This is a genomic window from Natrinema salinisoli, from assembly GCF_020405205.1.
GTDB lineage: Archaea > Halobacteriota > Halobacteria > Halobacteriales > Natrialbaceae > Natrinema > Natrinema salinisoli.
This window is the reverse complement of sequence record NZ_CP084469.1, coordinates 2,425,937-2,649,523: the sequence shown is the minus strand read 5'-3', so window position 1 is coordinate 2,649,523 and position 223,587 is coordinate 2,425,937. Positions and strand designations below refer to the sequence as shown.

At 65.4% G+C, this 223,587-nt stretch carries 222 protein-coding genes (2 of these 222 only partly in view); 116 read left to right on the top strand and 106 right to left on the bottom strand.

The window, feature by feature from the left end; genetic code table 11:
• On the bottom strand, positions 1-619 hold the 5' portion of the coding sequence (locus tag LDB05_RS13145) for a radical SAM protein (protein WP_226004447.1). The gene continues 377 nt to the left of window position 1, outside the view; the window shows 619 of its 996 coding nt (coding positions 1-619); its start codon is at positions 617-619; the stop codon falls past the left edge of the window.
• Between the two features lie 128 nt (positions 620-747).
• Between LDB05_RS13145 and LDB05_RS13140 the strand changes: the two genes are divergently transcribed.
• Both LDB05_RS13140 and LDB05_RS13135 read left to right on the top strand, forming a co-directional pair.
• Positions 748-2,685 carry a PAS domain S-box protein gene (locus LDB05_RS13140; protein ID WP_226004446.1) on the top strand — a complete coding sequence of 646 codons (1,938 nt, stop codon included), beginning with the start codon at positions 748-750 and terminating at the stop codon, positions 2,683-2,685.
• Positions 2,686-2,812: 127 nt separating this feature from the next.
• Entirely contained in the window at positions 2,813-3,928 is a 1,116-nt protein-coding gene (locus LDB05_RS13135; protein ID WP_226004445.1) for a DUF373 family protein, read from the top strand.
• Positions 3,929-3,937: 9 nt separating this feature from the next.
• Here the strand turns inward: LDB05_RS13135 and LDB05_RS13130 are convergent, their stop codons facing one another.
• The 4 genes from LDB05_RS13130 to LDB05_RS13115 form a co-directional block, all read right to left on the bottom strand.
• The gene (locus LDB05_RS13130; RefSeq protein WP_226004444.1) at positions 3,938-4,780 is read right to left on the bottom strand and encodes a polyprenyl synthetase family protein; all 843 of its coding nucleotides are present in this window, start codon (positions 4,778-4,780) and stop codon (positions 3,938-3,940) included.
• Between the two features lie 64 nt (positions 4,781-4,844).
• Positions 4,845-6,533 (bottom strand): hypothetical protein, encoded by a 1,689-nt coding sequence (locus LDB05_RS13125; protein ID WP_226004443.1) that lies wholly within the window; start codon positions 6,531-6,533, stop codon positions 4,845-4,847.
• 448 nt (positions 6,534-6,981) lie between these two features.
• A complete protein-coding gene (locus LDB05_RS13120) occupies positions 6,982-7,938 on the bottom strand; it encodes an electron transfer flavoprotein subunit alpha/FixB family protein (protein ID WP_226004442.1) in 957 nt (318 codons plus the stop codon).
• The gene (locus LDB05_RS13115; RefSeq protein ID WP_226004441.1) at positions 7,935-8,726 is read right to left on the bottom strand and encodes an electron transfer flavoprotein subunit beta/FixA family protein; all 792 of its coding nucleotides are present in this window, start codon (positions 8,724-8,726) and stop codon (positions 7,935-7,937) included. The genes LDB05_RS13120 and LDB05_RS13115 overlap by 4 nt, the downstream gene beginning before the upstream one ends.
• A 206-nt stretch (positions 8,727-8,932) precedes the next feature.
• Between LDB05_RS13115 and LDB05_RS13110 the strand changes: the two genes are divergently transcribed.
• The 7 genes from LDB05_RS13110 (at position 8,933) to LDB05_RS13080 (ending at position 16,441) form a co-directional block, all read left to right on the top strand.
• Positions 8,933-9,403, top strand: a complete 471-nt coding sequence (locus LDB05_RS13110) for a TRAM domain-containing protein (RefSeq protein ID WP_226004440.1) — start codon at positions 8,933-8,935, stop codon at positions 9,401-9,403.
• A gap of 143 nt (positions 9,404-9,546) precedes the next feature.
• Positions 9,547-10,815, top strand: coding sequence for a hypothetical protein (locus LDB05_RS13105; protein WP_226004439.1), 1,269 nt, complete (start codon positions 9,547-9,549; stop codon positions 10,813-10,815).
• Positions 10,808-11,542: a DUF7269 family protein gene (locus LDB05_RS13100; protein WP_226004438.1), complete on the top strand. Its 735-nt coding sequence runs from the start codon at positions 10,808-10,810 to the stop codon at positions 11,540-11,542. Before LDB05_RS13105 ends, LDB05_RS13100 begins: the two co-directional genes overlap by 8 nt.
• Positions 11,539-12,963 (top strand): DUF58 domain-containing protein, encoded by a 1,425-nt coding sequence (locus LDB05_RS13095; RefSeq protein WP_226004437.1) that lies wholly within the window; start codon positions 11,539-11,541, stop codon positions 12,961-12,963. The genes LDB05_RS13100 and LDB05_RS13095 overlap by 4 nt, the downstream gene beginning before the upstream one ends.
• Positions 12,960-14,651: a DUF7519 family protein gene (locus LDB05_RS13090; protein ID WP_226004436.1), complete on the top strand. Its 1,692-nt coding sequence runs from the start codon at positions 12,960-12,962 to the stop codon at positions 14,649-14,651. The genes LDB05_RS13095 and LDB05_RS13090 overlap by 4 nt, the downstream gene beginning before the upstream one ends.
• 89 nt (positions 14,652-14,740) lie before the next feature.
• Positions 14,741-15,733 carry an MBL fold metallo-hydrolase gene (locus tag LDB05_RS13085; protein ID WP_226004435.1) on the top strand — a complete coding sequence of 331 codons (993 nt, stop codon included), beginning with the start codon at positions 14,741-14,743 and terminating at the stop codon, positions 15,731-15,733.
• Positions 15,734-15,847: 114 nt separating this feature from the next.
• Positions 15,848-16,441 carry a class I SAM-dependent methyltransferase gene (locus LDB05_RS13080; RefSeq protein ID WP_226004434.1) on the top strand — a complete coding sequence of 198 codons (594 nt, stop codon included), beginning with the start codon at positions 15,848-15,850 and terminating at the stop codon, positions 16,439-16,441.
• A gap of 74 nt (positions 16,442-16,515) precedes the next feature.
• On the opposite strand, the gene LDB05_RS13075 is transcribed toward LDB05_RS13080, so the two are convergent.
• Positions 16,516-17,469: an AAA family ATPase gene (locus tag LDB05_RS13075; RefSeq protein ID WP_226004433.1), complete on the bottom strand. Its 954-nt coding sequence runs from the start codon at positions 17,467-17,469 to the stop codon at positions 16,516-16,518.
• A gap of 172 nt (positions 17,470-17,641) precedes the next feature.
• Here LDB05_RS13075 and LDB05_RS13070 point away from each other — a divergent pair, with 172 nt between their 5' ends.
• On the top strand, positions 17,642-18,100 hold the full coding sequence (locus LDB05_RS13070) for a Tfx family DNA-binding protein (protein WP_226004432.1): 459 nt from the start codon (positions 17,642-17,644) through the stop codon (positions 18,098-18,100).
• Between the two features lie 60 nt (positions 18,101-18,160).
• On the opposite strand, the gene LDB05_RS13065 is transcribed toward LDB05_RS13070, so the two are convergent.
• Positions 18,161-18,484 (bottom strand): DMT family transporter, encoded by a 324-nt coding sequence (locus LDB05_RS13065; protein ID WP_226004431.1) that lies wholly within the window; start codon positions 18,482-18,484, stop codon positions 18,161-18,163.
• Positions 18,485-18,600: 116 nt separating this feature from the next.
• On the opposite strand from LDB05_RS13065, the gene LDB05_RS13060 reads away from it, so the two are divergent.
• Both LDB05_RS13060 and LDB05_RS13055 read left to right on the top strand, forming a co-directional pair.
• The gene (locus LDB05_RS13060) at positions 18,601-19,386 is read left to right on the top strand and encodes an SDR family oxidoreductase (protein WP_226004430.1); all 786 of its coding nucleotides are present in this window, start codon (positions 18,601-18,603) and stop codon (positions 19,384-19,386) included.
• 85 nt (positions 19,387-19,471) lie between these two features.
• Complete coding sequence (locus LDB05_RS13055; protein WP_226004429.1) at positions 19,472-20,368, top strand: DUF5518 domain-containing protein; 897 nt, start codon at positions 19,472-19,474, stop codon at positions 20,366-20,368.
• A gap of 36 nt (positions 20,369-20,404) precedes the next feature.
• Here LDB05_RS13055 and ubaA read toward each other — a convergent pair whose 3' ends face one another.
• Positions 20,405-21,241: an SAMP-activating enzyme E1 gene (ubaA, locus tag LDB05_RS13050; protein ID WP_226004428.1), complete on the bottom strand. Its 837-nt coding sequence runs from the start codon at positions 21,239-21,241 to the stop codon at positions 20,405-20,407.
• A gap of 169 nt (positions 21,242-21,410) precedes the next feature.
• On the opposite strand from ubaA, the gene LDB05_RS13045 reads away from it, so the two are divergent.
• The 4 genes from LDB05_RS13045 to LDB05_RS13035 all read left to right on the top strand — a co-directional run bounded on the left by LDB05_RS13045 (position 21,411) and on the right by LDB05_RS13035 (position 25,018).
• Positions 21,411-21,596, top strand: a complete 186-nt coding sequence (locus LDB05_RS13045) for an HVO_0416 family zinc finger protein (RefSeq protein ID WP_226004427.1) — start codon at positions 21,411-21,413, stop codon at positions 21,594-21,596.
• Positions 21,597-21,755: 159 nt separating this feature from the next.
• A complete protein-coding gene (locus LDB05_RS23600) occupies positions 21,756-21,914 on the top strand; it encodes a DUF7563 family protein (protein ID WP_425498567.1) in 159 nt (52 codons plus the stop codon).
• 63 nt (positions 21,915-21,977) lie between these two features.
• The gene (locus LDB05_RS13040) at positions 21,978-23,861 is read left to right on the top strand and encodes a UvrD-helicase domain-containing protein (RefSeq protein ID WP_226004426.1); all 1,884 of its coding nucleotides are present in this window, start codon (positions 21,978-21,980) and stop codon (positions 23,859-23,861) included.
• A complete protein-coding gene (locus LDB05_RS13035; protein WP_226004425.1) occupies positions 23,858-25,018 on the top strand; it encodes a M24 family metallopeptidase in 1,161 nt (386 codons plus the stop codon). Before LDB05_RS13040 ends, LDB05_RS13035 begins: the two co-directional genes overlap by 4 nt.
• Positions 25,019-25,073: 55 nt before the next feature.
• Here the strand turns inward: LDB05_RS13035 and LDB05_RS13030 are convergent, their stop codons facing one another.
• Entirely contained in the window at positions 25,074-26,552 is a 1,479-nt protein-coding gene (locus LDB05_RS13030) for a sulfatase family protein (RefSeq protein ID WP_226004424.1), read from the bottom strand.
• 128 nt (positions 26,553-26,680) lie between these two features.
• Between LDB05_RS13030 and LDB05_RS13025 the strand changes: the two genes are divergently transcribed.
• Complete coding sequence (locus tag LDB05_RS13025; protein ID WP_226004423.1) at positions 26,681-26,896, top strand: hypothetical protein; 216 nt, start codon at positions 26,681-26,683, stop codon at positions 26,894-26,896.
• Between the two features lie 21 nt (positions 26,897-26,917).
• Here LDB05_RS13025 and LDB05_RS13020 read toward each other — a convergent pair whose 3' ends face one another.
• Both LDB05_RS13020 and hisS read right to left on the bottom strand, forming a co-directional pair.
• The gene (locus LDB05_RS13020) at positions 26,918-27,451 is read right to left on the bottom strand and encodes a DoxX family protein (protein WP_226004422.1); all 534 of its coding nucleotides are present in this window, start codon (positions 27,449-27,451) and stop codon (positions 26,918-26,920) included.
• 133 nt (positions 27,452-27,584) lie between these two features.
• A complete protein-coding gene (hisS, locus tag LDB05_RS13015; RefSeq protein ID WP_226004421.1) occupies positions 27,585-28,883 on the bottom strand; it encodes a histidine--tRNA ligase in 1,299 nt (432 codons plus the stop codon).
• 166 nt (positions 28,884-29,049) lie between these two features.
• Between hisS and LDB05_RS13010 the strand changes: the two genes are divergently transcribed.
• Positions 29,050-30,099, top strand: coding sequence for a sensor histidine kinase (locus tag LDB05_RS13010; protein ID WP_226004420.1), 1,050 nt, complete (start codon positions 29,050-29,052; stop codon positions 30,097-30,099).
• Positions 30,100-30,138: 39 nt separating this feature from the next.
• Here the strand turns inward: LDB05_RS13010 and LDB05_RS13005 are convergent, their stop codons facing one another.
• The 3 genes from LDB05_RS13005 to LDB05_RS12995 form a co-directional block, all read right to left on the bottom strand.
• Positions 30,139-30,729, bottom strand: coding sequence for a DUF7411 family protein (locus LDB05_RS13005; RefSeq protein ID WP_226004419.1), 591 nt, complete (start codon positions 30,727-30,729; stop codon positions 30,139-30,141).
• Positions 30,729-31,076, bottom strand: a complete 348-nt coding sequence (locus LDB05_RS13000) for a DNA-binding protein (protein ID WP_226004418.1) — start codon at positions 31,074-31,076, stop codon at positions 30,729-30,731. Before LDB05_RS13000 ends, LDB05_RS13005 begins: the two co-directional genes overlap by 1 nt.
• A gap of 97 nt (positions 31,077-31,173) precedes the next feature.
• The gene (locus LDB05_RS12995) at positions 31,174-31,629 is read right to left on the bottom strand and encodes a 30S ribosomal protein S19e (RefSeq protein WP_226004417.1); all 456 of its coding nucleotides are present in this window, start codon (positions 31,627-31,629) and stop codon (positions 31,174-31,176) included.
• A 98-nt stretch (positions 31,630-31,727) separates the two neighbouring features.
• On the opposite strand from LDB05_RS12995, the gene thiL reads away from it, so the two are divergent.
• Complete coding sequence (gene thiL, locus LDB05_RS12990) at positions 31,728-32,609, top strand: thiamine-phosphate kinase (RefSeq protein WP_226004416.1); 882 nt, start codon at positions 31,728-31,730, stop codon at positions 32,607-32,609.
• A gap of 29 nt (positions 32,610-32,638) precedes the next feature.
• Here thiL and LDB05_RS12985 read toward each other — a convergent pair whose 3' ends face one another.
• The 3 genes from LDB05_RS12985 to LDB05_RS12975 form a co-directional block, all read right to left on the bottom strand.
• The gene (locus LDB05_RS12985; protein ID WP_226004415.1) at positions 32,639-33,799 is read right to left on the bottom strand and encodes a site-2 protease family protein; all 1,161 of its coding nucleotides are present in this window, start codon (positions 33,797-33,799) and stop codon (positions 32,639-32,641) included.
• 188 nt (positions 33,800-33,987) lie between these two features.
• Positions 33,988-34,233: a DUF7123 family protein gene (locus LDB05_RS12980; RefSeq protein ID WP_226004414.1), complete on the bottom strand. Its 246-nt coding sequence runs from the start codon at positions 34,231-34,233 to the stop codon at positions 33,988-33,990.
• 250 nt (positions 34,234-34,483) lie between these two features.
• Positions 34,484-35,323 carry a molybdopterin synthase gene (locus LDB05_RS12975; protein ID WP_226004413.1) on the bottom strand — a complete coding sequence of 280 codons (840 nt, stop codon included), beginning with the start codon at positions 35,321-35,323 and terminating at the stop codon, positions 34,484-34,486.
• Positions 35,324-35,490: 167 nt separating this feature from the next.
• Between LDB05_RS12975 and LDB05_RS12970 the strand changes: the two genes are divergently transcribed.
• The 4 genes from LDB05_RS12970 to LDB05_RS12955 all read left to right on the top strand — a co-directional run bounded on the left by LDB05_RS12970 (position 35,491) and on the right by LDB05_RS12955 (position 40,986).
• A complete protein-coding gene (locus LDB05_RS12970; protein WP_226004412.1) occupies positions 35,491-36,555 on the top strand; it encodes a CapA family protein in 1,065 nt (354 codons plus the stop codon).
• Between the two features lie 96 nt (positions 36,556-36,651).
• Positions 36,652-37,377, top strand: a complete 726-nt coding sequence (gene pyrH / locus LDB05_RS12965; RefSeq protein ID WP_226004411.1) for a UMP kinase — start codon at positions 36,652-36,654, stop codon at positions 37,375-37,377.
• On the top strand, positions 37,374-39,080 hold the full coding sequence (gene lysS, locus LDB05_RS12960; RefSeq protein ID WP_226004410.1) for a lysine--tRNA ligase: 1,707 nt from the start codon (positions 37,374-37,376) through the stop codon (positions 39,078-39,080). Before pyrH ends, lysS begins: the two co-directional genes overlap by 4 nt.
• A gap of 64 nt (positions 39,081-39,144) precedes the next feature.
• Positions 39,145-40,986 carry a site-2 protease family protein gene (locus LDB05_RS12955; RefSeq protein WP_226004409.1) on the top strand — a complete coding sequence of 614 codons (1,842 nt, stop codon included), beginning with the start codon at positions 39,145-39,147 and terminating at the stop codon, positions 40,984-40,986.
• Between the two features lie 72 nt (positions 40,987-41,058).
• On the opposite strand, the gene LDB05_RS12950 is transcribed toward LDB05_RS12955, so the two are convergent.
• The gene (locus LDB05_RS12950; RefSeq protein WP_226004408.1) at positions 41,059-41,583 is read right to left on the bottom strand and encodes a PadR family transcriptional regulator; all 525 of its coding nucleotides are present in this window, start codon (positions 41,581-41,583) and stop codon (positions 41,059-41,061) included.
• A gap of 177 nt (positions 41,584-41,760) precedes the next feature.
• Between LDB05_RS12950 and LDB05_RS12945 the strand changes: the two genes are divergently transcribed.
• Entirely contained in the window at positions 41,761-43,299 is a 1,539-nt protein-coding gene (locus LDB05_RS12945) for a heme-binding protein (RefSeq protein WP_226007911.1), read from the top strand.
• A 44-nt stretch (positions 43,300-43,343) separates the two neighbouring features.
• Here LDB05_RS12945 and LDB05_RS12940 read toward each other — a convergent pair whose 3' ends face one another.
• The 3 genes from LDB05_RS12940 to LDB05_RS12930 all read right to left on the bottom strand — a co-directional run bounded on the left by LDB05_RS12940 (position 43,344) and on the right by LDB05_RS12930 (position 45,474).
• Positions 43,344-43,532 (bottom strand): hypothetical protein, encoded by a 189-nt coding sequence (locus LDB05_RS12940; RefSeq protein WP_226004407.1) that lies wholly within the window; start codon positions 43,530-43,532, stop codon positions 43,344-43,346.
• Between the two features lie 312 nt (positions 43,533-43,844).
• Positions 43,845-44,228: a DUF5611 family protein gene (locus LDB05_RS12935; protein ID WP_226004406.1), complete on the bottom strand. Its 384-nt coding sequence runs from the start codon at positions 44,226-44,228 to the stop codon at positions 43,845-43,847.
• A gap of 199 nt (positions 44,229-44,427) precedes the next feature.
• Positions 44,428-45,474 carry a DUF7093 family protein gene (locus LDB05_RS12930; RefSeq protein ID WP_226004405.1) on the bottom strand — a complete coding sequence of 349 codons (1,047 nt, stop codon included), beginning with the start codon at positions 45,472-45,474 and terminating at the stop codon, positions 44,428-44,430.
• Between the two features lie 212 nt (positions 45,475-45,686).
• On the opposite strand from LDB05_RS12930, the gene LDB05_RS12925 reads away from it, so the two are divergent.
• Positions 45,687-45,983, top strand: coding sequence for a DUF6432 family protein (locus LDB05_RS12925; protein ID WP_226004404.1), 297 nt, complete (start codon positions 45,687-45,689; stop codon positions 45,981-45,983).
• A 39-nt stretch (positions 45,984-46,022) separates the two neighbouring features.
• On the top strand, positions 46,023-47,114 hold the full coding sequence (gene ygfZ, locus LDB05_RS12920; RefSeq protein ID WP_226004403.1) for a CAF17-like 4Fe-4S cluster assembly/insertion protein YgfZ: 1,092 nt from the start codon (positions 46,023-46,025) through the stop codon (positions 47,112-47,114).
• Between the two features lie 65 nt (positions 47,115-47,179).
• On the opposite strand, the gene LDB05_RS12915 is transcribed toward ygfZ, so the two are convergent.
• Together LDB05_RS12915 and LDB05_RS12910 are read right to left on the bottom strand one after the other, a co-directional pair.
• Positions 47,180-47,995 carry a TrmB family transcriptional regulator gene (locus LDB05_RS12915; protein WP_226004402.1) on the bottom strand — a complete coding sequence of 272 codons (816 nt, stop codon included), beginning with the start codon at positions 47,993-47,995 and terminating at the stop codon, positions 47,180-47,182.
• Between the two features lie 394 nt (positions 47,996-48,389).
• Complete coding sequence (locus LDB05_RS12910) at positions 48,390-48,707, bottom strand: DUF7344 domain-containing protein (protein WP_226004401.1); 318 nt, start codon at positions 48,705-48,707, stop codon at positions 48,390-48,392.
• 179 nt (positions 48,708-48,886) lie between these two features.
• On the opposite strand from LDB05_RS12910, the gene pdhA reads away from it, so the two are divergent.
• Positions 48,887-50,014: a pyruvate dehydrogenase (acetyl-transferring) E1 component subunit alpha gene (gene pdhA, locus LDB05_RS12905; protein WP_226004400.1), complete on the top strand. Its 1,128-nt coding sequence runs from the start codon at positions 48,887-48,889 to the stop codon at positions 50,012-50,014.
• Positions 50,015-50,090: 76 nt separating this feature from the next.
• A complete protein-coding gene (locus tag LDB05_RS12900; protein WP_226004399.1) occupies positions 50,091-50,594 on the top strand; it encodes a hypothetical protein in 504 nt (167 codons plus the stop codon).
• An 11-nt stretch (positions 50,595-50,605) separates the two neighbouring features.
• Here the strand turns inward: LDB05_RS12900 and LDB05_RS12895 are convergent, their stop codons facing one another.
• Positions 50,606-51,124 (bottom strand): gamma carbonic anhydrase family protein, encoded by a 519-nt coding sequence (locus tag LDB05_RS12895; RefSeq protein ID WP_226004398.1) that lies wholly within the window; start codon positions 51,122-51,124, stop codon positions 50,606-50,608.
• Positions 51,125-51,314: 190 nt separating this feature from the next.
• On the opposite strand from LDB05_RS12895, the gene LDB05_RS12890 reads away from it, so the two are divergent.
• Positions 51,315-52,160, top strand: coding sequence for a helix-hairpin-helix domain-containing protein (locus tag LDB05_RS12890; RefSeq protein WP_226004397.1), 846 nt, complete (start codon positions 51,315-51,317; stop codon positions 52,158-52,160).
• A gap of 41 nt (positions 52,161-52,201) precedes the next feature.
• On the opposite strand, the gene LDB05_RS12885 is transcribed toward LDB05_RS12890, so the two are convergent.
• Complete coding sequence (locus LDB05_RS12885) at positions 52,202-52,471, bottom strand: hypothetical protein (protein WP_226004396.1); 270 nt, start codon at positions 52,469-52,471, stop codon at positions 52,202-52,204.
• A gap of 151 nt (positions 52,472-52,622) precedes the next feature.
• On the opposite strand from LDB05_RS12885, the gene LDB05_RS12880 reads away from it, so the two are divergent.
• Positions 52,623-53,267 carry a metallophosphoesterase family protein gene (locus LDB05_RS12880; protein ID WP_226007910.1) on the top strand — a complete coding sequence of 215 codons (645 nt, stop codon included), beginning with the start codon at positions 52,623-52,625 and terminating at the stop codon, positions 53,265-53,267.
• Positions 53,268-53,312: 45 nt separating this feature from the next.
• Here LDB05_RS12880 and glnA read toward each other — a convergent pair whose 3' ends face one another.
• Positions 53,313-54,668, bottom strand: a complete 1,356-nt coding sequence (glnA, locus tag LDB05_RS12875; protein WP_226004395.1) for a type I glutamate--ammonia ligase — start codon at positions 54,666-54,668, stop codon at positions 53,313-53,315.
• 126 nt (positions 54,669-54,794) lie between these two features.
• Here glnA and lrp point away from each other — a divergent pair, with 126 nt between their 5' ends.
• Entirely contained in the window at positions 54,795-55,259 is a 465-nt protein-coding gene (gene lrp / locus LDB05_RS12870) for an HTH-type transcriptional regulator Lrp (protein WP_226004394.1), read from the top strand.
• Positions 55,260-55,578: 319 nt separating this feature from the next.
• On the opposite strand, the gene thsB is transcribed toward lrp, so the two are convergent.
• Positions 55,579-57,249, bottom strand: a complete 1,671-nt coding sequence (gene thsB / locus LDB05_RS12865; RefSeq protein WP_226004393.1) for a thermosome subunit beta — start codon at positions 57,247-57,249, stop codon at positions 55,579-55,581.
• A 451-nt stretch (positions 57,250-57,700) separates the two neighbouring features.
• Here thsB and LDB05_RS12860 point away from each other — a divergent pair, with 451 nt between their 5' ends.
• Positions 57,701-58,453, top strand: coding sequence for a hypothetical protein (locus LDB05_RS12860; protein WP_226004392.1), 753 nt, complete (start codon positions 57,701-57,703; stop codon positions 58,451-58,453).
• Between the two features lie 115 nt (positions 58,454-58,568).
• Here the strand turns inward: LDB05_RS12860 and LDB05_RS12855 are convergent, their stop codons facing one another.
• The 3 genes from LDB05_RS12855 to cysK all read right to left on the bottom strand — a co-directional run bounded on the left by LDB05_RS12855 (position 58,569) and on the right by cysK (position 60,500).
• Positions 58,569-58,883, bottom strand: coding sequence for a HalOD1 output domain-containing protein (locus LDB05_RS12855; RefSeq protein WP_226004391.1), 315 nt, complete (start codon positions 58,881-58,883; stop codon positions 58,569-58,571).
• Positions 58,884-59,094: 211 nt separating this feature from the next.
• On the bottom strand, positions 59,095-59,424 hold the full coding sequence (locus tag LDB05_RS12850; RefSeq protein WP_226004390.1) for a DUF7577 domain-containing protein: 330 nt from the start codon (positions 59,422-59,424) through the stop codon (positions 59,095-59,097).
• Between the two features lie 134 nt (positions 59,425-59,558).
• Complete coding sequence (gene cysK, locus LDB05_RS12845; RefSeq protein WP_284145776.1) at positions 59,559-60,500, bottom strand: cysteine synthase A; 942 nt, start codon at positions 60,498-60,500, stop codon at positions 59,559-59,561.
• Positions 60,501-60,630: 130 nt separating this feature from the next.
• Here cysK and LDB05_RS12840 point away from each other — a divergent pair, with 130 nt between their 5' ends.
• From LDB05_RS12840 to LDB05_RS12830, 3 genes are all read left to right on the top strand, one after another.
• A complete protein-coding gene (locus LDB05_RS12840) occupies positions 60,631-61,371 on the top strand; it encodes an SIMPL domain-containing protein (protein ID WP_226004389.1) in 741 nt (246 codons plus the stop codon).
• Positions 61,372-61,475: 104 nt separating this feature from the next.
• The gene (locus LDB05_RS12835) at positions 61,476-62,651 is read left to right on the top strand and encodes an ABC transporter substrate-binding protein (RefSeq protein ID WP_226004388.1); all 1,176 of its coding nucleotides are present in this window, start codon (positions 61,476-61,478) and stop codon (positions 62,649-62,651) included.
• Between the two features lies 1 nt (position 62,652).
• Positions 62,653-63,597, top strand: coding sequence for an NAD(P)/FAD-dependent oxidoreductase (locus tag LDB05_RS12830; protein ID WP_226004387.1), 945 nt, complete (start codon positions 62,653-62,655; stop codon positions 63,595-63,597).
• 131 nt (positions 63,598-63,728) lie between these two features.
• On the opposite strand, the gene carA is transcribed toward LDB05_RS12830, so the two are convergent.
• On the bottom strand, positions 63,729-64,808 hold the full coding sequence (gene carA, locus LDB05_RS12825) for a glutamine-hydrolyzing carbamoyl-phosphate synthase small subunit (protein WP_226004386.1): 1,080 nt from the start codon (positions 64,806-64,808) through the stop codon (positions 63,729-63,731).
• A 102-nt stretch (positions 64,809-64,910) separates the two neighbouring features.
• Here carA and LDB05_RS12820 point away from each other — a divergent pair, with 102 nt between their 5' ends.
• Positions 64,911-65,324: an Lrp/AsnC family transcriptional regulator gene (locus tag LDB05_RS12820; protein ID WP_226004385.1), complete on the top strand. Its 414-nt coding sequence runs from the start codon at positions 64,911-64,913 to the stop codon at positions 65,322-65,324.
• A 17-nt stretch (positions 65,325-65,341) separates the two neighbouring features.
• On the opposite strand, the gene LDB05_RS12815 is transcribed toward LDB05_RS12820, so the two are convergent.
• Positions 65,342-66,853 carry an amidase gene (locus tag LDB05_RS12815; protein ID WP_226004384.1) on the bottom strand — a complete coding sequence of 504 codons (1,512 nt, stop codon included), beginning with the start codon at positions 66,851-66,853 and terminating at the stop codon, positions 65,342-65,344.
• 165 nt (positions 66,854-67,018) lie between these two features.
• On the opposite strand from LDB05_RS12815, the gene LDB05_RS12810 reads away from it, so the two are divergent.
• Positions 67,019-67,297, top strand: a complete 279-nt coding sequence (locus LDB05_RS12810; RefSeq protein WP_226004383.1) for a hypothetical protein — start codon at positions 67,019-67,021, stop codon at positions 67,295-67,297.
• A gap of 145 nt (positions 67,298-67,442) precedes the next feature.
• On the opposite strand, the gene LDB05_RS12805 is transcribed toward LDB05_RS12810, so the two are convergent.
• Both LDB05_RS12805 and LDB05_RS12800 read right to left on the bottom strand, forming a co-directional pair.
• Positions 67,443-67,613, bottom strand: coding sequence for a hypothetical protein (locus tag LDB05_RS12805; protein WP_226004382.1), 171 nt, complete (start codon positions 67,611-67,613; stop codon positions 67,443-67,445).
• A gap of 513 nt (positions 67,614-68,126) precedes the next feature.
• Positions 68,127-68,846, bottom strand: a complete 720-nt coding sequence (locus LDB05_RS12800) for a PHP domain-containing protein (protein WP_226004381.1) — start codon at positions 68,844-68,846, stop codon at positions 68,127-68,129.
• Positions 68,847-68,900: 54 nt separating this feature from the next.
• On the opposite strand from LDB05_RS12800, the gene LDB05_RS12795 reads away from it, so the two are divergent.
• The 5 genes from LDB05_RS12795 to LDB05_RS12775 all read left to right on the top strand — a co-directional run bounded on the left by LDB05_RS12795 (position 68,901) and on the right by LDB05_RS12775 (position 73,910).
• Complete coding sequence (locus LDB05_RS12795; protein WP_425498566.1) at positions 68,901-69,860, top strand: diacylglycerol/lipid kinase family protein; 960 nt, start codon at positions 68,901-68,903, stop codon at positions 69,858-69,860.
• 87 nt (positions 69,861-69,947) lie between these two features.
• Positions 69,948-70,508 carry an NUDIX hydrolase gene (locus LDB05_RS12790; RefSeq protein WP_226004380.1) on the top strand — a complete coding sequence of 187 codons (561 nt, stop codon included), beginning with the start codon at positions 69,948-69,950 and terminating at the stop codon, positions 70,506-70,508.
• Positions 70,509-70,763: 255 nt separating this feature from the next.
• Positions 70,764-72,134 (top strand): glycosyltransferase family 4 protein, encoded by a 1,371-nt coding sequence (locus LDB05_RS12785; protein ID WP_226004379.1) that lies wholly within the window; start codon positions 70,764-70,766, stop codon positions 72,132-72,134.
• A gap of 1 nt (position 72,135) precedes the next feature.
• Positions 72,136-72,858 carry a class I SAM-dependent methyltransferase gene (locus tag LDB05_RS12780; protein ID WP_226004378.1) on the top strand — a complete coding sequence of 241 codons (723 nt, stop codon included), beginning with the start codon at positions 72,136-72,138 and terminating at the stop codon, positions 72,856-72,858.
• Positions 72,855-73,910: a prenyltransferase gene (locus LDB05_RS12775; protein WP_226004377.1), complete on the top strand. Its 1,056-nt coding sequence runs from the start codon at positions 72,855-72,857 to the stop codon at positions 73,908-73,910. Before LDB05_RS12780 ends, LDB05_RS12775 begins: the two co-directional genes overlap by 4 nt.
• Before the next feature lie 775 nt (positions 73,911-74,685).
• Here the strand turns inward: LDB05_RS12775 and LDB05_RS12770 are convergent.
• A complete protein-coding gene (locus LDB05_RS12770) occupies positions 74,686-74,946 on the bottom strand; it encodes a HalOD1 output domain-containing protein (RefSeq protein ID WP_226004376.1) in 261 nt (86 codons plus the stop codon).
• Positions 74,947-75,764: 818 nt separating this feature from the next.
• On the opposite strand from LDB05_RS12770, the gene LDB05_RS12760 reads away from it, so the two are divergent.
• Positions 75,765-76,226, top strand: a complete 462-nt coding sequence (locus tag LDB05_RS12760; RefSeq protein WP_226004374.1) for a PadR family transcriptional regulator — start codon at positions 75,765-75,767, stop codon at positions 76,224-76,226.
• Here the strand turns inward: LDB05_RS12760 and LDB05_RS12755 are convergent.
• Together LDB05_RS12755 and LDB05_RS12750 are read right to left on the bottom strand one after the other, a co-directional pair.
• Positions 76,223-76,951: a class I SAM-dependent methyltransferase gene (locus LDB05_RS12755; protein WP_226004373.1), complete on the bottom strand. Its 729-nt coding sequence runs from the start codon at positions 76,949-76,951 to the stop codon at positions 76,223-76,225. The two genes, LDB05_RS12760 and LDB05_RS12755, sit on opposite strands and share 4 nt — an antisense overlap.
• Positions 76,948-78,018, bottom strand: coding sequence for an alkaline phosphatase family protein (locus tag LDB05_RS12750; protein ID WP_226004372.1), 1,071 nt, complete (start codon positions 78,016-78,018; stop codon positions 76,948-76,950). Before LDB05_RS12750 ends, LDB05_RS12755 begins: the two co-directional genes overlap by 4 nt.
• 229 nt (positions 78,019-78,247) lie before the next feature.
• Between LDB05_RS12750 and LDB05_RS12745 the strand changes: the two genes are divergently transcribed.
• The gene (locus LDB05_RS12745) at positions 78,248-78,565 is read left to right on the top strand and encodes a DUF7853 family protein (protein WP_226004371.1); all 318 of its coding nucleotides are present in this window, start codon (positions 78,248-78,250) and stop codon (positions 78,563-78,565) included.
• 74 nt (positions 78,566-78,639) lie between these two features.
• Here LDB05_RS12745 and LDB05_RS12740 read toward each other — a convergent pair whose 3' ends face one another.
• A complete protein-coding gene (locus LDB05_RS12740) occupies positions 78,640-78,960 on the bottom strand; it encodes a DUF7977 family protein (RefSeq protein WP_226004370.1) in 321 nt (106 codons plus the stop codon).
• A 93-nt stretch (positions 78,961-79,053) separates the two neighbouring features.
• The gene (locus LDB05_RS12735; RefSeq protein ID WP_226004369.1) at positions 79,054-80,079 is read right to left on the bottom strand and encodes a zinc-binding dehydrogenase; all 1,026 of its coding nucleotides are present in this window, start codon (positions 80,077-80,079) and stop codon (positions 79,054-79,056) included.
• A 102-nt stretch (positions 80,080-80,181) separates the two neighbouring features.
• Between LDB05_RS12735 and LDB05_RS12730 the strand changes: the two genes are divergently transcribed.
• Both LDB05_RS12730 and LDB05_RS12725 read left to right on the top strand, forming a co-directional pair.
• Positions 80,182-80,778, top strand: coding sequence for a MogA/MoaB family molybdenum cofactor biosynthesis protein (locus LDB05_RS12730; RefSeq protein WP_226004368.1), 597 nt, complete (start codon positions 80,182-80,184; stop codon positions 80,776-80,778).
• Positions 80,756-81,517, top strand: coding sequence for a 5-formyltetrahydrofolate cyclo-ligase (locus tag LDB05_RS12725; RefSeq protein ID WP_226004367.1), 762 nt, complete (start codon positions 80,756-80,758; stop codon positions 81,515-81,517). The genes LDB05_RS12730 and LDB05_RS12725 overlap by 23 nt, the downstream gene beginning before the upstream one ends.
• Before the next feature lie 470 nt (positions 81,518-81,987).
• Here the strand turns inward: LDB05_RS12725 and LDB05_RS12720 are convergent, their stop codons facing one another.
• The 4 genes from LDB05_RS12720 to LDB05_RS12705 form a co-directional block, all read right to left on the bottom strand.
• Complete coding sequence (locus LDB05_RS12720; protein WP_226004366.1) at positions 81,988-82,320, bottom strand: DUF7126 family protein; 333 nt, start codon at positions 82,318-82,320, stop codon at positions 81,988-81,990.
• Entirely contained in the window at positions 82,317-83,234 is a 918-nt protein-coding gene (guaA, locus tag LDB05_RS12715) for a glutamine-hydrolyzing GMP synthase (RefSeq protein ID WP_226004365.1), read from the bottom strand. The genes LDB05_RS12720 and guaA overlap by 4 nt, the downstream gene beginning before the upstream one ends.
• Positions 83,234-84,913, bottom strand: a complete 1,680-nt coding sequence (pyrG, locus tag LDB05_RS12710; protein WP_226004364.1) for a glutamine hydrolyzing CTP synthase — start codon at positions 84,911-84,913, stop codon at positions 83,234-83,236. The genes guaA and pyrG overlap by 1 nt, the downstream gene beginning before the upstream one ends.
• 140 nt (positions 84,914-85,053) lie before the next feature.
• Positions 85,054-85,404, bottom strand: coding sequence for a hypothetical protein (locus tag LDB05_RS12705; protein WP_226004363.1), 351 nt, complete (start codon positions 85,402-85,404; stop codon positions 85,054-85,056).
• Positions 85,405-85,539: 135 nt separating this feature from the next.
• Here LDB05_RS12705 and LDB05_RS12700 point away from each other — a divergent pair, with 135 nt between their 5' ends.
• Together LDB05_RS12700 and LDB05_RS12695 are read left to right on the top strand one after the other, a co-directional pair.
• A complete protein-coding gene (locus tag LDB05_RS12700) occupies positions 85,540-86,460 on the top strand; it encodes a PH domain-containing protein (RefSeq protein WP_226004362.1) in 921 nt (306 codons plus the stop codon).
• Between the two features lie 55 nt (positions 86,461-86,515).
• Positions 86,516-86,893: a cyclophilin-like family protein gene (locus LDB05_RS12695; RefSeq protein ID WP_226004361.1), complete on the top strand. Its 378-nt coding sequence runs from the start codon at positions 86,516-86,518 to the stop codon at positions 86,891-86,893.
• Between the two features lie 39 nt (positions 86,894-86,932).
• On the opposite strand, the gene infB is transcribed toward LDB05_RS12695, so the two are convergent.
• Positions 86,933-88,732 (bottom strand): translation initiation factor IF-2, encoded by a 1,800-nt coding sequence (infB, locus tag LDB05_RS12690; RefSeq protein ID WP_226004360.1) that lies wholly within the window; start codon positions 88,730-88,732, stop codon positions 86,933-86,935.
• A gap of 280 nt (positions 88,733-89,012) precedes the next feature.
• On the opposite strand from infB, the gene LDB05_RS12685 reads away from it, so the two are divergent.
• Together LDB05_RS12685 and LDB05_RS12680 are read left to right on the top strand one after the other, a co-directional pair.
• Positions 89,013-89,258 carry a PRC-barrel domain-containing protein gene (locus tag LDB05_RS12685; RefSeq protein ID WP_226004359.1) on the top strand — a complete coding sequence of 82 codons (246 nt, stop codon included), beginning with the start codon at positions 89,013-89,015 and terminating at the stop codon, positions 89,256-89,258.
• A gap of 4 nt (positions 89,259-89,262) precedes the next feature.
• The gene (locus tag LDB05_RS12680) at positions 89,263-89,721 is read left to right on the top strand and encodes an NOB1 family endonuclease (RefSeq protein ID WP_226004358.1); all 459 of its coding nucleotides are present in this window, start codon (positions 89,263-89,265) and stop codon (positions 89,719-89,721) included.
• 63 nt (positions 89,722-89,784) lie between these two features.
• On the opposite strand, the gene LDB05_RS12675 is transcribed toward LDB05_RS12680, so the two are convergent.
• Entirely contained in the window at positions 89,785-90,906 is a 1,122-nt protein-coding gene (locus tag LDB05_RS12675; protein WP_226004357.1) for a CPBP family intramembrane glutamic endopeptidase, read from the bottom strand.
• Between the two features lie 65 nt (positions 90,907-90,971).
• A complete protein-coding gene (locus tag LDB05_RS12670; protein ID WP_226004356.1) occupies positions 90,972-92,267 on the bottom strand; it encodes a glucose-6-phosphate isomerase in 1,296 nt (431 codons plus the stop codon).
• Between the two features lie 159 nt (positions 92,268-92,426).
• Here LDB05_RS12670 and LDB05_RS12665 point away from each other — a divergent pair, with 159 nt between their 5' ends.
• The 4 genes from LDB05_RS12665 to LDB05_RS12650 all read left to right on the top strand — a co-directional run bounded on the left by LDB05_RS12665 (position 92,427) and on the right by LDB05_RS12650 (position 96,043).
• Entirely contained in the window at positions 92,427-92,879 is a 453-nt protein-coding gene (locus tag LDB05_RS12665; protein ID WP_226004355.1) for a response regulator, read from the top strand.
• A gap of 67 nt (positions 92,880-92,946) precedes the next feature.
• The gene (locus tag LDB05_RS12660; protein ID WP_226004354.1) at positions 92,947-93,420 is read left to right on the top strand and encodes a DUF5812 family protein; all 474 of its coding nucleotides are present in this window, start codon (positions 92,947-92,949) and stop codon (positions 93,418-93,420) included.
• Between the two features lie 110 nt (positions 93,421-93,530).
• Positions 93,531-94,415, top strand: a complete 885-nt coding sequence (gene secF / locus LDB05_RS12655) for a protein translocase subunit SecF (protein ID WP_226004353.1) — start codon at positions 93,531-93,533, stop codon at positions 94,413-94,415.
• On the top strand, positions 94,412-96,043 hold the full coding sequence (locus tag LDB05_RS12650; protein ID WP_226004352.1) for a preprotein translocase subunit SecD: 1,632 nt from the start codon (positions 94,412-94,414) through the stop codon (positions 96,041-96,043). Before secF ends, LDB05_RS12650 begins: the two co-directional genes overlap by 4 nt.
• A gap of 270 nt (positions 96,044-96,313) precedes the next feature.
• Here the strand turns inward: LDB05_RS12650 and LDB05_RS12645 are convergent, their stop codons facing one another.
• Together LDB05_RS12645 and LDB05_RS12640 are read right to left on the bottom strand one after the other, a co-directional pair.
• Positions 96,314-97,210, bottom strand: coding sequence for an acyltransferase (locus tag LDB05_RS12645; protein ID WP_226004351.1), 897 nt, complete (start codon positions 97,208-97,210; stop codon positions 96,314-96,316).
• Between the two features lie 114 nt (positions 97,211-97,324).
• Complete coding sequence (locus tag LDB05_RS12640) at positions 97,325-97,534, bottom strand: hypothetical protein (protein WP_226004350.1); 210 nt, start codon at positions 97,532-97,534, stop codon at positions 97,325-97,327.
• Between the two features lie 128 nt (positions 97,535-97,662).
• Between LDB05_RS12640 and LDB05_RS12635 the strand changes: the two genes are divergently transcribed.
• Entirely contained in the window at positions 97,663-98,718 is a 1,056-nt protein-coding gene (locus LDB05_RS12635) for an aldo/keto reductase (RefSeq protein ID WP_226004349.1), read from the top strand.
• A 34-nt stretch (positions 98,719-98,752) separates the two neighbouring features.
• Here the strand turns inward: LDB05_RS12635 and LDB05_RS12630 are convergent, their stop codons facing one another.
• Positions 98,753-99,022 (bottom strand): hypothetical protein, encoded by a 270-nt coding sequence (locus tag LDB05_RS12630; protein WP_226004348.1) that lies wholly within the window; start codon positions 99,020-99,022, stop codon positions 98,753-98,755.
• 263 nt (positions 99,023-99,285) lie between these two features.
• On the opposite strand from LDB05_RS12630, the gene LDB05_RS12625 reads away from it, so the two are divergent.
• Together LDB05_RS12625 and LDB05_RS12620 are read left to right on the top strand one after the other, a co-directional pair.
• Positions 99,286-99,453: a DUF7560 family zinc ribbon protein gene (locus LDB05_RS12625; RefSeq protein WP_226004347.1), complete on the top strand. Its 168-nt coding sequence runs from the start codon at positions 99,286-99,288 to the stop codon at positions 99,451-99,453.
• 285 nt (positions 99,454-99,738) lie between these two features.
• The gene (locus tag LDB05_RS12620; protein ID WP_226004346.1) at positions 99,739-99,936 is read left to right on the top strand and encodes a hypothetical protein; all 198 of its coding nucleotides are present in this window, start codon (positions 99,739-99,741) and stop codon (positions 99,934-99,936) included.
• 12 nt (positions 99,937-99,948) lie between these two features.
• Here the strand turns inward: LDB05_RS12620 and LDB05_RS12615 are convergent, their stop codons facing one another.
• The 3 genes from LDB05_RS12615 to LDB05_RS12605 all read right to left on the bottom strand — a co-directional run bounded on the left by LDB05_RS12615 (position 99,949) and on the right by LDB05_RS12605 (position 102,635).
• Positions 99,949-101,382, bottom strand: coding sequence for a ribonuclease FAU-1 family protein (locus LDB05_RS12615; protein ID WP_226004345.1), 1,434 nt, complete (start codon positions 101,380-101,382; stop codon positions 99,949-99,951).
• Positions 101,379-101,756, bottom strand: a complete 378-nt coding sequence (locus LDB05_RS12610; RefSeq protein WP_226004344.1) for a DUF7532 family protein — start codon at positions 101,754-101,756, stop codon at positions 101,379-101,381. The genes LDB05_RS12615 and LDB05_RS12610 overlap by 4 nt, the downstream gene beginning before the upstream one ends.
• Before the next feature lie 72 nt (positions 101,757-101,828).
• Entirely contained in the window at positions 101,829-102,635 is an 807-nt protein-coding gene (locus LDB05_RS12605; RefSeq protein ID WP_226004343.1) for a formate/nitrite transporter family protein, read from the bottom strand.
• Between the two features lie 169 nt (positions 102,636-102,804).
• Here LDB05_RS12605 and LDB05_RS12600 point away from each other — a divergent pair, with 169 nt between their 5' ends.
• On the top strand, positions 102,805-103,827 hold the full coding sequence (locus LDB05_RS12600) for a PrsW family intramembrane metalloprotease (protein WP_226004342.1): 1,023 nt from the start codon (positions 102,805-102,807) through the stop codon (positions 103,825-103,827).
• A gap of 46 nt (positions 103,828-103,873) precedes the next feature.
• Here LDB05_RS12600 and LDB05_RS12595 read toward each other — a convergent pair whose 3' ends face one another.
• Positions 103,874-104,797, bottom strand: coding sequence for an NAD-dependent epimerase/dehydratase family protein (locus LDB05_RS12595; protein WP_226004341.1), 924 nt, complete (start codon positions 104,795-104,797; stop codon positions 103,874-103,876).
• A 75-nt stretch (positions 104,798-104,872) separates the two neighbouring features.
• Positions 104,873-105,478 (bottom strand): riboflavin synthase, encoded by a 606-nt coding sequence (locus tag LDB05_RS12590; protein WP_226004340.1) that lies wholly within the window; start codon positions 105,476-105,478, stop codon positions 104,873-104,875.
• A 166-nt stretch (positions 105,479-105,644) separates the two neighbouring features.
• Here LDB05_RS12590 and LDB05_RS12585 point away from each other — a divergent pair, with 166 nt between their 5' ends.
• The 3 genes from LDB05_RS12585 to LDB05_RS12575 all read left to right on the top strand — a co-directional run bounded on the left by LDB05_RS12585 (position 105,645) and on the right by LDB05_RS12575 (position 107,808).
• Complete coding sequence (locus tag LDB05_RS12585; RefSeq protein WP_226004339.1) at positions 105,645-105,896, top strand: DUF7533 family protein; 252 nt, start codon at positions 105,645-105,647, stop codon at positions 105,894-105,896.
• A 242-nt stretch (positions 105,897-106,138) separates the two neighbouring features.
• Complete coding sequence (locus LDB05_RS12580) at positions 106,139-107,215, top strand: DUF7972 family membrane protein (RefSeq protein ID WP_226004338.1); 1,077 nt, start codon at positions 106,139-106,141, stop codon at positions 107,213-107,215.
• Positions 107,216-107,367: 152 nt separating this feature from the next.
• Entirely contained in the window at positions 107,368-107,808 is a 441-nt protein-coding gene (locus LDB05_RS12575; protein WP_226004337.1) for a hypothetical protein, read from the top strand.
• A 232-nt stretch (positions 107,809-108,040) separates the two neighbouring features.
• Here the strand turns inward: LDB05_RS12575 and LDB05_RS12570 are convergent, their stop codons facing one another.
• The 3 genes from LDB05_RS12570 to LDB05_RS12560 form a co-directional block, all read right to left on the bottom strand.
• Positions 108,041-108,460 carry a desampylase gene (locus LDB05_RS12570; protein ID WP_226004336.1) on the bottom strand — a complete coding sequence of 140 codons (420 nt, stop codon included), beginning with the start codon at positions 108,458-108,460 and terminating at the stop codon, positions 108,041-108,043.
• Complete coding sequence (locus LDB05_RS12565) at positions 108,457-109,425, bottom strand: ABC transporter substrate-binding protein (protein WP_226004335.1); 969 nt, start codon at positions 109,423-109,425, stop codon at positions 108,457-108,459. The genes LDB05_RS12570 and LDB05_RS12565 overlap by 4 nt, the downstream gene beginning before the upstream one ends.
• A 144-nt stretch (positions 109,426-109,569) precedes the next feature.
• A complete protein-coding gene (locus tag LDB05_RS12560) occupies positions 109,570-111,486 on the bottom strand; it encodes a molybdopterin biosynthesis protein (protein WP_226004334.1) in 1,917 nt (638 codons plus the stop codon).
• Between the two features lie 211 nt (positions 111,487-111,697).
• Here LDB05_RS12560 and LDB05_RS12555 point away from each other — a divergent pair, with 211 nt between their 5' ends.
• Positions 111,698-112,825 (top strand): serine hydrolase domain-containing protein, encoded by a 1,128-nt coding sequence (locus LDB05_RS12555; RefSeq protein ID WP_226004333.1) that lies wholly within the window; start codon positions 111,698-111,700, stop codon positions 112,823-112,825.
• A gap of 87 nt (positions 112,826-112,912) precedes the next feature.
• On the opposite strand, the gene LDB05_RS12550 is transcribed toward LDB05_RS12555, so the two are convergent.
• Positions 112,913-114,235: a molybdopterin molybdotransferase MoeA gene (locus LDB05_RS12550; RefSeq protein WP_226004332.1), complete on the bottom strand. Its 1,323-nt coding sequence runs from the start codon at positions 114,233-114,235 to the stop codon at positions 112,913-112,915.
• Positions 114,236-114,911: 676 nt separating this feature from the next.
• Between LDB05_RS12550 and LDB05_RS12545 the strand changes: the two genes are divergently transcribed.
• From LDB05_RS12545 to LDB05_RS12515, 7 genes are all read left to right on the top strand, one after another.
• Positions 114,912-115,274 carry an Hsp20/alpha crystallin family protein gene (locus LDB05_RS12545; protein WP_226007907.1) on the top strand — a complete coding sequence of 121 codons (363 nt, stop codon included), beginning with the start codon at positions 114,912-114,914 and terminating at the stop codon, positions 115,272-115,274.
• Between the two features lie 76 nt (positions 115,275-115,350).
• Complete coding sequence (locus LDB05_RS12540) at positions 115,351-116,997, top strand: ABC1 kinase family protein (protein WP_226004331.1); 1,647 nt, start codon at positions 115,351-115,353, stop codon at positions 116,995-116,997.
• 121 nt (positions 116,998-117,118) lie between these two features.
• Complete coding sequence (locus LDB05_RS12535; protein ID WP_226004330.1) at positions 117,119-118,195, top strand: hypothetical protein; 1,077 nt, start codon at positions 117,119-117,121, stop codon at positions 118,193-118,195.
• A 57-nt stretch (positions 118,196-118,252) separates the two neighbouring features.
• Entirely contained in the window at positions 118,253-120,244 is a 1,992-nt protein-coding gene (locus LDB05_RS12530; protein WP_226004329.1) for an AAA family ATPase, read from the top strand.
• Between the two features lie 194 nt (positions 120,245-120,438).
• The gene (locus LDB05_RS12525) at positions 120,439-120,813 is read left to right on the top strand and encodes a translation initiation factor IF-5A (RefSeq protein WP_226004328.1); all 375 of its coding nucleotides are present in this window, start codon (positions 120,439-120,441) and stop codon (positions 120,811-120,813) included.
• Positions 120,813-121,703, top strand: a complete 891-nt coding sequence (speB, locus tag LDB05_RS12520; RefSeq protein ID WP_226004327.1) for an agmatinase — start codon at positions 120,813-120,815, stop codon at positions 121,701-121,703. Before LDB05_RS12525 ends, speB begins: the two co-directional genes overlap by 1 nt.
• A gap of 313 nt (positions 121,704-122,016) precedes the next feature.
• Positions 122,017-122,541: an 8-oxo-dGTP diphosphatase gene (locus tag LDB05_RS12515; protein WP_226004326.1), complete on the top strand. Its 525-nt coding sequence runs from the start codon at positions 122,017-122,019 to the stop codon at positions 122,539-122,541.
• Between the two features lie 133 nt (positions 122,542-122,674).
• Here the strand turns inward: LDB05_RS12515 and LDB05_RS12510 are convergent, their stop codons facing one another.
• Entirely contained in the window at positions 122,675-123,649 is a 975-nt protein-coding gene (locus tag LDB05_RS12510; RefSeq protein WP_226004325.1) for a quinone oxidoreductase family protein, read from the bottom strand.
• Positions 123,650-123,895: 246 nt separating this feature from the next.
• Here LDB05_RS12510 and proS point away from each other — a divergent pair, with 246 nt between their 5' ends.
• The 4 genes from proS to gltB all read left to right on the top strand — a co-directional run bounded on the left by proS (position 123,896) and on the right by gltB (position 132,738).
• Positions 123,896-125,377, top strand: coding sequence for a proline--tRNA ligase (gene proS, locus LDB05_RS12505; protein ID WP_226004324.1), 1,482 nt, complete (start codon positions 123,896-123,898; stop codon positions 125,375-125,377).
• Positions 125,378-125,741: 364 nt separating this feature from the next.
• Positions 125,742-126,995 carry a hypothetical protein gene (locus LDB05_RS12500; RefSeq protein ID WP_226004323.1) on the top strand — a complete coding sequence of 418 codons (1,254 nt, stop codon included), beginning with the start codon at positions 125,742-125,744 and terminating at the stop codon, positions 126,993-126,995.
• A gap of 125 nt (positions 126,996-127,120) precedes the next feature.
• Complete coding sequence (locus LDB05_RS12495) at positions 127,121-127,639, top strand: hypothetical protein (RefSeq protein WP_226004322.1); 519 nt, start codon at positions 127,121-127,123, stop codon at positions 127,637-127,639.
• A gap of 539 nt (positions 127,640-128,178) precedes the next feature.
• Positions 128,179-132,738: a glutamate synthase large subunit gene (gene gltB / locus LDB05_RS12490; RefSeq protein ID WP_226004321.1), complete on the top strand. Its 4,560-nt coding sequence runs from the start codon at positions 128,179-128,181 to the stop codon at positions 132,736-132,738.
• Positions 132,739-132,869: 131 nt separating this feature from the next.
• Here the strand turns inward: gltB and LDB05_RS12485 are convergent, their stop codons facing one another.
• Together LDB05_RS12485 and LDB05_RS12480 are read right to left on the bottom strand one after the other, a co-directional pair.
• Positions 132,870-133,490: a peroxidase-related enzyme gene (locus tag LDB05_RS12485; protein ID WP_226004320.1), complete on the bottom strand. Its 621-nt coding sequence runs from the start codon at positions 133,488-133,490 to the stop codon at positions 132,870-132,872.
• Positions 133,491-133,540: 50 nt separating this feature from the next.
• Complete coding sequence (locus LDB05_RS12480) at positions 133,541-133,951, bottom strand: GIY-YIG nuclease family protein (RefSeq protein WP_226004319.1); 411 nt, start codon at positions 133,949-133,951, stop codon at positions 133,541-133,543.
• 297 nt (positions 133,952-134,248) lie between these two features.
• Between LDB05_RS12480 and LDB05_RS12475 the strand changes: the two genes are divergently transcribed.
• Both LDB05_RS12475 and LDB05_RS12470 read left to right on the top strand, forming a co-directional pair.
• The gene (locus tag LDB05_RS12475; protein ID WP_226004318.1) at positions 134,249-135,238 is read left to right on the top strand and encodes an NAD-dependent epimerase/dehydratase family protein; all 990 of its coding nucleotides are present in this window, start codon (positions 134,249-134,251) and stop codon (positions 135,236-135,238) included.
• A 131-nt stretch (positions 135,239-135,369) separates the two neighbouring features.
• Positions 135,370-136,431 carry an NAD(P)-dependent glycerol-1-phosphate dehydrogenase gene (locus tag LDB05_RS12470; protein ID WP_226004317.1) on the top strand — a complete coding sequence of 354 codons (1,062 nt, stop codon included), beginning with the start codon at positions 135,370-135,372 and terminating at the stop codon, positions 136,429-136,431.
• A 27-nt stretch (positions 136,432-136,458) separates the two neighbouring features.
• On the opposite strand, the gene LDB05_RS12465 is transcribed toward LDB05_RS12470, so the two are convergent.
• The gene (locus tag LDB05_RS12465; RefSeq protein WP_226004316.1) at positions 136,459-138,279 is read right to left on the bottom strand and encodes a S9 family peptidase; all 1,821 of its coding nucleotides are present in this window, start codon (positions 138,277-138,279) and stop codon (positions 136,459-136,461) included.
• Positions 138,280-138,479: 200 nt separating this feature from the next.
• On the opposite strand from LDB05_RS12465, the gene LDB05_RS12460 reads away from it, so the two are divergent.
• The 3 genes from LDB05_RS12460 to LDB05_RS12450 all read left to right on the top strand — a co-directional run bounded on the left by LDB05_RS12460 (position 138,480) and on the right by LDB05_RS12450 (position 140,751).
• Complete coding sequence (locus tag LDB05_RS12460; RefSeq protein WP_226004315.1) at positions 138,480-139,127, top strand: hypothetical protein; 648 nt, start codon at positions 138,480-138,482, stop codon at positions 139,125-139,127.
• 86 nt (positions 139,128-139,213) lie between these two features.
• Entirely contained in the window at positions 139,214-140,275 is a 1,062-nt protein-coding gene (locus tag LDB05_RS12455) for a glycosyltransferase family 4 protein (protein ID WP_226004314.1), read from the top strand.
• A 65-nt stretch (positions 140,276-140,340) separates the two neighbouring features.
• Positions 140,341-140,751 (top strand): HIT family protein, encoded by a 411-nt coding sequence (locus LDB05_RS12450; protein WP_226004313.1) that lies wholly within the window; start codon positions 140,341-140,343, stop codon positions 140,749-140,751.
• 51 nt (positions 140,752-140,802) lie between these two features.
• Here LDB05_RS12450 and trpB read toward each other — a convergent pair whose 3' ends face one another.
• Together trpB and LDB05_RS12440 are read right to left on the bottom strand one after the other, a co-directional pair.
• A complete protein-coding gene (gene trpB / locus LDB05_RS12445; RefSeq protein ID WP_226004312.1) occupies positions 140,803-141,954 on the bottom strand; it encodes a tryptophan synthase subunit beta in 1,152 nt (383 codons plus the stop codon).
• A 134-nt stretch (positions 141,955-142,088) separates the two neighbouring features.
• The gene (locus LDB05_RS12440; protein ID WP_226004311.1) at positions 142,089-143,780 is read right to left on the bottom strand and encodes an NADH-quinone oxidoreductase subunit D; all 1,692 of its coding nucleotides are present in this window, start codon (positions 143,778-143,780) and stop codon (positions 142,089-142,091) included.
• A 206-nt stretch (positions 143,781-143,986) separates the two neighbouring features.
• Here LDB05_RS12440 and LDB05_RS12435 point away from each other — a divergent pair, with 206 nt between their 5' ends.
• Positions 143,987-144,895 (top strand): phosphatase PAP2 family protein, encoded by a 909-nt coding sequence (locus LDB05_RS12435; RefSeq protein ID WP_226004310.1) that lies wholly within the window; start codon positions 143,987-143,989, stop codon positions 144,893-144,895.
• A gap of 274 nt (positions 144,896-145,169) precedes the next feature.
• On the opposite strand, the gene LDB05_RS12430 is transcribed toward LDB05_RS12435, so the two are convergent.
• The gene (locus tag LDB05_RS12430) at positions 145,170-146,501 is read right to left on the bottom strand and encodes a cation:proton antiporter (RefSeq protein ID WP_226004309.1); all 1,332 of its coding nucleotides are present in this window, start codon (positions 146,499-146,501) and stop codon (positions 145,170-145,172) included.
• 34 nt (positions 146,502-146,535) lie between these two features.
• The gene (locus LDB05_RS12425) at positions 146,536-147,030 is read right to left on the bottom strand and encodes a cation:proton antiporter regulatory subunit (protein ID WP_226004308.1); all 495 of its coding nucleotides are present in this window, start codon (positions 147,028-147,030) and stop codon (positions 146,536-146,538) included.
• A 213-nt stretch (positions 147,031-147,243) separates the two neighbouring features.
• Between LDB05_RS12425 and LDB05_RS12420 the strand changes: the two genes are divergently transcribed.
• Positions 147,244-148,902, top strand: a complete 1,659-nt coding sequence (locus tag LDB05_RS12420) for a potassium channel family protein (RefSeq protein ID WP_226004307.1) — start codon at positions 147,244-147,246, stop codon at positions 148,900-148,902.
• Positions 148,903-149,157: 255 nt separating this feature from the next.
• Here LDB05_RS12420 and LDB05_RS12415 read toward each other — a convergent pair whose 3' ends face one another.
• Positions 149,158-149,973, bottom strand: coding sequence for a prolipoprotein diacylglyceryl transferase (locus LDB05_RS12415; RefSeq protein WP_226004306.1), 816 nt, complete (start codon positions 149,971-149,973; stop codon positions 149,158-149,160).
• Between the two features lie 295 nt (positions 149,974-150,268).
• Between LDB05_RS12415 and LDB05_RS12410 the strand changes: the two genes are divergently transcribed.
• A complete protein-coding gene (locus LDB05_RS12410; protein ID WP_226004305.1) occupies positions 150,269-151,858 on the top strand; it encodes a sulfatase in 1,590 nt (529 codons plus the stop codon).
• A gap of 75 nt (positions 151,859-151,933) precedes the next feature.
• Here the strand turns inward: LDB05_RS12410 and LDB05_RS12405 are convergent, their stop codons facing one another.
• Positions 151,934-152,674 (bottom strand): DUF7847 domain-containing protein, encoded by a 741-nt coding sequence (locus LDB05_RS12405; RefSeq protein WP_226004304.1) that lies wholly within the window; start codon positions 152,672-152,674, stop codon positions 151,934-151,936.
• Positions 152,675-152,843: 169 nt separating this feature from the next.
• Here LDB05_RS12405 and LDB05_RS12400 point away from each other — a divergent pair, with 169 nt between their 5' ends.
• The 4 genes from LDB05_RS12400 (at position 152,844) to LDB05_RS12385 (ending at position 158,578) form a co-directional block, all read left to right on the top strand.
• The gene (locus tag LDB05_RS12400) at positions 152,844-153,140 is read left to right on the top strand and encodes an Hsp20/alpha crystallin family protein (RefSeq protein WP_226004303.1); all 297 of its coding nucleotides are present in this window, start codon (positions 152,844-152,846) and stop codon (positions 153,138-153,140) included.
• Positions 153,141-153,228: 88 nt separating this feature from the next.
• Complete coding sequence (locus LDB05_RS12395) at positions 153,229-154,551, top strand: WD40/YVTN/BNR-like repeat-containing protein (RefSeq protein ID WP_226004302.1); 1,323 nt, start codon at positions 153,229-153,231, stop codon at positions 154,549-154,551.
• Between the two features lie 313 nt (positions 154,552-154,864).
• Positions 154,865-155,998, top strand: coding sequence for a GNAT family N-acetyltransferase (locus tag LDB05_RS12390; protein ID WP_226004301.1), 1,134 nt, complete (start codon positions 154,865-154,867; stop codon positions 155,996-155,998).
• A gap of 57 nt (positions 155,999-156,055) precedes the next feature.
• A complete protein-coding gene (locus tag LDB05_RS12385) occupies positions 156,056-158,578 on the top strand; it encodes a heavy metal translocating P-type ATPase (protein ID WP_226004300.1) in 2,523 nt (840 codons plus the stop codon).
• Between the two features lie 10 nt (positions 158,579-158,588).
• Here LDB05_RS12385 and LDB05_RS12380 read toward each other — a convergent pair whose 3' ends face one another.
• Positions 158,589-159,122, bottom strand: coding sequence for a TIGR03668 family PPOX class F420-dependent oxidoreductase (locus LDB05_RS12380; protein ID WP_226004299.1), 534 nt, complete (start codon positions 159,120-159,122; stop codon positions 158,589-158,591).
• Positions 159,123-159,229: 107 nt separating this feature from the next.
• Here LDB05_RS12380 and LDB05_RS12375 point away from each other — a divergent pair, with 107 nt between their 5' ends.
• Positions 159,230-160,462, top strand: coding sequence for an MFS transporter (locus LDB05_RS12375; RefSeq protein ID WP_226004298.1), 1,233 nt, complete (start codon positions 159,230-159,232; stop codon positions 160,460-160,462).
• Between the two features lie 192 nt (positions 160,463-160,654).
• A complete protein-coding gene (locus tag LDB05_RS12370; RefSeq protein ID WP_226004297.1) occupies positions 160,655-162,115 on the top strand; it encodes a lipase maturation factor family protein in 1,461 nt (486 codons plus the stop codon).
• Between the two features lie 16 nt (positions 162,116-162,131).
• Here LDB05_RS12370 and LDB05_RS12365 read toward each other — a convergent pair whose 3' ends face one another.
• A complete protein-coding gene (locus LDB05_RS12365) occupies positions 162,132-162,518 on the bottom strand; it encodes a DCC1-like thiol-disulfide oxidoreductase family protein (RefSeq protein WP_226004296.1) in 387 nt (128 codons plus the stop codon).
• A gap of 108 nt (positions 162,519-162,626) precedes the next feature.
• On the opposite strand from LDB05_RS12365, the gene LDB05_RS12360 reads away from it, so the two are divergent.
• Positions 162,627-162,797, top strand: coding sequence for a hypothetical protein (locus LDB05_RS12360; RefSeq protein WP_226004295.1), 171 nt, complete (start codon positions 162,627-162,629; stop codon positions 162,795-162,797).
• Positions 162,798-162,831: 34 nt separating this feature from the next.
• Here LDB05_RS12360 and LDB05_RS12355 read toward each other — a convergent pair whose 3' ends face one another.
• Entirely contained in the window at positions 162,832-164,469 is a 1,638-nt protein-coding gene (locus LDB05_RS12355) for an FAD-binding oxidoreductase (RefSeq protein WP_226004294.1), read from the bottom strand.
• A gap of 221 nt (positions 164,470-164,690) precedes the next feature.
• Between LDB05_RS12355 and LDB05_RS12350 the strand changes: the two genes are divergently transcribed.
• Both LDB05_RS12350 and LDB05_RS12345 read left to right on the top strand, forming a co-directional pair.
• A complete protein-coding gene (locus tag LDB05_RS12350) occupies positions 164,691-165,941 on the top strand; it encodes a hypothetical protein (protein ID WP_226004293.1) in 1,251 nt (416 codons plus the stop codon).
• A 372-nt stretch (positions 165,942-166,313) separates the two neighbouring features.
• On the top strand, positions 166,314-166,679 hold the full coding sequence (locus LDB05_RS12345; protein ID WP_226004292.1) for a 4a-hydroxytetrahydrobiopterin dehydratase: 366 nt from the start codon (positions 166,314-166,316) through the stop codon (positions 166,677-166,679).
• Between the two features lie 483 nt (positions 166,680-167,162).
• Here LDB05_RS12345 and LDB05_RS12340 read toward each other — a convergent pair whose 3' ends face one another.
• The 8 genes from LDB05_RS12340 to LDB05_RS12305 form a co-directional block, all read right to left on the bottom strand.
• Complete coding sequence (locus LDB05_RS12340; RefSeq protein WP_226004291.1) at positions 167,163-168,389, bottom strand: orc1/cdc6 family replication initiation protein; 1,227 nt, start codon at positions 168,387-168,389, stop codon at positions 167,163-167,165.
• Positions 168,390-168,740: 351 nt separating this feature from the next.
• Positions 168,741-169,052, bottom strand: a complete 312-nt coding sequence (locus LDB05_RS12335; RefSeq protein WP_226004290.1) for a HalOD1 output domain-containing protein — start codon at positions 169,050-169,052, stop codon at positions 168,741-168,743.
• A gap of 167 nt (positions 169,053-169,219) precedes the next feature.
• Entirely contained in the window at positions 169,220-170,119 is a 900-nt protein-coding gene (gnd, locus tag LDB05_RS12330) for a phosphogluconate dehydrogenase (NAD(+)-dependent, decarboxylating) (protein ID WP_226004289.1), read from the bottom strand.
• A 112-nt stretch (positions 170,120-170,231) separates the two neighbouring features.
• Entirely contained in the window at positions 170,232-172,922 is a 2,691-nt protein-coding gene (locus LDB05_RS12325; RefSeq protein WP_226004288.1) for a PAS domain-containing sensor histidine kinase, read from the bottom strand.
• Between the two features lie 80 nt (positions 172,923-173,002).
• Positions 173,003-173,437: a hypothetical protein gene (locus tag LDB05_RS12320; RefSeq protein ID WP_226004287.1), complete on the bottom strand. Its 435-nt coding sequence runs from the start codon at positions 173,435-173,437 to the stop codon at positions 173,003-173,005.
• Positions 173,438-173,545: 108 nt separating this feature from the next.
• Positions 173,546-174,010 (bottom strand): copper resistance protein CopD, encoded by a 465-nt coding sequence (locus LDB05_RS12315; RefSeq protein ID WP_226004286.1) that lies wholly within the window; start codon positions 174,008-174,010, stop codon positions 173,546-173,548.
• A gap of 100 nt (positions 174,011-174,110) precedes the next feature.
• Positions 174,111-174,665, bottom strand: a complete 555-nt coding sequence (locus LDB05_RS12310) for a metal-dependent hydrolase (protein WP_226004285.1) — start codon at positions 174,663-174,665, stop codon at positions 174,111-174,113.
• Between the two features lie 83 nt (positions 174,666-174,748).
• Positions 174,749-175,231, bottom strand: coding sequence for a deoxyuridine 5'-triphosphate nucleotidohydrolase (locus LDB05_RS12305; protein WP_226004284.1), 483 nt, complete (start codon positions 175,229-175,231; stop codon positions 174,749-174,751).
• Between the two features lie 271 nt (positions 175,232-175,502).
• Here LDB05_RS12305 and LDB05_RS12300 point away from each other — a divergent pair, with 271 nt between their 5' ends.
• Both LDB05_RS12300 and LDB05_RS12295 read left to right on the top strand, forming a co-directional pair.
• Positions 175,503-177,476: an aconitate hydratase gene (locus LDB05_RS12300; RefSeq protein WP_226004283.1), complete on the top strand. Its 1,974-nt coding sequence runs from the start codon at positions 175,503-175,505 to the stop codon at positions 177,474-177,476.
• Between the two features lie 179 nt (positions 177,477-177,655).
• On the top strand, positions 177,656-178,579 hold the full coding sequence (locus LDB05_RS12295; RefSeq protein WP_226004282.1) for an LLM class oxidoreductase: 924 nt from the start codon (positions 177,656-177,658) through the stop codon (positions 178,577-178,579).
• 9 nt (positions 178,580-178,588) lie between these two features.
• Here the strand turns inward: LDB05_RS12295 and LDB05_RS12290 are convergent, their stop codons facing one another.
• Together LDB05_RS12290 and LDB05_RS12285 are read right to left on the bottom strand one after the other, a co-directional pair.
• Complete coding sequence (locus LDB05_RS12290; protein ID WP_226004281.1) at positions 178,589-179,512, bottom strand: hypothetical protein; 924 nt, start codon at positions 179,510-179,512, stop codon at positions 178,589-178,591.
• Positions 179,513-179,580: 68 nt separating this feature from the next.
• On the bottom strand, positions 179,581-180,201 hold the full coding sequence (locus tag LDB05_RS12285; RefSeq protein ID WP_226004280.1) for a DUF7344 domain-containing protein: 621 nt from the start codon (positions 180,199-180,201) through the stop codon (positions 179,581-179,583).
• 499 nt (positions 180,202-180,700) lie between these two features.
• On the opposite strand from LDB05_RS12285, the gene LDB05_RS12280 reads away from it, so the two are divergent.
• From LDB05_RS12280 to LDB05_RS12265, 5 genes are all read left to right on the top strand, one after another.
• Complete coding sequence (locus LDB05_RS12280) at positions 180,701-181,240, top strand: DUF1102 domain-containing protein (RefSeq protein WP_226004279.1); 540 nt, start codon at positions 180,701-180,703, stop codon at positions 181,238-181,240.
• A gap of 15 nt (positions 181,241-181,255) precedes the next feature.
• Positions 181,256-181,855 carry a hypothetical protein gene (locus LDB05_RS12275; RefSeq protein WP_226004278.1) on the top strand — a complete coding sequence of 200 codons (600 nt, stop codon included), beginning with the start codon at positions 181,256-181,258 and terminating at the stop codon, positions 181,853-181,855.
• Positions 181,856-181,857: 2 nt separating this feature from the next.
• The gene (locus tag LDB05_RS23420; protein WP_284145775.1) at positions 181,858-181,983 is read left to right on the top strand and encodes a hypothetical protein; all 126 of its coding nucleotides are present in this window, start codon (positions 181,858-181,860) and stop codon (positions 181,981-181,983) included.
• 250 nt (positions 181,984-182,233) lie between these two features.
• Positions 182,234-183,397, top strand: a complete 1,164-nt coding sequence (locus LDB05_RS12270; RefSeq protein ID WP_226004277.1) for a signal peptidase I — start codon at positions 182,234-182,236, stop codon at positions 183,395-183,397.
• A 2-nt stretch (positions 183,398-183,399) separates the two neighbouring features.
• Positions 183,400-184,953 carry a DUF5305 domain-containing protein gene (locus tag LDB05_RS12265; RefSeq protein WP_226004276.1) on the top strand — a complete coding sequence of 518 codons (1,554 nt, stop codon included), beginning with the start codon at positions 183,400-183,402 and terminating at the stop codon, positions 184,951-184,953.
• A gap of 44 nt (positions 184,954-184,997) precedes the next feature.
• On the opposite strand, the gene LDB05_RS12260 is transcribed toward LDB05_RS12265, so the two are convergent.
• The 5 genes from LDB05_RS12260 to LDB05_RS12240 all read right to left on the bottom strand — a co-directional run bounded on the left by LDB05_RS12260 (position 184,998) and on the right by LDB05_RS12240 (position 191,701).
• A complete protein-coding gene (locus LDB05_RS12260; protein WP_226004275.1) occupies positions 184,998-186,212 on the bottom strand; it encodes a serine/threonine protein kinase in 1,215 nt (404 codons plus the stop codon).
• Between the two features lie 94 nt (positions 186,213-186,306).
• The gene (locus LDB05_RS12255) at positions 186,307-187,983 is read right to left on the bottom strand and encodes a protein phosphatase 2C domain-containing protein (protein ID WP_226004274.1); all 1,677 of its coding nucleotides are present in this window, start codon (positions 187,981-187,983) and stop codon (positions 186,307-186,309) included.
• A 2-nt stretch (positions 187,984-187,985) separates the two neighbouring features.
• A complete protein-coding gene (locus tag LDB05_RS12250) occupies positions 187,986-189,254 on the bottom strand; it encodes a serine/threonine protein kinase (RefSeq protein ID WP_226004273.1) in 1,269 nt (422 codons plus the stop codon).
• 82 nt (positions 189,255-189,336) lie between these two features.
• Positions 189,337-190,545: a vWA domain-containing protein gene (locus LDB05_RS12245; protein WP_226004272.1), complete on the bottom strand. Its 1,209-nt coding sequence runs from the start codon at positions 190,543-190,545 to the stop codon at positions 189,337-189,339.
• 187 nt (positions 190,546-190,732) lie between these two features.
• Entirely contained in the window at positions 190,733-191,701 is a 969-nt protein-coding gene (locus tag LDB05_RS12240; protein ID WP_226004271.1) for a double zinc ribbon and FHA domain-containing protein, read from the bottom strand.
• Between the two features lie 376 nt (positions 191,702-192,077).
• On the opposite strand from LDB05_RS12240, the gene LDB05_RS12235 reads away from it, so the two are divergent.
• A complete protein-coding gene (locus LDB05_RS12235) occupies positions 192,078-193,352 on the top strand; it encodes a zinc ribbon domain-containing protein (RefSeq protein WP_226004270.1) in 1,275 nt (424 codons plus the stop codon).
• A 145-nt stretch (positions 193,353-193,497) separates the two neighbouring features.
• On the opposite strand, the gene LDB05_RS12230 is transcribed toward LDB05_RS12235, so the two are convergent.
• From LDB05_RS12230 to LDB05_RS12210, 5 genes are all read right to left on the bottom strand, one after another.
• On the bottom strand, positions 193,498-194,040 hold the full coding sequence (locus tag LDB05_RS12230; protein ID WP_425498565.1) for a hypothetical protein: 543 nt from the start codon (positions 194,038-194,040) through the stop codon (positions 193,498-193,500).
• 7 nt (positions 194,041-194,047) lie between these two features.
• The gene (locus tag LDB05_RS12225; protein ID WP_226004268.1) at positions 194,048-195,286 is read right to left on the bottom strand and encodes an MBL fold metallo-hydrolase; all 1,239 of its coding nucleotides are present in this window, start codon (positions 195,284-195,286) and stop codon (positions 194,048-194,050) included.
• Between the two features lie 91 nt (positions 195,287-195,377).
• Positions 195,378-195,800 carry an SHOCT domain-containing protein gene (locus LDB05_RS12220; RefSeq protein ID WP_226004267.1) on the bottom strand — a complete coding sequence of 141 codons (423 nt, stop codon included), beginning with the start codon at positions 195,798-195,800 and terminating at the stop codon, positions 195,378-195,380.
• A gap of 102 nt (positions 195,801-195,902) precedes the next feature.
• Positions 195,903-196,244, bottom strand: a complete 342-nt coding sequence (locus tag LDB05_RS12215) for a hypothetical protein (protein WP_226004266.1) — start codon at positions 196,242-196,244, stop codon at positions 195,903-195,905.
• 53 nt (positions 196,245-196,297) lie between these two features.
• Positions 196,298-196,576 carry a WNWW family protein gene (locus LDB05_RS12210; protein ID WP_226004265.1) on the bottom strand — a complete coding sequence of 93 codons (279 nt, stop codon included), beginning with the start codon at positions 196,574-196,576 and terminating at the stop codon, positions 196,298-196,300.
• Between the two features lie 406 nt (positions 196,577-196,982).
• Between LDB05_RS12210 and LDB05_RS12205 the strand changes: the two genes are divergently transcribed.
• Together LDB05_RS12205 and LDB05_RS12200 are read left to right on the top strand one after the other, a co-directional pair.
• Positions 196,983-197,390, top strand: coding sequence for a 30S ribosomal protein S6e (locus LDB05_RS12205; RefSeq protein ID WP_226004264.1), 408 nt, complete (start codon positions 196,983-196,985; stop codon positions 197,388-197,390).
• Positions 197,391-197,420: 30 nt separating this feature from the next.
• Entirely contained in the window at positions 197,421-197,858 is a 438-nt protein-coding gene (locus LDB05_RS12200; protein WP_226004263.1) for a DUF7112 family protein, read from the top strand.
• Between the two features lie 166 nt (positions 197,859-198,024).
• Here the strand turns inward: LDB05_RS12200 and LDB05_RS12195 are convergent, their stop codons facing one another.
• The 8 genes from LDB05_RS12195 to LDB05_RS12160 all read right to left on the bottom strand — a co-directional run bounded on the left by LDB05_RS12195 (position 198,025) and on the right by LDB05_RS12160 (position 205,670).
• Entirely contained in the window at positions 198,025-198,525 is a 501-nt protein-coding gene (locus LDB05_RS12195) for a helix-turn-helix transcriptional regulator (protein ID WP_226004262.1), read from the bottom strand.
• A gap of 341 nt (positions 198,526-198,866) precedes the next feature.
• Positions 198,867-199,328 carry a FlaD/FlaE family flagellar protein gene (locus tag LDB05_RS12190; protein WP_226004261.1) on the bottom strand — a complete coding sequence of 154 codons (462 nt, stop codon included), beginning with the start codon at positions 199,326-199,328 and terminating at the stop codon, positions 198,867-198,869.
• Between the two features lie 165 nt (positions 199,329-199,493).
• Positions 199,494-201,221 carry an archaellar assembly protein FlaJ gene (gene flaJ, locus LDB05_RS12185; protein ID WP_226004260.1) on the bottom strand — a complete coding sequence of 576 codons (1,728 nt, stop codon included), beginning with the start codon at positions 201,219-201,221 and terminating at the stop codon, positions 199,494-199,496.
• A gap of 4 nt (positions 201,222-201,225) precedes the next feature.
• Positions 201,226-202,905 carry a type II/IV secretion system ATPase subunit gene (locus LDB05_RS12180; RefSeq protein ID WP_226004259.1) on the bottom strand — a complete coding sequence of 560 codons (1,680 nt, stop codon included), beginning with the start codon at positions 202,903-202,905 and terminating at the stop codon, positions 201,226-201,228.
• Between the two features lie 2 nt (positions 202,906-202,907).
• Positions 202,908-203,636, bottom strand: a complete 729-nt coding sequence (arlH, locus tag LDB05_RS12175; RefSeq protein ID WP_226004258.1) for an archaellum protein ArlH — start codon at positions 203,634-203,636, stop codon at positions 202,908-202,910.
• On the bottom strand, positions 203,633-204,097 hold the full coding sequence (gene arlG / locus LDB05_RS12170; protein ID WP_226004257.1) for an archaellum stator protein ArlG: 465 nt from the start codon (positions 204,095-204,097) through the stop codon (positions 203,633-203,635). The genes arlH and arlG overlap by 4 nt, the downstream gene beginning before the upstream one ends.
• A 3-nt stretch (positions 204,098-204,100) precedes the next feature.
• A complete protein-coding gene (arlF, locus tag LDB05_RS12165) occupies positions 204,101-204,529 on the bottom strand; it encodes an archaellum stator protein ArlF (RefSeq protein ID WP_226004256.1) in 429 nt (142 codons plus the stop codon).
• A gap of 37 nt (positions 204,530-204,566) precedes the next feature.
• Entirely contained in the window at positions 204,567-205,670 is a 1,104-nt protein-coding gene (locus LDB05_RS12160) for a FlaD/FlaE family flagellar protein (protein WP_226004255.1), read from the bottom strand.
• A 452-nt stretch (positions 205,671-206,122) separates the two neighbouring features.
• Here LDB05_RS12160 and LDB05_RS12155 point away from each other — a divergent pair, with 452 nt between their 5' ends.
• From LDB05_RS12155 to LDB05_RS12130, 6 genes are all read left to right on the top strand, one after another.
• Positions 206,123-206,743 (top strand): archaellin/type IV pilin N-terminal domain-containing protein, encoded by a 621-nt coding sequence (locus LDB05_RS12155; RefSeq protein WP_226004254.1) that lies wholly within the window; start codon positions 206,123-206,125, stop codon positions 206,741-206,743.
• A 101-nt stretch (positions 206,744-206,844) separates the two neighbouring features.
• Complete coding sequence (locus LDB05_RS12150) at positions 206,845-207,288, top strand: hypothetical protein (RefSeq protein ID WP_226004253.1); 444 nt, start codon at positions 206,845-206,847, stop codon at positions 207,286-207,288.
• Complete coding sequence (locus LDB05_RS12145; protein ID WP_226004252.1) at positions 207,285-209,309, top strand: hypothetical protein; 2,025 nt, start codon at positions 207,285-207,287, stop codon at positions 209,307-209,309. Before LDB05_RS12150 ends, LDB05_RS12145 begins: the two co-directional genes overlap by 4 nt.
• Positions 209,306-209,710 (top strand): DUF7500 family protein, encoded by a 405-nt coding sequence (locus LDB05_RS12140; RefSeq protein ID WP_226004251.1) that lies wholly within the window; start codon positions 209,306-209,308, stop codon positions 209,708-209,710. The genes LDB05_RS12145 and LDB05_RS12140 overlap by 4 nt, the downstream gene beginning before the upstream one ends.
• Positions 209,711-209,835: 125 nt before the next feature.
• A complete protein-coding gene (locus LDB05_RS12135) occupies positions 209,836-210,261 on the top strand; it encodes a DUF5807 family protein (RefSeq protein ID WP_226004250.1) in 426 nt (141 codons plus the stop codon).
• Positions 210,262-210,363: 102 nt separating this feature from the next.
• Positions 210,364-211,059: a hypothetical protein gene (locus tag LDB05_RS12130; RefSeq protein WP_226004249.1), complete on the top strand. Its 696-nt coding sequence runs from the start codon at positions 210,364-210,366 to the stop codon at positions 211,057-211,059.
• Between the two features lie 36 nt (positions 211,060-211,095).
• Here the strand turns inward: LDB05_RS12130 and LDB05_RS12125 are convergent, their stop codons facing one another.
• The 3 genes from LDB05_RS12125 to LDB05_RS12115 form a co-directional block, all read right to left on the bottom strand.
• Complete coding sequence (locus LDB05_RS12125; RefSeq protein ID WP_226004248.1) at positions 211,096-211,566, bottom strand: carotenoid biosynthesis protein; 471 nt, start codon at positions 211,564-211,566, stop codon at positions 211,096-211,098.
• Between the two features lie 105 nt (positions 211,567-211,671).
• Positions 211,672-212,946 (bottom strand): DHH family phosphoesterase, encoded by a 1,275-nt coding sequence (locus LDB05_RS12120; RefSeq protein ID WP_226007906.1) that lies wholly within the window; start codon positions 212,944-212,946, stop codon positions 211,672-211,674.
• A gap of 108 nt (positions 212,947-213,054) precedes the next feature.
• Entirely contained in the window at positions 213,055-213,528 is a 474-nt protein-coding gene (locus LDB05_RS12115; protein WP_226004247.1) for a universal stress protein, read from the bottom strand.
• A gap of 208 nt (positions 213,529-213,736) precedes the next feature.
• On the opposite strand from LDB05_RS12115, the gene LDB05_RS12110 reads away from it, so the two are divergent.
• A complete protein-coding gene (locus LDB05_RS12110) occupies positions 213,737-214,195 on the top strand; it encodes a universal stress protein (RefSeq protein ID WP_226004246.1) in 459 nt (152 codons plus the stop codon).
• Positions 214,196-214,299: 104 nt separating this feature from the next.
• On the opposite strand, the gene LDB05_RS12105 is transcribed toward LDB05_RS12110, so the two are convergent.
• The 3 genes from LDB05_RS12105 to LDB05_RS12095 form a co-directional block, all read right to left on the bottom strand.
• Complete coding sequence (locus tag LDB05_RS12105; protein WP_226004245.1) at positions 214,300-215,319, bottom strand: DHH family phosphoesterase; 1,020 nt, start codon at positions 215,317-215,319, stop codon at positions 214,300-214,302.
• A 144-nt stretch (positions 215,320-215,463) separates the two neighbouring features.
• Positions 215,464-216,063, bottom strand: coding sequence for a GNAT family N-acetyltransferase (locus LDB05_RS12100; protein ID WP_226004244.1), 600 nt, complete (start codon positions 216,061-216,063; stop codon positions 215,464-215,466).
• Positions 216,064-216,065: 2 nt separating this feature from the next.
• Complete coding sequence (locus tag LDB05_RS12095; RefSeq protein ID WP_226004243.1) at positions 216,066-216,437, bottom strand: universal stress protein; 372 nt, start codon at positions 216,435-216,437, stop codon at positions 216,066-216,068.
• Between the two features lie 147 nt (positions 216,438-216,584).
• Between LDB05_RS12095 and LDB05_RS12090 the strand changes: the two genes are divergently transcribed.
• The 4 genes from LDB05_RS12090 to LDB05_RS12075 all read left to right on the top strand — a co-directional run bounded on the left by LDB05_RS12090 (position 216,585) and on the right by LDB05_RS12075 (position 219,813).
• Positions 216,585-218,012, top strand: a complete 1,428-nt coding sequence (locus LDB05_RS12090) for an ATP-binding protein (RefSeq protein ID WP_226004242.1) — start codon at positions 216,585-216,587, stop codon at positions 218,010-218,012.
• Between the two features lie 72 nt (positions 218,013-218,084).
• The gene (locus LDB05_RS12085) at positions 218,085-218,480 is read left to right on the top strand and encodes a DUF2237 family protein (RefSeq protein ID WP_226004241.1); all 396 of its coding nucleotides are present in this window, start codon (positions 218,085-218,087) and stop codon (positions 218,478-218,480) included.
• 56 nt (positions 218,481-218,536) lie between these two features.
• Complete coding sequence (locus LDB05_RS12080; RefSeq protein ID WP_226004240.1) at positions 218,537-218,917, top strand: hypothetical protein; 381 nt, start codon at positions 218,537-218,539, stop codon at positions 218,915-218,917.
• 71 nt (positions 218,918-218,988) lie between these two features.
• On the top strand, positions 218,989-219,813 hold the full coding sequence (locus LDB05_RS12075; RefSeq protein WP_226004239.1) for an MBL fold metallo-hydrolase: 825 nt from the start codon (positions 218,989-218,991) through the stop codon (positions 219,811-219,813).
• Between the two features lie 31 nt (positions 219,814-219,844).
• On the opposite strand, the gene LDB05_RS12070 is transcribed toward LDB05_RS12075, so the two are convergent.
• On the bottom strand, positions 219,845-220,843 hold the full coding sequence (locus LDB05_RS12070; RefSeq protein ID WP_226004238.1) for a DUF5787 family protein: 999 nt from the start codon (positions 220,841-220,843) through the stop codon (positions 219,845-219,847).
• A 156-nt stretch (positions 220,844-220,999) separates the two neighbouring features.
• On the opposite strand from LDB05_RS12070, the gene LDB05_RS12065 reads away from it, so the two are divergent.
• The 5 genes in view from LDB05_RS12065 to LDB05_RS12045 are tightly spaced (at most 5 nt apart) and all read left to right on the top strand, a layout consistent with a single transcriptional unit that may run on beyond the window.
• Positions 221,000-222,232 (top strand): translation initiation factor IF-2 subunit gamma, encoded by a 1,233-nt coding sequence (locus LDB05_RS12065; protein WP_226004237.1) that lies wholly within the window; start codon positions 221,000-221,002, stop codon positions 222,230-222,232.
• A 4-nt stretch (positions 222,233-222,236) separates the two neighbouring features.
• On the top strand, positions 222,237-222,629 hold the full coding sequence (locus LDB05_RS12060) for a type II toxin-antitoxin system VapC family toxin (RefSeq protein ID WP_226004236.1): 393 nt from the start codon (positions 222,237-222,239) through the stop codon (positions 222,627-222,629).
• Positions 222,630-223,199, top strand: a complete 570-nt coding sequence (locus tag LDB05_RS12055; RefSeq protein ID WP_226004235.1) for a DNA-directed RNA polymerase — start codon at positions 222,630-222,632, stop codon at positions 223,197-223,199.
• Positions 223,200-223,201: 2 nt separating this feature from the next.
• Entirely contained in the window at positions 223,202-223,399 is a 198-nt protein-coding gene (gene spt4 / locus LDB05_RS12050; RefSeq protein ID WP_006180733.1) for a transcription elongation factor subunit Spt4, read from the top strand.
• Between the two features lie 5 nt (positions 223,400-223,404).
• Positions 223,405-223,587, top strand: partial view of a GTP-dependent dephospho-CoA kinase family protein gene (locus LDB05_RS12045; protein ID WP_226004234.1) — the 5' end (the start) only. The gene runs 387 nt beyond the window's last position; the window shows 183 of its 570 coding nt (coding positions 1-183); the start codon lies at positions 223,405-223,407; its stop codon lies off the right edge, out of view.

Sequence of the window (223,587 nt, the reverse complement as noted above, 5' to 3'; positions counted from 1 at the left end):
TCATGTGGTCCTCTTTGAGTTCGTACCCCTGTTCCTGCATCCGGCGGTAGTTCCCGTCGCTCATCTCGAACTCGTTTATGTTGCAGAACTCCGCCGCGCCCTCGTCGAGGAACTCGAGGAACTCCTCTTCGGCGCGAATGCCGGGGATTTCGAAGGCGGGAGTCAGGCCTTCTTCACGGGCGATGTGGAGGATCTCCTCCCACTCGGTCCCGTGAAGGTCGCCCCACTGTTCGTAGGGCGGGTGGAAGCGAATCTCGTCGAGGCCCGCTTCCGAGAGGCGGCGCATGTTCTCGCGGCCGCCGGTGATGCCGGTGTAGAGGTGCGTGTGATGGTCCTCGCCGAACTCGTCTTTCAGGAGCTCGAGGTAGTGGCAGGTCCGACCCAGCGCTTCCTGGGGCTCGCCGCCGGTGATCGACGTGCCGAGCGCCTCCATCCGGTGGGCCTCGGTGAGGACGTCCTCGTCGCTCTCGACGAGCCGTTCGTTGGCGTAGACGTCGGTGACGTTCTTGCGGTTCTCGCCGAGCGGGCAGTAAAAGCAGTCGCGCTGGTCGCAGTATCCGTAGACGAACAGCACCATCTTGCCACCTTTCGCGCACTGCTCACAGCCCTTCGAGATCATTCGAGGGAACATAGCCACTGGAGCCTCAAAAGCAGTCCGAAACTGACGCGGTCCATGTGTGGCGATCGCTGGCACCTGACTCGTAGCCACATATTATTATACTGTGGAGTTAGAACGTAGCGTATCTGATGGGATCGGGGATTCACGTCCTGTGCGTCGACGACGACCCGAGCGTCTGCGAACTGGCGGCGACAGTTCTCGAGCGAACGGACGAGGGTCTCGACGTGACGACCGCTGGCAGCGGCCGCGAGGGGCTGGCAGTTCTGGACGACAGCGATATCGACTGCATCGTTAGCGACTACGACATGCCCGAGATGGACGGACTCGAGTTCCTCGATATCGTTCGAGACCGCGATCCGGCGATCCCGTTTCTCCTGGTCACTGGCACGGACCCTTCGGACATCGCACGAGAGGCCATCGAGGCCGGCGTCACTGACTATCTACAGAAGCGACGGGGGACCGTTCAGTACGAAATACTGGCACACCGGATCAGACAGGCCGTCGAGAAACGCCGTGCGGAACGCGCCCGAGCGGCCGCCGACCGCCGCCTCGAGCAGTACCGAACGCTGGTCGAAAACGCCGCGGATCCGATGTATCTGCTCGACGAGACCGGATCGATCACGATGGTCAACGACGCGCTGGTCGACCGTCTGGGCCACGACCGCGACCGGCTGGTCGGATCGAACATCGAACGGTTCGTTACCGACGAGACGTTCGAGCGCGCGACCGATGCGCTCAGGGCGGCCCTCGAGTCGGACGCGACTACCGGATCGAGCTTCGAGTCCACGTTCGAAACCGGAGACGGGAGTCGGAAGATCTGCGAGACGAGCGTCACGCCGCTGCTCACTGAGGACGGCGAGCTCGACGGGTCGGTCGGTGTCGTTCGGGAGATTACCCGCCGCAAGGAGCGCGAACGCGAGCTCTCACAGTACGAAACGATCCTCGAGACGGCACCTTTCGGTCTGTTCGTGCTCGACGCTGACGCCACTATCGTCTGGATGAACGAGGAGTACGCGTCCGGGTTCGAGGAAGAGAGAGACGAACTGCTCGGGCTCGAATTTCCGACACTCGTCGAGCGCGGGTACTATCACGAGGCGGCGATCGACCGGTACATCGACGACGTCCGAGCGCTCCTCTCCTCGAACAACGACCGCGAGCTGGCGACGTACAACATTCAGTTTCGGTCCGCCGAGGGGGACGAGCGGATCTACGACGTTCACACCAAACTCCTTCCGCTCGAAGACGGCGAGTTCGCCGGGACGGTCCACGCGCTTCGCGACATTACGCAGCAACAACACTACCGAGACGAACTCGAGCGCCAGAACGAGCGCCTGGAGGAGTTCGCGAGCCTCGTCAGCCACGACCTCCGGAACCCGCTGAACGTCGCACAGGGCCACCTCGACATGCTCGACGAGCAGGTCGACAGCCAACACGTCGACGAACTGCGCTGGTCGCTCTCTCGGATGACGGAACTGGTCGACGGACTCCTCCGGCTGGCTCGCCAGGGAAAGACGATCGGCGATCGGGAATGGTTCCCGCTCGCCTCGGCGGCTCGGGAGGCGTGGTCGACCGTTGACACCGGTGATGCCCGGCTCGAGGTCGACTCCGACGTCAGAATCTACGCCGACGAGGCTCGAGTCCGGGAACTGCTCGAGAACCTCTGCCGCAATGCCGTCGAACACGGTTCGACGGATCCCGAGTCACGGACCGATTCGGACCCGGTCGGACGAGACCTCGTCAACGGCGACGGCAGCGGAACTAGTGAGTTGACCGTCACCATCGGAACGGTCGATCGGGAGCAGGGATCGACCGACGACCCGACAGGCTCGAGCGGGTTTTACGTCGCGGATTCGGGCCCGGGACTGCCCGACGACCGCGAGTCGCTGTTCGAGTTCGGCTACACGACGGCGGCGGAGGGAACCGGCTTCGGGCTGGCGATCGTCGAACAGATCGCCGAGGCCCACGGCTGGGACGTCAGCGCAGGCGAGAGCCGTGACGGCGGCGCGCGCTTCGAAATTCGCGGCGTTTCCCTCGACGCGGACGAGACGGACCTCGAGTATCCCTGAGTCCTCCGTTTCCGCGACGACCCCTTCGCGTCGCCGGCCGACCCCACGTCCCTCTCGGACTCGAGGCCCGCCTCGCATTCTTTCGACCCCAGAAGATGGAAATACCCCGCGCTCGAACGTCCGATCGATGCTGCTGGTCCTCTGTGTCGACCTCGACGACGACCTCGGTCGAAAGACCGGCTTTTCGACGCCGGTCATCGGTCGCGATCCCGTCGAGGAGGCGGCCGTCGCGCTCGCGACCGCGGACCCGGAGGACTCCGACGTCAACGTCATCTTTCAGGGACTGAACATCTACGACGATCTCGACGAACGAGACGAGAGCGTCGAGGTCGCCGTCGTGACCGGCAACGACGAGGGCGACGTCAGCGCCAACCGGGAGGTCGGCGACGAAGTCGATACCGTCCTCGCGAGCCTCTCGACGGCCGAGGACGTCACGACGCTCGTCGTCACCGACGGCGCACAGGACGAGTCCGTCATTCCGATCATCCGCTCGCGCGTCCCCATCGACGGCGTTCGGCGGGTCGTGGTCCGACAGGCACAGAACCTCGAGTCGATGTACTACACGATCAAGCAGGTGCTGGACGACCCCGAGACGCGAGGGACGGTCCTCATTCCGCTCGGTATCCTCCTGCTGATCTATCCGCTCGCGCTGATCGGGTCGGTGCTGAACATGCCCGGGTTCGTCCTGGGGACGACGTCGGCACTGCTCGGCTTCTATCTCATTTCGCGCGGACTGGGGCTCGGCGATCGACTGGACGAGACCGTCGAACGGGCCCGCCGATCGCTGTACGCCGGCCGAACGACGCTACTGGCGTACGTCGTCGCCGCGGCCCTGTTCGTTCTCGGCGGCGTCAGCGGCGTCGAGACGCTCGAGACGGTCCAGCGAACGACGGCCGGCGAGCTCGACGTTCCCGTGATGCTCGCCGCGCTCGTCTACGGTTCGATCCACTGGTTCGCCGCCGCGGGCCTCACTACCAGCCTCGGGCAGATCACCGACGAGTACATCGCCGGCTCGCTCGAGTGGCGATACCTCAACGCGCCGTTTTACGTGCTCTCGATCGCGGTGGTCCTCCACGCGGTGAGCGCGTTCTTCCTCGGCGACGTCGAGATCGCCTATCTCGCGGCGGCGCTGACGGCGGGGACGCTGCTCGGGATCGTGAGCACGCTCACCTTCGCCGTCGCGGAGTCGCGCTTTTCGGATACGGACCGGGAGGAGGGATCGCGACAGGCCGGCCGTGTCTGACTCGCGTCCCTACCGCTCGCGCTCGACGACGAACTCCGCCAGTTCGAGCAGGTAGTCTCGCGCCTCCGGATCCGCGACGTCGACCCGGTCCAGGGCGTCGATCGCGCGGTCGGCTTCCCGCCGGGCGGAGGCGTTGGCCTCCTCGGGCGTGAGATCGGTCACCTGCACGACCGACGGCCGCTCGAGGGCGGCGTCGTTGCCGGTCGGTTTGCCGAGTTCCTCGGGGTCGGCGACGGCGTCTAACACGTCGTCCCTGATCTGGAAGGCGACGCCGACCCGCTCGGCGTACTCGCCCAGCGCCTCGACGGTGACGGGGTCCGAGTCGGCGGCGATCGCGCCGAGTTCGGCCGCGGCACGGAACAGCGCTCCGGTCTTTCGCCGAGCGAGGGTCATGTACTCCTCCTCGTTCGTCGGCTCGGCCGACAGCTCGGTCGCTTCGCCGATGCCGAGTTCGACCATCGCCTCGGCGACGACGCGGGTCGCGTTCGGATCGGCCGAAAAGAGAGCGAAGGCTTCGCCGAGCAACCCGTCGCTGGTGATGATCGCCGGGCCGTGACCGAACTCGGCCCACGCGCTGGTCGTCCCGCGTCGCAGCTCCGAGCGGTCGATGATGTCGTCGACGACCAGCGAGGCCGCGTGAACGAGTTCGATACCGACGCCGAACTCGACCGCATCCTCGGCCCGTCCGCCGACTGTCTCGCAGGCCAACAGTGTTATCATCGGTCGGACGCGCTTCCCGCCCGAGAGCGCGACGTGACGAACTTCCTCGCTGAGCGTCTCGGGTTCGACCCCATCGACGACCTCGACGAGACGCTCCTCGATCAGCGCTCGTCGACGCTCCAGCAGTTCCATTGCAGGGGTTTAGGAGAGGGGCGAAAAGTACGTAACGGATCGACCGTCCTCGCACTCGAGTCAGTCACGATCGCTGGGAGAGAACGTGAGCGCCCAGAACGGTCACGATCGGGATGGCGGCGAACACGGCGGCGAAGGCGAGCTGCCCGTCGAAGAACGCCATCGACGCGCCGATCGCACTGATGGCCACGAACGCGACCGTCACCAGTCCGAAGACGTCGTCTTTCACCATTCGCTTGAGGAGACTCCCCTCGTCCGTCTGAACCTGCTCACGGAGGTCGTCGATCTCCAGATGGAGGGTCTTGAGGTCCGACTCGAGCTTTCCATTGATCCCGTCGACCCGCGCCTCGATCTCGTCGACGCTCGATTCGACGTCGTCGACGGTCGCTTCGAGCTCGGTGTCCGACTCGACCGACGTTTCGACCGTCTCGACGGTCGTCGTGAGCCGTTTCAGCTGTTCTCGATTGGCGTCGACGTCCGTCCGGAGGTCCGTGACGGCCGGTTCCAGCGTCTCGACGGTCTCTTCGATGTCTTCGACGGTCTCTTCGGCGGTGGCTTCGACGTTCTCGACTGTCCCTTCGACAGCCTCGAGCCGCCGGCGAGTCTGGGCCAGCTCCGCCTGCAGCGTCGTCACTGACTCCGTGGTGACGGCGTCTTCCTCGAGCGTCTCGAGGCTCTGACGGAGGTCGGTGACGGTCTCCGCGAGACCCTCCACTCGGTCCGAATCCGCGGCGTCGTCTGGGACCTCGGTGACCCGAGTTTCGACCGCATCGATCCGCTCTCGTACTGCCTCGAACTCCTCGCGGATCGATCCGACCTCTTCCCGTAGTTCCCCTCGGACGGCGCGGACGGTCTCGTCCGTCGACTCGACCGACCGTTCCAGTTCGGGGACTGTCTCGCGAACCTCCGTGAGCTCCGCGTCGAGCGTCGACAGCTCGCCGTGGATCTCCTCGAAGCGCGTCTGGACCCGTTCTTCGAGGGCACCGATGGACTCGTCGGATGCTCCGCCGTCGTACGCGTCGAGCCGCTCGAGACGTTCTGAAATAGCCGTTTCGAGGTTGTCGACCGTCTGGGTGATCATCGGCACGGCCTCCTCGAGCTCCCGGAGGCGGTCCGCGTCGGCCAGCCCCTCCGTCGCCGCTCGCAGGTCCGATTCGTCGACTGCAGTCTCGGCAACCGACTCGAGTTCCGCCGACAGCGATTCGATATCGCTCGCCAGCGACTCGAGGTCGCGCTCGAGGTCGGCGGCCGCTCGTGCGTCGCCGGCCGTCGACGACTCCGACGCCTCGATCGACTCGACGGTCTCCGAAAGCGATCGCAGTTCGGTTTCGAGTTCCTGCACGGAGTCGTCGACCGTGTCGACCACGGCCGTGAGCGCGTTCAGCTGGGTGTCGACCGCCTCCCGCTTCGGCCGTTCGGAGACCTGTTCCTCGAGCCACTCGAACTCGTCCGACAGCGCCTCGACGTCGGCCTCGAGGGCGTTGACGGCCGCCGCGTCGACGTCGGCCGCGTCGTCGCCCGTCTCCTCGAGCGCCGTTTCGAGGTCTTCGACCGAGCTATCGACGTCCTCGATCACGGCGGTGAGCGCGTCCAGCTGGGCGTCGACGTATTCCCGACTGGCTCGTTCGGAGAGTCGGTCCTCGAGCGATTCGAGCGTCTTCTCGGCGCTGGCGACCTCGGCCTCGAGATCGTCGATTCGATCTCCGATTCGGTGATCCTCTTTGGCATCCGAAACGGTTCCGCCGTCGGTCATGACCCGTCGTGAACCGGGACCGTCTGCCGGGGAGCTATCGTCCGGCCACGACCGATCGCGTTCCACGAGCCGGTCCGGCGAGACCCCAGCATCGACTGTCGCCGTCCGTGAGGATCGGACGACGACTCGCCGACTGCCACGCTCCCCCCCGAATCCGATACGCATCGTCAGTTTCACATCGGTTCCAGTTCGCATTCTACGCATAATTAATTCGAAGCTATTTGGATTTTACTGATTGTTTGTCAAGATATTAGAACGACGGCAGCGATCCGATCGTGTTCAAGCGGCATACGCGGCTGAGTAGGGACGGCGATTTCTCACGCTGGCGAAAAAATACAGCTACAAACCGAGCGTCCGTTCGCTCACGGGTCACTTCGTTCCCCGTTCGATTCGCGGTTCTCACTCGCTGCGCTCGTTCCGAACCGCGCAGCGCTCGCGGTACGATCGCTTACCCTTCGAACTCTTCGATCAGTTCCGGCACGACGTCGAAGAGGTCGTCGACGATCGCGTAGTCCGCGATGTCCATGATTGGCGCGTTGGGGTCAGTATTGATCGCGACGATCGTATCGGAGCCCTTCATTCCGGCGACGTGCTGGACTGCGCCGGAGATGCCGATCGCGATGTAAACGTCGGGGGTGACGACCTTCCCGGACTGGCCGACCTGTCGGTTCTTGGGCAGCCAGCCGTTGTCGACGATCGGTCGCGAGGACGACAGCGTCGCGCCGAGCGCGTCCGCCAGGTCGCGGATCAGGTCGAGGTTCTCCTCTTCCTCGATCCCACGGCCGATGGAGACGAGGAGTTCGGCCTCGCTGATGTCGACGTCGCCGCCGCCGACTTCCTCGAAGCCGTTGACGGTCGAGCCGATCGCGTCCTCGTCGATGTCCGCATCGAAGGCCTCGATCGCGGCGTCGCCGGTCCCTTCGGCGGCGGGCCACTCGGCACCGCGGATCGTAATGACCGCGTCGCCCTCGAGTTGGTTGGTCGTCTCGACCTTGCCACCGTACATCTCGCGGGTCGCGACGAGCGTCTCGCCGTCGTTGTCGAGATCGATCGTGTCAGTGACGACCGGCAGGTCGAGCTGATTGGCGATCGCGGGCGCGTAGTCGAGCCCGTTGACGCTGTTGGGCGTCAGCACGTACTGCGGGGCGAGTTCGTCGTAGAGCTGCGTGATCGCCTGCGTGTAGACGTCGTGGTTGAACTCCTCGCCGTGGGAGACGGTGTGAATCGCGTCGACGCCGTCGCGGTTGAGCTTCTCTGCGAAGTCGTCGACGGTGCCGCTGATGACTGCGAGGTGGAGGTCGCCGCCGGTTTCGTCGGCGAGCTGGCGACCGGCGGTGATGATCTCGTAGCTGACGTCGCGCAGTTCGCCGCGTCGGTGGTCCGCGACCGCGAGGACGTCCGTCATTGTGCCACCCCCTTGTCGCGGAGCAGTTCACCCAGCTCCGAGGCCGTCTCCTCGGCGCTGCCCTCCCAGAACGTCGCGTCGGTTTCGCTTTCGGGCTCGTACATGTCCGTCAGCTCGAGTTCGGTTTCGATCGTGCTCTCGTCGACGCCGATGTCGGCGAACGCTTTGACGTCGAGCTCTTTCCGCTGGGCCTGCCGGATGCCGCGCAGGCTGGCGTAGCGGGGCTCGTTGATACCCGTCTGGATCGTCAGGACGGCCGGGAGCTCGATGTCCGTCAGCTCCTCGACGCCACCCTCGAGCTCGCGTCGCACGGACGCGATCCCGTCGTCGAGATCGTGCTCGAGGTGGTTGACGACGGCACCCCACTGGAAGCCGAGGTTCTCGGCCACCGAGACGCCGGTCGCGGCGAAGCTGTCGTCGCCGGCCTGGACGCCCGAGAGGACGAGATCGGGGTCCTCTTCCTCGACGACGGCGCTCAGGATCTCCGTCTTGGCGTTGACGTCGAGGAGGTCGACGTCCTCGAGCGCGTCGTCCCAGACGCGGACGGCGCGGTCGGCACCCTTCGCGAGCGCCTGCCGGATGGTCTGTTCACAGTCTTCCGGACCGATGGTAACCGTCACGACCTCGTCGGCGATGCCGTCCTCCTGTAGCTGGACAGCTTCTTCGATCGCGTAGTCGTCCCACTCGTTGAGATCGGCCCCGAGGTACTGGTCTGCAATCTCCGTTCCCTCGATTTCGAACTCGTCTTCGACGGTCGCCACCTCTTTGACCGTAACGAGAATTTTCATCATCTTACACTGCTACGTCCATACCGTAAACCTTTTCGAAACCGCCGGTCCCGCAGGAAGGGTTCAGTTACCACGATTTATAGATTCGTTCAATTATCTTATGTTCGGTGTCCCTGACATCGGTGTTTGCTACCAGCGTTTCGTCCGAACTCGGAACCCATCCCGAAGACGGAAACGGTTTAACGCCACCGCTAGTAGTGACGAGCATGGCAGACTGTCCACTCGCCGACGACTGCCCCGAATTCTCCGAACGGATTTCGGGAATGGGATGTCAACACTACGGTGACCGGGGTGGCAAGGAGTGGTGTAACCACTACGGCCAGCCGATCGAGGATCTCAAGACGCAGCCGGTCAAATCCGGCGAGGAACTCGTCATCGACGTCGTCGACATGCACGAAAGCGGCGCCGGCGTCGGCCGAACCGAAGACGGATTCATCGTGATGGTCGACGGCGTCCTGCCGGACGCCCGTGCCCGAGTCGAGATAACGCGGGTTCACAGCAATCACGCACGCGCGGAGGAACTCGAAGTGTTGCCGATGGATCCGGACGACGAAGCGGAGGATGCCGACGGCGATGTGGACGGGGACGACGCCGAGGAGACGCCCAATGCGCCCGACGATGACGGCGGCCCCGAGCGCGAGCGACTCGGCAGCCGCGACAACTTCTGGGGCTCGTAACGCGACGCTCTCGAGTGGACAGATCGCGCGGTGCGTTTTCGGGTAGCCTCGTCTTCACGGTCGATTTTCTCCGCCCCTCCCGTCTCTCCCGCCGTTTTGGCAACAAAGTGTAAATATCGCTTGCATCTACTGTACGCTAATCGATGGGGAGTGGACCGAGTGCCGGGAGCCGATTCCTCGCAGTCGCCGCGGTGGCGTGTGCGATCTGTGGTCTCGTACTGGCAGCGAGCGCGATGGGGCCGCTCGCCTCGGCCTCTCCGGCGAGCGACGTTTTCGGGGATGGATTCGGAGATCGAACCGACGGGGAATCGACGTCACGGCCGATGCCCAGCGGTGGGAGCGACGGCGGAGGGCCGGAGAAACCGTCGGGGGGATCGGGCCTCCTCGAGGGAATCGACCCTGCGGAGATCCCGATTCCCGCCGGACTTCTCGAGGAACTGATGGCCCTACTGGGCGGGAGCAGTGCCGGTGGATCCGGTGGATCGACGGCGAGCGACGGGGGCGAAACGTCTACTGCGGACGGCTCCGGTAGTCAGGCGGAGACGACCGACGACTCCGCGGAGTCCACCGACGACGGTAGCGAGGACGACTCGTCGACGACCGAGCGGTCGCTCGACGAGACCGGCGAGTCACAGGCCGCGGCTGATCAAACCGGCGGCGGGTCCGACGCCGCGACCGACGGCAGCCGGCAAGACGGCGGAAGCGATGCGGACGATTCGTCGCTCCCGGAGTCCGTCTCCGGACTCTCCGATCGCGCTCTGATCGCCGGATTCGCCGCGATCGCGCTGTCGATCGTCGGCTACGTGTTCTACACCCGCGACGATCCGATCGGAACGCTGCGCTCGATTCCCGGACGCATCGTCTCGATCGCACTGGCGGGAGTCGTCGCCTGTTCACAGGCTCTCGAGCGCGGGCTCGCCGCGCTTCGCGGCGTGACATCGATCGCGGACCTGCCGGGGCTCGTGTTCACGGCGATCGCGAACGCGCTTCGATCCGCACGGGCGCGCGCTCGAGCCGCCGGCTCGTCGGTTTCGGCGTCCCTGTTCGGCGGGGCGGAAGACCGGACCGACGGCGACGCGACCGCGGAGGAACACGTCCCCGCTCGCGAACGCATCCGGCAGGCCTTCGAGAGCGTGATCGAGGCCTCGCCGATGTATCGGCGTCGCGCCGCGACCGCGACCCCCACCGACGTCGCTCGAAGCGCCACGGACGCCGGCGTTCCCGACGAGCCGGTCGAGACGATCACCGAGTCCTTCCGGGACGTCGAGTACGGCGACCGCGATCCGGCGCGCTACCTCGAGCGAACGACGACCGCCCACGATCGATTGCGCGACGCGCTCGCCGCGGACGTCGATGAGGAGGCGGACGAGTCGGGAACGGTACCGGTCGCGGAGGCGGAAACCGATGAGTAGAGCCCCGTCGACGGGCGGGCTCGCCGTCGTCACGCTCCTCTCGGTGGCGCTGCTCGCCGTCGGGGGGATCCTGTCGGTTCGGCCCGGATTGCTCCTCGAGGCGGCTCCCGCGCTCGAGTCGCTGTTGGCGACGCTCGATCCCGGAACGGTCGTGTTAGCGGTGATCGGCCTGCTCGTCGTGGCCGCGGCGTCGCTCGGAATTATCGGTCGGGTTCGGTTCTCGTCGGCGCCGCTACCACTGGTCGATTCGACAGCCGAATCCGGGGCTGCCTCGTTCGACGAATCGACTGCCGACTATCCCGTCGCCGGTGCGTGGTTCGATCGCCGGCTCGAACTCGCGACGGCCTACGACGACCGCTCGCGGTCGACGCGCGAGGAGGCGCGCGAGCGACTCGTCGACTCGCTCCGGCCGATCGCCGCGACCGCGTACGCGAACCGCGCCGGACTGACGGAAGACGATGCAATGGCCGCGATCGAGGCCGGCACGTGGACCGACGACGCGAGAGCTGCCGCCTTCCTCGGGGGCGACGACGGGCCGTCGACCCCGCTGTGGCTCTGGCTGGTCGACCTCGTGAGTACCGCCGATCCGTTCCGCCGGAGTCTCGAGCGGACGATCGCGGAGATCGACCGGGTGCAGTCGACGCCGGCGGTCGCGGTCGAGACGGGATCGACGGAGACCGATCGAACGAGTCCCGGGACGGATTCGAATCCGGAGGCCACACCGTGACGGAATTCACCCGTCAGGCCCGCTGGCACGGCGCGCTCGTGATCGCCCTGGTCGCCGCCGTGCTCGCGGTGGCGCTCGGGCGTCCGTCGCTGTTCTTCCTCGGCGTCGTCGCGCTGGGGTTCGTCCTCCTCGGACAGGTCAGCTCGGTTCCCGACCTGGGGGGTTCTGACGACGAATCCGATGCAGACGGCGGTGCCGAAGGCGATACGGATACCGACGGCGGTTCCGGGGCGGATCTCCGCCTCGAGCGCAGCCTCGAGGAATCGCGCGTGCGACCGGGCCGGTCGGTCACGGTGACGCTGTCACTGACGAACGACGGGTCCGGGGTCGCCTCGGACGTGCGCGTCGTCGACGAACCGCCGGCCGAGGTGCCGGTGACGAGCGGGTCGCCCGCGTTCGCGACCGCCGTTCGACCGGGCGAGACCGTCACCCACGAGTACGAACTCACGCCGCCGCGCGGCGAGTACGCGTTCGGGACGGCGACGGTGCGGCGTCGATCGCTGACGGCGACGGCCGTCACGACCGACGCGGTGACACCCGGCGGCGATACCGGATTCACCTGCGAGACGCTGCTGGATTCGTTCCCGTTTCAGGACCGGACGATCCAGTTCGTCGGCCAGACGCCGACCGACGACGGCGGGAGCGGTGTCGAGTTCTTCGCGACCCGGGAGTACCGCCGCGGCGACCCGATGAACCGGATCGACTGGCACCGGTTCGCCCGGACGGGCGACCTCGCGACCGTCGAGTACCGCGAGGAGCGGGCGGTGACCATCGTGTTCGTGATCGACGACCGAGCCGATGCACACCGCGAGTTGCCCGGCGGCGGGCCGAGCTCATACGATCTCACGCTGTACGCCGCCTCGCGGGGCGTCGTCGCGTCGCTCGAGGACGGCAACCGAACCGGACTGGCGACGCTGTCGGGCGAGACCTGGATCGAACCGGGAGCCGGCGGCGACGTCCGGAGTCGCGTCGAGGAGGCGATCGGTAGCGGTGGATCGGGAGCGACCCCGGCGGGCGATCAGCCCGTCGCGGACGGCGGATCGACCGGTGGCGGGTCGAGAGACGACGAATCGATGGCCAGCCGATCGCTGGCGGTCGACCTCGAGCGACGGCTGCCCCAGCGAGCGCAGGTCGTCCTCTGTACGCCGCTCTCCGACGCCGAATCGGTCGGCCTCGTCGAGACGCTGCGAACCAGCGGACGGGCGGTGACGGTCGTCTCCCCCGACGTGACGACCGGTATCGCGTCGTCGTCGGTCTCGACCGGTCTCCGAATCGCCGGGCTCCAGCGGGCCAACCGCGTCGACGCCCTGCGCGGGCTCGGCGCGACCGTCGTCGACTGGCAGCTCGAGGATCCGATCTCGGTCGATCTGGCGCGTGCGTTCCGCGGCGGTCCCGGCGGGTCCGGCGGTGGTTCCCTATGACGAACGACGCGCTCACCGGAACTGGGGATCGAAACGAGTATAGGGGATTCGACGGAGACGAGTCGGGAACGACGCGAACGGTAGCTCTCGAAACCGCGCGCGACACGCTCGAGTCGGCGGTCCGCGGCGTTCGACGGACGCTCCGCCAGCCGACGGCGAGCGACGTCGCGATGCTCTGTTGTACGCTGGCGATCGGACTCGCCGTCGGAACGACGCTCGTCGGCGGTCGGCTCGCCGCGCTGGCGATGGGAGCCGGGTTTGCAGCGGCGCTGACGACCGTCTTCCTCGCGAGCGAGCGCCCCCTCGTGCGGGGTCTCGGCGGCGTCGTCGCGGTGCCGGTCGCCGTCCTGGTTTCGTCGCCGCTACTCCTCGCTGGCGTGCTCGTGCTCACGTCCTCGAGCGTGGGGGTGATCGCCGGCGGTGCCGTCTGGGTCCTCGTCGTCGCGTCCGTCGCCGCGGGGCTGGTCTCCTGGCAGCAATTCGGCCGTGGCGGCGTCCGACGCGGTTCGACGGGAACGATGCTCGCGACGAGCGGAGTCGTCGCCGTCGTCGTCCTCCCGATCCTTCCGCGGGCCGATCTCCGCGATCGCGCCGTGGCAGCCGCCGCGGACGTTCTCGGCGTGATCCAGGACGAGCTGATTACGCCCGAGGGATCGCTCGCGGTCGTCTCGTTTACCGGACTGGTGCTCGTCGCGGCCGTTCTCTCGAGCCGGGCGCTCGCGGCGGTTCCCGCCGAGCGACTCGTGCCGCCGGATCGCCGCGACGCGCTGGCTGCGGCCGTCGACGGGCTCCGTCGGGGCTGTTCGCTCGCGACTCGCGCTGCGATCGTGCTGACCGTCGCCGCAGTCGCCGCCCCGCTGATCGTCGAGCAGTTCGGCACGCCGCCGGTGACGCCCGTCGAACTTCGGGCGGCGCTGCCGGCCCCGGCCGGTGACGGGCTGGCGACGCTCGTTACGACACCGGGGATCAGATCGGCGCTGGTCGCCCTCGCGGCGGTCGCCCTCGGACTCGTCTCTCTCGAGCGGCTTCGTGGAATTCTCGGCCGGGGACCAGCCATCGTGGTGGCCCGAATGGTCGCGCCGATGGTCGGCGGCGGGCTCGTCGCGCTCGTCCTCGCGACAGCGCTCGCCGACCCGGCGGCCGAGGCGGACCTTCGGGGCATCCTCCAGACGGCGCTCGCGGGGCGGGCTCCGCCGTCGGTCCTCGAGTTCCTCACCTCGGTCCCGCCGCTCGTGCTCGTTGCGGGCGTGCTGGTCCTCGCGCTGAGTTCGCTCTCGTCGCTCCTGTGGACCGTCACGATGCTGCGAGCGGTGCGGCTGCTTCCCGGGCGAGCGACCGGTGCCGCGCTCGCTGCGGGTGCGGTGTTCGCGTTAGCGGTCGGCCTCGCCATCAACGGCCGACTCGAGCCGGCGATCTGGACGACCGCGGGGGCGTTCGTCCTGTGGGATATCGGCGAGTACGCCGACGGGATTCGGACGGAACTCGGCCGCGACGCGGCGACGATGCGGGCGGAACTCGTCCACGTCGGCGGGACGATACTCGCCGGCGGTGTGGTCGCGGGCGGGACTATCGTCCTCTATCGCTGGAGCGCGACCGGTCCGTCGGTTTCCCATCCGGCACTCGCGGCCGTCTCCGTCGGAACGGGCCTACTCGCGGTCGTGCTCGTGGCCTGGACCCTTCGCGGGTAGCGGGCCGGGTGACCGGTCGAGTACCGGTCCCCCGTTCGCGACGTTCCGCTTTACACAACGTTTTCTCGATCCCCGTGAGACGTGGGTGCATGGAGCGCATTTCGCTCTCGAACTCGGCGTTCGAGGGAGACAACAACGCCTACCTCTTTGCCGACGGGCGGGAGACGGTACTGATCGATACGGGCGACTGGATGGCGACGACCCGCGAGCAACTCGAGGCGGCCTTCGCTGACCGCGGCCTCGCGTTCGCGGACGTCGACCGGATCTTCCTCACCCACTGGCACCACGATCACTGCGGGCTGGCCGGCGAGATCCAGGCCGAAAGCGGGGCCGAGGTGTACGTCCACGCGGACGACGCCGCGCTCGTCGAGGGCGACGAGGACGCCTGGGAGGAGATGCACGACCGCCAGAAGCGGTACTTCGACGAGTGGGGGATGCCCGAGGACCAGCAGGCGGTGCTCCTCGAGCGGATGGCGGACGGCGAGACGACGGTCGAGGCGCCGACCGTGACGACCTTCGAGGACGGCGACGTCTTCTCGGTCGGCGACACCGAACTCGAGGTCGTCCACACGTCCGGCCACGCTGCCGGCCTCAGTATGTTCGAGGCGGATCTCGAGGGCGAACGGCAGGTGTTCTCCGGTGACGCACTGCTCCCCGTCTATACCCCCAACGTTGGCGGCGCAGACGTCCGCGTCGAGAACCCGCTCGAGAAGTATCTCCGCGCGCTGCAGGGGATCGTCGACGCCGAGTACGAACGCGCGTGGCCCGGGCATCGCGATCCGATCGACGACCCGGCCGACCGCGCGCAGTACATCATCGACCACCACGAGGAGCGCTCGTGGCGCGTCCTCGACGCACTCGACAGACTCGGTCCCTGTGACACCTGGACGGTCAGCGCCGACCTGTTCGGCGATCTCGAGGGCATCCACATCCTCCACGGCCCCGGCGAGTCGTACGCACATCTGGAACACCTCGAGCGGGCGGGGACCGTGGTCCGCGAGGGACGCGAATATCGGCTCGCCGACGGCGTTTCCGAGGAACTCGCGGCGACGGAGGAGGAGCGCTGGGAACTCGAGTACTGACACGGGTTTCGGTACTCTCGCCGCAGTAGTCCACGGTTCGACCGCGCTCTCGTCGTGCGTACCGGTATCTCTGACGACCGAGTCACTATTACGAGTATACGTTGAATCGGTAGCATGGATACGTTCCAGAACACGGGACAACCGGACTGGGATTGGTGGGGGCGGCTGTGGCCGACTCCCGGTGCGACCCTCCGTCGCCTCGGGGTCGCGTCCGGCGACACGGTAGCCGAGATCGCCTGTGGGAACGGGTATTTCTCGTTACCCGCAGCCCGGATCACCGAACCGAATTCGGTGTACGCGCTCGATATCGACGAGTCGCTGCTGGACGAACTCACCGCGCTCGCCGAGCGACAGAAGATCGAGAACGTCGTGACGCTTCGGGGTGATGCTCGAGAACTGACGCGGCACCTCCCGGAGCCCGTCGACGCGCTCGTGGTGGCGAACACGTTTCACGGGATCGAAGACAGGTCGCGCTTCGTCGAACAGGCGTTCGAAGCGATCCGTCCCGGCGGCCAGTTCGTCATCATCAACTGGCACGACTTGCCCCGCGAAACGACTACCGTCGCGGACGAGCCGAGAGGCCCGCCGACCGAACTGCGGATATCCCCCGACGAAACGGCGGGTATCGTGCGAGATGCGGCCGAGTTCGACGCGACGGAACTCGTCGAGTTGCCGCCGTATCACTACGCGATCCGATTCGAGCGATAGGACACGACGAGAGACCGTACGCGACGGCTCGAGCCGATCTTATCGGTGTAGTCGAACGAGCGCCGATGTAGCTCTCAGTTCTCCATCGACGGGACGGGAACGCTGTTCAGCGCGCCCTCGACGATCGACCCCGGATCGACGTCGCGGACGTCGGCCTCCGTCGTCAGGACGATCCGGTGGTCCAGCACGGGATGGACGACCGCGTGAACGTCTTCCGGGGCGACGTAGTCGCGACCCGCGATCGTCGCCCGGGCGCGACTCGCCTCGAACAGCCGCTGGAGACCCCGCGGCGAGATCCCGACCTCGACGCGCTCGTCCTCGCGGGTCGCTCGAGCGACGTCCACCAGATACTCCTGCAGGGCCGGATCGACGGTGACCGACTCGGGAACGGTCTGGAGGTCGAGCACCGCGTCGCGATCGACGACGCTGCCGACGTCGGGGGTCCGGGCCCGTCTGTCCGCGCGGCGACTGATCAACTCGAGTTCGCCGTCCCGGTCGGGGTACCCCATCGTCGTCTTGATCATGAACCGGTCGACCTGTGCCTCGGGGAGGGGGAAGGTCCCTTCCTGCTCGACGGGATTCTGCGTCGCGATGACGAAGAACGGCTCCGGCAGTTCGCGGGTTTCGCCGCCGATCGAAACCTGCTTTTCGCCCATCGCCTCGAGCAGGGCGGCCTGGGTCTTCGGCGGCGCGCGGTTGATCTCGTCGGCCAGGACGACGTTCGTGAAGATGGGTCCCTCCTCGAACTCGAACTCGCCGGCGTGTTCGTCGTAGACGTGCGTGCCGGTGATATCGGCCGGGAGCAGGTCCGGCGTGAACTGGATCCGCTTGAAGTCGAGATCCAGCGCCGTGGCCAGGGACTGCGCCGTGAGCGTCTTGCCGGTCCCGGGGACGTCCTCGAGGAGGACGTGCCCGTTCCCGACGATCGCAGTGAGGATGGTCTCGAAGCGTCGTTGCTCGCCGATGACTGCGGTCTGAATCTCCGTGAGGACGGCCGAACAGGTCTCGGCGGCCGCAGAAACGTTCATACACCGGGTGAATCGCCCGACCACCATATACAGTCCGGCCGATAGGTCGATCCCCGTCGGACCGAGGGATCGGGAGAACGTCGGTTCCGGGACCGTGGAAGCTATGATCCCGCCGAGGGCTAGGTATTCGTATGCATACGGGAGTCTGCGGTTCCGGAGGGGGAATCGCACCGTGATCGACGACGTCGAGGAGCTCCTCGAAGAGATCGGGTTCGATCCCGAGACCAGCGTCCTGACGTACCGACAGGCACAGGTCCTCGCGTTGCGCGAACGCGACGTCTCGCAGGCCGACATCGCCGAGGCGCTCGGGACCTCGCGGGCGAACGTCTCCTCGATCGAGTCCAGTGCCCGCGAGAACGTCGCGAAGGCTCGCGAGACGGTCGCGTTCGCGGAGGCGCTCCGGGCGCCGGTTCGGGTTCGCGTCCCGTCCGGCACCGATCTCTACGACGTCCCGCAATTGGTCTACGCCGCCTGCGACGAGGCGGGGGTCAAAGTCGATCACACCGCGCCGGACCTGATGAAAGTCGTCAGCGACGCCGCTGGGTCGGCCGTCACCGGTCGGCAGGTGTCGACGCCGCTGATCGTCGGAGTGACGTCGGAAGGAATGGTTCGCGTTCGCCATCAGGATTGAGAGCGATACCGTTGGAGCTCCGTGTCTCCGTGTAGTGGCGCAGCAGTCGGCGTCGCGCCCTCAGTGGCCCGCCGAGACGAAATGGAGGCCGACGATTCCGACGACGATGACCCCGATGAACGCCAGCCGGGCGGTCGTGACCGCTTCGTCGAACAGCACGATCCCGAGCGCTGCCGTCCCGACCGCCCCGATCCCGGTCCAGACCGCGTAGGCCGTTCCGATGGGGATGTCTTCGACGGCCTGGCCCAACAGGATCAGACTCACGACCATCGCGATGACCGTTCCGACCGTCGGCAACGGTTTCGAGAACCCCTCCGAATACGCCAGCCCGATCGCCCACGCGATTTCGAACAGTCCCGCGACGAACAGGAGCGGCCACGACATGGTTGCTAACGCCTCTGCGCTCGCCGACCTATAACACACCGATCTCTGATCGCCGCTCACAGTGAGGCCCATCCGATTCCCCGACTGATTTGTACGGCCCCGCCGTCGACTCCGGTATGGACTTCGACCTCGACGGGAACAGCGCACTGGTAACGGCCTCCTCGAGCGGTCTGGGATTCGCGAGCGCTCAGGCGCTCGCCGAGGGGGGTGCGAACGTCGCGATCTGCGGTCGGGACGAGAAACGACTCGAGGACGCCCGCGACGAACTCGCTGAAACGGCGACGGGCGACGTCATCGCCGTTCAGACGGACCTCACGGACCCCGCCGACGTCTCACACCTCGTGAGCGAGACGGTCGACGCGTTCGGCGGGATCGACCACCTCGTCACCTCCTCGGGCGGCCCGCCCAGTACGACCTTCCGCGAGACCGACGAACAGGACTGGTACCAGGCCTACGATCTGCTGGTGATGAGCGTCGTCTGGACCATCGAGGAAGCGCACGACCACCTCCTCGAGTCCGAGTACGGATCGATCACCTGCATCACCTCGCGGACGGTACAGGAGGTCGCGGACGGACTGCTGCTCTCGAACTCGGTGCGGCGGGGCGTGATCGGACTGGTCAAGACGGTCTCCCGGGAGTTCGCGCCGGACATCCGGGCGAACGCAGTCCTGCCGGGCACGATCGAAACCCCCAGAATCGAGGAACTCATCGAGGCCGGCGTCGAGCGCGGGACCTACGACGATTACGAGGACGGGCTCGTCGAACTGGCGAGCGAGATCCCGATGGAACGCATCGGCGAACCGCGGGAGCTCGGCGACGTCGTCGCGTTCCTCTCGAGTCCGCAGGCGAGTTTCGTCAACGGAACCGAAATCCCGATCGACGGCGGACTGTTGCGGAGCTAAGCGGGCGTATCCGGCCGGTTGTCGACAGGGAGTCGAACTGGACATTATTTCAACCTATACGAGGTAATACCAACTCCCTACAGATATGCCTCCGATCCGAAATTCCCTCGCGGATCTGACCGCCGCACGGTTTCGAACGGCGGTTCTCGTCGGGCTCGGTTCGATTCCGTTTACTATCGCCCTTTCATGGGAGTCAGCGCCGTCGTCGGTTTCGGGCACGGCCGTGTTCCTCGCGGGGTTACTCGTCGGATTCCACTGCGGCGATCGATCGGCCGAGAATCACCGGGTCGGCCCCCTCGGTGGATACCGCTACGGCAAGCGCCCGTCGGAAAGCTGCCGCGCCGGTGTCCTCACTGGCCTCGTCGGCTCCGTCCCGGCAGCGATCTGGCAGCCTCGCCCGTTGCTCTCGAGTCTGTGGCTCGAACTGAACGAGAGTCTCGTGGCTGTTGTCGTCCTATTCTCGATCGCGGCCGTCATCGCCGTCGGAGCTTTCGTCCTGCTGGGGGTAGTCGGTGCGACAGTCGGCGAGTGGCTGGCCGAGCGAGTGGACCGGGTGCGAGACAGGGCAGCGTTGCGACCGAGCACGGACGCCGCCGGCCCCGGCCGGTGGCGGTACGTCGCGGCGTACGTCCTCCTCGCACCGATCGGGTTGCTCTCCGCGTTCGAGGTGTGGCCCGCCGTCGGCGTCGGAACTCCCGTCGCTGTGGCGTCACTGTTCGTGCTGGTCCCGCTCTCCCTCGTCGCTTTCGGTGCGCTCTCAACGGCCGTAATCGTCCATCGAAAGGTGGAACGTGACTGGATGCCAAACTACTGGGTGTACGTCGGTACGCCGCTCATCGGGTACGCGCTCGTCTATTTTGCTGCGACGCTTCATCGATGGGGGAATCCGTCCGGTGATGGCGTGTTCGGATTCCTCGTTGCACTCTGGCTCTCGTCGATCGTGTACCTCACCGACAGACACCGGCACGTCGGCGCTCCCTGAACCGCGTCGTTCGGCTCGCGGTTCGACAACTCGCAGTCAGTCAGCCGAAATCTCGCAGGTTCCTTCGTACGCCACGTCACTGACGGATTCGATTTCCGGGTCCTCTCCGCAGACCGGACACGCCGGGTTCGGCTGGACGGGGACTTCCTCGAAGCTCATGTCCATCGCGTCGTACATCAGCAGGCGGCCCTCGAGCAGTTCGCCCTTCCCGAGCAGGTACTTGACGACCTCGGTGGCCTGAATGCAGCCGACGGTCCCGGGGAGGACGCCGAGCACGCCCGTGGTGGCACAGTCGGGGACGGTACCGGGCTCGGGGGCTTCGGGGAAGACACACCGGTAACACGGGGGCGAGTCGTCGCCGCCGCGCTCGTTGGTGAAGGACGTGATCTGGCCCTCGAAGCGGTAGATCGCGCCGTGGAACAGCGGCGTCTCGGTCAGGACGCAGTGGTCGTTGAGCAGGTACCGGGTCGCGAAATTGTCGCTGGCGTCGAGGACGATATCGTACGCCGAGACCAGTTCGTCGACCGTCTCGGGCGTAACGCGGACCTCGTGGGTCTCGACGTCGATGTCCGGATTCAGCGCGGCGACGTAGTCGGCGGCGCTCTCGACTTTCGGGCGGCCCACGTCGGCGTCGCCGTGGACGATCTGGCGCTGCAGGTTCGACCGCTCGACGACGTCGTCGTCGACGATTCCCAGCCGGCCGACACCGGCGGCGGCGAGGTACTGAATCGCCGGCGAGCCGAGGCCGCCCGCACCGACGATCAGGACGGATCCCTCGAGCAGCCGTTGCTGGCCCTCGGGCCCGATCTCGTCCATGATGACGTGTCTCGAGTAGCGATCGAGTTGGGTCGAATCGAGGCGCAGGTCGCTCATAGAGACACGTTGGCACGAGAGGGAGAAAAGTCCGCGGGTCGATTCTCGTCGATCCCGTGACCGGGTTCGCGACGATTCCGTGGTCGATGCGACGACGCGTGGTCTCGGAGAGGTGGCAGGACCTTCATCGACCCGACCATTTAATAGTGTGGTGTGCCTTCACACACCTATGGCAACCTCACCCACTGATGCCGGTGACGACGTCATGGACCAATTCCTGTCCGATCGCGGTCACTCCGTCGAACGAGTAGGGTGGGAGCAGGAGTATAACAAGAAGCAGTGTCCGGAGTGTGGCGGCCTCCACGACACGTCAGCGACGTCCTGTACTGTCTGTGGCTGGCAACCGGCGCCGTAGTCGGGTTGCGACGGGGCCGAACGCTACTGTTTTGTGAGTGGTCGACGATCACTGTTCGGCACGTAATGCGACGGTACTCCTCGGGTGTAGCACCGTTTTTATCAACATCAATTCGACACAACTATAATGTGTTGTTCTGTATAGTCGATTGACACTACTATGCCGGAATGCCAGAACTGTGGTGGGTTCGTCACGGAGGCGTACGCCCGCGTATTCACTCCCCGCGATGTCGACGATCCGCGCGTCTGTCCGGACTGTCAGGACAAAATTCGTGACGGTGCCGACGTCCGAGACGCCCGCTCTCCCCGAGATCCATAACCGCCGATTTCTGTCGAAGAAAACCCACGTCACTTATGGGTATCGCGCTCCTGTTCAGCTACAATGACTACGACGGACACGACGGTTACCCGCCTGTTCGGTGGTCCGGGAAGCGGCAAGACGACTGCCCTTCTCGACCACGTCGAGGAAATCCTCGAGCAGGACGGCGTCACCTTTCGAGATATTCTCGTCGTCTCGTACACACGAGCGGCAGCGCAGGAGGTTCGGGAACGCCTCGCCGACCGGCTCGACGAGAGTCCCCGTGCCCTGCAGGGCAACGTCTGTACGATGCACGCGAAGGCCTACGAGCTGCTCGACCTCTCTCGGAGCGACGTTATCGGCGAATCCGATAAAGAGGAGTTCTGCGAGGAGTACGGGATCGAATACGAAGACGAGTATTCGGGCGCCGGCCGCCGTACTGCGCGCTCGACCACGATCGGGAACAAGGTCATCGCGACGAGCCAGTGGCTCCAGCGGACCAGTCGCGAGGTCGCCGACTGGTACGACGTCCCCTTCCAGTGGGACGAAGAGGAGGTCCGTCTCCCGCCCGAGATCGACCCCAACGCTCAGGAAGGCAACAAGTACACCCCCACCTGGCCCAGCGACGACGACCGGATCGACGTCCCCGAAGCGATCCGCGCCTGGCGCTCCTACAAGGGCGAACACGGCAAGATCGGCTTCGCCGACATGCTCGAGCGAGTCAAGCAGCGCTCGCTCCTGCCCAGCGTCGACTACCTGGTGATCGACGAGTTTCAGGACATTACCACGCTGCAGTACGACGTCTACGAGGAGTGGAAACCGCACATGAAGCAGGTCTTGATCGCCGGCGACGACGACCAGGTCGTCTACTCCTGGCAGGGCGCCGACCCCGCGCTCCTTCTCGAGGAAGAAGTCGACGAGGACATCATCCTCCCGAACTCCTATCGACTCCCTTCCAACGTCCTCAACGCGGTCAACAAGGAGATCCGTCACATCGATCAGCGCCAGGACAAGGACCTCAAGCCCCGGACCGAAGGCGGGGCCGTCGAGGCCCGCACGAACGGCTCGATGCTCGACGTGGTCCGGATGGTTCGCCGCACGCTCGTCGAGGGCGATGGCACGATCATGGTGCTGTTCCGGGCCCGCTACCAGATGTTCCAGTTCATCGACGAGTTCATCACCGAGGGCGTCCCCTTCACCTCGCTGACCGACCAGCGGATGTGGACCGACCGGCTCACCCAGTACGTCCGCGCGGTCGAGGCGATCGACGCGGGCGACGACGTCACCGGCCTGCAGGCTCGGCGGCTCGCCGACATGCTCCAGGAGTCGGCCTTCGGTACCAACGAGCGCGACGCCCTCTTCGACGAGATCGACGACCGGCAGGAAGAGGCGGGTATCGAGGACCTCGAGGATCTCATGATCCCCGCCGACGTCATCGAGGATCACGCCCCGTTCATGCCCGGTCCAGGCTCGGCGGCCGACATGCTCCGGAAGGTCACCAACTTCCAGAAGAAGAGCGTCCGATCGTACTTCGCGATCGGCGAGTATCAGGGCATGGCGACCGACCGCGTCCGCGTCGGCACGATCCACTCCGCGAAGGGTCGCGAGGCCGACCACGTCTTCGTCGGAACCGACCTCACCGAGAAGGTCGTCGAGCAGATGGTCGCCACCGTCGACGACCCCACGGACATCCCCAACTGCGAGGAGTTCACCAAGACCACCTCGCCGGTCCCCGTCCTGACCGACAACGAACGCCGCGTCTTCTACGTCGGCATGTCCCGCGCCCGCGAACGGCTCGTCCTGCTCGAGAACCTCGTCGACGGCGCGCCGACGCTCCCGATCGACGTCCTGCTACAGAATCGGCTGACCGACTCGACCCTCGAGGAGCTGATCGAGCAGGCACAGGAGCCCGTGGCCGACGCCGATGCTGACGCAGACGAGGTCGAGGCCGAAGCCGAAGCGCCGTGACTGGTGGGAACGGCCGCGGTGTCGGCGGGGATCGATCCGCAGACAGCGTCGAATCCGTGCTCGAGCGGCGCGACCACGCGGCCAGCGTCGTTTCTGCGATCCTCTCGGAGCGCGACGCCGCCGCGTTCGTTCACGTCGGGACCGACCGCGATCCGGGGATCAGGTATACCTGTCCAGCACCGGCCGCTGGACGCACCGCAGTCGCGTACCTCCGCGCCGAAAAGGAGTGGGTCGTCCAGTCCGCCGACGATGAGGTGCGGGGCGATCCCGCCGAGCGACTCGCGTCGTCGCTCGCCGACCGCGGACTCGAGGGAACGATACTGACCCCGCCCCGGGTGCCACACGACGCAGCACTCTACCTCGAGCACGCGGGCTTCGAGCTGGCGTCGACGGACGCCCTCGAGCGCGCTCGAGCGACGAAGACGGTCGGCGAGCGAGATGGAATCGCGGCCGCCCAGCGGGCGGCGAGTGCCGGAATCCGGCGAGCGGCGTCGATCCTGGCCGATGCGACGGTCGTCGACGGGCGACTCGAGATACCCGAGAGCGACCGCTCCGATCCCGAACCGCTGACACCCGCTCGGTTGCGGATCGCTATCGACGAAGCCATCGTCGAAGCGGGTGCGTTTCCGGCCGGTACCACTGCCGTCAATCCCGACTCGAGTGACGGGACCGACGCGGAACCGCTCCGACCCGGCGAGCCGATCGTCCTCGAGGCAGCCCCGCGCGGACCGACCGGCTACTACGGCGGACTGGTTCGGACGCTGGTCGTCGACAGCGACGGCGGCCGCGAACGACGGGTCCACGTCGCTGTCACCCAATCGTTCCGCTCGGCGCGGTCGATGCTGACCGCCGGGACGGAATCGGTGACGGCCGTCGAGGCCGACCTCGAGGCGGAGGTTCGTTCGTTCGGGTTCGCCGAGGGCGACGCGATCGAAACCGACGTCGCCGGCGTCGGGCTCGAGCCCCGGGAGCGCCCCGTCGAGGGCGGCGACGACGTCGGCCCCGGAACGGTCGTCCGAATCGACGTCGCCGGGCAGGTCGGTGCGGACACCCGAATCCGGATCGCCGACGTGCTGGCGGTCACGGGCGAGGGCGAGCGACCCGACTGGCTCGCAGCGCCGTCGCAGTCGCTCGAGCCGGCGGCACTGCTCGAGTGATCGACTCGCCGGCCGTACGACGGCGGAATCAGTACGCGATCCGCGATCGGTAGCGCTACGACGCGTTCTCGAGCACGTCCGTCACCCAGACGCGATTCGGATCCGCCGTCTCCTCCATCCAGTCGATCAGTCGCTCCCGCATCTCTCGCCGGACGTCCCCGTACGCGGGATGGTCGATCAGGTTCCGCAACTCCGCCGAGTCCGTCTCGAGGTCGTACAGTTCGTCGATATCGGGACCGTTGTAGACGTACTTGTACCCCGCCGTACGGACCATCCGCTGACTGTAGAGACCGAACTCGTCGCCGTGGTACTGCGCGAACGCCGAGTCCGCCCACTCGGTGTCGGCCGGCAGGTCGCCGTCGTTCTCGAGGATGGGAACCAGACTCCGAGAATCGAAACTGTCGGGTGGGGAGATGTCCGCGAGATCGAGAAACGTGGCCGCGAGGTCATGCAAGTGAACGGGCGTGTCGCACGTCGAACCGCCGTCAGTTACGCCCGGCCAGCGGATCTGCAGCGGAATCCGGTAGGTGTCGTCGTACATCAGCGGGCCCTTGTTGAACTGGCGGTGGCCCCCGACGAAGTCGCCGTGGTCCGAGGCGTGGATCACGACCGTCTCGTCGGCAAGCCCCTCCTCTTCGAGCGTCTCGAGGATCCGCTCGAGCTGGTGGTCGATCAGCGTGACGAACCCCCAGTACTTCGCGACGGCCTCGGCCCACAGCTCCCAGTCGAAGTCGGTGACGCCGCGGTAGGCGAGGTAGTTCTCGTGGACTTGCGGTTTCCCGTCGTAGGTTTCCGCGTAGCTTGCGGGCGGCTCGATCCCGTCGGGGTCGTACATCGAGGCGTACGGTTCCGGAACGACGTAGGGGTGGTGTGGTCCGTAGAAGTCCGTCCGGTGGAAGAAGGGTTCGTCCCGGTTGCCGTCGGCGTGAGCCTCGATCGCGTCGATGGTCCGTTCCGCGAGGAAGTAGGCCCGCGTGTCCTCGACGTCGACGGACGTCTTCGCGGCGACGAACGTTCCGTCGGAGCCGTCTCTGGGATCGTCGCCAGTATAAATCTCGTCCTCGAGAGCGGCCTCGCCGACGGGGGTCCCCCGTTCCTCGCGATATTCGCGGAACGCCTCGTCGATGTCGTCGTGGTGTTTGTCGCTGCCCCCGAGGTACGAAAAGCCGAAGTCTGCGGGGGTCTGGTCGCGGCCGGCGTGCCACTTCCCCGTGTAGGTGAGGTCGTATCCCGCGGTGACGAGTTCCTCCGAGAACGTCGGCAGGTCGTCGGGGAGGTCCGCCAGAATCGCGTCCGGTTCGTGGCAGTTGTTCAGCATCCCGTGGCCGTGGGGGAACTGGCCCGTCAGCAGCGAGGCGCGAGCGCTCGAGCAGATACTGATCGGCGTGAACGCCCGCTCGAAGCCGACTCCCTCCCCGGAAAGCCGGTCTATGGTCGGAGTCTCGACGGGTTCCCCATCGGGTGCGCTACAGTCGTATCGCTCCTGATCGGTGAGGACGAACAGGACGTTCGGGCGGGTGTCGGCGTCGGCCATCGGGCGAGGTACACCCCCACCGCAGTTAAGGGTGGGACCTGCAGTGGGTGACACCGCCGATCGGCGGGGGATAAGCCAGCGGCGTGTGAACCCGACCGTTCATTAAACCGGCGTCCGACGACTCACGCGTGCCGGGGGCGTACTGTGGTGAGTGTGAATGGCAGTACCGAGCCGAGGAGGACGAGGCGGGCGACTGCAGTCGCGCGATGATCGACCACTTCGTCGAGACCGGTCACTCGCCGGTCGAGCGCTGCGACGCGGCAGATCGGCTCTCGAACGACGAAGGAATCGAGTCCGTGACCGAACCGAACGAACGCGCGCCCGATCCGTCGAAAAAGCAGTAAGTCGACCGTGTCCCCTCCCCGTCAGCCGAGGAGGTAGCGCAGCCACGGTCGCTGCCGGACGAACGCCGTCTCTTCGAGGTAGGCGTCGACGCCGAGGATCCGGCCCGCGGCGAAGACGCCGACGATCACGAACATGAGGAGTCCCAGCAGGTCCCCGTTGACGTAACCGTGCGCCCAGTCGGCGTTGCCCAGGTAGAACAACGTCATCAGGACGCCGCCGAAGAAGGCGGCGAGGCGCACGAGCGCCCCCAGGATGAGTCCCAGCCCGATGAGGAATTCACCGAGGGGAATCATCACGTTGGTCACCTCGAGCAGCCAGGGCGTCCCGGCGACGACCTCGAAGAGGCCGGCGATGGGCGAGGAGGCGTTCTGCAGGTAGCCGGCCGCGTCGAACGGCTCACCCGCGACGAACGCGAACTTGGTCCACCCCGAGTGGAGGAACCAGTAGCCGACGAGTAGCCGCACCGCCACCAGCACGTAGCCGGCGACCGAATCGGCGTACTCGAACTCTTCCCGCCTGCCAAGCCACTGGACAGTGGCTTCGTTAGTTGTCATTGGGCTTCACCTCACAGGTGATGATTGGCACTCTCAGGCGTTAATACACCCTCTGATTCCTGTCTCTCGGGAACTGGCTCCAGTCGACCCATGCGATAGAGGGTGTTTAAGAGGTGCAGGCGAACCGGTTCGCCTACGCGAGGTCGTCGAACGTCGGCCGCTCGAAATCGCCCGGGAATTCGTCGACCGGGACCTGCGTCTGGTCGCCCGATTCCATGTCCTTGATCGTCACCTCGTCGTTCGCGAGGTCCTGTTCGCCGACGATGACGACAGTTTCGGCGTTAATCGAATCCGCGTAGTCGAGCTGGCCGCCGAACGAGCGCCCCGCGATGTCGGTCTCGACGACGTGACCCTGCTCGCGCAGTTCTCGGACGATCCGGGCCGCCTCCGCCCGCGTGTCGCCGATCTGGAGGACGTAGTAGTCGGTCTGGATCTCCTCGTCGGGCCAGACACCCGCCCGCTGCAACAGGAGCGACAGCGTCGCGTGACCCGGCGCGACGCCGACCGCTGGCGTCGGCTGGCCGCCGAACCCTTCGATCAGGTCGTCGTAGCGGCCGCCGCCGAAGATCGATCGGGAAACTTCCCCGGCCGAGTCGAAACACTCGAAGACCACGCCCGTGTAATAGTCCAGCCCGCGGGCCGTCTCGAGCGAGACGGTACAGTACTCGCGGGCACCGAAATCCTCGGCGGCGGCGAGCACGTTCCGGAGGTTCTCGACGGCCGCCGTCACGCGCTCGGTATCGGCGAAGGCCTCGACCTCGTCGAGATCGCCGTCGGCGATGAGGTCGTCGAACTCGACGGCCTGGTCGGCGGTCAGCCCCGCCTCGATCAGCAGGTCGTGGTACTCCGCCCGCGAGATCTTGTCGGACTTGTCGACCGCACGGATCGCCGCCTCGGTGTCGACGTCGGTATCGTAGCTCTCGAGGACGCCGCCGAGGATGTCCCTGTGGGAGATCCGGAACTCGAAGTGCTCGCCGGTGAGTCCGAGGTTCGTGAGGGCGTCGGCCGCCCACGCGAGGATCTCGGCGTCGGCTTCGGGCTCCGACGAGCCGAAGATGTCGACGTTGGTCTGGTAGAACTCGCGATAGCGACCCTGCTGGACCTGCTCGTAGCGCCAGAACGGCCGCGTCGAGACCCACTTGATCGGCTTCGAGAGCTCCTGTTGCTTGGCGACGACCATCCGGGCGACCGTCGGGGTCAGTTCGGGCGTCAACGTGACGTGGCGCCCGCTCTTGTCCTCGAAGGAGTAGAGTTCGTCGACGATCTCGTCGCCGCTCTTGTCGGTCCACATCTCGGCGCGCTCGACGGCCGGCGTCCCGATCTCGCGGAAGCCGTATTCGCGGGCGGTTCCCTCCAACACGTCGATGGTCGCCCGCCTGGCGGACATCTCGCCGGGATAGAAGTCACGAAAGCCCTTGATTCGGTCGTACATGGAAACTCGTTCGGCGACGCCGAACTTCTATCCTTCCGTTCGGAGGCGACCGAGCGACCGCTCGGGGTTGCCGAACGTTTGGTTCAGCAGTCACGTTCGTTAGTTCGATATTCCTGGTCCTGAGACCGTCCCGTAAGTTGATACGCATCTGTCCCGGACTTCGACTGTGCAACGCGTAGCCGACAACGACGATTGGGTCGCGGACGTCGGCGAGCAACTGCCGATCTCGCCGCTCTCGGCCCTCGGCCTCTTTCTCGCCGCGATCATCGGCATTCGACTCGCACTCGAGCACGTCTCGACCCGAGCCCTGCTCGAGAGCGTCTTCCCGCTGCTGGCCGCGACGGCGGTCGTCTTCGCCGATCGGTGGCTGGTGGCTCGAGACGTTTCGCCGAGGGATCGGCTCACCGTCTTCGGCTACGGGCTCGGCGGCTTTCTCGCGGCGTTTGTCGTGACGGCGCTCCACCTCTACGTGCTGTATCTCGAGGGCACCGGTGCGAGAGCGCCCCTGTACCTGCTTCTGATGGGTGGCACCGTCGGCGTCGGAGCGGGCACCGTCGCCGGCATTTACGAGATCCAACAGCGGGCCGCCGTTCGCGAGGCGGAGCGACAGAGCGCACGTCTGGAGGAGTTCGCGAGCGTCGTCAGCCACGATCTCCGGAACCCGCTCAGCGTCGCCCAGGGGCGACTCCGGGCGTCGTTCACGAGCGGTGATCCGGTACACTTGCAAGAGGTCGACGCGGCGCTGACCCGGATGGACGAACTGATCGAGGAGACGTTGTCGGTGGCTCGCAGCGGAACGCAGGTCGAGGATCCACACGACGTACCGCTGGTCGAACTCGCGAGCGAGGCCTGGACCGTCGCGGAGACGGGCGAGGCCACCTACGAGACGGTCGGGAACCGAACGCTCCAGGTCGACCCGCTCCGAGCGAAACAGCTCTTCGAGAATCTCTACCGAAACGCCGTCGAACACGGCCGCGAGGACGTCCACATCCGCGTCGGGCCGTGTGACGGCGGCTTCTTCGTCGCGGACGACGGCCCCGGGATCCCCGAAGACGAGCGGGACGAAGTCCTCGAGCAGGGGTACTCGACGTCCGAAGAAGGCTCGGGGCTCGGCCTCGCGATCGTTCGCGCCATCGCCGACGCCCACGGCTGGCAGGTCACGATCGTCGAGAGCGAGGAGGGCGGAGCCCGGTTCGAATTCACTAGCGGCGGCTGAACGCGGGGTCGGCCAGCTGCTGTTCGCCCCGGGCGCCCCTCATCGGACGTCCGTCACGTACGTCTGGTGGTGATCGGGGAAACACTCCTCGATCGCCTCGGGACCGTCTTCGGCGGCGATAATCGACCGGAGCTCAGCCTCGTAATCGGCCCGGTCGATCTCCTCGCTCGGCCCGACGGTCACGTCCAACCGCGCCTCGACGAGCCGATCGACGGCCGATCGGCCGAAGCCCGACAGCGGCGCGATGTAGTCGACGTCGTGGCGATCCTCGAGGCTCTGGGCCTGCGCCCGCGAGACGGTCGGGACGCGGTCGTCGCGGCGCGTCCCGTCGGCGATCGCGTCGAACGCTCGGTCCGCGAGCTGTTCCAGCGCGTGCGTGTGGACCAGTTGAATGCCGTTGCGCGGAAAGCCGTCCTCGCGAATCCGGTCGGCGGCCTCGCGGGCGACGTCTGGGTCGCACTCGAGCCGTTCGAAATCGAAGCCGGCGGCGTCGGCCGTCTTTCGGGCGTGCTTCCAATCGTCACTGACGCCGAAGTGAGCCGTCAGTAGCGTCACGTCGTAAAAGTCCTCGAGCAAGAGCGCGGCGAGCGTCGAGTCCTTGCCGCCGCTGTAGAGCAGTCCGAGCTCCATCACCGGCGCTGAATGTCGAAGCTCTGCGAATCGGGTTTCAGCTCCTTGAGGAGCTGTTTCATCTTGTCGTCGTCGATCTTCCCCTGAATGCGGCCGCTCCGGGCGAGACTGACGACCTGTCGCTCGACCTGCTCGCCGAACTGGGGCTTGCTCATCTTGACGGTGTTGAGCCGCTTGCGAGCCTCGTCGGTCAGGTGCTGGCGGAGGACGGCCTTCTTCTGGGCCTCGGCCTGCTGCTGGGCCGCTTCCTGCCCGCCCTCGCCCTGGGACTCGGCGCGGTCCTGTAGCTGTTCCATTTTTTTCTGTCGGAGCTCCTCGAGTTTTTCGTCGTCCGGTGAACCACTCATCGTTACCTCCCACTTGTCCGGCTGGCGGGAAAATGATTACGGACGACGGTAGCGATGGCTCTGAGCGGTGAAACCGACGCGAAAACGAGTTCCGTACTTACGCGTAGCGCTCGAGTTCCGGACGGTCGAGTTCTTCGAGGACGTCGCCTGCAGTCTCGTCGAGGAGGCTTCGTCCGTCGGCGGTGATCCGGCGACCCTCGCCCTCGGCGGTCTCGACGAGATCCTCTTCCTCGAGCTGCTGGAGGATCGTTCGGATCAGGTTCTTCGAGCCGTCGACGCGCTTGTCGGGTGCGACTCGGTAGCGGTTGGAGCCGCCCTTCGCACCGCCGTACTCGGTCGAAAGTCGTTCGACGCCGACGGGGCCGCGGTCGGCGACCTTGCGCAGGAGACTCGCGGCGCGAGTGGCCCAGAAGTCCTCCTGTTCTGGCGGCAGTTCCTTGTCGACACCGCTCTTGGCGAACTTGCCCCACTCCGGTTCCTCGAGTCGATCCGCGAGATCGTCGGCGAGCGCCTCGATGAGGTCGTCCGCCGGAACGTCGTACATCGTAGCCATTGGCGTGTGATTCCCGTCGGCGGCATTTAAGACCATCGTATCTCCCCGCTCCGGGAGCGGCCCGGACCGTTTTTCGCCCTCGAGTCGAAACGGGGTGTATGGACGAACGCGCGGCCCTGGGACTCCTCTCGGACGAACTCGAGGGGGCCGGCGACGATGCAGCCGTCGTCGACGGACTCGTCGTCACGACGGACATGCTCCACGAACGGACTGACTTTCCGGACGGCACGACCCGGTACACGGCCGGCTGGCGCGCCGTCGGTGCGTCCCTCTCGGACGTGGCCGCGATGGGGGCCCCGGCGACGGCCGCAGTCGCCGCCTACGCCGCACCGACCTTCGACCGCGACGAACTGCTCGCGTTCGTTCGCGGCGCACGCGACGTCTGTGATCGCGTCGACGCCGAGTACGTCGGCGGCGATCTGGACGGCCACGACGAGTTCACCGTGTCGACGACCGCGATCGGTCGGACCGACGACCCCGTTCTCCGGAGCGGGGCCCGTCCCGGTGATGTCGTCTGCGTTACCGGGACGCTCGGACGGAGCGCTGCTGCACTCCGCCTGTTCGAGCGCGGGAACGTCGACCGCGCGAACGATCTCTTCCAGTTCGAACCGCGGATCAGCGCCGGTCGGGCGCTCGCCGCCCGCGCGAGCGCGATGATGGACTCCAGCGACGGACTGGCCCGCTCGCTCCACCAGCTCGCCGAGGCCAGCGATTGCGGGTTCGCGATCGAGTCGGAGCGGATTCCGATCGACGACAGCCTCCGCGACGTCAGCGATGGCGACGACGACACGCTCGAGTCGGCGACGACCTTCGGCGAGGACTTCGAACTCGTCGCGACGCTTCCGGAAGCGGCGGTGCCGGCGCTCCGAGAGGCGACCGACGTGTCCCTATCGGTGATCGGATCGGTTCGGGAGAGCGCGGACGGAATCACGATGGACGGCGAGCCGCTCGCGGACCAGGGCTACACGCACGGTGACTGACTGCGGTCCGGATACGCACGGAGACTACACTACGGGCCGGTGACCACAACTGGAATCGGCATGAAACAGAGCAATCCCAGGCCGAACGTGACGGCTCCCAGAACGGACCGTCCGAGATCCAGTCGGTCGTCTCGCACCGGCGTTGCGGGCCCCATCGACGCGAACAGCGTCGTCAAAAACCCCCAGATGACCCAGACGCCGACCGTGTTCAGGTTGTACTCCTGGAAATAGTAGAGATAGCCGGCGAGCGCAAACAGCGCGCCCGGCACGAGCGCCGCGATCGTCTCCTGGAAGTCACCGACCATCGCCCGGAGGATGTGGCCGCCGTCGAGTTGGCCGACCGGAATCAGGTTGAGGAAGGTAACGAACATTCCGACCCACGCGCCGACGACGACCGGATTCACGCTCGTCGCGGGATCGTTCCGGTACAGCGGCCGATCGAACCCGGCCGCCAGCAACTCGAGCAGCGGTGGATACCCCAGTTCGATCCGTATGGCGTTCGGATCCTGGACGACCGCCTGTGAGACGGTTACGGGCGGGAGGTGGAGCCCGATCACGGTCACGACGACGGTCGCGACGAGGCCGGCCAGCGGCCCGGCGACGCCGATATCGAACAGCGCCTTGCGGTCGGGCATCCGGCCTTTCATCTTGATGACCGCACCCATCGTCCCGATGAGCGTCGGGACCGGAATGAAGTAGGGAAGCGAGGCGTCGACCTGATGATATCGACTCATCACGTAGTGGCCCATCTCGTGGACGCCGAGCACCCCGAGGATCGCGACGGTGAACGGCCAGGCCCGCCAGATCGCCGCCGGGTCGGTGAACGGATCGATCTGGTACCACATCGCGCCGGCAAAGAGCGTCGAACACACCGTCGCGAACAAGAGTACGAGGTTCGTCCACGGAATCCCGTCGACGCCGACGGTCGTCGGCTCGGCGACGAGGACGTACTCGCCGTGTCGCGTCTCGAGGTTCGCGTCGTACCCGTGAGCACGGAACTCGGGCCAGAGCTCTTCCATCACCCGGTTAGGGTTTGTGAGCGGGTCACCGTAGTACACCAGTCGGTCGTCCTCCCGGTGAACCTCGTAGATCGAAAACACCGACTCGATACGATCGATCGGCGGCCCGTCCTCGAGCGAGCGTCCGCCGCGTCCCGCCGCGCCGAACCCGGACCGATCGACATCGTCCATCATCAGTGATTCATGATCGCACGGTATAAAACGACTGTCGTCGGCAGGGCCGACCGTTTCTCGGGACCGAACGGGGGCGTCAGCGCTGGGACGTCTCAGAGTGGATCGTGCCGGCGTCGGTACCGCCGGCACGGGAGCGAAAGCGGGGATACTCGTCGGGGCGGCTCGAGTTCGTACTCGCAGGGAGGTCAGGCGGGGGCGACGCGCCACGTGGTCGCGCTCGTGTACGACCACTTCTCGATCTCGAGGTCGCTGACCGAGTCCGAGAGCTTGGCCATCAGCGCGCCGATCTCTTTGGGAGACATTCCGACGTCGTCGGCGATGAACTTACCTTTGAAGTACAGCTCACCGTCTTCGGCACGTTCGCGCAGGTAGCGTTTCAGGCGGATTTCCTTGCTTTCCGTGGAGGTTTGGGCTGTCGTGCTCATCGACATCTGCCCATTGTTGGGGATATCTGTTATAAACGGAGGATGGTTAGCCGCATTTCGATTGTCTTCAGCGATCCGGACGGTAATAGACGTTTTACTCTCGATTATAAAACCATTAACGGTGACTTCAGAACCGCCGAGATATTTTAAAACAGCTGCTAACGTATTATCTCCGTTTCAATATTGATCTCGAATATAATCTCATCTTTCCAGACCGGTACGCTATTTCAGCGAGGTCATTGAACGAACGGAACGCTCAGGATCGTTCGTGGACCCAGAATTCGTCCTCGATCGTTACTTCCTTTTTGAACAGCGGAACCTCGTCTTTCAGCCGGTTGATTCCGTCCTCGACGGTCCGAAACGCCTCTTCTCGATGGCCTGCGAGCACGACGACGAAGACGATGTCCTCGCCGTCCTCGACGATCCCCGTTCGATGGTAGAGTTCGACGTCGAAAATTCCGTCTCGTGCCTCGAGATCGGCTTCCAGTGCCGCCATCCGCTCGTCGGCGACGCCCTCGTACTTCTCGAACTCGAGGTACTGGGTGCGTTCGTCGTCCGCGCTGTCTTTGGCGCGGACTCGCCCGGTAAACGTCGCGATCGCGCCCGCCCGATCGGCTCGCGGCGATCGTTTGACGCGAGCGACCAGCGACTCGAGGCTCTCGTGGGGTTCGGTCGACTCGAGGGCCGTCACGAGATCGTCGAGCTCGAGATCGCCGGGTCCGCGGACGGCGGCGAGAACCGTCTCGTCGCCGTCCCGCTCGGTCGCAGCGGCCGAGCCCACGGCGATCGAGGGATACTGAAGCATCGGAACGCCCACGACGACTGCGTACTCGCAGTCGGTCGCCAGACTATCGAGCGCGTCGTCGACGGACATCCCCGTCCCCGAGGCGGTCCAGTCGCCGTCCACGCCCAGTTCGTACGTGACGTCGCCGCCGAGCGTCGTCGACTCGCGTGCGTGCGTCCCGTCCGCGATCGTCGCGTCGTACCTGACGACCCCGACGCGCCCCCGTTCGGCGAGCCGATCGACGACTCGATCGACGACGTCCTCGAGCGCGTCGTCGTCGGCCCCCTCTTCCCGAACACCGAGTACGTGCATAGTCGACGTAAGGTCGGGTCGGACTTTGTAGCTGTCGCCCGAAAGCCCCGCGCTGAGCGGTCGCGACCGCTCAGCGCGCCCCTTTCAGTCCCACCCAGCACCGCACGGCTTCAGTCCTACCAGGGCAGGTGGCCCGGGATTTTGACCGTGCACGGTGAACGTTCGATATGTCCGTTCGAATCGGCTTCACGGGCGACGTGATGCTCGGACGACTCGTCGACGATAGCCAGCGACGTCGGTCGGACGACGCCGTCTGGGGGACCGTTCGCGAGCGGTTACGGGGCCTGGACGGACTGGTGATCAACCTCGAGTGCGTGCTCTCGCCCCGCGGGCGAGAGTGGCAGCGCACCCACCGTCCGTTTCATTTCCGGGCCGACCCGGACTGGGCGATCCCGGCACTCGAGGCGGCCGGCGTCGACGTCTGTGCGCTGGCGAACAACCACGTCCTCGACTACGAGGAGGGAGCGCTACGGGACACGATCGATGCGCTCGAGGAAGCCGAAATCGCCCACGCGGGTGCCGGTGAGACGATCGACGAGGCGCTCGAGCCGGCGGTTCGGACGATCGACGGCTCCGGCGCGGACGGCCACGACGGACTCGACGTGGCGGTCGTCTCGTTCACCGACAACACGCCGGAGTACGCCGCCGACGAGGAGTCGCCGGGAACGGCCCGGATCGAAATCGACGAGTCGCGACGCGACTCGCGCAGTCGGACGCGGTCCGCCGACGACGTCGACGACTCCGAGACGAGACGACTCGTGGGTGACGCGCTCGGGCGCGCACGCGAGACGGATCCGGACCTGCTGGTCGCCTCGCTGCACTGGGGGCCGAACATGGTCACGGAGCCTCCCGAGTCGTTCCGGGCGTTCGCCCGCTGGCTGGTCGAGGAGGGCGTCGACGTCGTTCACGGCCACAGCGCCCACGTCTTTCAGGGCATCGAGGTCCACGAGGGGAGTCCGATCGTCTACGACGCGGGCGACTTCGTCGACGACTACCGGGTCGATCGGGAGTTACGGAACGACCGGAGCTTCCTGTTCGTCCTCACCGTGACGCCCGAGGGCCGCCCGACCGAACTCCGATTGCATCCGACCGAGATCGACGACTGTGCAGTGGCCGAGGCGAGCCAGGACGCGGCGGCGTGGTCCCGCGATCGAATGCGCGAGTTGTCCGAACCGTTCGGCACCGAGTTCGATCGGGACGGCGACGCGCTCGTCCTCTCCCTCGAGCGGTGACGGGGAGAGACGGCGGCGGGTCTCGAGGGGTGTGTCACCACGCCGTCCGGGCAGTTGACAACCCTTAAGATAGCAACTCCGCTACACCGGGGTAGTATGAAAGTGGTCGTCTCTATCGGCGGGAGCGTCCTCGTCCCCGAGCCGGGCGCGGATCGGGTGGCCGAGCACGCTGGCGTCATCGAAGACCTCATTTCGGAGGGGTGTCGGATCGGTGCCGTCGTCGGAGGCGGCGGCGTCGCTCGCGAGTATATCTCGGCCGCTCGAGACCTCGGAGCGAACGAAATCGAACTCGATCAGCTCGGGATCGACGTCACGCGACTCAACGCTCGCCTGCTCATCGCCGCGCTGAGCGAGGAGTCCGTGACCGCACCCGCGCTCGATTACGAGGAGGCCAGCGAGGCGCTCCGCCGGGACGATATCTGTATTATGGGCGGTGTCGCGCCGGCCCAGACCACCGACGCCGTCGGGGCCGCCCTCGCGGAGTACATCGACGCCGACCTGCTCGTCTATGCAACGAGCGTTCCCGGCGTCTACAGCGCCGATCCGAACGAGGACGACGACGCGACCAAGTACGACCACCTCTCCGCGGCGGAGCTGGTCGACGCCATCGCCGGCCTCGAGATGAACGCCGGCGCGTCCGCACCGGTCGACCTCCTGGCGGCGAAGATCATCGAGCGTTCGGGAATGCGAACGATCGTGCTCGACGGCACTGACCCGGAGCGGATCGCGCGTGCGGTCCGATTCGGCGACCACGAGGGGACGGACATCGTCCCTGAGGGTGCCGGCGCGGAACCGACCTACTGGGCGAGTGACGAAGAATGAGTCCCGACGGCGACGCCACCGAAGCGACGGCAGATTCCCCGGAGTCGGACGCGATCAGCCCCTACACCCTCCAGCGCGAGGAAGCGAGCGAAACCCGCCACGCGTTCTGGGCCGATACGGTTGCTGATCGGGTAGAAGAACGAAACCCGGACGAGCCCATCGTCGTCAAGGGCGGCATCTCTCCGTCGGGCGTTCCCCACCTCGGGAACGTCAACGAGATCATGCGCGGCTACTTCGTCGCCGAGGTGCTGCGCGATCGCGGCCACGATGTCCGGCAGGTCTTCACCGCCGACGACCGCGACCCGCTCCGAAAACTCCCGCGGACCCTCTGTGACCTCGGGGGGAACCTCGTCGATCTCGGCGAGGTCGACGCGGGCGCGCTCGGGCGCAATCTCGGCGCACCTTATACGGACATCCCGGATCCCTTCGGCTGCTGTGACTCCTACGGCGACCACTTCGCGACGATCATCCAGGACAGCGCGGACGCGGTCGACGTCCCGATCGACATGGTCTCGAACACCGACCTGTACGAGTCCGGCGAGTTCGAGGACGTGACTCGATTCGTGCTCGAGCATCGGGACCGCGCACGCGAGGTCCTCTCGAAGTATCAGGACAAAGTCGACGAGGACTACATCCCGTTCAACCCGATCTGCGAGGAGTGCGGGAAGATCACGGAGACGGTGACGAGCATTGATTTGGACGGCGAGACGCCGACCGTCGACTACCGCTGTACCGATATGGACGCCGGCGACCAGACCATCGACGGCTGCGGCCGCGAGGGTACCGCCACGCTGCGCGAGGGCAAACTCCCCTGGCGCTTCGAGTGGCCCGCCCAGTGGCAATTACTGGGCGTCGACTTCGAACCCTTCGGCAAGGACCACGCCGAAGGCTCCTGGCCCAGCGGGCAAGACGTCGCCCGGAACGTCCTCGAGATCGAGCCCCCGGTCCCGATGGTCTACGAGTGGTTCACCCTCGAGGGCGAGCCCTTTTCCTCCTCCGAGGGGAACGTCATCCTCGTCTCGGACGTCCTCGAACTGCTCGAGCCCGAGGTGCTGCGGTACTTCTTCGCGAAGGACCCCGCGAAGGCCCGGGACTTCAGCATCGAGCGACTCGATCAACTGGTCGACGAGTTCGACCGGCTCGAGGCGACCTACTTCGGCGAAGTCGAGGCCAGCGAGGACGAACAGGCGTTCGCCGACCGCGTCTACCCCTTCGTGGTCGAAGAGCCTCGAGAAGAGCGCGTCCGACTCCCATACACCTTCGCCGCGGTGCTCGGCATGACCGACGACCCCGACCTGCGCGAGGAGATCGCCCGGCGCGAGGGCCACATTCCCGAGGACGCCCCCGAGTGGGCCGTCGAGGGTGCCCTCGAGCGGGTCGAGCAGGCCCGCAACTGGGCGCGTCGGACGGGCAACGAGTTCGATTACGAACTCAAGCGGACCGCGATCCCGGAGCACGACTTCGATGCGGACACCGAGGCCGCGCTCGCGGACCTGGCCGACTTCATCGAGGCGGGCCACGACCCCGAGGAGATTCAGGGCGAGATCTACGAAGCCGCGAGGCGCCACGACGTCGACGTCGGGGACTTCTTCGCGGCGGGTTACCGGCTCTTCTTCGACGAGGAGCAGGGCCCGAAGCTCGGTCCGTTCCTCGCGAAGGTCGACCGGGAGTTCGTTGTCGGGCGGCTTCGCCGCGAACGCTAACACGCCCGGATGGCCGGCCGGACAGACAAAAGCCATTTGAGAACGCCACCCGGAGATAGTCTTAATGGATCACGGTTCGTTCGCGTTCGTCTCACCGCCCGAAATATTCGGCTCGGAACTCGTCACGTGGGTTCTGGTCGGCCTCCTCCTCTACTGGGTCGCGATAATCGCCGTCCGGAACGCCGGCTATCTCCCCGACTACATTGGTACGCAGGGTCCGATTCTCACGTTCCACACCAAACGCGGACGAGTGCTGCTCGATCGCCTCGCTCGTCCGAAGCGGTTCTGGCGGGCGTGGTCGAACCTCGGCGTCGGAATCGCGCTGGTCGTGATGGTGGGCATGTTCGCGTTTCTCATCCAGGCGGCGATGACCGCACTCTCGACGCCACAGATGACGTCGTCCGCGGTTCGACAGCCGCGCAACGTCCTCGTCATCCCCGGCGTCAACGACTTCCTGCCGCTCGCCGCCACGCCCGGCATCGTCTTCGGCCTGCTCGTTGGCCTCGTCGTCCACGAGGGCGGTCACGGCCTGCTCTGTCGCGTCGAGGACATCGACATCGACTCGATGGGGGTCGCGATGCTCGCGGTCCTTCCGGTCGGCGCGTTCGTCGAACCCGATCAGGAAAGCAGCAAGGCGGCCTCTCGCGGCGGCCAGACGCGGATGTTCGCCGCCGGCGTCACGAACAACTTCGCGATCACGCTGCTGGCCTTCGCGCTGCTGTTCGGACCGGTCGTCGGCGCGATCGGCGTCGCGCCCGGTGCCGCCGTCGGCGGCGTCGCACCCGATTCGCCCGCCGCCGACGCCGGCATCGAACCGAACGACCGCATTACGGCGATCGACGGCACCGCAGTCGAGGGCAACGACGACCTCGCTGATCGGCTCGAGGCCGCCGACGGCGAGGAAGTGACAGTCGAACTCAACGGCGAGGAAACGGTGAGCGTCGATCGATCGCTGCTCGTGACCGCGGCGATGGACGATGGCCCGACGGGACTCACTGCCGGTGACGAGATCCGTGCGGTCGACGGCCAGACGATCGCGACCGAACGGGGATTCATGGACGCCGTCGGTGACGACGAGCGAGTGACGCTGACGATCGACCCCGCGAGCGGCGACGAGCGCGTCGAACGCGAGGTACCGATCGGCGCAGCCGTCTCGGTCGCCGCCGACGGGCCGCTCGAGCGCGAAACCGGGCCGACCGACGAGACGTTCGTCATCACTCGCTTCGACGGCGAGCGCATCCAGACCTACGGAGACCTCGCTCCCATCCTCGAGGACAGCGAGCCCGATCAGCAGGTCGAGGTGGCGGGCTACTTCGGCGACGAACGCGAGACCTACACCGTGACGCTCGACGAGCATCCGCGGGCCGATAGCGGGTTCCTCGGAATTCAGGGCCAGCCGGGAACGTCCGGCATCGCGATGAACGATATCGGCGTCCAACTCTATCCCGCAGGCGAGTATCTGGGGCTGCTCGGCGGCGACGGCGAGACGCGGTTCGGTCCCATTACCGACACCTTCCTCGGAAAGATCGTGATCACGATCATGCTGCCGGTCCTCGGGGTCAGCGGTGCGATGCCGTTCAACTTCGCCGGCTTCACCGGCGGGGTCCAGAACTTCTACGAGACTCAGGGAGCGCTCGGTGCGTTCGGCGACGGGACCGTCTTCGTGCTGGCGAACCTGCTGTTCTGGACCGGCTGGATCAACATTCAGCTCGGCTTTTTCAACTGCATCCCGGCGTTCCCGCTCGACGGCGGCCACATCCTCCGGACGAGTACGGAGGCGATCGTCTCCCGGTTACCGATCGACGCGACCCGCGGAATGGTCCGCGTGGTGACGACGGCGATCGGCGTGACGATGCTCGTGAGCTTCCTCATGTTGCTGTTCGGCCCGGAACTGTTCTCGGGTTGATCGGAACGGGCCGACCGTGTGCGACGAACCGAGCGACCCCGCCTTTTCGAGACGGCCTGTCACTCTCTCCGGTTACTCGTCCGTCTCGATCCCGTGGCGGTCGTAGAACTCCTCGGGCGTCTCCTCGAGCCGTTCGAACTCGGTTTCGAAGTAGTGTTCGTAGTGGCGGACGACCTGTTCGACGACCCAGCGGCTGAACTCCTCGTCGAAGCGCCACTCGCCCTCGATCGCGGGGATCTCGAACCGGTCGTCCGTCGAGAACGCCGCGTAGACGTGGAAGAAGCCGAGGATCACGTCGGCGAAGTCGCGGGCCTTCTCCGACCCGCTCTCGCGGCGCTCCTCGAGTTCCGCGCGGCCGTCGTCGGTGAGTTCGAAGTACTTCCGATCGGGTTCGTCCTCCCGTTCGATGCGTTCGGTCCAGCCCTTCTCCTCGAACTTGTAGAGGATCGGGTAGACCGAGCCGTAGGAGGGTTCCCAGTGACCGCCGCTGATCTCGCGGATCTCCTTGAGAATCTCGTAGCCGTAGCGGGGCTTCTCCTCGAGGAGCTCGAGCACGAGGTAGGCGATAAGCCCTTTCGGCGGCCCGCTCTTTCGCATACGACTGGTGGGTTAAACGGACGGATGTAAAGCGTTTCGGTCACGGTAGAAAGCGACGAGCTGATGGCCGGAAACGACGGATCCGGCGGCTTCCCGGAGACGAGTCGACGCCAGCAGGCGCGACGGGAGCCGACCGAAACCCGGCCCTTCTTAGCGATCCCGCTCCAACCCGCGCTCATGGAACGACGGCGACCGCCACAGACCGACGAGGGCTGGTACGTCCTGCACGATTTCAGGTCGATCGACTGGGACGCCTGGCGAGGCGCACCCGAGCGATGCCGCTCGCAGGCGATCGACGAGGGTATCGACTATCTGACGTCCTGCGAGGCCGTCGCGGACGCCGAGGCAGGTGATTCGGCCGTCTTCTCGGTGCTGGGCCACAAGGCCGACCTGCTCGTCCTCCACCTCCGACCGACGCTCGCTGATATCGACACGCTCGAGCGGCGGTTCGAGCACACCGCACTCGCCGACTTCACCGAGCGAGCGGATTCCTACCTCTCGGTGACGGAGGTCTCGGGCTACATGTCCGAGGACTACTTCGACGAGGACGCCGAAGTCGAGGACACCGGCATGGAACGGTACATCGAGTCCCGTCTGAAGCCCGAAATTCCCGACAGCGAGTTCCTCAGTTTCTACCCGATGGACAAGCGCCGCGGACCGGAGGACAACTGGTACGACATGCCCTTCGACGAGCGCGCGGAGCACCTGTCGTCCCACGGCGAGATCGGGAAGGGGTACGCCGGACGCGTCACGCAGATCATCTCCGGCAGCATCGGCCTCGACGACTTCGAGTGGGGCGTCACCCTGTTCGCGGACGACCCGACCGACGTGAAGGAACTCCTCTACGAGATGCGCTTCGACCCCTCGAGTTCCCGCTTCGCCGAGTTCGGCCGGTTCCTCTCGGCGCGCCGGTTCCCGCCCGAACACCTCGGGTCCTTCCTCGCTGGCGAGGCGGTTCCACAGGAGGGTGACGCTCACGGGGAGCACGGTCATCCACACGGGAGCGACTCCGATGGCCACCACGGCGGCTCCGGCGGCCATCACCACGGCGACGGCGACGCGGACTCGAGCGGCCACGGTGACGACGGGTCCGATCACGCACACGGTAGCGACGACGAGGATCTCCGGAGCGAACTCGAGGACATCGGCGTCTACGCGGGCCAGCCCCACGGCGAGGACGTCCACGCGGTCGTGCTCTACTCCGCGGCCGACCCCGACGAGCTGTTCGAGGAGGTCGACGGCCTGCGAGGGAACTTCGATCACTACGACACGCACGTGAAGACGGCAGTGTACGAACCGCGAGATGGCGGCGAAGAGGTGGAGACCGCGGTCGTCAGCCTCTGGGATACCGAACGGGCCGCGAGTACGGCCGCCGGCTTCCTCGCCGACCTTCCCGAGATCGTCCGGCAGGCGGGCGACGACGAAGCGAACGACTCCTGGGGCACGATGGGAATGTTCTACACCGTCAAGCCAGATCACCGCGGCGACTTCGTCGGCGTCTTCGAGGACGTCGGCGGCCTCCTCGCCGACATGGACGGCCACCGCAAGACCGACCTGCTGGTCAACCGCGAAGACGAGAACGACATGTTCATCGCCAGCCGCTGGGACGCCCGCAAGGACGCCATGGAGTTCTTCCGCAGCGACGCCTTCTCGGAGACCGTCGAGTTCGGCCGCGACGTCCTCGCGGACCGACCGCGACACGTCTTCCTCGCCTGAGAACGCGGCGGCCTTTTCCTGTCGGCTCGAGGCGATACCCGATTTCAGCGCTGACCGGAGTCGGTCGTCTCGTCGTAGAAGAAGTAGGCGGCGATCCCGGCCAGTCCGAACGCCAGCGTCACGAACGGCCACTTGTCGGCGTCTCGCCCCGTCAGATGCGCGTGGATAGTTACGAAGATCGCGAACCCGATGTGAGCGACGAGCGTCGCGGCGAGAAACGACTGTGCGTCCATTGTGCGCGATATTCGACGCCCCGAGGAAAGCCGTTACGAAGCCGATTGACAGACTGATCGAGACGTATCAGTGCCGTGGCCGGGAGGACGGCTCGAGCAACGCGAGAGCCGTTCGACCCGGGGGAGGGCAGGCGCTCACCCGAGACGACCGCGAGCGAGTGAAACGAGCGAGCGGGCCGACGACCGATGTGGAAGGCGCTCCCGAGCGCCTGGAACGGAGGGAGGAGTGCTTTTGATCGAAATTTTACCGAGGGACATCGCGAGCGAGACGCTCCGTGCCTCGCTCGCGATAGACCGCAGCGTAAAATTTCGTTAGAAGTCGTGATCCGGATCGTCTTCGACCGTCCGCTTCATCGATTCGCGACGGGACTTGGCGTCGCGACCGGTCGCCTCGAGCAGGAAGTCGTTTTTCGCGTCGACGGCCTCGCCCGCGGCCTCGAGTTCGTCGGGGCCGAGCTCGGTGGGGTCGCGTTCGTAGAACTCGACGCCGAGTTTGTCTTTCTTGCCGGAGTATTCGACGGTGCCGACGACGACTTTCTCGAAGACCGGGTTGTCGGGCTCGCCGATCACGTGGAGGTCGTTGCCCTTGTACTCCTCGGTCCCCGTGATCGGGCCGAAGTAGTCCTCGATGGTTGCCTCCATGTCGGGAATTCGCTCCTCGAGATATTCACCGCGACGCATCTTGTACTCCTTCATGGCTCGAAGAAACACGGCGGAGTGTTTACCTCTTTTCATACCCGACGTTTCGGGTGTCTGATGGGTCCTCGGGCGGGGGAGACTGTCGATTCGGGCCGCTGTCGACCGGGGGTCGGGTCGAAAAGCGAGAGAGCGTCGACGAGCGGCGAGCCCGAACTGACGCAAACCGAGTGGTCGTCCGATTCCGGTTCGATCCGCGTTACTGTCGGCGTTCGCGCTCGCTGAGATAGCCCTTCCGGCAGTCGGGGCAGATGTCACCGCTGCGAAGCGAACTCCGGTCTCCGGGGGCGACGTACTCACACCGCGGGCAGTAGAACTCGGTCGGGACGTCCTCGGCCGGTCCGCCGCTGCTCTCGGCGGGTGTCGGTGCGGACGCGGCGCGCTCGATACCGGTTCCCGAGTCGGCGTCGGTCGCGGGGTCCGAGGCGGCGTCGGTCGCGGGGTCCGGGGGATCAGCGGTCACTGACCGCGCGTCCGTTGCGGCCCCGGTCGTCCCCTGGGTACCCCCGGGAGCCCCGGTCTCGGTGCCGCTCGCTGTCTCGTCGTCCTCGAGCAGGACGGCGTCGTCGTCGATCGCTGCCGGGTCGGGACCGCCGGTGTCGGCGTCCGGATCGGCGTCGGCCGCGTCGTCCGGCCAGGTGGCCGGCTCGGACTCGCTGCCGACCGGCGGGCCGACGTCGTCGGAGTCGGGCCACTCGCCGTGATCGCGATCCCGGTCGGGCGAGTCCTCGTCGTCCTCGAGGATCTCACCGTCGTCGGTGACGGGGTCGGTGGCGTCGTCGGTCGGGAGATCGACCCCGCCCGTATCGCCGTCAGCATCGGCTCCCGGGACAGCGGCGGTCGTCGAGTCCGGCTCCGGGGTCGCGGACGGTTCGGTCTCGGGTCCGGCCGGCTCGGTGTCGTCCGCGTCGATGAGTTCGGCGTCGTCGCCGTCGGGCATCTCGGCGACGGCGTCGTCGGCATCGATGAATTCGGAGTCCCCGTCGGGATCGCCGTCGGGTGCGTCGGACTCGAGCGGTGGTTCGGGCGGTTCGGTATCGGGCTCGTCGGGGATCGAGTCGGCGTCCGTTCCGGCGGAGAGGCTGGTGACCTCGGTGTTCTCGCTGATGACGTGTTTCTCGCCACAGCGGGCACACTCTTCGTACTCCTGGACGGTAACGACGACTTCACTGCCCCGTTCTTCGCGCTCGCGTTCGACCTCGGCCTCGCCGAAGTCGTGTCCGAGCAGCGAACATCGCAGGACCATTGTGCGACCGTACCGACCCAGTGCATAAAAAACGTGCTGCCTGTTCGCCTCAGTCGCGTTACACTCTCGCGAATCGGGCAGTTCGATGACGGTGGGTCGAGGGGTGGGCGGCTCGCTGAATCGCGGTCAGGCCCGTTCTCGAGTCTAGGGTGGCCGTGGATCGTCCGCGGAACGGCAAACGTCAAATCCCGGGTGGTCGAATGGACATACAGATGAGAGCAAAGCGGGAGTACCGGAACCGGGAGGGGACGGAGGTAGCGGTACTCGACGCGCTGGTCGATCGCGCCGACGACGGAATGACCGTCTTCGAGCTCCGGGCGGCCGTCGAGGTCGATATCGACGAACTCGAGACGGCGCTGTCGACGCTCAAGGAGGACGACCTGATCGTCGTCGAATCGGGGTCGGAGACGGTGATCAAGCCCGCCGAGCGCGTGGTGCCCGACGAGCCGACCGACGAGGACGAGGACCAGTCGTTCGGCGAGTGGATCCGCGAACGGATCCCTTTTTGAATCGAAACGCCTGAGGGGGTCAGGCCCCAGAGAGTAGGCATGAGCGTCATCGAGTCCATCCACGCGGATCACGGGGCCACGTTCGGCGAGCGCGCCGGTCGGCGGATCGTCGAGCACTACGGACGGCCGGAGCGGACGCATCGGGCCGTCCGCAACGGCGTCGGGCTGCTCGAGTTCGCCTACGGCGTGATCGTCGTGGAGGGCGACGACCGCGTCGAGTACGTCGATAACGTGGTATCGAACAGGGTCCCCGAAGAAGACGGGACGGGCTGTTACGCGCTCGTCCTCGATCCCCAGGGCGGGATCGAGGTGGAACTCTACGTTTACAACGCGGGCGAGCGGCTGCTGCTCTTTACCCAGCCCGAAACTGCCGAGCCGCTCGCCGAGGAGTGGTCCGAGAAGGTGTTCATCCAGGACGTCGACATCCGGGTCGCGACGGACGACTACGCGGTCTTCGGGATTCACGGGCCACACGCCACCGAAAAGATCGCGAGCGTCCTCAACGGTGCCGGCTCGCCCGACGAGCGCTATTCGTTCGTCCGCGGGACGATGGGCGACGAGGGCGTCTCCGTCATCCGGACCGACGCGCTCACCGGCGAGGAGAGTTACGAGGTGATCTGTGCCGCCGACGACGCCGCGGCCGTCCACGACACGCTGCTCAATCAGGGACTCAACGCCGCCCCGTTCGGCTACCGGACCTTCGAGAGCCTCGCGCTCGAGGCCGGCTCGCCGCTGTTCCACACCGAGCTCGAGGGGACGCTGCCGAACGTGCTCGGACTGCGAACGGCCCTCGATTTCGAAAAGGGCTGCTACGTCGGTCAGGAAGTCGTCTCGCGCGTGGAAAACCGCGGCCAGCCGAGTCGACGGCTCGTCGGGCTGACCCTGGAGAGCGAGGCCGTTCCCGACTCCGGCGCGGCCGTCTTCGACGGCGACGCGTCGGTCGGGGAGGTGACTCGCGCGGGCGAGAGCCCGATGCTCGGGGACGTCATCGCGCTCGCGATCGTCGACTACGGTCTCGAGAGCGACGAGTTGACGGTTCGAGTCGGCGGCGACGAAGTCGATGCCGCCCTGACCGACCTGCCGTTCGTCGACGGCTCGGATCGGTCGGATCGGCTGCCACAGTATCAGTAGCTCGGTCGCGCCGCTACGGCTCGTTCAATACGCGCTTCGAGGACGCCGTGACCGAGACGCCGGAGTCACTGCCCCGGATCCTTGATCTGGGGTAGTCCCGCCGTCACCAGTCGGCGAAGCAGGACGACGATCCCGTTCTCGAGGCCGCGGGCGAAGACGGCTTGCTCTTCCGTCTTGCCGCCGGGCTTGTTCGGATAGTACGACCCGATCAGGAGCGTCTCGCGGTCGACGAGCAGGATGCGACTGATCGCGACTTCGTTATCGCTCGCGGAGCCGGTGAGCCAGTCGAGACCGGTTTCGAACACGCTGGTCGTCGAGGTCTCGGAACCGAGCGTGTCGGCAATCGTTTCCGTCTGCCCGCCAAGGACGACCGAGATGTCGTTCCGTGCTGCCGTCTGCAAACTCTCGAGGAGCGTCTCGGAGAGAATGTCCTCGTCGACGACGAGCAACGCGATTTCGGACTCCGCCTCTTTGATCAGTTCGATCGTTCGCGACTCGATCGCGTCGTGGCCGGTCAGTGACCAGACCTCCTGTACTTGATCGTCATCGTCGACGTCCTGTACTTCCGTGTTCTCGAGATGCGTCTCGAGGGTCGCGATCCGATCCTCGTACTTCTGTCGCAGGGTCTGCGTCGCCTCTTCGATTCCGACGGCGCGGTACACCTGCGGACTCGTGTGCTGTACCTCGACCAGCCCCTGTGACTCCAGGACGCGAATCGCATCGTACACTCTCGTCCGGGGGACCTCGGAGATCTCGTGGATGTCCTTCGCCGTCCCGTTCGGCAGTTTGTTCAACGCTATAAAACAGCGCGCTTCGTACTCCTGGAGCCCGAGGTCCTGCAACAGGCTGATCGCTTCTTGTGATGTGTCGTTTGTTGTCATGGCCCAACCACGAATTCGGCAATCCGAACATGCGGAGTAGAGCGCGCGGGTGCAAAAGCATTCGTGTCGAAATTCGGCGCCTACCGTTATATTTCTCACAGGCGAACTCGAGAAATACGGATTTCACTCGGATCATCACACAAGCTACTTAGCGACACGGTCAATAGGGAAACATGGCGAGTCCTGTTAGGCCCAACCACGCGGGACTCGCCCTTTGCGATCGTTCGATAGCGACTGCGAAACCGATTACGTGTTTTGAGACCCCTGTTCGTCCGAGCTGTTCGACTCGCTCGACGATCGCTGCAGCGTCATCGAGTGCCGTCGGACCGGTGGTGAGAGCGGTCGCTGGACGCGAAGTGAAAATACCGATGTGACGTACTGAACGGTGGGTCGCTTACGCCGACTCGGCCGTTACTACCGCCTGATGATCGCAGAGCTGCTCGAGGATCGGGCGGACGTCCGAAAAGTGAGGTCCCGTTTCCACGGTGTCCGTGCCCGGACTCCAATCGATGAGGCCGTAATCCTCTAATTTCGGGAGGTGGACGTGGGAGAGTTCGATGCCGGCCGCGGCCCGGTCGTCACTCGTCTCCTGAGTCGCGTCGATAGCGACCGGTAACTCGCCGCGCCTGCTCTCGTCGACGAGATCGAACAGTATCCGTCGGCGGTGTTCGTTCGCTAACGCGTCGAATAATTCGTCGTTCAGTTGTGACACACTATCAGTTATCAAGCCCTGTCTTCATCAATACGCAGGGTTTTCACCCTTTCAATATGTTTTGATTAACTGAGTGAACGAGCGTTCTCGACCGAATCGGGCTCGTCTCCCTCCGATCGAGTGTCGACCGGCGCGGGTTCAGAGCTACTGTTATATAGGGGGAAACTAAGGAACAATCCATGTCAGGAGACGTCCTCGAGCGGGGACTGCTCGATCGAGCGCCGGACGATCGGATTCAGATACTCGACGCCGACGGGACGGTCGTCGCTCCCGAACTCGAGCCGGATCTCGAGACGGAAACGCTGCGATCGATGTATCGGGATATGCGGTTCGCCCGGCAGTTCGACGAACGGATGATCAGCCTCCAGCGGCAGGGTCGCATGGGCACGTACTCCTCGTTGGCGGGGCAGGAAGGGTCACAGATTGGGTCAACGTATGCGCTCGCGGACGACGACATGCTCTCCTTTCAGTACCGGGAGCACGGGGCGTTAGTCGCACGGGGGCTCCCGTGGGAGTACCTGCTGTACTGGATGGGCCACGAGGACGGCAACGCCGCGCTGACGGACATCGAGGTCTTTCCGCTGAACATCTCGATCGCCAGCCACATTCCGCACTCGGTGGGCTGGGCGTGGGCGGCGAAACTGAACGACGATAACCGCGTCGGGGTCGTCCACTTCGGTGACGGTTCGACCTCCGAGGGGGACTTCCACGAGGCGATGAACTTCGCGGGCGTGTTCGATACGCCGAACATCTTCTTCTGTAACAACAACCAGTGGGCCATCTCGATCCCGCGCGAGCAGCAAACGGCGAGCGCGACGATCGCCCAGAAGGCCGACGCCTACGGCTTCGAGGGCGTGCAGGTCGACGGGATGGACCCGCTCGCGACCTACGTCGTCACGGCGGCCGCACGAGAGAAGGCGCTCGGGACAGGAGGCGACGGACCGCGACCGACCCTGATCGAGGCGGTCCAGTACCGCTACGGCGCACACACGACCGCGGACGACCCCAGCGTCTACCGAGACGACGACGAGGTCGAGGAGTGGCGCGAGAAGGATCCGATCGACCGATTCGAGGCGTACCTCCGTGAGAAGGGGGCGCTGGACGACGACTGGATCGACACGATCGAGACCGAGATCGATGACACGCTCGCGACGCTGGTCGACAAGGCCGAGGCGGTCGAGGGAGACCCCAGCGAGATGTTCGAATACGTCTACGACGAGCCGACCGAGCGACTCGAGGAGCAACGGGACTTCCTCGCAGACCTCCGGGAGCGACACGGCGACGACGCGTTGCTCGAGGACGAGTAACGCCCCCGAGAACGTATAAAGGTAGCAGCGGGACAGGCCAACCCCTATCGGGGCACCGTCTCGAGGTGCAGTCGATATGCAACTCGAGCAGCCGTCCCGGAGCGGGTCGGCGACCTGGAACGGCACGGTACCGAGCGCGGTCGACGCGCGGGTGCTCGGGCTGGTCGTCGTGACGGCCGGCCTCGCGGCGTCGATAAACCTCTCCTACGGTGGACTCACGATGGCAGCCGCCGCGTTCGCGTTGCTCGCGGGCGGCGGCGTCGCGTGCCACTTGCTCGGCGAACGGCAACTCCGCCGACTTACCGACGGCCTCGTCGAGCGGTGGGTCGACGCCGGCGGCGAGATCGACGACGTCACCCGCTCGTCGAACGGGATGCGGACGGAGTGGCACGTACACACCCCCGACGGCGAAATCGTGATCGGGGGCATCGCACTGGTACCGATCGCCCAACTCTCCGTCGAGTGGCAGGGCGTCGGCGATACGATGGCCGCCAGCGAGGCGTCCGAGAATATCGATCGCGTTGCAGAGAGTCTCTACCGAGAAATATTCGAGATGGGATCGGCGACGACACAGTCCTAACGGCTCTCGGCTCACTCGAACAGTTCCTCGTGGCGCTGTGCCAGATTCGTGTACTCGCCCGACGCGAACGCGTCGTGGACTTCCGCCGCGTCGATTCCCGTCTCCTCGAGCGGCGTGATTTCCGCGGGAACGCCGCGGACGAACGACTCGGGCGGGATCGAGTACGCGTCGGGGATGACGGTCCCCGCGGCGACGATGCTTCCGCTGCCGATCGTGACGTCGGTGTTGACCGTCGTGTTGAATCCGACCAGGGTTCGCTCCTCGACGGTCGTCTCGTTGAGAACGGCCCCGTGTCCGATCATCACCTCGTTCGCGAGCTCCGAGGCGTGAATCGTCGCGTTATCCCCGACGTGTGTCTCCCGTCCGATTCGGACGGGACCGATGTCGCCGCGGAGAACGACGCCCGGCCAGACGCTGGCATCCGCCCGAATCTCGACGTCGCCGACGAGGGTCGCCTCTCGGCTCACCCGCGCCGTCTCGTCGATCGTCGGTCGCTCTCCTTCGAACTCGTAGGTTCTGCTGTCGACCATACGTGAACGGACCACGAACCCGTTCATAATACTGAATCACGGTACTCGTGACAGTCACCCTCGAGCGGATACCACCGAACGGAATCGGAGCCGGCCACTCACCCTATCGTTCGATTGCTACCATTCAAACCCATCTGATGGTATGCAAGCCCACAGCTTATACCGTGTCGGGCCGGATGACTAGTCGAACATGAGCCAATCAGAATCCCCCATTCGAGCGATGTTCGACGCACAGCGAACCGCGGTCAAACAGAGCCAGCAGCTGTTCAAGCAAGGGATGGCCACCCAGCGAAACGTCGATACGATGGCGCTCACCGGCCTCAAAGGTCAGGCGTCGCTCCAGCGCCAGCAACTCGCGCTCGCCCAGGCGGCGACGCACGGCTACGTCAGCGCGACGGCAGCGATGCTGCCCAGCGACGACTCTCCCGAGGTCCACCGAACCATCGACGAGACGTTCGATCAGCTGCACACGACCCACATGGAGTTCTACGACGCACTCGAGCGTGAAGTTAAGCGGGACGTCGAGTCCGCCAACGAGCTCTCCGAGGAGTTCGTCGACGCGCTCGACGGGCAGACCGACCAGCTCCTCGAGATGACGCGATCCGTCGAGGATCAGGCGGTCCAGAACGTCGACGAGTTCTCCGGACAGCTCAGCGAGCAGCTCGAGCGGACTCAGGAGCTGCAGGATCAGCTCGAAGACCAGCTCGAGGACCAGACCGGTGACGTCGAGACCCTGCTCGAACGACAGGCCGAGCAGATCGAGCAGTTCCAGCAGCAACTCGAGGAGCAGGCCGAAGCGGTCACTCGAGAGATTCCCGTCCAGGGGAGCGACGAACCACACACGAAGATCGAAACCGATCCGGAGCACACGCTCGAGGCCGTCGAAGGAATCGACGCGGACGTCCGCGAGCAGCTCTCGGAGGCCGGTATCGCGACGATTCAGGACCTCACGCGCGCCGGCGCCGAGAACGTCGCTGAAGCCGCCGACATCTCCGAGAGCCAGGCCGAAGAGTGGATCGAACAGGCCGAAGCCTAAGCTGGTTCACGACCGCCACGACTTCCGGACACCGGACTGCCTCAGGACTCGATCTTGTCGACGATCTCGCGGGCCTGTTCTTTCGCTTCGTCCTCGCTGACGTGCTTGTCGATCAGGACGCTCGTGACTTCCCAGTCGTCCTCCCCTTCGATCTTGCCGGTGCGGACCTCGCTGCCCTCGGAGACCGACTCCGCCGGCTGCTCCGCCCAGTCGGGCGTTCGGATCTCCTCGTACCGGTCGGGATCGCGAAACCGGACGTGGGTGTAGTCGTCTTCCGTCTCTACTTTGTTGATGTCGGGAATATCGGCCATATCTGGTTCTCAGCCGTCAGTCCGTCTAAATACTATCCTTGAATGTGCCCGGACGACCTCGGTCGGGACGGCGGCCCCGTCTCGCTGCGGATTCCCGGCGAACCACGCCCTCGGCGTGAGTACTATGCGAGTCGAACGCCTCCGTGGTCGCATGCTCGTCCTCGGCGACGCCCACGCGTCCGATCCCGATCGATGCGAGATTCTCCTCGAGCTCTACCGGTCCCTCGAACCCGATCGGGTGCTCCAGCTCGGCGACCTCGAGCACTACGACCTGCCGGCACCGACGTGGTTCATCGCGGGGAACAACGAGGACTTCGACGTTATCGACGCGCTTCGGTCGGGCAGAGATCTCGACGAAACGAACAACGTCCATCTCCTCGCGAGCACGGCGGCCACGGTCGACGGGCTCCGCGTGGCCGGCCTCTCGGGAAACTTCGCCCCCACCAGATACGACCGATCGCGGGCCGAACTCGCGGGCGAGCGTCGCCGCCACTTCACGCACGAAGACGTCGAGCAGGCCGCCGAACTCGAGGATATCGACGTCTTCCTCACGCACGAAGCACCGAACGGCCTGCTGTCCTACGGGTACGACCCCGGCTGCGAGTACGTCGACGACCTGCTCGAGGCGATCTCGCCCGACCTCTGTCTGGTGGGTCACCACCATCGCCACCGTGAGGCCGAGATCGCGGGGACCAGGGTCGTCGGTCTCGCTCCCGCCTGGGAGCGATACTACACGCTCGAGCCGGCGACGCTCGCACTCGAGAGTCACGAGCACGACCTGGCGGAACGTGACTGAACGAGCGGAAGAAGATAACCGACCTGAGCTTGGCGGCGGGTTTCCTCAGAACGTCTCGAGGTAGCGGTCGAGTTCCCAGTCGGAGACGTCGACGAGGTAGTCCTTGTATTCCTGGCGCTTGGCCTCGACGAACTTGGCGCTGACGTGGTCGCCGAGCGCGTCGTAGATCGCCTCGTCCTCCTCGAGGGCGTCGACGGCCTCGCCGAGGTTCGACGGCAGCGTGTCGATGCCGTACTCCTCGCGCTTCTGCTCGTCGAAGTCGTAGATGTTCTCCCGGACCGGGTCCGGGCAGTCCAGGTCCTTCTCGATCCCGTCGAGACCCGCGTGGATCATGACGGCGAGGGCGAGGTAGGGATTACAGGACGGGTCCGGCGAGCGCAGTTCGACGCGCGAGGCGGCCGGAACGCGAGCCGCCGGTTTGCGGATCAGGGCCGAGCGGTTGCGGTCGGACCAGGCGACGTAGACCGGCGCTTCGTAGCCGGGCACGAGTCGCTTGTAGCTGTTGACCGTCGGGTTCGCGATCGCCGTGATCGCCGGCGCGTGCTCGAGGATCCCGGCGGTGAAGGCGTGGGCCTCCTCGCTCAGGTTGAACTCGTCGTCCTCGTCGTGGAACGCGTTCTCGCCGTCCTCGGTGAACAGCGAGAGGTGCGTGTGCATGCCCGAGCCGTTGATTCGCGGGATCGGTTTGGGCATGAACGTCGCGTGGAGATCGTGCTGGGCGGCGATTGCACGAACGACGGTCCGGAATGTCCCGACGTTGTCGGCCGTCGTCAGGGCGTCGTCGTACTCGAAGTTGATCTCGTGTTGGCCCTGCGCGACCTCGTGGTGGCTCGCCTCGACCTCGAAGCCCATGCTCTCGAGGCCGTAGATGATGTCGCGGCGGACGTCGCTGGCGAGGTCTTTCGGCGCGAGGTCGAAGTAGCCGCCGGCGTCGTTGGTCTTCGTCGTCGCGCGGCCGTCCTCGTCTTCTTCGAAGAGGAAGAACTCCGGCTCGGGCGCGGCGTTGACCGTATAGCCCATCTCGTGGGCGCGGTCCAGCGCGTTCTTGAGAACGCGGCGCGGATCGCCTTCGAAGGGTTCGCCCGTCGAGGTATCGTAGACGTCACAGATCATGCGGGCGGAAACGCTCTCCTCCTTCTGGCGCCACGGGAGGATCGCGAAGGTGTCGGGATCGGGCTTGAGCCGCATGTCCGACTCCTGAATGCGAACGAAGCCTTCGATAGAAGAACCGTCGAAGTAGATCCCTTCCGCGAAGGCCTTCTCGGCCTGCCGAGCCGGCACGGAGACGTTCTTGACCGTACCCAGAATGTCGGTAAACTGCAGTCGGAGGAAGTCGACGTCCTTCTCCTCGATCTCGTCCAATACCGCCTGTTCGGTGTCAGTAAGGTTGCCGCTTGTCATCTTTCTCGTCGTCGTATTCTCGGAACCAGCCTACTAAAACACTGCTGTTCCGAGCAAATCTTCGCTCTCTCCGACCAAACTGTATATTCGTAAACTTCTAAAGCGATCAACGAGTGGGTATATGTGATGACGTACGAAAATCTCGACGCAAAACTAGTGAATGCACTTCTCGGCGACGGGCGAGCGAGCCTCCGCAGCCTCGCCGAGGACCTCGACGTCTCGGTGACGACCGTCTCCAATCACCTCTCGGATCTCGAGGAACAGGGCGTGATCGACGGCTATACGCCGAAAGTCGATTACGATGCAGTCGGCTACGACGTGACCGCGGTTATCCAACTCCAGGTCGAGGGGAACGCCCTCCCGGACGTCACCGACACGCTGCGCGACCACCGCCAGATGACCAGCGTCTACGAGGTCACCGGCGACTACGACGTGATCGCCATCGGCAAGTTCGAAGACACCGACGGCATGAACGAACAGATCAAACAGCTGCTGACCGACCCCGACATCAAAGCCTCGAACACGAGCGTCGTCCTCAACGCCGTCAGCGAGAACGAACAGTTCGAACTCGAAGTCGACGAGAACGCGTAACTGGCCGATCCGTTTCGAAGGAGGCTGTCGCCAAATAACGACATTGCTGTCGAACAGACGCCGATTTTCATCAACACCAGCAACTACCAGCGAATATACGAGTGGATCGTCGTTACGTCGATCGAAAACAGCTAAAAAATCGTCCGTATCTCGGCCTATTATCGGCGAGCGAGCGGTTCGAAGAACCCGAGCGACGCCGTTCACCGAGCGCGGCGAAGCCGCGCTCGGGCCGACGAGCGACCGTCGGGAGCGAGGAGTGCTTTTGATCGAAATTTTACCGAGGGCGCGGCTTGCCGCGCCCGTAGAGTAAAATTTCGTTTTACATCATGCCGCCCATGCCGCCGCCCATGCCGCCCATGCCGCCGGGGGCACCACCGGGGCCGCCGGCCTCGTCGTCGCCCTTGTCGGTCGACAGGTCGCCGGCGGAGATGATGTCGTCGATTTTGAGCACGAGGTTGGCCGCTTCGGCAGCGGAGGTGACCGCCTGCTCCTTGGCGTGTGCGGGTTCGACGACGCCTGCCTCGAACGTGTCCTCGACGTCGCCCGAGAAGACGTTCAGGCCGGCCGTGATCTGGCCGTCGTCGTGGGCCGCACGCAGGTCGACCAGCGTGTCGATCGAGTCGAGGCCCGCGTTGCCGGCGAGGACGCGCGGGACGAGCTCGAGCGAGTCGGCGAAGGCTTCGACGGCGAGCTGCTCGCGACCGGAGACGGAGTCGGCGAAGTCACGGAGTCGCGAGGCGAGTTCGACCTCGATCGCACCGCCGCCCGCGAGGACGCGGCCGTCGGAGACGGTCTGTGCGACGACGTCGAGCGCGTCGTTGACGCCGCGCTCGAGTTCGTCGACGACGTGGTCGGTCGAGCCGCGGAGCAGGAGAGTGACGCCGTGGGCGTCCTCGCCCTCGACGTAGAACAGTTCGTCAGCCTCGTCGCGGGTGACGTCACCGAAGCCGAGGTCCTCGGCGGTCGCGCTCTCGAGGTCGGAGACGATCGACGCGCCGACGACCTCCTGGAGGAACTCGAGGTCGGACTTCTTGGCGCGGCGGACGGCGAGGATACCCTCCTTGGCGAGGTAGTGCTGTGCGAGGTCGTCGATGCCCTTCTGACAGAAGACGACGTCAGCGCCGAGGTCGACGATGTGGTCGACCTTCTCGCGGAGCTGTTTCTCCTCGCGGTCGAGGAACTGCTGGAGCTGGTCGGGGTCGGTGACGGAGACTTCGGTGTCGACGTCGGCCTCCTCGACCTCGATGGCCTCGTTCAGCAGCAGGATGTCGGCGTCCTCCGCCGAGCGGGGCATGTTGTCGTGGACCGGGTCCTTGTCGATGATGCCGCCCTCGAGGAGCTCGGATTCGCCGGCGCTGCGGCCGGTCTGGGTTTCGATGTTGAGGAACTCGAGGTCGACGACGTTGTCGCCGTTCTCGTCCTCGACGGTGACCTGCCGGATGGCCTCGACGATCAGCTGGGCGAGGTGCTCCTTGTTGACCTCGGTGCCCTTGCCGGTCATCGAGGTCTCGGCGGTCTTCCGGAGGAGCGCTTCGTCGCTGGTGTCGATGTCGGTCGCGATGTCGTCGATCTCCTCGCGGGCCTGCTCGCTGGCGAGGTGGAAGCCCTTGATGATCGCCGTCGGGTGGATGTCCTGCTCGAGGAGGTCCTCGGCGTTCTTGAGGAGTTCGCCGGCGATCGCGACGGCCGTCGTGGTGCCGTCACCAGCTTCGTCTTCCTGGGTTTCGGCGACCTCGATGATCATCTCGGCCGTCGGATTGTCGATGTCCATCTCCTTGAGGATGGTGACGCCGTCGTTGGTGATCGTCACCGATCCCATGGAGTCGACGAGCATCTTGTCCATGCCCTTCGGACCGAGCGTCGACTGGACGGCTTCAGCGACCGCACGGGCGGCGCTGATGTTGTAATCCTGCGCGTCCTTGTCCTTGACGCGCTGGGAGTCCTCGCTCATTACGATCATCGGCTGCCCCTGCTGCATTCGCTGACTCATAGTCGGTCGATTGATTGATTGTGATTCTACATAAACGTTTCCCAATCGCTTCCGATCACGGGCGCGGTGTGATGCCAGAGAAAGAGACGGAAAACGCCATAGTGCGCGGTGATCGTGACGGACTGCGTCGACCGAATTCGATCGTCACTCGTTCCCAGTCGGTTGTCGATACGGTGCTTTTATATTAATGTGGGATGGGAACAGGTGACTCGGTGCTTTCGAACCCGCCGGGTACGGCCGGTCCGATACTCGGCGGTTCCGTTCGGGAGGGGACGATCGAGACGGGACACGACGACCGAATCCGCCGACCGTAGTCAACTCGGAAACGAGTGATTTGTCGGCGTGAAACGATCCCCGAGCCGATTTCGACCGACCGCGACGAGTCCTGACTCGGTCCCGAGTGAAGACAACAGAAGGGTTATGCCGGTAGTCACGTATTACCACTCGAGCAATGGACGAGTCCCCGTCCCTCGCCGAATCGTTCGACGACCCCCGCATTACGCCGCAGTTCTGCCGGCGGCTCTCCGCACCGGCCGGCGACCTCGTGCTCGTCGGCGTCGTCCACGACCATCCCGCGAGCATCGCGCGCGTCGAACGCGTCCTCGAGCGCGTCGAGCCGGAGACGCTCGCGCTCGAGTTGCCGGCCGTCGCGCTCCCGCTGTATCGCGTGTACGCCCGAAAGAGAGACTCGGACGACGCGACGTCGCCGCGCTTCGGCGGCGAGATGAGCGCGGCGATCCGCGCCGCACCCGACGCCGACCACGTCGGTATCGACGCGCCGAACCTGTCCTTCCTCCGGCGGCTCGTGACGCGACTGGTCGCGGACCGCGTCTCGCCCGCAACGGCCAGACGCGTCATCTCGAGCGTCAGCGGGGCGACTCGCGAAGCGCTCGCCTGTCGGGTCGCCGCGACGCTGACCCACGCGACCTCGATGACCGTCGTTCCCGGCGATCGGGTCGAGTACGACTGCGATCCGGAGGATCCGCCGGAGCGACAGGCCGCCCACGAGCGCTCGCACGTCGCCGGCGTCCAGGCGCTGCTCGGGAGCGTCGATACGGACGGCTCCGCGTTGGCCTACAGAGACGACACGCGCGAGCACTGTATGGTCGAGCGACTCGAGGCGGTTCGGTCGGATCCGGGCGACGTCGTCGCGGTGGTGGGCGTCGATCACATCGACCGCCTCGAGACGGAACTCTCGGCGTAACGGTCGGGAGTCTCGAGGACGGACCGGCCGGCAGCGATCGGAATCACCGGAAATCGGCGTGGATCCGATCGCAGACAGTTCTCCGATCGGCGTATGAAGGACGTTAGTCGTTCGTCTAGCGGCGCGCCGGTGGTTGGATCAGGATCTCGCCGTCGCCCCGGACGGTCACGTGGTGACCGCCGACGACGAACGAGAGCGTCCCGCCGGCTCGAGGCGTCCCGTCGTGTCGCGGTCGGAAGAGTGAATTCAGGGCGTCCGGATCGACGGTGTCGTACAGCGAGATGCGGCTGTCGGTCACGTCGACGCCCATGCAGTCGGCCAGCGCGTGGATCACGGTCGTACTGAGCGTCGCCGGTCCCTCCGGATCGTGGGTGGCCCGATACAGGGGTGGAGAGGGGGACTGCGAAGCGGGGGGTGCGTATCCGTTCATAGCAGGTCGTCCCTTTCCACTCTCTATTTGAAGACCAAAAGCGTAATCGTTGATTACTGCCAATACTACTCGGATCGAGTGAATATACCGATCGGGATCGAAGAATATCACGGAGAATGGAACGAATTACGAACACGGCAATTCCACTGTGACGCTCGGCGCGTGCGATCGCAGCGGCTTCCGGTTCGCTCCCGGTCCGCTCGAGGAGCCGTCACTGCCGCAACCCGGAGATACAGTTCCAGCAGTACGTGAACGTCTGGTCGGCCTCGTTTCGCGCGCCGCAGTGCGGACAGCGGACAGTCTCCCCAGTGAACTCGAGTTCGCGGTCGACGTCGGCCTGGTCGGCGTCGCGGATGTCGTCGCCACCGCGGGGGTAGCGATCCGGGCCGGGCGAGGACCGCATACTCGCCCGATTCGGGTCGGCGAACGACGGCGTTCGGTCGCCGTCTCCGTCGTCGCGCCGAGCGTACAGGTAGTACAGTAACAGGTGGAGCAGGGCGAACAGCGCGATGTAGCCGACGAGCCAGCCCCAGAGCTCCATCATCGTGTCATACGTTCTCGAGGCACTTGGATATTCCCCGATTCCCACGATGGAGAGAGTCAGGCCGATCGGAACTATCCTCGTGGTTGGAATTCGGGGCAGCGGCGGCCGCAGTCGAGTCAGGCGATCTCGCGCTATTCGAAATCGTAGAGATCCGTCGAGAGGTATCGCTCGCCGGTGTCCGGGAGGACGACGACGGTCAGTTCGTCCGGGTGGTCGGCCGCGTAGTCGGCACCGGCAGCCAGTGCCGCCCCCGCCGAGATGCCGACCAGCACCCCTTCGCTGCGGCCCAGTTTTCGAGCGGCGTCTTTCGCTTCGGACGCCTCGACGGAACGGGTTTCGTCGACGAGCTCGGTCCGGAGGATATCGGGGACGAACCCGGGGCCGATCCCCTGAATGTCGTGTCCGTCGGAGCTGAGCTCCGAGAGGGTGGGCGACTCGGCGGGCTCGACCGCGACCGACGTGAACGCGGTCTTCCCCTGCTCTTCTTTCACGTACTCCGAGATCCCGGTGATCGTGCCGCCGGTACCGACGCCCGCGACGACCGCGTCGACCGCGCCGTCGGTGGCCGCCCAGATCTCCGGCCCCGTCGTCTCGCGGTGTGCCGCGGGGTTGGCTTCGTTCTCGAACTGACGCGCCAGGATCGCGTTCTCGCGGTCGGCGGCGATCTCCGCGGCGCGTTCGTTCGCGCCCGTCATTCCGTCCTCGGCGGGGGTGAGCTCGAGGTCGGCCCCCAGCGCTTCCAGGAGTTGCCGGCGCTCGGTCGACATCGAGGACGGCATCGTCAACACGCAGTCGTACCCGCGTGCGGCGGAGACGGCCGCCAGCCCGATCCCCGTGTTGCCGCTGGTCGATTCGACCACCGTTCCGCCCGGCTCGAGCGCGCCGTCTCGCTCGGCGGCGTCCAGAATCGCCCGCGCGATCCGGTCTTTGACCGAGTAGGGGTTGTGCGACTCGAGCTTCCCGTAGCAGTTGTCGGCGAAGGCGTCCAGTCGGAGCAGGGGCGTCTCGCCGATCAGTTCGTCGACGCTCTCGGCGGCGTCGATATCGGCCGCGGGTTCGACAGTTCCGTCCATCAGTTCGTACACGCGGAGCGATCGAACTACCAGTTCTCCCGAATCGATTCGGCTCTCGCAGCAATCTGAGGCTCAAACGGCCGTTTGAGCTTGGGTGGGGCTTTTTTCCGCTCGCGGTGGGCTATCAGGTATGGATCGACGACAGTTCCTCGCGGCCTCGAGTGTCGGCCTGGCGGCGACGATGGCCGGCTGTGCGGAAAACGCACTCAGCAGTACTGACCCCGAAACTGAAGCGAACACGAGCGCGGGTGGCGGCGAGATCACGGTCAGCGCCAGCGGCGAGGTCGACGCCGACCCGGACCGGGCGGTCGTCAGCGTCGGTGTGCAGGCGACCGGCGAGAGCGCCGACGCCGTAACGGACGAGTTGGCGACGGGAGCCGACCGACTCCGCGAGGCGTTCGACGACCTCGGCATCCCCGAGGAGAACGTCGAGGAGGGTCGGTTCCGTGTCCATCCAGTACACGGGCGGGACGCGGAGGGGTTCGAGGGATCGCACTCGTTCGAGGTGACGGTCACCGATGTCGACCGCGTCGGCGAGGTCATCGACGCGTCGATCGAGGCCGGTGCCGACGACGTCGGCCGCGTGAACTTCACGCTACAGGAGGAGACCCGCTCCGCCCTCCGGAAGGACGCGATCGACGCCGCGCTGGCGAACGCCGACGACGAAGCGAGCCACATCGCGGACAACCGCGAGGTCGACCTCGCGGGAACGACGGCAGTCACGACCGGTGACGTTCAGGTCCATCCGGTTCGGCTCGAAACCGCTGCCAGCGGCGACGCGGCGGCGGAGGCAGCGCCGCCGACCGAGATCGACGCGGATCCCGTCAGCGTGACTGCGAGCGTCACGGTCACCTACGCGTTCTCGGAATAACGACCCCGTCCGAGCGAAGTGACTCCGACGGTGACTCGCCGCCCGGTGATTTTGGCTGCCCTAAAATCGAACGGCTTTTTAATTATTAGGGTGGCCTAAAAACCATGCAAGCGACAGGAAACGCGAGCCGGAGTCGCCGATCGTTCGTCGCGACGGGAATCGCGGCCGGGAGCGCGGCGCTGGCCGGCTGCGTCAGCGAAAGCGACGGTCGCTCCGAGACCGGATCCGATTCGTACACGGTATCGATGGCCCCGATGGGCGACGTCGAGTTCGACGCCGTTCCCGAAAGCGCGTTCGTCACCTTCCCGCAGTACGCGGACATGGCGGTCGCGCTCGGCCACGGTGACGCGGTCGAGACGCTCTTCGCACCCGATATGTCCGGCTCGACGATGAACGCCTTCTACGACCGACTCGAGGGCGTCTCCTTCGAGTGGGAAGGACTTCAGAACCCCCTCGACGGCGGACTCAGCGAGGAACAGTTGTACGCCGTCGACAGCGACGTTCACTTCCTCGATCCGTCGTACGTGGTGAAGACCGACGACGACTGGACCGCGTCCGATGTCTCGGAGATCGCCGAGACGATCGGCCCGTGGCTCGGTAACTTCCACAGCGGCGTTCACAGCGACCCGGCACCGGCCTACGCGGACAGTTACGAGTACTACACCCTCTGGGAACTCTTCGAAAAGGTCGCGGCCGTCTTCCAGGAGCAAGGCCGCTACGAGGCGCTCGCCGAACTCTACGACGAGACGCGGGACCACATCGAGTCGAACCTCCCGCCCGAGAGCGATCGGCCGACGGTCGCGAGGGTCACGCTGGGAGACGGGGTGTTCTACGCCTATCACCTCAACACGCCCGGCTTCTGGCAGGCGGAGACGCGGCCGCTCGGGGCTCGCGACGCCCTCGCCGACATGGAGTGGTCGGGCGACTGGGGCGAGATCAGCTACGAAACGATGCTCGATGCCGATCCGGACGTCATCCTCCACCTCTGGGGGATCACGCCGCAGTACGCTATCGAGAACGTCCGAAGACGGATGGAGTCCGATCCCGCCGGCAGCGAGTTGACGGCGGTACGGAACGACCGCGTCGTCGCCAGCGGGATGCGCTATCAGGGACCGATCATGAACCTCTTCCAGCTCGAGATGACGGCCAAACAGCTCTACCCCGAGCGCTTCGGCGCGTGGCCGGGCTACGACTCGGGCGAGTCCTATCCCGAGATCCCGGCCGACGAACGGCTGTTCGACCGCCAGCGCCTGGCGCGAATCATCACCGACGGGGTCTGAGATGGATACCGACGCCGAACAGGTGGGCGACGACGCTCGAGGGTTCGATACCGACGTCGCCGTCGTCGGCGGCGGTCCGGCCGGTTGTGCCGCCGGCGTCTTCACCGCTCGAGGCGATCTGGAGACGCTGCTCTTCGATCGGGGACCGTCCTCCTTACGGCGGTGTGCGTCCCTCGAGAACTACCTCGGCTTCCCCTGCGGGATCGACGTCGAAACGTTCCTCGAGCTGGCACGCGATCACGCGGCAGCGGCAGGGTGTCGAATCCGCGAGGATCTCGTGGAATCGGTCACGTCGCTCGCGGACGGCGGCTTTCGACTCGAGCCACAGGACGGCGACCCCGTGACGGCCCGGTTCGTGATCGCCGCGACGAAGTACGACGGCGCGTACCTCCGCGGACTCGACGACGACGCGCTGTTCACCGTCGAGGAACAGGACGGCGAGACGGCAGAACGGTTCGATCGCGACTATCCGGCCGACGACGGCCGGACCCCGATCGACGGGCTCTACGTCGCCGGCCCGCTCGCCGGCTGCGGTGATCAGGCCATCATCGCGGCCGGCCATGGGGCAACGGCTGCCCGGGCACTGTTCCGAGATCTGCGCCGGAAGGACGGATACTGGGGCCGCTTCGCGGACCGCTACGACTGGCGACGCGACGCCGCCGATCGACGGGATGAGTGGGCCGATCCCGAACGCTGGGTCGAACTCTTCGATGTCGAGGCCCCCGACGACTACGAGCGTAGCGAGATCCGGCGGCTCGCCGAGGCCTACGCGGCCGACCGCGAGAAGACCTACGTCGATCCCGAAACCGCGGATCGTCGCGCCGAACGCGGCCAGCGACGGCTCGCGGCGGCGATCGACGACGAAATCCTGCTCGAGGCCGTCGACGACGAGTCGATTCGGGAATACGGCTGCGGTCTCGATCGAGCCAGCGCGAGCGACGAGTGACCGCGACGCCACAGCGAGCGTCGATCGACTCAGTTTCTCGAGCCGTCCCCGAATCGGGAACGTGTGAGAGTCGCCACTACGAGGCGGAAATACGGTGAAAGCTCGAACGCAAAATCGCGGTCAGATAGCCGTTAGTCGTCGGCGGGAACCGCCTGCGTGTCCGCTCGCCCGGAAGCCATGGCGAGCACGTCGTCGAAGAAGTCGAGGGTGTCGTGGGGACCGGGGTTCGCTTCGGGGTGGTACTGGCGCGTAATGACGTCGTACTCGATGCCGTCGATCCCTTCGGGCGTGTCGTCGTTGACGTTGATCTGGGTGACCTCGAGGTGCTCACCGGGTTCGGCGACGGTGTAGCCGTGGTTCTGCGTGGTCATGACGACCTGGTTGGACTCGAGGTCGAGGACGGGCTGGTTGACGCCGCGGTGGCCGAAGGTCATCTTCTCGGTGGTGCCACCGAGCGCCTCGGCGACGATCTGCTGTCCGAGACAGATGCCGGCGACCGGCGTGTCCTCGACGAACGCCTCGACGAGCGCGATCGCGCCGTCGAAGTTGACCGGGTCGCCGGGACCGTTCGAGATGAAGAGCAGGTCCGGGTCGACGGCCTCGACGTCGGCGACGTCGGCGTCGTAGGGGAACACGTGGACGGTCGCGTTCCGCTCGAGCAGCGAGCTGATGATCGAGCCCTTCGCGCCGCAGTCGATCAGAGCGACGGTTTCGCCGTCGTTGTCTTCGCCGTGGACGACCGGTTCGTCGACGCTGACCTGTGCGCCGATGTCCGTGTGGTCGCTCATGGCCTTGCACTGTTCGAGCTCGGCCAGCGCGTCCTCCTCGGTGACGTCCTCGCCGACGGCGATGCCACACTTCATGGCGCCGCCGTCGCGGATGTCGGTGACGATCTCGCGCGTGTCGAGGTGGTCGACGGCCGGGACGCCTTCACTTTCGAGCCACTCGACGACGTCCTCGGTGAGTTCCCGCGCGACGACGCCGCGGGGGTGGACGCGGTCGTCCTCGAACCGTTCCTCGCGGACGCCGTAGTTGCCGATCAGCGGGTAGGAAAAGGTCAGGATCTGTTCCTCGTAAGAGGGGTCAGTCAGACTCTCTTCGTAGCCCGTATAGGCCGTTGTGAATACGATCTCGCCGCGGGCGGTTCCCGAGGCACGACCACGACCCTCGATCACGTGGCCGCCTTCCAGTGCGACGTAGGCTTCCGTCATTACGAACTACGTATCGGATGGACCGTCATAAGTGTTGTCTTCGAAGCTCAGTTACGATTTTCGTAATCGGTAAATGGGGGTTCGACGTAGGTACGCATCTCCATGGACGAACTGGACCGACAGATCCTCGATATCCTCCGGCGAGACGCCCGGACGCCGTACACCGAGATCGCCGACGAGGTGGGGACGAGCGAGGGGACCGTCCGCAACCGCGTCGAGCGCATGATGGACGACGACGTCATCGAACGCTTCACGATTTCGACTCGCACGGGGAACGTCCAGGCGATGCTCGAGATCAGCGTCGCGGTCGACGTCGACACCAAGGAGGTCTCCGAACGGATGGCCGAGTGGGACGAGATCGACTTCGTCTGGATGGTCTCCGGCGAGCAGGATATCGTGCTGGTGGTCGACGCCGCGGACACGCGCGGGGTCAACGATCTCATCACGAAAGCTCGCGATCAGGAGGAGGTCGTGAGCACGAAGACGCGACTGATTCTGGACGAAGAACTCGGCTAGGACGAGCGGCGAACGGATCAGTCGAGTTCCCCGAACCGGTCCGGCGGCCGCCGATTGTCGGTCGTTCGCTCGAAGGCGGACGCCAGCTCGAACAGCCGGGGTTCGGCGAACGCCCCGCCGAGCAGCTCGAGACCGACCGGTAGCCCGTCGCCCGTGAAGCCGGCCGGGACGACGATCGACGGCAGCCCCGTGTGCGCGGACAGTTCGCAATTCATCTCTTCGAACGGCTGGTGGTCGGGAATCTCGACCGGTGGAACCCTCGACGGCGGATACAACACGGCGTCGAGGTCGTGCTCGACAAGTTTCGAGAGCGTCGTCTCCCTGAGCCGCTCTCGCCGCTCGAGTCGCCGGAGATACCCCAGATTCTCGTCCAGCGACCCGGTATCGACGTCGAAGATGCCGGCGGCTTCTATTCGGGAGTCGATCGACGGCGCGATCGTTCCCGTCTCGACGATTTCGGCCAGCGAGTCGTAGGGCGTCGCGTCCCCGAGTTCCGCCAGGTACGCGTCGAAGTCCCGCGCGAACTCGTACTGGAGCACGCGAGCGCTCGCGAGGCGGTCGAGGTCGACGACCTCGACGGGATCGACGATCGTCGCGCCGGCCGCTTCCATCTCCTCGATGGCGTCCTCGATGACCGTCGTGATCGCCTCGGCGTCGGCCTCGGACCCGTTCGCCTCGTTCCGGAGGCCGAAGAACTGCCGGGCGATGCCGATGCGTGCACCCTCGAGTCCGTCGTCGTCCAGGTGGGAAACGTACCCGTCCGCGGGGACCTGGTCTGCGCCCCTGGCCGTGACCGGGTCCGCCGGGTCGTAGCCGGCCATGACCTCGAGCAGCCGCGCGGCGTCCGCGACGGTCCGGGCGATGGGACCCGGCGTGTCCTGAGTCTCGCTCAGCGGGACGATGCCCGTCCGGCTCACCAGCCCTCTGGTGGGGCGGACGCCGACGAGGTCGTTGAACGCGGGCGGCGACCGGACGGACGAGCAGGTGTCGCTTCCCGTTCCGACGGCGGCGAGATTCGCCGCAACGGCCGCCGCAGTGCCGCCGCTGGAGCCCGACGGCCGCCGCTCGAGGTCGTAGGCGTTCCGCGTCGCGCCGCCGAGCGAGCTGATCGTGTCGACGCCGAACGACAGCTCCTGGAGGTTCGCCTTCGCGACGACGATACACCCGGCGTCGCGGAGCTGCTCGACGACGAACGCGTCCCGTGACGGCGTCGACTCCGCGAGTGCGACCGACCCCGCCGTGGTCGGCATATCGCGGGTGTCGTGGTTATCCTTGATGACGATCGGCACCCCGTGGAGCGGGCCGACGAACCCGTCGCTCTCGAAGCGTTCATCGAGCCGGCGAGCGCGCCGGCGAGCGTCGTCGTTGATCGTCAGGATCGCGTTCAGATCGTCGTCGTAGGCGTCGATCCGCGCCAGATAGCGGTCGACGAGCGCTTCGGCGGTGACGCGCTCGTCCGCCATGGCCGCGCGGATGTCGGCGACGGTCGCCTCGAGGAGATCGAACGAGTCTGTGGGCGATGGTGACATGGAATGTGGTGAAGCCGTACAGGGTATAGTAGTCGTTGAAACGATTTACTCACCGCTCGCACTCGAGCGGGAATTCAATGACTGTCAACGACTACTATAGTTCCGAACCAGGGCCCTGAATCTGTCGCCCGGCGGTATTAGGTCGCGACCGTCGTCTATGAACCGATGGCAAACCGGATCAAACTTAGCGACTGGGACGCGGCGAGCGACGAACTGCGCCAATTCGGAGAGAGCGGAGCCGTGACGACCGGCGACGATCGGATTCGGCTCGACTTCGGCTCGGCACGGCTCGAGGTTTCGCAGGACGGCCGCGTCAGCACGGGGATGCCGCTCCACGACTTCGAGCACCGAGGGGCGGTCGAGCTCGTCGTGGATCACGACGCGGGATCGGTCACGCTCGAGGGAGACGACGTGAGCTACACGTTCAGGCGACCCGGCGGGTGAACGGGGTCGATATCAGAATCGAATCACGCGCTCGAGCCCCCGTTTACGAACCGACCGCTCGAGATACTCCAGCGACCCCCCTCTCCCAGTGGTGGTTCCGAACGCGCCTCGAGCGGCCGGCTGGCCGCCGGGGGCTCGAGCCCGGCTAGTTTCCGCTACTGTCCTCGAAGGGCTCCGGCGGCAGGGAACAGCCGCAGGGTTCGACGGTGCCGGTGGTGGGGCCGGTGACGACGGCGAAGAGGACGGGGTCGCCGCAGTGGGGGCAGTCCCGGAACGGGGAGGAATTGTCGTCGGTGGGCTCGAGGTCGATGTTCATCGGTGATCACCTGTAGGTACTCGTGGCCGAGGGATCGGGCTCGAGGGTCGTTGTGGCTGGCGATTCGGCTGTCGTGCGGGACGTTTATATCCCGGTAGAATGTATGCAACCATGGCTTCGCCTTCGGGTAGAAGCCAAGTCTCGGGTGGGCTCAGCACCCGGGACGTTTCGATGACGCCCCCTCGGGAGACCGGCTTCCGGTCTAACTATTGACTCATTGTAATTTATATCTACTGCTAATGGTGAGGAATAGAACTGGTGGAGTTTACGAATAGAGAGTGGGGCTACTGAGACTGGGTTCACTCGAGAAGTGGCGATTAAAACGGTGAGCGTCCTGCTCACGCTGGCAACATGGAATCGCCACGCCCTCCCCAGCCGATTCGCTCGGTCACTCCGTTCCCTCGCTCATCCCTCGCGCAGTGACGTCGATCGCGTCCTCGTTATCTCGGACGCGATCGATAGCGCGCGCCACCGCAGAGCGGTTCACCAGTCGGCTGAAACGTTATCGATCCCTCAATCAGTCTCTTTCTCCTCGCCCGGCGGTTTGCCCACGCCGGGGGTCGGCCGTTCGATCGCGTCGATCACCTGCTTGCGCTCGTGGATCGCTCGGTAGGCCCGACGGAGCAGGCGGTCGGGCCCCGATCGGGCGACCCGTGCGCTCACTCGGCCGTCCCGGATCGCGTCGACGATCGACTCGGGCGTGAGCCGGTCTGCTTCGACGACCGTGTACGCTCGGCCGACCTCGAAGGGGTAGTGGGCGTCGCTCCCGCCGGTTAGCGGCAGACCCCGTTGCTTCGCCAACTCCTCGACGAGGGGCTGGGAGCGTGGGTGTTTGCCGTTGACTTCGATGGCGTCGAAGGGGATGTCCTCGAGTTCCCGCACCGTACTGTTCCGAAATGGGTGGGCGACGATGGCGGCGCAGTCGCGGTCGTGTGCCAGCGCGACCGCCTCTTCGGGGGAGAGCGCGCCGGGTTTGGTCGCCGCCGGAGGATCGGGGCCGACGACGAGGACGTGGCCACGGTCGGTCGTGATCTCGATCCCCGGCAGCGTCGCGACGTCGGGGGACGGATCGAACGCCGTGTAGTAATCGTGGTTGGTCGTCGCGACACCGTCGAGGTTTCGCCGCTCGGCCATCGCTGCGAGCAGCCGGACGCCCAGCGGATCGTACCGGTCGCCGAGCGAGCGCCGGCCGTGGAAGAATCGCGTGTGCGCGTGGAGGTCGACCCGGTACATACCGGGGCAAACGCCGGCCAGACCCTTTTGGATGCGGCCGGCATGGGCTGTAGTATGTCTTCCCCCGAGGCGAGCGATCGCGTTCTCGTCCTCAATCCCGTCAGCGGCAGCGGGGATCACGTCGACGACGTCGCCGCGCTCGCGGCCGACCACGATTTCGAGATTCGAAAGACCGAGGAAGACGGCGACGCGAAGCGGCTTGCCCGTGAAGCCGCACCCGACGCCGACCTCGTCGCCGCGGCCGGCGGCGACGGCACGCTCAACGCCGTCGTCAACGGCGTGGCAGCGGCCGACGCGCTCGAGACGACGGCCCTCGCCGTCGTCCCCGCGGGCACGGGAAATAATTTCGCGACGAATATCGGGGTTCAGGGACTCGAGCACGCGTTTACGGTAATCGAAGACGGACGCCGACGGCGGATCGATATCGGCACGGCGAACGGTCGGGTGTTCGTCAACTCCTGCGTGGGCGGCGTCACCGCCGAGGCGAGCAGCGAGACGACCACGGAGAGCAAGGCGGAGCTGGGCGTGCTCGCGTACGTGAAGAACACCGTCGAGATCTTCGGCGAGTTCGACTCGCTCCCGTTGCGGGTGGAGACGGCCCCGCGTCCGAACGGCGAGCGGGCGCGGGCCTGGGAGGGCGAGGCGCTGTTCGTCCTCATCGGGAACTGTCGGCGGTTCACCGGCGCGCGGACCGCACAGGCCCACGTCGAGGACGGCCTGCTCGAGGTCACGATCGTCGAGGACGCTGCGACCGCGAACCTGGTCGGTGGCGCGGCGCTCGAGGGGCTGTTCGGGCAGGAGAGCACGCACATCGTCCGCCGACGGACCCCATCGCTCACGATCGAGAGTCGCGAGGAATCGGTCGAGTACAGTCTGGACGGCGAGATGCTCGATACCGAGGCCCTGCATCTCGAGACGACCCCGAACGCCCTCGAAATCGCGGTCGGCGAGGACTATCGACCGGACCCGGACGGCGGGGAGCTGTGGCCCCTCGAGACGCCCGCGGACCAGTAGCCCCGCCGTCAGCCCGTCGTCAGTATCGATTCGAAACGGTCGGGACGAGACGATACTGGTTTCAACAGTCACGGTAATTGTGGTGGTATGAGCACGCCGGAGGAGGACCTCCAACACGAGAACGCCGGACAGGACGTAATCGCCGTCGACGCCGACGACAACGAACTCGAACTGGTCAATCGACTCGAGGCCCACACTGGCGACGGGATCCGTCATCGAGCCTTCACCTCCCTCGTCTTCGACGGCGAGGGGAACGTGCTGCTCGCCCAGCGAGCCCCCGATAAGCGCCTCTGGGGGACCTTCTGGGACGGCACCGTCGCCTCCCACCCCGTCGAGGGGCAGAGCCAGAAGGAAGCGACCCGCCAGCGAGTCGAGGAGGAACTCGGGATCACGCCCGACCAGTACGACGATCTGGAAGTGACCGACCGCTTCGAGTACAAGCGCTACTTCGAGAACGCGGGCGTCGAACACGAGGTCTGTGCCGTCCTGCAGCTGACGCTAACGGATCGTAGCCTCGATCCCAACGAGGAGGAGGTCGCCGGGCTGATGTGGGTTCCCTACGAGCGACTCCACGCCAATCCGGAGTGGTACCGCCAGCTCCGACTCTGCCCGTGGTTCGAGATCGCCATGCGGCGGGACGTCCGATAGCGGGCGACGCGAACGGGGCAACCGACACCGAAATATATTTTTGCCGACACCACGTCCGACGAGACAGTACGGAACCGACGTCCGGCGTGTCGACCCGAATTCCGTCCGAAACGTGCTTTCGGGTGCTGAGACGGTGACTTATGGTCTCGAACCCGATGCCGATCCTGATCGCCTCTCGAGACCGAACAGTATCTAACAACAGTACACGAACGGGAGGTTTATGAGGCAGTGCTCACACATGCAGGATAGACTGCGATGGTCACTGGTACGCTCAGACGTCTTCTCCGGGGGAGCGTGATCACCTCGTCCGCGTCGGCAGGGGGCTCGACCGCCACGGGGGCCACGGCGGAGTCCGAGCCGTCGGCGGAGGCCCAGCCGCTCCCCGACGGGCCGCTCGACGTCTGTCTCTTGAGTTATCGATCGAACCCGTATTCGGGGGGACAGGGCGTCTACGTGAAGTATCTGAGCCGTGCCCTGACCGATCTCGGCCACTCCGTCGACGTGATCTCGGGGAAGCCCTACCCAGAGCTCGACGACGACGTCGGACTGGTGAAGCTGCCGGGCGAGAACATCGTCGACGAGCTCGACCGGCTAGGTCAGTTCGAGCCGTCCTACCTCCGGGACCCGCTCGCGCTCTACGAGTGGCTGAGCGCCCTCACCGGTGGCTTTCCGGACCCCTACGTCTTCGGCCGGCAGGTCGTCGACTACTTCGAGGAACACCAGCCCGAGTACGACATCGTCCACGACAACCAGTCGCTCTGTCACGGGCTCCGAACCCTCCGCGAGCGGGGCCACCCGGTCGTGGCGACCGTCCACCATCCGATCACGGTCGACCGCGATGCCGCGCTCGCCGCGGCCGACGGCCGGGGGGAGCGACTGTTGATCCGCCGGTGGTACCGATTCCTCCGGATGCAACGCGAGGTCGTCCGGGACCTCCCCCACATCCTGACCGTTTCCGAGTCGGCCAAGCACCGCACCGTCACCGACTTCGGGGCCGATCCGGAGTCGATCCGCGTCGTCCACAACGGGATCGACACGGACCTGTTCGAACCCGTCGAGCGACCTACCGACCGCCCGCGCGTGATGACGACCGTCAGCGCCGACGTCCCGCTGAAGGGTGCTCGCCACCTGCTCGAGGCCTTCGCGGCCGTCCGGGAGGAGATCGACGCCGAGCTGGTCGTCGTCGGCGAGTTCGACGAGGGCGGCGAGTGCGACCGGTTGATCTCGAAGCTGGGCATCGCGGACGCGATCGAGACCCACAGCGAGATCAGCTACGAGCGAATGGTCGAACTCTACGGCACCGCCGACGTGGCGGTCGTCCCGTCGCTGTACGAAGGGTTCGGGCTGCCCGCCGGCGAGGCACTCGCCTGCGGCGTTCCGGTGGTCGCCACCACCGGCGGCGGACTTCCCGAAGTCGTCGGCGGCGCGGGCGTCCTCGTCGAGCCGGGCGATTCCGATGCGCTGGCCGAGGCGGTTCGCGACCTGCTCGAGGACGAGGACCGACGCCGCCGACTCGGTGACCAGGGGCGAAACCGCATCGTAGAGGAGTTCGACTGGGAACGGGCCGCCCGCGAGACGGTCGAAACCTACCAGAGCGCTATCGAAGCGCACGAAGGGGAGGGCTGAGATGGAGACGATCGATTTCGACCGGCTGACGCTGACTCCGGACATGCGCGTTCTGGACGTCGGCTGCGGCGAGGGCCGCCACGTCCACGCCGCCGCCCTCGAGAACGTCGCGGAGGTCGTCGGGCTCGATCTGGGGCGGGAGAACCTGATTGCAGCCCGGGAGGACCACGAGGAGTACATCGCGCCGGAGTCGGACGTCCCGGTAACCTTCTGCTCGGGGGACGCGTTGCGACTCCCCTTCGAGGACGGCGCGTTCGACGTCGTCTGCTGTACCGAGGTCCTCGAGCACCTGCCCGACTACGAGTCGGCCATCGACGAGCTCCGGCGGGTCTGTGCGCCCGGCGGCTCGCTCGCGGTGAGCGTGCCTCGAGCCGGCCCCGAACGGATCTGTTGGGCGCTCTCCGAGGAGTACCACGAAGTCGAGGGCGGACACGTCCGTATCTTCGACCGCGAGGAGTTACAGGCCGCCATCGAGCAGCGCGGATTCCGGCGGGTCGACGGCCACTTCGCCCACGCCCTGCACGCGCCCTACTGGTGGCTGAAGTGCCTCTGGTGGGACCGCGACGAGCGGGGGGAGGCCCCGCTCCCGCTGCGGGCCTACGATCGGTTCCTCGAGTGGGACGTGCTGGAATCGCCGCGACCCGTCCGACTGCTCGAGCGGGCGCTGGACCCGGTGGTCGGCAAGAGCGTCGTCTACTACTTCGAACTGGAGGGGCGAGCGTGAGCAACGTGTCGTCGGGACGGTCGCTGGCCGACTGGGGGCTCGAGCCCGCGGTCGACTACATCGAGCGCGTGCAGCGCTCGGACGGGCTCATCCCGTGGTATCCCGACGGGCCGGCCGACCCCTGGGATCACGTCGAAAGCGCGATGGGGCTGTCCGTCGCGGGCCGGGACGAGGCCGCCCGCCGCGCCTACGACTGGATCGCCGAGGCCCAGCACGACGACGGCGGGCTGTGGGCCACCTACGGCAATACGGACGAGGACGACGGGGCCCACGCCGGCGACGAGCCGCGCAAGGAGACCCACCGCAGCGCCTACGTCGCCGTCGGCGTCTGGCACCACTACCGCTGTACCGGCGATCGGCAGTTCCTCGAGTCCCTCTGGCCGACCGTTCGCGACGCCCTCGCGTTCGCGTGCGCCCGGCAGGCCCCGACCGGCGAGATCTACTGGGCCGTCGGCGCGGACGGCGAGGTCTACGAGGACGCGCTGGTCGCCGGCTGCGCCTCGCTCTACAAGAGCCTGGCCTGCGGCGCGGCGATCGCGGCCGAACTCGGCCACGAGGCCGAGCGTGAGCGCTGGCTCGAGGCCCGCGCCGACCTCGGCGCGGCGATCCGCGAGCGACCCGACCGGTTCGACCGGACGTGGGAGAGCAAATCCCGCTACGCGATGGACTGGTTCTATCCCGTCCTCTGTGGGGTCGTGACCGGCGAGCCGGGCCGACAGCGGCTCGAGGCCGGGTTCGATCGGTACCTCGAGGCGGGGCTGGGCTGTCGCTGCGTCGCGGACGAGCCGTGGGTGACCGTCGCCGAGTCCTGCGAGCTCGTGCTCTCGCTGGCCGCGGTGGGGGAGCGCGAACGGGCGCGCGAGATCTACGAGTGGCTCTTCCAGTGGACCGACGACGAGGGCGTCTTCTGGACGGGCTACCAGTTCGAGGACGAGGAGTTCTGGCCGGGCGACCGGCCGACGTGGACCGGCGGGGCTGCGGTGTTGGCTGCGGATGCGTTGTCGGGGCTGTCGGGAGCTTCGGATCTGTTTACTGACTCGGTATTTGAATGAACTGATCCGAGCGGGTACGTCCTGATGTACTGGAACAGTCAGAAATGGCTTTGTTGAATCTTTCCGTAGGTGATAGGTTTCAGCGGTCGTGCTGAATATACAGCGCGAATGCGGCACGAGATTGTGACCGATCTACGAAAGTGGAGATCGCTCAGTACAGACAAGATACTTGTCAACGCCGACTTGTGGAGTAGGATATGAAGCGCCGGCATGCCCTCCTCTCAGTTTGTACTTTGGTTACCAGTGCGGGCTGTCTTGGAGTTGGTTTTCTGGGACCAACGGAATCGAGACTTGCTTGGGTTTGGTTACGGAATGATCGGGATGAACCGTATGAGGTTACCGTAGTTGTGGAAGATAACGGTGAGACAGTATTGTCCGAATCATACGAGCTAGGGACGGGACCTGACACGGCGAATATCCACGTGGATAATCCCGTCGAGGGAACAGGACAGTACGTCGTTTGTACGACGATGGACGGCGAAACTCTCGAAGTGGATACAACGGACGTCGTTGACGGGGATGAGAACTGTATCGGTGTCCGCTTCTCATTGCTCGACAACGGGAGTGTGGATTACTGGACGAAGTCGATGGAACAGTGTTAGATTCGCAGATCTACTGATCGGCTGATTCAGTACTAATCGGCTGGAATAAGCAAGGCCGGGTTGCTGCATCTATTCTCTGTAGTCAGCACGCGACTTCTAACAGAAACGGGGTAGGTTTCTGCGAGCGCGCTGCATACAAGGCGCGAATGTCGCACGAGACCTCCCCGATTGAGCTACGCCGGCTCGTGAATGACGATCTCCCCATCGCCGTGGACGGTAGTCTGTGTCCCCTCATAGGTAAACGTCACCGTGACCTCATCTCCAGTATTGACGAGCGCATTAAGTGCGTTACACGGAATCGCGTCAGCTAATGGAGAGAGATCTATCGGTTGCTTGTCTCGAAGAGACGCGTGGCTGCGGATCACTGCCTCTGTTGGTGTCTCGTCCGCTATGGAGTCAAATCGGTGAATTCTCCCATTTTCGTTCTTAGTCATAGTCTCCCTTGAGTATTGATCCGCTCGGTGGATTTCTGATCCTACCCTTCGAAGGGAAACCATGAGGAATAATTGTTCAGCCAACATTAGTGGGCTCTATATTTTCACCGATGACGAAGATGAGCTCGAGTAACGCTCGGACAAGGCGTCGCGGTCCCAACCTACTACCGTCGACGATTTGACTTGGTCAAACTGTTCCGCAATAAGATCAAACGAAGTTGTCGTGCTGAACTCATCCTCTGTATTCAGCACGCAATTTCTGTCAATTACTGAATTTTTAACAAGGTCAAAAAATAGAATTCCGAGGGTTGTGGGTACGAGTTCGTTATGATGGTTCAAGGTCGTCGCTCTCTAATTCGCCTCCGAGATAAGCACGACCCCGATCCGTAATTCGGTAGTAGCCTCGTTCCTCGTCTACTCGTTCCAATAACCCGTGGTCCACTAAAACTGGAAGGCGTCGACTGATCGTAGACTTCGAAATACCTTCCAAATTGAATTCTGCAACCGCTGGCGGGATCGCGATCCCTGCTTCCTCAAAGACCTCGAGAATTACGGGATCAGACTTCGTCATCCACGAAACCAGCGGGCGCATTCAGTCGATGGTCACGCTTTCCAGTCATAACTTCAGGTGGCATGCAGTAGAATGGTGCCATATTGTCTCTATTTGAGTCTGTATGGCATCAAATATGAGTTACATTATACTGTTGGTCAGAATAACGGAGGCCAGACGGACCCACAGCTACCCGAATCGGTCCCGAAAATGCGGACCCGGTGGCTGAACACCGGCCCGCGTGGCTTCCGTAAACCACCCGAAAGCCATGCCAGACGACGATTCGCGGGACCTTGAACCCCCCGCTCGAGCAGCCGAATCACCCACCAACGAACACACAACAGACGGCCGGCGCGCGTGGATCGAACTCACCGGCTTCCAGCGCGACTGTCTCGAGGCCGTCGCCCGCCGCGAGCGCGACGGCTACGCCGGGTACCCCTCGGGAATCGCGTGGACCCTCGAGCACTGGTATCCGACGGTGAGCCGCGCCCGACTCGAGCCGAACCTGCGCGCGCTCGTCGGTCGCGGCCTCGTCATACCGCGGGACGAACGCGGCAGCAGCGTCCCCGCCTATCGCCTCACCGATACCGGGCGCGAGATGCTCTGCCGGCAGGCCGATCGGCTCGCCGTCTTCCGTGACTTGCGAGCCGAGGGCGACGACGCGGTGGAGGAGGGGGCCGTTCGAGAGGAGCAGGTGGATGGGGCGACCGGGACTCGAGACGAGTCCTAGCGCGGTCGCCGCGCGATCCCCGTATCGCAGACCACGCACGACTGCAGCCCGTTGGCATCGGTGAACTGATCGAACAGCCTCGAGAGCCGCACGTCGTGACTCGCGAGCACGCCGCCGGACTCCAAATGCGAAAGCGCAGTCTCGTACTCGAAGCGCATGTGTGGCAGCCGGTGGTCCGAGTCGTGCAAAAAGAGATCGACGGGACCGACGTGCTCGAGCAGTTCCGGCAAAACCTCCCGCGCGTCACCTTGATGCAGCACCCACCGGCCGCGACAGCGATCCGGGATCAGATGGCCGTATTCGAACGGCCCCGGCGGTCCGCCGGGCAGATCCACCGCGTGCAGCGTCCCGCCGCCGTTCTCGCACATTGCGGCGAGGATGTGTGCGTCGAACGAGCCGAACAGCACGCCGGTCTCGACGACCGTCTCGACCTCGAGCGCGCGACAGACGACGTACAGCGTCACCCCGTCGCGCCAGTGCGTCGTGTCGGTCGCGACGCCGGCCTCGTGAATCTCGTCGACGCGGTCGGCGTAGGCCTCGTGGAACCACTCGAGGTCGTCATACTCCCGCTCGTACGCTCGAAGTTCGGCGGCCGACGCCGGGAGCACCTCGGCCAGCCGGTCGGCCCGCTCGCGCGTCTCCCGCCCGTAATCGAGCCGGCGGCGCTCGAGCCCCAATCGGGCCTTCCGAACGGCGTAAATCGCATCCCGGAGCGTACTCGTCACCGATACCCCAGCGCCTCGAGGCGCGATTCGATTTCGGTGCCGTCCGTCGCGGTCTCGTCGTCGGTGCTGGTCTCACGAATCCCGTCGGGAAGCGCGGGCTCGCAGGCCCCTCGATCGTGCCCCTCACGGACGACCCACGGAACCCGTCGGAGCGCCGGCACCGGCGTTCCGGGCGGGTGCGACCAGACGCCGTACTCCCCGATCGCGTTGCCGTGATCGCTGGTCATCGCGACCCGCCCGTCGCAGTTCGCGAGGAGTCGCGCGACGTCGTCGAGCACCCACTCGAGGTTGTCCCGGTAGGCCGCCCAGACCGCGTCGGCGGCGAGCTCGCCGTTCCGCAGTTTGATCCAGGGGTCGTTCATCGAGTCCGTATCGTCGTCTTCCTTGGCTTCGGCCTCGGCCAGCGCCTCGAGCGCCTCGCGTTCCGCGGGCTCGAGGTCCTCGAGGTCGATCTCGTCCTCGTCGTCCCCGTCGGTGAACTGCCCCCAGTGTTCGATGTCGGCCGAGCCGAAGAACCACCCCGGCTGCGACCGGAACGGCGCGTGAGGTTGCATGTAGTGGACGAGTACGCGGTCGATGCCCAGCTCCTCCCGCGCCCGCCAGATCGCGATCGCGGCGTCGGTCAGCGAGTCGGGCGGAATCGTCGAGATGTCGTCGTCGACCCACTCCTCGCGCCAGGCCTCGTGGAAGACGCCGAAGTCGTCGGCCTCGAGCGGGAGCACGTCGTCGGAGGTGATGAGGATGTGTTCGCACGACTGCGAGGAGAAGGGGTTGCCGGTGACGTAGGCGGTCCGAGCCATCTCCTCGCGGTACTCGGGCGCGAAGGTGCGGTCCATCCACTCGGCGGACTGCGAGCCGACCGACCACAGCGAGTCCACGCCCTCGGGGCCGGGAAGCGCGTCGTGGCCGGCCGCGGCGACCTCGCGCATGAGATCGAGGCGGCAGCCGTCGAGCACGCAGCAGACGTCCCACTCGCGCTCCCAGATCGACGTGGCGGGGACGAGTCGTGAGAGCGCGTGTCCGATGCGTCCGGTCGCGATCTTCCCGGATATCGTCGCGAAGTCCATCAGCGTCGGCTCCTGTCAGCCTACTGGGCGCGATTCTGTTAGTAGCTTTTGATCGCCGGGCGAACTGTCCACCGACGCGAAACGAAGCGCCGTCCCCGACGCGGTTTCCGTATCGCCCCGCAGGAGTCCCCGACCGAACACCGCAAGTATGACATGCGGTAACAAGGCTTATTATGCAGCTGTTCGTAGCGTTGGTTGAGGACCGACGAAACAGGTCCAGACTGACGAAATGAGCTCCTCACCACCGGAAACCGAGACGTACGAAGTCACGCTCTCCAGAGACGAGCAGTGGGTCGTCCACCACGTCCTGTCGAACCGCCTCGACGAGGCGCTCGACGCGGACGAAACACCGCCGGAATGGGTACTCGAGGGAGTCGAGACGCTCGAGACCGACGGCGACACGGACCGACTCACTGCCCCGCAGGCCGACCGCATCTACGACGTGGTAGCCGCGTACGTCGACCAGGAGGAGACACCCGACCGGGACGTCGCTCCCGGCTCGTCCGTGCTCGACCGGCTCGAACGCGTTCGCAACGCAGAGGCGTAGCTCGCCGGTTCGATTTTTCCTCCGATCCGTTCGCCGACGTAGCGTCCGCCTCGAGTCCGACAGGTACTCGCCGGTCAGGGCCGCGTCGTCGCCCAGACGGCCGTAATCGCCAGCAAGAGTGCGGGTGCCAGCGGGAGAATCAACAGCGCGAAGCGATACCCCTCCGCGCCCGGCGGGACGAGGTAGATCGCGGTCGGGGCGACGATAAACGCGAAGAACAGGACGCCGACGAGGATCCAGCCGCGCCAGTCGAACTCGCGGTCGACCGTCGCGGGATGGGCCGGTCCGCCACCCTCGCTGCCGTCGGCCGGCTCGTCGCCCTTCTGTTCGCCGCCCGAATCGGCGTCGAAGGCCGATGGATCGTGGACGTACCCGCCGTCGTCGCTCGAGCTCACAATCGAACCGTTCGACCGCACAGTAAAAGCCCTCACGGTTGGCCAACCCTGCAGGGTATCGGTCACGTACAGGTCGACGGCGAACGATCCCGACTAGAGTTCGCTGTCCGGCCGGACGACGACCTTCCCGAACCCTTCCCGGTTCTGGATGATCTCGTGTGCGCGGGCCGTCTCGCTCATCGGCAGCTCCTCGCGGATCGCGGGCTCGAAGGTGCCGTCCCAGACGAGTTCCATGACGTCGTCAACCTGACCGGGCGTGGCCATCGTCGACCCGATAATCTGGAGCTGGTTCCAGAAGATGCGCGGAATGTCCGTCTCGGGGTTGCCGCCGCCGGTCCCGCCGCAGGTGACGAGGCGGCCGCCCTTGGTGAGGCTCTTGAGCGAGTTCTGCCAGGTTGGCGCGCCGACGTGCTCGACGACGACGTCGACGCCGCGGCCGCCCGTCTCCTCGAGGACCCAGTCCGCGAAGTCCTCTTCCTCGTAGTTACAGACGTGGTCCGCGCCGTGTTCCTCGGCGTAGTCGAGCTTCTCCTCCGTGCTCCCGGTGGCATAGACCTCCGCGCCCGCGTAATCGGCGATCTGGAGCGCGGCGTGACCGACCCCGCCGCTCGCGCCCAGCACGAGCACGTCCTCGCCGGCCTCGAGCTCCGCACGCTCGATGAGCATCCGCCAGGCGGTCTGGAAGACCAGACAGCTCGAGCCGGCGACCGACCAGTCGACGTGATCGGGGACGGGAATCAGGTTGTCCTCGGGGACGGCGGCGTACTCGGAGTGGACGCCGGTGACGTGCTCGCCGATGATGTGAAAGCGCGGGTCGAGTGTCGGGTCGTCCATCCGGAGATCGCCGACGCCGGCAGAAACCGCGACGTGATCGCCCTCCTCGAAGCGGGTGACGTCCTCGCCGACGTCCTCGACGACGCCGGCCCCGTCGCTGCCCGGAATGTGGGGCATCTCGAGGTCGATTCCCGGCATCCCCCGTCGCGTCCAGATGTCCAGGTGGTTGAGTGCGGCCGCTTTGATGTCGACCAGTACCTCGTCCCGGTCGATCTCGGGATCGGGATACTCGCCGTACTCGATAACGTCCGTGTCGCCGTGCTCGTCGAATTGGACTGCCTTCATACACACAGGCAACGGAAACCGCCCGGATAACAGTTAGGCAACCCGCCGCGCTGTGCCCCATCTTCGACCAGTACTTTATTCGCCCGCCCCCGAAGACGGGGTATGGACGAACCGGACGCGGACGACAGTGCCGACCGCGCCGACGAGACGCTCTGTACCGGAGTCGTCACGATCGCCTCGGATCGAAGCCTCGAGAGCGACGAGTCCGGAACGATAATCGGCGACATCCTCGAGAACGGCGGCCACGAGATCACGGTGCGAGAACACGTGGGCCCGGATCACGACACGGTCCAGTCGATCGTCTCGCGACTGATCGATCGCGGGGACGTCGACGTCGTAATCACCGCCGGTGCGACGGGCGTCGAACCGACCGATATCACGGTCGAGGCGGTCGAGCCGCTCGTGGAGAAGACGCTGGACACCTTCAGCGAACTGTTCACCGTGTTGGCCTACGAGCGCGTCGGGACGGAAGCCATCACCGCACGGACGTTCGCCGGGATCGCCGAGGGAACGGTCGTGTTCTGTCTTCCGGGCGACGCCGGTGCCGTTCGGCTCGCGCTCGAGGAGATCGTCCTCTCGGAAGCGTCCCGGATCGCCGAGCAGGCGAGGGAGGACGACCCCGACGCCGAGGGAGAAGAGGATCCCGACACCGAGGCGGAGAAGCCGGCAGAGGCCGATGCGGTCGACGGGGGTGATTGACGTGGACACTTCTGACGGTGGTGACGGGGGCGACGTCGACAAGGAGGCGATCCGCGAGTGCGTCTGGGACGACCTCGAGGAGAGCGGCGTCGCCCGGTTTCCGTTTCCGCCCCACGGCCGAATTCCGAACTTCGCCGGCGCGAGCGAGGCCGCCGACCGATTGGCCGAGCAACCCGAGTGGGAGGCGGCGACGACGATCAAAGCCAATCCCGACGCGCCACAGCTCCCCGTTCGGCGGCGAGCGCTCCGCGAGGGAAAGACGGTCTACATGGCCGTGCCGCGACTGCGAGACGAGGAGTGCTTCCTGAAGCTCGATCCCGACGAGCTCGAGGACTACGACGCGGCGACCACGGTTTCCGGCTCGTCGAAACACGGCGAACAGGTCGGACCGGACGAGATCGACCGCGTCGACCTGATCGTCTCCGGCAGCGTCGCGATCACCGACGACGGCGGTCGGATCGGCAAGGGGGAGGGGTACAGCGACCTCGAGTACGCCGTGCTCAGGGAACTCGGACTCGTCGACGACTCGACGCCGGTCGCGACGACGATTCACGAGCGCCAGCTGATCGACGAGCCGGTCGCGATCGGACGCCACGACGTCGCGATGGATCTCGTCGTCACGCCCGAGCGGGTGAGACGACACGACGACAGCGACCAGCCGTCCGGGATCGACTGGAGCCTGCTCACGGCCGAGCGACTCGAGGAGATTCCAGTACTCCGGGCGCTTCGAGACCGATAGCTGCGGTCCGCTCGCGACTCACAGTGTCAGCGGTCGAACTCGCGATGCGGGAGCGCTCGACAGAAGGGGTCCATCCCCGGCACGCGGCGGGTTCCGCCGCGTGCCGAATGCCAGATTGCAGGGTGCGACGCGAGCGGGTGGGAACGCCCGCGTCAAGGCAAATCGGTTGGCAGTGGTGGGGAAGGGTGCTGTGGTGGGTTGCTGGAAGTCGCGGGAGCAGGTGGTGGTGGATGCCGTTGGTGGGGTCTGCCCGCCGACCTCCAGTATCCAGTACCCGCCGATCCCACTTGAACGCGGGTGATGGTATACGTGCCTTACGCCGAATTCCACCGAATTCAATCCGATTTTATTCGGCCGAAAAACCGCTCGAGAACGTTTATACTCGGCGTATGGTGCTCGAAATCAGAATCGGGGCGGAGACGCCGGCCGGGGACTCGGGTCACTGCTGTCCCGTCCACGGGCCGGGTCCGTCAGTCGACGAGTTCGTCGGCGACGACGGTCGCGTCCATCAACTGCGGATCGATCGCGATATCCAGTTGCCCTTTGACGAACTCGGGGACGGTCCGGCGGGCGTAGACGACGGTCCGCACGTCCTCGTTCAGGTCGCAGACGATCGGAATCGTCGTCGCCTGCCCGACGTCGGTCAGGACGTACAGGTCCGCCTCGACGACCCCCGCCTCCTCGAGTTGCGGGCGGGAGATGACGCCGTCGATCCGGCTCACCTCGACGCCCTCGTCCTCGAGCGCGACCCCGATGCCGTCCTCGTCGGGCCCGGCGACGACTGCGGTCGTGCTCGGGCTCATTCGTACTCGATGGTCGCGGGCGGTTTGTGGGTCACGTCGTAGACGACGCGGGCGACGTTCTCGTGGGAGCCCGTGATTCGGGACTGGATGCGCTGGAGGGTGTCCCAGTCGATCTCCTGGGCGCGGGCGGTCATGCCGTCCCGCGATTCGACCGAGCGCACGGAGACGACCCAGCCGTGGACGCGGTTATCGCCTTTCACGCCCGTCGCCTTGCCGATGACGGCCGCGAGCGCCTGCCAGGGCTCGTACTCCTCGAGTTCCTCCTCGACGACGTGGTTGGCCTCGCGAGCGACCTCGAGTTTCTCTGCGGTGATCTCGCCGATGATCCGCACGGCCAGTCCGGGGCCGGGGAACGGCATCCGCTCGGCGACGAGTTCGTCGAGTCCGAGGTGGCGTGCGACCTCGCGGACCTCGTCCTTGTAGAGGTCGCGAACGGGTTCGACGATGCCCTCGAAGTCGACGACGTCGGGGAGGCCGCCGACGTTGTGGTGGGACTTGATCCCGCCCTCGCTCTCGATGCGGTCGGGGTAGATCGTCCCCTGGACGAGGTAGTCCGCGTCCGCGTCTTTGGCCTCGCGCTCGAACTCCCGAATGAACTGCTCGCCGATAATCTCGCGTTTCTCTTCGGGGTCGGTGGTTCCGCCCAGCGCCTCGAGGAAGCGGTCTTTCGCGTCGACGATCCGCAGCGACTCCATGTAGTCGAAGGTTTCGCGAATCTGGTCGGTCTCGCCCTTCCGCATCAACCCGGTGTCGACGTAGACGGGCGTGAGTCGGTCGCCGATGGCCTCGTAGGCCAGGGCGGCGGCGACCGAGGAGTCGACGCCGCCCGACAGGGCGATGACGGCGTTCGCGTCGCCGATTTCGTCGCTGATCTCTGCAACTGCGTCCGGAACGAACGTCTCGGTGTCTACCATCAGTGGGTTACCTCCGTTTCTGCGTCGGCGTCTGCGTCCGCGGCCTCGTCCTCATCGGCGGCCTGCTCGAGGACGGCCTCGACGAGCCCGAGGAACGGCGGGCTCGGTTGCCCGGGTCGGGACGTGTACTCGGGGTGGAACTGCGTCCCGAAGAAGAACGGGTGGTCCTCGAGTTCGAGGATCTCCATCCGGTTGCCCGCAGTGCCGGAGAAGACGAGCGGTTCGTCCTCGAAGGCGTCGAAGTATTCGGGGTTGACCTCGTATCGGTGGCGGTGCCGTTCCGAGCACGAGGTGTCGCCGTAGAGCTCGTAGGCCAACGTCTCTGGCTCGATTACGGTCGTGTGTTCGCCCAGCCGCATCGTCCCGCCCATGTCCTCGACCTCGTACTGTTCGGGCAGGATGTCGATGACGGGGTGTGGCGTGTCCTCCTCCATCTCCGCGGAGTGAGCGCCCTCGAGGCCCAGCACGTTCCGCGCGTACTCGACGACGGCCATCTGGAAGCCCAGACAGAGCCCGAGGAAGGGGACGTCGTTCTCGCGGGCGTAGCGGACGGCCTCGATCTTGCCCTCCGAGCCGCGCATGCCGAAGCCGCCGGGGACGATGATTCCGTCCACGTCCTCGAGTTGGCCGTCGTGGCCCTCGCTCAATTCGTCGGCCGCAACCCAGTGGACGTTGACGTCGCTGCCGACCTCGAAGCCGGCGTGTTTCAGCGACTCGTGAATCGACATGTACGCGTCCTCGAGGTCGTACTTGCCGACCAGCGCGATGTCGATCTCGCCGGTCTTCTCGGTGGTGACGATGTCGCGCCACTCGTTCGTTCGCTGGCCCTCGGGGAGCGCCTCGTCGTCGAGGCCGAAGTGCTCGAGGACGTACTGGTCGAGCCCCTCGTCCTCGACCATCAGCGGGACGTGATAGACGTCCTCGACGTCGGGGTTGGAGAACACCGCTTCCGTGGGAATGTCACAGAACAGCGCGATCTTCTCCTTGGTCTTCGGGTCGAGTCGGTCCTCACAGCGGCCGACGATCACGTCGGGCTGGAGGCCGATCGAGCGGACCTCCTTGACCGAGTGCTGGGTCGGTTTGGTCTTCTGCTCGCCGTTCTTCGAGTACGGAACGAGGGTGACGTGCGTGAAGAGTACGTTCTCCTCGGGTTCCTCGTGGGCGAACTGGCGCAGGGCCTCGAGGTAGGGCATTCCCTCGATGTCACCGACGGTGCCGCCGACTTCGATGATACAGACGTCGGTTCCCTCCGCGGCCTCGCGGATCCGACGCTTGATGTCGTCGGTAATGTGAGGAATGATCTGGACCGTCTTGCCCAGGTAGTCGCCGGCCCGCTCCTTCTCGATGACGTGCTGGTAGGTCTTGCCCGTCGTGATGTTGTGGTCCGAGGTCATGTCGATGTCGAGGAACCGTTCGTAGTTCCCGAGATCGAGGTCGACCTCGCCGCCGTCCTCGAGGACGTAGACTTCCCCGTGCTGATAGGGGTTCATCGTCCCCGCGTCGACGTTCAGGTACGGATCGATCTTCACCGCGGTGACGTCGAACCCGGCGTTTTTGAGGAGCCGGCCGGTGCTCGCGGCCGTGATCCCCTTGCCGAGCCCCGACATGACGCCGCCGGTGACGAAGATGAACTTGTTCCCCAGCGAGGGGTCATAATGAGTGTCCGATTCCGTCGGCATACCGAGTGTGCGCGCGACCGCTTGAAAACGATTTCGGGACCGCATTGCCACCGACAGCGGTTGTCATTCCCGATCGGGACGGCGGCCACTCGGTGTCCGTCTCGACGGATCCACGTCCGTCCAAAAACGAGATGGCAACCCTACTTCGGGTTCTCGTCTTGTACTTCGACGATCTCTGCCTGCTCGAGGGACTCGATCCCACCGCCCGTTCGAATCTGGATCGTTCGACCGGGCAGGTTCGGGTCGCCGTCGTCGGCGTTCTCTGGCACGGATACGGCCGTGACCCCGTCGATCGTGAGGGACCGACGCTGGATCGGATCGTCCTCGTACTCGACGGTATCCCACGTCTCGACGTCGAGGTCCTCCATCTCTTCGCCGAAGTAGTCGTCCGCATCAGGGTTGACCGTGTCCTCGGTCTGGGACTCGCCGGTCGTCCTGTTGTCGTCGAACTCTACCTCCTCGTGTTTGTACTGCCGGAGCTGTACGAGCATCGCGGAACCCACCACGAGCAGCGTGTTAATTCTTCTATGGGAAACAGCAGGCTCCCCCGTCTCGCATCCCGTGACCGTTTACGGAGTAACAACACCGGATTTATTTTATGCGACGAAGCCGAAGTCTCGAACACCGTGGCATCGCACGACCGACGCGCCCACGTCGAGATTAGCGAGCCCGATATCGGCTTCCAGGCCGGCTTCGGGTTCTATCTCGGGATCGTCGTCACCGGGATCGTAGCGGTCGCAGGGGTGGTCGCCGACGCGTCCACCGCGACGCTGCTCGGCGTCCTGCCGAGTACGGTGACGGCCGTCGCGATCGTCGGCCACATTTACGCGAAACGCGCGTATGGCCTCCCGGAGCGAATCGGTCGGAGCAGGTGGCGACGCCTCGCCTGCTACGCGCCGGCGGTGGCGTTCGTAGCCCTGTTGTTTATTCCTTCGATCGATACCTCTGCCCCACTCGTCACCGCCACGATCGTCTTCGCCCTCCTGACCGCCATCTCGGGGTTCGGACTCGAGCAAATGGCCAAAAACCGCTACCTCGATGCGATCACGGCGGACGACCCGGCCGCGACCTGGACGTGCTACAAGACCGGCATCCGGAATAACGAACGCGTAATGACCGTGTTCATGATCGCAACGATCGTCCTCGGGCTCGGGATGGCGTGGACCGGGAGCGTATTCGGCCTGCTGTGGGCGGTGTACGGAACCGTCTTTTTGCTCTCGATACACTCCGATTTCGGCGACGACTGGTACGATTTCGACCCGAGCGACCGGTGGAACCCGCCGGACATCAGCGCCCACCAGGTCGGCCTCCTCATCGACAAATCGTACCGGAAGTCGCTCGTCCCGTGGGACGCGATCGACGACGTTCGACTGACCGACGACGAACTCGTCCTCGAGCGACGTCGGTTCGGTCGCTGGTCGCGGTTGTTCGACATCCGCTGTGACCGATCCGGAATCGAGGACCCCGAGGGCGTGGCGGCGGCCCTCGAGCGGGTTCGACGTCGAGCGGAGACGCACACGGCGTCGCCCATCGAAACGACGGACTGAGGCGGTGCCGACTCGGTCGTCACCGAAAAGTAGCCGCCGTTCGTCCCCCCCGCGTATGAGCGACCTATCCGTTACCGTGGGAGAGCGCGACCTCGAGGCCGTCTGGACCGACGACGCGCCCGACACGCGGGCCGCGCTCGAGGATGCGCTGCCCGTGGCGGGCGACGCCGTCCGCTGGGGCGACGAACTCTACTTCGATCTCGCGCTCGACGCGCCGCCGGAGAATGCTCGGGAAGTCGTTCCCGAGGGCGCGATCGCCTACTGGCCGGCCGGGGAGAAACTGTGTCTCTTCTGGGGCGAAACGCCGGCCAGCGAGGACGGCGAGCCCCGCGCCGCCGCACCCGTGACCGTCGTCGCGCTGGTCACTGAGACGGACCCGCTCGCGGATCTCGAGGGCGGAGCGCGGATTCGTCTCGAGCGGACGGACGAGTAAGAGCGATTCGCAGCCGGAAAAACGCCGCCGACGCGCCGATTACTTCCCCCAGAAGGGGTCCCGACTGCGCTGCTTGTCGAGGTACATGTTCAGCGCCTCGAGTTCGTCGCCGGGGATCTCGCTCGCGAGTTCCTGCTCGAGGATCTTCGCGTGTTTCTCGGGGATCTCGATCCAGAGTTCGTCGTCCTCCTCGATCTGGCGGCCGACGGTGGGGCCGTCGATGGCGACGGAGACGCGGTTGCCCGCGCGGGCCTCGTCGACGTCCTCGCCCTGTTCCTGAATGCCCTTGACCTGGCCGACGCGGTTGGGCTCGTTGCCTTCGAACTTGACGACGTTCGCGTTGTTCTGGATCGTCCCCGAATTGACTTCGACACCGACGACCGCGGGGTCGTTCTGGCGGAAGGTGTGATCCGGGAGGATCCGGAACCGGGCGGGCCGGGTGATGTTGTCGAGGATGGTGTCCTGCTGGGCCTTCTCGATCCCCTCGACGTACTCCTCGTACTCCTCGATGAGCTGGTAGATGACCTCGTCGGTGAAGATCTCGACGTCCTCGATCTCCGCGCGCTGGTGGGCGTCTTCGAGGGTGTCGACGTTGAACCCGAGAATAGCCTTCTGCTTCCCGTCCTCGGCGGTCGACGCCACCGAGACGTCGCGCGGGGCGACGTCGCCGACTTCCGCGCGGACGATCGGTACCTCCGCGTCGTCTAACGCGTCGGCCATCGCCTCGAGGCTCCCGAGGGTGTCGGCCTTGACGACGACCCCTTCCTCGGCGGTGTCGACGGCGATACTCGCGAGCTCGGCCTGCACTTCCTCGACGACATCGTCGACGTCGCGGTCGCGAACGACCCGGACCGGCGCGCCGGCCATCGCGTCGGCGAGCTCGGGCGCGGCGATCTTGATCCCGGTCGCGGCCGACACCTCGTCGACTTTCTCGAACCGGCTCTCGGTTCGGATTTCGGCCAGCGGCCGCGGCTGAAGCAGCGCGCGGACGTCGGTGATGATGGGCTCGTTCTGTCCGCCGACGACGATCCGATCGTCCGATCGGATCGTCCCGTCGTACAGTACCGTGTCGATCGTGGTCCCGAACCCTTTCTCCTCTTTGACCTCGAGGACGGTCCCGACGCCGGGGCCGGCGACGTCGATCTCCATCTCCTCTTTCATGTAGCGCTGGGAGAGGCCCATCATGACGGTCAGGAGGTCGGGGACCCCTTCGCCGGTCATCGCCGAGACGGGGACGACGCCGACGTTGCGTTGGAAGTTCTGGACCCGCCAGTAGAGGTCGGCGGAGAACCCCTCGTCGGAGAGGTTGCCGATGATCTCGTAGAGGCTCTCGTCGAGGCGCTCGCGCACGCGATCGGACTGGGACTCGTAGGTGTCGTTGATCGGGGAGTCCTCGTTGGGGTTCCACCCGGGAACGGTGTCGATCTTGTTCGCGGCGACGATGAAGGGGGTCTCCGAGCGCCGGAGGATGTCCAGGGCCTCGAGCGTCTGGGGCTGGAAGCCGTCGTTGACGTCGACGACGAGGATGGCGATATCGGCCAGCGCGCCCCCGCGGGAGCGGAGCGTGGTAAAGGAGTGGTGACCCGGTGTGTCGATAAAGAGGAGGCCGGGGAGGTCGAAATCGTCCGGGTCGACGAGATCGCCCGCGATCGTTGAAATGATGTCCAGCGGAACGGCGGTCGCGCCGATGTGCTGGGTGATCGCGCCTGCTTCGCCCTCGATGACCGCGGAGCCGCGGATCTTATCGAGGAGACTTGTCTTGCCGTGATCGACGTGCCCGAGGACGGCGACGATCGGCGTTCTGAGGGATGTGGGGTCGCGTGTATCCGTGTCCGACATGATGAACCACCCGAGAAGGTCTTACCTAAATCGTCCGTAGCGCCGTAGTTAAACCCATCGTCATCCGCGTTCGGACGCGGAGTCGGAGCCGGCGATCGAGACGGCGGCGGATCGGTCGCCTCGAGCGGACGTTGTTGCGGGTGGTGCGTTCATTTAATACTCTCGTGTGACGTTCCTTTCACCACTGCCGGCATTCCGTCCGGTCGATACCGGCCGGATTCCGCCGTGCATGCGCGCGATCCCCGTGGTTTTTAATACCGATTAGTAAGAACGGGTATGCATGAGCGATATACTCGCTGAAAACCTCTCGGGGAAGTCCGTCATGGGGTCCGACGGCACCGAGCTCGGACTGCTCTACAACATCACCATGGATCTGAAATCCGGCAAACTTCACGATCTCGTCATCGAACCCGACGAGGAACTGTCCCGGCGAGCCGTCGATTTCGACCGCAACGACGGCGGTCGATTCCTCGTTCCCGTCAACCGCGTCCAAGCGGTGAAAGACTACATCGTCGTCCAGCGCTAACGGTATGTACGTTCTCGACTCCTCCGCTTTTATCCACGACTTTCACACGACAGAACAGACTGCAACTATCCCGCTCGTCCGCGAAGAACTCGAGGACGAGAGCGCCTATCGCTACGACGCGATGGAGGGCTCCGGGATGCACATCCACATTCCGAACGACGACACCACCGAGAAGGTCGAGCGCGCGGCGCGCGAGTCCGGCGATCTCGACGTCCTCTCGGACACCGACGTTCGGCTCGTCGCGGCGAGTTTCGAACTCGACGCCACCCTGGTGACCGACGACTACGCGATGCAAAACGTCGCGGAGAAGCTCAACGTCGCGGTCGAGGTGATCGCCCGGGAGGGCATCGACGAACAGCGCCACTGGCAGTATCAGTGTCAGGGCTGCGGCCGGGAGTTCGACGAGGAGAAGGATCGGTGTCCGATCTGCGGCTCCGAACTGGCTCGGAAGAACCCCTCGTAGGCCGCGATCGCGTTCGATCGCGGTCGGTTTGTTCGGTCGGGTACCATCGGTACAGTCGATCAGTTACCCGTAGGTAAAGTAGAGATTCGCGAAGAGAAGCGCGTTGTACACGCCGTGGATCAGGGCCGGGACGAGGAGGTTGTCGGTCCGCTCGTAGATCGTGCCGAGGACGAGCGCGAGCCCGAAGATGGTACCGAGGCTGGCGATCACCGCTCCCAGTCCGGCGGTGGCGTACGCGAGCACGTGGACCGCCGCGAAGATGACGCTGGCCACGGCGACGGCACCGGGCCGCGAGAACGTCTCGTACAACGATTTCTGGATCACGTTCCGGTAGAGCAGTTCCTCGAACGGACCGATGATCAGGATCGCGAGCGGGACCAGCACCAGCATGAGCTCGGGATTGTCCTGTGCCCGCTGCGTCGTCGAGTGCTCCGCGCTCTCCACGCCTGTCGACTGCATGAGCGTGGAGATCACGAACAGCGTCCCGAACAGAACGAGTAGTCCACCGACGGTCCAGGCGACGTCCCGCAGGGTCGGCCGACGGACGTCGATAAACGACAGGTCGCGGTCGGTTAGCGCGAGGTACCCACCGGTGACGAGCACCGTCCCGATAGCCATGCAGACCTGGGTGAAGACGGTGGTTTCGATCTGCGAGAGCGGCTCGAGGAGCGGCCTGACCGGAATCGCGAGGATGACGACCACGAACGGCGTAACGAGGAGCCCCGCGAGACCGACCGCGGACAGCATGAGGGTCTGGAGACCCCGTCGTTTCAACCCGGTGCTGTCGATTCCGAAGTAGTCCGCAACCCCGATCGCGGCGGTAAACCCCGCGGCGACGAAGGCGACGAACACGATCGGAACCGACACCGACACGGTCGGGATAGCCGCGGGTGCGGTGATTCCCTGATTCAACGCGTAGCCGGCGAGCAAGACGACGATGACGCTCGAGCCGGCGGCGATCGCCCCGCCGATCCGGCGCTCGAGACCGCCGTGGCGTCGGACCAGAAAGGCGAGAACGGCGGCGAGGGAGAACGCGGCCCCGGCGACGACGATCGGGTCGTCGATGCCGCGTCGAACGGGGACGAGCATGGCCACCATCGTGATTCCGGCGAGAACGGTCCCGATTCCGGGAACCGCGCCGGACGCGAGCGGGCCGGCGTCGTCGGCCCGTGCAGTCTCGGTCATACGTGAGTGTTCGTGCGAGGACGCATATGTACACCGCAACCGGACGACTGGGACTCTGTCGGCGACTACCGTTCGATGCGGAGCTCCGTCTTGTCCGCGACCGCCTCGGCCTCCTCGAAGTCGCCGCCGCCGAGGAGCCCGCGGGTCGCGTTCTTCGCCCACTCGACGGCCGGCTGCTCGAAGGTGTTCACGCCGTAGAGTTCGCCCGCGAGCACGCAGGCGGCTTCCATCCCGTAGAGCAGGCCGCCGAGTTCGTACTCGTCGACGCGCTCGAGTTCGACGCGGACGTTCGGCCGCCCGGCGGCTGCGAGGCTGGCCTCCGTGGCTTCGAACTCGGCCTCGAGCAGTTCCCCGAGCGTCGCATCACCCAGGTACGCCAGATCCTCGACGTCGGTGGCCGGAATCGATCGATCCGTGCGCTCCTGCGTGGTGACGAAGGTGACGAGCTTGTCCCGCGGGCCGGCACGGTACAGTTGGAGTTGCGAGTGCTGGTCGGTGACGCCGAGCGCCCGCACCGGGGTCTGCCCGAGGTCGTCTTTCCCCAGGCTCTCGGCCCACAGCTGGGCGAACCACTCCGCTGACGTCTCCAGCGACTCCGCGTAGGGCATCACGGCGTTGATCCCGGCTCCGCGCCCGTCCAGTGCGTAGGTCGTCGCGCCGTAGGCGTAGGCCGGGCAGTCGAACAGCGAGCCCGACAGCGTCTCGCGCTCGGCGGCCGCGCCCGCGAGCAGCGCCTCGAGGTCGTGCCCGCAGACGGCCGCGGCGACCATGCCGACCGCCGACAGGGCGGAGAATCGTCCGGGGACGCCGTCGGGGACCTTCAGCGACGGCAAGTCGTGACGATCCGCGAGATCTCGGAGCGGGCCGGCCTCGCCGGTCGTGACGATCGTCCGCTCGGTCCAGTCGACTCCCGCGTCCTCGAAGGCCTCGCGGACGACCAGGAAGTTCGCCAGCGTCTCCGCCGTCGTTCCCGACCGCGAAACGACGTTGATCGCCGTCTCCTCGAGGGGCAGTCGCTCGAGGTGGCTCGAGACCCACTCGGGATCGACGTTGTCGAGGAAGACCGTCTCGGTGTCCGATTCCAGGGCGTTCGTGATCGTCGCCGCGCCGAGCGAACTGCCCCCGATTCCGACGGTGATCAGCGCCTCGGCGTCCGCGACCGGTTCGACGGCCGCCCGAATCTCGTCGGGATCGGTTCGCTGGGGGAGGTTCAGCGCCTCGTACCCGTGTTCCTCGTTCGCCATTCCCGCCTCGATGCGCTCGTGGGCGGCCGCGACCTGCTCGTCCAGTCGTTCGAGGGAGTCCCTCGAGACGCCCGGCGACGCGACGGACGCCAGCGCGTTACCGATGTCGACGTTCATACGGGAGCACGCGACCGCCCGGGCTAAATGCGTTCCGTGATCCGTCCCGAATCCACCCGTGATCCGTCCCGAATCCACCCGCGTTCGGCGGAGTCTCCCCCGACCCACCACGTGTGTAGGGATCAGCCTTAGGCGCCCGTTTCGCCTAACGTGGAACACATGTCCAGTCACACGCCGTCCGAACCGATCGACGTCTTGCTCGTCGAAGACAATCCGGGCGACGTTCGTCTGACTCGGGAAGCGTTCAAAACGGTCGACAGCGAGATCGAGTTTCACACCGTAACCGACGGCAGAGAGGCGACGACGTACTTCGATATCTGCGAGACGGACACCGCGAGCACCGATCCGGACCTCGTGCTCCTCGATCTGAACCTCCCGCGAGTCAACGGGATCAGGGTCCTGGAGCTCCTCCGGGACGAACTCGACTACCCGCCACCGCCGATCCTCGTCCTCTCGAGTTCGAGCGCGGACGAGGACGTCCGCAAGAGCTACGACCGCGCCGCGAACGCCTACCTCACGAAACCCGACGGCCCCGACGAGTTCGACGACCTGGCGCACGCGATCGAGGACTTCTGGATCGAATCGGCCCACCACCCGCCCGCCCCGTCGTAACGCCCGCCGGAGACGGTGTCGGTCGAAAGCCGAAACCCGGAAACCGATCCGCCCGCTACGACCGCCCATGACCGAAAAGACGGGCACCTTCGTCGTCACCCACGCCGAAGCGGAGTCGGCCGTCGTCCGCGACGTCGAGACAGCACAGGTCCACACCCTCGGGTCGAACCCCGGCCTCGAGGTTCACGACGTCCTCGAGGCGACCGTCGCACCCGAGCCGCCGATGGAGGTCACCTGGGAGGTGATCGACGTCGACGACAGACGCACGATCGAACTGGTCGACAGCGACCTCGAGCCGACTACGCACGAGAAAGAGCTGGCGGCCGAGAGCGAGGTCGGCGACCTCGTTCAGGAGGAGCGAGCTGGAACCGGCGAAATACACGTGTTTCGCGTTCCGGAGGGAGAGGTCGAACCCGCAGCCCGGGACGTCCTCGACGACGAGGAGACGCTCGCTCGCGCGGCCCGGCTCGAGGCCGTCCGCGTGGAAGTGCGGCGCTCGGCCGACGACGGCGTGCTGAGCGTGCGCTATTTGCCGGATTGAACGGTATCGATTACGAGACGGACGTGCTGTCGCCCCACGATCGTGGGACACTGACTCGTGTTGGTCGAATTGAGAAGGCTTACTTCGGGGGACTCCGAGTGGTCCGATATATGGCGTATTTCGACGTACCGGAGATCGAGTACACCCGGTACAGTAACCGCCAGCTCGCGGCGGTTCCGCTCGCGGTCCTCGCGGTAGCATTGCTCGTTCTCAGCGGTTCGTTTCTCGTGTACGGCACCCCGGTCCCGCTGGGAATGGATTTCGCCGGCGGGACGGAACTGACCGTCCAGACGACGACGCCGGAAGGCGAGATAGCAGCGGCGTTCGATCAGACACCCGAGTCGGTGACCGCGACGGGGACCGAAAACCAGTATATCGTTCGGTTCTCCTCGACGGACTCCGCGGCACTGACCGATCAGGCCACGGATTCGGACACCGGATTAGAGCCGGACGGCGACGCCGAGATCGTCCAATCGGTGTCGTCCACGTCGGCGAGTTTCGGTGCGGGAAGCCAGCAGACGGCGATGCTCGGATTGGTCGTCGCCTTCGTCGGCATGAGCGCCATCGCGTTCCTGCTCTTTCGGACGTTCGTCCCGTCGATCGCGATCGTCATCTCGGCGTTCTCAGACCTCGTGATCCCGCTGGCGTTCATGCGCCTCGTCGGGATCCCGCTCTCGCTGGGGACGGTTGCCGGATTGTTGATGTTGATCGGATACTCGGTCGACTCGGACATCCTGTTGAACAACCACGTCCTGCGACGGAGCGGTGACTTCTACGAGAGCACGTATCGCGCGATGCGGACCGGTGTCACGATGACCGTCACGTCGATGGCCGCGATGCTCGTCATGGCCATCTCGGCGTACATCTTCGGGATCGGCCTGCTCGCTTCGATCGGTATCATCCTCTTCGTCGGTCTCGCAGCCGACCTGATGAATACCTACATGTTGAACCTGAGCTTACTTCGCTGGTACAAGTTCGAGGGGATCCGCCGATGAACCCGATCGACGCGGTCAAATCGAACTGGCGGATCCTCCTGCTCGTGGTGTTCGTCAGCTTCGCCGTCGTCGCCCTGTTCGTCCCCGGCGGCATCATGGCCGACGACGGCCTCGCCGAAAACGAGAGCGTCCAGGAAAGCCCCACGAACCTCGAGTTCGGGCTCGGACTCGAGGGCGGCACCCGGATCAGGGTGCCGGTCACCGGGATGACCGCCGAGGACATCGCGTCCGACGCGGTCAGCGACGACGGCCAGGTCGATCAGGAGCGACTCGGGGAGATCGAGGCGACGGTGGAGCAGGAACTCGATCTCGAACCGGCCAACGCGAGCGTCGACGTCCAAGAGGACGGGACCGTCACAGCGGAGGTGTTCACCGACGACGTGAGCGAGGAGGAGTTCGCCGCGGCGTTGCAGTCGGCGAACGTCGACGCGTCGGAGGACGATATCCGTGACGGCGTCACGCAGTCGACCCGCGATCAGATGATCGAGACGATCCAGACGAAGATCAACGCGGCGGGACTCTCCGGCGGGACGGCCTACGAGCAGACGACGGCGACCGGCGAGCACTACATCGTCGTCGAGGTGCCCAACATGGGCGCCAACGAACTCCGGAACATCCTCTCTGAACGCGGGGTCGTCGAGGTCGTCGCGTACTATCCCGGGGAGAACGGGAATCAGACCAACGAGACGGTGCTGACGGGCGACGACATCGCCACCGTCGACCCGCCACAGCAGCGCGAGCAGGGAGACGGATACGTGGTCCCAATACAGGTCCGGGAAGAGTCCGCACAACAGTTCCAGGGGCGAATGAACGATATCGGATTCACCAGCGACGGAGTCGGAAGGTGTAGCCTCCGTGGTGATGGCGAATCCATCAGTTTCGATCACGAGGGTGAACAATACTGTCTCCTGACCGTCGCCGATGGCGAGGTCGTCGATGCTCACAGTATGGGCGACCGGGGCGGCAACGGGCTCGCGACCAACATGAGAGAGGGGACCTGGGCGGACGATCCGACGTTCCAGATGGGCGCACAGAACCAGCAGGACGCCCAGTCGCTCTCGGTCAACCTCCGCGCAGGGAGCCTGCGCGCGCCGCTTGATTTCAGCGAGAGCCAGATCTACTCGATCGAGGCGGCCCACGCCGACCAGTTCAAGCAGTACTCGCTGCTGATCGGGCTGCTCTCGGTCATCACCGTCAGCGGGGTCGTCTACGGTCGGTACACCGACACGCGCGTCGCCCTCCCGATGATTCTCACCGCCGTCGCGGAGGTCGTGGTCCTGCTCGGGTTCGCGGCGCTGATACGCATGCCGCTGGATCTCTCCCACGTCGCCGGGTTCATCGCGGTCGTGGGGACCGGGGTCGACGACCTCGTGATCATCGCCGACGAGGTGATGGACGAAGGCGACGTCAGCTCGGAACGGGTCTTCCAGTCGCGATTCCGAAAGGCGTTCTGGGTCATCGGTGCCGCGGCGGCGACGACGATCGTCGCCCTCTCACCGCTCGCGGTGCTGAGCCTCGGTGATCTCCAGGGGTTCGCCATCATCACGATCCTCGGCGTGCTTATCGGGGTGCTCATCACTAGGCCGGCTTACGGTGACATCCTCCGACGGCTGCTGACCGATCAATAACCGGCGTTTCCGAGCAGTTTTCTCATCAGTCGTTCCGACACCGCGGACACCAGTCTACGGTTCCGTTCTCACCGTGTGCTCGGACGAAATCGTACGATACAGCGGTCTCACAGGTAGTACAACGCGGCATACACTCACCACGGCAACGCAACGGAGACACGGTCAATAGCGAGTCGCCTGCGATCGCAGCCCTCGTCGAGGTTCCCGATCTGGTCTGTCGGGCGATCGGATTCGGCCGGAGACCCGGGGTCGGTAGTTTCCGACGCGAGATTACGGCTGCTCGAGATCGCGCTGGAACTCGTCGAAGACCTCGAGGTCGTCGGGGAGGTCGTACTCGAGGCGGCGTTCCTCCTGTCGGTTGGTGCCGGCGTCGTCGACGGGCGTGGCGACGTCTTCCCAGCCGGGTTTGATCTTGACGCTCTTGGCGGGCATTCCGATGGCGATGTGGTGGGCGGGGATGTCGTGCTGGACGATCCCGCGTGCGCCGACGATGGCGTTTTCGCCGACCTTGCAACCGGCGCGGACCATCGCGTCGTAGGTGAGGCGGACGTCGTCCTCGACGACGGTGTGGTAGTTGCGGACTTCGGTCTGGTCGACGACGTCGTGATCGTGGCTGTAGATGTGGACGCCGTCGGAGACCGAGACCCGGTCGCCGATCGTGAGTTTCCCGCGGTCGTCGAGGTGGACGTCGTCGTGAATGATCGTGTTGTCGCCGATCGTGATGTTGTGGCCGTAGGTAAACGAGATGCCCTTGAAGAAGCGGCAGTCGTCCCCGCAGTCCTCGAACAGGTGGTCCGCGAGCATGCGCCGGAATCGGAGCGCGAATTCGACGTTGTCCGCGATCGGGAGGCTGTCGAACTGTCGCCAGAGCCACTGGAGGTGTTTCGAACGGCGGAACTTCTCCTCGTCTTTCTCGGCGTAGTATTCGCTCTCGAGGGTCGTGTTGCAGGGATCGTAACTCTGCAGACGGACGCGTTCGGCCGGCGAGACGGACTCTCCACTCTGCCAGCGCTCGTACGCCTCGCGGTCTCCCGAGAGATCGATCAGGACGTCTTCGACGACCGAGCAGGTGTCCTCCTCGCTCGAGAGTCGTCGATCGACCTCGTCGATGAACTCGCGCATCCCCGATTCCGCCTCCTCGGGGAGCGACACGTACCGCTTTGTCATACCCCGAGGTATTGCCCGCCGAGTTGATAGGGGTTCGGTTGTGCGTTCCGGGTTGCCGGACCCGCTTGTACGCGGGTTACCACTGGTTCGGGGTGACGAACCGACGGAACCGGCTCACTCTCGTTCGGATTGCCACCTCGAGAGAATGAGTGCGGGCAACGTGAGCGCGCCGATTACGAGCAGTGTGCCGGCGACGATCGTTCCGACCGTGACCCGATTGACGGAGATCTCGAGGGATCGCGTCGCCCAGACCCCGAGGGAGACGACGGCGAGGAGGACGACCGGGAGGAACCGACCGTGGTTTCGGGAACGGGAATCCGCCATACGAATACCTGTCAACCAGTACTCAAGAACGATTCGACTCGAACCCGTCGGCACGATCCCGAACCCGTTCGGATCGGGCGCTCGAGCGTTCCGCACGCCATAAGTTCCCCCGCTACGAAGGGGTCGATATGCAACACAGCGAACTGGGCGACTCGGGCGTCGAGGTCAGCGAGGTCGGCTTCGGCGCGTGGGTCGTCGGTACCGACTGGTGGGGCGACCGGTCGGCGGACGACGCCATCGAGATGGTCCAGTACGCCGTCGATCAGGGGATCACCTACTTCGACACGGGCGACGTCTACGGCCACGGCGACAGCGAGGAACTGCTCGGGCGGGCGCTGGCCGAGGTCCGCGACGAGGTCACCATCGCGACCAAGGTCGGCTACGATTTCTACAACAACCCGCAGGCCGGCCACGGCGAACTCCCCAAGGAGATGGACCCGGAGTACCTCCGGGACGCCGTCGAGAAGAGCCTCGAGCGCCTCGACGTCGACTCGATCGACGTGCTCCAGCTCCACAACGCCGACGCCGCGGAGATCACGCCCGACGTCCTCGAGTTGCTGGACGAACTCGAAGAGGAGGGAACGATCGACGCGACGGGCCTCGCGCTCGGCCCGTCGATCGGCTGGCTCGCCGAGGGCGACCTCGCGATCGAGGAGGAGTTCGGCTCCGTCCAGCTGGTCTGGAACATGCTCGAACAGGAGGTCGGCAACCACTTCCTCGAGACGATCGAACGGACGGGCTCCTCGACCAGCCTCATTCCCCGCGTCCCACACTCTTCGGGGATCCTCAACGAACAGGTCACTCCCGACACCGAACTCGGGGAGGGCGACCACCGTGGTTTCCGACCCGAGGAGTGGTACGAGACCGGGTGGGAGAAACTCGAAAAATTGCGCTTTTTGGAGCGAGACGGGGAGCGCACGATGGGGCAGGCGTCGATCGCGTGGCTCCTGAGCCACGAGTCCGTCGCGACCGTGACGCCGACGTTCCGCACGAAAGGCGACATCGACGAGTGGGCGGCCGCCAGCGACGTCCCCAAGCTCTCCGACGAGGAGATGACCCGCGTCGCGGAGCTCTACGAGACCAACTTCGGCATCGACCGCGACGACGGGATGGACGCGCTGCGCTCGTCCGTCGACGGCGACGACATCGAATCGGCCGGGCTCGACAAGCTCGCCGCGGACTGATCGGACCGTGCTCGAGCGGGCGCCGGCGACCGGCCTACTCCGCTTCGGAGTTCGTAAATCGGAACTCGAACTCCAGTTTCCCCTCCGTCTTCACGTTCACGCCGCCGAGCCGGTCCGAGAGCTGGTCGCGCGCCCCGGAGCTCGGTTCGACGGTGACGGAGACGCTGTTGCTGTCGGCGTTGTACGTGATGTTCCCGACGGTAACGTCGAACTCGAAGAATTCCGGGACCTCCTCCCTGAGTCGCGCTCGCACGTCTTCGACCTCCGACTGCACGTCGGACATCTCCTCGTTTAACGTGCTCATCTGTATTGCTAGCAGTGACCACCGCTTAACGGTTGACCTGTATTTCGCAACCTGCGAGAGCAGCGCGCGGGGAGTGAGTCGGACGAGCGTCGATGGTCGCCTATATATACGTCCTCCATATCTGGGTCGTCCCCCTATCGGGAAACGGACCGAACGATTACACTGTCGGCTGGACTCCCGTCGTGGAATTCGCCGAACCCCTTCGGCGAGTTCTCCGCGCCGACGGCGGACGACAGTGAGCCGGCGAGCACCCGATCCCCACCATGAAACCGTACGAATTCACCTGCCCGGACTGTCGTCGAGAGATCACGGTAACTGAACCGATGCGCGAGGCGACGTTGGCGAACGGCTGTCCCGTTTGTGGACGGTCAGTAGCCGAGGATCACTTCACGAGCACTCCATCGCAGGCGGAACACGCAGATCCAGTATAGCGGAGCCGACGGCGTGCGTTGCCCAACTGATCTCGCATCTACTGGCGCTTCTGAAACGGCCGTCCGCCCGTCCGTCTATCGTGGCGACGACCAGTCGCGCTCCCGCGTCTCGAGGTCGTCCTCAACGACGAGATCTACGTGCCGGACAGCCGTGGGGACGATGACCGCGTCACCGTCATCGTCGGTTCGTTCGCCAGTCAGTCATCCGCAGATCGGATGCGAACCGAATAGTCTTCAAACACATCTATAGGAAAATTTATACGCTCCAAATTCGTTGCAGAATCCATGATTCCCTTCTTCGTCCCCGGTGGAATGGGACCTCCGGAACTGCTCATACTACTGTTCATGGCCGTTTTCTACGTCGGTATTCCGCTCCTCGGTATCGTCGCGGTATTCTACTACCTCGACGGGAAGCGCGGGTACGACGAGCGGATTTCGACGCTCGAGCGACGCGTCGAGGAACTCGAAGACGAGCGCTCGTAGCGACGATCCGCCCTACTTCGAGAGGGCGCGCTCGACGGCCTCCGCCACGTCCATCGCTTTTTCGGCCAGGTCCTCGGCGACCAGCCCGTCGTCGACGGCGTCCTCGAGTTCGTCCGCGTCGACGATCTCGACTGTCCCGTCGCCCTTCCGGATGACGTCGACGTAGAGGTCGACGTATCGCGCACAGTCGGGGAAGAGTTCGACGGGCGTACAGACGTTGACGTACGTTCCCTTCGCCGCGCCGCTGGCGTCCTTGTACGTCGTCGGATACCACCAGCGGCCTTCGCGGAACTTCGTCACGGCGACGTCGCCGGACTCCTTCGGCGCGCCGAGCGCGTCATAGCTCCCGCCGGCGCTCATGGAGCGCTCGAGGGTGACCTTCCCCTCGGGGTCCCAGTCGGTGATCTCGCCGCGACCGAGCGAGATGAGTCGACCGTCGGGTTTGCCGTGGCCGATCTCGAGGCGGTCGCCCCGGGTAGGGCCGAACTGCCGCGCGACCGCGGCGAAGGGGAATTCGCCGCCGTCGGTGCCGTCGCCGACCGAGCCGTAGACGGCCTCCGCGAAGTCGACCGCCGCGCTCGCGGCCCGATCGGCCGCCTTCGTCCGGTGGTGGCCCGGCATCGTCGTCTCCACGCGCCGTCGAACGCCGTCCAGCGCGAATCGGGCCTCGCGGCCGAACCAGCACCACTCGGTTCGCCGGGGGGCGGCGAGCAGTCCCGGCTCACCGGGGTCGTCCGGCGCGTCGGCGAGGGCGTCCTCGAGCACCCGCGCTCGGTCGACGGCGGTTTCGAGGGCCGTCCCCATCGCCTCGAGGTCGGCGTCGGCGGCCGCGTGCTGCCACCGAACGCCCCATCCATCGGGAACCTCGACGGAGAGCAGGTCGGTCATGCCGACCAGCTCTTCGCCCCGCGTACCGCGGAGCGCCGCGGAGACGCCGGTCCTGTGCTGCGAGAGCGTACAGAGCCCGCCCTGAATCTCGATCGTCGGCCGGACGCGTGGCCGGTCGTCGTCCCACGACGGGGCGGGTTCGTGGACCTGTACGCGGTACCGGTCGCCGGCGTCGACGTACCCGTCGGCGTCGTCGTAGTTGAGGTATCCGCGCCGTCCGTCGCCGAGGTCGACGACCGCGCCGCTGCCGCCGCCCGCCTCGAGGACCTCCGCGTCGAAGACCGCGCCGCGGGGCACCTCGTCGTCCCAGCGGAAGCTATCGATCGCGAGGGCGGCGAGTTCGCCCGCGACCGTCTCGACCGCGTCTCCGTCGCCCGAGATTTCGACACCCTGCCGGTCCCGGGTCGTCTCGAGCGTCACGTCGGCCGGTGCAGCGTCGAAGGACCGCTCGAAGCGCTCTCGGATCGGTTCGGACGCCTGGACGACCTCGCAGTCGGTTTCGTCCAGTAACTGCGTGAGTGCCGTCGTGTAGATGCCGCGGACTCGAGCCGTCGTCATCGCAGGGTCTCGCGGTCGGCGGCGAAGCGCACCCGGTCGTCGATCGTCGGCCCGAGCGTCAGTTCGACGTATCCGTCCGCCAGGATACGCCCATCTTCGACGTAGACGCCCCACGTCTCGAAGCGAAGCCACCCTCGCATCTCGTCGGCGTGCGTGGTGAGATCCGCGTAGTCGACGTCGTGTTCCGGGTACTCCGAACTCGAGTGCGCCATGTCCATGTCGGAGTAGACGGTGTCGTGCTCGTCGAAGAAGGCCTCGAGCGCCGCCGCGTCCTCGGCGACGGCCTCGACGACTGCCTCCGAGGCGGCTCGGAGGTCGTCGGTCTCGAGGCCGACGTCGCGCAGCGCTTGCTGGGTTCGCTGGTCGAAGTGCATACGCGCCGGTTGGGCCGGGAGACGTTTGATAATTCCGAGTCCCGCTGGCCGTCCTGACCAGTCAACTCGCAGTTAGCCGCCGCGAACGACGTGTCCGTATTTCAGTAAGCCGACGAAGACGACACCACCGACGGCGTTGCCAGCAGTCGCCAACGAGAGGAACTTCACGTAATCGAGTACCGATACGGTAGGCGAGACGAACACGCCGAACAGCACCTCGACGTTCCCCGCGATCGAGTGTGGCAGGTGGAGGATGCCGATCGAAGCGGTCACGAGCCAGATGATGAGTAACCGGCTCGTCGTCTCCTGTGCCGCGGTGATCAGCCAGGCCAGCAGCCCCATGAGCCACCCCGCAAGGATGGCGGCGACGAACAGCCAACTGAGGTCGTGATCGACCAGCTTGTGGGCGATCGTCCCGAACGCCTCCGGCGTGGCGACCCCGAGATTGGGCATCAGCGTCACGATGAACGCGGTGAACACCGCACCGCCGACGATGTTACTGATCCAGACCAGCCCCCAGACGCGAACCAGGTTGCTCGCCGACGCGCGGCCGTCGAGTACCGGCATCACGGCGAGGGTCGTGTGTTCGGTGAACAGCTCCGAGCGCGCGATGATGACGAAGATGAATCCCACGGCGTAGGCGCTCGCCAGCAACAGCTCCGTGCCGAGATCACCGTAGCTGCCCTCCGAGAGCGTCAGTAACACTGCCATCAGTAGCGGCCCGAAGCCGATGTCGAGGCCGGCCGAAAATCCCGACAGCAAGAGCCCGGTCGGTTCCCGTTCGATCTCGTGGAGCCCGGATTCGATGAGGGACTCGAGAATGTCCGGTGCGGGGGTCTGATCGCCGGAAATCGGCGGCTTTGAATCTGATTCGCCCATGTTACGTTTGTCCGTCGTCCGCGATCTCGAGCGTTCGGTTCTCGGACCCGATCATACGGGACCTACGGAGCAGGGGTGGAAAAAACGTGTTGCGCTCGACCGGCACGAACGGCCCGACCGAGTCGCCGGATGGGGAACCTATACCGGGCGGGCGCGTATACATGCGACCATGCAGCGAAGGCGCGACCCGGTCGAACGAGCCGAGGAGCGAACCGGCGATGGGTCGACTGACCTCTACGACGTCTCGACGTGGGAACCCCGATCCATCGTGGATCTGTTCGCGTACACGATCTACAACGCCGCGAGCTACGGCTTTCGGGGGATCGTCCTGTTGATTACGATCGCGATCACGCTCTCGTTGCTGATCTCGCCCGCGACACTCATCCGCGAGGATCCGTTCCTCGCCGTCTTCTTCGCGCTCTCGGTGGTTCCCGCGGGATTGCTCGCGGCGTACATCTGGTACGCCGATATCACGACGAGCGAGCCGCTTCGGTTGCTCGTCGCGACCTTCCTGCTGGCGATCCTGTTCGCGACGTTCGCCGCGGTCGTCAACTCGGTGACGCGGCCGATATTCGGTGCCGGATTCGTCGGCAGCCTCCTCTTTTTCTACCTCATCGTGGGACCCGTCGAGGAGACGGTGAAGCTGCTCGCCGTCCGGGTATTCGCCTACCGGAGCACGAGCTTCAACGCCGTCATCGACGGCGCGGTCTACGGGGCCGTCGCAGGGCTCGGGTTCGCCGCCATCGAGAACGCGCTCTACATCAGCCGGGTCGTCGGCGAGGCGGACCCGGAAGCGGGCGTGTTCGTCACCGCCAGCGGGATCGCGACGGTCCGGGCCCTGGCCGGCCCCGGTCACGTCATCTACTCGGCGATCGCGGGCTACTACCTCGGGCTGGCCAAGTTCAACCGCGAGCACGCCGGTCCGATCGTGATCAAGGGGCTGCTCGTCGCCGCCTTCGTCCACGGCACCTACAACGTCACCGTCGGAGTCGCCCCCGGCATCATCGCCGATATCCTCCCCTTCGGGTACGGCATCGCGTTCGTCTGCTACGTCGTCGTCTACGACGCCGCGATCGGCCTCTACCTCTACCGCAAGATCTCGCGCTACCGCCGGCGGTATCAGGCCGCCACGAGCGACGTGGACGGCGACTCCCGGCCGGAGCTAACGGAGTTCGAGCCGCCACAGCGCTGACCGTCGGTTTCGATACCGTGTATCCCCTGCTCGAAGCGGCGTCATCTCACAACCACGTCGGTTCGGACGGCTCGTCCGTACCGTCGTCGTGCCACGAATAGGCCGGCGTCCAGTCGAGCAACGCGGCGGCCTTCGCGTTCGAGAGGGCGGACTCCCTGCCCTCGAGGCCGCAGTCGGCCGGCAATTCGCCGCAGACTGCTTCGACGAGTTCCGCCGTGGGCTGGCCGAGGTAGTTCTCGTCGGCGACCGCCAGCACGGTTTCGTGGCCGTCGTGATCGCTCGCGAATGCTGCCTCCACCATTCGAGCCACGTCGCGGACGTCGACGTAGGACCCGAAGTTGCTGCCCGTCGCCTCCTCGGAGAGGTCGGTGCCGTCCTCCGACGGCCGCGCTCGAGCCTTATCGGGCGAGAAGATCGTCGCCGGCCGGATCGTGGTCACTGAGATCCCGTACCGGCGCGCGATCGCTCGAGCGGTTTCCTCGCCGCAGACCTTCGAGAGCCCATAAGGGTCCTCGGGACGCCGGTCGTGAGCCTCGTCGATCGGCAGGTAATCGGGCGTCCACTCGGTCTCCGAAAACAGCGCCCCGTACGTCGCCTGCGAGGACGTCCAGACGACGTCCGTCTCCGCTCGGCCGGCCGCGACCAGCACGTTGTACGCGCTCGTGACGTTGTTCTCGAAGAGCCGCGTCCCGGGCGTCGCGCGCGGATCGGAGACCGCCGCGAGGTGGACGATCGCGTCAGGATCCACCTCGTCGATCGTCTCCCAGGTCGGCCCCTGTTCGGTCAGGTCGACGGCACGGAACTCGGCGTTCGCCCGCACGCCGTCGGGCCGCTCGAGGTCCAGTCCGACGACGGTGACGCCCCGATCCGCCAGTCGATCGACGACCCACGAGCCGACGTCGCCGGTCGCACCCGTGACGATCGCGGTGTCTACGTCGTGGTCGAACTCAGGCATCCGTGATTCGGACATACCGGCGATCCAACGTCTATCCACTAAACGGTGGTTCCGAACACCGTTCGCCGAAACGCAGTCGCAAACGGGTCGTCAGTCGAAGCGCGCCTCGAGCAGCCGTTCGACGTACTTCGCGAGCACGTCGACCTCGAGGTGGATCGGATCGCCGGGCTCTTTCTCCGAGAGGGTAGTCAGGTCGTAGGTCGTCGGGATGATCGCGACGGTCACCCGGCCGTTTTCGGCGTCCAGATTCGCGACGGTCAGGCTAATGCCGTCGAGCGTGATCGACCCCTTCTCGACGACGTAGCGATCGTACCCCTCCGGCAGGTCGAATTCGAAGAACCAGTCCTCGTCCACCGATTCGACGTTCCGAACGGTCGCGACCGCGTCGACGTGGCCCTGCACGACGTGCCCGTCGAACCGGCCGTCGGCCGGCATCGCCCGCTCGAGGTTGACGCTGTCGCCCTCCGCGAGGTCGCCGAGATACGTTCGCTCGACGGTCTCCGTCGCGAGGAAGACCTCGAACCGCTCGCCCTCGACGAACTCCTCGACCGTGAGACACGCGCCGCTGACGCTGATGCTCTGGCCGTGCTCGAGGCCCGTCGCGACCTCGGCGGCGGCGATTCCCAGCCGAAGCCCGTCGTCGGTTCGCTCTCGAGCGACGACCTCGCCGGTTTCCTCGACGATTCCCGTGAACATACCTCGACTTCCCAGCCGACGGATAAAGACGCTCCGCATCCGGGACGCGTTCCAGTTCCGTGACGTTGCCTCGACAACTGAGGCGCGGACACGTCATGGATCTCGAGTCGCGAGCGGTCGCCGTCGGTCGTCGTCCTTTTGGCAGTACCCGGACTATCGGTCCCTAATGGCCGGCATCATCGATACGATCAAACTCGCGGGCACGCTCGTGCTCGCGATCCCCGCTGCGCTCGCCGGAATCGATATGCTCACGAACGGGCAGACGGCGATCGGCGCGACCCTCATCGGGCTCGCGATCGGGCTCGTCGTGATCCAACACTGGTTGACGATGCCCACCGACATCCCGGAACTCCTCGCCAAACGGGTCGTCGGAACGGTCGCCGAAGAACCCGAATCCGAGCCGGACGACGATCGGTAGCGCCTGGGGCGTCGATCGTCGGTCGTCGCAGTCTCTCCGGGACGAATTCTGGACCGCTCGAGACGAGGGTCTGATAGCCGGTACTGCCCGCGAGCGGTCGCTACAACCTGAAGCGACGACCGGACGGAGATCCCCTCCGGAACGGCGCGTTCGTCCCCTCGCGGCGAGTCCGGTCCGGAAACGTACGGCGAGCGACACCCGGTAGTAGCTATTTACCCGTCGAGACTGTCGGGCATCTACCGATGATCGACGGCGAGTCACTGCTTCGCTCTGCCCGGGATCGGATCGGCCCCTCGAGGCGGCGAATCGACCGCTCGAGCGAGAACAGAGTCAAGCGGTGGGTCCTGTTCGACGGGAATCGCGAGGGGGTCGCGACCGGGTTACTCGCGGCCGTCTTCACCGTGTTGCTCGTCATGAGCGGGATCTGGCCGCTCGGGTATCAGGACCTCCTGAGCGAGACGACGATGGTCCAGACGGTGTTCAATACGCTGCTTTCGGGAACCATCCTGCTCGTTTCGATCGTCGTCTCGATCGCCGCGGTCGGCATCTCGCAGGAACTTACCTCGCTCGGCGATCAGTCCGAGCGCGTCGACACGACGATCGATTTCCAGGGCCGACTCGAGGCCCGAGACATCGTGGACGTGAGCCCGGCGCGGCCGGGTCAGTTCACCGCGGTCGTTCTCCGGTCGGTCAAGGAGCGAGCGGACGAGTTACAGCGCCTCGAGGGGGCTGCGGGCCGGGAGTACCGCGAGGAGATAGATCGGCTACAGGCCGATATCCACGCGAACACGGAGGAGGTGTTGACGACCCTCGCTCGAGTCCCGAACGGCTCGACGGACGAACTCCTCACGGGCCTGAACTACGACTCGTCGTGGCAGCTCTACCAGGCGCGGCGGATCCTCACGGAGTACGGCGAGGAACTCACCGCCGCCGAGAAGCGAGTCATCGAGGACATCATGGACACGCTGCACACGCTCATGGTCTGTCGGGAGTACTTCAAGACGCTGTACTACAAACTCGAGCTCTCGGACCTCTCGACGACGCTATTGACCGTCTCGCTGCCGACGATCGTCTTCATCACCTACGTCCTGCTCGCGCTCGATTCGGGGCTGTTTCCGGACGTCACCGTCCTCGGCTACACGCCGCTGACGGTCTTCATCAGTTTCGCCTACACGGTCGCACTCGCGCCCTACGCCGTCCTCACGTCCTACGTCCTCCGGGCCGCAAACGTCACGAAACGCACGCCCGAGGAAGGACCGTTCGTGCTGGACGCGACTCGAGAAACGGCGTACGATAGAGAGGGAAGCGACGACGATTGAGGAGACGGATCCGTCTCGCGTCCCGACCGCAACCGGTGGGGCGCGGACGACGACCCTCCGTCGGATCGCGGACCGGAAGCGTACGTTTACGGTGTCCAAGCCGATACCATTCGGTATATGACCGCCGACGTCGACGAAACGGAGGAGTCGCGATGACGGGGACCGGTTCGGACGAATCACCGGCCGACCTCCGCGAGGAGGCCGCCGAGTACGAAACAATCGCGGACGCCCTCGAGGACCTCCTCGCGGAACTGCGCGACGAGGAGATCAAAGACTCGCGACTCGAGGGACTGTTCGACGAGGTCAGCTCGAGCGATCCGAACATCTGGAACATCGTGAGCGCGTTCATCGACGTCGAGGACGGCGAGGCCGTGATCACCGACGAGTCGAAGCTGGCACGTGGGAGCTGGGCGCCGGAGATCGTCGAGGGCTGTGACACGATGATCACGCTCGACATCGAGTACGGAATGATGCCCGACGAATTCAAATACACCGCCGGAAAGGAGCTGCAAAAGCGGATCGAGGAGTTCCGGGAGCAGGCTGCGGGGGCGAGGGAACGGGCCGACGAACTCGAGGACGCCGACGACGAGTGATACCGACTGCAGCGGGAGTCGCTTCGGTATCCGTTCGAACGACGAACGAACGGAGTACAGTCATACTGTCACTCCGTCGCGACTGTCACTCGCGACCTGCGAAAGAATGACATTCGACGAGTGCCAACCCATCGGTGACGGGAGCCGGCAACCGTCCGCGTCGCCGGGAGCGGGGGCACCCGGTACGACGCGCTTTTGCTAGCGGATGTCGCCCTGCGAGACCGGTCCCCGATCAGTCGACGACGATCTGTTCCCGCTCGAACTCTCCGTCAGTACCGTCCGTCCGCCACCGCCACGATTCCACCTCGAGGGGCTCGAGCGAGACGATCACGTAGGATCGATCGGGCCAGGTCGCCCGTGCGGCGTCGGTCGCGCTCGGCCGCGGCGGGCCGCGGGGATGGGAGTGGTAGAAGCCGACGATCTCCTCGCCGCGGTCCTCGAGGCGGTCGAAGATCGCCAGTTGTTCCTCGGGATCGATCTCGTACCGCGTCCGCGGTGTTTCGGCGACGTTTTCGGCCGGGTAATGCGATCGCACGCGACTCCGTCCGTCAGGGTCGTATTCGCCGCCGAGAACGCCACAGATTTCGTCGGGGTCGCCCTCGCGGGCGCGCTCGAGGATCGTCTCTCGAACGGCGGTCGGCAGAACGATCACGGGCTCGAGTCGACCGCCGTTTCCGACTTTCGTGTGCCGGTTCCGAACGCCTCGAGTTCCTCGAACGGCACTGCGACGTCCGCAGCCGGTCCGTCGAACAGCTCCGGCCGGACGATCGGTGCCAGCGCCTCGAGCGTGTCCACCAGCCGCGGGCCGGGCCGATTGAGGTAGTGGTCGCCGTCCATCGCCCAGACGCGGTCGTCTTGGACTGCCGACAGTTCGTCCCAGCCCTCGCGCTCGGTGAGATCCGTTCTGTTTTCTCTGATCTGTTCGAGGCCGAAGCCACAGGGCGCGACGATCACGATTTCGGGATCGTACGCGCGGATGTCGTCCCACTCACGGGGACGCGAAGGCTCGCCGACGCCGGCCAGCCCGTACTCGCCGCCGGCCCAGTCGACGAGTTCGGCGGTCCAGTGGCCCGCGATCATCGCGGGGTCGGTCCAGTCGAAGATCGCGACGCGGGGGCGGTCCTCGGCCGGGATACCTGCGGTTCTGTTCCGAATCACATCGATCCGCGACTCGAGTTCCCGCCGCACCTCCCGGGCGCGCTCCTCGCGGCCGATCGCCGCGCCGATCCGCTCGAGGTCGTCGAGCACGTCGCCGACGCTGTGGGGATCGGTCGGCACGATCTCGGGGTCCGCCTGAATTCGGTCGGCGGCATTTTCGATGACCGCAACGTCGACCGCACAAACGTCGCACATCCCCTGCGTGACGATCACGTCCGGGTCTAGATCCTCGAGCGTCTCGATATCCACGTCGTAGACGCCGTCCTCGGTGTCGGCGGTCTCGAGGACTTGCTGATCGATCTCGCCGCTCGAGCCCGACGCGTCGATTCGCGAGCTGGTGACGGCGGGCGCCGACGCGGCGCTCGGCGGATAATCGCACTCGTGGGAGACGCCGACCGGCTCGCGACCGAGTGCGGCGACGGTTTCGGTCGCCGAGGGAAGCGTCGTGACGATTCGCATGGCTGCTCGTAGGGAGCGAGTAACCAAAAACGGCGGCCTCGATCGGACACGGGTTTCGTCGCGGTATACCGGACGAGTCCGACAGTATCCGCTCTCGTACCGGAACGGTCCGGTGGATCCGTTCGACGTACTCGTCGTTCGCCGCTATCTCCGTCGCGACGACACGTCCTCGAGCGCTCGCTCGAGCTCCCGCACCCCCTCCTTCCCCGTCCGATCGCGATTCGCGAGCACGCGAACAGGCTGTTCACCGAGGGGGACGAAGCCGAGATCGAGGCGGTCGGCGGTCTCGCGCAGCCCGAGGCCGGCGTCGGCATCGCCCGCGATGACCTTTCGGGCGGGGCTCTCGTGGGCGCGGAGCCCGAGGTCGAAACCGTCGATCGCGTCGACGAGTTCGTGGCGATCCGTTCCCCGCTCGTCCGCGAGGTCGGCGACCGCACCGCCGAGGCTCGAGCGCAATCCGGAGTCGGTCGTCCGATTGACGAAGCGGAGGTCGCGATCGACCAGGTCCTCGAGCCCCTCGATCTCGTCGGGATTGCCGGCTCGGACCACCAGTCCCCACTCGCGGTCCCAGCGGCCGATCTCGTCCGCTTCGACGTCTCTATCGAGCGGTCCCGCGACCACCGCCGCGTCGGGGACGCCCTCGCGGAGCCGTCGCAGGCCGGGCCGGCTGCCGACCGCGAGGTAGCGCGGGTTCTCGAGTCCGTTGAGGACTCGCGAAAACGCGGGGTCGTCCTCGCCGACACCGAACACCGTCGGCGGCCGGACGTCCGGCGAGAACAGCGTAACCGTGACGGATTCGCCCGCCTCGAGGTAGTCGGTTTCCGGGCCGATTTCCACGACGCCGTCGGCGTCGGCAAGGCTCGTCGTCGCGCCGCTGCCCTTGTCGACGGGGTAGACGAGCGTCTCGCCGTCCCCGTCCCCTTCGGCGGATTCTCCGCCTCCGTTTCGGGCCGTCTCCGACGGCCCGCTCCCGACAAGGCCGACCGGCATGAGCCGATGGCGGCCCTGTTCGTGGCGTTCCTCTCGAGCCAGCCGTCCGGCGACGGTCGCCGCTGCGGGTTCGGGACGCCCGGCGGCCTCGCGGATGGCCGGTGCGACGAAAGTCCGGAAGACCATCATCGCGGAGACGGGATAGCCGGGCAGCCCGACGTAGGCCGAGTCGTCCAGCCGTCCGATCAGCATCGGCTTCCCCGGCTTGATGCTCACGCCGTGGAGCAGCAACTCCCCTCGCTCTTCGATGACGCGGTAGATGACGTCGACCGCGCTCGCGCTGGTCGAACCCGACGAGAGCACGAGATCGCACTCCTCGGCGGCTTCGCGGAGGATCCGCTCCATCTCGTCCTGATCGTCCCCGGCGTGGGGGTAGAGGACCGCTTCGCCGCCGGCGTCCTCGACCCCTGCGGCGATGGTGTAGCTGTTGACGTCGTAGATCTCCCCGCGCTCGCTGTGTAGTTCCTCGCCCGGCCGCACGAGTTCGTCCCCCGTCGAGACGATGCCGACGCGGGGCTCGGCTCGAACCGGGACCTCGTCGACCCCCAGCGCCGACAGCAGGCCGATGTCGCGGGGCGTGATCGTCGTTCCGGGACCGAGCGCGCGCTCGCCGGCGGCGACGTCCGCGCCCGCGAACATGACGTTGTCGCCGGGTGCGACCGAGGTGCGGACGAGGACCTCGTCGCCGCCAGCGTCGGTATCAGTGCGCTCGACCGGCACCATCGCGTCGGCCCCGTCGGGCATCACCGCGCCGGTCGAAATCTCCGCCGCCTCGCCCGCCTCGAGCGCGACATCCGGTTCCGCACCCGCGTGGACCTCGCCGACGATATCGAGGCGAGCGGGGTCTGCCTCGTCGGCACCGAACGTGTCCCGGGCCCGGAGGGCGTAGCCGTCCAGACTCGCCCGGTCGAAGCCGGGGACGTCGAGCTCGGCGTCGAGTCGGGCCACGAGCACCCGACCGCGCGCGTCCTCGAGTGAAACCCGCTCGATACCCCCCTCGAGCGAGAGCGAGTCGATCGCCTCGCGCGCCTCGTCGGGGGACGCGAGATCGCGAAACTCCTTGCGGTTCATAGCGGTCTTTCGGACGCCGGGGCTATAGTAGTCGTTGAAACGAGTTACTCACCGCTCGCACTCGAGCGGCTAGTACGAACCGTGCTGGCCGCTGATTCGCGAGCGGGAGTGCAATGATTTTCAACGACTACTATAAAAACGTCGCCGCGGTGTGGCTGTGATATGTTCTCGTACGACAACGATTAAGCGTCCGCCCGAAGAGGTGCGACCCATGTCACGAATTTCCGAAACGGATCGCGAGCGCATCGCCGATCTCTTCGATCGTCACCTCGAGGTCGGGCTTCACCACGGGGCGCAGCTGGCCGTCTACGTCGACGGCGAGCCCGTGATCGACCTCGCGGGTGGCGTCGAAGCGCCGGCCGGTCCGGACGAGACCCGCGAGACGCGTCATATCCTCTTTTCGAGTACGAAACCCTACGCTGCGGTGACTCTGCACTCGCTCGTCGAAGAGGGGAAGCTCGAGTACGACGATCGCGTGGTCGACCACTGGCCCGAGTTCGCCGACGACGGGACCGAAAAGGCCGAGATCACCGTTCGGCAAGTGCTCAGCCACACCGCGGGGCTCAACCAGGGCGAGATCGACGACCGACCGGACCTCTGGGGCGACTGGGACGCCGCGGTGGAGAAACTCGAGGAGATGGAGCCGAACTACCCGCCGGGCGAGGTACCGGCCTACCACGCCCTGACCTTCGGCTGGCTCGTGGGCGAACTCGTCCGTCGGGTTTCGGGCACGCCGATCGAAAAGGCCGCCGAGGAACGCGTGTTCGACCCGCTCGGCCTGGACGACACCGGGATCGGGCTCCGGGAGGACGAGGACGACGACGTGGCGACGCTGGTCGGCTTCGAGGCGTTCGACCGCTGTCGCGATCCCGGCGAGGGACTCGGGGACAACGCCGAGGTCGCGGCCCCGTTCAACGCGGAGGAGATCCACCGTGCCGTGATCCCCGCCGCCAACGGGATCGGGACCGCGGGCGACATGGCCCGGTTCTACGCTTGCCTCGCCAACGGCGGCGAACTCGAGGGGACGCAGGTTCTCCAACCCGGGACCGTCGAGCAGCTGGCGCAAGTACAGGCCGAGACGGACGCGGACGGCACGATCGGTCGCGAGGGCCGGTTCGCGCTCGGCTTCTGGAAGGGCGGCACGACGGTCGCGCCGTACGGCTCGCTCTCGCCCGACCACGTGTTCGGCCACGCCGGGCTGGGGAGCAGCGTCGGCTGGGCCGACCCCGAGGAAAACATCGGATTTTCGTACGTCACGAACGGGGTTCGCGAGGGCTCGTACGAACACGTCGCCCGCGTGAACGGGCTGGCGGATGCAGTTCGACAGGCGCTTCGGTAGTCCGGAGTCGATCACCGGAACGTCGTCGCGGCTCTCGGCCTCCTGATCGTCACGAGGTCGCGAGGAAAACAACGACGCTCGTCGCGGTCAGCCGTTCGGTTCCCAGTCCTCGACGGCGACCGTCTCGCCGGCCGGAATCCCCTCGCGGTCGTCGTCCACGACCACCCAGCCGTCGGCCAGCGCGACGCTCGAAAGCACGCCCGAGCCACTTGCTCGGGTCGGAATCGCGGTGTATTCCGGTTCGTCGCGATCGTCCGCTTCACCCTCCTCGCGTACCTCGAGTTGCACCCGCGCGAACGTTCGCGTTCCGGGTTCGCTCGGGATCTTGCGCTCGAGTCGGGCGCGCGTGGTGGGGTGTGGATCAGGGGTGGTTCCCTCGAGCCAGCGCAGGACCGGCCGGAGGAACTGGACGGCGTTGACGATGCAGGCGACGGGGTAGCCCGGAAGTGCGAGCACCGGGGTGTCCTGAACGACACCGAGACAGACCGGATGCCCGGGTTTGAGCCCGACGCCGTGGACGACGACTTCTCCCAGCTCGTCGATCACCTCCGGCAAGAGGTCGCGCTCACCCACGGAGGAGCCGCCGGTCGTGACGACGACGTCTTTCGTCAGGTCTCGCTGGATGGCGACCCGCAGCGATTCGGGGTCGTCGGTGACGACGTCGCGGTAGGTCGCGCGAGCGCCCCAGCGCTGGGCCAGCCGTGAGACGGTGAGTCCGTTGGTCTCGACGACTTCGCCGGGCCCGGGGTCGCCCTCAACGAGTTCCTCGCCAGTCGGGATCACGCCGACCGTTGGTTGCTGTGCGACCGCGACGCGCCCGTAGCCGGCCGACCGCAGGAGTCCGAGATCCGACGGGCGGAGCCGGTGTCCCGCCTCGTAGAGGTGCTGGCCGTCTTCGATATCCTCTCCCACCGGTGCGACGTTTTCCCCCTCCGCGACCGCGTCCTCGACCTCGAGCTCGCCGGTCGTCTCGACTTCGGTCACCCGTTCGATCATGACGACCGCGTCGGCTCCCTCGGGGAGCGCGCTGCCGGTGTGGACCCGCGCGGCCGTTCCGGGATCGATGCGGTCGGCGGTGGCGTGCTCGTCCCCGTCGGGATCGCCCGCGGGCTCGGTGACTCGAAGCACCTCGGGCGATCGATCGCTGGCCCCGAACGTGTCCGCGGCCCGAACGGCGTAGCCGTCCATCGCCGCCCGCCGGTAGTGGGGCACGTCTCGAGCGGACGCGACCGGTGCCGCGAGGACGCGGCCGTCCGCGCGGTCGACGTCGACGGTTTCGGTCCCACACGGCACGTCCGCATCACCGTCCCCACTCCCCTCGACGGCCTCCCTGAGAATCCGGCGCGCCTCGTCCACCGGCGTCCGTACCTTGAACCCGGCCTCCGTGCGCTCGCGGTCGGCTCCTTCCATACGAGGATGCGAGTCGCCGGACGGCAAAAACGTGGGGGAACCCGCGGTTCGACCGTCCGACTCGAGGAACGGGAATGCGGTGGCGCGCGCTGTCCGTGAGACGCGACTATTGGAAGCGTCTCGGAAGCGAACGGAGAGCGAAGCGATCCGTGAGCGCCCCGACCGAGTGCTAGCGAGGGCGGGCGCGATATTGCGCGAGGGATGAGCGAGTGACCGACGGGAACGAGCGAATCGGCTGGGGTGGGCGTGGAAATTCCGCGTTGCCACGATAGCTGGACGATTCCGTTCCATTCGATCACTCTCGAGCCGAATCCGTCCTCGAGTACGTCGTTCTATTCGAGTATGAATTGGACGATCGAGTAACCATTCACCCTCTCTCTCCAGAAGAAGGTAGACAGGTTCGATATCGTTGCAGCAGGGGGTCACCACGCCCTCCCCAGCCGATTCGCTCGTTCCCGTCGGTCATTCGCTCATCCCTCGCGCAGCATCGTCAGGTGGCCTCGCTCTCACTCGGCCACCTGACAGCGCGCGCCACTACAGTAGTGCCTAGTCGGCTCGAAGTGCGATGCAACTCCCGCTCCACGAGACCGGCAGTGACATCTACGGACCGCTCGCGGCGCGTCGACGGATCGCCGCGACCGCGGGGTTTTTCGTATCGGCGTTCGAACCCGTATCCATGTCAGCGCTCCGCGACGCGTTGCGGGACCTCTCCGAGGACGTCTTCTTCGATCTGCTCGAGAGCGAGGACGCCTACTTGCTCGTGCTCGACGTCCCCGGCGTCTCCGCCGAGTCGCTCGACCTCGCGATCGAGGACGGTCGGATCTTCATCGACGCCCACCGCGAGAAAGAGCCCACCGGCGACTACCAGTACGTCGAGGAGAATCGGTCGCTGTTCCGCGACGTCGACCTCCCGCTCCCCGAGGACGCATCCGACGCCAGCGCCGAGGCGACGGTCACCCGCGGCGTCCTCGAGTTGCGGCTCCCGAAACGCGGTGCCAGCGGGGAGACGACGATCGATATCGTCGACGAGGACGGCTAACACGGGGTGACCGAGACTGGCTTCACTCCGCGCCTATAAACGATTCGCCATCGTCGCGTGGCACTTCCTGCCGCTATTGCTCGCGTTCGCCCGTGACCGCCGCCGGTTCCTTCTATTTGGCCGTCCCCGACGGGTCGATCCCGAGACCCACCGCCGTCGGGCCGAACTGTTGCTCGAGTCGCTGTTGACCCTGGGACCGACGTTCATCAAACTCGGCCAGTTGCTGTCAACTCGCCCGGACGTGCTCCCGCCCGCGTACATCGAGGTCCTCTCGTCGCTGCAAGACGACGTGCCGCCGGCGGCCTGGCCCGGTGCGAAAGCAGTGCTCGAGGAGGAACTCGGACCCCTCGAGAACCGGTTCGAAGAGTTCGATACCGAGCCGATCAGCGGTGCGAGCCTGGGACAGGTTTATCGAGCGCGCATCGACGCCGAGACCGAGGCGATACGCGCCGATACGGGTCGGGCGGGCGGTCACGACGTCGCCGTGAAGATCCGCCGCCCGGGTATCGAGGACCTCGTCCGGGCCGATCTGCGGGTCATCAAGTGGTCGCTCCCGATCCTGCTGTACTTCGTCGACGAGGCCCGCTCGTTCTCGCTCGAGAACCTGGCCGACGAGTTCTCGAAGACGATCCGCGAGGAGATGGACTACGAGCGCGAGGCGGAGATGCTCACCGAGATCAAATCGAACTTCGCGGGCGACGATCGGTTTCGCATCCCCACCGTGATCGAGAGTCACTCCGGGCCGCGCGTGCTCACGATGGAGTACATCGAGGGGACGAAGATCAACGACGTCGAGGAACTCGAGCGCAGGGGGATCGACCGGACGGAGATCGCGGAGAACCTCGAGCGATCGTACCTGCAGATGATCATCGAGGACGGCGTCTTCCACGCCGATCCTCACCCGGGGAACCTCGCGGTGACCGACGACGGGAAGATCGTCTTCTACGACTTCGGGATGTCCGGGCGGGTCGACTCGTTCGTTCAGGACAAGATCGTCGACTTCTACATCGCCGTCGCCAATCAGGACATCGACGGCATCCTCGACGCGCTCGTCGAGATCGGGACGCTGAGCCCCGACGCGGATCGCGGAGTGATGGCCGAGGTGATGGAAATCGCCATCCAGGACGCCCGCGGCGAGGACATCGAACAGTACCGGGTCAACCAGATCGTCGGACAGATCGAGGACTCGATCTACGAGTTCCCGCTTCGTCTCCCGAAGAACCTCGCGCTCGTCCTTCGGGTCGCCACCGTCGTCGAAGGGGTCTGCGTCACACTCGACGAGGACTTCGATTTCATCTCGACCGCGACCGGCTTCCTGACCGAGCAGGGCTATCGCGAGGAAACCGTCCGCCAGTACGTCGACGAGACGGGAAAACAACTCCGTCGGACGGGCGAGTCCCTGACTCGAATCGCTCCCAAGGCCGAGCGCGCGCTCGACCGGCTCGACCGCGACGACCTCTACGTCCGCATCGGCCTCGAGGACAAGGAGAACGTCTTCGACAAACTCGCGAAGCGACTGGTCTACGGCATGTTGCTCACGATGTCCCTGTTCTCGACGGGCGTCCTGTACGCCCTCGAGGCGCCTCGGGGATCGATCGTCGCGGCGGTCGTCGCGGTGATCGTGCTGATCCAGCTCTATCGATCCTTCCGCTCGCCGAAATCGATCGGCGCGAAGCCCCAGTTCACGCGACAGAACCTTCGCCAGCGTCGCGGCGAGGAGTAACGCCGGGCGCTCGTTGCAACCGAAGGTGGATGGAACGGGGGGATATCTCTCGAACCGTCGATAGTGGACGGCCAACGGCGGCCTCCAAGCCTCTTTCCATCCCGGACACGAAACGACCGGTATGGACTACGATCGGATCGCGGAGCTGCCGGTAGCGATCGACGAGGTGTCGACCGAGCGATTGGAACGCGAGACCTCGAGCGACTTCACGCGCGTCACGACCGAGTTCGCGCTGTCCGGTCCCGGTCCGGACGGCGACCCGGTCGCCGGCCGCGGCGAGGACGTCACCTACGAAGCCGACGATCACGATTCGCTGGTCGAATCGGGCCTTCCCGATCTCACCGGCGAGTACACGCTCGACTCGTTCTCGACGCACCTCGAGTCGGTCGACTGCTTCCCGGCGAAGCCCCCAGAGCGCGAGGTGTTTCGGAACTACCGGCGGTGGGGCCTCGAGAGCGCCGCGCTGGATCTGGCGCTCCGGCAGTCCGCCAGCGACCTCGGGAGTGAGCTCGGTCGGTCCGCCGACCCCGTCCGGTTCGTCGCCAGCACCCGGCTCGGCGAGCCGCCGACGACCGACCGGCTCGAGTCCCTGCGCGAGCAGGTGCCCGACCTCGAGTTCAAGCTCGACCCGATTCCTGCGTGGGACGACGACCTCGTCGCGGCCGTCGACGACGCGGTCGGCGCGGACGCGGTCCGAATCATCGACCTGAAAGGCCGCTACGAGGGGACGGACGTCGACACCCCCGCGGATCCGGTCCTCTACGAACGCGTCCTCGAGGCGTTTCCCGAGGCCGTCGTCGAGGATCCGGCGCTGACCGACGAGACGCGACCGCTGTTCGACGAGCCGGACGTTCGGTCCCGCGTCTCCTGGGACGCCCCGATTCACGGCGTCGCGGACGTCGAGGCGCTGCCGTGGGAGCCCGACTGGCTCAATATCAAGCCCTCGCGCTTTGGCTCGCTCGAGTCGCTCCTCGAGACGCTCGCCTACTGCGACGAGCGCGACGTTCGGCTCTACGGCGGCGGCCAGTTCGAACTCGGCGTCGGGCGCGGCCAGATCCAGCTGCTGGCGTCGCTGTTCTATCCCGACGGTCCCAACGACGTCGCGCCGCGGGCCTACAACGATCCCGCGGTCGGGGACGGATTGCCGGCGAGTCCGCTCGAGCCGCCGGCCGCGCGGGACGGGTTTCGGTGGTCGTAACGGGCGTCGCGACCGAGACCAGAATCGTTTTGTTGGATTCACGTCACGTGCTGTGTAATGGTTGTATTATTGACTGTCGCACAGGCTGGGGGTTGGAGCGGGCTCGTTCCCGGATCGAACGCGCTTCTGGCGGTCGTGCTCACCTTCGGGACGCTCGCGGTCGTTCTCCGGACGGTGTCCTGGGTGGCGGCCACCCAGATCGACCGCCTGTTGCTCGGCTTGGCCTACGTCGTCGGTGTTGTGGGTGTCGTCGCGACCGGCGATCTCGCGCTCGCGTTCGCACCGCCGACGGCGACGTTGGCCTGGCTGTTCGTCGGGAATCGGAGCGGTATCGCAGGCGTTCGCAGCCAGTCCTCAGGCAACGGAGCCGGGAACGGATCGGGGGAAAGCGAGGGGGAGGGCGACGACACTGCCCTCGACGCGGACGACCTCAATACGGATCCGCCGGGCCACGACTTCTCGGACGTCGGCGGGATGGACGACCTCACGGACACGTTACGCGATCGGGTGATCGACCCGCTGACTCGGCGTGACGTTTACGACCGCTACGGGATCGGTGCGGTCAACGGCGTCCTGTTTCACGGGCCGCCGGGATGCGGGAAGACCTTCGTCGCGAGCGCGGTCGCGGCCGAAACTGACTACAATTACATCGAGGTCACGCCCGCCGACATCACGAGCAAGTACATCGGCGAAGCCGCCGACAACGTCGCGGAAGTGTTCGACGCCGCTCGCGAGAACGAGCCCTGTCTGGTGTTCATCGACGAAATCGACGCGATCGCCAGCGATCGCTCGGGGCGAATGGCCACGAGCGAACAGCAGATGGTTAACCAGCTGCTGACCGAACTCGAGAGCCAGGACGACTCGGAGATCGTCGTCTTCGCGGCGACGAACTACCTCGACGACGTCGACGACGCCATTCTGCGATCGGGCCGGTTCGACGAGCGGGTCGAGGTGCCGCCGCCGGATCGGCAGGCGCGACTGGAGATCCTCCGCCTCGAGCTGGCCGACGCGCCGGTCGCCGACAACGTGAGCCTCGAGGCGATCGCGGACGCGACCGCCGGCTACGCCTCGAGCGACGTGACGATGCTCGCCGACGTCGCGATCCGCCACGCCATCGCCGACGAGACGTCGGTCAGGCAGTCGCATCTCCGGCAGGCGGTCGACGAGATCGATACCAGTATTCCGGGCTGGCTCGACCGCTACGACGATCGGTTCGACGAGGATCTCGGGCGTTCGTCGACCGAGGACCCGGTCCCCTTCGACGACCTGCCGGGGATGGACGATCTCACGGCCGCGATCGAGCGGCGGCTCTTCGATCCGATTCACAACGCCGACGGCTACGAGCGCTACGGCGTCGCGCCCGTCGACGGTGCGTTACTGTACGGCCCGCCGGACGCGGGGAAGACGACGCTCGCCCGGTCCATCGCCGCGGAACTCGATCGCCCGATCGTCGAGATCAGTCCGGATCGGTTCCGCCGGGAGGGCGTCGACGATCCGGCTGATCGGGTAGCGGAGATCATCGAGGACGCGCGGTCGATCGCACCGAGTGTGCTGGTCCTCGACGATCTCGACGAACTCGCACCCGCGTCGGGCGGGTCGAGAGCGATCCGACGCGTCGCGACACGGTTGGCGACGCTCCTGCCGACGCTCGAGGACGACGTGCTCGTCATCGGCACCGCGCGGGCGGTCGAGCGGGTAAACGTCGACGTGCTCCACGCGGGGACCTTCGACGAGCGGATCGAGGTCCCGCCGCCGGACGGCAGGACCCGCGCTGCGATTCTGGCCGACGCGCTCCCGGACGGGATCGTCGCGGAAGACGTCGATCTCGGTGCGGTGGCCGACGCGACGGAGGGGTTCAGTATCCGCGACGTTCGCCACCTCGCGGGCCGGGTCGGCCGCGAGGCCGTTCGCCACGAGGAACATATCACGACGGACCGACTCGTCGGCGAAGCCGACGCAGTCGAGGCGACTTTGGATGGCTGGGGCGGTCGTCCGGTAGACGGACCGAATCCCGAGGTCATCCCCGACGGCCTCGGTCAGCATCGATAATTCGGTGACGGAGTCCATCGAGGTCATCACTCGTTCGTCGACGGACCCTCGCCCTCGAGTCGCGATCGTGCCGTCGATCGACGGGTAACTATCGATCTCTCCGCGACGCCGGCCGAGCGAACCCGCAGTCGGCCTGAACTCGCCGCAGCACGCATTCCAAACGGTTTATGCACGTCGATTGATTACCCCGGGACATGGCGAAACAGCAGACCGAAGTTCGCGAACTCCAGGAAGGAAGCTACGTAATGATCGACGACACGCCGTGTAAGATCAACTCCTACTCGACGGCGAAGCCGGGCAAACACGGCAGCGCCAAGGCCCGCGTCGAGGCGGAGGGCGTCTTCGACGGCCGGAAACGATCGCTCTCCCAGCCGGTCGACGCGAAGATCTGGGTTCCGATCATCGAGCGCAAACAGGGGCAGGTCGTCTCCGTCGACGGCGCCGACATGCAGGTCATGGACCTCGAGACCTACGAAACGATCACGATGCGCGTTCCCGAGGACAAAGATGTCTCCCCCGACGAGAACATCGAATACCTCGAGATGGAAGACCAGCGAAAGATCGTCTAATGTTTCCCGGGGCGACCGACGAACGCGAGGGGACCGACGCGGGAGGACACGATCCTGACCGCGGAGGCGAAACCGACGCGCGAGGCCGGACGGCCGACCGCGGAGGCGCGAACTTCGTGGTCGTCGGTGCGCCCCTGGACGCCACGACGACCTTTCAGCCGGGGACCCGATTCGGTCCCGCGCGAATCCGTTCTTTTGCCGAACCGTTCGACGACTACGATCACCGGACGGACCAGCACTTCTCGGAACTCGGCGTCCTCGATCAGGGCGATGTCCGCGCGTGGCCCGACGTCGAGGCCTATCTCGAGTACCTTGCGAGCACTCTGCGGGAAGCGGTCTGGAACGACGCCGTCCCCCTGACGCTGGGTGGCGAACATACCGTCTCGCTCGCGGGTGTCCGTGCGGTCGAACCAGAGGTCTTCGTCTGTCTCGACGCCCACCTGGATCTGTACGACGCCTACGACGGCGAGGAGCTGTCCCACGCCGCCGTCACTCGGCGGATCCTCGAGGACGTCGACTCGGTCGAGGAGGCGATCGTCCTCGGTGCCCGCACTGGCAGCGAAGCCGAGTGGGAGCGAGCGGCCGACGACGACGTGACCGTCGTTCCGCCCGAGGCGGTGAGCGAGTGGACGCCCGGCGACCGACTCGCGGATCGCGAGGTCTACCTGAGCGTCGACATCGACGCCGCGGACCCCGGCTACGCGCCGGGAACCGGGACGAAAGAGCCGTTCGGCCTCGAGCCCCGCGAACTCCGCGACGTGGTTCGCGCAGTCGCCCCGCAGGCCAGCGGGTTCGACGTGGTCGAAGTCAACGACCGTGACGACGGGCAAGCGGCCGCGCTGGCGGGGAAACTGCTTCGGGAGTTCGTCTTTTCGAACGCCGATGAGTGAAACCGTTATTCTTCGCCGATGTATTGCGGTGGCGCGTGCGAAGCGGCGGTGAGCCGACGGCGAACCGCCGCTTGAACTCGCGCGAGGGATGAGCGAGCGGTGCGAGGCGCGAACAGAGTGAGCGCCTCGAAAAGCGAACGGTGACCATCGGGAACCGTGAGCGGAGCGAGCGAATCGGTTGGGGAGGGCGTGGTTATTCCCCGTTGCCACGATAGCAGAACGACTCTTTCAGTATCGATGTTCCTGTACAGGATGGGCCCGATCGACTCGAGCGATAACCTACGTTTTTCTTCCTCCAAACGAACCTCCAAATATGATCGAGGCGACGCTGTGTTTCCCGCTCCGTGGCGGCGACCCCACGACCGCCGACGAATCCGATGGCGAGGTCCTCCTGATCGAGAAACGCCGCGGACTCGGTGAGGGCTGGTACAACGGCCCCGGCGGCAAGTGCGAACCCGGCGAAACCCCACGCGAATGCGCCGTCCGCGAAACCCGCGAGGAGGTCGGCCTCGAGGTCCGGGACCTCGAGAAGGCCGGCGAACTCACGTTCCGCCTCGACGGCGAGACGCACACGTTCTGTCACGTGTATCGAACCCGCTCGTTTACCGGTGAGCCGACGTCTTCCGCGGAAGCCCATCCCGAATGGGTTTCGATCGAGAACGTGCCCTACGATCAGATGTGGGAGGACGACCGGCTGTGGCTACCGGGGATCCTCGAGGGGAAAACCGCGGTCGGCGAGTTCCGGTTCGAGGGCGGGGAACCGCTCGACGAGGCCGACTTCGTGGATCACGACCTCGAGTGGGAGGTCTCGCTCGAGACCGCTGTCGACGACGAATAAGGGGTTCTGCATCTCGGCCAGTCGTACCGAACGGGGCACTCAAAGGCCCCGCAAATCCGATTTCAGTCCGGTTTCGTCGGCCTAATGGATCTCGTTCAGAGACGTAGGGAACGGCTGGTGTCGAGCGGCTATTTCAGGGCTTCAGGACGATCTTTCCGGAGCTCTTCCGATCCTCGATGTACTGGTGGGCCTCGGCGGCGTCCTCGAGGTCGAACGACTGTCCGAGGATGATCTCGAGATCGCCGCTCGCGAAGCCGTCCGTAAGCTCGGGAATCGCCTTCATGACTTTGTTCGGAGCGCGGAAGGAGGCCTGTCCGAGGTGGAACCCCTTGATCGTCTTGTTCTCGAAGAGCAGCCGCCGGTTGCTGACTTCGGCGGGGACGCCGCTGGCGACGCCGTAGGTCACCATGCGGCCGAAGTGGGCCATCGCGTCGAGGCTGCGATCGAAGACGTCGTCGCCGACGCTCTCGAGGACGAGGTCGACACCTTGGCCGTCGGTTTCCTCGTCGACCGTCTCTCGGAAGTCCGTCTCGGTGTAGTTGATCGGGTGGTCACAGCCCAGCTCGGCCGCGAGGTCGAGCTTCTCTTGCGTGCTCGCGGTGCCGAAGACCTCTGCGCCGGCGTTCGACGCCAGCTGGACGGCGGCGGTGCCGACCCCGCCGGCCGCGGCTTGGATCAGGACGGACTCGTCGTCCTCGAGGCCGCCCCACTCGAAGAGGCAGGCGTGGGCGGTGAGGAACTGGACGGGGAAGCCGGCGGCCTCCTCGAAGCTCATCGCGTCGGGGATGGGGAAGAGCAGTTCCGCGTCGGCGGTGACGTACTCGGCGTAGCCGCCGCCGTCGAGCATCGCGACGACGCGGTCGCCTTCCGAGAGATCCTCGACGCCGTCGCCGACCGCGTCGACCGTTCCCGCGGCTTCCATGCCGGGAACGTAGGGCGCTTCGGGACCGTCAGGGTACTGCCCCTCGCGCTGCATGATGTCCGCGAAATTGATTCCGGCCGCTTCGATGTCGATTCGGACCTCGCCGGCGTCGGGCTCCGGCGTCGGGACGTCGACGACGGACAGTTCGTCGCTCCCGCCGTAGGCCTGAACTTCGATTGCTTTCATATCGACCGTATATAAATGGCTCAGCCGTATAAAGGTGTGAAAACCGGAGAAAACGAGACAAACGTTTCAAATTTACTCGCGGAGCGCCCGCGAATAATTGGCGAGCGCCGTCGACAGTAGTTCTCGATTCGGTCTCGAGACCCATCGATGACCGTTCGAACGACCGTATGAAGGTCGTTGTCGGGTACCACGAGAGCCGGCCGTCCTTCGTGCCCTTTAAGCCCGCGCTGACTGCATGTCGACACAATGAGCGACGAGAGTCAAGAACTCGGGATCACCGAGTCGAAATCGCACAAACCCGGCGAGTGGTACGCCGAAGTCGTCCAGAAAGCGGATCTCGCGGACTACGCGCCGATGGGCGGGTTCATCGTCACGAAACCGCGCGGCTACGCCCTCTGGGAGGCCATTCAGGACGCCCTCGACGGCTGGTTCAAGGAGACCGGCGTCGACAACGTCTACTTCCCGATGTTCATCCCCGAGAGCTACCTCGAGCGGGAGAAAGACATCGTCGAAGGGTTCGATCCCGAGGTCGCGTGGGTGACCCAGGGTGGGCACGACGAACTCGAGGAACGGCTGGCCGTCCGCCCGACGAGCGAGTCGATCATCGCGCCCTTCATGGCCGATTGGACGCGCAGCCACCGCGACCTGCCGATGCGGCTCAACCAGTGGTGTTCGGTCGTCCGCTGGGAGGCGACGGAGACCAAGCCCTTCTTCCGGACGAAGGAGTTCCTCTGGCAGGAAGGCCACACCGCCCACGCGAGTAACGAGGGCGCGTGGGAGGAGGTCTGGACCCGTCTCGGCCAGTACGAGCGCGTCTACGAGGACGTGCTGGCGATTCCGGTCCTGCGCGGCAAGAAGCCCGAACACGACAAGTTCCCCGGCGCGGATACGACGACGACGGTCGAAGCGCTGATGCCTGACGGCAAGTCCGTTCAGGGGGGAACCAGCCACAACCTCGGGCAGAGCTTCGCCGAGGCGTTCGACATCACGTTCGCCGACGAGGACGAGAAAGAGCAGACAGCCTACACCACCTCGTGGGGCCTCTCCTGGCGTGCGATCGGCGCGCTCGTCATGACCCACTCCGACGATCAGGGACTCGTCCTTCCGCCGACCGTCGCGCCCACGCAGGTCGCGATCGTCCCGATCTGGCAGGAGGATACCAAAGACGACGTCCTCGAGTACGCCGAGGAGATCGCCGAGGATCTCGAGGACGCCGGCGTCCGCGTCGATCTCGACGACCGCGACGGGCGCAATCCCGGCTTCAAATTCAACGAGCACGAGCTCAACGGGGTTCCCCTTCGACTCGAGATCGGCCCCCACGAGGTCGACGACGAGGAGGTCACGCTGGTCCACCGCCCGGACAACGCCGAATCCGTCGAGGATCGCGACGAGATCGTCGACGCGGTCGACGAGCACCTGGACGAAATCTTCGACAAACTCTACGAGGCAGCCGAGGAGAACCTCGAGGAAAACGTTCGCGAAGCCCACAGTCCGGAGGAGATCCTCGGGACGATCGGGAAACACGGCGGTTACGTGAAGACGCCGTGGTGTGGCGACGAGGCCTGCGAGGAGGTCATCAAGGAAAAGATCGCCGCCGAGATCGTCATGCAGCCGCTGGCCGACGAGGGCGGCTCGACGGCCGGCGAGGTCCCCGAACCCGACCACGACGAATGCGGGGTCTGTGGCGATCCCGCCGACGAGATCGCATACTTCGCGAAGTCGTACTGAGTCTTTTACCAGCTTACAGCGGGCAACTATTTCCCGGGTCGTCTTCTTTTAAATATAGGTTCTTGTAGCCACATTTCTGCTGTAAAAATCCGGTGACGGTACGCATGGATATCGTATTCCCTCAAACGGCCTCATTGATCGCATTGCTGTCAATTCCTTCCGATAGACTACGGAAGAGCGTCTTTGCTTGATTGACTTGGAAGTCTAAACGGTTCAGCGACACGACCAAATCTCGGACGTACTGCTAGACGATCTTCTGTCACGACCAAAACCGCCGCCTTCTCCGTATACGGCGGTTAGTGACAATTTAAAATCCAATAAAATAGTAATATTTATCCACTTGAAATAACTACCAAATATTGCGATGGTAGATAGAGATAATTTAGGTAGTATAGGTAACGAGGACAACACTGGATCGGATATGAATGGTCGGCGGACGTTCCTGACTGGTCTGGCGAGCACGGCTTCTCTGGCTACTTTGGGATCGGTCGCCGCAGAGGACGACGATAGAGAATACACCGCACTCGGTGCCGCCGAACCAGGAAACAAAGAGGGAGTGCCCGTCGAGGCCAAAGGAACACTCAAAGGCGAAATTCAGCGGTACAACGACGATGTGTTCGTTCACGAGCGGATCTTCCGGAGTGAGGACCTCGCTGAACATTTTGGCGATCCCGTGTTCGAGGAGGAACCAGTTTATATTGCCGAGGAGTGGCTCTCCGAAGAGATCGTTCAAAACGATGGTCTGACGTACACGACAGAAACGACGAAGGTCATCGGCACGAGCACCGAACACAATCGGGCCGAAGCGAAGATCAAAACACAGAGAAACACCAACCATCCGATGTTCGGTGGCGACCTGGCTCCGCAGTATCACACTGCCATCGACGATATCCCGCTGTACAACTACTCTTCTAAGAGCAGGGCGCGGCGAGATCCAAAGGAGCGAACAGCACCAACGAATCTTGCTTTCAAGGATGGTGACGCTACCAAAGTTGGCAAATTCATGGAAGACGCCTGTGGCTGGACATCGGGCCTAGATGCTATCCTCGATCTTGCCGGCGATCTCCCCTTAATACCCGGAGGTTCAAACGACAATCCCTACGCGCAATCGAGATATCTCAATTACGATGGAGATGTCGTCGAAACAGATCGGCACGTTATGAGGCGTGCCGACTGGCGGGTTGCCTCCCAAGTGCACATCCGCCTGTACGACGTGAGCTCTTCCAACAGTTCGTTCGACGTCGTCGGACAGGTCCACCGCGATCCTGAGGATCATAATAAAGTTCGTGGGAGGATTCCGATTGACGAGATCGACTGGAGATACAACAAATCCCGAAGTGAGGTCCGAGATTGCTGGGAGAACAACGACAACGCCAGCGATGATGGTAAAGCCGGATCATCACTGTATCAGGCAGGAAGAAGTGGTGTCGATACGCACGACGGGAAAATAGCTGCGATCCTCAACGACGGTTTCGAGATCCCGTGCACAGGTTTGTTCTGTGGATTCAGTACCGAAGGAAAATCGGACGCTGAAAACGGGACCCGGCACCAAGAACACCACTCCCACAATCACAGTTCCTCGGTGGCACGGCCCTGCGCCTGCATGCTGGGCTTCTAATCTCTCTGGCGGTTATCGGTGCCTTGCTTCGGTGTCCGGTTCCGGAATTTAAAACTGAATATTCAAATAATATTTATATGATAAATACAAAAGATTTATTATTTAATGGTATATAGGGTATAAATATGGACACGTCATCAGCACTGTTTTTGGACGAACAAACGATACTCAAGATAGCTGGCATCGTCGGGGCGCTCGTAGCAGGCCTCGGCTACTATTTCCGATCGCGAGTGACCGAGTCCAGACGAACGTTTCTCGCTAGCTGTCTCCTCGGGGGCGCGCTGTTTTTTTGTATGTGGATCATACGACAGTTGTTTCTCGATCCCGGTTTAAACGATATGAGGGCCGACCTCACCGGTCCGCTCGATGTACTGTTAGCTCCTGCGGTACTCGTCGTATTTTGGTTACTGCTAACTGGAATGATACTACCGGCACTTTGGTTGTTCGGCCGTGGGTTGTTGGTTAGTCCAACACTCGGGGTCTTCGCTGTCACGTACAACGTCTTCTGGGCGATGTTCACCGTCAGCCACGAGAGTAGCAGTATCATCATTCATTTTGTCATCGTTTTCCCCATTATTCTCGTCGCCACGCTGTTGCTCGCGGGGATCGAGTTCGGCGTACTTCGAGTCATAGGGCACTACTGAATCGCCATCTCGCGTTGGAATCAGGGGCTCACGTACTGTGGCTATTGAAGCCGAGACCCATCCGGACAGACGAACAGTCGAGGATGAGCAACCCGGACACGCAAGACGGAGGACGGTGAGCCAATTGGGCCGTCGTTCTCTCTTCGAGTGAGTGAATTACCAACTGACCCCCGGACCGACCGGTCTCGATCGGCCGTTCTTGAGTGACCGTTTCACACAACCCTAATCGTTTAACCCGAGATTGTTTACCCGAGGAAATTCATTAGAACCATGTGGTGTTCACTCTGGTGGGTGAACACTACGTGCCTCTGACATTTCCCCGCTACCGGGAAGTTGATCTTTCCGGTGGGGGGTTCGACGAGTGGCAGTGACGGACGTCCTTCTCCGAGACGGGTCCCGGTCGAAACCAGCGACAGCTCTCTCGCGGGGTCAACCGTGATTAAGGGTTTTCAGTATACCTTATATTAGACTATATGTGTTAATAATACGCTTAGTCATAATGGATTAGCCTCTTATACTGGTTCCGGCTAGGTGCGTGTATGTCACAGCCACATATAGCGTCATCAACCGAGCGGACCGAGGGGCTCGCCGACCCCAGGGACGCGCGGTCTAACTGTGGTGTCGGTGTCGTCATGGACCTCGATGGGGTGGGAGGTCACGACATCGTCGCCGACGGGCTCGAACTGCTGCGGAACCTCGAACACCGCGGGACGACCGGGGCGGAACAGAACACCGGCGACGGGGCCGGAATCATGCTTCAGACCCCCGACTCGTTCTTCGAAAGCGTTCTCGAGACCGATCTTCCCGACACCTATGCCGTCGGCTCGCTCTTTCTTCCACAGGATGCGGATGCACGCGAGGAACTCGTTTCTCTCGTCGAAGACACGTTCGAGACCTACGATCTCAGCGTCCTCGAGTGGCGGGACGTCCCGACGAACAACGACGACCTCGGGAAGACCGCCGTCGATTCCGAACCCGGCGTCTACCAGGTCGTCGTCGCGCCCGACGACGACGTCTCCGGCGACGACTTCGACCGCCGCCTCTACGTCGCTCGCCGCGCGCTCGAGAACGCCGTCGAGGACGCCGACATCGAGAACAAGGAGCGCTTCTACGTCGTCTCTCTCGACTCGAAGACGATCGTCTACAAGGGGCTGCTGAAGGGCGTTCAGGTCCCCGCGTACTACCCCGATCTCACCGACGAGCGCATGAAGTCGACGTTCGTGATGGTCCACGAGCGCTTCTCGACGAACACGCTCGGCGCCTGGCACCTCGCCCATCCCTACCGGAACATCATCCACAACGGCGAGTTCAACACCATCCAGGGCAACATCAACTGGATGCGCGCCCGCGAGACGGACATCGAGAGCGAGGTCTTAGAGGACCTCGAGGCGGTCAAGCCGATCATCGACGATCCCGACCAATCCGACACCGCGAGCGTTGACAACGCCCTCGAACTCCTGATGCAGGACGGCCGGGACCTCGAGCACGCGCTACGGATGCTCGTCCCCGAGGCCTGGCGCGGCGACGACGCGATGGACGAGGACCGCCGAGACTGGTACGACTTCCACGCCTCGCTCGTCGAGCCGTGGGACGGCCCCGCCCTCGTCGCGGCGACGGACGGCGAACGCGTCGGTGCCGTCCTCGACCGGAACGGCCTCCGGCCCTGCCGGTACGACGTGACGACGGACAACCGCCTGATCATGGCCAGCGAGGCCGGCGCGCTCGAGACCGAACCCGAAGACATCGAAGAGCGCGGCCGCCTCAAGCCCGGCCAGCTGTTCCTCGCCGACCCCAGCGAGGGACGTGTCATTCCCGACGAGGAAGTCTTCGACGACCTCACCGACGACCGCTACGGCGAGTGGGTCGCACAGGAGCAGGTTCACCTCGACGACATTCAGACGACGAACGACCGCACACCCCGGCGGGCGGTCGACGGCCTGCGCGACTACCAGGCGACCTTCGGCTACACCCACGACGAACTCGAGAACATGATCGAGCCGATGACCCAGAAGGGGAAAGACCCCGTCGGCTCGATGGGCGACGACACGCCGCTGTCGGTCCTCACCGATTTCAACCGACCGCTGTTCTCCTACTTCAAGCAGCTGTTCGCGCAGGTCACCAACCCGCCGCTGGACTACATCCGCGAGGAACTGGTCACCTCGATGGAGAGCCGGCTGGGCTTCCAGCGCAACCTGCTCGACGAATCGCCCGAACACGCCCGCCAGCTCGTGCTCGACTCGCCGATCCTGACCGACGCCGAACTCGAGTCGGTCCGCGACTGCTCGGCGAACGGCATCACGGCCGCGACGATCGACATCACCTACGATCCGGAGAGCGAGGAACTCGGGACGGACCTCGAGGCGGCGATCGAACGCGTCCGCGAGGACGTCGTCGAGGCGATCGAGGACGGCGGTCACGATATCATCGTCCTCTCGGACCGGACCGTCGACGAGGACCGGGTCGCGATTCCGAGCCTGCTCGCGACCGGTGCCGTCCACCACCACCTCGTGCGCAACGGGCTGCGCAACCACGTCGGACTCGTCGTCGAGTCCGCCGATCCGCGGACCGTCCACCACTTCGCGACGCTGGTCGGCTACGGCGCCGGCGCGGTCAACCCGTACCTCGCCTACCAGACGATCGAGGACATCACCGCCGGCCCCGACGGAGCCGATACCGAGGTCGCGATCGACGCCTACGTCGGCGCGGTCGAAGACGGCCTCCTGAAGATCATGGCCAAGATGGGCATCTCGACGGTCGAGAGCTACCAGGGCGCCCAGATCTTCGAAGCGGTCGGCCTCGAGTCGGATCTCGTCGAGGAGTACTTCGAGGGGACCGAGAACCGTACCGAAGGGATCGGCCTCGCGGAGATCGAAGAAGACCTTCGGGAACGCCACGCGACCGCCTTCGACGGCGACGGCGAGGAGTCGACCCTCGACCGCCACGGTGAGTTCGAACACCGCTCGAACGGAATTCACCACCAGTGGAACCCCGACACCGTCGGTGCGCTCCAGCAGGCCGTCCGCTCGAACGACTACGAGCGCTACGGCGAGTTCGCGGAGAAGATCAACGACCAACAGCAGAACCTCCAGACGCTTCGGGGGCTGCTCGAGTTCGACTCGGACCGGGACCCGATCCCGGTCGAGAAGGTCGAGCCGATCAAGGACATCGTCCAGCGGTTCTCGACCGCGGCGATGAGCCTCGGTTCGCTCTCGCCGGAAGCCCACGAGAACAACTCGATCGCGATGAATCGCCTGGGGGGTAAGAGTAACTCGGGCGAAGGTGGCGAACCGCCGGAGCGCTTCGACACCGAACGCGAGTGTAACGTCAAGCAGGTGGCGTCGGGCCGCTTCGGTGTTACCTCGACGTATCTCTCGAACGCCGAGGAGCTCCAGATCAAGATGGCCCAGGGCTCCAAGCCCGGCGAAGGCGGCCACCTTCCGGGCTCGAAGGTCAACGAGATGATCGCCCACGTTCGCAAGTCGACGCCCGGTGTGGGTCTGATCTCGCCGCCGCCGCTGCACGACATCTACTCGATCGAGGACCTCAAACAGCTGATCTTCGATCTCAAAGCCGCAAACGAGCAGGCGGACATCAACGTCAAGCTCGTCTCCGAAGCCGGCATCGGAACGGTCGCGGCGGGAGTCGCGAAGGCGAACGCCGACGTGGTCCACATCTCGGGCCACGACGGTGGGACCGGGGCCTCACCGCGAACCTCGATCAAGAGCGCCGGCCTCCCCTGGGAGCTCGGCCTCGCCGAGGCAAACCAGATGCTCTGTGAAACCGGCCTCCGTGATCGCATCCGCGTCTCCACCGACGGCGGGATGAAGACCGGACGCGACGTCGCCGTCGCCGCCCTGCTCGGTGCCGAGGAGTACATCTTCGGGACCGCCTCGCTCGTCACCGGCGGCTGCGTGATGGCCCGGCAGTGTCACAAGAACACCTGTCCGGTCGGCGTCGCAACCCAGCGCGAGGACCTGCGCAAGCGGTTCCCCGGCGAGCCCGAACACGTCATCAACTACATGACGTTCATCGCCCAGGAGCTGCGCGAGATCATGGCGGAACTCGGCTTCGAGACCGTCGACGAGATGATCGGGCAGGTCGACGTTCTGGAACAGCGCACCGACGTCGACCACCCGAAGGCCCGCAACGTCGACCTTTCCGAGGTCCTCGCGGACCCCGGCAGCGACGTCCGCCGCAAGATCCGCGAGCAGGACCACGAACTCGAGGATCAGCTCGACCGCGACCTTATCGAGGCCGCGGCCGACGCCATCGAGGATCAGGATCCCGTCTCGCTCGAGACGGACGTGACGAACGTCGACCGGACCGTCGGTGCGATGCTCTCGAACCGCATCACCAGCCGCTACGGCGAACCCGGTCTGCCCGAGGACACGATCACCATCGACGCGGAGGGAACCGCCGGGCAGAGCTTCGGCGCGTTCCTCGCCAGCGGCGTCTCGATGCACCTCGACGGCAGCGCCAACGACTACGTCGGCAAGGGACTCTCGGGCGGGAAACTCACGATCCGGACGCCAGAGACCGCCGCCTACGACCCGACCGAGAACGTCTCGATCGGCAACGTCGCGCTCTACGGCGCGACCGACGGGCAACTGTACGTCAACGGCGTCGCAGGCGAGCGCTTCGCTGTCCGCAACTCCGGAGCCAAGGCAGTCGTCGAAGGCGTCGGCGACCACGGCTGCGAGTACATGACCGGCGGCGTCGTCGCCGTCCTCGGCGAAACCGGAACGAACTTCGCTGCGGGGATGTCCGGTGGCGTCGCCTACGTCTACGATCCCGACGAGGAGTTCGAGGCCAAGGCCAACACCGGCATGGTCTCGCTCCACGACGAACTCGAGGAGAAAGACGAACGGATGCTCCGCCGACTCGTCGAGAACCACGTCGCCTACACCGGCTCCGATCGTGGCGAACTCCTGCTCGAGAACTGGGACCGCGCGCTCGACGCCTTCGTGAAGGTCATGCCCGAGGCCTACTACGAGGCGATCACCGAGCAAGGGAGCGACGACGTCCGCAACGAACTTCCCGGTGCGCCCGAAGTGGCGGCCGAAGCCGAGTCGACCAGTTTCGCGGCGAGCGACGACTGACGGCCGTTCGTCTCGAGCGGTCGCAATACGGTTTCGTTTCTGTGCGCGGTTTCGATACCCGACAGCGAAAGCGGTCGCGATCCGATCGGCTACTGGAGTCCGAGACGGGGGAACGGGGTGGGACCCGCCGGTCACTCGCGGCCGAGCGTGTGGAACTCGTCGTTCGGCCGCATCTCGGCGAACGTCGCCATGCGATTGCTCATGTTGTAGTAGGCGGTGACGGCCGCGATGTCCCAGATCGCTTCCTCGCTGAAGCCGGCGTCGCGTAGCGCCTCGAGATCCGCCGGTTCGACCTCGGTCGGCCGTTCGGTGAGCGTGACCGCGACGTCGAGCATCGTTCGATGGGCGTCGTTGATGTCCGCGGTCCGGTAGTTCGCGACCAGCTGGTCGGCCAGCGTCGGATCCTCGGCGTAGATTCGAACCAGCGCCCCGTGGGCGACGTTGCAGTAATAACAGTGATTGACGCCGGAGACGGCGACGACGATCATCTCGATCTCCTCGCGCTCGAGGGCCGTGTCCTCGACGAGCGCGTCGTGATACTGGAAGAACGCCCGGAAGTGGGAAGGCTTGTACGCGAACGCCGAGAACACGTTCGGGGTGAACCCGGCGCGGTCGGTTTCCTCCGCGATTCGATCTTGGAGATCTTCGGGGAGGTCGTCGAATTCCGGAACGGGGAACCGGGCCATCGCGTCGTCGCTGAGTTCGGGGTCGGGATCGCTCGCTGACTCGGCGTCGGAATCTGAATTGGCCATGGCTACCGTTTCACAGGCATCCCTAATAACTCGGGGGCGAACGTCGGGTGTTATCCGTCGACGATGCCGCCGGCACCGACTGTTGCATCGATGACGGTATCGGTGTCCGACGGCCCGAGGAGGTGCGAGCCGCAGTCACAGTCCGACGCCCCGAAGTCGGGAACCGGCGTTCCGGGAAGCGATCCCGCGAGTTCACACTCCCGGTCGGCGTCGGGGAACGTGATCGCGGTCTCGAGTCGGGTCCCGGAATCTCCGAGCAGGTAATCGATGTGCCAGTGGCGCGTCTCGCGATCGCCGGCGGCGAGCTCGCGGTGGCGATCGATCCGACTGAATCCACCGCGGCCGAACGCGCTCCCGACGTAGGCGTACGTGCCTGCGGTGAACTCCCGGTCTCCGAGCGCACCGACCTCGATAGTCGTCGCCTCCGTCACTCCGATCACGAGGACGTACGTCCCGGTCATACGAAGCAGTCGGGACAGCGGCGACAAAAACGAGGGTGGTTTCGGTGACTGATCAGACCTCAGATCGGCGTGCTGATCACTGGTAGCGGGTACTCGAGGGGAGACGCTCGAATGCGATCCGGTCGGGGCTGTGCTGCCATCTCGAACCGGGCGACGACGAACGGTACGAAAGAACCCTCTCCTGACGGCGTCGATCCCCTTCCTCGTGATCGGCAACAGACCACGTTTCGGCCGTTCGTCACCGGTTGCAACCCGCTCGTTCGCCAGGGTTTTGCCCCGCAGGCGCGACGGTCGCACATGGACAGCGCACTCGTAATTGGCGGCACTCGCTTCATCGGCCGCCACCTCGTCGACGACCTGCTGGACCACGCATACGACGTGACGATCTTCACCCGTGGCAATCGCGAGAACCCGTTCGCGGACGACGATCGGGTCGACCACATCGAGGGCGACCGCACGAACGACACTGCGCTCGAAGCGGCGGCGACGACCGTCGATCCCGACGCCGTCTTCGACTGCGTCGCCTACCACCCCAAAGACGTCCGCGCCGCGACCCGGATCTTCGCGGACTGCGAGGCCTACGTGTACGTCTCGAGCGGGGCGGCCTACGGTCGCGAAGCGATCCCGAAGCGCGAAGACGAGACGCCGTTGCACCCGTGTACAGCCGATCAAGCGACCGACGATTCCTTCGAAACCTACGGCAACCGGAAGGCCGAGGGTGACCGGGCAGTGTTCGCAGCGGCCGAGGACGGGATCCGCGCCATGGCGGTTCGACCGCCCATCGTCTACGGCCCGCACGACTACACCGAGCGGCTGGACTGGTGGATCGACCGCGTGAACCGCTTCGACCGGGTCGTGATCCCCGGCGACGGGACGAACCTCCGACACCGCGTCTACGTCGAGGACGTCGCCAGCGCCCTGCGAATCGTCGCCGAAGGGGGGACGGCCGGCGAGGCCTACAACGTCGGCGACCGGCGGCTCGTCACGCTCGAGGAGATGGTCGATCTGATCGCGAACGCTCTCGATACCGACGTCGATCTCGTCCACGCCGGCCCGCGCGAACTCGCGGCCGGCGAGCTCGAACTCGACGACTACCCGCTCTACCGGACGTATCCGCACGTCCTCTCGACCGCGAAACTGGCCGCGCTGGGCTGGGAGTCGACGCCGCTCGAAGAGGCGATGGGGCGGTCGGTCGACGCACACCTCGACAGCGACCGGGACGGTGACGACACCGGCCCCGATCGGGAGGCCGAGGAGCGCGTTCTCGGGATTCTCGAAACGCTCTGATCAGGACTCCGGTTCTCGGAGCCGCTCGAGCCGCCGCGCCGTCGACGGTGTCGCGGAGAGTCGTTCGAGTTGCCGTCGATCGACGCGCCGACGAGGAAAAGCACATGTCCCGGGGGTGTGTGGGAACCGGTATGTTCGAGAAGTCGACGTGGATCCGCCTTCCGCGAAACGTCGTCGTCGGCCACGGCGTCCGCGACGAGGTCGTCGACGTAGTCGACGATCTCCACCTCCAGGGGCGGCCGCTGTTCGTCACGAGTCCGACGCCCCGAACCGTCGCCGCAGATCCCATCGCGGCCGACTTCGAGGCCGCCGGGATCGATCCCGCGATCGTCACGATCGAGAAAGCGACCTTCGACGCCGTCGAACGGGTGATCGAAACCGCCGAGGCCGAGGAGGCCTCCTACCTCGTCGGGATCGGCGGCGGGAAGGCCATCGACATCGCGAAACTGGCAAGCCACCACCTCGATATGGGCTTTCTCTCGGTGCCGACTGCAGCGAGCCACGACGGAATCGTCAGCAATCGCGGCTCCGTCCCGGACGGCGATTCCCGCCACAGCGTCGCCGCCGAACCGCCGCTGGCGGTCGTCGCTGACACGGGGATTCTCGCCGACGCGCCGTGGGAACTGACGACCGCCGGCTGTGCCGACATCATCTCCAACTACACCGCGGTGATGGACTGGCGGCTCGCCAATCGACTGAAGAACGTCGAGTACTCCGAGTACGCCGCCGCGCTCTCGGAGATGACCGCCGAGATTCTCGTCGACAACGCGGATCTCATCCGGCCGGGGCTTGAGGAGTCCGCCTGGGTCGTCACCAAGGCGCTCATGTCCTCGGGCGTCGCGATGAGCATCGCCGGCTCCTCGCGGCCGGCGAGCGGGGCCGAACACCTCTTCTCCCACCAGCTCGACCGGCTGGCACCCGACGCGGCTCTCCACGGCCACCAGGTCGGCGTCGGGTCGATCATGACTGCGTATCTCCACGGCGGGGATCAGGGCATCTGGCGCGACATCCGAGACGCCCTCTCGAGTATCGACGCGCCGACGACCGCCGCGGAACTGGGAATCGACGACGAGACCGTGCTGGAGGCGTTGACGACCTGCCACGAGATTCGTGACCGGTACACGATCCTCGGCGACGGGATGAACGAGCGGGCCGCTCGGGACGTGGCGACGAAGACCGGCGTCATCGACTGATCGCCGAGCGCGCTCGCGAGCCGTCGCTCAGACGTGTTCGTCGAGGAACTCCGCGATTTCGGAGTAGGCCTCGATGCGGTTCTCGAGCTTCGAGAAGCCGTGGCCCTCGTCCTCGAAGATCAGTTTCCGGACTGGAACGCCCTGCTCGGCCGCTTTCTCGGCGATCTGTTCGGCCTCGCCGACCGGGACGCGGGGATCGTTCTCGCCGTGGAGGACGAACAGCGGCGCTTCGATCCGCTCGACGTTGTTGATCGGCGAGATCTCTTCGAGGAACTCGCGATCGTCCGCGAGCGACCCGTACTCCGCCTCGCGGAGTTCTCGTCGCCAGTCGCCCGTGTTCTCGAGAAAGGTGACGAAGTTCGCGATGCCGACGACGTCGATCCCGGCGGCCCAGAGGTCGGGATACTCTGTCAGCGCGGCGAGTACCATGAAGCCGCCGTAGGAGCCGCCCTTGGCGGCGATTCGGTCGGGATCGACGGCCGGATGATCTTGCAGCCACTCGACGCACGCCTCGATGTCGGCGACCGAATCCATCCGGTTCTCGACGTCGTCGAGGCTTGCGTAGTCCGAGCCATAGCCCGACGAGCCGCGGACGTTCGGTTCGAAGTAGGCGTAGCCACGGTCGAGGAAGTACTGTTTGACGCTCGAGAACGATGGTCGGCGTTGACTCTCTGGACCGCCGTGGATGTCGACGATGACCGGCGTTTCTCCCTCCTCGTGGTCGTCGGGAAGGGACAGAAAGCCGGGCACCTCGAGCCCGTCGAAGCTCTCGACGCTGACGAGATCGGAGCCGTCGAACGACTCGCGAGGGATGCCCGCCGTCGGCGCGCTCGTCCACCGTTCGGCCGCGCCGCTCTCGAGGTCGACCACGAAGACGTTCGTGTTGACGGTGTCGCCGGACGTCGAGAGGGCGAACCGCTCGGCGTCGGGACCGAAGCTCACGCCGCCGGAGATCCCGCCGGGCAGGTCGGGTTCCGGAAACGTCTCGAACGCCGTGGGGTCGTCGGCGTCGAACTCCCCGACGGTCAACTCGGTGTAGCCTTCGACGTTCCGCGAGCAGACGAACCGGCCGGTGTCGTCGTCCAGCGCGATGCCGTCGACGTTCCATCCATCCTCGTCGATAACGGTTTGAATGTCACCGCTCTCGAGGTCGAGATACGCCAGATAGAGCGTGTCGGCCTCGCCATCGTCGGTCACGAGGTAAACCCCCTCGCCGTCGGGTGCCCAGCTCGCGCTCTGGTAGCGGACGTCGCCATCGTGAGGCGTGAGGTGCTCGATGTCCGGCTCGCCGGCCTCGAGGTCGAGGACGTACAGGTCCTGGTCGAAGTTGGAGTAAGCCTGCGAAACGAGCAGGCGGGAGTCGTCGGGGCTCCAGCCCGACAGCGAGAGCCAGCCGTCGCCCTCGTAGACGAGTTCCGCGTCGTCGCCCCGTTCGTTGCGACCCTGCACGTAGACGTCGAAGACGGACTCGTCGCGGCGATTCGAGGTGAAGGCGAACCGATCGCCGTCGTGACTCCAGCCACCCCAGCGGTGTTTCGCGTCGGGCATCGCGGTGAGGGTCTCGATCTTCCCCGTCTCGGCGTCGAGACGGAACAGCTGGGCGCGCTCGTTGCCACCTTCGTCCATCCCGAAGATCAGTTCCGGTCGCTCGGGCGACCACGATGCGAAGCTCACCTGCTCCTCGTAAAAGGTCCGCTGCTCGGGCCAGCCCCGGGGCTCCTCGAGGGTCCAGACCTGCGAGGTCCCGGTCGTGTTCATTAGGAAGGAGAGCCGTTCACCGTCGGGGCCGAACGAGGCGCCGTAGGCGCTACGAACGTTGAGATAGCGCTCGATGTCGTAACCGCTCATGAGAGGGCCGTACGGACTCGAGGCGGTAGTCGTTTCGGTCCGTTCGGTCGCCGGTTCGGGAGTCTACGGGTAGGGATCGGCTACACCCGATTGAAATCGGCTCCGCGACTCGAGCGAGATGTGATAACTCCCGATCGAAGCGTGGAACGGTCGACGATGGTTGCGACTAACAAAGCCATGTAGCGTGGCGGTAACGGTCGATGGCAGGTGAGTCCGGTTCCTCATCGGTTGTGCCGATTCTCGTGACGATCGTGATCATCCTCACGGCGTTCGGCCTGATCGTGGCGGCCATCGGCCCGGAGCCGTTCGTGACTGATTCGGCCGACGAACCCGGTGGTGACGGTGAAACGGAACCGCTGAATGGAGGAGAGAGCAGCGACGGCGAGACTGCTGCGGGTGGGTCCGATGCTGAGTCCGACGAGTCGGAGAGCGACTCGACCGAGAGGGGTGCAGCCGGGGACGAGGACACCGAACCGGACGACGAAAACGAGACCGACGGTGACACCGAGACCGAGGCGGACGTCGACGGAGACGAGAGAGGGGATGGCGATAGCAGGGGCGAAGACGAGGCGGACGATAGTGACAGAGACGGGGGCGACGACCTGGAGGACGACGGCGAGGACGAAGAGCGAGAGAGCGACGGGGGTGATGAACCGGACGAAGAGGACGGCGAGGACGATGACGACACCGAGTCCGATACCGACCGCGATGACGCGGATGGAGCTGACTCGGACGCGGCGGACGAGGCGGCCGATGAAGATACCGCCGACGGCACCGACGTCGGTTTCCTCGAGGGGATCAGCTCGTTCCTCGAGGATCTCGTTTTCGGCGAGGAGATCGACGCGTGACGGATCGAACGGGGAGGTGACTTCGGTACCCACGGTCGACTGAAACAGGGAGGGTTTTTACCCTCCCGGTCGCATTCTGCGAGCAGATGCACGTTGCGTTCGTCTCGTTCGAAACGGCTCATCACCGCGATACCGAGACGAACCGGCGGTTTCGGACCGTCCTCGAGCTACTCGCGGAACGCGGTCACGACGTCCACTGTTACTGTGCCGGGTTCTGGGCGGGCGAGGAGTCGACGTTCGAACGGGACGGAATCACCTATCACGCGGTTTCGACGGGTCCCGAGGCCCGGAGTTCGTTCCTCTTCCGACTCCCGTTCGTCCTCGCGGCTTCGAACCCGGACGTGATCCACGTCAGCGCGGAGCCCCCGAGTCAGGTCACCGCGGCCAAGTGGGGCGCGACGCTGTCGCGCTCGCCGCTCGTCCTCGAGTGGTACGGCGACGGCGGCGTCCTGAATACGCGGGGGAGCCGGTTCGCGACGGGCCGACCTGACCGGATCGTCACGCCGTCGGAGCTGGTCGGGACGTGGGTCCGCGAACTCGGTGCGAACGGCGATATCGTCGAGACGATTCCGAACCCGATCGACTGCGAACGGATCCGGGACGTCGAACCGGGCGATGAAGTCGACGTGATCTACTCCCGACGACTCGACGGGGGTGCCAACCTCGAGAGCCTGCTGTTGGCGCTGGCCGAACACAGGGGTCGCGACTGGGAGGCGAAAATCGTCGGCGACGGCCCCGAGCGGGAGGCCTACGAGGAACTCGCGAGCGACCTTCGGATCGCGGATCGCGTGACGTTCGCGGGCGATCTCGACCTCGAGGAACGGATCGCGGCCTATCGCGGGGCGCACGTCTTCGCGCAGACGGCCGACCACTGCGTCTTTCCGACGGAGATGCTGTGGGCGATCGCCGCCGGCTGTGTGGGCATCGTGGAGTACCACGCGAACTCGAGCGCCCACGAACTCGTCGAGGGCTGGGATCGAGGGTTCCGGACGACCAGCGAGGACGAACTCGCGGCGGCGATCCTCGAGGCGGGCGACCTCGAACATCGCACGTACGACGAGGCGTTCGAGGAGTACGACCGGTCGGCGGTGGGTGAGCAGTATCTCGAGCTATATCGGACCTTACAGGACGAACACGGCGTTCTGTAGACCTCGGCGCTGAGCGTTCCGTCAGGTGGAGATGGATATATGTCGGTCCGGAATAGAGTTCGGCTATGGACGACGACTGCGAGTTCTGCCAGATTGCGGCCGGCGATCGATCGGCACACGTGCTCCACGAAGACGAGCGAACGGTCGCGTTTCTCGACGAAAACCCGGCCGTAACGGGCCACAGCCTCGTCGTTCCCCGGACTCACGAGGACGATGTCGTGATGATCGACGAGTCGACGTCGGCGGCCGTCTTCGAGACGGTTCGAACCGTCGCGCGCGCACTGGAGACGACGCTCGAACCGACCGGGTTCAGCGTCTTTCACACGAGCGGGCCGCTGGTCGGGACCGTCGACCACGCACATGTCCACCTCCTGCCCCGTTTCGAGGACGACGACGTGACGCTATCGCTGTCGCGCGATCGGCTCGACCCCGACGAAGCAGCAGACCTTCGGGATCAGGTTCGAGCACACCTCTAACAGCGATGTACGCGGGTGGCTCGAGTCACGACTCGACACCGGGATCGCGGCTCAGAGATCGAACTTCGCGGCCGCCGTCTCCATGTCCTTGTCGCCGCGACCCGAGAGGTTCACGAGGATGGTGTCGTGCTCGCCGGCCTCCGCGAGTTCGATCGCGCGAGCGATCCCGTGGCTGGACTCGAGTGCGGGGATGATCCCCTCGGTTTCGCTCAGTTCGCGGAAAGCCGCGAGCGCCTCGTCGTCGGTGACGCCCGTGTATTCACAGCGGCCGACGGCCCGAAACATGGCGTGTTCGGGGCCGACGCCGGGGTAGTCCAGCCCCGCCGAAACGGAGTGGACGTCGACGTCGTCGTCGATGACGCGCGTCTTCATCCCGTGGATGACGTCGTCCGTCCCCTTCGCGAGCGGGGCCGCGTGTTTGCTCGAGTCGGATCCCTTCCCGCCGCCCTCGGCGCCGTAGAAGTCGACCGGATCGTCGCGGAAGGCGTGGAAGAGGCCGATCGCGTTCGAACCGCCGCCGACGCAGGCGACCGCGGCGTCGGGCAGCTCGCCCGTCCGCTCCTGCATTTGCTCGCGGGCCTCCCGGCCGATGACGCTCTGGAAGTCCCGAACCATCCGGGGGAACGGGTCGGGACCCACGACGCTTCCCACCAGGTAGTGGGTGTTCTCGACGTTCTCGGCGAAGTCCTCGAGCGCGGCGTCGACGGCGTCGGCCAGCCCCTCGTCGCCGCGGGTGACCTCGTTGACCTCGGCACCCATGAGCCGCATCCGGAAGACGTTCATCTCCTGGCGCTCGACGTCCTTTTTGCCCATGTAGATCTCCGTCTCGAGGTCGAGCAGGGCACCGACCATCGCGGTCGCGGTGCCGTGCTGGCCGGCCCCGGTTTCGGCGATGAGGCGGTCGCGACCCGCCCGTTTGGCGAGCAACGCCTGCCCGAGACAGTTGTTGATCTTGTGCGCACCGCCGTGGAGCAGATCCTCCCGCTTGAGGTAGATGTCGGCCCCGTAGCGATCGCTCAGGTTTCGCGCGTAGTACAGCGGCGTCGGTCGGCCCGCGAACTCTTCGAGCAGGCCGCGCAGTTCGGACTGGAACGCCTCGGTGTTCGCGACGTCGTCGTAGGCCGTCGCGAGTTGCTCGAGCGGTTCCAGAAGCGGTTCCGGCACGTGTCGCCCGCCGTATCCCTCGAATGCTCCGTTTTCCATACGCCGGTGAATTGCGCAGTCAGGGTCTAATAGGTTCGTGCTACCGGCACCATCGGCCCGATGAAGTCGGATCCGATCCGGCGGACACTGTCTCGAGGAAGAGATCAACGACGACCAGCTCGAGACAATCCCGTTCAGCGATCGACGCTCCCCAGAACGATATCGAGACTGCCCAGCGACGCGATCAGGTCGGCGACGTATTCGCCTTCGGACATCTCGGGCAGTGCCGAGAGGTTGTGGAAACAGGGGCTTCGAATCTTGAATCGGGCGGGCGAGTTCGAGCCGTCCGCGCGGATGTAGATCCCGAGTTCGCCTTTCGCGCTCTCGACGGCGCGGTAGGTCTCGGTCCCCGCGTCCGGTTTCAGCGTTCGCGGGACGTTGCTCTGGACCGTCCGCTCCTCTTCGGGCCACTCCTCGAGCAGGTCGAGACACTGCTCGATGATCTTGGCGGACTCCTCGACCTCGCGGAGGCGGACTAGGACGCGCGCGTAGTTGTCACAGCCGTCCTGCGTGACGACGTCCCACTCGAGGTTGTCGTAGTAGCCGTAGGGGTCGTCCCGGCGGATGTCGTACTCGATGCCGGAGCCGCGGGCAACGGGTCCGGTCACGCCGTAGCTCTTGGCGACTTCGGGCTCTAAGATGCCGGTGTCGATTGTGCGGACCTGAAAGATTTCGTTGCCGGTCAGCAGGTCGTGGTACTCGTCGACCTTGGCGGGGAGTTCGTCGAGGAAATCCCGACACTTTTCGATGAACTCCTCGCGGGGTTCGGGCAGATCCCAGCAGACGCCGCCCAGTCGGAAGAAGTAGAACATCATCCGCTGGCCGGTGAGGTCCTCGAGGATGTCCTGGACGACTTCCCGGTCGCGCATCCCGTACTGGAAGATGGCGGTGAAGTCGCCGTAGACGTCCAGCGCGAACGTCGAGACCGCGAGGAAGTGACCGAGCATGCGCCCGAACTCGGTGCCCATCGTCCGCAGGACCTGCGCGTACTCGGGGACCTCGATGTCGGCGATGTCCTCGATCGCGCGGGCTACGGCCCATTCGTTGGGGAGGTTCGCCGTGTAATCCCAGCGGTTCGAGTACGGGATGATCTGGTGGCGGTAGGTCCCCTGCTGGCACATCTGCTCCTCGCAGCGGTGGAGGTAGCCGATGTCGGGGTCGACGTCCACGACCGATTCGCCGTCCAGCACCGTCTCGAGGTGGAGCACGCCGTGGGTCGCCGGGTGGTGGGGCCCGATGTTGAGGAACATCGTATCCGACTCGGCGACGCGGTGGTCCGCCTGAATCGGGTTCGCGTGTTCGGTGTAGCTGACGACCTGCGGTTTGTCCTGGTCGTAGTCCAGCGCGAGCGGGTACCCCTGCCACGACTCGGGGAGGAGAATTCGACGGAGGTCGGGGTGGTCCTCGTACTCGATCCCGACGAGGTCGTAGGCCTCGCGCTCGTGCCAGTCGGCCGTCCGGAAGACGGGTTCGGCAGACTCGCAGACGGGATCGTCCGTCGGGAGGGGAACGACCAGCGTCACCTCGTGGGTCCGCCGATCGTACTTCGTCATGTGGACGATCGACTCGTAGCGGTCCTCGTACTGCTGGGCGGTGAGACAGGTGAGGTGATCGAACCCCGCTTCGTCGCGCAGCAGCGAGACTACCTCCTGTACGTCGTCCGGACGAATCACGAACGCGGGCGCGTTCTCGTGATCGTCCCGGCCAATCGCGTACTCGTCGAGTCGGGCCTCGAGTCGGGCCTCGTCGACGCCGTCCTCGCGGCGGTGGTCGTACTCCGGATCGATGCCGATGCGTTCGCGCTCCGGTTCCGAATGCTCACTCATTGGACACCCTCCTAACGCCGGTCGGTGGCGCGTCCCGATACCCTACAGGTGACGCGGAAATGAGGGTTTTCCCGCGTTAGCGTGACTCTCTCCCGAATCGAAATGCCGCTCGCAGACGGACGCGGCACGCGTGCCCGAGTCGATCTCCGTCAGACGGCTCCGGTCGAGCGGAATCGTTTATATGGCCGGTCGCACGTAACGTGCATATGGCTCGAGGAATCGGCTGGTTCGACGCGTTCCGCGAGGTCGCCCCCGAGTGGGTCGTCGTTGTGCTCGGGCTGGTGACACAGCTCGGCGACGTCTGGTTTCTCAGCGCCCTCGTCGGGGCGCTCTACGTGTTCGAAACCGGAAATCGGGACGAAATCGCCGCCATCGCCGGGCTCCTGTTAGCGGGCCTCTCGCTGATTACGGGGCTGAAACACCTCTTCGCGCTCCCCCGACCGGACCGCGTCCTCGTGGAGGTCGGGGCGCTTCCGGAGGTCCTCCACCCGCTGTACGAGGCCACTGCGACGGCGACCGGCTACGGGTTTCCGAGCGGTCACGCCCTCATGTCGACCATCGTCTACCTGAGTCTGGCCGAGTACAGCGGCGTCAGTACGCGCCGCCGTCGATACCTCGGCGCCGCCGGGATCGTGACGGCCGTCTGCCTCTCTCGAGTCGGCCTCGGCGTCCACTATCTCGTCGACGTCGTCGCGGGCGCCGCCGTCGGCGTGGCGTTTCTCCTCCTCGCGTGGGGGCTCCTGAACCGCTATCCGGCCCACCGCGGCACGCTCGGGTTCGGTCTCGCGGTCGTCGTCGGCGCCGCCGCCCTCGTTCCGAGCGGGATGGACGCCGACGCCCTGCTCCTCTTCGGCGCGTCGCTGGGTGCCCTCGCCGGCTGGCAACTCGCCGCCCTCGCTCGAGCGCTGGACGCGGGCCGCGGGCCGATCCGGGAGGACCGCCCGCTCACCGCGAGAGTCGCCGTAATCGCCGTCGCTCTCGTCTCGCTCGTCGCGCTCATCGGCTTCTTCTGGCCCGCCGCGGTGCTCGCCGGAAGCGGGGCACTCGGGCTGGTCGTCGCCGCGCTCGTCGCCGTCTCCGAGCACTACCGGTCCGGACGGGCCAGCGGTATCTGACGACACTCGACCGGTTGCGGTCGTTCGGAGCGTTACTCGAGATATCGACCCCATCCCCGATCCCGGTCGTCGATTCGGATCAGAGTCGTCCCGTCTCAAATTAGCCCGTACTCGGTGAACCCACGAGAACAGTCGATACTCTCGGTTCGTTTTCGCGACGGTGACGACGACCCGTCCGAAGCCGACGAGTTGGCGGTCGATGCCGACTCGATCGCTGCCAGCGATTCGCCGGCGGGCCGCGAGCCCGCTCGGTGTTCGGACTGCGACACCCCGGTCAGTCGACAGTCGACCGCGGCGTTCCGCTGCGGGCCCGCTCGAGCAGCGACACGGCGACGGGTTCGATGCGGCTCGAGTACTGCATGAGCGACGTGCCGAGAATACTCATCACGAGGACGTAGCCGACGGTAAAGGCGTAGATCGTCTGGGCCGTCTCCGCTGCCATGCCGCTGCCGGCCCCGGAGAGGGCGAGGCTCGCGATGATCAGCGAGAACTCGCCGCGGGTGGTCATTCCGAACCCGACCCGGAGCGAGCGGCGGTCGTCGAGGCCGTATATCCGTCCACCGAGGTAGCCGCTCACGAGCTTCGTCGGCGTCGTCACGATCACGGCGGCGACGATCATCCCGAGAATCGAGAGCGTGAACAATCCCGGATCGGTGACGAGCCCGATCCAGAAGAAGAAGATCGCCGCGAACGCGTCTCGAAGCGGCTCGAGCAGCCGCTCTAAGTCGTGGACGTGATCGGTCGAGGAGAAGGCCATGCCGACGAAGAAGGCGGCGACGGCCTCGCTGACGCCCAGTGCGAGCGCGATCCCGGCGACGAGGATCGTGACGCCGAGCGCCCGGACGACGATGAACTCGTTCGTATCGGCGTCGAGAAACCGCTGGAAGAAGCCGGTTCCGAAGGTGACGAGCCCGAGCAACGCGACGATGAACCCGACCGCGATCCCGATCTGTCCCGCGGCTTCCCCGATATCACCGCCACCCAGGACCAGCGCGGACACGATCGCCAGATAGACCGCGATGAACAGGTCCTCGTAGACGAGCGTGCCGAGCATCGGTTCGGACTCGTCGTTGGCGATCCAGCCCAGATCGATCAGCGACTTCGTGATGATCGCGCTCGAGGAGATGTAGACGATACCCGCCGTCAGGAAGGCCGCGAGGAAGCTTCCGAAGACGAGATAGCCGAACACCAACCCGATACCGAAGTTGATGACGAGATCGACGGACCCCGCTTTGCCAATCCGGTCCTTGCTTGCGATCAACCGGTTCAAATTGAACTCGAGACCGAGGAAGAACAACAGGAGGACGATCCCGATCTCCGCGCCGACGACGACGAAGTCGGTTTCGCCGAGCGCGAGGCCGCCGACTGCGGCGAGGAGATCGACGCCACCGATCGTGACTTCGGGAACGGTGACGGCAATCCCACCGATTCCGACCTCGCTGCCGGCGAGGGCGGGGAGTTCGCCGAGGACGTTCGATCCAAGCAAGACGCCGACGATGATGTAAAAGGGGATCACCGACTGATCGATCCGACTGGAGAGCACGCCGGCGAGGGCGACCGCGGCGAAGAGGATGCCGACGTCGACGAGCGCCGTTTCAGTCGCCACTAGCGCTCACCCCGGACGGGAAGGGTCGTCGCGATCACTCGTCGAGTCCGGCTCCGAGCAGTTCCTCGAACTGGGCGCAGTCCTCGCGGTCGCCGATGACGACCAGCGTGTCACCGACCTCGAGGACCGTCTCCGGCGTCGGCGGCGAGATCAACTCCTCGCCGCGCTGAATAGCGACGATGGAGACGCCCGTTCGATCGCGGATATCCGCCTCAGCGAGGGTCTGGCCGGCGACCTCGGCGGTCTCGGAGACGCTGTACCACTCGAGGTAGGTATCGTCGGCGAGCATCGTCTCCACGTTGTCGGCCTGCACCGGCTGGAAGTACGCCCCTTCCAGAATCGTGCCGATCTTTCGGGCCAGGCGATCCGACGCCTCGAACACCTTCTCGCTGTCCGCATCCGCGTCCGCTTTCAGGTACACCTCTCGTTTCCCCGTGTTGTGGGTCACGATGACGAGGCGCTCCCCGTCATCGAGTTCGATCTCGAACTTCTTCCCGACGCCGGGGAGGTCGCTCTCGTAGACGGTCATACGTCATCAAAGCGAGGGCGTGACAATAAATGGCGTGTCCCGTCGACCGATCGCGGTCGTCCCCGCCGGTGTTCGTCTCGAGGAGCTCGGAGAACGATTACCAGGCGTACCGCTCGCGCTCGAGGACCGATACGCAGTGATAACGGGTAGACCGGATAAAACCGGCCACTTAATCGATCAGAGACGGTATCGATAGTGACTGGAGGACAGTAAATGCGCGAACTTCGGGACATCGAGGGACTGCATCCACGCGATCTGACGCAACGTCAACGGCTATTAGTGCTATTCGTGGTCGGTCTCGTCGCGGTCGTCCTCTTCTACACGGTCGTCTACAACTGGGGAATGCGAGCGCTCGAGAATCGCCCTCAGTCGATCTTCCGGTCGTTCCAGACGGTCGTCGAGACGATGACGACGACCGGATTCGGAGCGGATTCTCCCTGGACGACGCCGGTGATGAACGTTCTGATGGTGTCGATCCAGGTGACGGGGGTCATCATCGGGTTCGTCACGCTGCGCATCCTGGTCATTCCGCTCTTCGAACGGACGCCGCTGGACCTCTCCGACCGCCTCACGACCAAGAACGACCACGTCGTCATCGCGGAGTACCAGCACGATACCGAGTTGCTCCTCGACGAACTCGAGAAACTCGATATCGATTACGTCCTCATCGAGTCCGACGAGGAGGATGCGAAGCGGCTCTCGGACGACGGCTATCAGGCTATCCATGGCGATCCCGAGGAACGGGCTGACCTCGACCGCGCGACGATCGAGCGAGCGTCGCTGCTCATCACCGACACCGGCGACGAAACCGCGAGCATCGTCCTGACAGCGCTGGAGGCCAACGAGGACCTGCGCGTGATCAGCTTCACCGAATCGACGCGCCGGAAGGCGGCGCTCGCGGAAGTCGGTGTCGACCGCAGTGTCGCGCCGCACGCGCTGATCGGCCAGCGGCTGGCGGAGAAAGCGACGACGCCGGTCACCGTTCCCGACCGGACCGACGGCGACGAGGTCGACGTCCGCGAGATCCTCGTCCGACGGGATAGCCCGCTCCACGGCGTCAGAGTGCGCGACTCGCCGGTCGTGAACCACCCGAACCTGACGCTGGTCGCCGGGTGGTTCGACGGGGAGTTGCACCTGCCGCCGTCACCAGACGACGAACTCACGCCCAATACCGTGCTGGTCGTCGCCGGACCGAGGAGCGAGATCGACGAAATCACGGACGAGATCGCGGGTGCTCGGTCACGGCGCATCCAGACCCCCTCGCAGCTCGTCGTCGCCGGCTTCGGCGAGGGCGGAACCGCGGCCGTCGAGGCGCTCCCGGCGGACGTTTCGGTGACGACTATCGACGACTCGGAGGAGCGGGGCCCCGACATCGTCGGCGACGTCACCGAACCGGAAACGCTCCGCGAAGCCGGCATCGACGACGCGTCGGCCCTGGTCGTCACCGTCGGCACCGATTCGACCGCACTGATGACCATCGCCATCGCCCGCTCGCTCTCGAGCGACGTCGAGATCCTCGCGCGTGTGACCGATAGCGACAAGATGAGAGCAGCGTTTCGAGCGGGCGCTGACTACGTTCTCTCCATCCAGCAGGTGTCCGCTCGGCTGGTCGCGGCGGAGGTCCACGGCGAACAGGTCATGTCGCCGACGAACCAGATCCGCCTGATTCGATCCGATGCGGCGCCGTTCGACGGCGATTCACTGGCGGATGCACGTCGCAACCCCGAGCGGGGATGGACCGTGATCGGCGTCTCACGCAATGGCACCGTTCATACCGACGAGCAAACCACTATCGAAGCCGACGACAAAGTGATCGTCGCGGGGAGCGACGACGCGATTCAGGAGTTCGAGCGAACGGTCACGACCTCGTGACTGCAGGGTCACGCCGCTGCAGGATTCCCCGTGGAGTGTCCTGACCGCGGGTTCGACGGAAGGGGCCGGATACGTGAGGTGTCTCTTCTCGACTGGCGAGAGGAGTGAGGACGGAACGTTCACCCGGGAGGGAACGGTGGAGCCGGAGACTTCTTCGAAGCGTCTCTCTCGTTCGTATCGGCCACGACCTTCCGTGTACCATCGGCTGATGACCAGTGGGCTACCCGGGCGGAGTCCGTGACTCTCGCTGGCGAGTCAGCGGTCACTCTCGTCAGACTCGTCGTCCCCTGCGGCGTCTTCGTCGTCCCCCGCGGTGTCTCCGTCGTCCGTTTCGGAATCGGATCCGTCCTCGTCGGGCGGCTCGACTTTCATCTCCGAGGCGTCCGCCGCGGGACTCTCTTCCGGTTCGGTATCCGCGGTCTGGGTCGGCTGGGCCTGTTCGGGCGTCGGCCCCGTCGCCTCGCTGGTCTCGTCGGCCATCGCCGAATCCGAGACGTCGATCTCCGTCCCCTCGGCGTCGGTCTCGCGCCGTGGGTCCGTTTCCTCCGACTCGTCGAGGGTCGGTCCCGACTGGGTCGGGTCCTCGTCCGGCTCGTCGGTGAAGTCCGGTTCCGAATCCGTCTCCGATGCGGTTTCGATCCCCCCTTCTTCCGAAATCTCGCCCTCGGCTCCGATCTCGGATTCCCGGCCGGAATCGACCCGCTCGGCGGCGGCACTGGCCTGATCCGAGGTTTCCTTCCCCTCGGTTCCGCCCTCGACGTCCGGGACGCCTTCCGGCGACGGCTCGTCGCTCGAGCGGTGCCTGTGAAGGCCGAACCCGACCAGCCCGCTGCCCGCGATCGCGAGCGGAATCGCCCGCGATCGGTCGGCGGCCATCGAGCGGATCGCGGCGGCGAGCAGGAGCCCGCCACCGAGCAGCGATACCGTTCCGCTCCCGATCGCATCGGACGCCATCGAGGCGATCCGTTCGGTCGGTACATCTAGCGATTCGAGATCCTCGAGGTCCTCTACCTCGGCGAATTCGCCCAGCGAACTCTCCATCGGCGCGTCGTGATCGTGGTTTGCAGTCATCGAAAGTCTCCGAGCGATGGTGCTGGTGGCTCAGCGTCCGAGTCGGTAGCGATCGGACTCGGGAGCGACCGGGCCACCGGCGTCCGCTCACGGGGTGTACGATCGCCAGCCGGATGAAGATTCGACCGGCAGGAGACTACTCGATATGACGCTGTCGTCGGGCTATCCGCCGAACCGATATCGGATATTACCGCACTCGGGCGTCTTCGACGCGAAATCAGCCGGTGTCTCCGAATAATACCCTGCATACTCCGGGCCGACGACCTTCCCTGTCTGCCGTGGAAGTACGGTACCAATGTCGGACGCTAACGGACGTGACGACGAGTCACATAGTACTGTGCGGAACGTCGTTCTCGTGGTTCTCGATACCGCCCGGGCGAAGAGCGTCGGGATGCAGTCGCTTCCGGCGGATCGCCACGCGTCAGGTCCCGCCCCCGCCGGGACGGGAGCCACTCCGGGCAGGCGAACGGCCTCGAGCGACGGATCCGCAGACACACACCCGATGCCGACGCTGTCGCGGCTCGCCGAGGAGGGCACCGCGTTCGAGAACGCGTTCGCGACCGCCCCCTGGACGCTGCCCTCTCACGCGTCGTTTTTCACGGGCACCTACCCCTCCGAGCACGGCACCCACGGCGGCCACACCTATCTCGACGACGAGTTGCGAACGCTCCCCGAGGCGTTCGCCGACGCGGGGTTTCAGACGATCGGCGTCTCGAACAACACCTGGATCACCGAGGAGTTCGGCTTCGACCGCGGATTCGAGCACCTCCGCAAGGGGTGGCAGTACATCCAGTCGGACACGGACATGGGCGCTGTCGTCCGCGGCGAGGACTTCCGGGAGAAAGTCGCAGCGACCCGGAACCGACTCTTCGACGGCAATCCCTTCGTCAACGCCGCTAACATCCTCTACAGCGAACTCCTGCAACCGACGGGCGACGACGGGTCCGACCGATCGACGGCGTGGATCGCCGACTGGCTCGGGGATCGATCCGACGACCGCCCGTTCTTCCTGTTCTGTAATTTCATCGAGCCACACGTCCAGTACGACCCGCCGCCGGAGTACGCGGAACGGTACCTCCCCGAGGGTGCCCGCTACGAGGAGGCGACCGCCATCAGGCAGGATCCCCGGGCCTACGACTGCGAGGACTACGACATCTCCGACCACGAATTCGCCATGCTCCGGGGCCTCTACCGGGCCGCACTCGCCTACGTCGACCACCAGCTCGGCCGGCTCCGCGCCGCACTCGAGGCCGCCGACGAGTGGGAGGACACCCTCTTCGTCGTCTGCGGCGACCACGGCGAACACATCGGCGAGCACGGCTTCTTCGGTCACCAGTACAACCTCTACGACACGCTGCTCAACATCCCGCTGGTCTGTCACGGCGGCCCATTCACCGACGGGGGACGACGCCGCGACCTCGTCCAGTTGCTCGATCTCCCCGCGACGCTGCTCGACACGGCCGGCGTCGACGACCCCGAACTCTCGGAACAGTCGTCGAGCCGCTCGCTCCACCCCGAGTCGACTGCGGCGTCCCGGGACGCCGTCTTCGCCGAGTACGTCGCCCCCCAGCCCTCGATCGAGCGGCTCGAGGCACGCTTCGGCGAGATTCCGGACCGCGTCCGCGCGTTCGACCGCCGGCTCCGAGCGGTTCGCACGGACGAGTACAAGTACGTCCGCGGCGACGACGGGTTCGAGCGGTTGCACCGCGTTCGGACCGATCCGCTCGAGCAGACCGATATCAGCGACGCGGAGCCGGCGCGGGTTCGAACGCTGCGGCGGCGACTTGCGGAGCGATTCGAGCCGCTCGCCGAGACCGACGCGTCGGACGAGGTCGAGATGCGCGAGGGGACGAAAGAGCGGCTGGCGGATCTTGGGTATCTCTGAGACGTCGACGCTATCGCGCTCGAAAAATGTCGATTCGGTGTGACACCAACCGCGATCGCATCGAGTTAGCAGCCGTTACCAACTGGCGGAGCTGGCCTGTTCGCCGCCGTCGGCGAGTTGCCGATATGCGCCGACCAACACGGCGATCTGAACCAGCGTCAGCGATCCAAACATGATTGCCGATAGCAGACCGCCAACTGCGGGGGCGAACATACTGGTGATAGTGGTAATGAAATACCCGACCAAAAATACGCCAAATACGACTACACCGAGAGCGAAGAGGCGAATGCGATTGCCGGACGTGAGCTCCCAACTTCGCTCGAGTGACTCGATGATGCCGGCGTCTTCGATGATGACCGCGGCGTTAGCAAAAATCAGGCTCACCGCGAGAAATATGCCGGGGATCAGAAGGAATATCGACCCGATCCAGATCGCCAAAACGGTGATAATGCCGACGATGATCGTTACACCGACCGTTCGGACGAGCCGTCGGGTGTGTTCGGCCGTCGGAATGCTATCGATGTCCGAATAGATCGCTCGCATCGTCACAACACTGAGTACGGAGCCGACGACAACTAAAAGCACAAGCAGTCCGCCACTGATCGAAATTGGAAGGTCGAGAGCGAACGGGAAGCTCTGCAACATTTGGTCATTGGCGGCTGACTCCGAGAGTAGTCCTGTGAGCAGCGATTGGTACCCCACTAGGGTGGCGAGCTGGAAGAGGACGTACGCGGTGAGGAGCATGGCCCCGCCGCGCGTTGTCAGTCGACCGATCCCGTAATTGATTGCACCTCCAATATTGAGTTTATTCTCCATATGGTTGAATCAAAACTAACATCATATATTACTGTTGTTTCGATGTATTTGTTCCGTGGATCGTTCCGGGCCGTCTAATCGATCGTACTATCCGACGACATAGTCGAGTATATCAAACGTACACGTATCCATGCGGGGAGGTTTCCGACGACGGTCGGAACGCACTCCCGTGTCCTCGAGTGACTCCTCCGACGTGGCGTCGTTTCCGTTTCCGCTCCAGATCGAGTACGACGGGCCGGCCGACAGACTGCGCGTCGCCGTCGACGTCGACCCTGCTCCCCTCGAGGACGTGAGGGTCGAAGTCGGCTCGCGCCGCCTCCGGATCGCGGTCGATCGCGACGACGGGACCGCCGAGCGGACCCTCACACCGCTTCCCACCGGTCTCGTCGTCGGTGACGACTGCGAGGCGGTCTACAACAACGGCGTGCTCAGCGTCTCGCTCGAGACCGTCCCTCGAGGGCAGTAGTCGGGATGCCGCCGTCGGGGCCGTGCCTGCAGCACGTTTTTGCTCGCCAGTCCGATAGGATGAGTCGAGCAGGCTCGGGGTTCGACTAATGGCTACTCAGGACGCGCGTTCCGGCGACGACTTCCTCTCGTTCTTTCGGCGCTATACGCAGACGTGGATTCACGCGGTCGCGGCGGCCGGGCTGACCGCCTTCGGGACGCTGACGATCTTTCATCGCTGGTTCATCGTCCTCGCGCTCGCCTCGTACGTCGTGCCGCCGATCGTGCTGTACCTGCGGGGAACCCCGCCGGATCGAACCGACGGCGAGTCGACGACCGACCGCGACGCGGCGACGAACGATCGATCATCGGCGACGAAATCCGGGTCGCTCGAGGGCGGTGACTCCGAGAGATCCTCCGAAACCGACGCTCCGGACAGCGGGGATACGGTACCACACGGCGGGAGTCTCGACCTCGAGTCCGACCCCGACGATGCAGGGCCGGTCGAGCAAGAACGCGAGGCAGATCGAGCCCTCGGCTGGGAGTCCGTCGACGTCCCGACCGAAGCGACGCTCCGGGACGTCTGCGTGACCGAAGCCGGAGCGGTCCACGCGGTGGGTGAGGACGGACTGGTTCTCACTGGCGAGGCCGTGAACGGTGGCGGTGGAGCCGAGGCGTGGACTGTTACCCTCGAGGACGGGCCGGCCGCCGAGGGCGAGGAGCTCCACGGGGTCGACGCGACCGCCGAGGGCGAGGCGATCTGGATCGCGGGCGACAGCGGCGCGGTGGGTCGGCTCGAGGCCGAAACGGGACTCCACACGGACTACACCGCCCCCGCGGACATCACCGACAACTGGCTGGGCGTCGCCGTCGGCGGGGCGAGCGACGACGAGACGATCCTGTTGATTAACGGCTCCGGCGCAGTCCTCCGGGGGCGCTATCGTGACGGCGCGGTCTCGTGGGACGACCCGGTCCAGCCGGGGGGCGGCTCGAGTCTGAGCGGCGTCGCCCTCGCCGACGCATCGGTCGGCTACTGCTGTGACACGAACGACGGCGTCTTCGAGACGACCGACGGCGGGGCCTCGTTCGACCGCGTCGGCCTCGACGGAGCCGGCGGGACGCTCGAGACCGTCGCGACGCTGGGACTGGGCGATTGTTTAGTGAGCGCGGACGACGGCGTCGTGCATCGCTACGGGGAGTCGACGTGGACGCCCGAACGGGTCGGCGAGGAGGCGATCTGCGGCCTCGCTCGACGGGAGGGTGAGACCATCGCCTGCGACGCGGACGGCGTGATCTACGAGCGAACCGCCGCGGGCGACTGGGACGACGTCGAGACGCGCGCGCCGGAATCGCTCATCGCCGTTTCGGTCGATACGGACGGTGATCGAGCGGTCGCGGTCGGCGAGGAGGGGACCGTCGTCGAACGGCGGTGAGATCGATGGGAAGCGACGGGAGACGAAGACGGAGGCAGAGATAGAGACGAAGACGGAGATGTGCAACCCGTGACCGCCCTCGAGACGGCTGATTCTCGCGGTATTCGACATGACGCCGTTCGTCGAGATTCCGCGCGAGCGGCCCGAGTTCGATCGGTTGACGGTCTGATTCACCGAGGCCTTCGCGGACCTGTCGGATCGGCGTATTCAGGGCCAATCGACTTGCCCCTCCGAGGCGGATGTCCTCCCGTCACGACCGCACAGCGGGACCGATCCCGTTCGCTCGAAATCGGGCGTGAGCCGATCTTCCACCATGAATGTGCCCACGCGAACGGCGACGCGATACACCGTCCGGTCGTTCGAGCCGGCCGACCGGGGACCGTTCCTCTCGATGTACGAGAGTGTGTTCGGACACGACAGGGGGCCGGAGTGGTTCCGATGGAAGTTCACCGAGAACCCGTACGTCGATCACGTTCCGATCCTCGTGGCGACCGCCGACGGCGAGCCGGTCGGCTTCCGGTCGTTCTTCGCCCAGGAGATGCGCGTCGGCGGTCTCCTCCGGACTGCGTTCCAGCCCTGCGACACGATGGTCCACCCGGACCACCGCAGGCGCGGGCTGTTCGGTCGACTGAACGAGCGGGCCCTCGAACGGTACGCGGACGACGGCCCGTCGTTTTTCTTTAACTTCCCGAACGAGAACTCGAAACCGGGCAACCTCGCGCACGGCTGGCGCGAGATCGGTACGGTGCCCGCCTACTACCGCCCGCAGAACCCGCTCACGGCTCTCGAGAAGGGTGTCGACGCCGGACCGACGGCGGGCGGCGAATCCGACGCGCACCCGGCAGGAGACGGACCGGTCACCGCGGTCAGGGAGACGCTCCGGAACACGGTCTCGACCTCCAACCGGGTCGCCGACCGACTTCTCGTCGGTTCCGACGCCGATATCGACGTCGAACGCTATCGACCGCCTCCCGCCGACGTTCTCGCGGCGGTCTATCGCCGTTCCATCCCCGACGCGATTCACGCCCACCGGACCGCGGCGTTCTTCCGCCGGCGGTTCGACAACCCCGCTCACACCTACGCGGCGTACGTGGCCCGACGGAACGGCGAGCCGATCGCCGCGCTCGTCGTCTCGACCGTCGACGACCACGCCCGGATCGTCGACGCGCTCCCTCGAGCGATCGCGACCGAAGCGGAGGCGCTCGACCGCCTGCTCGCCTCGGCGCTCGACGATCACGCGGACCGACGGTACGTCGAGGCGTTCGGGGAGACGGTGCCGGCACCGCTGCGGTTTCGCTTCTACCCGGACACGCGGTTCCCGCTCTCCGCGCTGCTCCAGCCGACCGCTCGGACACTCCTCGCGCGCGATCTCGAAGACGGACTCGCCCTCGAGTCGAGTTCGATCTCGTCGTGGTCCCTCTCACGGCTCGATCTGGACACGACCTGACCCGTAGCCGGATCGCCATCGGCCACTGTTATTGCGGTCGAGCGCACAGAACGACACGTGAGCGATCAACGGTCCGGACACGACAGGCGGGATCGCTGTCGGTTGTGCGGAACGCTGCTCTCGAGGACCACCGGCGACTCGGCCTCGGACGGGTTCTGTTCGCCCGGCTGTCGCGACGTCGCTGCGGCGTTCGGGACGAGCGGCGGCGAGTCCGAGACCGATTCGCCGCTCGGCGATACCGGGTCACACACCGAGGAACCGCGGCCGACCGCGACCGCGGACGGGGACGATTCAGGCCTCGTCAGGACGTTCTTCCGGATCGACGGCATGCAGTCGGCGATCGACGAGTCGTTCCTCGAGTCCGTCGCCGAAAAACGCGACGGCGTGACCAACGCCGAGGCGAGTTACGTCACGGAGACGATCCGCGTCGATCACGATCCCGACCGGCTTTCGACGGCCGAACTCGAGGATGCACTGAGTACAGTCGGCTACACGGCGTATTTGCGAGCGGACGCGACCGCCGACGAGGAGACGGGCGGCACCCGGCGCTCGCGGGAGATGACCGGGCTCCGGAAACGGCGTTCGGAGGACATGCTCGAGATGCGCTACGTCGTGGGCGTCGTCTTCGGGACCTTCCTCCTGTTGCCGTTCGTGGCCGTCCTCTACCCGATGTTCCTGACCTCGTTTACCGACTGGGGCGCGATTTCGCACTTCGAAGGTGCCTTTACCGGCTTCAGCGGGCCGCTGTACCTGCCGCTCTTTCTCGTCGGGACGGGGGCGATCCTCTATCTGACCGGCGGTCCGCTCCTCCGCGGCGCGTACGTCAGTCTGAAGCTGCGACGACCCACGACGGACCTGCTCGCGGCGCTAACCATCGTCAGCGCGTACGTCTACAGCGTCTTCGTCTCGGGACTCGGGCGCAACGATCTCTACTTCGATCTGACGATCGTCGTGGCCTCGCTCGTGATGGGGGCGATCTACTACGAAGCGACGGTCAAACGCCGGGCGACGGACCGGTTGACAGACCTCACCGTCTCGCAGGTCGATACGGCTCGACTGTACACCGCCGACGGATCGACGACGGAGATTCCCGTGAGCGATCTGGTGTCGGACGATCAGCTCCTCGTCCGCGAGGGGGAGCGGATCCCCGTCGACGGCCGGCTGGCGGAGGGCGAGTGCACCGTCGACGAGGCCGTGGTAACGGGAGAGTCCCTCCCGGTGACGAAACGCGAGGGCGACGACCTGGTCGGCGGTTCGATCGTGACGACCGACGCGGCGGTCGTCGACGTCGGCGAGCGGACGACGAGCAGCATCGAACGACTCACGCGGGTCGTCTGGAACGTCCAGAGTGCCGACCACGGCGTCAGGCGGCGCGCCGACGAGTTCGCCGCGACCCTCCTGCCGCTCGTCCTCGCCGCTGCCGCCGTCGTCGGCGTGGGTTTCCTGCTGACCGGCGCGAGCGCGACGACGACCGTCCTGGCCGTCCTCATGACGATCATGGTCGCGAGCCCGTGGGCGCTCGGCTTCGCGACGCCGTACTCCGTCGCCGCGAGCCTGCAGGAAGCCCTCGAGCGCGGGATCGTCGTCTTCGACGAGACGGTCTTCGAGCGGCTCCGCGCGGTCGACGTCGTCGTCTTCGACAAGACCGGGACGCTCACGACCGGCGAGATGACCGTCCGCGAGGCCGACGCGCCCGACGACCTCCTGGCGGCGGCGGCCGCCCTCGAGCGGCGGGCCGCCCACCCCGCGGCGGCGGCGATCACGGCGGCCTTCGACGGGAGCACGGACGAGGACGGTCGGACGACTCGGGCCGACGGCGGCTCGGCCGGGGCCGATGGACTGACGGTTCGAGACTTCCAGACCCATGCGACCGGCGTCGAGGGCACCGTCGACGGTCGATCGATACTGGTCGGTCACCCCGACCTCTTCCGGGAACGGGACTGGGCGCTCGAGGACGGGCTCGAGTCACGGATCGACCGGACGCGGGATGCCGGTCAGCTCCCGGTCGTCGTCGGCCGAGACGGGTCCGCGGAGGGGGTCGTGATCGTCGGGGACGAACCGCGAGCGGAGTGGGACGAGACGGTCACCGCGCTGTCCGAGGACGGGATCGACGTCGTCGTGCTGACGGGCGACGACGGAACGGCGGCCGACGCCTTCGATCGGCATCCGGGCGTCGATCACGTCTTCGCCGGCGTCTCGCCGGACGGGAAGACGGCGGCGGTGGAACGGATGAAGACCGACGGTCGCGTGGCGATGGTCGGGGACGGGACGAACGACGCGCCCGCGCTCGCCGCGGCCGATCTGGGCATCTCGCTCGGCAGCGGTACCGCGCTGGCCGCCGACGCGGCCGACATCGCGATCGTCGACGACGACCTCGCCGCGGTCGAGGAGGCGTTCGCGCTGGCCAGGGCTGCACGGGGTCGGATCAGGCAGAACATCGGACTCGCGTTCGTCTACAACGCGATCGCCATCCCGGCCGCCGCCCTCGGTATCGTGAACCCGCTCGTAACGACCGTCGCGGTCGTGGCGGGGGCGCTCCTCATCGTCGGAAACGCGGAACGGTCGCTCGTGGCCGACTGAGCGGTCGTTCTCACTCTTCGTTTGCGGTCGCGGCCTCGTCCTCGAGCGCCCCCCAGGAGACGGTTCGGCCGACGCGGATCGAGAGGAGCGGACGCGACTCGAGATCGTGCTCCGCGTACTGATCGTATTTCGACTCGAGCGCGGTCACGCCGTCGCTGCGTATCGATGCGTCGGGATGGTCGGCAGCGATATCAGGCTCGAGGATTCGGGCGCGACCGCGGACCTGTACCCACGCGAGGCGCGACCACTCCTCGCGGTAGCGATCGACGAGCAGCGTTACCGTCGGATTCGACCGAATGTTCCGCACGCGCTGGAGCTCTCGAGTCGACTTCGGTTTCTCGTCGATCGCCGAGACGAGTCGGGTCTGGCTGCCGTCGCCGCTGTTCTCGTGGACCGGCCCGTTCGCGTCCGCCGACTCTGATGGAGTGCTCCGCTCGAGCAGCGCGAAACAGATCGGGACCGCGTGCGGTCGGCCCGCGTCGTCGACGGTGGCCAGGGAACCGACGCGGGCTCGCTCGAGGAAGGCGTGCTCTTCGGGCGTCACGGTTTCACACACGACGAGGGAACGGAAAGGGGTACTCCTACCGCCGCTCCGGGGAGTCGTACCGGTACGATAAACTACTCGGGCCAGCGTCACCCATCCACGTTCGGATGACTGATTCGATGAGTCGTCGCCGCGCATACAGCGCCGTCGTGGTGGGAACGGTCGGCTACACGTGCCTGATGTTCATCTGGTTCTCGCTGCCGGCGTATCTCTCGACGATCATCGACGAACTCGGCCTGTCGGGGACGCAGGCTGGCGTCGTCGCGGGCGCGGTCCCGCTGACCTACATTCCAATCGCGCTGTTTACCGGAGTAGTCGTCGACCGTGTCGGACCGGGTCGGAGCCTCGCGGCTGGCGTGTTAATATACGGCATCGCGCAGGTCGGTCGCAGCTTCGCGGTCGGCTTTCCGGAGTTGCTCGCAACCACACTGCTGATCGGCGTCGGCGCGACGGCGATCACGTTCGGATTACCGAAACTCGTCTCGGTGCTGTTCCCGCCGGAGGAGACCGGCTTTCCGTCCTCGATCTACCTCGTCGGAGCCTCGGCCGGCACGGCGAGCGTCTTCGCCGTCGGCCGGCCGATACTGGGACCATTCCTCGGCGGCTGGCGGGGGCTCTTCTTCTGGAGCGGGATCGTCGCGATCGGCTACGGCCTGCTGTGGTTCGTCGTCGCGTGGCGGTTGGGAATCGACGCCCGCAACCGCGCGGCCAACGACGCCGACGCGGCGGACTCGTCGCTCTCGCTCGCGGCGATCCGCCGGGATCTCACGCTCGTGTTGACCCACCGCGAACTGCAGCTCGTGGTCGTCGTCGGCACGATGTACCTGCTGATCGCCCACGGCATGCAGGGGTGGCTCCCGACGCTGCTCGAAGCCCGGGGCTACTCGCCGGATCGGGCGGGACGGACGACGAGCCTGCTCGTCGCCGCCAACGTCGTCGGCGTGTTGACGGTCCCCGCGGCCGCCGACCGGTTCGGTGCGCGCCGGACTGCGCTGACGGTCTGCGGGCTGATCGCGGGCCTCGGTATTTCGGGCGTGATCGCGACCCATCTCGGCCTCCTGTTGCTGGGAAGCGTCGTCGTCACCGGGTTCGGCTTCGGCGGCCTCTCGCCGCTCATTCGAGCGATCCCGCCGGAACTCGAGGGGATCGGCGCGCGACTGACCGGCACCGCCGTGGGCTTTATCTTCGCGGTCGGGGAGATCGGGGGGTTCCTCGGTCCGGTGCTCGTCGGGACGTTATACGATCTCACGGGTTCGTACGCGCCGGGACTTGGGATTCTCGCGTCGGGTGGACTTGTGGTCGCTGTCGCCGGCAGTGTCTTGCGGTTTCGGTACGGTTGACTGACGGAGTCTCAGCAGAGAGCGCAGAGAGCGGGACGTAGCTGTTTGCGGCTCCACTGCTCGAGCCCGTTCTTGCTATATGACGCAATTAGTTTCCTATTGTGCAACCACAGACACTCGCGAGTAGTCACATCGAAACCGGACGCGAACGACGCGTCACTCCTTTGCCCGTTCGGGGAGTTACGGCCGCGTATGTGGCAGGGGGAGAGCTACTGGCTCGTCCGGGTCGTCTTCCAGCGGGGGCTCGCACTGCTGTACCTGCTCGCCTTTCTCGTTGCAGCCAACCAGTTCCGACCGTTGGCCGGCGAAGACGGGTTGCTGCCCCTCGAGTGGTACGTCGACGGCGTCTCGTTCCGGGAGCGGCCGAGCCTCTTCTATTTCGTGCCGACGGATCGGGCGATCGGGATCACGGCCTGGACGGGCGTCGCGCTGTCGACGTTGGCGCTGGTTGGGGCGCCGTACTGGCTCCCGGTCGGATACGCGACGCCCGCGTCGATGGCCCTCTGGGCGTCGCTGTGGGCGCTCTACCTCTCGTTCGTGAACGCGGGACAGACGTTCTACGGCTACGGCTGGGAGTCGATGTTACTCGAGACGGGCTTTCTCGCGATCTTCCTGGGGTCGGGATCGGTCGAACCGCCGTTCGTCGTCATCCTGCTGCTGCAGTGGGTGCTCTTCCGTAACATGTTCGGTGCCGGACTGATCAAGCTCCGGGGGGACGACTGCTGGCGCGACCTGACCTGCATGGACTACCACTACGAAACCCAGCCGATCCCGAACCCGGTGAGCTGGTTCGCCCACCACCTGCCGGATCGGTTTCACCGCGTGGAGACGTTCGGAAACCATGTCCTCGAACTACTGGTCCCTTTCCTCTACTTCGCGCCACAACCCCTGTCGGCGCTGGCCGGGCTGGCGACGATCGGCTTCCAGGGCTGGCTGCTGGTCACCGGCAACTTCGCGTGGCTGAACGCGCTGACGATCGTGCTGGCGATTCCGACGTTCAGCGACGGCGTGATCGCGTCCGTGCTCCCGATTTCAGCGCCCGCGACTGCGCCGACGCCGCTCTATCTCGAGGCTGCGGCGATTCTGCTCGCCATCTTCGTCGTGGCTCTGAGCGTTCGCCCGGTGAAGAACATGCTCTCGGAGCGCCAGCTGATGAACACCGCGTTCGATCCGCTGCATCTGGTCAACACCTACGGCGCGTTCGGCTCGGTGACGCGGGACCGGTACGAGGTCGTCGTCGAGGGGACCACCGAGGAAGAGATTTCGCACGAGACGGAGTGGCACTCCTACCGCTTCAAGGGGAAGCCGACCGATCCCGAGCGCCGGCCGCCGCAGGTCGCACCCTATCACCTCCGCCTCGACTGGCAGCTGTGGTTCGCCGCCATGTCGCCCAGCCCGCGTCGGAGTCCGTGGTTCCGCCGCTTGCTGGTAAAGCTCCTCGAGGCCGACGACGAGACGTTCGATCTACTCGCTGCAGCTCCGTTCGACGGCGAGCCGCCGACGCACGTCCGGGCGATCCGGTACCGCTACCGGTACACGACGCCCGAGCAACGCGCCGCGAGCGGCCGCTGGTGGTCTCGCGAGCGCGTCGGGACGTACGTGCATCCCGTCTCGCTCGAGGAGTTGCGAAGTCGCGACCCGCGAATGCGATAATTCGAGCGGCGTACGCTCAGCTCTCGTCGGATTGCTGGCGCGCCGGCGGCGTCTTCGAGAGGTACGTCCCCCAGCGATCCCGATTGTCGGCGATCCATCGGTAGGACCGCTCGCGGAAGCGCTCGTAATCCTCGAACTGCCGGAGGAACTCGACGACGTCACCGGCGGGTTCAGCTATGTCGGTGCGGACGACAGCCTCCTCGAGCGAGGCGCCACAGGAGTAGACGCCGTCGTCGGCCACCAGATGCGAGCACTCCTCGTAGTTCTCGGGCAACCGCTCGAGCAGGTCGTCGGTGAGGTCGCTGAAGCCGACGATACGGAGCTCCGTCCGCTCGTCGAAGAAGTCGGCCCACCACGTACAGAAGCCGCAGTCGTCGTCGTACACGAGTATCGCGTCGGTCATAGTCGTGGCAACGGGCTCGAGATACAAACGCTTGGCTCGACGGGACGGTGAGTGCTGCAGTCGGCTCGGGCGGCGGGATACTTGAGTCGGGGCGACGAACGGACTTCCATGGAGCGGTTCGTTCAGTTGATCGTCGCGGGCGGCGTGGTCCTCGTCGGCGCGCTCTGGCTCACGGCGCTGGTCGAGTACGGATCTGTGCCGTGGGTCGGCGGCGTCGTTTTCGCGTTGCTCGGGACTGGAGTCGTCCTCGCCGGTATCGGTAGCGAGATCGAGTTGTGAGCACGATCGACCGCTCGTCGACCGAGCCTCTCCCTCAGTCGCGATCCGGTGAATCGACGAGGACGCCGGGATTCATTACCCCCGCTGGGTCGAGGACACCTTTCACTGCGCGCAGTGCCTCCCCGTAGTTTTCGGGGATCTGCTCCGCGTACCACTCCTTGTGATCCCGGCCGACGGCGTGGTGGTGCGTCGGCGTCAGGTCGTACTCCATGACGGTGTCGAGGCCGGCGCGTTTGATCCGCCGCCACTGTTCGATCCGCCGATCGGGATCGGGATCGCCGGGTGCGCGGAACGTGTAATAAACGGCGGGACCGTCCGGATAGACGTGCGTAAAGCGAGTCGATACGTGTCCCATACCACATTCTGCGTCGAGCGCATCAGTGACGGCCGCGAGCATCGACTCGTGAAACTCCGGGAAGCGGTCCCACGTCACCGCGGTCTCGACGGTTCCGCCGACGACGCAAAGCGGGAGATCGGTACTCCCGGAGCCGCCGAGCTGGAACGCCTCACCCCAGCGGACTACGTCGCTGTCCTCGGGGCGGTCGTGGCCGTAGCCCGGGCCGTAATGGTCCGGTCCGTCCGGACAGGCTCCGCCCTCCGCCTCGCAGATTTCGAGCGCTCGATCGAGGGCTGGGTCCGTCGGCTGGTCAGTCGATTCGAACCCCAGGATGACGAGCTCGTTTTCGACCTCGTCCATCCCGTACAGGCTCGTCTCCACGCGATCGTGGAGGCGACAGTTCGCGGGATAGAGTTTCGCCTGAACGATCCGGCGTATCGCCTCCGCGGCCTCGAGGATTCCGTCGAAGTACACTGCTGCGTCCGATCGGTACTGGGGTCGCGGTTCGACCTGCATCCACGCCTGCGTGATGACGCCGAGACTGCCCTCGGAGCCACAGACGAGCCGGTTCGCGTCCGGACCGGCGCCGTGGGCGGGGAGCCGCTGGGTTTCGAACGTTCCCGCCGGGCAGACCATCCGGACGCTCTCGACGAGCTCGTCGATGTGGGTGTACCTGGTCGCGTAGTGACCGCCGGATCGGGTCGCGATCCATCCGCCGAGCCCCGAGAGCCGATACGACTGCGGATAATGCCGGAGGTGAAGCCCGTACTCGTCGAGTTGGCGGTTGATATCCGGCCCCAGGGTGCCGCCCTCTATCAGTGCGGTTCGCGATTTTTCGTCGACCTCGAGGACGTCGTTCAGGTTCCTGAGATCGAGGGCGATCGTACCCGCGTAGCCAGCGCGGTCGCCTCCCTCCGGCGGCCCCGTCCCACCGGCGACGCCGGTGCCGCCGGTAACCGGAGACACGGCGACGCGCTGTTCGGAGGCCCACGCGAGTACCGCCTCGACCTCCGTCTCCGTCGTCGGTCGCGCGACGATATCCGGGGCGGGCGTGAAATCCCCGTGGAACGCCCGGACGTTCTCCGGACGAGCCATGCCGTAGGTTCGCCTGGCTCGAACGGCTCGGTCCGACGTACAGAAATCCGCGAGCGCGTCGGGAATCTCGATCGCTGGATCGGGGATCGTTGCGTCGGCCAGCGGGACGGGATCGAGGACGGGACGCTCCGGAAAGCCGAGCGTAGACTCCAGGAACTCCTTCCGCTCGCGGAGTTCGGTCTCGTCGATCATCTCGCCCTCGAACCCCCATCCCCAACGGCTCCGCGGCTTCGAACTCATCGTATCACCTCGGTAGCGGGTGCGGTCAGGTATCGTCGCACTTCACATGGTATGTCACTCCAAACCATGGGTGGGGCGACCATGTCAGACGAGATAAATACTGTGTCGCGTTCGACGACCGGTCCTCGTAGCAGTGCAGTTTCCATCCGAGAACGGGATCTCGGGCCGTAGAGCCGTCTGATCGCCAGAACATTATTGGGGCTCCTGTCCAATCGAGAACCATGAGTAGCGCGGCTCGGTCGCTCTCGGAACCACAGGTGCTGGCCCATACGAAGCGGCGGCTCTTTCCGACAGACGACGAGTCGACCGCGTATGCGGTAGCCGACACCCAGTTCTCGAGGGACGAGTGGCTCCCCGGACAGCCCGTCGACGCGGCCGTCCGCGACTGTCTGGCACCGTTCAACCACGTCCGGATCGGCGGCGGCTATCCGGATCTCGTGGGCGTTCGAGCGCTCGAGTCGGACCTCCTCGCCGTCGAACGACTCGGCGACGAGCCGCCGTTGATCGCCATCGAGGCGAAGGGGGAGACGAGCGACGGTGTCGATACGCAGCGCGGGATCCTCCAGGCCTACGACCGGCTCCACGAGGCCAACGCGGCCTACCTCGCCGCGCCGGCGGCGTCGATCTCCGAGACCGACCGCACGCTCGCGCGGGAGTTGAACGTCGGCGTGCTCGGCGTCGATTCGGCGGGGCGCGTGGACCCGCTCGAGGTGCCCCGCGTCGTCGGCAATCGGACGACGACCGAGGCGACGGCGCTCCGGTTTCAGGCCGGCGCGCAGGGTGTCGCGGACGCGTCGTTCGGCCTGAACCATCCCAAGAACTACCTCGGCTATCCGCTGGCCCACTACGCGGCTGGCGATACCGAATCGCTGCTGTCCGAGTACAAGGTCGTCAGCGCCGTCGATAGCGCTCGACAGGGAGCGGAATTCCTGGGTCTTATCGAGGACGGCGTTCGGTCCGAAGACATCGAACTCACCGCGCTCGGCGAGGAGGTCGTCCGGTTCGCGACGGCGCGCTACGGGTCCGTCGAGGCGGCCCTCGAGGAGTTTGAAACCTGGTACCGATCGGGAAAACGGTTCGTCGATCTCGCGCCGGCGTGGGGCCAGTTGGCCCGCCGCGTGCTGTTCGACTACGAGGCGACGGAGCTGCTCGTCCGCGAACTCCAGCACATGCACGAGGACGGGATCACGGAGCCGTCGCTCGTCGACGTCGTGGAGTATTTGCACGAGTTGCATCCGTCGTTTACCGTCGAGCTGTTCGTCCGCGGGACCGACGGCGTCCGGAGTCGGGTTCTGACTACGGACGGCGAGCTTCGGCCCGCGGCGCTCGAGGACGGATCAGTCTACCACTCGCCCACGGTGTTCCAACTGAAGGCGATGCTGTTCCACTGTGGGATCCTCACTGAACGTGGGGCGGAGCCGAGTCGGCTGGAGCCGCTCGCGGACGTGTGGGCGCTTCGGGAGCCCGTTTGATTTGGTTTGTTTCGGGACTTTCGGTCACATTTTTGCCGTTGGTTGAACAACCAACATAATATTCCGAAGCAACGGTTCAGGCCATCCGATACCGAGGGTGAGAGGCTATGACGGACACTAACGTACTTCTAGTCACGATCGGGGATGCAGAGTCGCTTTACGAAGAGGGACGCGAAGCGATTCGAACTGTAGTTCCCCGCGCCGCCGAAAAACCGAACCGCGATGTTGCGTTTGTCCCCTCCCATCGTGAGATTCCGTGTCTCTGTCGTTACGCGGACGCCAGTATAAAACGGGCGGCACGACCGAACACGGATCGCGGCAGCCTGAGTTACCGCACAAATCTTCACGTCGCTCGCGGTCGTACGCCGACCCATGTCCGAGCCAGCGCTCGCCGATCAGGAGTGCGAAGCCTGTACCAGCGAGGACGAACCCCTCGAGCCCGAGGAGTACGCCGACTATCAAGCGGAGATCCGCGACGACGTCTGGTCGGTCGTCGACGACCACCACCTCGAGGGCACCTACGCGTTCGAGGACTTCCGCGACGCCCTCGAGTTCACGTACGAGGTGGGCGAATTGGCGGAGGAAGAGTGGCACCATCCGGATATGCAACTCGAGTGGGGCGAGGTGACGATCGAGATGTGGACCCACAAGATCGACGGACTCCACAAGACCGATTTCGTGATGGCCGCCCGGATGGACCGGATCTACGACGACTACGAGCCCGAGGAGGACGGGTAGCGCCGACGGCCCTGGAACTGGTCCGCCGTCGAGATGTCGGAGTCAGTGCGGACTCCCTCACGATCGAGCTGTGAGATCGAGAATCGAGCGCCAACACACCACCGATTCAAGTGAACCGTGAGAGGAACGAATCGGGACGGAGACACACCACGGTTGCATCTGAACGAGCGGGTTCTGTCGGGGGAATTTCGCTCGAGATCCTGACCCACAGACACCACCACTGCATGTGAACAGGCGGCACCATCACAGTACGATGACCGGAGCGAAAGAGAGACGAGTGGCTATCCGAGACACCACGGGTTCGCGTGAAGCCGCTCGCCAGCCGTGGGACCGGATCGAGGAATTGCGTCCGGTTAGAAATGTGATGCGGTGGCACACCACCGATACAAGTGAAACGGTGGTCCGGCGTCGTGTCGTTCGACGTTCACTTGCAGCGGTGGTGTGGGGTGGTTACGGACTGACGCCGAGAGTCGGAAGACCGGCTCAAACGACGCTGTTCATGCGGGCGATATCGCGGATCGTCTCGATCTCGTCGTCCAGATAGAGCACGTCGGCCATCGCGTCGACGGCGCTCGAGAAGGGAACGTCGAGTTCGTAGCTGTAGTAGTTCCCGCGGGAGCCGCTCCGGTTTTCCTTCGCCGAGAGGATGCCGAGCATCCGGAGATCGGAGAGGTGGTTGTGGACCGATCGCTGGGCGAGCGAATCGGTTCCCGAGGACTCACAGAGGGCCTCGTACTCCTGATAGAGTTCCCGCGTTCGGCAGGGGGTCGACTCCTTGGCGGCTTTCGAGACGACCGCCAGGAGGGCGAGGCGTCCGTGGGTCGTCAGTTCCCGCATTCCCTCCTCGACGCGCTCTTGCTCGAGTTTGGACCGCGCCTGATCGACGTGGTGTTCCCGGATGGCGTCGTCGTCGTTGTTCTCCGCCACCTCGCCGGCCAGTCGGAGCAGGTCGAGCGCTTGCCGGGCGCTCCCGCTATCCCGAGCGGCGAGCGCCGCACAGAGGTTCAACACGCCGCCGTCGCAGCCGTCTTCGGTGATCGCGACCTCCGCTCGAGACTCGAGGATGTTGGTCAGCTCGGACGCCTCGTAGGGCGGAAACTGCAGTTCGCGCTCACAGAGCGTGTCCTGGACGCGGGGATCGAGCTGTTCGCGAAATTTGAAGTCGTTGCTGATGCCGATGAGGCCGACTTTCGTCGACTCGAGGTAGCCGTTCGAGCGGGCGCGCGGGAGTTCGTACAGCAACTCGTCGCGGTCGCCGATGGAGTCGATTTCGTCGAGCACGATGACGACGGTTCCGCCGAGTGCCTCGAGTTCGCTGTAGAGTTTCTTGAAGACGGTCTGCTGGGGATATCCGGTCGTGCTGATCTCGGCACCGGCTGGACGGAGCGTGTTGACTAACTCGACCGCGACCTGGTACGACGAGTTGAGCGTCTTGCAGTTGACGCTCAGTACCGAGAGATCGACGTCGTCGTACTCGGTGACGTCTTCCTGCAGGACATCGAGGAGGTAGTCGGTGACGGCGGTCTTGCCAACGCCCGTGTTCCCGTAGAGGAAGACGTTGTTCGGCTCCCAGCCGTCGATGATGGGCTGGAGCGCGTCCATGTACGCCTCGATTTCGTCGTCCCGCTCTTCGATCCGTTCGGGTTGGTACGACTCCCCCAGCGCGTCCTTGTTCCGGAAGATGTTCTGCTTCCGCTCGAACCGAGGCATGTCCGTATCAAGAGAGATGGTATATTTAAAGCCACTCTTTCATCTGATGCAAGTGAACTCAGACACACCACTATTTCACGTGAAGGCTAGTCTAGTAGTAGTTGTGCAGAGAACAGTCCACGCTTTCATCTAAAGCGGTGACAGTTTGTGCCATATCGGAGACGCGGACCCCGTGATTTCGATGTTTGGGTACAGACTGGCAGTCGGTATCGACCAGTTGCTCGAGAACGGCCCGCTCCGCCACCCCATCACCCGGAGCTTCACTTGTAACGGTGGTGTGTGTCTGTCGGAGCCAGTGATCGCCGCGGACCAATCCGGTGCTCGCCGGTTCCGACCGTTGTTGGATCGGCCCTACGTCGACGATTCGCCGCCAATGAGATCGCCCGAGGAGTCATCGGCCGAAATCCGTCTCCCCTCGAGCGCAACCGTGATTTCGTCGTCGACGGCCGCGACGGAGATCGTATACCCGTGATAGGAGAACTCGAGGCTCGAAAAGCCGTCCGAGTCGGGAAGCGAGTCGAGGAGGTCGGGGTCGATCGCGTCGTACAGCGGGTCGAGCTCGAGCGGATCGGTGTCGGTCGCCCGGGCAACGAGATCGATGACGGCCATGCTCAGTTGATCGTCGGCTGAAACGGAAACGGCTGTCTGCTCGATCGATTTCATAACTCCTGCTGCGAAGGCGGGTGTAATGAAACTGACCCAACATTTCACGAGATAGGCCTTGGATTAAATTACTGTACAACTGTGGTGAATATTTTCCCGAGCGGCTGAAGTAGCGTTGCGTAGTTGTGCGTCCCCAGGACGCGGGAATGACGCCCTCGAGCGAACCGTCACTCGCGCCGCGGGACGTCGTGTCGACCGAAACCGTACCGGAGTCGGTTCGCCAGTCGCCGCGAGAACCGGCCGTCGTCGGCCCGCGACCCGAACCGTTCGGACAGCGCCGTGTAGATCAGCGGCAGGGGTACTTCCTGCTCGAGGCTCTCCTGGACGGTCCACGTGCCGGTCGAGCCGCCTTCGATCCGATCGGCGACGGTGCCCAGGTCGGTCCCTTCCTCGCGGAAGGCCTCCTCACACAGTTCGAGCAACCAGGACCGAATGACGGCGCCGTTGTTCCAGACGGAGGCGACGTTCTCGAGGTCGAGGTCGTACCGCCCCTCGTGGAGCAGTTCGAACCCTTCCCCGTAGGCCTGCATCAGGGCGTACTCGACGCCGTTGTGGATCATCTTGACGTAGTGGCCCGAGCCCGCCGGTCCCATTCGTTCGTGCCCGTCGGGACCGGTCGCGACGGCGTCGAAGATCGGCTCGAGTTCGTCGTAGGCCCACTGGGGACCGCCGACCATCAGCGAGAACCCCAGCTCGGCACCCGCAGGGCCGCCGGAGGTCCCGCAGTCGAGATACGCCGCAGGGCAGGACTCGGCTCGCCGGACGGAATCCTCGAAGTTGGAGTTCCCGCCGTCGACGACGATATCGTCGCCGTCCAGACGGGGCTCGAGTTCCTCGAGGGTGACGTCGACCGCCTCGCCGGCGGGGACCATCAGCCAGATACGTTTGTCCGATCCCAGCTGGTCGAGGAAGTCGTCGATCGAGTCGGCGGGGTCGGCCCCGGCATCGGCTGCGGTCGCGACCGCTTCTTCGTCCAAGTCGAAGGCGACGACGTCGTGGCCCGCTGCGAGGGTTCGGTCGACGACGATCTGTCCCATCCGTCCGAGTCCGATCAGGCCCAGTTGCATGGATAGGCATGAGCCGGCCGCTGTGGTAGTGGTTGCGATTCCATGTCGGAGGCGATTGCGGCCGAGACGCGACCGCTCGACCGGTCTAACGGAAACGCACCCCGGCCTCGAATCACGGTCCGTCCGCCGGCTCCGATATCGCTGCGTCCGCCGCGTCTCCCCCCGTCGCGCCCGTCGACTCCGGTGGGGCAGCCTCCAGGACGATGTCGACGCGACTGCCGCCCAGCGGCGACCGTGCGAACGAGATGCTGCCCCCGTAGCTGTCGACCATCCAGCGGACCAGCCAGAGGCCGAGGCCGCTGCTGTGGGTCAGTTGCGTGATGTCGCTTTCGCCGGTGACGACGGCGATCTCGGCGGGCGGAATGCCTGGCCCGTCGTCGTCGATCGAGAGCCGGATTCCTTCGTCGTCACGCTCGACGGTGACTTCGACGGTCGGTGCCGCTCCCGTGTGCCGAACCGCGTTCTCGAGCAGGTTGTCGACGACGAGTTCCAGCCCGGGGTCGGCCCAGGCGTGGTAGTCGCCGGTCGTCGTGACCGAAATGGTGGCATCCCCGATTTCGACGGTGTCGATGGCGTCCTCGACGGTTGCGGCGACGTCGACCGGTTGGAGGTCGCCGTCTCGGTCGAGGGCGTACTGGATGGCGCGGGTCTTCTCGCTGGTTCGGGCGAGATCGGTCGCGGTTTCCCGCAACGTGGTCGCGGCGGCCGTGAGATCCCGGTCCTCGAGCCGGTCACAGAGGAGTTCCGCGTAGCCGATGACGACGGTCAGATCGTTGCGGAGGTTGTGTCGGAGAACCCGGTTGAGAACTTGCAGGTATTGCTCACGCTCCTTGCGCCGCGTGATGTCCCTGACGACGCTGACGGTCCCGCGGAACGCCTCGGTCTCGATGTCGGTCTCGCTGCGGGGCAACAGCGAGCATTCGATCTCGACCGGAAACCGGTCGCCGTCGGCGGTGACGTAGGTGGCCTCGAAGGCGCCGCGGTCTCGCTGCGGATCCGAGAGCATGTCTTCGAGGCGGTCGCTCGCGCGATCGTACGAGTCGTCGTCGAAAATGAGCGAGACGGGTTCGCCGAGGAGCTCCTCGCGGTCGTACCCCAGCCGCTCGGCGAGCGGGTCGGTCACCAGTGTGAGACGGGTGTCCTCGTCGACCGCGTACACCATCCCTTCGACGGCCTCGAGGACCTGTTCGTGTCGCAGGAGGTCCTCCCGACGATCGGCTCGCTCGAGCGCGGCGTTCGCGCTCGCGGTCAGCAGTTGCGCGAGCTGGACGTGACGGTCGTCGAACGCGCCGGTCACTGCCGAGCCGACGTTGAGGATGCCGTGGTTCCCGATCGGGATGCACATGGCACCCCGGAACGACTCGTAATCGTGGACCGTACTGCGGGAGTCGGTCCGCAAGTCGTCGAACACGATCGGCTCGGACTGTCGGAAGGCCTCGCCCATTTTGCTCTCGTAGATCCCCGCTCGCTTTCGCTCGTCGAACAGGTCGCTGACCGTCTCGGACGCGGCCGTCAGGACCAGTTCCTCGGCGTCCGGATCGTAGAAGCGGACGGTGACGATTTCGAACCCGAGGACGCGCTCGGCGGCGTCGACGACGACGTCCGCGACGGCCTCGCGCGACTCACAGGAAAACAGCGCCTGCGTCGTCTCGAGTAACTCCGTAACGACGTCGGCGCGGCGGTTCCGTTCGGTCACGTCGCGGACGACGCAGACGAACGAGACGTCGTCGCTGTCGGTCGATTCCAGCGGAGTCACTTTCGCTTCGATCGGGACGGTCCCGCCGTCGACTCGCTGGAGCTCGGCTTCGATCGTCTGGTGACTCACATTGCCGGCCGTCAGCGACATGGCAACGGCCATCCAGTCGTTCCAGGTGGCGTCGTCGACGAACGACGAGGCGTGCATTCCGACGATCGTTTCGGCGTCCGTCCCGACGAGATCGGCGAAGGCATCGTTGGCGTGGACGAACCGCTGATCCGAGTCGATTACGAGCACGCCGTCGTCGATCGTCTCGACGATCGCCTCGCAGCGCTGCAGATCGGTTTCCCGTTCGTGGCGCTCGGTGGTATCGCTCACGGACACCGAGAGGCCCCCATCGAGGGGAGCGATTCGGAGCCGGAGCCACCGCTCCAGCGTGGGCGCATACTCTTCGAGGGTGATCATGGTCTCCGCCGCCAGCGCGCGACGATACTGCGTTTCCAGTGCCGATCCGATGGCGTCGGGTATCGCCTCCCAGAGCGAGGTTCCCACGGCCCCGTCGCGTGTCAGTAAGTCGTCGGCCCGACCGTGTACTGCGGTGAGTTCGAAATCCTCGTCGACGGCGAAGTGCGCATCGTCGAACCGCTCGGGAGTCCGCTCGCGGGACGGCCGTGCCTGCTCGAGGTCGCGCTGTGGCGACCTACCTTCGAGGGCGGACGGCGTTTTCCCGGGTTCGGGTACTGGAGCATCCGTTGCGTCGCCGGTAGGTGCGACGGCCGCGACACGGTCGGCGACCGTCTCGTCGGCTTCGCGAACGACGTACTCGGTCGCTCCCGCGCGCGTCGCGGCGGCAGCGGCGGCCCCGTCGGCCGTCGCTGTCGTATAAATAATCGGCACCGACGGCGCAGCGTCGCACGCCGCGGCGACGGTTGCGACGCGATCGGTGTCGGACCCGTCGACCACGACGCAGGCAGCGGGAGTCGTCTCGAGGTAGTCGGCGACCGCCGTTCGATCCGCTAGCGCGACCACGTCGAACGCCGCTTCGAGGTCGTCGGATGGTGTCGGGTCGTCCCCGACGAAGACGACGGGCCGACCGGAACTGGTCACTGTCGGGCCAACGGAGGAAGCGGCTAGTGATTAATGTTGTGGCAGTTCGCCGCGAAATCGGCGGCGATCGGCACTGTACCCTACGCGAGCGAGTCCTCGAGATGCGCCCAGCCGATCGCATCGAGCACGACGATTCGGTCGTTGTACCGGACGTAGACGCCGTTGTACTCGTCCCCGTCGGCGTCGTAGTAGGGCAACGTCTGTCGAACGCGGTCGACGACGGACCAGGCGCCGTCCCGGTCGAGTGTTATGTGTTCCCATTCCTCGCGCGCGCCGTTGCGGATCGCCCGGTCGAGCGCTCGTCGCGCGCCGGGAATCTCGCCGAGGCGCTGCGCTGATGCGTCGACGACCGTGGCATCGTCCGGAACCTCGTCCGGGCCGATGACGCGCGCGCCGAGGTCCGCTTTCGATCGCGATCTGGTGGCTCCCCTCCGCTCCGAGCGGAGGACGTAACCGGCGACGGCGGCAGTCCCCACGACGAAGAGCGACAGTGCCATATCTTTGCCCCGAATCATTAGCGAGTACGTTACAGTAACCGACTAAGTATTTTTCGCAAGAACGTTCGTTTCTGAGAGGTTCGCTTCCCGAACCCGGTCGTCGTCACAGGGAGACTGTCGTTGCGGTCACAGGAGCGCGCCCACATTGGCCGACAGCAGCCCGGCAACGACCAGCAATCCGATGGCGACGACGGCCGCCGCTCGAAACACCGGCAGCGCGTCGCGAGCCGGTTCGCGGATCTTCTTCCCGGCGAGCCCGGTTTCGAACCGTTTCGTCCCGATCTCGACGAGTGCGGTCAGCACGAGCCAGAGCGCGACCATCGCGAGCACCAGTCGCCCGTTGGTCGAGCCGACGAGCGTCCCCGTGGTGTAGCCGGTCCCCGCGAGGTGCCCTCCCGTCAGCAGGAGGAGCAGCGAACTCACCCGCGACACCGTCGTGAGCTTCTCCGAAATCACCTCGAGCGGGTGGGTCGTGTTGAACGCGCCGTCGCGCACGAGCGGCAGGACGACGGCGGCGACGAAGCAGACGCTGCCGGCCCAGAGGGCGGCAACGACCAGATGGATCGTTCTGGCGACGAGCTCGTCTATCATACGGGGTCGCTCGGCCACCGACCGTATCAGGGTTCCGACTTCTGGCCGAGAGACAGTCAGGAAAACCGTCACTTTCGTGGAGGACGCTCCCGCCTCTCCGTCACTCGAGCCAGTCGGGCGTCCACGCGACCAGTCGACGCCGGAGGAGTGCGTAGAGCAGTGAGACGGCGACGCAGGCGGCGATCACGGCGGTGAACCCGCCGTCGAAGACGAGGAGCGCCGGAATCGCGAGTGCGATGCCGAGGGCGGCGTCCTCGGGAGCGCCGTCGTAGCGGATCCACCGTCGCGGCCGGATCCATCGACCGCGAACGTGGTTGTAGACCGCGCGCTCGGTGCGTTCCGTCCAGGGGTCTATTTCGGGGCCGCCGCCGATCGCGTCGCTCGCGGCGTGGAGCCAGGCCGTCCCCGCGAACGCGGCCAGAACGAGCGTGAGCGGCGAGGGGAAGAGGGCTGCGACGACGACCGCGGGGACGGCGACCGCGAGCCCGACCACGGGGAAGTGGAGCGTCCGCCGATGCGTGAAGACGAGATCGAAATCGGGGGCGATGCCGCCGAGAATCGCACCGATCCCGAGTACTGCGGCAAACTCCGGCGCGAGGAACGCGACCGGCGCGACGGCCGCGAGCCCGGCAAACACGTGGGTGGTCGCCATCATCGATGTGTCGGGAATACGGGACGGAACGGCAAAACGGTACGCGAATCGGCACTCGACTCGAGGGAGAGGGAGGCGACCGTCGCCTACTCGACGTTTTCGCCCTGGTAACTCCCGTCGTAGACGTCCTCGTGGTTCGCCTCGGCGAAGACCAGCTGGGCGATCCTGGCACCGCGCTCGATTTCGATGTCGTGGTGGACCTGCAACAGCCCTTCGCCCCGCCCCTCGTAGCCGGCGTCCCACACCGCGGTATTGAGCATACAGGAGTTCCGCATGAGCGACGAGCGGGGGTAGACGAAGCCGACGTGGCCCTCCGGAATCGCGATCCGCTCGCCGTAGCGGACGACGTAGGACCCCTCGGGCAGGTAGTACGTGTGGGGGTCTTTCTCCTCGAGTTCCTCGAGCGGGCGGGCCACCCGGTCCCCGATCTCTTTCCCGTCTCGGCCGATGCGCCCCGGCTCCAGTTGCTCGAAGACGACGTCGGCGGTCAGATCGACCCCGTTGGGCTGGATCTGCGCGTCGGTCGTCGGCGAGACGTGGTCGGCAACGAACGCACCGGAGCGGAACATGTCTGTTGTCGCAACGCCGCGGCGACGACAAAAGCGTATCCGTTCGACTCGATCCATCAGTTCGGTACCATTCGTCACGCCGCTATCGCGTCGGACGGGCCCGACGCGACCGTACAGCGGTCATATGACGGGATCGTATCCCGTTATCGACGAACGGTCGCTCACTCGGCAATATTTACTCGAAAACCTCCGTTTCCGAGGCCCACGCGGGGTCCGTGGCTCACAGAAACACGCTGGATTTATCAGGACGGAAAGCCGAGTTCTGGGTGCTATGGGACAGACTCTCACCGAAAAGATTCTCGACGACCACCTCGTCGAGGGCGAACTCGAGACCGGCGAGGAGATCGGGATCGAGATCGACCAGGTACTTACCCAGGACACGACCGGGACCATGGTTTGGCTCCAGTTCGAAGCCATGGGGCTAGACGAGGTCCAGACCGAGATCGCAGCGCAGTACTGCGACCACCAGACTTATCAGTTCGACTTCAAGAACACCGACGACCACCGTTTCCTCCGCTCTGCGGCCGGCAAATACGGCGCTCACTTCTCCCGACCCGGTAACGGTATCTGCCACAACGTCCACCGCGAGAACTTCGCGGCCCCCGGCAAGACGCTGCTGGGTTCGGACAGCCACACGCCGACTCCCGGCGGCCTCGGCGAACTCGCCATCGGCGCCGGCGGGATCGACGTCACCGTCGCCATGGGCGGTGCGCCCTACTACATCGAGATGCCCGAAGTCGTCAACGTCCGCCTCGAAGGCGAGCTCCCCGAGTGGGCCACCGCGAAGGACGTCATCCTCGAGATGCTCCGTCGCCTCTCCGTCAAGGGCGGCGTCGGCAAGATCCTCGAGTACACCGGTCCGGGCGTCGAAACCCTGACCGCACCCGAGCGGATGACCATCACCAACATGGGAACCGAGCTCGGCGCGACCACGTCGATCTTCCCGACCGACGAGCAGACCAAAGACTACCTCGAGCGCGTCAACCGCGGCGACGAGTACGTCGAGCTCCAGCCCGACGACGACGCCGAGTACGACGACGAGATCGTCGTCGACCTCTCCGACCTCGAGCCGCTGATCGCACAGCCCTCGATGCCGGACAAGGTCGTTCCCGTCAGCGAAGTCGAAGGCGAATCCGTCGAGCAGGTCATCGTCGGCTCCTGTACGAACGGCGGCTACGAGGACATCCTCCCCGTCGCCAAGATGCTCGAGGGACGCGAAACCTCGATGGAGACCGAGACGATCGTCGCGCCCGGCTCCAAGCAGGCCTCCGAGATGCTCGCCCGCGAGGGCTGGGTCGCGGAGATGATGGCCGCCGGCGTCAACTTCTCCGAGGCGACGTGTGGTGCCTGTATCGGCATCGGCCACGTTCCCTCCTCGGACTCCGTCTCCCTGCGAACCTTCAACCGCAACTTCGAAGGTCGCTCGGGAATCGAAGACGACAACGTCTACCTCTGCTCGCCCGAGGTCGCGGCCGCGGCCTCCCTCAAGGGCGAAATCGTCGACCCCCGCAACCTCGCCGACGAACTCGGCGATCTCGAAGCGCCCGGCGTCGAGCTCCCCGACGAGTACGACGGATCGAAGACCGACCTCATCGCGCCCGACGAGGCCGTCGACGACGAACTCATCAAGGGCCCGAACATCGGCGACGTCCCGCTGAAGGACCAGCTCGACTCGGACATTCAGGGTGAAGCGCTCCTGAAGATGGAGGACAACATCACGACCGACCACATCATCCCTGCGACGCAGGACATCCTGATGTACCGGTCGAACGTCCCCAAGCTCTCCGAGTTCACGCTCAGCCGCGTCGACGAGACCTTCGCACAGCGCGCGCTCGACGCCGACGGCGGCTTCCTCGTCGCCGGCGAGAACTACGGCCAGGGCTCCTCGCGAGAACACGCCGCTCTCTGTCCGATGTACCTCGGTATCGAGGGCGTCCTCGCACAGAGCTTCGCACGCATCCACCGCGCGAACCTCTTCAACTTCGGGATCGTCCCGCTGACGATCGACGAGGACACCTACGAGAACATCGACCAGGGCGACGACGTCGAGATCGTCGACAACGTCTACGACGCCGTCACCAGCGGACAGGAGGAGTTCACCGTCCGCATCAACGGCGAAGACGAGTACACGGCGACGCTGGACGCCTCCGAACGCGAGCGCGCAATTCTCGCCGCCGGTGGCAAGCTCGCCTGGACGAAAGAGCAGGCCGAAGGCGGCAGCGGCGCGGCGCCCGCCGACGACTGATCGGACACCGACGACTCGGCAGCCGATTCGAATTTTGTTTTTTCGCTCGCCGGCGAGTGACCACGCTCTCGAGCGGGTGCTCCCCGACCGCCCCGTCGGCCCGTCCCTCGAGCACCGGTACCGGCAACGCCGATCGCAAAACGCCATCGTCATACCCATCCGACCGATAGCACGACCGAATGCCCACCGGTGGACACGTGAACGCTGGCTATCGCCGCCTGTTCGATCGCGACGGCCTGACCTTCGGTGCCGGCTTTCCGCTGACCGGAGCGAACCGCTCGACGCCGAACGTTGCGGACGAACTGCGACTCGCCGAGCACGTCGAGTCCGTCGGTTTCGACGGACTCTGGGCGCGAGACGTCCCGACCTACTGGCCCAAATTCGGCGACGCCGGCCAGACGTTCGACACGTGGCCGTGGCTCTCCCACGTCGCCGCCCACACCGACGACATCGCGCTCGGCACCTCGAGCGTCGTCCTCACGCTTCGCCACCCGCTCCACGTCGCGAAATCCGCGGCGACGGTCGACCGGCTCTCGGAGGGCCGACTGGTCCTCGGCGTCGCCTCCGGCGACCGCGACCCCGAGTATCCCGCCTTCGACGTCGACCGCGAGGAGCGCGGCGAACTGTTCCGCGAGAGCGTCGAAGCCCTCCGGACGGTCTGGCGGGAGGACTTCCCCGAACTCGAGGGACGATGGGGATCGCTCGAGGGAAACCTCGACGTCGTCCCGAAGCCGACGACCGACACCCTGCCGCTGCTGCCGACCGGCCACGCCCGCCAGTCCCGCGAGTGGATCGCCGAGCACGGCGACGGCTGGCTGTTCTATCACCTCCCCGAGTCGACGCTCGAGAATTATCTCGCGGACTGGCGCGAGGCCGCGGGCGAGAAACCGTTCTCGATCGCGGTTCGCGTCGAACTCGCCGACGATCCGACGGCCGGCCCGGAGCCGCTTCACCTCGGGTTTCACGCCGGCGTCGAGTGGTTCCGGGAGTACTTCGCCCGACTCGAGGACTACGGGCTCGATCACGCGATCGTCGGGATTCAAAACGACGACCGAGAAGCCGCGCTGTCGACGTTCGCCGACGAGATCATCGACCGGTTGTAGCTGCCCGGCCTACGGACGACGCCAGACGCCCTCGACGCGAGCACTGGCGCCGCCACACTGGAGTTCGAGGACGGCGCCGCTCGGCGACCGGTTTCCGCCGCCGGGACTCGCGGGTGGCCCGGTGTTCGTCAGGACGATTTCGACGGTGCCGTGATCGATCGAGACCGGCGACTCGAGCGCGAGAGCGAGCGTCTCGGGGGTTCGTCGCTCGATCGTCGCCGCGTGCTCGCTGCCGTCGATCGCGACCGACGCCGACAGCGCGTCCGCGCCGGTGAAGTCGAGCGCCCGGGTCGTCTCGATGCGACCGTAGTCGAACCGAAGCCGCTCGAGTGGCGCTCCGTCGGTATCGACCGAGGAGAGTGACCACGCGTGTTCGAAGACGCCGCCGCCGGTCTGGGTCACCTCGAGCCGAGCCGAGTCGATCGCGATCTCGGGTCGCTCGAGGGTGAGTTCGCGTTCGGCCTCGACCGTCGTCTCGTCGCCCGCGGCCTCGATCCCGATCGTTCCCGTGACGGTTTCACCACTCGTTCCATCGCGCTCCGGATCCAGTCCGACGGTAACGTCGGCGATTCGTTCGCCGGGACCCAGCCGCTCGTTCGCGCTCTCGCGACGGATAACCCGGTCGTCGGAGACGGGGTTGCCGTCGGCCGACCGGAACCGGAAGTGCTCGACCGTGAGCGTGACCGCGATCGGTTCCGTGAGCTGATTGATGACGTCGAACGTGGTGGGCGGCTGCCGAGGGTCCCCCTCGAACAACACTCCACCCTCTTCGACGCCGTCCGCAGTCAGCCCGAGATAGGCGTTCGCATCGCCGGCGGTCCGAACCTGTGCGTCTCGCTCGAGCCCCGCCGTCGAGAACCCCATCGTCTCGATAGCGAGGACGCCACTCGAGCCCGCGATCGTCGCCAGTGCAGCGCGTCTCGTCCGTTTCATTCGTGTTGTCTCTGGTGTCGTGGGGGCGCTGACGGGGCCCCGACCGGAGCCGTTGTCCTGTCGGTCGATCACTCGTCGGTCGGTCGATCCCGGTACTCGAGTTCCACGCTCGGGGGCTGCTCCGCGATCCCGAGTCGGCTCCGTCTGGCGTAGTAGCGGTGTGCGAGCGCGGAGACGGCGAACGTGACGATGACGAAGACGCCCCACGCGGCTGCGGGGAGCTGGCTGAACGGTAGCAAGTCGAGTGTCGACGTGACGAACAGTGCGCCGGAGAGCGCCGTCAACCCGAGGTAGTAGTCGCTCCAGGGGATCTCGCGGCCGCGGACGACGTCCATGTAGATCTCCACGTCTTCCAGTGCCGGCGTCGGCTCGATCGTCCCCCGGTCGCGATCGAACTCGACGACGCCCGCCTTGTCCATTTTCGGGAGGTGGGACTGCTGGAGGGCAGTGTAGACCCGCTTCCGATCGGTGCTCGAGACGTCCTCGAAGGCGAGCCCGTCCTCCCAGGCGGCGATCTCCTGTGAGAGGTCACCGATATCGAGGCGCGCGTCCTCGCGCATGAGCGCGTGCATGATGTGTCGCCGCCGCTGGTTCGCCAGGAGCTCGAAGAGTTCGTCTTCAGTCAACCGCTGCCGGTCTGGCTGCGATACGTCGATCTCCCCGGATGGTTTCGCTTGGCTGACCCCCATTGAATTGATACCTCCACACTTTCGCAAATAAGTCTATTGGTTACTTTCATATCTTAAATTAAAATTACACTTTGGAGGGATGTATTTCCACCCGGAACGATGGGTCACTATCGCGCTGTTGGCCGACAGTATTAGACATTTTACACTATATTGCCGGTTCAGACTGCCGTTGACTGGTAGTCAACTGTTCACAGACGACGGTCGGGTCTCGGTCTCGAGTCGGTTGACCGCGAGTCAACGGTGGTTGCACCGGTGTCGACGACTGACTGTTCCGCACCGACAGCGGTCAACCGATCCGATACGCCGTCGTCCGTTCGGTACGCGAGCGGTTGACCCAACGGTAACGTCTCACGGACTCGAGTCCACGTCTGTATTACAATACCCCTTCCCGGTCACGGATTTCTCGTGATCCCCGCAGCGGGGGTCGGGGCGAGCGCCGAGCCGCCGTCCGAGCGCGGCCGCGTGATCGCCTGCGAACGACACAACGGAGAATCCAACCATGCAACGACGCAAATTCGTTATCGGAATGGGAGCACTGGCATCGGGAACTGCTGCAGCCGTCGGATCGGGTGCGTTCTCGAGCGTGACCGCATCACGAGACGTCGACGTCGAAGTCGCCGACGACGCCTCCGCTTACCTGCGCCTCGAAGGCGCCGGCGGCGCGAACTCGGAGTACGTGACGGGCGACGGAAACGGCGGGACGCTGACGATCGACCTCAGCTCGAACAACCCCACCGACGCGGGCGGTGACGGCGTCAATCCGGACGCGATCACGGAGATCGACGACCTGTTCGTCATCGAAAACCAGGGGACCCAGGAGGTCGACGTCGACTTCTCCAAGACCGGCGACAACGCGAGCCGCGTCTCGTTCTACCCCGACGGCGAGGCCTACGACGGCGATTCGCTGGCGACCAGTCCCGTCACGTTAGGTCCCGGCGAAAGCACGACCGTCAGCGTCGAGGTCGACACGGAAGGCAGCGGGCTCGGCGACGGCGACGAGCTGCTCGACTCGGTGACCGTCAGCGCGACGGCGAACTAAACGGAGTAGAACGATATGGAACGACGAAAATTCGTACTCAGTGCCGGCGCGCTCGCCGCGAGCGGTGGCATCGCCCTGGGAACCGGGGCGTTCAGTAACGTCGAGGCGGAGCGCGACGTCGGCGTCGCGGTCACCGACGACTCCAGCGCGTACCTCGGCATCAAACCCGGCGACGGACCGAACGGCAACTACGTCGATACGACGGACAGCGACGCACTCGCGATCAACCTGACCGGCGACAACGACAACATCGGCTCCGGTCTCGCCGGCGGCGAAGGGTTGAACGCCAACGCCGTGACCGGGATCGCGGACCTGTTCAAGATCCAGAACCAGGGGACACAGGACATTCAACTCGAGGTCGCGCCGCTGGCGTTCGCCGACGCGGACTTCGCTAACTTCGACGGCGTTCTCGGCGTCCTTCTGGTGCCACAGATCGGCGGCGTGGCGCTCGATTACGACATGTCGTGGTCCCCGCCGGTGAACCTCATTTCCCTCTCGGAGCTCTCGCCCGGCGACGAGATCGACTTCAGCCTGGCGGCCTTTGCGATTCCCGAGAGCGCGGTGGACTCGGTCGAGATCAGCGACGAAATCGAAATCACTGCGGAGGAACTCTGACGATGACGAACGACACACCGACACTCAGCGACTACGAAGAGGTCGCGGACGTCGATTTCGACCTCGATAGCGAGGAACTGGATCGAGACGCGATCAACGCGGAGCTCGAACGGCTCTTCAACAGCTAACCACACCCACTACGAGAGCCGTCGACGGATCGAACCCCTTCGGGGACCGGTTCTCGGAGGAAGCCGATCACCTCACTTTGCCGGATTCCGCCCTCGACGAGCGTCTCGAGTACCGAACGTGGCGTACAGTACGCACGCTTCGAACCCCGTTACCGGGTACGTTCCCGTCGGAAACCGTATTCTTATAACTAGCCAAACTCTTATGGATACATATTTATATGTGAGTTCATCTCGTTGATCTAGTGGAAAAATGATTCGTCGGGGGGTCGGATGGGCACTGCGAGGACTCGTTGTCGTTACCGTTCTCGCGCTGGTCGCGGGGCAACTGCTCGGACAGCCGATACTGCTCAGTTTCGTCGAAACCGGGAGTATGGAACCGACGATCGACACGGGTGACGGATTCATCGCCGTTCCGAGCGAAGTGACCGGCGAACCGGAGCCGGGCGACGTCGTTGTGTTCGAGGCCGAGAAGATTCAGGGCGGCGGACTGACGACGCACCGTATCGTCGAGGAGACGCCTCGCGGGTACGTAACGCGCGGGGACGCGAATCCGTTTACCGATCAGGACGGCAACGAGCCCCACGTACAGGACGCTCAGATCGTCGCGACCGCGTGGCAAGTCAACGGCGCGGTCGTGACGATCCCTCACTTCGGGACGGCCGTCATGTCGGTGAGCGATGCGTTCGGCGGTGTTCAAACGAAACTGGCGGCCGCGTTCGGAACGCGGAACCTCCTCGGAAACTCGGGCCTGGCGGTGGTTCTGCTCGCCTTCTCGAGCGTCCTCTACGTCGCCGAGACGGTCCGCGAACGGCGATCGACGTCGTTCGAATCGCGGCTCGGTAGCGACGACGGGGGCGACGGAATCGATCCGCGAGTGCTCTCGGCCGGGTTCGCGCTGTTAGTCGTCTCCGCAGGAGGGGCGGCGATGATCGTGCCGGCGGGGACGCAGTCCTACGACGTGATCAGCGCGGAGTTCGAGTCGGAGCAACCGCTCGTGATCGAACGGGGAACGACCGACGAGATCCCGTATACGGTTTCGAACGGTGGGTTCGTTCCGACGGTCTCCTACGTCGAATCCGGCGGCGACGACGTGACGGTCACACCGGACCGGGCGACCGTCGGTCCACGGGACGAGACGTCGGTCACGGTCTCGATTACGACACCCGACGAGACCGGCTACTTCCCGACGTACATCACCGAGTATCGCTACCTGTACGTGCTTCCGGTACCGGTTCTCGACGCTCTCTACGAGCTCCACCCGTGGGTGCCGTTCGCCACTATCCTTTCGCTACTCGGCGGTGGAACCTACGGTCTCGGTCGGGTACTCGCCGGACCGGTGGACGCTCGCTCGAGACGACTGGCCGCCCGCAGTCGGCGGACCACGGCGCGGTCGATCATTCGGAGGCTCTACTGAGAATGAGTGGACGTCTGACCGAGACGGACGGCGGCACGGTGGACGACGAGCGCCGACTGCGCTCCCGCGTTCTGTTGGCGGAGTATCGGACGGCGATCATCGTCGCCCTCGTCGTGCTGGTGGCACTGGGCGGGTGGATCAGTTACGGCGCCTACGCGACGCCGGGCGAAGAGACGACGCAGCAACGGACGGCGGCCTGGACCGCGACGGGAGACGTGTCCCACGCGGCTACGGTCACCGAACCGAACACGGTCTACGCCGAGGGGACGCGCCTCGAGAACGATCCCCTCTACTATACGGCCATCAGCCCGACGGTCGACGGGGAGTTCGTCGCGGGGTACGACGCGCGAACGAGCGATAACGTCCAGGTCGGACTCACGGTCGATCTCGTGTATCGTTCCGTCGGGTCCGACAACACCACCCACTGGAGCGAGCGCGAACGACTGGCGTCGACCCGCGAAGCGGACGTGCAACCGGGAGAGAACGTCACCGCCGCGTTCTCGGTCAACGTCAGCGAGATTACGGCTCGAATCGACGAGATCGAGTCTGACCTCGAGGCCAGCCGGGGCGACACGGATATCGAACTCGTCCTCGAGCGAGAGATCGACGGCACCATCGCCGGCGAGCGACGATCGACGGCGGACAGCTATCGGGTCACGATCGATGCCGATAGCGGAACGTATGAAATCACGGACGACCAATCCTACACCGAGACTCACGAGGAGTACGAGACCGAAACCGTCCCCGCTTCGGTTAGCCCGGTTCGGAGCATCGGCGGGCCGCTGCTGGTAGTCCTCGGCATCGGCGGACTCGTCGGACTCAGATACGTCTCTCGGCGCGTTCCGACCCCGACGGCCGCCGAGCGGGAGTGGCTCGCGTATCGCGACGACCGCGACGAGTTCGAACAGGTGATCACGACCATGCGGCTGCCCGACGCCGCGCTCGAGGGTCCGCGAGGGGAACTCGAGACGCTGTTGGCGCTGGCCGAATTCGGGATCGACGTCGGATCGGCGATCGTCTTCGATCCGGAGCGGGAGCTGTACGTCGTTCGCGGCGACGGGATGGTCTCGGTCTTCGAGCCGCCGGCGAAACCGTCGGCGGCCAAGGACATCGACGATCGAATTTCGTTTGCAGACGATACCCCTCAGTCAGTAACTGACGGCGAATCGATCGCCGAAAGCGGGAGTGACCGGCCGGCACTCTCCGACGCGTCCGACACCCCACCAGTGACCGACGACCGAGCGGCGAGGACCGACTCGACGGCAGCGTCGGATACCGATTCGAACGAAACGCCTGCCGCCGAGTCGGGGACTGCTTCGCAGGCCGATCCGCATGCAACGTCGGCTCCCGATTCAGGGGCCATGTCGGAGTCGGACTCCGCCGTCGAAATCGACGACGACGACCTGCTCGGACTCGCCGGACTACGGGAAGAAGACCTCCTCGAGCCCGCGCCGCTCGGCTGGGAGTCTCGGTCCGAGAACGGATCGAACCCTGACGAAGCGACCGCGAGTGAGCCCGGCGGAGCGACCACGAGCGACTCGACCGGGGACGACTGAGCCGGGATCCTCACGGAGCGGTAACAGCGGCAGAACTCGTCGGTTCACTCTTCGGGCCGAAACACCACGTGACAGCCGTAGTCGGGTGAGACCGGCGAGATGCGATCGCCGTCGGCCAGCCGGATCGACGCCGGCGGATCGGGGCGCGGAAGGGGTGCGTCAGCGTCGCGCCGGCGCTCCCGCCCCTCTCGAGAGAGCACGTACTCCCACGGACCCTCCCGCTGAACGAAGGTTCCGTTGAGACTCCGGTCTCGAAGCTGCCAGCCCTCCTCGTCGCACTCGAGGGCGGCGTGTTCGGGACAGAGGTATCGCTCGTCGTCCGGGAACACGACGGTCGGAGTCCGTCCGTCCGCCGCCCAGCGGCCGACGGTGTCGCCGGGACGAACGCGAACGGCGCGCTCGGACGGCTCGTGGACCAACTCGGCGGCTCGATCCGATACCTCGAGGAACGGGACGAGCGCGTCGTAGAGGTCGCCGGCGTCGTCGAACCGGTCGCGGTAGTTGGGTGCGGTCGCGCGACGGATCGGGTCGCTGAGAGCCGACGGGCAATTGACGCCGCGAGATTGAAGATCGACGGGCTCCCGGGCTTCGTTCGAATCCGCCTCCGTCGTTCCGGTCAGCAGAACGGCGAGAAACCGTCCGAGCGCGTACACGTCGGACCACGGGCCGATCGATGCAGTGGGATTGTTCGTCCGCGTCTGTTCGGGCGGTTTGAACGGATCGCGACCGAAGCGGACGTCCGGCTCCGTCTCGGTCGCCACCGCGGCGTTCAGATCGATCACTGCGGGCTGGCCGGACCGGCGAACGAGCACGTTACTCGGCGTCACATCGAGGTGCGCGACGCCGTTTCCGTGGAGGAACTCGAGCGTCCGGCAGACCGGGCCGCCGAGCTCCCGAACGCGCTCGAGGGCGGGTTCCGGATCCGTCTCGCGGTCCACGACGTCGTCGACCGAGCCGCCGCGGATCAGTTCCGTAGCGATGTACACCGTGTCTCCGTCGACCGCACCGTCGACGAACTGCACGAGCGATCCGGGAACCGGTCCCCCCTCGAACCGGCGGAACCACTGGAGTTCCCCCTGGAAGTGCGCCCGAACCTGCTCCGGATCGTGCGAGCCGTCGTTCTCGCACTTGAGTGCGACCTGAATCTCTCGCTCACGGTCGGTCGCGCGCCAGACCGTCCCGAGACCGCCGGCGGCGAGTCGCTCCTCGAGACGGAACCGGTCGTCGACGATCGTGCCCGTCCGCTCGCCCTCCGTCATCGCGCTTCGCTCCGGCGGCCCGCTCGCCGTTCACGGGGACTGTCCGTTTCGACGGTTGGGGATACGGAATTCGGACACGGGAGTACCCGCACGCTTACGTGGAGAACCCATTGAAGGGCCTCCCGTCCGTCGAGTCACTCCAGCGCGTCCGGTTCTGGGCGTGCTCGACCGACGAGAAGAAGCGAAACGTGATCGGGTCCTCCTTCCGGGGGTCCTCGAACGTGAACGCCATCCCCTCTTCCAGTCGGGTCGTCTCGTCGAGATCGCCGTCGGCGGCGGTGCTCGGGTCGAACCCGTGCTCGCGATGGAGGTCGGCCCCCTCGCTCGAGAGCAGCACCGTCCACGTCCCGTCGCCGGTCTCCACGAACGTCCCGACGGCGCTGATATCGCGGACCTGCCAGTAGCCGTCGTCGTCGCACTCCAGCCGGACGTGGTGGGGCTCGACGGACGCGTCGTCGCCGACGACCAGACCGATGTTCGGGCTCTGGTCGCTCCCATCCGTCGTCCGGCCGATGGTGACGCCGTCGACGATCTCGAAGATGGTCTCGTCACCCGCGATCGTGACCGCGGCCGTCGGCGGGTCGCCCTCGCCGGCCGAAACTACCTTCGCCGTTCCGCCGTCCTGTGACGATCGCCTCGAGCCGCCGGACGAGGCGTTCGCCTCGCTTCCGGCTCGCGTGCTTCCGCCGCTATCACCGGAGTCGGTCGCCGAACCGGACTCGGCGGCCTCCTCGGGCGGATCGATGATCGTCTCTTGGTTCGTCAGCTCCCGAGTGTCGGTGGCCGCACCGCGAAGCGGCGGCGAGTCCGGCGACGGCGTCGTTCCCCGATCCCTGGCCAGCGTCAGGGAGAGGTTGTCCTTGCCGCCGCGGTCGTTGGCGAACGAGACGAGTTGCTCGACCCCCTCCCGGAGATCGTCGGCCCCGAGGACGATATCTCGGATCTCGTCGTCCGTGACCAGCGACTCGCGGATCTCTTCGCGAGCGGCGTCCATGTCCGTCGCCTGCTGGTACGTCTCCCGAAGCGAGCGGTTGTCCGGGAACGCGTCGACCAGGCCGTCGCTCGTAAACAGGATGATGTCGTCGCGGTAGATCTCGGTGGACCCGAACTCGACGTCGACGCTCGGCTGGCCGTGCGCGGAGCCGCCGACGACGTTCGTGATCGCCGTCGCATCGGGGTGGATGCGGGCGTACACCTCGTCGTCGATCTCCCCCTTCTCGAGCAGGTCGTTCGTGACGGCGTGATCCCGCGTGAGCTGTTTCGTTTCCTCGTGGCGCTCGTTGATGACGTAGATCCGGCTGTCGCCGACCCAGCCGTAGTGGAGGTGCCCGTCGACGTAGACGCCGACGACGAGCGTCGTCGCCGGGCGGCCGCCGATGCTCTGGGCGAACTCCTGGATGTGCTGGTGGGCAGCGTCGATCCCCTCCTGAATCGCGGTTTTGATCTTTCCTTCGGAGACGGCCCCGTTCGGGTCGGCGTCGGCCGTCGGCGGCGTCGGCTCGTAGGAGTCGATACCGAACCGTTCCGGGACGTCCGTTCCGGGACCGAGGAGGGCGTCGGTGAGCCGCTTCCTGACGACGGTCGTCGCCAGGAAGGCGGCGACGTCGCCGCAGTCCTCGCCGCCGACCCCGTCACCGAGGACGAAGACTCCGACCGGCCGTTCCGTCTGCCGGTGTTGATTCTCGAAGACCGCCGTCGCGATGCCGTCCTCGTTGATTCCGTCGCGTCGTTGCTTCCGTGCGCCGATATCGATAGTGCTCGCGTATTCCATAGTCATTCCACGGGTTGGTGATCGAACTGGAAGTAGAACCGCTCGGGGTAGGATGGACTGACCAGCGCGATCGTGTCGCCGCCCTCGAGCGCCGTCGACGCCTCGAGATCGTCGGGAACCGACTCCCCGTGGCGTCGCTGGCGTTCCTGTCCGGCCTCCGACAGCAGGAGGTGCCACTCCTGTTCGTCGTGTTTGCTGATGTAGGTGCCGTTGAGACTGGTGTCGATGACCCGCCAGTTCCCGTCCTCGTCGGTGTCGAACCGGCAGTGAACGGCCGAGAGGGCCTTGTGTCGGTCGTCCTCGAGCATGATCGAGGGCCGAGGTCCGTCAGGCGTCACCCTGCCGATGGTGTCGCCCGGACTGATCGTCCACCGCTCGTCGCGGCCGAGCCAGTGGACCGACGCCTGCGCCGGCATCGTCGCGTCGCGCTTCTCGAGGGATCGCTTGAGAACGGACGCGTTGGGATACCGGTCGACGGTATCGTGCTGGGTCGAGAGCCGGATGATCTCGTCCATGTACGGCGCCGTCTCGATGCCGAAGTCCGAGGGTGCGACGCCGTCGTCGTCGGGGACCCAGCCGACCTTGAGGTAACACAGGATCTTCCCGATCGAGTAGACGTCGCTCCAGGGGCCCTGCCGCTGTTCCGAGCCCTGATTCAGTTCCGGCGGTTTGAACTCCCCCGGGACGGTCGAGTCCGCGTTCGACTCCCCGGCCGCGGAACTCGCAGAACTCTCCGTCGTGAACTCGGCACCGCCGCGTTCGGGGACGAACCCTTTGGCCGTGGTGAAGTCGATGATCTTCGGGTTCCTGGTTCCGTTGATCATGATGTTGTCCGGCTTGAGGTCCCGGTAGATGAGGTCGTGATCGTGGAGGAAGGAGAGCGCGTCGCAGATCCCGATGCCGATCTCGCGGACCTCGTCGTCGTCGGTGATAGGATCGTCGTTCTTGACGACCGTGCCGAGCTCCTCGCCGTCGATCGCCTCGATGACGAGGACCGGCATTCCGAACCCGTGTTCCTTCCGGTAGTACCCCATGATGTTCGGATGGCCGCCCGCGTCGCGGATGTCCTCGAGGACGTCCCGCTCTCGCTCGAAGTACTTGTCGACGAGGTCGTCCGGCGCGTTCCCGTTGTAGTTGGGGTGTTTCAGTGCGACCGACTGTCCCGTGTCGGTGTCGGTTGCGGCCCACACGACGCCGAAGCCGCCCCTCCCGAGCTGTTCTTGAATCTCGTACCGGCCGGCGAGTTCGTCTCCGGCTGTTGGCTCTGACATTTTGGTTGGTACTTAGTGTCTCTCTGTGTCCGATCGTCCGCGGACGGTATCCGCCGCCACCGGTCGACCGCGTCGACCGTTTTCAGTCGAACCGGCCGGCATCGTAGACGACCGTCGTGTTCTCCTGAATCTCGCGGACCTCTTCCTCGTCGCCTTCCTCGATCCGCGTGACGTTCTCTCGGAGTGCGTCCGTTATCTCCGTCTCGCCGGTGATGACCTCGGTCTCGTCGATCAGGTCCTTGACCTCCTCGATCTCTTCTTCGTCGTCGGCGTGGGCGATACGGGTGCGGAGATCCGTCTCGCGGTAGCTGAGGGTGACGTCCTCGTTCTGGGTCGCCAGTTTCTCCTCGTCGTCGGTGTAGCTGACCGAGATGTCGGTCGATGCCGACGCCGACCCGGCCTGCAGGTCGACGTTGGCGATCGTCGCGGTCGTCCCGATTTCGCCCACGGGAGCGTCCATGGTCAGGACGACCTTCTGTTGCTCGCGGTCCAGCAGGTCCGGCAGTCCGATGATCGCACTTCCCCCGGCGTGCTCGACGTCGACCTCCTGCACCTGCGGGAGCCGACGGTAGACGTCGCCGACCTCACAGCCCTCCTCCAGATCGATCACCAGTTCGGGGTTGTTCGCGACGACCGTCGACGCCTCCTGGACGACGTCCCCGAAGAACGATCGGATGTCCATCGGGTTCTCCACGTGAGCCCACTGGCCCTGGGAGTGCTCGCCCAGCGTCCGAATGATACCCTTGTCGTAATTCGAGCCGATCCCGGCGGAGTAAATCGACGTCCCGCCGTCCGCGGTCGCCTTCGCCAGCGGCTCGAAGTCCGGCTCCTCGAGTCGGATGTCGCGGCCGTCCGAGAGCAGCAGGATCCGCTTTGCGATCCCCTCTCCCTCGTCGAGGCCGCGCAGCGACTTTCGCGCCTCCTCGAGGCCGGCGTAGATGTCGGTCCCGCCGCGGGTTTCGATTTCGTCGAGCTTCGCCTCGGCCTCGCTGCGCTCGATGTCTCCCCACCGGGTCGCTTCCATGATGACGTCGACCTCGGTATCGAACGTGACGATACTCAGGTAGTCCTGATCGTTCAGGAGCCCGAAGACGAGGTTCGTCGCGTCGCGAACCTGGTCCATTTTCTTGTAGGACATCGACCCGCTGCTGTCGATACAGAGCGCGATGTGTCGCTCCGTCGGCTCGTCGTTCCCGTCGTCGTCCGGTTCGATAGTGAGTTCGCAGGTAATTCCGCCCCCGTTCTCCGGCACGTACGGTCGATTCAGTTTCGTTGAGAAGTCGGTCGTCATTGCGGTAACTAATCATACCTCTCAGGATGATCTGATAACTTTTTCGCTGGTATCTAATGTCAGTTGATACGAAACCGACTCGACACGGGCGTGGAAAAAACGGCATCCCGTTACGCGACGCTGACGCATCTGGCCGAGAGAAACCGCGACTATCGCGGCGAACGCGGACGGCTCGGGTCGTCGGTCGCTACGACAGCGTCACGTCGATCTCCGCACGACCGGCGAGCTCGAGCGTATCGCCGTCCTCGAGCTTCTCCTCGGAACCGTCCATGGCAGTTCCGTTGCGCTTCGTCCCGTTCGTACTGACGTCAGTCACGTAGACGCCGTCGTCTTCGACCGCGAACTCGAGGTGCTCGCTCGAGAGATATCGGGCCTCTTCGCGGCCGCCGCTCGCCGAAACCAGGTCCGCGAGCCACTCCTCGTCGCGTCGGCCGAACACGTCACCGTCACCGAACGTGTAGGGTTCGCCGTCGATCTCGAGCGTCACTTCGGTCGGGACGTCGTCGGCTTCGTCGTCCGATGCCTCGTCATCGCTCGCTTCGTCGTCTGCGGTTTCATCGTCGGCGTCGTCGGCTTCGTCATTGCCCTCGTCGTCACCGGCCTCGTCAGCGGCTTCCTCGTCGCCGGCATCGTCGACGCCTCCGCTTTCCCGAATCGCATCCAGATCCGTCCCGCAGCTCGGGCAGAACGACTCCTCGTCGATGGAGTTCCCGCAGTCCGGACACTCGGTGAGCTCCACCGGCTCGTCCGCCTCGCTCTCGTCCTCTTCCTCGAGTTCCTCCCCGCAGTTCGGGCAGAACGCTGCCGACGCATCGACCGTCGAGTCACACGACTGGCACTCGATCGTCGCCGGCTCGTCCTCTCCCGGCTCCGCTCCGTCGTCTTCGGCATCGTCGCCGTCGGTGTCCGCTTCCGCGTCGTCGTCGCCGTCCGTCTCTGCCTCTTCTTCTTCGTCGTATTCTACCTCGACGTCGTCCTCGGCATCGGTCGCGTCGTCGACGGTTTCGGACTCCTCGTCGGAACTATCAGCGTCGTCACCACTCGGCGCTTCGTAGTCGGGGTGTGGCGTGTTACAGTTCGGACAGAATCCGCCGTTCGGGGACGGATCGAACGTCGTTTCACACGAGACGCAGCTGAATTCGGTTTGTTCTGCCATGGTATTCAGCGCACTTTCTCAGTCATAATAGAAAAAAGTATGCCAGAACTGGCGTGTTTTTTCTCCGATTTTGGGGAGATGTATCGGACGTACGAAGTCTCTACACTCACGGACTGCACCTGTAAATATAAAAAATACAACTATAGTCTAGCTGGGAGTACGGGTGCAGTCTGTCGCTCGATCGGTGGTGACGTTGGAGGGAACGACGGGAGAGACGCGACTGGCGGCCGTACACTCGCCGATTTCGTTGTCGACATAATACAGCCCTGATTCTGATTTCGTCACAGGAGCTCCGCCCTACGATACCGATCACAACAGACACTACAATCCAAACAAACGCTAAGTATTTACGTCAAACACAAGATATCGGGATACAATGCGCCCCCCGAACGGATCAGGTAACGACCACGAAACACTCGTTCTCCTGGAACTGGTCGCGGTTCCCATCGCGTTGCTGGCGACGTTCTTCACCCTCGCTCTCGCCGAACTCCTCGCGGTCGCGATTAGCATGGCGATCGACGCCGCGGGTGTCGGTGGTGCCGTTCTCCCAGTCGTCAACGTCGTGATCGGACTCGGGACGCTGCTGGTTCTCTTCGGGGGTGGCGGACTCCTCGTCGTCGGCTATCGCTACTGCTTCGACTCGTGGTTCGACGAAGTCAACGCGCTTCCCCTGTTGCTCGTTCCGGCTATCGGTATCGCCGTTTCAGTCGGCTACTCGATCTGGACTACCGGTTCGATACGGCTCTCCTCGTGGCTCTTCTTCCCAATCGCTATCTCGGCGTACGCGCTGGCGTACCGGACGATCGCGATCGATTCGCTCCGCCGAGACCGCGAACGCGACGGGCTGGTCGCCGGTGCTCTCACCGCGTTCCCGGTCGTCGTCGTGCTGCTCGACCTCGCCAGCCGAATGATCGGTTCGGGACGACCGATCGCGCGGACACTGGATCCGGTGGCAGTCGGCGGGGGAACACCGATGGTGCGATCCGTCGTGATCGCCGTTCCGATCCTCGTCACGGTACTCTACGGCATCGAGACGCTCTACAGTCGACAATCGCGATGGGACGGGCCCGACTGGTCGGTCCCGGTCTCCCGAAACGCGATTTCGTCCCGCACGCCGTCTGCCGGATCGCTGCCGAATCTCAGAGACACGATTTCCGACCTCACGTCGCGCATGCGATCGGACTCGTCCGGTCGGCAGCCCACCGGCGCGGGTGCTGGCCGACCCTCCTCGAAGAAGGCTCGATCCTCCAGCGACGTCGTTCCGTCGAGCCCGGGAACGGGATCCGCTCCTCGCAGCGGGTCGAAATCGAACGATGCCTCCAGTTCGAACTCGTCGGCCGACCGTGCCGCGAGCACGTCGGCGGACGACGGGCCGTCCGCGAGCCCCACCGACACGTCGGACGCGGACGATCCGTCTCCAGATACACAATCCGGAGGCGCTGGCACTGACGACCCATCGTCTGCCGACGCTGCTAGCTCGGCCGCCGACTCGAGCAGCGACGGGACCGGTTCCGATACCCGGATATTCGTCGACGACTTCGATCAGTACATTCCCGACGAGACGCCGGTCGAAACGTGCCCCGACTGCGAGAAAGAGATCCCGTCGGACGGCGTCTACAATTTCTGTCCGTTCTGCGGCGGCGACCTGTGACCGACCCTCGATTCCGGGACTCGTCCGATTCGCGGCCGGAACTCCTCACGGCCGCCCGTCCACTGGACGCGTTCACCCGAGCACCGCCGTCCACATCGCGCACGACGATTCACTCGAGCGGCCAGTGGCCCGACTCGAACGCCGATCAGCCGTCGTCCTCGGCCCGCTCGCGTAACCGGCGTTTCTGCCGGCGTTCGGTCACGTGGTCGAGCCCGTCGGCCAGTTCCTCCCGAACGGCGTCCTCGAAGGTATCGACCTCCTCGAGGAACTCCCCCGAGAACTCCTCGACGAGTTCGTAGGTCCACTGATCGCTGATCGCACCCGCGGGGAGGTGGTCGTCACGGAGTTCGTTCGCCCACTCCTCGTGGCCGGCGTTCCGAAGCCGGTCCTCGGCGTCACCCATCCGATCCATCGCGTGGCCCAGTTGGTGGTGGAACTCGAGCAAGGTGCCGTAGGCTCGATGGACGTGTTCGATTCCCAGCTGCAGTTCGTGGAGCGCGGCCTGTTCGGCGTCGCTCAACGCGAGCTCGTCCGGATCGGTCTCCGTGTCGGGGCCCGCGCTCGGATCGGTGTCTGTCACGTATACGTCGACATCGGTCCGAGGGAAAACCCTCCCCGTTGAACGTGCCGGACGGGAGGCTCGACTGCAGCGTCGAATGCGGTTTGCTCTGGTAACTGTCTCCGGCATGGCGGCGTCAGAGTTCAAGCCGCGCGCCGAGCTCGGGGGCAGCCGCGTCGTACCCATCGGCTCGGAGTTCCTTGGCGAACGCTTCACACCGATCGCCGTGGTTGACCAGCACCCTCGTGTCCTCGTAGGACTCGAGGAACGTCCGGATGCCGTTCCGATCCGCGTGCGCGGAGAAATCGTACTGTTCGACCTGGGCGCTGACCGGCATCACCCGGCCGTCGATCTCGGCGCTGCCGGTCTCGAGCAGGTCGCGACCGGGCGTCCCCTCGACCTGATAGCCGGTCATCGCGATCTTGTTCGTCGGGTGCGCCCGGATCGCGGGGACGTACGTCATCGCGGGACCGCCGTGGAGCATCCCGCTCGTCGTGACGATGACCGTATTTTGCTCGGCGATCCGCTCGCGCTGGCCGTCGCGACCGTCGACGAACCGAGCGTTGCCCTTCGCTCGACGTAGCAGCTCCGGATCGCGGAGAAACGTTCGGTTTCGGTCGCGCAGGAAGAGCTCCGTGACGCGTTTTCCCATCCCGTCGACGTAACACTCGAGGTCGTATTCCTCGCAGATGCAGAGGATCTCCTGCGTGCGGCCGATGCCGAACGCTGGGACGACGACGGTACCGCCCTCCCAGATCGTGGTCCGCAGGCTCTCGGCGAACCCGCGTTCGATCTCCTCGCGGGGCGGTCGGGTCACGTCGGAGTAGGTGCTCTCGCAGAGGACGACGTCGGCCTCCGGTCGTGCCGTCGTCCCGTCGAGTAATCGTTGCTCCTCGGTGTGAAAATCGCCGGTGTAGAGCAGTTCGGTCTCGCCGTCGTCGACGAGCACGTGGGCGCTGCCCGGCACGTGGCCGGCGTCGAAGAACGTGATCTCGTAGCCCGCGGCCTCGAACGTGTCCTCGTAGCCGTGGGTCTCGGACACCTGTGCGACGCGAGCGAGTTCGGCCTCGGTAAACGGGCAGTCGTAGCTTCCCCCGTGGAGCTTCAGCGTGTCGCGGGCCAGCACCATCGTGAGGTCGTAGGTCGGCGGCGTCCAGTGGATCGACGGCCGCGCGTCGCCCGCCAGGAGCGCCGGGACGGAGCCGACGTGATCGAGGTGGCCGTGACTGACGACGACGGCGTCGGGGTCGACGTCGCCCACCGGAAACGACGGCGGGTTCCCCGAATCCATGCCGAAATCGAGCAACAGCGTGTCGTCGACGAGAATCGCGCTCCGACCGATCTCGCGCGCGCCACCCAGCAACTGGACGTCCATTACCGGACCGTTGGGATCCGGCCGGCTTGCCTCCGTTGGTTCGCGACGACCGATCGAGGGGTCCAAAAGTGAGCTTGCGGATGACCTCGAGTTACCGATCTCGGAGCCGATGCCGATCGCTCACGCCGTCGCGAGTACCCGAACGGTTTGGTCCCGTTCGACCACGGCGTTCGTCCGAACTGAGCAGCCGCTCGAGTTCCCGTTCGAACTCCGCGTCGGTGAGCTCGCCGGCGACGTACCGCGAGCGAAGGTGTTCTTCCGGGTCGGTCTCGTCGGTGGAGTGCCGTGGTGCGTCCGTCTCGTCCTCGGTCGTCGACCCGCTATCGAGTACCGAAACCAATCCGATGACGGCCAGGACGAACACGCAGAGGATGGCGAGCGACACGATCATCGAGAGGACGGCTGCGACGATCGAGAGGGCGATTCCGACGATCGTTCCGACGACGCTCAGGACGATCCCCGCGAGTACGAGTACGCCGAGTCCTTTCAGGAGGACGGAGCTGAGACGTCCCATACGTTCCGTTCGTCGGACGATCACAAAAATTACGCGTGACCGTAGTAGCGACCGTCACGATTCGCTGGTTTTCAGGTAAGTCGACAGATCACGGCAGCGGCGTCAGGAGCCGTTTCGCAGTTCGTCCGCGCCGGTCGTCCGAGCGGCGGTCCGCTCGGTCAACCCGATGAGGTAGACGTCGAGCAGACAGATCGACAGGATCGCGAGCGGGACCGCCACGTCGGGATAGCTCACTGTATCGAACTGCAGGGCCGTCACGACGAACGGATCGCCCGGCTCGAGGGCACCGGACAGCGACCGCGCGCTCAGGAACGCGAGCGCGAGGCCGTACAGGACGAACCAGATTCCGCCGCGCTTCCACTGACCGAGGTAGCAGTGGCCGAGGCCGGCGACCAGCGCCGAGAGCGGATACGCCGGCCAGATCGGTCGCGACAACTCGCTCATCGGGCGGGCCTACGTCACGGAAGACAATTTGTGTTGCCATCCCAACCGGTGGGTCATTTCCGGTACTGGTTGATTCCGAACCGGTCGTAGCCGCCGTACGCGAGCTCGAGCGACCCGATCCACCAGTTCCACCGGTCCGGCGGGGCCCCGTTGGGGGCGTCCGACAGCTCGTCGATGACCAGATCGTTCGTCAGGGTCACTCCCGCGTCCGCTTGATACTGGCCCGAATCCGCGAGATCGACCGCCTGCCGAACGACGACCCGCGACTGCCCCATCGTCCCGCCGAACTCCTCGCGCAGGCGAATCTCGAGCCGCCCCGGATCGATGAACACGGTTTCCCGTAGGCGTTCTACCTACTTGACTGTTCGAGCGGAACCGCACCGAAACGATACTGAGTCGGTCGGCCGGGAGGACGGCTCGAGCAACGCGAGAGCCGTCGGACCCTACGGAAGAGCACGCTCTTCCGAGCATCGCGGACGCGTTGCGTCCGCTCAACGGGGGAGGGCAGGCGCTCACCCAGTACGACCGCGAGCGACCGAAGGGAGCGAGCGGGCCGACGACTGACCCGGAAGCCGCGCAACGCGCGGCTGGAGGGGAAGGAGGAGTGCTTTTGATCGAAATTTTGCCGAGGGACATCCCGCTGCGCGGCAGCTATGCTGCCGTCAGCGGGATAGACCGCAGAGCAAAATTTCGGGACCGATCGATGATCTTTTGACCGACCGCCGTCTTCCGTCGGGCATGGCAAGTTTCACTGTCGTTGTCGGCGACCCGGAGTCCGGGTTGGCCCACCAGCTCGAGGCGGAGGAACAGGACGCGAACCGCTTTATCGGCAAGTCGATCGGCGAGGAAGTCGACGGCGGTGCGGTCGGGCTCGACGGCTACACGCTCGAGATCACCGGCGGCTCCGACGAGGCCGGTCGCCCGCTCAACCGAGACGTCGCGGGGGCGAACCTGAAGGAAGTCCTGATGAAAGGCGAGCAGACGGGCTACAAGCCGTCCCGTGACGGCGAGCGCCGCCGAATCACCGTACGAGGCCGCGAAGTGTCCGACGCCGTCGCACAGATCAACGCGTCGATCGTCGAGCGGGGCAGTACCGACGTCGACGAACTGCTCGCCGAAGGCGAAGGCGACGGCGACGACGAGTAAGTCGTCGATCCCCCTTTTCAATTCGTTTCAATGACTGATAGGATTGCGAGCGACCATCCCTCGGTGCAGACGGTCCGCTCGACGTGTACGGAGACGGCGACCGGCGTCAAACTCGAGGTGCCGGCCGAGGATCGCGAGGCGTTCCCGACCGACGAAGTCGTCCGCGTCGTTCTCGACGGCGACGAACTGTTCGCACGAGTCGAACGCGCGCTCACGGGCGATGCGTTGTCGATTCCGGGAATCTACGAAACGCCGGACCTGGCTCGTGACCCGAGCGGCGCGACCGATCGATTGACGGAGTGGACCGCGGAACACGACGTTCCCGCGGGTGGATCGGTATTGATCGACGTCGTCGAACCGGAGTTCCTCTACGGGCTTCGCTCGCCCGGCGAGACGGCCTACTATAACGCCCGCGAACCGCCAAGCGACAGTCTGAGCGACATCGCGGAGACCCTCGAGGATGAATAGCGCCGGCGCGCAATTTCACCGCGTATCATCGACGGTGACCCCGGGAGCGTCGGCGGCTGCGTCGCTGCTGGGATCGGTCTCGAGCACCCGGTGTCGCGATCCGTCGGATACGGCGTCGAAAACGCGGTCGCTGCTCGCATCGATCACGGAAGAAATACACAACTCCTCAGAGGCGCGGCAGGAAGGCGTACAGCAACAGGCCGAAGGCGAGGTGTTGGACCATCGTCCGTTCGACGGTCGCACGAACGTACTCCTCGTCGTCGATGGAGTACTCCTTGGTTCGAACTTTGGCGTGCATCGAGAGAACGTCCTCTTCCTCTAGATTATGCAGGCTCGGGTAGACGGTACCCGGACTGAGCTGGGCGCCGAAGAGGTGGGTCAGATCCGAGAGGAGTTCCTTCCCGTGGGTTTCTTCGTGCAACGCGATGAGCATCAGGAGGATCTCGTCCAAGTTCTCCTTGATGATGGCCTCGTCGAACTGGACCTCGTCGGTCGGGAGTGCGCTGTTTACCTGGTCCATCAGTTCGTCGAGTTCGCGCTCGACGTCTTTCGTTGCATCGTCGGACGATCCGAGCGAGATGTCGTACGATTCCGACTGGTTGTCCGCAGTCGCCGCTTTCGACAGTTCGTCGAGCACGGAATCGGTATTTGTTGTATCCTTACGCATTTCGATCACCGGATGGGGATTCGTGACCGGACCCAGTTCGTGCCCGCCAACGACGTACTGTCGACGGACGTCCGAACGCGGAGTTCGTTCACGACTACTGATTCCCTGACGCTGGGACATATTAAGGGACAGGGAACCGAACAATCTCCTAAATATATAAATCAAACGTCGATGAATAACATAATAACTGACTACTCGTCGACTCGTGTCGTGATTTCGGAGAGCGGCTATATGAAGGCCGCACATGTTCAGAAAAGCACCGATCTGTGGCTATTTCTTTCAGTTATAGGGTCGGTCCCAAAGCCCTTGATAATTGTTGTGGCCTCGCGCCGAATATATGGTCAGTGTGTCGATGGCCCGTCGCGGATGATACTGACCATCTCGTTGGGTTCGTCGGCCTCGTCTTCGTCGTCGTCGATCCGCCGTTCGACCCGGCGTTCGGCCATCCGCGCGATCATCACGTGTTCCTCGAGGTCGTCGCCCCGAATCGTCGCGATGTACTCGAGACTCTGGGCGTGCGCGCTGAAGAGCGTCCCGCTCAGGGACTCGAGGGGGTACTCGAGGGTGGTCGGTTCGTCGTACCGTTTGTTGTGGATCTCTCCCATCGAGAGTCCGCGCAGGTACGAGACCATCTGCTCGCGGACGAGGGAACTGATCCATCCCAGGTCCTCGTAGTAGCGCAGACAGTTCAGCGCGCCCGTCGTGCCGAAGGTTTCGCCGAGAAAGCGCGCCCACTGGATCGTGGCGTCGGTGCGCCCGGCCGATCGTTCGAGCGTCTCGAGGTAGGGCTTTGAGTCTGACATGAGTGGCCGGCGGAGCCGGTCTATTGGTGTTCCAGTCGTCCAGCGGTCAAGAAGATTCGTGTCATTACGAACGGTGAGTCGTCGGAAAGCGGACTCGTCCGGTGGTGATCGACGATCAGCGCGATTCGGGCGGGTCAACTCCCACCGCAGGATGCTACCGGGCCATCAGACGCTGATGACCACGTTGACCACGTACTGTGTAACGACGGCGACCACTGCGCCGAGCCAGGTCAGGAAGACGAAATGAACCAGGGCGCTGATCATGTGACCGCGGTCGGTGAGCCGGATCATGACCGCCGAGAGCCCGGCGTTGATGATGATCGTCAGGATAAGCAGGAACTCGATGGTCCGGATGTTGTACTGTTCGGTATTGAGTATACTGCCGGCGATGTCGCTCTGTTCGCCGAGGTTCATCTCGCTCGTGATGTCCATCATGATCTCGACGACCTCGAGGCCGACGAAAAACGAGAAAACGGCCGAGGCGGTGATCCCGTAGAGGACGCCGATTAGGGTCATCGTCGCCTGTTGACGTTGTTCGCGGACCTTGAGCACCTCGTTTTGGTTCTCGCTGATGACCTGTCCGAGCACCTTCGGATCGCCGCCCATCTGGCGGCCGACGACGTACATGTCGCCGAACTTCTGGATGAGGTAGGAGCCGGTTTCGGCGGCGAACAGCCGCCAGGAGCGGATGTCGTCGATCCGCATGTTGAGTCGCTTGTAGAGCGCGTCGATGTTGGCCGTCAACGCCCCGAAATCTTTCCGCCGCAGGCTCTCGAGGACGCTGCCGGTCGAGGTCTGTTTGACGCTCTCGACCGCCCCGAGCGCGCGAATGAAGCTGGGGAACTCCCCGTCGCGAACCTTGACCTTCTGTTCTTCCTGGCGCATCCGCCAGCCGGGGAGGAGCAGCGGCGTCACGGGAATCGCGGCCATGATCGGCAACGGGGCGCGGTCGGCGATGGGCGGAACGTATCCGAGCATTGCGGCTATCATGACGAGCGCGAGAACGACGCTACAGCCGATACCGATGGCCATCGCTCGCGGGATTCGATTCAACGGGCCGGTCCCTTCGGTCTCCTCGATGTACCAGATGGGGTCGTACGGCGAAATGACGTGGATCGCGTAGATGAACGCCACCTGGACGATCGAGAACATGACGATGGTCCCGCCGATGAGGAGGGTCGGGTTCGTCCCGATCAGGATGGGCAGGACGATCGCGAACACGAGGATGAACGCCACCGACAGCATCATCGACATGTACAGCTCCTTCATCACGTCGAGCTTCGCGAGGTCCGCCTCGTATCGCGTGACGAACTGCTGAATGATCGTGTCCTGTTCGTCCATCAGGAAGTCACTGATCCGCTGGCCGCCGCCGACCGTGTACGCCAGCCGCTCCAGGAAGTCCGTCAGGAGGGGACTCGTCGTCTGTTTGGCCCGGAGCCGGCAGGCGTCGTCGAGGCTCTGGTTCCACGTGTCGACCATCGCGACGAGGTGTCCCATCTCCTCCGCGAGGGCGTCGTACTCGTCTTCCTCCGCGAGGGTGCGGAAGATCTCGACGCGGTTGATGTTCGTCATCGAGAGGACGGTGATGTGGGTCAGGAACAGGTGAAAGCGCTGCCGGATCTGCTTTCGCTTGCGGTCCTGGGCCAGCTTGGGATAGATGATCGCGACGACCATCGCCAACAGTCCCAGCATGACGACCGGGAGTCCGACCATCAGGGAGAGCCCGAGGACGAGGACCGCCACTCCCGAGCCGACGAAGAACGCGAACGCGGGCGCGATAATGAGCAGCAGATACCGCGACGCGGACATGTCCATGTTCGCGTACGCCATGTTGAGCGACTCGAGCAGCGATCGAGCGCTCATATCCGGCGCTGACTGGGAGTCGGTCGACATGGTCTCAGGCGAATTGATCGATCCCGCTGATCCGAATGGGCAGTCCCTCGAGGCCGTCGCGCTGGAAGTCGGCAATCGCCTTGTTGACCTCGTGGTAGCCCAGCACGTCGGCGTCGATGAGTTGTCGGATGATCTCGGCCCGGCGGTCGAGTTCGTCGTAGATCTCGCGGGTGTCCTGATAGCCGAGCAGCGTCGCGATCTGTTCCTCGAGCACGAAGGAGTTGTTCCGCCCCGTGAACGCGACCTCGTCGTCGCGGGGGTCCCACTTGAACGCCTGGCGGGTGACGACGCCGCCCTCGTAGTCGGAGTAGCCCTCGATCTCCTGAACCGAGGTCACCCGTCGGAGGACGTCGTCGCCTTGCTTGACCCGGTTCTGGAACAGGGCGACGTCGCAGTTGTCCATGAACGTCTCGGGGACGTTGATCGGGGCTCCGGTAAAGCGCTGGATCATCGAGACGATGTCGCTGGCGTGGAACGTCAGCATGACCGGGTGGCCGGTCTGAGCCGCCTGGAACGCCATCTGCCCCTCCGCTCCGCGGACCTCACCCACGACGATGTAGTCGGGCCGCGATCGGAGCGCGGCCGCGACCAGGTCGAACATGTCGACGTCGGCCGACTCGTCGCCGGATCCCTCGCGGGTGAGCAGCTGTTGCCAGGTGTTGTGCGGCGGGACGACTTCGGAGGTGTCCTCCGCCGTATAGATCTTCGCGTCCCGCGGGATGAACGACAGCGCCGCGTTCAACGTCGTCGTCTTCCCCGAGGCAGTCTCACCGACGACGAAGACGGTTTGTTCGTTCTCGAGACAGAGCCAGAGGTACGCGGCCAGTTCGGGACTCAGGGTCCCCCACTTCGTAATCTGGAAGACCGACAGCGGGATCTCCTCGCCCTGTCGGATGGTCAGCGACGGTCCCTGGACGGAGACGTCGTCGGAGTAGATGATGTTGATACGCGAACCGTCTGGCAGGGTCGCGTCGATGATCGGGTCGGAGTCGCTGACGGGGTGGTTCATCCGTTCGCCCATGTTCCGGAGCCACTGTTCGAACTCTTCGGGCGTCCCGAAGTCGACGGTCGCCGAGATCATGCCGTACGTGCCGTGATCGAGGTAACACTGTTTCGGCCCGATCACGTGGATGTCCTCGTTCGCCGTGTCGACCATCACTGGTTCCAGCGGGCCCAGCCCGACGATATCGCGCTGGAGCTGGTAGCGCAACCGGGTGAACTGGTCCTGCGAGAGCGAGACCTTGCTTCGCCCGAGCGATTTGAGCCGCCCGATCGACTGGCCAGTGATCCCCGACCCGACTTCGACGACTTCGTCCAGCAGCTCGTCCAAGTGCTCCTCGAACTCCTCGTCGTCGCTCGGCGCCGGCCGGGTGACGCTCTTATCGAGGATTCGCTGTCGGAGCTGATTGTAGAGGGCTTTGTCCTCGTCCTCGAGCGTCGGTTCAACGCAGTAGTAGGTCGTGTCGATCCCCATGTCGCCGTGAACGTGACAGAAGATCGGCGACTCCGCTTCGTAGATGACGTTCGGCCGATCGGACTCCCACTCGCCGCTCGGCTCGTCGATGAGCTTCGGATACTCGCCGTATTCCTCGTAGAACCAGTTGAGATGTTCCCGCAGGTGGGGGTGTTCGTCCGCCAGTCCGTCCAGTTTGCTCTCGAGTCGCGCAGTTCCGAAGTCTGACATCGTTATGCCACCGTCCTGCTGACGATCGAGACGCCACGGCCCTGCTGGACGCTGAAGCCGATGGAGTCGTCGACCGGACTTTTCATGTTCTGGAAGCGCCGGACCAGGATCTTGCGCCTGATTTCCTGGCCGACCGTGTTCGTCTCGATCTGGAAGTAGATGTCGGCCACGTTCCGCAGCGGCCGCAACGCGTCGTCGCGGACGCTCGTCGGATCGACCGTCAGGACGACGGACTTGTCCCGCATCGTCACCTGTCGCAGGAACGTGACGAGCCGCTGGATGACGTGGTCTTCCTCGCCGTCCTTACTGCCCGCTTCGTAGTTCGGATCGTTTCGTAACAGTGCGGAGAGCGTATCGACGAAGACGACGTCGGCCTTCCAGAGCGTTTGGGCGCTCGTGAGCCGGCCCAGCAACTGGCGCTCCTTGCCTTCGTTGTGGGTGTCGACGTTCGCGTGCAGGAACAACAACTGCTCGTCGAGCAGGAGGTCGACGACGTCGTAGGACAGCGAGTTCATTTGCTGGACGAACTCCCAGGACTTCAGTTCCGTCGAGACGTACGTGACGTACGCGTCCTCCGTCGCCAGTCCGTAGGAGAACCGTTGCGAGATCGCACTCTTTCCCGCACCGTCTTGGCCTTCGATAAGCATGATACTCCCCGCTGGAATCCCGCCGCCGATGGCGTTGTTCACGCGATCCCGTCCGGTCAGTCCGATGGAGTGATACTCGGTCATGGGACGTAGAATTCGAACACCTCCTCCGCGCCGTTGGCCGTCACCTGCACCCTGTGCTCCTCGCCCGTCGCGAGCGACCGGTCGATCTCGATCGCGGCGACCCGCCCGTCTCGCCAGGAGCCGCCGCCGTCCCGAACCGTGATCGTGTACTCGTCGCTCGAGACGTACGAGCCGTTGACCAGTATGTCGAGCCCGGTTCCGTCGGTCGCGAGCGTCTTCTGGCCGGTGTTTTTGACGAGGAGCGTGATGTTCCCGGCACCGTCGGAGTTGTACACTGCCTCGCTGCCCGGATCGCTGATGATCTCGATATCGGTCTCGATCTTGTCGGTCATCTCGCCACTCTTCGTATCGACCGAGTTGCTGATCTCGTTGACGTTGGTGACCAGCGTCCCGGCGACGCCGGCGGCGACCAGCATCGCGGCGATGAACAGGATCAGCGTCGAGACTGAGTCGCCGGCCATCGATTACAGCACCTCCGTCGCCGCGATTCCGTGTTCGGTCACGATCTTAACCCTGTTCGGCTGCTCGGTCGAAACCGTCACCGTCAGCGTCTCGCCGGGCTGCCACAGTTCCCGATCGGCGTTTCCGTTCACGCTCGTCTCGTACGAGTCCTGATAGACGCCGTCGAGCAGGAGATCCGTCTCGGGAACCGAGAGTACCGTCGAACCGGTGTTGTTTACTTCCATGATGAAATCTCCGTTCCCGTTCGCGTCGTAGCTCGCGGACGCGATCTCGATCGCCGTGTTTCGCATCTCGAGCGCCCGATCGTCGTGGTTCTCGATCGCAGTCGTCCGCTCCTCGTAGGCCGTCTGAAACACCGGGTAGGCGATCCCCGCCGCGACGAGCACGCCCACGAAGATGATTGCCGTCGCACCACTGGTACTGAATCCCACGTTCGATCACCGTTCTCCGTCGTCGATCCGAGTCACGTCAGCTCCCCGTGTCGGCGTCCGGCTCGATTTCCCGTTTCGTCTCGTGGATCTCCTGCAGCTTCATGATGTACGTGTAGCTGTCGGCGTGATCCTCGGCGGTCAGCTCGTCCGGCGTCGCCCCGGGGTCGACGTGGATGTCGAGATCCGGGCCGCTCAGCATCGCCTCGAGGTGTGCTTTGACCTCCTCGTCGATCCACCCGATCTCGGCGTAGTAGGAGATCGCGCGCAGCGTCGCCGCCGGGCCGGCCGTCCGGACCAGTTCGGTCAGCCACTCCAGGACGATGATGTCCGTCGCGTACGTGTTCGCGAGGCTCTCGAGGGTGACGTCGGACCCACCGTCGTCGTCCGAATCCGCCTCGGTATCCGGCCCGTCGACGCTTTCGGTGGCCTGCACTTCGACGGTGGTGTCGTTGCGCGCTTCCTCACTGGTCTCGTCGTCGTCCTCGTCGAACGCGATCGTTTCACCACCGACGTCGTCGCCGGACGTGTCGGCCTGCGCCGCCGTCGCGTCTTCGATAGCGCCTTTCAGGTCGCCGAACGAAACCGTCTCGTCGCCGCTCGTCGACCCGCCGTCGGCGACCCCGATCCCGGGTTGCTCGTCGGCCGCCGGATCGTCCTCACCGAAGACGCCGAACCCGTTTCGTTCCTCGCCGGCTCCGGTAAACGGATTCACGTCGTCGGTCAACATGTCGTAGACTCCGAGCAGCTGACGAACCGTGTCGTTCATCTCTTCGACCTGATCCGCGACCTGCTGTTGGGAGTCCCGAACTGAGCCCAGTTCCGTGCTCTTGTCCTCGAGTTGCTCCTCGAGTTCGTCGATCCGGTAGTAGAGGTCGTCGAGCTCTTCCTCGTCGGACGCCGACGAGGACCCGCGGCCGAACAGGCCACCGCCGCCGTCGCCCTCGTCCGTCTCGGACTCGGCGGGGTCGCCGTTCTCCGTCTCGTCGGCCGTCGTCTCCGCTCCCGCCTGCGCGTCGGCCGCGTCGCCGCCCTGATCTTCCTGTTGGCGGCGTTGCTGCTCGCGCTGGCGACCTCGGCGGCCGCCGCTATCGCTCAGGAAGTCTTCGAGGAAGCTGCGGAGGGAATCGAGTCCGAGATCCATGTTACGTCGTTGCGTTCGTGGTTCGACGTCTCGCGACGCTCGGCCGGTGCCGGCGGCGATCTTCGTCGGACGATGCAGTCATACTACTCCCCTGTAGTGGGAGTGCTCCTATAGATGTCCGCTCGAGTTCCGCCGCCGAATCGGCCCGCGTTTCGAATCGTGAGTCGAGTCTCGATACGCGGTCTGAGGTGATACGGAGCTTGATAGTCCGACTAGGCGATGTGTCGGCTGGGGTGCATCCCCAGATACTGTGATGCCAAACCACTCGCCTCACGCCGGAGTTCGACGGGACACGACTGTTGGCCCGTCGCCACGCCCATCGAGGGAGCGACGGGCCCAGCCCGTCGAGCCGGCGATCGACGCCCACGCGGGCGTCTCGAGGACCCACGGTGGCGCACAACGTCGCGACGGGTTCGGACGGGCGAGGACGGCACTCAGGGTGTACACATAACATGTTCGAAGCAATTACAGAGAGAGACGAGCGCGGTCAGGTCGGTATCGGTACCCTGATCGTCTTCATCGCGATGGTGCTCGTCGCAGCGATCGCAGCAGGCGTATTGATTAACACGGCCGGGCTCCTCCAGAGTCAGGCCTCGAATACGGGATCCGACACGCGACAGGAGGTCGCGAACCAAATCGACGTTACGCACGCCGTTGGGATCGCAAACAGCGAGGAAACTGGTATTTCCACGCTTGAGCTGACAGTTAAAAAGTCCGCTGGATCCGAAGCGATTGATCTCACATCGGCAACCATCCAATATACCAGTGGTAGCGCTGACCAAACGCTTACCTACGGAGATGGTAGCACTGATCCATCGGCTTCTACTTTTGTTACAGAGTATTCTAGCTCTGACGCAAGTGGTGTTGATGGAGAATCACTGACAAATAGTGACGAACGTGTCAAGATCACCCTCGCTATTGATGATATCGAGGGTTCAATCGATGCTGGTGGTTCGGGTCTCGAAACAGGTGGATCCGCGACTGTGAGTCTCGTCGACCAGTCCGGTGCGCAGTCCGTCTACGGTGTCAGTGTCCCGAACACCTTCGGTGACAAGGATTACGTCCTCGTCTAAATAGGGACACTTTCTTTCCGATTTTTATGAACATAGAACGCCAGTGTGTCATTGTAACCGCGCTTTGCATACTACTCGTTACACTCGCGGCCGGACCACTGGTGCTCGCAATCGACGCGACCGAACCCGCCGACGAATCGGTTGAGCTCTATACGTCCTTCGGCGGAAACGAAGAGAGTATTTCGGTCGATAGACAGCTGTTCGTCTCCCCGAGGCAGGTTCCCGCCGAAAACATCTCACTCGAGAAAACCGACACCAATTCGCATCGACTCGAGGTCCCCGACGCGCTGGTCTACGTCGAAACCGGCTCGGAACCGGTCGTATTGACCTACCGCGTTTCGGTTCCCGAACTGAACTACAACGGGACGACAACGAGCAGCGTCGCCGCGGGAACGGAGCGATCGGTTCCCCTCTCGATCCCCGATGAACAGGTCACAGCTGTCGACAACTCGAGCGTCGAGGCCACGATCACCGTCACCGCCGAATCGGGCGACAACAAATTTCCGGTGACTACGGAGACAGTCGAACTCGAGGTGCCCGAATGAGTACCGCCCATCGCGTCCGCGATGAACTGACGGGGCTCGAGGTCGACCGAACGCTGCTGGTTCGGTTGCTGTTTGGCGACCGGACCGGACTCACGATCTACCTCGGTGCGCTCGCGCTGTTTGCCCTCTACTGGCGCGTCGACATCTTCATCGTCGACACGTTCGCCATCGGGAACGCGCTCGTCGCCGTTTCGGAGGGGCAGCTCCACATCAGTCAGGCCGTCTACGGCCCGACGGATCCGTCGACGCCGGGGATGAACATCGTGGACGGACGCCTCTACGCGCGAAACTACGGCCAGGTCGTCTTCGCGCTGCCGTTCCTCCTGGGGCTCGAGGCGATCGCGCTGGTCGCGGACCCGCGGATCGCGATCGCGGCGCTGTGGAGTTTCCTCGTGCTCGCCTTCTGTATCCAACTCGGTCGATTGTTCGGACGCGGCCGGCTCGCGACGCTGGCCGGTTGCGCGCTCGCGTTCGTCCTCTTTCAGGCGAACCTCGCGACGGCGACCGCCCTTCCGCCGCGATTCTTCCCGCTGGTCGCGCTGCAGGTGAGCACGATGGTCGCGGCCGGGTTCGTTCCGGTCGTCCTCTACCGGCTGTTCGCCCACGCACACGGGCGACGGGTCGCGACGGCCGCCGGGATCACCGGGGTCGTGCTCGTCCCGATCGGCTTCTGGGCGTCGATCCCGAAACGACACGCGTTGACCGCGCTGTTCGCCCTCATCGCACTGTACGGCTTCTACCGAAGTCGCGTCGCCATCGCGGACGGCGACGAGGGAGTCGCGTTCCGGGCGCTCGCCTACGCGACGGTCGGCGCGACGGCTTGGATCCACGCCCCGGAAGCGCTGGCGCTGTTCGCCGTCCTCCTGCCGCTGGATTTGCTGACGGCCCGCTCGAGGGACCCGCGCACGCTCGGGATTATCGGTGGCGTCTTTTTCGTCTCGCTGCTCCCGTTTTTCGTGACGAACACGCTTATTTCCGGGAATCCGGTCAAACCGCCGCGGTTACTGTCAGCGTACACGGGTGGCGACGTTCTGGTCGACAACGTGGGTACCGGCGCGGGCGGTACTGAATCGGCTGGCGGGGAATCAGCCGGCGGTACCGCCTCCGGCGGTGGCGGCTCGAGTAGCGAAACGCCCGAGGGGACGAACAGCGAAACGGCGGAGGGAACGAGCGGTGACTCGACCACCCGCCCGACGGGCATAGGTACCCGCCTCGTCGGCGGGGCGATCGGGTTGGCGTCAGCGGGGATCGACGGGGCACTGGACGCGCTGGACATCTTCGGTGGTGTGCTTTCCACCGGATTCGACGCGCTTGACGCCAGTCGCCTCTCCCACGTCTTCCTTCGGAGCGGACGTATTCCCGGCGTCGACTACAGTCAAACCGGCGGCCAGACCGTCGAGCTGACCATCGCCGAGTCCGCACCCGTCCTCGGCGCGCTCGTCGCGGCCCCCGTCGTCGCCGTCAGACGGATCGGACGAACCCGCTCCGTCCGGCGGCAACTGCGCGACCCGCTCACGCAGACGGACATATTTGCCGTCTGCTACGTCTGCCTCTTCGGTCTCATGTATCTCTCGAGACTCCCGCTCCACTCGACGATCACGGTTCGCTACCTCGCCCCGATCGTTCCCGTCCTTCTCTACGGTGTGTTCCGCCTCGAGCCGATCCGGCGGATCGCGAACCGAGAGTTACGTTCCGTCGCGCTAGCGACGTGCGGGTTCGCGGTCGTCGGCGTCGCCGTCGCGATCGCTACCTTCAGCGCGGTCGACTGGTCCGTCGGGACCGTCGTCCAGACGCATGCAGTCGTCAACCTCACCATCGCCGGCGCGCTCGCCGCGTGGATCGTCGTCGCGACTCGAACCGACAGGTGGGACCGCGTCGGCGCGCTCGCACTCGCGCTGGCCGTCGCCGCGATGACCGTCTTCCTGCTCCTCTCCGGGCTGGAATACTTCGGCACCGGGCGACAGTTCGCGCTCCCTATCGCGGACCTCCTCGAACAGTACATTCCGATCAGAAACTCATGACCGAAGACATCCAAGACACCGACACGGTCCTCGAGCCCGACGACCTCGAGCTCGATGGAGACCACGTTCAGGAACTCGCCGAGAATCAGTACGTAATCAGGGCGGCCAGCGACGATCGGAACGCGGACCAGCTCATCGACGGGGAGACGGCGGGTCCGCTGGCGGAGCCGTCAGCCGATACCGATACGAACGAGGGCGCGCTCGCCGACGCGAGCGAACCCCACGGCGTCGATATTACGCTCAAGACCGATGGCGAAATCGCCCATCACCACGCGACGTCACACGACGTCCGCGAGGTGTTCGTCGACCTCTTGACCTGGTACGCCGGCCAGCTCGACGACGACATGTCCCCCAGCGAGGCACTACAGGTCATGCTCGCTGCGTCCGATCTCGACGTGTAGGTCGACCCCCTGTGGTATCAGAGCGTGCGGACCCGCGAGACCGTCACGGTCCGCACTCGATTCGACTCTCGAGCGAGGAGACGGAAATACCGCCCTTTTTCCATGTCGAGCGAGAATCCGACGCCATGAGCAACTCACGTGAAGCGTTTCTGGCGGGCGAGCGTCTCGATGATGTCGCGCTCTTTCTGGCCGACTCGTACGTGTCGGACGACCGGCTCGAGCAGTTCGGCGATCGGGTCGACGACGGAACGCTGATCGTCGTCGACGGCGAGCGGGGTCGAGGCGCCTTCCAGGCGGCGACGGGAACCGGTGCGATGGAGTTCGCAAAGTCCGCGATGAGCACGGAAGGGGAGATCGACGGCGATCTGACGGGTGGCCACTGTCCGGACGCGTCGGACGACGAGGATCACACGATTCAGTTCGTCTTCGCGTTCGCCGAAGCACAGAACGAGGAGGTCGGCGGTATCTACGCCGAGGGCGCTGTCGTCCACGCCTACGCCCAGTGTACGTGCGGGACGGCGTTCTCGGATCGGTGGAACGTGAGCGAGTGAGGGCGGCGGTACGACGATCGGTTCGCTATCGTTCAGGGCCACGGTACCGTCAGTCGCGAGTAAGCCACAATCTTTTGCAGCCCAGCGGTCTAGAGTGAGCCAATGAGTTCGACCGAAACCCCGTACGAGACCGGCCGCGGGTTCGGTCTCTCGAGTCGCGAAGCGCAGGTGATCGGCGGCGCGAGCGCCCTGATGGCCATCAACGTCCTGTTGATGTACGTCCTCGTGGTGACGCCGCTCGCGTCGGTCAACGACTACCTGTTCTCGTTCCCTATTATCGGCGCGATCGCCTACGGCGCGGCGATCATGGCCGGCCAACTGGTCGCCGAGCGAGGCGTCGAGGGCGGCGACATGGGCATCGCGTTCGTCGGCATGGTGATCCTGCAGTTAGCCTTCGGTATCTTCGGCGCGGGGGTGCTCCGATTCGCGCCTCGAGAATCCCAGCTGACGATCCTCGTCGTGACGGCGGTCGTCGTCGCCCTGGTCACCGCCCTGATCTCGGCGTACGTCTACGCCCGGTCGAAGACGTTCGAGCACTGGGGTTCCTACGCCAACTACGCGTTCATCGGCGGTCTCGTCGCGATTTTGATCGGCACCTTCGTCGCACCGGTGTTACTCCTCGGCTTCGTGCTGATCTTCCTCGGGTTCCTGCTCCGACTGGGCTGGGAAATCTGGAAGGTGCGCGACCGGCGCAGCGAGTCCGTCACGCTGCAAACGATCGGCGTCTACATCGCCGTCGCCGGGGTGTTCGTCCACGTGCTCCAGCTCGTGATGCGGTACTTCGCGTCGCGGGGGTGATCGGACTCGAGCGAGAGCTGACAGGCTCACCGCGAGTCAAAGGAAGACGACGGCGAGCGACGCCGTGAGGCAACTGATGACGAACCATCCGGCGAAATTCCACCAGGGGACATCGCGATATCGGGGGCCAGAGAGGTCGTCCGTGTACGTCCAGTGACCATCGGCGACGCCCCGGTGGTCAGTAAGTACGTCGTAAGTAGTAGCGAGTGCGCCAGCGGCGACGACTGCGGTCCAGCCGTCGGTAACGAGGAGCGCACCGCGAAACGCGACGTAGATCGTCCCGGTCCACCCGAACAGCACGTAGAGCGGGACACCGGCGACTTTCGGGCCGATATGGTGTTCCAGCCAGCCGAGGGTGATGACGATCGCCTCGCCGACGAACGCGATGACTGCACCGCCGCCAAAGAACGCGAGCGTCGCCGATAGCGGCCACGTGACTGTGGCATGGACGAGTGCGAGGACGCCGACCGCAGCGGCCAGGCCAGCGAAGCGGCGTTCCTGAGACATACGGAACTGTCTCCCTCACGGAACAAAAAGAACTCTGAGTATCTATCGCGGAGTCGACGAAAAGGCGGAGCAAGTCGGGGGGATTCGACTTCCGTCTCGAGCCGGTCAGTTGTCGCTCGGCTCCGCGTCGTCGTCGGTTTCCTCGGCCGCTTCGGCGACGACGTCCCGGAACGCGTCGAGGATGACGCGTTTCGTCACGGCACCGCGCGTCGTCCAGTGGTTCGCGTAGTCGAGCATGTCGTCGTAGATGTCGGGCTTACAGCCCGCGGCCTTCGGGTGACCGCCGCCGTTGACCTTCCCCGCGACCTCGTGGCATCGTTCGAACTCGTCGGTGCCCCGAATCGAGGCCGAGCCGGCGGGTTTGACGATCACCGACGCGTCGGCACCCTGCTCGCGCATCGCTTCTGCGACCTCGTTCTGCGAACACCGGCCGTAGGTGATCCCGACCGTGTAGCCGCCGATCTCGCGAAGCTCCGCCCTGCCGACCGCCTGGTCGATGAGCGCCTCCTTCTCGACGCGGCGCTCGGCGATGTAGTCCGTGACCCACTCGGGCAGGTCGACGCCGTACTCCCGGACGACCTCGACGTACTCCGCGGGATCCGTCCAGTAGGCGTAATCCGCCAGATCGTCGCTGCGCGGATCCTCGCGGAGCCAGAGGTCGTGGTCCCGGGTGACAGCGGCCAGTTCCTCGTACATCGGGCCGAAGTCGTACTCGAGCGAGCGGAAGACGACGTCCGCGCTGCACTCCTCGTCCGAATCGCCGATCACGAGCTCGGCGCCGGCGTCGCGAACCGCTTGCGCGACGTCGTCGTCCCACTGGTGGTGGTCGTACCACGAAACGCGGCCGGCGGTTTCGAGCGCGGCGTCAAGTTCGTCGTCGACGTACTCGTAGCGGTCCGGCGCGAGGTCGCAGACGAAGATATCGATCCCCTCGTCGCCGTACTCGGCGACGCGAGCCAGCGCGTCCTCCACGTCGTGGGGACTCGCGGGGACGAGCGCGACGTTGTGCGGCGTCGGCTCGGGCTCCTCGAGCGGTTCGTCGTCTCCCGCCGCGATAACGACGTTCTCCTCGTCCGCGTCGTCGGTCGCGTCGGCTACCGGGTCCGGCTGGCTCTCGGCGTCCTCCGCCTCGGCCTTCGCATCCTCCGGTTCCGGGACGTTCTGTACGTCGCCGTAGGCCTCTCGAATCAGAGCGACGCAGGCGAGTCCGTCGGCGTCAGGATCCGCGATGACCGCGACCTCGGCCCCCTCGAGTGCGGCTTCGGTCTGTTGTTCCTCCAAGTCCTCCTCGAGCGTGTCGGGCAGGAAGAAGCCGGTTCCCGGCAGGACGGATTTGCGGGCGAGCGACAGATCGTCGCTCCGAATGAGTTCGTCGTACATGATACGTGCTGCGTGGCCGTGGGGGAAGTAATCGCCGGTATCGAGAGCGGAGACGGCGAACCGATTACGGACGACGTCGTCCACGGTGGCGGCGCGGAGACCGCAGCGTCAGACGTCGGTAGCCAGCGGTTCGTCGTCCCCGTCGGTATCGTCGTCCGCCGGTGCGAGTTGCCGCACCGTCAGGACGGGAACCGGCGACGTTCGGACGATTCGCTCGGCGACGCTGCCGAGCAGGAGCCGATTCTCGCCGTGGCGACCGCGAGTCCCCGTCGCGACCAGATCGGCGTCGATCTCGCGGGCGTACTCGCAGATCTCGGCGGCGGGGCGACCCTCGCGGGTGGCGGTCGTCACGTCCCCGTCAGCCCGCTCCTCGACGGTAGTGACTGCGGCCTCGGCGGTCGTCTCGAGGGCGGTGCGGAGTTCCTCCCGGAGTTGCTGGGGTGAGGCGTCGACCTCGCTGGCGTCGATTACCGAGAGTGCGTGGACCTCGGCGTCGAACCGGTTGGCGAGATCGAACGCGACATCGACGGCCCGTTTCACGCTGTCGGAGCCGTCGGTGGCGACCACGACCGTATCGAACATGAGGAACCGTTTCGGGCCGGAGAGCAAAAACCGGTCGGTCGATGGCCGGTCGATCGATCGCCAAAACGGGCCGATACCGGGTTCGGTTCCAGGAGTCCCGTCGGCGCTCGAGCACTCGGATCGCTTCGCGAACGACTGTCGCACGCGGCCGTCGACGGTCCGACCGGTCGGGACAGCCTTTTTACGGCCGCCCGCAAAATCTCCGAGTATGGACGACAGCGAGCCGTTTACCGTCGACACCGTTCTCGCACCGGTCGACGGGAGCGACGAGTCAGCCACCGCCGTCGAGTACGCCGTCGCCGTCGCCGACCGCTACGACGCCACCGTGCACGCGCTATTCGTGCTCGGACGGGGCGTCGTACGGGGGCTAGACGCCGGGACGGTCGACGACATCGACGTCGCGGAGCACACCCAGGGGTTCTTCGACGATATCGGAACGATCGCCGATGAGGCCGACGTTCCGCTCGCCACCTCCGTTGACGACGGCTTCTCGCAGACGCGGAAGACGCGCCACCCCGGCAACGTCGTCCTCGATACCGCCGACGACATCGACGCCGACTTCATCGTCCTTCCACGGGAGCCCGTCACCGAAACCGAAGCCGAGGTGCTCGAGAAGGCCGCCGAGTACGTCCTCTCGTACGCGAGCCAGCCCGTCCTGTCGGTGTGATCGCGGTCCGTCTCGCGGGGTGCTCGAGACGATGTCGGCGTCGGCCGGTCCGCCGGGACCGCACGCCGAGCCGATATCTACCCTATCCGCTCTCGGCGGTACCGTCACGACTGTTCTTTGTCCTGAAGGTTGAGCCCTGCAACGAGTCGAGCGGTGATGATCTGTTCGACGATCGCGATCAGTTGCGTGTCGTCACCGATAGCATCGGCGAAGATCCCGAGTTGAATCTCACCGCCCGCCATCTCCCGGTGCCCGCCGGCGCTCCCCACGTCCGCGAACGCCTCGTTGAGGACGTCCCCGATGTGAACTCGCGTATCCGTCGAGCGTGCGCTCAGGTGGATACTCTCGTCGACGATGCCGTACACGATCGCCGTCTCGACGCCCTCGAGCGTGGCGAGATAGTCCGCCGCTTGCGGAAGGGCATCGCGCTCGCTCGTCCGGCCGACGTGCGTGATGAGGACCGATCCTCGCACCGTTCGGTTCCCGATGGCCTGCGCGATGGCGTCGACGGTCGCGCCGGTCACGGAGGGTGTCGATAGCTGTCGCAGCAGATTCAGGTCCGCAGCATCGTGGAGCGACCCCGCCGCAGCGTACTCCTCGTGTGTCGCCCCCCGGAGAAACCCGAGCGTTTCGCGACGGATCGCGAACAGGAGCGCGGTCGCCAGCGTAGCGTCGAGTTCGATATCGAGCTCTCTGACGTACTGGGTGAGGATCGTCGCCGTGGCACCGATCGTCTCCCGGTGATCGACGAACCGTGCGTCGATGGCCTCCGCCGGGTGGTGGTCGATGACGATATCGATCGGGGTTCCCTCGGGGACCCGATTGTTCGCGCCGGGGATCGCGTGGTCGACGAACGCGAGCAACGAGTCCTCGGACCGGTTTCGAACCCGTTCCGGATCGAATTCGGTGAGGTCGATATCGAGGAGATTGATGAACGCCCGGTTCTGTTGGTGGGAAATATCCCCGCTGTAGAGGATGCGTCGATCGTCGATCCCGACGGCCGCGGCGATTCGCCCGAGCGCGAGCGCGCTCGCGAGACAGTCCGGATCCGGGTTGTTGTGGCACACGATCGTGAGTTCCTCGGCCGGCGTCAGGACGTCCCGAAGCGACTGCGCGTTACTCATGACTCATAGTATCGTCTGGTACCCCCTCCCGTACAAGCCTACTGGACGCGGTCCGCGTCTCGCTGTGCTGCTACCGAAGTCGACCTCCCCTGAGCCGATCCCGAGTGCTACACTATCGCGAAACCGTACCGCCCGGAACCGGGATCAGGACTCGTGGCTGCGCTCGCCGTCCGTCGCGTCCTCGAGCAGGATCGCCATCTCCTGTTCGAAGCTCTCGGTCCCGGTCGACTCGAATCCGACGCGCTCGTAGAGGGCGATCGCCGGGTTGTTCCACCGTTCGACGGTCAGCCACACGTGGTCGATGCCGATGTCGCTCGCGTGACCCAGCAGGTTCTCGAGCAGCGTCGTCCCGATGCCGGCTCGCTGGTAGGCCTGCAGGACGAAAATCGCCAGCTCCCACTCGATGTCCGATCTGTGCTCGATCGCGGAGAGGTCGTCGGTGTCGGGGACCAACATCGCGTGGGCGATGACGTCGTCACCGTCGCGGGCGACGACGTTGACGCTGTCGTCGCCGATCGTCTCGAGCCAGGTGCGGATGCGCTCCTCGCCGGTCGGCGGGATCCCCTGTGCGCGATCCGTCGGATCGAACTCGGTGTACATCTCGACGACCGCGTCGAGCGTCTCACCGGTGAACGTCTCGGGTGCTCGGATCTCGATCGATCGCCCTTCCTTGTCCTCGACCGTCGTCGGCGGCGAGGGGAACGGACCGGACGGTTCGTCGGGATACAGACGCGTGCCGACCATCGTTATCGCACCAGCTTGACGGTGGTCGGCGCGTTCAACAGGACGAACTCCGTGATCGGGCCGAGCTGAATCTTCCCCATCGGGCTCAGGGTACCGCCGCCGATGACCAGCTGGTCGAACTCGCCTCGCTCCGCGTAATTGACCAGCGCGCTTCCGGGATCCCCCTCGAGCGTTTCGACCTCGACGTCGCTCATGTCGGCCTCCTCGAGCGAGTCGAGGGCCTGCTGGTACATCTCGTCCTGCGAGCGTTTCGATTCGGGTTTATCGACGACGACGATCGTCAGGTCGTCACCGACCTCGCGGGTCCGCTCGATGGTCCGTCGGAGCGTCTTCACCGACTCGTCGCTGCCGCCGAGACCCAGCAACACGTTCATACGAGTGCTTGTGAGCCGACACACGAAAACGGTTGTGCCGGTTTCCGGGTTCGAAACGCGGTCGCGGTCCGGTTGTGGATGGCCCACCAACCGCATACGTTGCGCGGGACGACGCTGTTAAGAACGTGTAGTCAGTAGGTTCACGGAATGACTGATGCGGCGCTCGATGTCGTGGAATTCCTGCTCACGACGAGCGTGTATTCGGACGACCGGACGCTAGACGAGAACGATCTCCCGCCGGCGTTCCGCCGGGTCTACTGGACCGGCGGCGTCGACGACGAAAGCGGGAGCGATGACGAGAGCGGGGGAAGCGGCGGAAGCACTCGCAAACCCGCCGGAATCAGTCGTCCCCTGTCGGTCACGACGAGCACCGCACGGGATGCGACCGGCGTCGATCGCCCCTGGGACGCCGTCTCCGACCTGATGTTCACCGAACGCGACGAGTTCTCCGGAACGATCACCCTCGCCCAGCAGGACATGGCCGAGGAGTGGTTCGCCGAGCGCGTCGACGACGACCGCCTGCTCAAGAACCCGACGCTGGCGAAACACTTCGCGAATCACGACGACTACGGGTTCGACGTCACCCACGAAGAGGCTCGCGAGCGGAACCGACCGATTCAGGCCGATCGGGTCTGGATCGACGGCCTCCTCAACGAATACTTCGACGAGGAGGACGACGAGGAGATGCTCGACCTCGTGGACGTCCGCGCCCCCGAAGAGGTCGACATGTCCCTCGACGACCTCGTCCTCACCGAGGACCAGCAGAACGAACTCAACAAGATCTCGAAGGCGATCGAACACCGGGACTACCTCGCCGACATCGGCCTGCGCGAGATCGGGAAACTGCTCTTCGTCGGGCCGCCCGGAACCGGGAAGACGTCCACGGCGCAGGCGCTGGCACAGGACATGGACCTCCCCTTCGTCGAGGTCAAGCTCTCGATGATCACGAGCCAGTACCTGGGCGAAACGGCGAAGAACGTCGACAAGACCTTCGAGGTCGCAAAGCGACTGTCGCCCTGTATCCTCTTCATCGACGAGTTCGACTTCGTCGCCAAGACGCGCCGGAGCGACGAACACGCCGCGCTCAAGCGCGCCGTCAACACCCTCCTCAAGAGCATCGACAACATCTCGCTCATCGACGACGACGTCCTGCTCATCGGGGCGACCAACCACCCCGACCAGCTCGACGACGCGGCCTGGCGGCGCTTCGACGAGATCATCAACTTCCCCAAACCCGACCACGGCATGCGGGCGGACATCCTCGGTCTCATCACGCGGACGATGGAGATCGACGAATTCGACCCACAGCTCATCGCCGACGTCACCGAGGGGCTGACCGGCAGCGACCTCCGGATGGTGCTCCGGGAGGCGGTGCTCGAGGCCCTGACCGAGGACCGGACGACGCTGACCCAGGAGGACCTCCTCAACGCCGTCGAGGAGTTCGAGGAGCGCGATACGCTGAAGAACATGGACATGATGGAGGGCGACCACGACGCACTCGTCGCGGGCGGCGACCTCGACAAGGCCAGCGACGGTGGGCACTCGCACGACCACGATCACGACCACGACCATTGAACCGCTCGACGGGGAATCCCCCCTCGTCCGGACGACAGCACCCTTTTCCACCCGCCGCTCCTTGCAGAACGCATGCCAGACGACCGGAACGTGTACGGCACCGAACTCGAGCCCTGCAGCACCGACCCGACCACGGGGTACACCCGGGACGGCTGCTGTCGGCGGGTCGAGGCCGATCGGGGCCGACACGAACTCTGTGCCGTCGTGACCGAGGAATTTCTGCGATTCAGTCGAGCGCAAGGGAACGACCTCACCACACCCAGGCCGGAGTTCGAGTTTCCGGGTCTCGAGCCCGGCGACCGGTGGTGTCTCTGTCTCGCGCGGTGGGTGGAGGCCGAAGAGGCCGGGTGTGCGCCGCCGGTTGTCCTCGAGGCGACCCACGAGGCGGTCCTTCGGGACGTCGACCCGGATCTGCTTCGGGAACACGAGTACGACGCCAGTGACGACGGTAACCCCCGGCAGGTGTAGGGATCGATCCGTCCCGCGGGGAATACCCTTTATGCGACGGCTGCCAATCACCCCCTATGAGCGATGGCGCGCCACAGGGGGACGCCGCGGACGCGTTTGCCAGCCGGGCACGGACCGAACACGGCGAGTCGATCCGCGACCTCGTCGTCTTCGGCGATGCCGTCCGGGGCGACGACCGCGGCGTCCACACGTCCGTCGAGGTATTGCTGGTCCTCGAGGATAGCGCGGAGCGAAGCTCCGCGAACAGTCGAGCGGCGGAGCCGCGAGACGAGGACGACGAGGAGACCGAACGGCAACTCGAGGTGCTGGCCGAGACGGTCGGGCTCGAGCACGGCGTCGTCTTTTCGGTTCACGTCTTGCCGGCCGATCGGTTCGACGCGCAATCGGATCACCCGTTCATTCGGCGGGCGCTCGAGGAAGGGCGGTCATATGTGTAGGCGGCGACGATTGGACGCCCTCGAAGCGCTGTCGGTTCGCTCCGCGACCGGGAGCAGGAGGGGCGCGTGACATGCGAGTAACCCTGCTCGGAACCGGGGACACGACCGGGACGCCGACGGTGGGGTGTGACTGCGATACGTGTGCGGCCGCGCGCGAGCGCGGCGTCGAGCGCACGCGGTTCTCGGTCCACGTCGAGAACGAGCGGACCGACGAGTCGCTGTTGATCGACTTCAGCCCCGACTTTCGCTACCAGTTCCTGCGCGACGAGGTTGCCCTCCCCGACGCCGCCGTCATCACTCATATCCACTTCGACCACCTCGACGGCCTGGGCAACGTCTTTCGCGTGGTCGACGACCTCGAGGTCTACGCGGCCGACGAAACCGACCCCGAGACCGGCAAGAGCGTCGCCCAGACGGTTCGGGACGACTACCACTACCTCGACCCCGTCACCGTCGTTCCGACGACGCCGCTCGAGACGGTCCGGATCTGTGGGCTCGACGTGACACTGGTGCCGGTCGAGCACCCGCCGCTGGTCTGTTACGGCCTCGCTATTGAGGATCCCAAAACGGGTGCGAAGCTCTCGATCACGGGCGATACGAGCTACGATATCCCCGAGGAATCTCGCGCGGTGCTGGCCGACGCGGACCTCCTGCTCGCCGACGGGATCGTCCCCGCGAGCCTCTGTGAGTATCATCCGCTCGGGGGTCGTCACGAGGATCACGACGGCGTCCCCCGGACGTTCGGCACGAAACACATGACTCGAGAAGGGGCGCTCGCGCTGGCCGAGGAATTGAATGCGGCCCAGACGCGGCTGGTCCATCTCGCGCACTTCTACCCCGCCGACGAGGCGTTCGAGGAGCCGCTGGCGATCGACGGCGAGCAGTACGTATTGTAACAGTTCGGAAAAATCAAATTGCGGAATTCGGTCAGCCGAACTGATCGAGTCCGGACTGCTGGCGGCGCTTTCCGGTCGGGTCGACGTCCCACGCGGTCCGGCGGTCGCGCTCCGCTTCGAGATCGATCTCCGAACTCGAGTCCGACCGGTATCCCGGACACGACGGACCACATTCCGACCCGGCGTCGACGACGCGACCCGCCCACTCGCAGTAGGGAAGCGTCGCGCCGCTCGCGTCGTCCGGGTGACAGGCCGCACAGTCGGGAAACCCGTACGTCCGCCAGCCCTTGCCGTAGGCCCGTTCGGCGATCCGGCGGCGCGCTCGCGCCTTCGCCTCGGCAGACACGGTGGCGATCTCCGTGTGGCCGGGATGGGACTCGAGGGGTTCGATCCCCCGTTCGTCGACTGACAGCGGCGTCGGCTCGCGGATCACTTCGATCTCGAGGGACCCGCCCGCGTCCGACTCGTCGCGGTGAACGCGCCAGACGCCGACCGCCTCGGGGATCCGGTTCAGGTGCGCGCGCGTGACGTAACTCTCGGTCGCGAGCACGGCCTCGTCGACCAGCGCGAGGCTGACGTCGGTCCGGAGCTGGGCCTCGAGATCCCCCGGCCGCCCGAGATCGGGCTTGTTCTCGATCGCGACGAGCCGGTCGTACCAGTCGGGATAGCGGGCGACCTGTCGGACGTACTCGCGACTCGCGGTCGTGCTGGCGCTGTGATCGCGTTCGAAGAAGCCGATCTCGAGCGCCCGCTCCGTGGCGTTGCGGGCGCGCTCGGGATGACAGTCGAAGGCGTCCTTCCAGTAGCGGGCCTGCCCGGTGCCGACGGCCGATTCGATGGCGGCGTCGGGAATCGCTTCGCTCGTGATGGCGACGCGGTCGTCGAATTCGGGTCCGGGCTCGACGCAGAGCACGTCCAGAACCCGCCCGCCGGGATCGGCGACGCTGCCGCCGAGCTGGCGGGCGACGAGTCCGTCGCGTCGCCGCTCGAGGCGGGCACACAACTCGAGTTCGAACGCGAACTCCGACACGGTCACAGGGTAGGAGGGAATCGAAATAAGTCGTCGGGTTCGGCGGGCTCGTTCGTCCGTCGCCGTCCCGCACACTGCGTCGGTCGAGACAAGGGATAGCTCGCAACCTTTATCAGTCGCACAGCGGAATCACTACGCAAGATTACTCATCGTCTTATGGTAGGAAATCGACAACCGGAGGTGAACATCGGGCTCGTCGGTCACGTCGACCACGGCAAGACGACGCTGGTGCAAGCGCTCAGCGGCTCGTGGACGGACCAGCACAGCGAGGAGATGAAACGCGGGATCTCGATCAGGCTCGGCTACGCCGACGCGACGTTCCGCCACTGCGAGGGACTCGACGAACCCGAGTGTTACACCGTCGAGGAGGAGTGTGCGGACGGCACGCCGAGCGAGCCGCTCCGGACCGTCTCGTTCGTCGACGCCCCGGGGCACGAGACCCTGATGGCGACGATGCTTTCGGGCGCATCGCTGATGGACGGGGCCGTGTTGGTGGTCAGCGCCAACGAACCCGTCCCCCAGCCCCAGACCGAAGAGCACCTGATGGCGCTTGACATCATCGGCATCGACAACATCGTCATCGCGCAGAACAAGGTCGACCTCGTCGACGCCGAGACCGCCCGAAACAACTACGACCAGATCAAGGAGTTCGTCGAGGGAACGGTCGCGGAAGACGCGCCGATCGTCCCCGTCTCCGCGGGTCAGGAAGTCAATCTCGACTTGCTCATCCAGGCCATCGAGGAGGAGATCCCCACGCCGGATCGGGATCCCGACGCCGATCCCCGGATGCACGTCGCCCGCAGTTTCGACATCAACAAACCCGGGACGACCGCGAAGGACCTCGCCGGCGGCGTCCTCGGGGGCAGTCTCGTTCGGGGCGAGCTCGAGGTCGGCGACGACATCGAGATCCGGCCCGGCCGCGAGGTCGAGGAAGGCGGGAAGAGCGAGTACGTCCCCATCGAGACGAGCATTCGCTCGCTGCAGGCCGGCGGCGAAACGGTCGACACCGTCACGCCGGGCGGCCTGCTCGGCGTCGGGACCGGACTCGACCCCTCGCTGACGAAAGGCGACGCGCTGGCCGGCCGGATGGCCGGCCCGCCGGGCACGCTCCCGCCGACGTGGAACGAGTTCACCATGGACGTCGACCTGCTCGAGCGGGTCGTCGGCGCGGAGAGCGGCGAGACGGTCGACGAGATCAGCACCGGCGAACCGCTGATGATGACCGTCGGGACGGCGACGACCGTCGGCTCCGTCACCAGCGCCCGAAGCGGCGAGTGCGAGGTCAAACTCAAACGACCCGTCGCCGCCGATCCAGGGACGAAAATCGCGATCAACCGCCGCATCGGCGCTCGCTGGCGGCTGATCGGTCTGGGAACGCTCACGGACTAAGGCGATGAGCACGCGGACGCGGGTCGCCCTCGACACGAGCGCGCTCATGATGCCGGTCGAACTCGACGTTCGGCTATTCGAGGAGCTCGAGCGGCTCCTCGATTCGTTCGAGCCGACGATACCGCAGGCGGTCCTCGAGGAACTCCGGCGGCTCTCGGAGAAGGGTGGCCAGGAGGGGACGGCCGCGACCGTCGGCCACGATCTGGCGACCGAACGCTGTCTCGTCGTCGACACGGAGGCGTCGTACGCCGACGACGCCCTGGTCGAACTCGCCCGCGAGGGGAACGTCGACTACGTCGTCACGAACGATCGGCCGCTGCGCGACCGAGTGCTCGAAGCGAGCAGACCGGTAATTGCATTACGCGGGAGAAACAAGTTAGCGATCACTCAACCATAGATGTACAAACGGGTTAGACTGAAGGACACAGTAGAAGTACCGCCGGAAGAACTCGGCGACGTTTCGCCGAACCGAGTCAAGCGACTGCTCCAGGACAAACTCGAGGGGCGGATGGACGAGGAGGTCGGGAGCGTCGTCTCCGTCACCGAGGTCCACGATATCGGCGAGGGAACGGTGCTGCCGAATCGGCCGGGCGTCTACTACGAGGCCGAGTTCGACGCCGTCACCTTCGATCCACAGATGCAGGAGGTCGTCGACGGCACCGTCGTCGAAGTCGTCGAGTTCGGTGCCTTCGTCGGCATCGGCCCCGTCGACGGACTGCTCCACGTCTCACAGATCAGCGACGAGTACCTCGCCTTCGACGGCGAGAACCAGCAACTCGCCTCGAACGAATCCGCCCGCTCGCTCGGCGTCGAGGACGCCGTCCGGGCCCGCATCGTCACCAAGAGCATCGACGAGCGCAACCCGCGGGACTCGAAGATCGGCCTCACCGCGAAACAGCCGGGGCTGGGCAAACACGAGTGGCTCGAGGACGAGCGAGAGAAGCGCGAAGCGACCGCAGGTGAATAACCATGGCATCCGATCGTCTCGTCTGTCGCGAATGTCACCGGGTCAACGAACCGGATAACGAGACCTGCGACGCCTGTAACTCCTCGTCGCTGACCGAGGACTGGGCGGGCTACGTCATCATCGCCCACCCCGAGGACAGCGAGATCGCGACGGAGATGCAGATCACCGAACCGGGCGCGTACGCCCTGAAGGTTCGCTAACGCACGTGACTCGCGACGACAAGGATTCGGCGCCCGCCGAGGACGACCAGCTACTGGTTTTGCCCGACGACCTCCGCCACGAACTCAAGGAGCCGATGGGACCGATCGAGACCGATGCCCGGCGACTCCTCGAGGCCGTCGACGGTCCGCTGATCGCCGTCGGTGACGTCGTCACCTACCACATCCTG

Bases quoted from the DNA above. Each gene is read 5' to 3' on its own strand.
- LDB05_RS13140 (WP_226004446.1), top strand. From the start codon at position 748: ATGGGATCGGGGATTCACGTCCTGTGCGTCGACGACGACCCGAGCGTC.
- LDB05_RS13135 (WP_226004445.1), top strand. From the start codon at position 2,813: ATGCTGCTGGTCCTCTGTGTCGACCTCGACGACGACCTCGGTCGAAAG.
- LDB05_RS13130 (WP_226004444.1), bottom strand. From the start codon at position 4,780: ATGGAACTGCTGGAGCGTCGACGAGCGCTGATCGAGGAGCGTCTCGTC.
- LDB05_RS13125 (WP_226004443.1), bottom strand. From the start codon at position 6,533: ATGACCGACGGCGGAACCGTTTCGGATGCCAAAGAGGATCACCGAATC.
- LDB05_RS13120 (WP_226004442.1), bottom strand. From the start codon at position 7,938: ATGACGGACGTCCTCGCGGTCGCGGACCACCGACGCGGCGAACTGCGC.
- LDB05_RS13115 (WP_226004441.1), bottom strand. From the start codon at position 8,726: ATGAAAATTCTCGTTACGGTCAAAGAGGTGGCGACCGTCGAAGACGAG.
- LDB05_RS13110 (WP_226004440.1), top strand. From the start codon at position 8,933: ATGGCAGACTGTCCACTCGCCGACGACTGCCCCGAATTCTCCGAACGG.
- LDB05_RS13105 (WP_226004439.1), top strand. From the start codon at position 9,547: ATGGGGAGTGGACCGAGTGCCGGGAGCCGATTCCTCGCAGTCGCCGCG.
- LDB05_RS13100 (WP_226004438.1), top strand. From the start codon at position 10,808: ATGAGTAGAGCCCCGTCGACGGGCGGGCTCGCCGTCGTCACGCTCCTC.
- LDB05_RS13090 (WP_226004436.1), top strand. From the start codon at position 12,960: ATGACGAACGACGCGCTCACCGGAACTGGGGATCGAAACGAGTATAGG.
- LDB05_RS13085 (WP_226004435.1), top strand. From the start codon at position 14,741: ATGGAGCGCATTTCGCTCTCGAACTCGGCGTTCGAGGGAGACAACAAC.
- LDB05_RS13080 (WP_226004434.1), top strand. From the start codon at position 15,848: ATGGATACGTTCCAGAACACGGGACAACCGGACTGGGATTGGTGGGGG.
- LDB05_RS13075 (WP_226004433.1), bottom strand. From the start codon at position 17,469: ATGAACGTTTCTGCGGCCGCCGAGACCTGTTCGGCCGTCCTCACGGAG.
- LDB05_RS13065 (WP_226004431.1), bottom strand. From the start codon at position 18,484: ATGTCGTGGCCGCTCCTGTTCGTCGCGGGACTGTTCGAAATCGCGTGG.
- LDB05_RS13060 (WP_226004430.1), top strand. From the start codon at position 18,601: ATGGACTTCGACCTCGACGGGAACAGCGCACTGGTAACGGCCTCCTCG.
- LDB05_RS13055 (WP_226004429.1), top strand. From the start codon at position 19,472: ATGCCTCCGATCCGAAATTCCCTCGCGGATCTGACCGCCGCACGGTTT.
- ubaA (WP_226004428.1), bottom strand. From the start codon at position 21,241: ATGAGCGACCTGCGCCTCGATTCGACCCAACTCGATCGCTACTCGAGA.
- LDB05_RS13045 (WP_226004427.1), top strand. From the start codon at position 21,411: ATGGCAACCTCACCCACTGATGCCGGTGACGACGTCATGGACCAATTC.
- LDB05_RS23600 (WP_425498567.1), top strand. From the start codon at position 21,756: ATGCCGGAATGCCAGAACTGTGGTGGGTTCGTCACGGAGGCGTACGCC.
- LDB05_RS13040 (WP_226004426.1), top strand. From the start codon at position 21,978: ATGACTACGACGGACACGACGGTTACCCGCCTGTTCGGTGGTCCGGGA.
- LDB05_RS13030 (WP_226004424.1), bottom strand. From the start codon at position 26,552: ATGGCCGACGCCGACACCCGCCCGAACGTCCTGTTCGTCCTCACCGAT.
- LDB05_RS13020 (WP_226004422.1), bottom strand. From the start codon at position 27,451: ATGACAACTAACGAAGCCACTGTCCAGTGGCTTGGCAGGCGGGAAGAG.
- hisS (WP_226004421.1), bottom strand. From the start codon at position 28,883: ATGTACGACCGAATCAAGGGCTTTCGTGACTTCTATCCCGGCGAGATG.
- LDB05_RS13005 (WP_226004419.1), bottom strand. From the start codon at position 30,729: ATGGAGCTCGGACTGCTCTACAGCGGCGGCAAGGACTCGACGCTCGCC.
- LDB05_RS13000 (WP_226004418.1), bottom strand. From the start codon at position 31,076: ATGAGTGGTTCACCGGACGACGAAAAACTCGAGGAGCTCCGACAGAAA.
- LDB05_RS12995 (WP_226004417.1), bottom strand. From the start codon at position 31,629: ATGGCTACGATGTACGACGTTCCGGCGGACGACCTCATCGAGGCGCTC.
- thiL (WP_226004416.1), top strand. From the start codon at position 31,728: ATGGACGAACGCGCGGCCCTGGGACTCCTCTCGGACGAACTCGAGGGG.
- LDB05_RS12985 (WP_226004415.1), bottom strand. From the start codon at position 33,799: ATGGACGATGTCGATCGGTCCGGGTTCGGCGCGGCGGGACGCGGCGGA.
- LDB05_RS12980 (WP_226004414.1), bottom strand. From the start codon at position 34,233: ATGTCGATGAGCACGACAGCCCAAACCTCCACGGAAAGCAAGGAAATC.
- LDB05_RS12975 (WP_226004413.1), bottom strand. From the start codon at position 35,323: ATGCACGTACTCGGTGTTCGGGAAGAGGGGGCCGACGACGACGCGCTC.
- LDB05_RS12970 (WP_226004412.1), top strand. From the start codon at position 35,491: ATGTCCGTTCGAATCGGCTTCACGGGCGACGTGATGCTCGGACGACTC.
- pyrH (WP_226004411.1), top strand. From the start codon at position 36,652: ATGAAAGTGGTCGTCTCTATCGGCGGGAGCGTCCTCGTCCCCGAGCCG.
- lysS (WP_226004410.1), top strand. From the start codon at position 37,374: ATGAGTCCCGACGGCGACGCCACCGAAGCGACGGCAGATTCCCCGGAG.
- LDB05_RS12955 (WP_226004409.1), top strand. From the start codon at position 39,145: ATGGATCACGGTTCGTTCGCGTTCGTCTCACCGCCCGAAATATTCGGC.
- LDB05_RS12950 (WP_226004408.1), bottom strand. From the start codon at position 41,583: ATGCGAAAGAGCGGGCCGCCGAAAGGGCTTATCGCCTACCTCGTGCTC.
- LDB05_RS12945 (WP_226007911.1), top strand. From the start codon at position 41,761: ATGGAACGACGGCGACCGCCACAGACCGACGAGGGCTGGTACGTCCTG.
- LDB05_RS12940 (WP_226004407.1), bottom strand. From the start codon at position 43,532: ATGGACGCACAGTCGTTTCTCGCCGCGACGCTCGTCGCTCACATCGGG.
- LDB05_RS12935 (WP_226004406.1), bottom strand. From the start codon at position 44,228: ATGAAGGAGTACAAGATGCGTCGCGGTGAATATCTCGAGGAGCGAATT.
- LDB05_RS12930 (WP_226004405.1), bottom strand. From the start codon at position 45,474: ATGGTCCTGCGATGTTCGCTGCTCGGACACGACTTCGGCGAGGCCGAG.
- LDB05_RS12925 (WP_226004404.1), top strand. From the start codon at position 45,687: ATGAGAGCAAAGCGGGAGTACCGGAACCGGGAGGGGACGGAGGTAGCG.
- ygfZ (WP_226004403.1), top strand. From the start codon at position 46,023: ATGAGCGTCATCGAGTCCATCCACGCGGATCACGGGGCCACGTTCGGC.
- LDB05_RS12915 (WP_226004402.1), bottom strand. From the start codon at position 47,995: ATGACAACAAACGACACATCACAAGAAGCGATCAGCCTGTTGCAGGAC.
- pdhA (WP_226004400.1), top strand. From the start codon at position 48,887: ATGTCAGGAGACGTCCTCGAGCGGGGACTGCTCGATCGAGCGCCGGAC.
- LDB05_RS12900 (WP_226004399.1), top strand. From the start codon at position 50,091: ATGCAACTCGAGCAGCCGTCCCGGAGCGGGTCGGCGACCTGGAACGGC.
- LDB05_RS12895 (WP_226004398.1), bottom strand. From the start codon at position 51,124: ATGGTCGACAGCAGAACCTACGAGTTCGAAGGAGAGCGACCGACGATC.
- LDB05_RS12890 (WP_226004397.1), top strand. From the start codon at position 51,315: ATGAGCCAATCAGAATCCCCCATTCGAGCGATGTTCGACGCACAGCGA.
- LDB05_RS12885 (WP_226004396.1), bottom strand. From the start codon at position 52,471: ATGGCCGATATTCCCGACATCAACAAAGTAGAGACGGAAGACGACTAC.
- LDB05_RS12880 (WP_226007910.1), top strand. From the start codon at position 52,623: ATGCTCGTCCTCGGCGACGCCCACGCGTCCGATCCCGATCGATGCGAG.
- glnA (WP_226004395.1), bottom strand. From the start codon at position 54,668: ATGACAAGCGGCAACCTTACTGACACCGAACAGGCGGTATTGGACGAG.
- lrp (WP_226004394.1), top strand. From the start codon at position 54,795: ATGACGTACGAAAATCTCGACGCAAAACTAGTGAATGCACTTCTCGGC.
- thsB (WP_226004393.1), bottom strand. From the start codon at position 57,249: ATGAGTCAGCGAATGCAGCAGGGGCAGCCGATGATCGTAATGAGCGAG.
- LDB05_RS12860 (WP_226004392.1), top strand. From the start codon at position 57,701: ATGGACGAGTCCCCGTCCCTCGCCGAATCGTTCGACGACCCCCGCATT.
- LDB05_RS12855 (WP_226004391.1), bottom strand. From the start codon at position 58,883: ATGAACGGATACGCACCCCCCGCTTCGCAGTCCCCCTCTCCACCCCTG.
- LDB05_RS12850 (WP_226004390.1), bottom strand. From the start codon at position 59,424: ATGGAGCTCTGGGGCTGGCTCGTCGGCTACATCGCGCTGTTCGCCCTG.
- cysK (WP_284145776.1), bottom strand. From the start codon at position 60,500: ATGGACGGAACTGTCGAACCCGCGGCCGATATCGACGCCGCCGAGAGC.
- LDB05_RS12840 (WP_226004389.1), top strand. From the start codon at position 60,631: ATGGATCGACGACAGTTCCTCGCGGCCTCGAGTGTCGGCCTGGCGGCG.
- LDB05_RS12835 (WP_226004388.1), top strand. From the start codon at position 61,476: ATGCAAGCGACAGGAAACGCGAGCCGGAGTCGCCGATCGTTCGTCGCG.
- LDB05_RS12830 (WP_226004387.1), top strand. From the start codon at position 62,653: ATGGATACCGACGCCGAACAGGTGGGCGACGACGCTCGAGGGTTCGAT.
- carA (WP_226004386.1), bottom strand. From the start codon at position 64,808: ATGACGGAAGCCTACGTCGCACTGGAAGGCGGCCACGTGATCGAGGGT.
- LDB05_RS12820 (WP_226004385.1), top strand. From the start codon at position 64,911: ATGGACGAACTGGACCGACAGATCCTCGATATCCTCCGGCGAGACGCC.
- LDB05_RS12815 (WP_226004384.1), bottom strand. From the start codon at position 66,853: ATGTCACCATCGCCCACAGACTCGTTCGATCTCCTCGAGGCGACCGTC.
- LDB05_RS12810 (WP_226004383.1), top strand. From the start codon at position 67,019: ATGGCAAACCGGATCAAACTTAGCGACTGGGACGCGGCGAGCGACGAA.
- LDB05_RS12805 (WP_226004382.1), bottom strand. From the start codon at position 67,613: ATGAACATCGACCTCGAGCCCACCGACGACAATTCCTCCCCGTTCCGG.
- LDB05_RS12800 (WP_226004381.1), bottom strand. From the start codon at position 68,846: ATGTACCGGGTCGACCTCCACGCGCACACGCGATTCTTCCACGGCCGG.
- LDB05_RS12795 (WP_425498566.1), top strand. From the start codon at position 68,901: ATGTCTTCCCCCGAGGCGAGCGATCGCGTTCTCGTCCTCAATCCCGTC.
- LDB05_RS12790 (WP_226004380.1), top strand. From the start codon at position 69,948: ATGAGCACGCCGGAGGAGGACCTCCAACACGAGAACGCCGGACAGGAC.
- LDB05_RS12785 (WP_226004379.1), top strand. From the start codon at position 70,764: ATGGTCACTGGTACGCTCAGACGTCTTCTCCGGGGGAGCGTGATCACC.
- LDB05_RS12780 (WP_226004378.1), top strand. From the start codon at position 72,136: ATGGAGACGATCGATTTCGACCGGCTGACGCTGACTCCGGACATGCGC.
- LDB05_RS12770 (WP_226004376.1), bottom strand. From the start codon at position 74,946: ATGACTAAGAACGAAAATGGGAGAATTCACCGATTTGACTCCATAGCG.
- LDB05_RS12760 (WP_226004374.1), top strand. From the start codon at position 75,765: ATGCCAGACGACGATTCGCGGGACCTTGAACCCCCCGCTCGAGCAGCC.
- LDB05_RS12750 (WP_226004372.1), bottom strand. From the start codon at position 78,018: ATGGACTTCGCGACGATATCCGGGAAGATCGCGACCGGACGCATCGGA.
- LDB05_RS12745 (WP_226004371.1), top strand. From the start codon at position 78,248: ATGAGCTCCTCACCACCGGAAACCGAGACGTACGAAGTCACGCTCTCC.
- LDB05_RS12735 (WP_226004369.1), bottom strand. From the start codon at position 80,079: ATGAAGGCAGTCCAATTCGACGAGCACGGCGACACGGACGTTATCGAG.
- LDB05_RS12730 (WP_226004368.1), top strand. From the start codon at position 80,182: ATGGACGAACCGGACGCGGACGACAGTGCCGACCGCGCCGACGAGACG.
- LDB05_RS12725 (WP_226004367.1), top strand. From the start codon at position 80,756: ATGCGGTCGACGGGGGTGATTGACGTGGACACTTCTGACGGTGGTGAC.
- LDB05_RS12720 (WP_226004366.1), bottom strand. From the start codon at position 82,320: ATGAGCCCGAGCACGACCGCAGTCGTCGCCGGGCCCGACGAGGACGGC.
- guaA (WP_226004365.1), bottom strand. From the start codon at position 83,234: ATGGTAGACACCGAGACGTTCGTTCCGGACGCAGTTGCAGAGATCAGC.
- pyrG (WP_226004364.1), bottom strand. From the start codon at position 84,913: ATGCCGACGGAATCGGACACTCATTATGACCCCTCGCTGGGGAACAAG.
- LDB05_RS12705 (WP_226004363.1), bottom strand. From the start codon at position 85,404: ATGCTCGTACAGCTCCGGCAGTACAAACACGAGGAGGTAGAGTTCGAC.
- LDB05_RS12695 (WP_226004361.1), top strand. From the start codon at position 86,516: ATGAGCGACCTATCCGTTACCGTGGGAGAGCGCGACCTCGAGGCCGTC.
- infB (WP_226004360.1), bottom strand. From the start codon at position 88,732: ATGTCGGACACGGATACACGCGACCCCACATCCCTCAGAACGCCGATC.
- LDB05_RS12685 (WP_226004359.1), top strand. From the start codon at position 89,013: ATGAGCGATATACTCGCTGAAAACCTCTCGGGGAAGTCCGTCATGGGG.
- LDB05_RS12680 (WP_226004358.1), top strand. From the start codon at position 89,263: ATGTACGTTCTCGACTCCTCCGCTTTTATCCACGACTTTCACACGACA.
- LDB05_RS12675 (WP_226004357.1), bottom strand. From the start codon at position 90,906: ATGACCGAGACTGCACGGGCCGACGACGCCGGCCCGCTCGCGTCCGGC.
- LDB05_RS12670 (WP_226004356.1), bottom strand. From the start codon at position 92,267: ATGAACGTCGACATCGGTAACGCGCTGGCGTCCGTCGCGTCGCCGGGC.
- LDB05_RS12665 (WP_226004355.1), top strand. From the start codon at position 92,427: ATGTCCAGTCACACGCCGTCCGAACCGATCGACGTCTTGCTCGTCGAA.
- LDB05_RS12660 (WP_226004354.1), top strand. From the start codon at position 92,947: ATGACCGAAAAGACGGGCACCTTCGTCGTCACCCACGCCGAAGCGGAG.
- secF (WP_226004353.1), top strand. From the start codon at position 93,531: ATGGCGTATTTCGACGTACCGGAGATCGAGTACACCCGGTACAGTAAC.
- LDB05_RS12650 (WP_226004352.1), top strand. From the start codon at position 94,412: ATGAACCCGATCGACGCGGTCAAATCGAACTGGCGGATCCTCCTGCTC.
- LDB05_RS12645 (WP_226004351.1), bottom strand. From the start codon at position 97,210: ATGACAAAGCGGTACGTGTCGCTCCCCGAGGAGGCGGAATCGGGGATG.
- LDB05_RS12640 (WP_226004350.1), bottom strand. From the start codon at position 97,534: ATGGCGGATTCCCGTTCCCGAAACCACGGTCGGTTCCTCCCGGTCGTC.
- LDB05_RS12635 (WP_226004349.1), top strand. From the start codon at position 97,663: ATGCAACACAGCGAACTGGGCGACTCGGGCGTCGAGGTCAGCGAGGTC.
- LDB05_RS12630 (WP_226004348.1), bottom strand. From the start codon at position 99,022: ATGAGCACGTTAAACGAGGAGATGTCCGACGTGCAGTCGGAGGTCGAA.
- LDB05_RS12625 (WP_226004347.1), top strand. From the start codon at position 99,286: ATGAAACCGTACGAATTCACCTGCCCGGACTGTCGTCGAGAGATCACG.
- LDB05_RS12620 (WP_226004346.1), top strand. From the start codon at position 99,739: ATGATTCCCTTCTTCGTCCCCGGTGGAATGGGACCTCCGGAACTGCTC.
- LDB05_RS12615 (WP_226004345.1), bottom strand. From the start codon at position 101,382: ATGACGACGGCTCGAGTCCGCGGCATCTACACGACGGCACTCACGCAG.
- LDB05_RS12610 (WP_226004344.1), bottom strand. From the start codon at position 101,756: ATGCACTTCGACCAGCGAACCCAGCAAGCGCTGCGCGACGTCGGCCTC.
- LDB05_RS12605 (WP_226004343.1), bottom strand. From the start codon at position 102,635: ATGGGCGAATCAGATTCAAAGCCGCCGATTTCCGGCGATCAGACCCCC.
- LDB05_RS12600 (WP_226004342.1), top strand. From the start codon at position 102,805: ATGCAGCGAAGGCGCGACCCGGTCGAACGAGCCGAGGAGCGAACCGGC.
- LDB05_RS12595 (WP_226004341.1), bottom strand. From the start codon at position 104,797: ATGTCCGAATCACGGATGCCTGAGTTCGACCACGACGTAGACACCGCG.
- LDB05_RS12590 (WP_226004340.1), bottom strand. From the start codon at position 105,478: ATGTTCACGGGAATCGTCGAGGAAACCGGCGAGGTCGTCGCTCGAGAG.
- LDB05_RS12585 (WP_226004339.1), top strand. From the start codon at position 105,645: ATGGCCGGCATCATCGATACGATCAAACTCGCGGGCACGCTCGTGCTC.
- LDB05_RS12580 (WP_226004338.1), top strand. From the start codon at position 106,139: ATGATCGACGGCGAGTCACTGCTTCGCTCTGCCCGGGATCGGATCGGC.
- LDB05_RS12575 (WP_226004337.1), top strand. From the start codon at position 107,368: ATGACGGGGACCGGTTCGGACGAATCACCGGCCGACCTCCGCGAGGAG.
- LDB05_RS12565 (WP_226004335.1), bottom strand. From the start codon at position 109,425: ATGCGAATCGTCACGACGCTTCCCTCGGCGACCGAAACCGTCGCCGCA.
- LDB05_RS12560 (WP_226004334.1), bottom strand. From the start codon at position 111,486: ATGAACCGCAAGGAGTTTCGCGATCTCGCGTCCCCCGACGAGGCGCGC.
- LDB05_RS12555 (WP_226004333.1), top strand. From the start codon at position 111,698: ATGTCACGAATTTCCGAAACGGATCGCGAGCGCATCGCCGATCTCTTC.
- LDB05_RS12550 (WP_226004332.1), bottom strand. From the start codon at position 114,235: ATGGAAGGAGCCGACCGCGAGCGCACGGAGGCCGGGTTCAAGGTACGG.
- LDB05_RS12545 (WP_226007907.1), top strand. From the start codon at position 114,912: ATGTCAGCGCTCCGCGACGCGTTGCGGGACCTCTCCGAGGACGTCTTC.
- LDB05_RS12535 (WP_226004330.1), top strand. From the start codon at position 117,119: ATGGACTACGATCGGATCGCGGAGCTGCCGGTAGCGATCGACGAGGTG.
- LDB05_RS12530 (WP_226004329.1), top strand. From the start codon at position 118,253: ATGGTTGTATTATTGACTGTCGCACAGGCTGGGGGTTGGAGCGGGCTC.
- LDB05_RS12525 (WP_226004328.1), top strand. From the start codon at position 120,439: ATGGCGAAACAGCAGACCGAAGTTCGCGAACTCCAGGAAGGAAGCTAC.
- speB (WP_226004327.1), top strand. From the start codon at position 120,813: ATGTTTCCCGGGGCGACCGACGAACGCGAGGGGACCGACGCGGGAGGA.
- LDB05_RS12515 (WP_226004326.1), top strand. From the start codon at position 122,017: ATGATCGAGGCGACGCTGTGTTTCCCGCTCCGTGGCGGCGACCCCACG.
- LDB05_RS12510 (WP_226004325.1), bottom strand. From the start codon at position 123,649: ATGAAAGCAATCGAAGTTCAGGCCTACGGCGGGAGCGACGAACTGTCC.
- proS (WP_226004324.1), top strand. From the start codon at position 123,896: ATGAGCGACGAGAGTCAAGAACTCGGGATCACCGAGTCGAAATCGCAC.
- LDB05_RS12500 (WP_226004323.1), top strand. From the start codon at position 125,742: ATGGTAGATAGAGATAATTTAGGTAGTATAGGTAACGAGGACAACACT.
- LDB05_RS12495 (WP_226004322.1), top strand. From the start codon at position 127,121: ATGGACACGTCATCAGCACTGTTTTTGGACGAACAAACGATACTCAAG.
- gltB (WP_226004321.1), top strand. From the start codon at position 128,179: ATGTCACAGCCACATATAGCGTCATCAACCGAGCGGACCGAGGGGCTC.
- LDB05_RS12485 (WP_226004320.1), bottom strand. From the start codon at position 133,490: ATGGCCAATTCAGATTCCGACGCCGAGTCAGCGAGCGATCCCGACCCC.
- LDB05_RS12480 (WP_226004319.1), bottom strand. From the start codon at position 133,951: ATGACCGGGACGTACGTCCTCGTGATCGGAGTGACGGAGGCGACGACT.
- LDB05_RS12475 (WP_226004318.1), top strand. From the start codon at position 134,249: ATGGACAGCGCACTCGTAATTGGCGGCACTCGCTTCATCGGCCGCCAC.
- LDB05_RS12470 (WP_226004317.1), top strand. From the start codon at position 135,370: ATGTTCGAGAAGTCGACGTGGATCCGCCTTCCGCGAAACGTCGTCGTC.
- LDB05_RS12465 (WP_226004316.1), bottom strand. From the start codon at position 138,279: ATGAGCGGTTACGACATCGAGCGCTATCTCAACGTTCGTAGCGCCTAC.
- LDB05_RS12460 (WP_226004315.1), top strand. From the start codon at position 138,480: ATGGCAGGTGAGTCCGGTTCCTCATCGGTTGTGCCGATTCTCGTGACG.
- LDB05_RS12455 (WP_226004314.1), top strand. From the start codon at position 139,214: ATGCACGTTGCGTTCGTCTCGTTCGAAACGGCTCATCACCGCGATACC.
- LDB05_RS12450 (WP_226004313.1), top strand. From the start codon at position 140,341: ATGGACGACGACTGCGAGTTCTGCCAGATTGCGGCCGGCGATCGATCG.
- trpB (WP_226004312.1), bottom strand. From the start codon at position 141,954: ATGGAAAACGGAGCATTCGAGGGATACGGCGGGCGACACGTGCCGGAA.
- LDB05_RS12440 (WP_226004311.1), bottom strand. From the start codon at position 143,780: ATGAGTGAGCATTCGGAACCGGAGCGCGAACGCATCGGCATCGATCCG.
- LDB05_RS12435 (WP_226004310.1), top strand. From the start codon at position 143,987: ATGGCTCGAGGAATCGGCTGGTTCGACGCGTTCCGCGAGGTCGCCCCC.
- LDB05_RS12425 (WP_226004308.1), bottom strand. From the start codon at position 147,030: ATGACCGTCTACGAGAGCGACCTCCCCGGCGTCGGGAAGAAGTTCGAG.
- LDB05_RS12420 (WP_226004307.1), top strand. From the start codon at position 147,244: ATGCGCGAACTTCGGGACATCGAGGGACTGCATCCACGCGATCTGACG.
- LDB05_RS12415 (WP_226004306.1), bottom strand. From the start codon at position 149,973: ATGACTGCAAACCACGATCACGACGCGCCGATGGAGAGTTCGCTGGGC.
- LDB05_RS12410 (WP_226004305.1), top strand. From the start codon at position 150,269: ATGTCGGACGCTAACGGACGTGACGACGAGTCACATAGTACTGTGCGG.
- LDB05_RS12405 (WP_226004304.1), bottom strand. From the start codon at position 152,674: ATGGAGAATAAACTCAATATTGGAGGTGCAATCAATTACGGGATCGGT.
- LDB05_RS12395 (WP_226004302.1), top strand. From the start codon at position 153,229: ATGGCTACTCAGGACGCGCGTTCCGGCGACGACTTCCTCTCGTTCTTT.
- LDB05_RS12390 (WP_226004301.1), top strand. From the start codon at position 154,865: ATGAATGTGCCCACGCGAACGGCGACGCGATACACCGTCCGGTCGTTC.
- LDB05_RS12375 (WP_226004298.1), top strand. From the start codon at position 159,230: ATGACTGATTCGATGAGTCGTCGCCGCGCATACAGCGCCGTCGTGGTG.
- LDB05_RS12370 (WP_226004297.1), top strand. From the start codon at position 160,655: ATGTGGCAGGGGGAGAGCTACTGGCTCGTCCGGGTCGTCTTCCAGCGG.
- LDB05_RS12365 (WP_226004296.1), bottom strand. From the start codon at position 162,518: ATGACCGACGCGATACTCGTGTACGACGACGACTGCGGCTTCTGTACG.
- LDB05_RS12360 (WP_226004295.1), top strand. From the start codon at position 162,627: ATGGAGCGGTTCGTTCAGTTGATCGTCGCGGGCGGCGTGGTCCTCGTC.
- LDB05_RS12355 (WP_226004294.1), bottom strand. From the start codon at position 164,469: ATGAGTTCGAAGCCGCGGAGCCGTTGGGGATGGGGGTTCGAGGGCGAG.
- LDB05_RS12350 (WP_226004293.1), top strand. From the start codon at position 164,691: ATGAGTAGCGCGGCTCGGTCGCTCTCGGAACCACAGGTGCTGGCCCAT.
- LDB05_RS12345 (WP_226004292.1), top strand. From the start codon at position 166,314: ATGTCCGAGCCAGCGCTCGCCGATCAGGAGTGCGAAGCCTGTACCAGC.
- LDB05_RS12340 (WP_226004291.1), bottom strand. From the start codon at position 168,389: ATGCCTCGGTTCGAGCGGAAGCAGAACATCTTCCGGAACAAGGACGCG.
- LDB05_RS12335 (WP_226004290.1), bottom strand. From the start codon at position 169,052: ATGAAATCGATCGAGCAGACAGCCGTTTCCGTTTCAGCCGACGATCAA.
- gnd (WP_226004289.1), bottom strand. From the start codon at position 170,119: ATGCAACTGGGCCTGATCGGACTCGGACGGATGGGACAGATCGTCGTC.
- LDB05_RS12320 (WP_226004287.1), bottom strand. From the start codon at position 173,437: ATGATTCGGGGCAAAGATATGGCACTGTCGCTCTTCGTCGTGGGGACT.
- LDB05_RS12315 (WP_226004286.1), bottom strand. From the start codon at position 174,010: ATGATAGACGAGCTCGTCGCCAGAACGATCCATCTGGTCGTTGCCGCC.
- LDB05_RS12310 (WP_226004285.1), bottom strand. From the start codon at position 174,665: ATGATGGCGACCACCCACGTGTTTGCCGGGCTCGCGGCCGTCGCGCCG.
- LDB05_RS12305 (WP_226004284.1), bottom strand. From the start codon at position 175,231: ATGTTCCGCTCCGGTGCGTTCGTTGCCGACCACGTCTCGCCGACGACC.
- LDB05_RS12300 (WP_226004283.1), top strand. From the start codon at position 175,503: ATGGGACAGACTCTCACCGAAAAGATTCTCGACGACCACCTCGTCGAG.
- LDB05_RS12295 (WP_226004282.1), top strand. From the start codon at position 177,656: ATGCCCACCGGTGGACACGTGAACGCTGGCTATCGCCGCCTGTTCGAT.
- LDB05_RS12290 (WP_226004281.1), bottom strand. From the start codon at position 179,512: ATGAAACGGACGAGACGCGCTGCACTGGCGACGATCGCGGGCTCGAGT.
- LDB05_RS12285 (WP_226004280.1), bottom strand. From the start codon at position 180,201: ATGGGGGTCAGCCAAGCGAAACCATCCGGGGAGATCGACGTATCGCAG.
- LDB05_RS12280 (WP_226004279.1), top strand. From the start codon at position 180,701: ATGCAACGACGCAAATTCGTTATCGGAATGGGAGCACTGGCATCGGGA.
- LDB05_RS12275 (WP_226004278.1), top strand. From the start codon at position 181,256: ATGGAACGACGAAAATTCGTACTCAGTGCCGGCGCGCTCGCCGCGAGC.
- LDB05_RS23420 (WP_284145775.1), top strand. From the start codon at position 181,858: ATGACGAACGACACACCGACACTCAGCGACTACGAAGAGGTCGCGGAC.
- LDB05_RS12270 (WP_226004277.1), top strand. From the start codon at position 182,234: ATGATTCGTCGGGGGGTCGGATGGGCACTGCGAGGACTCGTTGTCGTT.
- LDB05_RS12265 (WP_226004276.1), top strand. From the start codon at position 183,400: ATGAGTGGACGTCTGACCGAGACGGACGGCGGCACGGTGGACGACGAG.
- LDB05_RS12260 (WP_226004275.1), bottom strand. From the start codon at position 186,212: ATGACGGAGGGCGAGCGGACGGGCACGATCGTCGACGACCGGTTCCGT.
- LDB05_RS12255 (WP_226004274.1), bottom strand. From the start codon at position 187,983: ATGGAATACGCGAGCACTATCGATATCGGCGCACGGAAGCAACGACGC.
- LDB05_RS12250 (WP_226004273.1), bottom strand. From the start codon at position 189,254: ATGTCAGAGCCAACAGCCGGAGACGAACTCGCCGGCCGGTACGAGATT.
- LDB05_RS12245 (WP_226004272.1), bottom strand. From the start codon at position 190,545: ATGACGACCGACTTCTCAACGAAACTGAATCGACCGTACGTGCCGGAG.
- LDB05_RS12240 (WP_226004271.1), bottom strand. From the start codon at position 191,701: ATGGCAGAACAAACCGAATTCAGCTGCGTCTCGTGTGAAACGACGTTC.
- LDB05_RS12235 (WP_226004270.1), top strand. From the start codon at position 192,078: ATGCGCCCCCCGAACGGATCAGGTAACGACCACGAAACACTCGTTCTC.
- LDB05_RS12230 (WP_425498565.1), bottom strand. From the start codon at position 194,040: ATGCCGGAGACAGTTACCAGAGCAAACCGCATTCGACGCTGCAGTCGA.
- LDB05_RS12225 (WP_226004268.1), bottom strand. From the start codon at position 195,286: ATGGACGTCCAGTTGCTGGGTGGCGCGCGCGAGATCGGTCGGAGCGCG.
- LDB05_RS12220 (WP_226004267.1), bottom strand. From the start codon at position 195,800: ATGGGACGTCTCAGCTCCGTCCTCCTGAAAGGACTCGGCGTACTCGTA.
- LDB05_RS12215 (WP_226004266.1), bottom strand. From the start codon at position 196,244: ATGAGCGAGTTGTCGCGACCGATCTGGCCGGCGTATCCGCTCTCGGCG.
- LDB05_RS12205 (WP_226004264.1), top strand. From the start codon at position 196,983: ATGGCAAGTTTCACTGTCGTTGTCGGCGACCCGGAGTCCGGGTTGGCC.
- LDB05_RS12200 (WP_226004263.1), top strand. From the start codon at position 197,421: ATGACTGATAGGATTGCGAGCGACCATCCCTCGGTGCAGACGGTCCGC.
- LDB05_RS12195 (WP_226004262.1), bottom strand. From the start codon at position 198,525: ATGCGTAAGGATACAACAAATACCGATTCCGTGCTCGACGAACTGTCG.
- LDB05_RS12190 (WP_226004261.1), bottom strand. From the start codon at position 199,328: ATGTCAGACTCAAAGCCCTACCTCGAGACGCTCGAACGATCGGCCGGG.
- flaJ (WP_226004260.1), bottom strand. From the start codon at position 201,221: ATGTCGACCGACTCCCAGTCAGCGCCGGATATGAGCGCTCGATCGCTG.
- LDB05_RS12180 (WP_226004259.1), bottom strand. From the start codon at position 202,905: ATGTCAGACTTCGGAACTGCGCGACTCGAGAGCAAACTGGACGGACTG.
- arlH (WP_226004258.1), bottom strand. From the start codon at position 203,636: ATGACCGAGTATCACTCCATCGGACTGACCGGACGGGATCGCGTGAAC.
- arlG (WP_226004257.1), bottom strand. From the start codon at position 204,097: ATGGCCGGCGACTCAGTCTCGACGCTGATCCTGTTCATCGCCGCGATG.
- LDB05_RS12160 (WP_226004255.1), bottom strand. From the start codon at position 205,670: ATGGATCTCGGACTCGATTCCCTCCGCAGCTTCCTCGAAGACTTCCTG.
- LDB05_RS12155 (WP_226004254.1), top strand. From the start codon at position 206,123: ATGTTCGAAGCAATTACAGAGAGAGACGAGCGCGGTCAGGTCGGTATC.
- LDB05_RS12145 (WP_226004252.1), top strand. From the start codon at position 207,285: ATGAGTACCGCCCATCGCGTCCGCGATGAACTGACGGGGCTCGAGGTC.
- LDB05_RS12140 (WP_226004251.1), top strand. From the start codon at position 209,306: ATGACCGAAGACATCCAAGACACCGACACGGTCCTCGAGCCCGACGAC.
- LDB05_RS12135 (WP_226004250.1), top strand. From the start codon at position 209,836: ATGAGCAACTCACGTGAAGCGTTTCTGGCGGGCGAGCGTCTCGATGAT.
- LDB05_RS12130 (WP_226004249.1), top strand. From the start codon at position 210,364: ATGAGTTCGACCGAAACCCCGTACGAGACCGGCCGCGGGTTCGGTCTC.
- LDB05_RS12125 (WP_226004248.1), bottom strand. From the start codon at position 211,566: ATGTCTCAGGAACGCCGCTTCGCTGGCCTGGCCGCTGCGGTCGGCGTC.
- LDB05_RS12120 (WP_226007906.1), bottom strand. From the start codon at position 212,946: ATGTACGACGAACTCATTCGGAGCGACGATCTGTCGCTCGCCCGCAAA.
- LDB05_RS12115 (WP_226004247.1), bottom strand. From the start codon at position 213,528: ATGTTCGATACGGTCGTGGTCGCCACCGACGGCTCCGACAGCGTGAAA.
- LDB05_RS12110 (WP_226004246.1), top strand. From the start codon at position 213,737: ATGGACGACAGCGAGCCGTTTACCGTCGACACCGTTCTCGCACCGGTC.
- LDB05_RS12105 (WP_226004245.1), bottom strand. From the start codon at position 215,319: ATGAGTAACGCGCAGTCGCTTCGGGACGTCCTGACGCCGGCCGAGGAA.
- LDB05_RS12100 (WP_226004244.1), bottom strand. From the start codon at position 216,063: ATGGTCGGCACGCGTCTGTATCCCGACGAACCGTCCGGTCCGTTCCCC.
- LDB05_RS12095 (WP_226004243.1), bottom strand. From the start codon at position 216,437: ATGAACGTGTTGCTGGGTCTCGGCGGCAGCGACGAGTCGGTGAAGACG.
- LDB05_RS12090 (WP_226004242.1), top strand. From the start codon at position 216,585: ATGACTGATGCGGCGCTCGATGTCGTGGAATTCCTGCTCACGACGAGC.
- LDB05_RS12085 (WP_226004241.1), top strand. From the start codon at position 218,085: ATGCCAGACGACCGGAACGTGTACGGCACCGAACTCGAGCCCTGCAGC.
- LDB05_RS12080 (WP_226004240.1), top strand. From the start codon at position 218,537: ATGAGCGATGGCGCGCCACAGGGGGACGCCGCGGACGCGTTTGCCAGC.
- LDB05_RS12075 (WP_226004239.1), top strand. From the start codon at position 218,989: ATGCGAGTAACCCTGCTCGGAACCGGGGACACGACCGGGACGCCGACG.
- LDB05_RS12065 (WP_226004237.1), top strand. From the start codon at position 221,000: ATGGTAGGAAATCGACAACCGGAGGTGAACATCGGGCTCGTCGGTCAC.
- LDB05_RS12060 (WP_226004236.1), top strand. From the start codon at position 222,237: ATGAGCACGCGGACGCGGGTCGCCCTCGACACGAGCGCGCTCATGATG.
- LDB05_RS12055 (WP_226004235.1), top strand. From the start codon at position 222,630: ATGTACAAACGGGTTAGACTGAAGGACACAGTAGAAGTACCGCCGGAA.
- spt4 (WP_006180733.1), top strand. From the start codon at position 223,202: ATGGCATCCGATCGTCTCGTCTGTCGCGAATGTCACCGGGTCAACGAA.